Origin of the sequence: Agromyces sp. Root1464 (genome assembly GCF_001427265.1) — a bacterium.
Taxonomy (GTDB): domain Bacteria; phylum Actinomycetota; class Actinomycetes; order Actinomycetales; family Microbacteriaceae; genus Agromyces; species Agromyces fucosus.
The window spans coordinates 395,128-623,935 of sequence record NZ_LMFU01000001.1; the positions used below are offsets into that span (position 1 = coordinate 395,128).

205 protein-coding genes and 1 tRNA gene (2 of these 206 running past the window's edge) are annotated in these 228,808 nt (G+C 70.4%); 82 read left to right on the forward strand and 124 right to left on the reverse strand.

The genetic code is table 11. The features are described from left to right. Positions 1-1,121 carry the end of a glycosyl hydrolase family 95 catalytic domain-containing protein gene (locus ASD23_RS01830; protein WP_162248717.1) on the forward strand. The gene continues 2,278 nt to the left of window position 1, outside the view, so 1,121 of the gene's 3,399 nt are visible here — the last part of the coding sequence; the start codon falls outside the window, past its left edge; its stop codon occupies positions 1,119-1,121. A gap of 133 nt (positions 1,122-1,254) precedes the next feature. On the opposite strand, the gene ASD23_RS01835 is transcribed toward ASD23_RS01830, so the two are convergent. Next, on the reverse strand, positions 1,255-1,830 hold the full coding sequence (locus tag ASD23_RS01835) for an HhH-GPD-type base excision DNA repair protein (protein ID WP_056005491.1): 576 nt from the start codon (positions 1,828-1,830) through the stop codon (positions 1,255-1,257). A 135-nt stretch (positions 1,831-1,965) separates the two neighbouring features. On the opposite strand from ASD23_RS01835, the gene ASD23_RS01840 reads away from it, so the two are divergent. After that, positions 1,966-2,349, forward strand: coding sequence for a glyoxalase superfamily protein (locus ASD23_RS01840; protein ID WP_056005494.1), 384 nt, complete (start codon positions 1,966-1,968; stop codon positions 2,347-2,349). 218 nt (positions 2,350-2,567) lie between these two features. On the opposite strand, the gene ASD23_RS01845 is transcribed toward ASD23_RS01840, so the two are convergent. The 13 genes from ASD23_RS01845 to ASD23_RS01905 form a co-directional block, all read right to left on the reverse strand. Further along, the gene (locus ASD23_RS01845) at positions 2,568-3,584 is read right to left on the reverse strand and encodes a LacI family DNA-binding transcriptional regulator (protein ID WP_056005497.1); all 1,017 of its coding nucleotides are present in this window, start codon (positions 3,582-3,584) and stop codon (positions 2,568-2,570) included. Positions 3,585-3,658: 74 nt separating this feature from the next. Beyond that, complete coding sequence (gene yjfF / locus ASD23_RS01850) at positions 3,659-4,708, reverse strand: galactofuranose ABC transporter, permease protein YjfF (protein ID WP_082571099.1); 1,050 nt, start codon at positions 4,706-4,708, stop codon at positions 3,659-3,661. Next, positions 4,705-5,751, reverse strand: a complete 1,047-nt coding sequence (locus ASD23_RS01855; RefSeq protein WP_056005501.1) for an ABC transporter permease — start codon at positions 5,749-5,751, stop codon at positions 4,705-4,707. Before ASD23_RS01855 ends, yjfF begins: the two co-directional genes overlap by 4 nt. Further along, positions 5,748-7,421, reverse strand: a complete 1,674-nt coding sequence (locus tag ASD23_RS01860; protein WP_082571100.1) for a sugar ABC transporter ATP-binding protein — start codon at positions 7,419-7,421, stop codon at positions 5,748-5,750. The genes ASD23_RS01855 and ASD23_RS01860 overlap by 4 nt, the downstream gene beginning before the upstream one ends. A gap of 97 nt (positions 7,422-7,518) precedes the next feature. Then, on the reverse strand, positions 7,519-8,505 hold the full coding sequence (locus ASD23_RS01865; protein WP_056005504.1) for an ABC transporter substrate-binding protein: 987 nt from the start codon (positions 8,503-8,505) through the stop codon (positions 7,519-7,521). Between the two features lie 708 nt (positions 8,506-9,213). After that, complete coding sequence (locus ASD23_RS01870) at positions 9,214-10,155, reverse strand: type IV toxin-antitoxin system AbiEi family antitoxin domain-containing protein (protein WP_162248718.1); 942 nt, start codon at positions 10,153-10,155, stop codon at positions 9,214-9,216. 171 nt (positions 10,156-10,326) lie between these two features. Further along, a complete protein-coding gene (gene araA, locus ASD23_RS01875; protein ID WP_056005510.1) occupies positions 10,327-11,850 on the reverse strand; it encodes an L-arabinose isomerase in 1,524 nt (507 codons plus the stop codon). A gap of 59 nt (positions 11,851-11,909) precedes the next feature. Beyond that, entirely contained in the window at positions 11,910-13,520 is a 1,611-nt protein-coding gene (locus tag ASD23_RS01880) for a xylulokinase (protein WP_235507602.1), read from the reverse strand. Between the two features lie 78 nt (positions 13,521-13,598). Continuing rightward, positions 13,599-14,858, reverse strand: a complete 1,260-nt coding sequence (mmsB, locus tag ASD23_RS01885) for a multiple monosaccharide ABC transporter permease (protein WP_056005516.1) — start codon at positions 14,856-14,858, stop codon at positions 13,599-13,601. Positions 14,859-14,884: 26 nt separating this feature from the next. Continuing rightward, complete coding sequence (gene mmsA / locus ASD23_RS01890) at positions 14,885-16,414, reverse strand: multiple monosaccharide ABC transporter ATP-binding protein (protein ID WP_056005519.1); 1,530 nt, start codon at positions 16,412-16,414, stop codon at positions 14,885-14,887. 144 nt (positions 16,415-16,558) lie between these two features. Then, positions 16,559-17,644 (reverse strand): multiple monosaccharide ABC transporter substrate-binding protein, encoded by a 1,086-nt coding sequence (gene chvE / locus ASD23_RS01895; protein WP_235507645.1) that lies wholly within the window; start codon positions 17,642-17,644, stop codon positions 16,559-16,561. Positions 17,645-17,810: 166 nt separating this feature from the next. Then, positions 17,811-18,536 carry an L-ribulose-5-phosphate 4-epimerase gene (locus ASD23_RS01900; protein WP_056007599.1) on the reverse strand — a complete coding sequence of 242 codons (726 nt, stop codon included), beginning with the start codon at positions 18,534-18,536 and terminating at the stop codon, positions 17,811-17,813. Between the two features lie 299 nt (positions 18,537-18,835). Next, complete coding sequence (locus tag ASD23_RS01905; protein ID WP_056005525.1) at positions 18,836-19,858, reverse strand: LacI family DNA-binding transcriptional regulator; 1,023 nt, start codon at positions 19,856-19,858, stop codon at positions 18,836-18,838. Positions 19,859-20,083: 225 nt separating this feature from the next. On the opposite strand from ASD23_RS01905, the gene ASD23_RS01910 reads away from it, so the two are divergent. Further along, positions 20,084-20,695: a hypothetical protein gene (locus tag ASD23_RS01910; protein WP_056005528.1), complete on the forward strand. Its 612-nt coding sequence runs from the start codon at positions 20,084-20,086 to the stop codon at positions 20,693-20,695. Between the two features lie 95 nt (positions 20,696-20,790). Here the strand turns inward: ASD23_RS01910 and ASD23_RS01915 are convergent, their stop codons facing one another. The 8 genes from ASD23_RS01915 to ASD23_RS01950 form a co-directional block, all read right to left on the reverse strand. Continuing rightward, positions 20,791-22,248: an MFS transporter gene (locus ASD23_RS01915; RefSeq protein ID WP_235507603.1), complete on the reverse strand. Its 1,458-nt coding sequence runs from the start codon at positions 22,246-22,248 to the stop codon at positions 20,791-20,793. Positions 22,249-22,336: 88 nt separating this feature from the next. Next, positions 22,337-23,686: a phytase gene (locus tag ASD23_RS01920; RefSeq protein WP_082571102.1), complete on the reverse strand. Its 1,350-nt coding sequence runs from the start codon at positions 23,684-23,686 to the stop codon at positions 22,337-22,339. Positions 23,687-23,763: 77 nt separating this feature from the next. Beyond that, on the reverse strand, positions 23,764-24,594 hold the full coding sequence (locus ASD23_RS01925) for an aldo/keto reductase (protein WP_056005534.1): 831 nt from the start codon (positions 24,592-24,594) through the stop codon (positions 23,764-23,766). A gap of 122 nt (positions 24,595-24,716) precedes the next feature. After that, positions 24,717-25,691, reverse strand: a complete 975-nt coding sequence (locus ASD23_RS01930; RefSeq protein WP_056005537.1) for a cyclase family protein — start codon at positions 25,689-25,691, stop codon at positions 24,717-24,719. Then, on the reverse strand, positions 25,688-27,079 hold the full coding sequence (locus tag ASD23_RS01935) for an APC family permease (protein WP_082571103.1): 1,392 nt from the start codon (positions 27,077-27,079) through the stop codon (positions 25,688-25,690). The genes ASD23_RS01930 and ASD23_RS01935 overlap by 4 nt, the downstream gene beginning before the upstream one ends. 76 nt (positions 27,080-27,155) lie before the next feature. Next, positions 27,156-27,947, reverse strand: coding sequence for a slipin family protein (locus tag ASD23_RS01940; protein ID WP_056005542.1), 792 nt, complete (start codon positions 27,945-27,947; stop codon positions 27,156-27,158). Between the two features lie 168 nt (positions 27,948-28,115). Further along, entirely contained in the window at positions 28,116-29,312 is a 1,197-nt protein-coding gene (locus ASD23_RS01945; RefSeq protein ID WP_056005545.1) for a cystathionine gamma-synthase, read from the reverse strand. 44 nt (positions 29,313-29,356) lie between these two features. Further along, positions 29,357-30,724: a cystathionine beta-synthase gene (locus ASD23_RS01950; protein WP_056005546.1), complete on the reverse strand. Its 1,368-nt coding sequence runs from the start codon at positions 30,722-30,724 to the stop codon at positions 29,357-29,359. A gap of 256 nt (positions 30,725-30,980) precedes the next feature. Here ASD23_RS01950 and ASD23_RS01955 point away from each other — a divergent pair, with 256 nt between their 5' ends. Together ASD23_RS01955 and ASD23_RS01960 are read left to right on the forward strand one after the other, a co-directional pair. After that, positions 30,981-31,664, forward strand: a complete 684-nt coding sequence (locus ASD23_RS01955) for a DUF3105 domain-containing protein (RefSeq protein WP_056005549.1) — start codon at positions 30,981-30,983, stop codon at positions 31,662-31,664. Then, the gene (locus ASD23_RS01960; protein ID WP_235507604.1) at positions 31,661-32,401 is read left to right on the forward strand and encodes a DUF305 domain-containing protein; all 741 of its coding nucleotides are present in this window, start codon (positions 31,661-31,663) and stop codon (positions 32,399-32,401) included. Before ASD23_RS01955 ends, ASD23_RS01960 begins: the two co-directional genes overlap by 4 nt. 22 nt (positions 32,402-32,423) lie before the next feature. Here the strand turns inward: ASD23_RS01960 and ASD23_RS01965 are convergent, their stop codons facing one another. The 8 genes from ASD23_RS01965 to ASD23_RS02000 all read right to left on the reverse strand — a co-directional run bounded on the left by ASD23_RS01965 (position 32,424) and on the right by ASD23_RS02000 (position 43,839). Then, positions 32,424-33,086, reverse strand: coding sequence for a response regulator transcription factor (locus ASD23_RS01965; protein ID WP_056005552.1), 663 nt, complete (start codon positions 33,084-33,086; stop codon positions 32,424-32,426). Beyond that, positions 33,086-34,381: a sensor histidine kinase gene (locus ASD23_RS01970; protein WP_056005555.1), complete on the reverse strand. Its 1,296-nt coding sequence runs from the start codon at positions 34,379-34,381 to the stop codon at positions 33,086-33,088. Before ASD23_RS01970 ends, ASD23_RS01965 begins: the two co-directional genes overlap by 1 nt. A gap of 179 nt (positions 34,382-34,560) precedes the next feature. Continuing rightward, entirely contained in the window at positions 34,561-35,985 is a 1,425-nt protein-coding gene (locus ASD23_RS01975) for a mechanosensitive ion channel domain-containing protein (protein WP_056005558.1), read from the reverse strand. Between the two features lie 2 nt (positions 35,986-35,987). After that, positions 35,988-38,219 carry an adenylate/guanylate cyclase domain-containing protein gene (locus tag ASD23_RS01980; RefSeq protein ID WP_056005562.1) on the reverse strand — a complete coding sequence of 744 codons (2,232 nt, stop codon included), beginning with the start codon at positions 38,217-38,219 and terminating at the stop codon, positions 35,988-35,990. Between the two features lie 120 nt (positions 38,220-38,339). Beyond that, complete coding sequence (locus tag ASD23_RS01985) at positions 38,340-40,295, reverse strand: ABC transporter ATP-binding protein (protein WP_056007610.1); 1,956 nt, start codon at positions 40,293-40,295, stop codon at positions 38,340-38,342. A gap of 114 nt (positions 40,296-40,409) precedes the next feature. Continuing rightward, positions 40,410-41,399, reverse strand: coding sequence for a carbohydrate ABC transporter permease (locus ASD23_RS01990; RefSeq protein ID WP_056005565.1), 990 nt, complete (start codon positions 41,397-41,399; stop codon positions 40,410-40,412). After that, on the reverse strand, positions 41,396-42,364 hold the full coding sequence (locus ASD23_RS01995) for a carbohydrate ABC transporter permease (RefSeq protein ID WP_056005567.1): 969 nt from the start codon (positions 42,362-42,364) through the stop codon (positions 41,396-41,398). Before ASD23_RS01995 ends, ASD23_RS01990 begins: the two co-directional genes overlap by 4 nt. Before the next feature lie 116 nt (positions 42,365-42,480). Then, a complete protein-coding gene (locus ASD23_RS02000) occupies positions 42,481-43,839 on the reverse strand; it encodes an ABC transporter substrate-binding protein (protein ID WP_056005570.1) in 1,359 nt (452 codons plus the stop codon). A 268-nt stretch (positions 43,840-44,107) separates the two neighbouring features. Here ASD23_RS02000 and ASD23_RS02005 point away from each other — a divergent pair, with 268 nt between their 5' ends. Then, positions 44,108-45,130: a LacI family DNA-binding transcriptional regulator gene (locus tag ASD23_RS02005; protein WP_056005574.1), complete on the forward strand. Its 1,023-nt coding sequence runs from the start codon at positions 44,108-44,110 to the stop codon at positions 45,128-45,130. 52 nt (positions 45,131-45,182) lie between these two features. On the opposite strand, the gene ASD23_RS02010 is transcribed toward ASD23_RS02005, so the two are convergent. The 5 genes from ASD23_RS02010 to ASD23_RS02030 all read right to left on the reverse strand — a co-directional run bounded on the left by ASD23_RS02010 (position 45,183) and on the right by ASD23_RS02030 (position 50,297). After that, positions 45,183-46,460: an MFS transporter gene (locus tag ASD23_RS02010; RefSeq protein ID WP_056005577.1), complete on the reverse strand. Its 1,278-nt coding sequence runs from the start codon at positions 46,458-46,460 to the stop codon at positions 45,183-45,185. Then, complete coding sequence (locus ASD23_RS02015; RefSeq protein ID WP_056005578.1) at positions 46,457-46,930, reverse strand: MarR family winged helix-turn-helix transcriptional regulator; 474 nt, start codon at positions 46,928-46,930, stop codon at positions 46,457-46,459. The genes ASD23_RS02010 and ASD23_RS02015 overlap by 4 nt, the downstream gene beginning before the upstream one ends. A 141-nt stretch (positions 46,931-47,071) precedes the next feature. Next, positions 47,072-47,449, reverse strand: a complete 378-nt coding sequence (gene rplL / locus ASD23_RS02020; RefSeq protein ID WP_056005581.1) for a 50S ribosomal protein L7/L12 — start codon at positions 47,447-47,449, stop codon at positions 47,072-47,074. A gap of 49 nt (positions 47,450-47,498) precedes the next feature. Further along, complete coding sequence (rplJ, locus tag ASD23_RS02025) at positions 47,499-47,984, reverse strand: 50S ribosomal protein L10 (RefSeq protein ID WP_056005584.1); 486 nt, start codon at positions 47,982-47,984, stop codon at positions 47,499-47,501. A 381-nt stretch (positions 47,985-48,365) separates the two neighbouring features. Further along, a complete protein-coding gene (locus tag ASD23_RS02030; protein ID WP_082571104.1) occupies positions 48,366-50,297 on the reverse strand; it encodes a M64 family metallopeptidase in 1,932 nt (643 codons plus the stop codon). 277 nt (positions 50,298-50,574) lie between these two features. Here ASD23_RS02030 and ASD23_RS02035 point away from each other — a divergent pair, with 277 nt between their 5' ends. Both ASD23_RS02035 and ASD23_RS02040 read left to right on the forward strand, forming a co-directional pair. Beyond that, complete coding sequence (locus ASD23_RS02035; RefSeq protein ID WP_235507605.1) at positions 50,575-52,320, forward strand: MDR family MFS transporter; 1,746 nt, start codon at positions 50,575-50,577, stop codon at positions 52,318-52,320. Positions 52,321-52,330: 10 nt separating this feature from the next. Next, positions 52,331-52,774, forward strand: coding sequence for a MarR family winged helix-turn-helix transcriptional regulator (locus tag ASD23_RS02040; RefSeq protein WP_235507606.1), 444 nt, complete (start codon positions 52,331-52,333; stop codon positions 52,772-52,774). A 78-nt stretch (positions 52,775-52,852) separates the two neighbouring features. On the opposite strand, the gene ASD23_RS02045 is transcribed toward ASD23_RS02040, so the two are convergent. Continuing rightward, positions 52,853-53,455, reverse strand: coding sequence for a TetR/AcrR family transcriptional regulator (locus tag ASD23_RS02045; protein WP_162248719.1), 603 nt, complete (start codon positions 53,453-53,455; stop codon positions 52,853-52,855). A gap of 105 nt (positions 53,456-53,560) precedes the next feature. Beyond that, on the reverse strand, positions 53,561-54,472 hold the full coding sequence (locus ASD23_RS02050) for a sugar phosphate isomerase/epimerase family protein (protein ID WP_056005593.1): 912 nt from the start codon (positions 54,470-54,472) through the stop codon (positions 53,561-53,563). 221 nt (positions 54,473-54,693) lie between these two features. On the opposite strand from ASD23_RS02050, the gene ASD23_RS02055 reads away from it, so the two are divergent. From ASD23_RS02055 to ASD23_RS02065, 3 genes are all read left to right on the forward strand, one after another. Continuing rightward, a complete protein-coding gene (locus ASD23_RS02055) occupies positions 54,694-59,130 on the forward strand; it encodes a ThuA domain-containing protein (RefSeq protein ID WP_056005596.1) in 4,437 nt (1,478 codons plus the stop codon). Between the two features lie 182 nt (positions 59,131-59,312). Further along, positions 59,313-60,386, forward strand: coding sequence for a WxL protein peptidoglycan domain-containing protein (locus ASD23_RS02060; RefSeq protein ID WP_056005599.1), 1,074 nt, complete (start codon positions 59,313-59,315; stop codon positions 60,384-60,386). Then, positions 60,383-60,919, forward strand: a complete 537-nt coding sequence (locus tag ASD23_RS02065; protein ID WP_056005602.1) for an OmpL47-type beta-barrel domain-containing protein — start codon at positions 60,383-60,385, stop codon at positions 60,917-60,919. The genes ASD23_RS02060 and ASD23_RS02065 overlap by 4 nt, the downstream gene beginning before the upstream one ends. 114 nt (positions 60,920-61,033) lie before the next feature. Here the strand turns inward: ASD23_RS02065 and ASD23_RS02070 are convergent, their stop codons facing one another. The 4 genes from ASD23_RS02070 to ASD23_RS02085 all read right to left on the reverse strand — a co-directional run bounded on the left by ASD23_RS02070 (position 61,034) and on the right by ASD23_RS02085 (position 66,650). Further along, entirely contained in the window at positions 61,034-62,884 is a 1,851-nt protein-coding gene (locus ASD23_RS02070) for a Xaa-Pro dipeptidyl-peptidase (protein ID WP_082571108.1), read from the reverse strand. Positions 62,885-63,051: 167 nt separating this feature from the next. Then, positions 63,052-64,263, reverse strand: coding sequence for a PucR family transcriptional regulator (locus ASD23_RS02075; protein WP_056005605.1), 1,212 nt, complete (start codon positions 64,261-64,263; stop codon positions 63,052-63,054). Positions 64,264-64,311: 48 nt separating this feature from the next. Beyond that, positions 64,312-65,904: a sensor histidine kinase gene (locus ASD23_RS02080; protein ID WP_082571109.1), complete on the reverse strand. Its 1,593-nt coding sequence runs from the start codon at positions 65,902-65,904 to the stop codon at positions 64,312-64,314. Then, positions 65,901-66,650, reverse strand: a complete 750-nt coding sequence (locus ASD23_RS02085) for a response regulator transcription factor (protein ID WP_056005608.1) — start codon at positions 66,648-66,650, stop codon at positions 65,901-65,903. Before ASD23_RS02085 ends, ASD23_RS02080 begins: the two co-directional genes overlap by 4 nt. Positions 66,651-66,852: 202 nt before the next feature. Between ASD23_RS02085 and ASD23_RS02090 the strand changes: the two genes are divergently transcribed. The 4 genes from ASD23_RS02090 (at position 66,853) to ASD23_RS02105 (ending at position 70,606) form a co-directional block, all read left to right on the forward strand. Beyond that, on the forward strand, positions 66,853-68,355 hold the full coding sequence (locus tag ASD23_RS02090) for an ABC transporter permease (RefSeq protein WP_056005611.1): 1,503 nt from the start codon (positions 66,853-66,855) through the stop codon (positions 68,353-68,355). A 25-nt stretch (positions 68,356-68,380) separates the two neighbouring features. Then, positions 68,381-69,049 (forward strand): ABC transporter ATP-binding protein, encoded by a 669-nt coding sequence (locus ASD23_RS02095; protein ID WP_056005614.1) that lies wholly within the window; start codon positions 68,381-68,383, stop codon positions 69,047-69,049. 93 nt (positions 69,050-69,142) lie between these two features. Then, positions 69,143-69,841, forward strand: a complete 699-nt coding sequence (locus ASD23_RS02100) for an amidase domain-containing protein (protein ID WP_056005617.1) — start codon at positions 69,143-69,145, stop codon at positions 69,839-69,841. Between the two features lie 48 nt (positions 69,842-69,889). Continuing rightward, the gene (locus ASD23_RS02105; RefSeq protein WP_082571111.1) at positions 69,890-70,606 is read left to right on the forward strand and encodes an amidase domain-containing protein; all 717 of its coding nucleotides are present in this window, start codon (positions 69,890-69,892) and stop codon (positions 70,604-70,606) included. On the opposite strand, the gene ASD23_RS02110 is transcribed toward ASD23_RS02105, so the two are convergent. From ASD23_RS02110 to ASD23_RS02145, 8 genes are all read right to left on the reverse strand, one after another. Next, complete coding sequence (locus ASD23_RS02110; protein ID WP_082571112.1) at positions 70,585-71,037, reverse strand: DUF1294 domain-containing protein; 453 nt, start codon at positions 71,035-71,037, stop codon at positions 70,585-70,587. The genes ASD23_RS02105 and ASD23_RS02110 overlap by 22 nt on opposite strands. Before the next feature lie 22 nt (positions 71,038-71,059). Then, a complete protein-coding gene (locus ASD23_RS02115; RefSeq protein ID WP_056005623.1) occupies positions 71,060-72,109 on the reverse strand; it encodes a sugar phosphate isomerase/epimerase family protein in 1,050 nt (349 codons plus the stop codon). Then, positions 72,106-72,975: a sugar phosphate isomerase/epimerase family protein gene (locus tag ASD23_RS02120; protein WP_056005626.1), complete on the reverse strand. Its 870-nt coding sequence runs from the start codon at positions 72,973-72,975 to the stop codon at positions 72,106-72,108. The genes ASD23_RS02115 and ASD23_RS02120 overlap by 4 nt, the downstream gene beginning before the upstream one ends. A 97-nt stretch (positions 72,976-73,072) precedes the next feature. Continuing rightward, a complete protein-coding gene (locus ASD23_RS02125; RefSeq protein WP_442854315.1) occupies positions 73,073-74,248 on the reverse strand; it encodes a substrate-binding domain-containing protein in 1,176 nt (391 codons plus the stop codon). Between the two features lie 29 nt (positions 74,249-74,277). Next, on the reverse strand, positions 74,278-75,450 hold the full coding sequence (locus tag ASD23_RS02130; protein WP_082571113.1) for an ABC transporter permease: 1,173 nt from the start codon (positions 75,448-75,450) through the stop codon (positions 74,278-74,280). Beyond that, the gene (locus ASD23_RS02135) at positions 75,447-76,529 is read right to left on the reverse strand and encodes an ABC transporter permease (RefSeq protein ID WP_056005634.1); all 1,083 of its coding nucleotides are present in this window, start codon (positions 76,527-76,529) and stop codon (positions 75,447-75,449) included. The genes ASD23_RS02130 and ASD23_RS02135 overlap by 4 nt, the downstream gene beginning before the upstream one ends. Beyond that, positions 76,526-78,124 (reverse strand): sugar ABC transporter ATP-binding protein, encoded by a 1,599-nt coding sequence (locus ASD23_RS02140; RefSeq protein WP_056005637.1) that lies wholly within the window; start codon positions 78,122-78,124, stop codon positions 76,526-76,528. The genes ASD23_RS02135 and ASD23_RS02140 overlap by 4 nt, the downstream gene beginning before the upstream one ends. Continuing rightward, complete coding sequence (locus tag ASD23_RS02145) at positions 78,121-79,227, reverse strand: Gfo/Idh/MocA family protein (RefSeq protein ID WP_056007630.1); 1,107 nt, start codon at positions 79,225-79,227, stop codon at positions 78,121-78,123. Before ASD23_RS02145 ends, ASD23_RS02140 begins: the two co-directional genes overlap by 4 nt. Before the next feature lie 116 nt (positions 79,228-79,343). Here ASD23_RS02145 and ASD23_RS02150 point away from each other — a divergent pair, with 116 nt between their 5' ends. From ASD23_RS02150 to ASD23_RS02160, 3 genes are all read left to right on the forward strand, one after another. Continuing rightward, positions 79,344-80,531, forward strand: coding sequence for an ROK family transcriptional regulator (locus tag ASD23_RS02150; RefSeq protein ID WP_199470610.1), 1,188 nt, complete (start codon positions 79,344-79,346; stop codon positions 80,529-80,531). Positions 80,532-80,705: 174 nt separating this feature from the next. Continuing rightward, positions 80,706-81,263, forward strand: coding sequence for a YqaJ viral recombinase family protein (locus tag ASD23_RS02155; protein WP_056007639.1), 558 nt, complete (start codon positions 80,706-80,708; stop codon positions 81,261-81,263). 81 nt (positions 81,264-81,344) lie between these two features. Beyond that, the gene (locus ASD23_RS02160) at positions 81,345-82,145 is read left to right on the forward strand and encodes an alpha/beta fold hydrolase (RefSeq protein WP_056005640.1); all 801 of its coding nucleotides are present in this window, start codon (positions 81,345-81,347) and stop codon (positions 82,143-82,145) included. Positions 82,146-82,193: 48 nt separating this feature from the next. Here ASD23_RS02160 and ASD23_RS02165 read toward each other — a convergent pair whose 3' ends face one another. Further along, a complete protein-coding gene (locus tag ASD23_RS02165; RefSeq protein ID WP_056005643.1) occupies positions 82,194-82,880 on the reverse strand; it encodes a Pr6Pr family membrane protein in 687 nt (228 codons plus the stop codon). Positions 82,881-82,992: 112 nt separating this feature from the next. On the opposite strand from ASD23_RS02165, the gene ASD23_RS02170 reads away from it, so the two are divergent. Continuing rightward, entirely contained in the window at positions 82,993-83,943 is a 951-nt protein-coding gene (locus ASD23_RS02170) for an NADP-dependent oxidoreductase (protein WP_235507607.1), read from the forward strand. A 27-nt stretch (positions 83,944-83,970) separates the two neighbouring features. Here ASD23_RS02170 and ASD23_RS02175 read toward each other — a convergent pair whose 3' ends face one another. Further along, entirely contained in the window at positions 83,971-84,927 is a 957-nt protein-coding gene (locus ASD23_RS02175) for an ArsR/SmtB family transcription factor (protein ID WP_056005649.1), read from the reverse strand. Positions 84,928-84,983: 56 nt separating this feature from the next. Between ASD23_RS02175 and ASD23_RS02180 the strand changes: the two genes are divergently transcribed. After that, on the forward strand, positions 84,984-86,396 hold the full coding sequence (locus ASD23_RS02180; protein ID WP_235507608.1) for an MFS transporter: 1,413 nt from the start codon (positions 84,984-84,986) through the stop codon (positions 86,394-86,396). Between the two features lie 58 nt (positions 86,397-86,454). Next, positions 86,455-87,840, forward strand: a complete 1,386-nt coding sequence (locus tag ASD23_RS02185) for an ATP-binding protein (RefSeq protein WP_082571115.1) — start codon at positions 86,455-86,457, stop codon at positions 87,838-87,840. A 15-nt stretch (positions 87,841-87,855) separates the two neighbouring features. Here the strand turns inward: ASD23_RS02185 and ASD23_RS02190 are convergent, their stop codons facing one another. The 6 genes from ASD23_RS02190 to ASD23_RS02215 form a co-directional block, all read right to left on the reverse strand. Beyond that, entirely contained in the window at positions 87,856-88,464 is a 609-nt protein-coding gene (locus ASD23_RS02190) for a GNAT family N-acetyltransferase (protein WP_056007649.1), read from the reverse strand. Positions 88,465-88,570: 106 nt separating this feature from the next. Then, entirely contained in the window at positions 88,571-90,265 is a 1,695-nt protein-coding gene (gene aceB, locus ASD23_RS02195; protein ID WP_082571116.1) for a malate synthase A, read from the reverse strand. A gap of 36 nt (positions 90,266-90,301) precedes the next feature. Further along, positions 90,302-91,624, reverse strand: a complete 1,323-nt coding sequence (aceA, locus tag ASD23_RS02200; protein ID WP_056005652.1) for an isocitrate lyase — start codon at positions 91,622-91,624, stop codon at positions 90,302-90,304. 367 nt (positions 91,625-91,991) lie between these two features. After that, positions 91,992-92,711 (reverse strand): hypothetical protein, encoded by a 720-nt coding sequence (locus ASD23_RS02205; protein WP_157376981.1) that lies wholly within the window; start codon positions 92,709-92,711, stop codon positions 91,992-91,994. Positions 92,712-93,191: 480 nt separating this feature from the next. Next, positions 93,192-94,439, reverse strand: coding sequence for a sensor histidine kinase (locus ASD23_RS02210; RefSeq protein ID WP_200941663.1), 1,248 nt, complete (start codon positions 94,437-94,439; stop codon positions 93,192-93,194). Continuing rightward, on the reverse strand, positions 94,432-95,100 hold the full coding sequence (locus ASD23_RS02215; protein ID WP_056005658.1) for a response regulator transcription factor: 669 nt from the start codon (positions 95,098-95,100) through the stop codon (positions 94,432-94,434). The genes ASD23_RS02210 and ASD23_RS02215 overlap by 8 nt, the downstream gene beginning before the upstream one ends. 164 nt (positions 95,101-95,264) lie before the next feature. Here ASD23_RS02215 and ASD23_RS18955 point away from each other — a divergent pair, with 164 nt between their 5' ends. From ASD23_RS18955 to ASD23_RS02255, 8 genes are all read left to right on the forward strand, one after another. Beyond that, entirely contained in the window at positions 95,265-95,813 is a 549-nt protein-coding gene (locus tag ASD23_RS18955; protein ID WP_056005664.1) for a hypothetical protein, read from the forward strand. Further along, the gene (locus ASD23_RS02225; protein WP_056005667.1) at positions 95,810-96,937 is read left to right on the forward strand and encodes a peptidoglycan-binding protein; all 1,128 of its coding nucleotides are present in this window, start codon (positions 95,810-95,812) and stop codon (positions 96,935-96,937) included. Before ASD23_RS18955 ends, ASD23_RS02225 begins: the two co-directional genes overlap by 4 nt. After that, positions 96,934-97,632 (forward strand): ABC transporter ATP-binding protein, encoded by a 699-nt coding sequence (locus ASD23_RS02230; RefSeq protein WP_327019770.1) that lies wholly within the window; start codon positions 96,934-96,936, stop codon positions 97,630-97,632. Before ASD23_RS02225 ends, ASD23_RS02230 begins: the two co-directional genes overlap by 4 nt. Next, on the forward strand, positions 97,629-98,816 hold the full coding sequence (locus ASD23_RS02235) for an ABC transporter permease (RefSeq protein ID WP_056005670.1): 1,188 nt from the start codon (positions 97,629-97,631) through the stop codon (positions 98,814-98,816). The genes ASD23_RS02230 and ASD23_RS02235 overlap by 4 nt, the downstream gene beginning before the upstream one ends. Before the next feature lie 167 nt (positions 98,817-98,983). Next, entirely contained in the window at positions 98,984-100,159 is a 1,176-nt protein-coding gene (locus tag ASD23_RS02240) for an ABC transporter ATP-binding protein (RefSeq protein ID WP_056005673.1), read from the forward strand. Between the two features lie 16 nt (positions 100,160-100,175). Then, entirely contained in the window at positions 100,176-101,351 is a 1,176-nt protein-coding gene (locus ASD23_RS02245; protein WP_056005677.1) for a polyamine ABC transporter substrate-binding protein, read from the forward strand. Then, a complete protein-coding gene (locus tag ASD23_RS02250) occupies positions 101,344-102,270 on the forward strand; it encodes an ABC transporter permease (protein ID WP_056005681.1) in 927 nt (308 codons plus the stop codon). Before ASD23_RS02245 ends, ASD23_RS02250 begins: the two co-directional genes overlap by 8 nt. Continuing rightward, positions 102,267-103,142 (forward strand): ABC transporter permease, encoded by an 876-nt coding sequence (locus tag ASD23_RS02255; RefSeq protein ID WP_056005684.1) that lies wholly within the window; start codon positions 102,267-102,269, stop codon positions 103,140-103,142. The genes ASD23_RS02250 and ASD23_RS02255 overlap by 4 nt, the downstream gene beginning before the upstream one ends. Before the next feature lie 111 nt (positions 103,143-103,253). Here the strand turns inward: ASD23_RS02255 and ASD23_RS02260 are convergent, their stop codons facing one another. Both ASD23_RS02260 and ASD23_RS02265 read right to left on the reverse strand, forming a co-directional pair. Further along, positions 103,254-103,736: a hypothetical protein gene (locus tag ASD23_RS02260; protein WP_056005687.1), complete on the reverse strand. Its 483-nt coding sequence runs from the start codon at positions 103,734-103,736 to the stop codon at positions 103,254-103,256. Positions 103,737-103,864: 128 nt separating this feature from the next. Further along, positions 103,865-104,731: an NAD-dependent epimerase/dehydratase family protein gene (locus ASD23_RS02265; protein ID WP_056005691.1), complete on the reverse strand. Its 867-nt coding sequence runs from the start codon at positions 104,729-104,731 to the stop codon at positions 103,865-103,867. Positions 104,732-104,800: 69 nt separating this feature from the next. Here ASD23_RS02265 and ASD23_RS02270 point away from each other — a divergent pair, with 69 nt between their 5' ends. After that, positions 104,801-105,190 (forward strand): winged helix-turn-helix transcriptional regulator, encoded by a 390-nt coding sequence (locus ASD23_RS02270; protein ID WP_056005694.1) that lies wholly within the window; start codon positions 104,801-104,803, stop codon positions 105,188-105,190. A 5-nt stretch (positions 105,191-105,195) separates the two neighbouring features. Further along, positions 105,196-105,744, forward strand: a complete 549-nt coding sequence (locus ASD23_RS02275) for a cysteine hydrolase family protein (RefSeq protein WP_056007662.1) — start codon at positions 105,196-105,198, stop codon at positions 105,742-105,744. 62 nt (positions 105,745-105,806) lie between these two features. Here ASD23_RS02275 and ASD23_RS02280 read toward each other — a convergent pair whose 3' ends face one another. From ASD23_RS02280 to ASD23_RS02290, 3 genes are read right to left on the reverse strand one after another with little or no spacing between them, the layout of a single operon-like run. Next, entirely contained in the window at positions 105,807-106,376 is a 570-nt protein-coding gene (locus tag ASD23_RS02280; protein ID WP_056005697.1) for a DUF3618 domain-containing protein, read from the reverse strand. Beyond that, a complete protein-coding gene (locus tag ASD23_RS02285) occupies positions 106,373-106,879 on the reverse strand; it encodes a phage holin family protein (RefSeq protein WP_082571119.1) in 507 nt (168 codons plus the stop codon). Before ASD23_RS02285 ends, ASD23_RS02280 begins: the two co-directional genes overlap by 4 nt. Continuing rightward, complete coding sequence (locus tag ASD23_RS02290) at positions 106,876-107,691, reverse strand: hypothetical protein (RefSeq protein WP_056005700.1); 816 nt, start codon at positions 107,689-107,691, stop codon at positions 106,876-106,878. Before ASD23_RS02290 ends, ASD23_RS02285 begins: the two co-directional genes overlap by 4 nt. Before the next feature lie 304 nt (positions 107,692-107,995). Between ASD23_RS02290 and ASD23_RS02295 the strand changes: the two genes are divergently transcribed. Together ASD23_RS02295 and ASD23_RS02300 are read left to right on the forward strand one after the other, a co-directional pair. Continuing rightward, positions 107,996-108,958, forward strand: coding sequence for a TIGR03557 family F420-dependent LLM class oxidoreductase (locus ASD23_RS02295; RefSeq protein WP_200941664.1), 963 nt, complete (start codon positions 107,996-107,998; stop codon positions 108,956-108,958). A 141-nt stretch (positions 108,959-109,099) separates the two neighbouring features. Then, positions 109,100-110,587, forward strand: coding sequence for an XRE family transcriptional regulator (locus ASD23_RS02300; RefSeq protein WP_056005703.1), 1,488 nt, complete (start codon positions 109,100-109,102; stop codon positions 110,585-110,587). A gap of 33 nt (positions 110,588-110,620) precedes the next feature. On the opposite strand, the gene ASD23_RS02305 is transcribed toward ASD23_RS02300, so the two are convergent. Genes ASD23_RS02305 through ASD23_RS02315 form a run of 3 tightly spaced genes read right to left on the reverse strand, consistent with a single transcriptional unit; the run spans position 110,621 to position 112,544 of the window. Next, positions 110,621-111,358, reverse strand: a complete 738-nt coding sequence (locus ASD23_RS02305; RefSeq protein ID WP_056005706.1) for an SRPBCC family protein — start codon at positions 111,356-111,358, stop codon at positions 110,621-110,623. Positions 111,359-111,360: 2 nt separating this feature from the next. Continuing rightward, entirely contained in the window at positions 111,361-111,963 is a 603-nt protein-coding gene (locus tag ASD23_RS02310; RefSeq protein ID WP_157376983.1) for a winged helix-turn-helix domain-containing protein, read from the reverse strand. 26 nt (positions 111,964-111,989) lie between these two features. Continuing rightward, a complete protein-coding gene (locus ASD23_RS02315; RefSeq protein ID WP_056005708.1) occupies positions 111,990-112,544 on the reverse strand; it encodes a dihydrofolate reductase family protein in 555 nt (184 codons plus the stop codon). A gap of 233 nt (positions 112,545-112,777) precedes the next feature. Between ASD23_RS02315 and ASD23_RS02320 the strand changes: the two genes are divergently transcribed. From ASD23_RS02320 to ASD23_RS02330, 3 genes are read left to right on the forward strand one after another with little or no spacing between them, the layout of a single operon-like run. After that, positions 112,778-114,226, forward strand: a complete 1,449-nt coding sequence (locus tag ASD23_RS02320) for an NAD(P)/FAD-dependent oxidoreductase (RefSeq protein ID WP_056005710.1) — start codon at positions 112,778-112,780, stop codon at positions 114,224-114,226. Next, positions 114,223-114,597 (forward strand): cupin domain-containing protein, encoded by a 375-nt coding sequence (locus ASD23_RS02325; protein ID WP_056005713.1) that lies wholly within the window; start codon positions 114,223-114,225, stop codon positions 114,595-114,597. Before ASD23_RS02320 ends, ASD23_RS02325 begins: the two co-directional genes overlap by 4 nt. A 24-nt stretch (positions 114,598-114,621) precedes the next feature. Further along, a complete protein-coding gene (locus tag ASD23_RS02330) occupies positions 114,622-115,998 on the forward strand; it encodes an NAD-dependent succinate-semialdehyde dehydrogenase (RefSeq protein ID WP_056005716.1) in 1,377 nt (458 codons plus the stop codon). A 46-nt stretch (positions 115,999-116,044) separates the two neighbouring features. Here the strand turns inward: ASD23_RS02330 and ASD23_RS02335 are convergent, their stop codons facing one another. The 5 genes from ASD23_RS02335 to ASD23_RS02355 form a co-directional block, all read right to left on the reverse strand. Continuing rightward, the gene (locus tag ASD23_RS02335) at positions 116,045-117,073 is read right to left on the reverse strand and encodes a hypothetical protein (protein WP_056005720.1); all 1,029 of its coding nucleotides are present in this window, start codon (positions 117,071-117,073) and stop codon (positions 116,045-116,047) included. After that, positions 117,067-117,576, reverse strand: a complete 510-nt coding sequence (locus ASD23_RS02340) for a hypothetical protein (protein ID WP_056005727.1) — start codon at positions 117,574-117,576, stop codon at positions 117,067-117,069. Before ASD23_RS02340 ends, ASD23_RS02335 begins: the two co-directional genes overlap by 7 nt. Positions 117,577-117,667: 91 nt before the next feature. Then, positions 117,668-118,387 carry a winged helix-turn-helix transcriptional regulator gene (locus tag ASD23_RS02345; RefSeq protein ID WP_056005732.1) on the reverse strand — a complete coding sequence of 240 codons (720 nt, stop codon included), beginning with the start codon at positions 118,385-118,387 and terminating at the stop codon, positions 117,668-117,670. Positions 118,388-118,398: 11 nt separating this feature from the next. Continuing rightward, entirely contained in the window at positions 118,399-118,860 is a 462-nt protein-coding gene (locus ASD23_RS02350; protein WP_056007674.1) for a VOC family protein, read from the reverse strand. Positions 118,861-118,975: 115 nt separating this feature from the next. Further along, positions 118,976-120,646 carry a PucR family transcriptional regulator gene (locus ASD23_RS02355; RefSeq protein ID WP_327019771.1) on the reverse strand — a complete coding sequence of 557 codons (1,671 nt, stop codon included), beginning with the start codon at positions 120,644-120,646 and terminating at the stop codon, positions 118,976-118,978. A gap of 115 nt (positions 120,647-120,761) precedes the next feature. Between ASD23_RS02355 and ASD23_RS02360 the strand changes: the two genes are divergently transcribed. From ASD23_RS02360 to ASD23_RS19380, 3 genes are all read left to right on the forward strand, one after another. After that, on the forward strand, positions 120,762-122,342 hold the full coding sequence (locus tag ASD23_RS02360; protein ID WP_056007680.1) for a CoA-acylating methylmalonate-semialdehyde dehydrogenase: 1,581 nt from the start codon (positions 120,762-120,764) through the stop codon (positions 122,340-122,342). A 13-nt stretch (positions 122,343-122,355) separates the two neighbouring features. After that, a complete protein-coding gene (locus tag ASD23_RS02365; RefSeq protein WP_056005735.1) occupies positions 122,356-123,768 on the forward strand; it encodes an aspartate aminotransferase family protein in 1,413 nt (470 codons plus the stop codon). A 133-nt stretch (positions 123,769-123,901) separates the two neighbouring features. Continuing rightward, positions 123,902-125,395, forward strand: coding sequence for a flavin monoamine oxidase family protein (locus ASD23_RS19380; protein WP_162248720.1), 1,494 nt, complete (start codon positions 123,902-123,904; stop codon positions 125,393-125,395). Here the strand turns inward: ASD23_RS19380 and ASD23_RS18740 are convergent. The 4 genes from ASD23_RS18740 to ASD23_RS02385 all read right to left on the reverse strand — a co-directional run bounded on the left by ASD23_RS18740 (position 125,292) and on the right by ASD23_RS02385 (position 128,516). Further along, the gene (locus ASD23_RS18740) at positions 125,292-126,065 is read right to left on the reverse strand and encodes a Pr6Pr family membrane protein (RefSeq protein WP_129231193.1); all 774 of its coding nucleotides are present in this window, start codon (positions 126,063-126,065) and stop codon (positions 125,292-125,294) included. The genes ASD23_RS19380 and ASD23_RS18740 overlap by 104 nt on opposite strands. A 41-nt stretch (positions 126,066-126,106) precedes the next feature. Next, the gene (locus ASD23_RS02375; RefSeq protein WP_056005740.1) at positions 126,107-126,934 is read right to left on the reverse strand and encodes an amino acid ABC transporter ATP-binding protein; all 828 of its coding nucleotides are present in this window, start codon (positions 126,932-126,934) and stop codon (positions 126,107-126,109) included. After that, a complete protein-coding gene (locus ASD23_RS02380) occupies positions 126,921-127,583 on the reverse strand; it encodes an amino acid ABC transporter permease (RefSeq protein ID WP_056005743.1) in 663 nt (220 codons plus the stop codon). The genes ASD23_RS02375 and ASD23_RS02380 overlap by 14 nt, the downstream gene beginning before the upstream one ends. A 117-nt stretch (positions 127,584-127,700) precedes the next feature. Beyond that, positions 127,701-128,516 carry an amino acid ABC transporter substrate-binding protein gene (locus ASD23_RS02385; protein ID WP_056005745.1) on the reverse strand — a complete coding sequence of 272 codons (816 nt, stop codon included), beginning with the start codon at positions 128,514-128,516 and terminating at the stop codon, positions 127,701-127,703. Between the two features lie 288 nt (positions 128,517-128,804). Between ASD23_RS02385 and ASD23_RS02390 the strand changes: the two genes are divergently transcribed. After that, positions 128,805-129,131: a hypothetical protein gene (locus ASD23_RS02390; protein ID WP_056005748.1), complete on the forward strand. Its 327-nt coding sequence runs from the start codon at positions 128,805-128,807 to the stop codon at positions 129,129-129,131. Positions 129,132-129,183: 52 nt separating this feature from the next. Here ASD23_RS02390 and ASD23_RS02395 read toward each other — a convergent pair whose 3' ends face one another. From ASD23_RS02395 to ASD23_RS02405, 3 genes are read right to left on the reverse strand one after another with little or no spacing between them, the layout of a single operon-like run. After that, positions 129,184-130,713 (reverse strand): aldehyde dehydrogenase family protein, encoded by a 1,530-nt coding sequence (locus ASD23_RS02395; RefSeq protein WP_082571120.1) that lies wholly within the window; start codon positions 130,711-130,713, stop codon positions 129,184-129,186. A gap of 24 nt (positions 130,714-130,737) precedes the next feature. Further along, a complete protein-coding gene (locus ASD23_RS02400; RefSeq protein WP_056005751.1) occupies positions 130,738-131,934 on the reverse strand; it encodes an acyl-CoA dehydrogenase family protein in 1,197 nt (398 codons plus the stop codon). Next, positions 131,931-133,130: a CaiB/BaiF CoA transferase family protein gene (locus ASD23_RS02405; RefSeq protein ID WP_200941665.1), complete on the reverse strand. Its 1,200-nt coding sequence runs from the start codon at positions 133,128-133,130 to the stop codon at positions 131,931-131,933. Before ASD23_RS02405 ends, ASD23_RS02400 begins: the two co-directional genes overlap by 4 nt. Before the next feature lie 187 nt (positions 133,131-133,317). Here ASD23_RS02405 and ASD23_RS02410 point away from each other — a divergent pair, with 187 nt between their 5' ends. From ASD23_RS02410 to ASD23_RS02420, 3 genes are all read left to right on the forward strand, one after another. Continuing rightward, entirely contained in the window at positions 133,318-134,088 is a 771-nt protein-coding gene (locus ASD23_RS02410; protein ID WP_056005754.1) for a FadR/GntR family transcriptional regulator, read from the forward strand. Beyond that, positions 134,069-134,833 carry a hypothetical protein gene (locus ASD23_RS02415; protein WP_056005757.1) on the forward strand — a complete coding sequence of 255 codons (765 nt, stop codon included), beginning with the start codon at positions 134,069-134,071 and terminating at the stop codon, positions 134,831-134,833. The genes ASD23_RS02410 and ASD23_RS02415 overlap by 20 nt, the downstream gene beginning before the upstream one ends. Before the next feature lie 82 nt (positions 134,834-134,915). Continuing rightward, positions 134,916-136,280: an NAD-dependent succinate-semialdehyde dehydrogenase gene (locus ASD23_RS02420; protein ID WP_056005760.1), complete on the forward strand. Its 1,365-nt coding sequence runs from the start codon at positions 134,916-134,918 to the stop codon at positions 136,278-136,280. 85 nt (positions 136,281-136,365) lie between these two features. Here ASD23_RS02420 and ASD23_RS02425 read toward each other — a convergent pair whose 3' ends face one another. Further along, the gene (locus tag ASD23_RS02425; RefSeq protein WP_056007688.1) at positions 136,366-136,722 is read right to left on the reverse strand and encodes an iron chaperone; all 357 of its coding nucleotides are present in this window, start codon (positions 136,720-136,722) and stop codon (positions 136,366-136,368) included. 180 nt (positions 136,723-136,902) lie between these two features. On the opposite strand from ASD23_RS02425, the gene ASD23_RS02430 reads away from it, so the two are divergent. Both ASD23_RS02430 and ASD23_RS02435 read left to right on the forward strand, forming a co-directional pair. Beyond that, positions 136,903-138,429, forward strand: coding sequence for an APC family permease (locus ASD23_RS02430; RefSeq protein ID WP_082571121.1), 1,527 nt, complete (start codon positions 136,903-136,905; stop codon positions 138,427-138,429). A 40-nt stretch (positions 138,430-138,469) separates the two neighbouring features. Next, positions 138,470-138,739 carry an acylphosphatase gene (locus ASD23_RS02435; protein WP_056005763.1) on the forward strand — a complete coding sequence of 90 codons (270 nt, stop codon included), beginning with the start codon at positions 138,470-138,472 and terminating at the stop codon, positions 138,737-138,739. 17 nt (positions 138,740-138,756) lie between these two features. Here ASD23_RS02435 and ASD23_RS02440 read toward each other — a convergent pair whose 3' ends face one another. From ASD23_RS02440 to ASD23_RS02465, 6 genes are all read right to left on the reverse strand, one after another. Beyond that, positions 138,757-138,981 (reverse strand): hypothetical protein, encoded by a 225-nt coding sequence (locus tag ASD23_RS02440; RefSeq protein WP_056005765.1) that lies wholly within the window; start codon positions 138,979-138,981, stop codon positions 138,757-138,759. Between the two features lie 93 nt (positions 138,982-139,074). Beyond that, positions 139,075-139,764, reverse strand: a complete 690-nt coding sequence (gene rplA, locus ASD23_RS02445; RefSeq protein ID WP_056005768.1) for a 50S ribosomal protein L1 — start codon at positions 139,762-139,764, stop codon at positions 139,075-139,077. Positions 139,765-139,911: 147 nt separating this feature from the next. After that, on the reverse strand, positions 139,912-140,340 hold the full coding sequence (rplK, locus tag ASD23_RS02450; RefSeq protein WP_022891467.1) for a 50S ribosomal protein L11: 429 nt from the start codon (positions 140,338-140,340) through the stop codon (positions 139,912-139,914). A 161-nt stretch (positions 140,341-140,501) separates the two neighbouring features. After that, positions 140,502-141,428, reverse strand: coding sequence for a transcription termination/antitermination protein NusG (nusG, locus tag ASD23_RS02455; RefSeq protein ID WP_056005771.1), 927 nt, complete (start codon positions 141,426-141,428; stop codon positions 140,502-140,504). Between the two features lie 64 nt (positions 141,429-141,492). Continuing rightward, entirely contained in the window at positions 141,493-141,768 is a 276-nt protein-coding gene (gene secE / locus ASD23_RS02460) for a preprotein translocase subunit SecE (protein ID WP_056007694.1), read from the reverse strand. A gap of 40 nt (positions 141,769-141,808) precedes the next feature. Then, positions 141,809-141,881 (reverse strand) — tRNA-Trp (locus ASD23_RS02465). A gap of 241 nt (positions 141,882-142,122) precedes the next feature. Between ASD23_RS02465 and dgt the strand changes: the two genes are divergently transcribed. Beyond that, positions 142,123-143,640, forward strand: coding sequence for a dGTP triphosphohydrolase (dgt, locus tag ASD23_RS02470; protein ID WP_056005774.1), 1,518 nt, complete (start codon positions 142,123-142,125; stop codon positions 143,638-143,640). Here the strand turns inward: dgt and ASD23_RS02475 are convergent. Both ASD23_RS02475 and ASD23_RS02480 read right to left on the reverse strand, forming a co-directional pair. Next, entirely contained in the window at positions 143,568-146,651 is a 3,084-nt protein-coding gene (locus ASD23_RS02475; RefSeq protein ID WP_082571122.1) for a hypothetical protein, read from the reverse strand. The genes dgt and ASD23_RS02475 overlap by 73 nt on opposite strands. Before the next feature lie 133 nt (positions 146,652-146,784). Next, positions 146,785-147,930: a hypothetical protein gene (locus ASD23_RS02480; protein ID WP_056005777.1), complete on the reverse strand. Its 1,146-nt coding sequence runs from the start codon at positions 147,928-147,930 to the stop codon at positions 146,785-146,787. Positions 147,931-148,129: 199 nt separating this feature from the next. Here ASD23_RS02480 and ASD23_RS02485 point away from each other — a divergent pair, with 199 nt between their 5' ends. Beyond that, positions 148,130-149,347 (forward strand): pyridoxal phosphate-dependent aminotransferase, encoded by a 1,218-nt coding sequence (locus ASD23_RS02485; protein WP_056005780.1) that lies wholly within the window; start codon positions 148,130-148,132, stop codon positions 149,345-149,347. A gap of 124 nt (positions 149,348-149,471) precedes the next feature. On the opposite strand, the gene ASD23_RS02490 is transcribed toward ASD23_RS02485, so the two are convergent. Further along, positions 149,472-150,419, reverse strand: coding sequence for a LysR family transcriptional regulator ArgP (locus ASD23_RS02490; protein ID WP_056005784.1), 948 nt, complete (start codon positions 150,417-150,419; stop codon positions 149,472-149,474). Between the two features lie 71 nt (positions 150,420-150,490). On the opposite strand from ASD23_RS02490, the gene ASD23_RS02495 reads away from it, so the two are divergent. The 8 genes from ASD23_RS02495 (at position 150,491) to ASD23_RS02535 (ending at position 159,066) form a co-directional block, all read left to right on the forward strand. Beyond that, positions 150,491-151,237 carry a LysE/ArgO family amino acid transporter gene (locus ASD23_RS02495; RefSeq protein ID WP_056005788.1) on the forward strand — a complete coding sequence of 249 codons (747 nt, stop codon included), beginning with the start codon at positions 150,491-150,493 and terminating at the stop codon, positions 151,235-151,237. A gap of 111 nt (positions 151,238-151,348) precedes the next feature. After that, entirely contained in the window at positions 151,349-152,215 is an 867-nt protein-coding gene (locus ASD23_RS19415; RefSeq protein ID WP_327019772.1) for a YciI family protein, read from the forward strand. 53 nt (positions 152,216-152,268) lie between these two features. Beyond that, positions 152,269-153,564 (forward strand): RNA polymerase sigma factor, encoded by a 1,296-nt coding sequence (locus ASD23_RS02510; RefSeq protein ID WP_056007698.1) that lies wholly within the window; start codon positions 152,269-152,271, stop codon positions 153,562-153,564. Between the two features lie 86 nt (positions 153,565-153,650). Continuing rightward, positions 153,651-154,556: an ABC transporter ATP-binding protein gene (locus tag ASD23_RS02515; protein ID WP_056005791.1), complete on the forward strand. Its 906-nt coding sequence runs from the start codon at positions 153,651-153,653 to the stop codon at positions 154,554-154,556. Continuing rightward, positions 154,553-155,362, forward strand: coding sequence for an ABC transporter permease (locus ASD23_RS02520; RefSeq protein WP_157376986.1), 810 nt, complete (start codon positions 154,553-154,555; stop codon positions 155,360-155,362). The genes ASD23_RS02515 and ASD23_RS02520 overlap by 4 nt, the downstream gene beginning before the upstream one ends. A 21-nt stretch (positions 155,363-155,383) precedes the next feature. Beyond that, on the forward strand, positions 155,384-156,622 hold the full coding sequence (locus ASD23_RS02525; protein WP_056005794.1) for a sensor histidine kinase: 1,239 nt from the start codon (positions 155,384-155,386) through the stop codon (positions 156,620-156,622). Next, a complete protein-coding gene (locus ASD23_RS02530; RefSeq protein ID WP_056005797.1) occupies positions 156,619-157,263 on the forward strand; it encodes a response regulator in 645 nt (214 codons plus the stop codon). Before ASD23_RS02525 ends, ASD23_RS02530 begins: the two co-directional genes overlap by 4 nt. Before the next feature lie 108 nt (positions 157,264-157,371). Beyond that, positions 157,372-159,066 carry a long-chain-fatty-acid--CoA ligase gene (locus ASD23_RS02535; RefSeq protein ID WP_056005800.1) on the forward strand — a complete coding sequence of 565 codons (1,695 nt, stop codon included), beginning with the start codon at positions 157,372-157,374 and terminating at the stop codon, positions 159,064-159,066. Between the two features lie 66 nt (positions 159,067-159,132). On the opposite strand, the gene ASD23_RS02540 is transcribed toward ASD23_RS02535, so the two are convergent. From ASD23_RS02540 to ASD23_RS02555, 4 genes are read right to left on the reverse strand one after another with little or no spacing between them, the layout of a single operon-like run. Further along, complete coding sequence (locus tag ASD23_RS02540) at positions 159,133-159,897, reverse strand: ABC transporter permease (RefSeq protein ID WP_056005807.1); 765 nt, start codon at positions 159,895-159,897, stop codon at positions 159,133-159,135. After that, entirely contained in the window at positions 159,894-160,715 is an 822-nt protein-coding gene (locus ASD23_RS02545) for an ABC transporter ATP-binding protein (RefSeq protein ID WP_056005810.1), read from the reverse strand. Before ASD23_RS02545 ends, ASD23_RS02540 begins: the two co-directional genes overlap by 4 nt. Further along, entirely contained in the window at positions 160,712-161,086 is a 375-nt protein-coding gene (locus ASD23_RS02550) for a DUF1048 domain-containing protein (protein ID WP_056005814.1), read from the reverse strand. The genes ASD23_RS02545 and ASD23_RS02550 overlap by 4 nt, the downstream gene beginning before the upstream one ends. 2 nt (positions 161,087-161,088) lie before the next feature. After that, positions 161,089-161,439, reverse strand: a complete 351-nt coding sequence (locus ASD23_RS02555) for a PadR family transcriptional regulator (RefSeq protein ID WP_056005817.1) — start codon at positions 161,437-161,439, stop codon at positions 161,089-161,091. A 157-nt stretch (positions 161,440-161,596) separates the two neighbouring features. On the opposite strand from ASD23_RS02555, the gene ASD23_RS02560 reads away from it, so the two are divergent. Then, positions 161,597-163,261 carry a phosphatase PAP2 family protein gene (locus ASD23_RS02560; RefSeq protein ID WP_235507609.1) on the forward strand — a complete coding sequence of 555 codons (1,665 nt, stop codon included), beginning with the start codon at positions 161,597-161,599 and terminating at the stop codon, positions 163,259-163,261. Here ASD23_RS02560 and ASD23_RS02565 read toward each other — a convergent pair. Together ASD23_RS02565 and ASD23_RS02570 are read right to left on the reverse strand one after the other, a co-directional pair. Then, positions 163,227-163,895, reverse strand: coding sequence for a LuxR C-terminal-related transcriptional regulator (locus ASD23_RS02565; RefSeq protein ID WP_056005821.1), 669 nt, complete (start codon positions 163,893-163,895; stop codon positions 163,227-163,229). The two genes, ASD23_RS02560 and ASD23_RS02565, sit on opposite strands and share 35 nt — an antisense overlap. Next, positions 163,888-165,150, reverse strand: a complete 1,263-nt coding sequence (locus ASD23_RS02570; protein WP_056005824.1) for an ATP-binding protein — start codon at positions 165,148-165,150, stop codon at positions 163,888-163,890. Before ASD23_RS02570 ends, ASD23_RS02565 begins: the two co-directional genes overlap by 8 nt. A gap of 115 nt (positions 165,151-165,265) precedes the next feature. Between ASD23_RS02570 and ASD23_RS02575 the strand changes: the two genes are divergently transcribed. Both ASD23_RS02575 and ASD23_RS02580 read left to right on the forward strand, forming a co-directional pair. Further along, positions 165,266-166,900: a PspC domain-containing protein gene (locus ASD23_RS02575; protein ID WP_056005828.1), complete on the forward strand. Its 1,635-nt coding sequence runs from the start codon at positions 165,266-165,268 to the stop codon at positions 166,898-166,900. 2 nt (positions 166,901-166,902) lie between these two features. Further along, complete coding sequence (locus ASD23_RS02580; protein WP_056005831.1) at positions 166,903-167,271, forward strand: hypothetical protein; 369 nt, start codon at positions 166,903-166,905, stop codon at positions 167,269-167,271. A gap of 183 nt (positions 167,272-167,454) precedes the next feature. Here ASD23_RS02580 and ASD23_RS02585 read toward each other — a convergent pair whose 3' ends face one another. The 5 genes from ASD23_RS02585 to ASD23_RS02605 form a co-directional block, all read right to left on the reverse strand. Continuing rightward, complete coding sequence (locus ASD23_RS02585) at positions 167,455-168,663, reverse strand: UDP-N-acetylmuramate dehydrogenase (RefSeq protein WP_056005834.1); 1,209 nt, start codon at positions 168,661-168,663, stop codon at positions 167,455-167,457. A gap of 1 nt (position 168,664) precedes the next feature. Then, positions 168,665-169,090 (reverse strand): MaoC family dehydratase, encoded by a 426-nt coding sequence (locus ASD23_RS02590; RefSeq protein ID WP_056005836.1) that lies wholly within the window; start codon positions 169,088-169,090, stop codon positions 168,665-168,667. Then, positions 169,090-169,536, reverse strand: a complete 447-nt coding sequence (locus ASD23_RS02595) for an FAS1-like dehydratase domain-containing protein (protein ID WP_082571124.1) — start codon at positions 169,534-169,536, stop codon at positions 169,090-169,092. The genes ASD23_RS02590 and ASD23_RS02595 overlap by 1 nt, the downstream gene beginning before the upstream one ends. Positions 169,537-169,673: 137 nt before the next feature. Continuing rightward, the gene (locus ASD23_RS02600; protein WP_056005841.1) at positions 169,674-170,291 is read right to left on the reverse strand and encodes a DUF937 domain-containing protein; all 618 of its coding nucleotides are present in this window, start codon (positions 170,289-170,291) and stop codon (positions 169,674-169,676) included. 100 nt (positions 170,292-170,391) lie between these two features. After that, the gene (locus ASD23_RS02605) at positions 170,392-171,006 is read right to left on the reverse strand and encodes a TetR/AcrR family transcriptional regulator (protein WP_158556704.1); all 615 of its coding nucleotides are present in this window, start codon (positions 171,004-171,006) and stop codon (positions 170,392-170,394) included. A gap of 174 nt (positions 171,007-171,180) precedes the next feature. Here ASD23_RS02605 and ASD23_RS02610 point away from each other — a divergent pair, with 174 nt between their 5' ends. Next, positions 171,181-172,467 (forward strand): hypothetical protein, encoded by a 1,287-nt coding sequence (locus ASD23_RS02610; protein WP_056005847.1) that lies wholly within the window; start codon positions 171,181-171,183, stop codon positions 172,465-172,467. Continuing rightward, a complete protein-coding gene (locus ASD23_RS02615) occupies positions 172,464-174,083 on the forward strand; it encodes an amidohydrolase (protein ID WP_056005850.1) in 1,620 nt (539 codons plus the stop codon). Before ASD23_RS02610 ends, ASD23_RS02615 begins: the two co-directional genes overlap by 4 nt. 246 nt (positions 174,084-174,329) lie before the next feature. On the opposite strand, the gene ASD23_RS02620 is transcribed toward ASD23_RS02615, so the two are convergent. The 14 genes from ASD23_RS02620 to ASD23_RS02685 all read right to left on the reverse strand — a co-directional run bounded on the left by ASD23_RS02620 (position 174,330) and on the right by ASD23_RS02685 (position 192,649). After that, positions 174,330-174,857: an RNA polymerase sigma factor gene (locus ASD23_RS02620; RefSeq protein WP_056005853.1), complete on the reverse strand. Its 528-nt coding sequence runs from the start codon at positions 174,855-174,857 to the stop codon at positions 174,330-174,332. Beyond that, a complete protein-coding gene (locus ASD23_RS02625) occupies positions 174,857-175,525 on the reverse strand; it encodes a hypothetical protein (RefSeq protein ID WP_056005856.1) in 669 nt (222 codons plus the stop codon). Before ASD23_RS02625 ends, ASD23_RS02620 begins: the two co-directional genes overlap by 1 nt. 173 nt (positions 175,526-175,698) lie before the next feature. Then, positions 175,699-177,270 carry an APC family permease gene (locus ASD23_RS02630; RefSeq protein WP_082571126.1) on the reverse strand — a complete coding sequence of 524 codons (1,572 nt, stop codon included), beginning with the start codon at positions 177,268-177,270 and terminating at the stop codon, positions 175,699-175,701. An 11-nt stretch (positions 177,271-177,281) separates the two neighbouring features. After that, positions 177,282-178,151 carry a universal stress protein gene (locus ASD23_RS02635; RefSeq protein WP_056005859.1) on the reverse strand — a complete coding sequence of 290 codons (870 nt, stop codon included), beginning with the start codon at positions 178,149-178,151 and terminating at the stop codon, positions 177,282-177,284. After that, entirely contained in the window at positions 178,151-179,563 is a 1,413-nt protein-coding gene (locus ASD23_RS02640) for a flavin monoamine oxidase family protein (protein ID WP_327019779.1), read from the reverse strand. Before ASD23_RS02640 ends, ASD23_RS02635 begins: the two co-directional genes overlap by 1 nt. 63 nt (positions 179,564-179,626) lie before the next feature. Further along, the gene (locus tag ASD23_RS02645; RefSeq protein ID WP_056005865.1) at positions 179,627-181,096 is read right to left on the reverse strand and encodes an NAD-dependent succinate-semialdehyde dehydrogenase; all 1,470 of its coding nucleotides are present in this window, start codon (positions 181,094-181,096) and stop codon (positions 179,627-179,629) included. A 61-nt stretch (positions 181,097-181,157) separates the two neighbouring features. Continuing rightward, positions 181,158-182,504: a Glu/Leu/Phe/Val family dehydrogenase gene (locus ASD23_RS02650; protein WP_082571127.1), complete on the reverse strand. Its 1,347-nt coding sequence runs from the start codon at positions 182,502-182,504 to the stop codon at positions 181,158-181,160. Then, on the reverse strand, positions 182,501-183,859 hold the full coding sequence (gene gabT, locus ASD23_RS02655) for a 4-aminobutyrate--2-oxoglutarate transaminase (protein WP_056005868.1): 1,359 nt from the start codon (positions 183,857-183,859) through the stop codon (positions 182,501-182,503). The genes ASD23_RS02650 and gabT overlap by 4 nt, the downstream gene beginning before the upstream one ends. Before the next feature lie 203 nt (positions 183,860-184,062). Next, positions 184,063-185,952 carry an ABC transporter permease gene (locus tag ASD23_RS02660; protein WP_157376987.1) on the reverse strand — a complete coding sequence of 630 codons (1,890 nt, stop codon included), beginning with the start codon at positions 185,950-185,952 and terminating at the stop codon, positions 184,063-184,065. Between the two features lie 3 nt (positions 185,953-185,955). Continuing rightward, positions 185,956-187,119: a hypothetical protein gene (locus ASD23_RS02665; protein WP_056005874.1), complete on the reverse strand. Its 1,164-nt coding sequence runs from the start codon at positions 187,117-187,119 to the stop codon at positions 185,956-185,958. Positions 187,120-187,165: 46 nt separating this feature from the next. After that, on the reverse strand, positions 187,166-188,290 hold the full coding sequence (locus ASD23_RS02670; RefSeq protein ID WP_056005877.1) for an ABC transporter ATP-binding protein: 1,125 nt from the start codon (positions 188,288-188,290) through the stop codon (positions 187,166-187,168). Between the two features lie 85 nt (positions 188,291-188,375). Beyond that, positions 188,376-189,890 (reverse strand): DHA2 family efflux MFS transporter permease subunit, encoded by a 1,515-nt coding sequence (locus ASD23_RS02675; RefSeq protein ID WP_056005880.1) that lies wholly within the window; start codon positions 189,888-189,890, stop codon positions 188,376-188,378. 35 nt (positions 189,891-189,925) lie between these two features. Continuing rightward, on the reverse strand, positions 189,926-191,548 hold the full coding sequence (locus tag ASD23_RS02680; protein WP_056005883.1) for an LVIVD repeat-containing protein: 1,623 nt from the start codon (positions 191,546-191,548) through the stop codon (positions 189,926-189,928). A 135-nt stretch (positions 191,549-191,683) separates the two neighbouring features. After that, positions 191,684-192,649, reverse strand: coding sequence for a LysR substrate-binding domain-containing protein (locus ASD23_RS02685; protein WP_056005886.1), 966 nt, complete (start codon positions 192,647-192,649; stop codon positions 191,684-191,686). 82 nt (positions 192,650-192,731) lie between these two features. On the opposite strand from ASD23_RS02685, the gene ASD23_RS02690 reads away from it, so the two are divergent. The 10 genes from ASD23_RS02690 to ASD23_RS02735 all read left to right on the forward strand — a co-directional run bounded on the left by ASD23_RS02690 (position 192,732) and on the right by ASD23_RS02735 (position 202,957). Continuing rightward, complete coding sequence (locus ASD23_RS02690; RefSeq protein ID WP_056005888.1) at positions 192,732-194,237, forward strand: 2-hydroxymuconic semialdehyde dehydrogenase; 1,506 nt, start codon at positions 192,732-192,734, stop codon at positions 194,235-194,237. Beyond that, the gene (locus tag ASD23_RS02695) at positions 194,234-195,073 is read left to right on the forward strand and encodes a 2-keto-4-pentenoate hydratase (RefSeq protein ID WP_327019773.1); all 840 of its coding nucleotides are present in this window, start codon (positions 194,234-194,236) and stop codon (positions 195,071-195,073) included. Before ASD23_RS02690 ends, ASD23_RS02695 begins: the two co-directional genes overlap by 4 nt. Then, entirely contained in the window at positions 195,070-196,026 is a 957-nt protein-coding gene (locus ASD23_RS02700) for an acetaldehyde dehydrogenase (acetylating) (protein ID WP_056005891.1), read from the forward strand. The genes ASD23_RS02695 and ASD23_RS02700 overlap by 4 nt, the downstream gene beginning before the upstream one ends. Continuing rightward, positions 196,023-197,093, forward strand: a complete 1,071-nt coding sequence (dmpG, locus tag ASD23_RS02705; RefSeq protein WP_056005894.1) for a 4-hydroxy-2-oxovalerate aldolase — start codon at positions 196,023-196,025, stop codon at positions 197,091-197,093. The genes ASD23_RS02700 and dmpG overlap by 4 nt, the downstream gene beginning before the upstream one ends. After that, a complete protein-coding gene (locus ASD23_RS02710; protein ID WP_056005897.1) occupies positions 197,090-197,890 on the forward strand; it encodes a 2-keto-4-pentenoate hydratase in 801 nt (266 codons plus the stop codon). Before dmpG ends, ASD23_RS02710 begins: the two co-directional genes overlap by 4 nt. Beyond that, complete coding sequence (locus ASD23_RS02715; RefSeq protein ID WP_056005900.1) at positions 197,883-198,404, forward strand: RidA family protein; 522 nt, start codon at positions 197,883-197,885, stop codon at positions 198,402-198,404. The genes ASD23_RS02710 and ASD23_RS02715 overlap by 8 nt, the downstream gene beginning before the upstream one ends. Beyond that, on the forward strand, positions 198,401-198,925 hold the full coding sequence (locus ASD23_RS02720; protein WP_056005903.1) for a 3-hydroxyanthranilate 3,4-dioxygenase: 525 nt from the start codon (positions 198,401-198,403) through the stop codon (positions 198,923-198,925). Before ASD23_RS02715 ends, ASD23_RS02720 begins: the two co-directional genes overlap by 4 nt. A 5-nt stretch (positions 198,926-198,930) precedes the next feature. Continuing rightward, positions 198,931-199,923, forward strand: coding sequence for an amidohydrolase family protein (locus tag ASD23_RS02725; protein WP_056005906.1), 993 nt, complete (start codon positions 198,931-198,933; stop codon positions 199,921-199,923). 92 nt (positions 199,924-200,015) lie between these two features. Further along, a complete protein-coding gene (gene kynU / locus ASD23_RS02730) occupies positions 200,016-201,290 on the forward strand; it encodes a kynureninase (RefSeq protein ID WP_056005909.1) in 1,275 nt (424 codons plus the stop codon). A gap of 122 nt (positions 201,291-201,412) precedes the next feature. Then, positions 201,413-202,957 (forward strand): PucR family transcriptional regulator, encoded by a 1,545-nt coding sequence (locus tag ASD23_RS02735; protein ID WP_235507610.1) that lies wholly within the window; start codon positions 201,413-201,415, stop codon positions 202,955-202,957. Positions 202,958-203,127: 170 nt separating this feature from the next. Here the strand turns inward: ASD23_RS02735 and ASD23_RS02740 are convergent, their stop codons facing one another. Further along, complete coding sequence (locus tag ASD23_RS02740; RefSeq protein WP_056005916.1) at positions 203,128-204,531, reverse strand: GH1 family beta-glucosidase; 1,404 nt, start codon at positions 204,529-204,531, stop codon at positions 203,128-203,130. Between the two features lie 196 nt (positions 204,532-204,727). Between ASD23_RS02740 and ASD23_RS02745 the strand changes: the two genes are divergently transcribed. Both ASD23_RS02745 and ASD23_RS02750 read left to right on the forward strand, forming a co-directional pair. Next, a complete protein-coding gene (locus ASD23_RS02745) occupies positions 204,728-204,922 on the forward strand; it encodes a DUF1918 domain-containing protein (RefSeq protein ID WP_056005918.1) in 195 nt (64 codons plus the stop codon). Positions 204,923-205,011: 89 nt separating this feature from the next. Beyond that, on the forward strand, positions 205,012-205,779 hold the full coding sequence (locus ASD23_RS02750; protein ID WP_056005921.1) for an SGNH/GDSL hydrolase family protein: 768 nt from the start codon (positions 205,012-205,014) through the stop codon (positions 205,777-205,779). An 11-nt stretch (positions 205,780-205,790) separates the two neighbouring features. Here the strand turns inward: ASD23_RS02750 and ASD23_RS02755 are convergent, their stop codons facing one another. The 4 genes from ASD23_RS02755 to ASD23_RS02770 form a co-directional block, all read right to left on the reverse strand. Beyond that, entirely contained in the window at positions 205,791-206,288 is a 498-nt protein-coding gene (locus ASD23_RS02755) for an FBP domain-containing protein (RefSeq protein ID WP_056005924.1), read from the reverse strand. A gap of 80 nt (positions 206,289-206,368) precedes the next feature. Continuing rightward, positions 206,369-207,295, reverse strand: coding sequence for a bile acid:sodium symporter family protein (locus ASD23_RS02760; RefSeq protein ID WP_056005927.1), 927 nt, complete (start codon positions 207,293-207,295; stop codon positions 206,369-206,371). A 123-nt stretch (positions 207,296-207,418) separates the two neighbouring features. After that, a complete protein-coding gene (locus ASD23_RS02765) occupies positions 207,419-208,807 on the reverse strand; it encodes an aminotransferase class V-fold PLP-dependent enzyme (protein ID WP_200941666.1) in 1,389 nt (462 codons plus the stop codon). Positions 208,808-208,928: 121 nt separating this feature from the next. Beyond that, positions 208,929-210,383 (reverse strand): NtaA/DmoA family FMN-dependent monooxygenase, encoded by a 1,455-nt coding sequence (locus ASD23_RS02770; protein WP_082571128.1) that lies wholly within the window; start codon positions 210,381-210,383, stop codon positions 208,929-208,931. Positions 210,384-210,764: 381 nt separating this feature from the next. Here ASD23_RS02770 and ASD23_RS02775 point away from each other — a divergent pair, with 381 nt between their 5' ends. The 3 genes from ASD23_RS02775 to ASD23_RS02785 all read left to right on the forward strand — a co-directional run bounded on the left by ASD23_RS02775 (position 210,765) and on the right by ASD23_RS02785 (position 213,977). Further along, entirely contained in the window at positions 210,765-211,802 is a 1,038-nt protein-coding gene (locus tag ASD23_RS02775) for a hypothetical protein (protein ID WP_056005930.1), read from the forward strand. Between the two features lie 44 nt (positions 211,803-211,846). Next, positions 211,847-212,161 (forward strand): GntR family transcriptional regulator, encoded by a 315-nt coding sequence (locus tag ASD23_RS02780; RefSeq protein ID WP_056005933.1) that lies wholly within the window; start codon positions 211,847-211,849, stop codon positions 212,159-212,161. A 193-nt stretch (positions 212,162-212,354) separates the two neighbouring features. Beyond that, positions 212,355-213,977 carry a stealth family protein gene (locus ASD23_RS02785; RefSeq protein ID WP_082571130.1) on the forward strand — a complete coding sequence of 541 codons (1,623 nt, stop codon included), beginning with the start codon at positions 212,355-212,357 and terminating at the stop codon, positions 213,975-213,977. A 15-nt stretch (positions 213,978-213,992) separates the two neighbouring features. Here the strand turns inward: ASD23_RS02785 and cls are convergent, their stop codons facing one another. Together cls and ASD23_RS02795 are read right to left on the reverse strand one after the other, a co-directional pair. Continuing rightward, a complete protein-coding gene (gene cls / locus ASD23_RS02790) occupies positions 213,993-215,465 on the reverse strand; it encodes a cardiolipin synthase (protein ID WP_056005935.1) in 1,473 nt (490 codons plus the stop codon). A gap of 160 nt (positions 215,466-215,625) precedes the next feature. Next, complete coding sequence (locus ASD23_RS02795) at positions 215,626-216,582, reverse strand: phosphodiesterase (protein WP_235507611.1); 957 nt, start codon at positions 216,580-216,582, stop codon at positions 215,626-215,628. A 207-nt stretch (positions 216,583-216,789) separates the two neighbouring features. Here ASD23_RS02795 and ASD23_RS02800 point away from each other — a divergent pair, with 207 nt between their 5' ends. The 3 genes from ASD23_RS02800 to ASD23_RS02810 all read left to right on the forward strand — a co-directional run bounded on the left by ASD23_RS02800 (position 216,790) and on the right by ASD23_RS02810 (position 220,773). Further along, positions 216,790-217,866 (forward strand): alpha/beta hydrolase, encoded by a 1,077-nt coding sequence (locus tag ASD23_RS02800; protein ID WP_235507612.1) that lies wholly within the window; start codon positions 216,790-216,792, stop codon positions 217,864-217,866. A 75-nt stretch (positions 217,867-217,941) separates the two neighbouring features. Next, positions 217,942-219,534, forward strand: a complete 1,593-nt coding sequence (locus ASD23_RS02805) for a glycosyltransferase (RefSeq protein WP_056005939.1) — start codon at positions 217,942-217,944, stop codon at positions 219,532-219,534. Positions 219,535-219,768: 234 nt separating this feature from the next. Continuing rightward, positions 219,769-220,773 carry a magnesium and cobalt transport protein CorA gene (locus ASD23_RS02810; RefSeq protein ID WP_056005942.1) on the forward strand — a complete coding sequence of 335 codons (1,005 nt, stop codon included), beginning with the start codon at positions 219,769-219,771 and terminating at the stop codon, positions 220,771-220,773. 21 nt (positions 220,774-220,794) lie between these two features. Here the strand turns inward: ASD23_RS02810 and ASD23_RS02815 are convergent, their stop codons facing one another. The 3 genes from ASD23_RS02815 to ASD23_RS02825 form a co-directional block, all read right to left on the reverse strand. Then, entirely contained in the window at positions 220,795-221,277 is a 483-nt protein-coding gene (locus tag ASD23_RS02815) for a hypothetical protein (RefSeq protein ID WP_147305640.1), read from the reverse strand. Positions 221,278-221,355: 78 nt separating this feature from the next. Continuing rightward, positions 221,356-221,781 (reverse strand): ribosomal maturation YjgA family protein, encoded by a 426-nt coding sequence (locus tag ASD23_RS02820; RefSeq protein WP_056005949.1) that lies wholly within the window; start codon positions 221,779-221,781, stop codon positions 221,356-221,358. Between the two features lie 6 nt (positions 221,782-221,787). Then, positions 221,788-223,626: a DEAD/DEAH box helicase gene (locus ASD23_RS02825; protein ID WP_056005952.1), complete on the reverse strand. Its 1,839-nt coding sequence runs from the start codon at positions 223,624-223,626 to the stop codon at positions 221,788-221,790. 135 nt (positions 223,627-223,761) lie between these two features. Between ASD23_RS02825 and ASD23_RS02830 the strand changes: the two genes are divergently transcribed. The 3 genes from ASD23_RS02830 to ASD23_RS02840 all read left to right on the forward strand — a co-directional run bounded on the left by ASD23_RS02830 (position 223,762) and on the right by ASD23_RS02840 (position 226,430). After that, entirely contained in the window at positions 223,762-225,441 is a 1,680-nt protein-coding gene (locus tag ASD23_RS02830; protein WP_056005955.1) for a DHA2 family efflux MFS transporter permease subunit, read from the forward strand. 40 nt (positions 225,442-225,481) lie between these two features. Beyond that, positions 225,482-225,661: a hypothetical protein gene (locus ASD23_RS18750; RefSeq protein WP_056005958.1), complete on the forward strand. Its 180-nt coding sequence runs from the start codon at positions 225,482-225,484 to the stop codon at positions 225,659-225,661. A 103-nt stretch (positions 225,662-225,764) separates the two neighbouring features. Continuing rightward, positions 225,765-226,430, forward strand: a complete 666-nt coding sequence (locus ASD23_RS02840; RefSeq protein WP_056005961.1) for a GAP family protein — start codon at positions 225,765-225,767, stop codon at positions 226,428-226,430. A 22-nt stretch (positions 226,431-226,452) separates the two neighbouring features. On the opposite strand, the gene ASD23_RS02845 is transcribed toward ASD23_RS02840, so the two are convergent. Then, positions 226,453-227,292, reverse strand: coding sequence for a helix-turn-helix domain-containing protein (locus ASD23_RS02845; protein WP_056005964.1), 840 nt, complete (start codon positions 227,290-227,292; stop codon positions 226,453-226,455). A 74-nt stretch (positions 227,293-227,366) separates the two neighbouring features. Here ASD23_RS02845 and ASD23_RS02850 point away from each other — a divergent pair, with 74 nt between their 5' ends. After that, positions 227,367-228,218, forward strand: a complete 852-nt coding sequence (locus tag ASD23_RS02850; protein WP_056007721.1) for a phytanoyl-CoA dioxygenase family protein — start codon at positions 227,367-227,369, stop codon at positions 228,216-228,218. A 15-nt stretch (positions 228,219-228,233) separates the two neighbouring features. On the opposite strand, the gene ASD23_RS02855 is transcribed toward ASD23_RS02850, so the two are convergent. Beyond that, on the reverse strand, positions 228,234-228,808 hold the 3' portion of the coding sequence (locus tag ASD23_RS02855) for a hypothetical protein (RefSeq protein ID WP_157376988.1). The gene runs 397 nt beyond the window's last position; only the last 575 of its 972 coding nucleotides appear in the window; its start codon lies off the right edge, out of view — the gene reads right to left on this strand; the stop codon is at positions 228,234-228,236.

Here is a 228,808-nt window from a genome sequence, read left to right on the forward strand (position 1 = left end):
TCCAGATCGACGGCAACTTCGGGCTCACCGCGGGCATGACCGAGATGCTCGTGCAGAGCCAGGCCGGGTACACGCAGTTCCTCCCGGCGCTGCCTCGCGCATGGAGCAGCGGGCAGGTCGAGGGGCTCGTCGCCCGCGGCAACTTCGTGATCGACCTGGCCTGGCGCGACGGCAACGCCACCGAGTTCGAGGTCACCGCGCGAGGCGGCGGCGAGTTCATCGGGAGCTATCCCGGCATCGCCGGCGCCACGGTGACGGACGGCGACGGCAACCCCGTCGCCGTGACCGCCGACGGGCCCGACAAGGTCTCATTCCCGACGGCCGAAGGGCAGAGTTACACGTTCACCTTCCCCGAGCAACCGACGAACGTCGCCCTCGACAAGCCCGCCACCCAGTCGTCGACCTGGCCGCTCGACGGCGGCTACACCTACGGGGCGGAGAAGGCGGTCGACGGCGACACCGTCGGCAACGGCTCAAACCTCTCGAACACCGCCGGCAACGAGGCCAGCCCGTGGTGGCAGGTCGACCTCGGCGCGCAGTTCGACCTCACCGAGACCGCGGTCTGGAACCGCGTCGACTGCTGCACCGCGCGGCTCAAGGACTACACGATCGCCGTGTCGTCCGAGCCGTTCCCGAACCGCCCGCTCACCGCCGACGACCTCGCCGCCGAGGGCGTCTGGTCGACGGTGGTGACCTCGCAGGCGGGCCGCCCGACGACCACGCCAACGCAAGCCACGGGCCGCTACGTGCGGATCCAGCTCGACGACGTCGCCTACGCGCTGAATCTCTCCGAGGTGGAGGTCTTCGGCGTGCCGGCGTCGGCGCCGCCCTCGCTCGAACTGGCGGTCACGGCCGAGCCGCGGTGCATCGGATCGAAGGCCTACGTCTCGGTGCGGGTCACCAACGACGACGACGTGCCGGTCGACCTGCGCGTGCAGACGGCGTACGGCGAGAAGGCGTTCACGGCAGTTGCGCCGGGCAGGAATGCCGTCCACACGTTCAGCACCAGGCTCGCCGAGGTGCCGGCCGGCGAGGTGACGATCGATGCCTCGGCAGTGATCGACGGAGTGGCGGTGACGTCCACCGTCGTCGCCGAGTACGCCGCGAAGGCGTGCGGCTGAGCCGGCTGGGTCGGCTGGGGCGGATGGCCCGGTCTCGAGCGGCCGGGCCGGGCTCGTGCGGCTGAGCCGGCTCGTGCGGCCGAGCCGGCCTGCCGCCGAGCCCGTCCGACGCGGCTGACGGGCCCCGCCGGGCTCAGCCCTTCGCGGCCTTCGCCGCGGCCTTGGCGGCCTGCTTCGTCGCGCGCACCTTGGCGAGCGACTCGGGATCGGTGATGTCGGCGACCGAGCGGAAGGCGCCCTCGTCACCGTACGAACCCGCGGCTTCGCGCCAGCCCGGCGCCGTCAGCCCGCACTGCTTGCCGAGCAGCGCGAGGAAGATCTTCGCCTTCTGCTCGCCGAAGCCCGGCAGCGCCTTCAGCCGGGCGAGCACCTCGGCACCGCTCGGTTCGCCCCGGGTCCAGAGAGCGGATGCCTCGCCGCCCCACTGCTCTACGATCGCCGCGGCGAGCGCCTGCACGCGACCGGCCATCGATCCCGGGAAGCGGTGCACCGCCGGCGTCTGCTTGAACACCTCGACGAAGGCCTCGGGGTCGTAGCTCGCGACGGTCTCGGGGTCGATCGAGCCGATGCGCGAGCGGATCTTCTCGGGCCCGGCGAACGCCGACTCCATGGTCACCTGCTGGTCGAGGAGCATTCCCGTGAGCAGCGCGAACGCGTCGACGCTGAGCAGCTCGTCGGCGGCCTGCTCCCCCGTGATGTGCAATGCCATGCATCCATCCTTCCACTCGAGGGCCGCGGCATCCGCTCGCTCGTCATTGCGGACGGAAACTGACCGCTTCGTTGCCTACGCTCGAAGCAGGCGATTCGATGGACGGATCGCACCCTACTCACCGAGGAGTTCACCATGACCTGGAAGATCGAGCTCATCTTCGTGCCCGTCACGGATGTCGATCGCGCGAAGGAGTTCTACGTCGAGAAGCTCGGCTTCAACGCCGACCACGACCAGCGGGTCAACGAGGGCCTGCGCTTCGTGCAGCTGACGCCGCCCGGATCGGCATGCTCGATCGCGATCGGCGAGGGCCTCGGCAGCACCATCGAGCCGGGGTCGCTCGACGTCATCCAGGTCGTCATCCCCGATGCCGACGCCGCACTCGCCGAGCTGCGCGCCAAGGGCGTCGAGGCCGAGGGCGTCGACGAGCAGGCCTGGGGCCGCTTCATCACGCTGAAGGACCCCGACGGCAACCGCTGGACCCTGCAGGAGCTGCCCGACTACAGCCAGCAGGCGTAGGGCGGCAGGGGTAGGCGCCGCGGCACGCGCGCCCGGCCGCGCCCGCGTTCGGGACCACTCGTTTCCCTCGGGACGCACGATATCCCGTGTCCCGTGCGACACGAGTGGTCCCGAGCGCAGCCGGGCGGCGCGTCCGGTGCGACACGAGTGGTCCCAGGGGTCCGGGCGGGCGTGTCCGGTGCGACGCGAGTGGTCCCGAGCGCAGCCCGGCGGCGCGGCTACGCCACGGCGCGCGTCGACGCACGCACCACGAGCGTCGGCGCCCGCACGGGCAGGTCCTCCGCCTGCTCGTCGCCGAGCACCGTGAGCACCGCGGCGACCGCATCCCGGCCGAGCAGCGCGAAGTCCTGCCGCACGGTCGTCAGCGGCGGAGCGATGTGCTCGGCCTCGGGGATGTCGTCGAAGCCGACGATGCTCACGTCGCCCGGCACCGACCGCCCCTCAGCGGTGAGCGCATGGATCAGGCCGAGCGCCATCTGGTCGTTGCCGACGAACACCGCGGTGAAGTCGGGGTCGGATGCCGCGAGCTCGCGCCCGAGCCGGTACCCGCTCGCCGGCGACCAGTCGCCCACGAGCGGCTCGCGAGCGACGAGCGAATGGGCGGCGAGCACGTCGCGCCAGCCGCGCAGGCGCTCCGCGGCATCCATCGAGTCCTCGGGCCCGGCAAGGTGACGGATGTCGCGGTGCCCGAGCTCCACGAGGTGCGAGACGGCCCGCCGGGCACCCTCGAACTGGTCGAGCGACACCCGGTGCGCGAGCCCCGAACCCTGCGACGCCACGGCGACGAGCGGCACGCCGAGTTCGATGCCCTGCACCGCGTCGACGGCCGTTCGGTGCGCCGCGATCAGCACGATGGCCTCGACGTTCTGGCGCACGAGCATCTCGGCGGCAGAACGCATCGACGCGGCATCCGTCTCGAGCAGGCTCGCCATGATGACCGCGTACCGGGCATCGCGCGCCGCCTGGTTGAAGTGCAGCGCCGTCGCCGACGGACCGAAGTCGGGCGCACCGGTCGTGATCAGGCCGAGGGTGCGCGACCGTCGCGTGACCAGGGCGCGCGCCGCCTGCGACGGCACGTACCTCAGCTGCTTGATCGCCCGCTCGACGCGGTCGCGCGTGGCTGGCCGCACGTTCGGCAGGTCGTTGAGCACCCGTGACACCGTCTGGTGCGATACGCCGGCGAGCCGGGCCACATCGAAGATGGTGGCCGCGCGCGCCTTGTCGTCTTCACTCACCGGTTCCGTCGGCTCCTGCCCGGCGCTTCCGCGCGCTCTCTGTGCTGCACATCATTATCCGAGACGGCAGCCCGCTATCGCCGCCGCGACGTGAGCACCTTCTGCAGGATGATGAAGACGAGCAGCAGCGCGCCGATGAAGATCTTCGTCCACCACGACGAGAGGGTGCCCTCGAACGTGATGATCGTCTGGATGATGCCGAGCACCAGCACGCCGAGCACGGACCCGAGCACGAATCCGTAGCCGCCCGTGAGCAGGGTACCGCCGATCACGACGGCGGCGATCGCGTCGAGCTCGGTGCCGATCGCCGTGAGCGGGTACCCCGACAGTGTGTAGAAGGTGAAGAGCACGCCGGCGAGGCCCGAGCAGAACCCGCTGATCACGTAGACGAGCACCTTGGTGCGGGCCACGGGCAGGCCCATGAGCAGGCCGCTCTGCTCGCCGCCGCCGATCGCGTAGACGGTGCGACCGAACCGCGTGGCGTGCAGCACCCAGACCGCGATGGCCACGACGACGACCGCGATGATGACGCTCGGGGTGATCGAGAGGTTGCCGCCGAGCGGGATGCGCGCGACGGCGAGCTGCACGAACGTCGGGTCGGTGATCGAGATGGAGCTCTGGCTGATCACGTAGCAGAGCCCGCGGGCCAGGAACATGGCCGCGAGGGTCGCGATGAACGGCTGCACCTTGAAGACGTGGATCATGAGACCGACGAGCAGGCCCAGGATGCTCGTGAGCACGAGGATCAACGGGATCACCGCCGCCGGCGACCACCCAGTCTGCAGGAGGCTCGCGGCGATCATGCCGCTGAGCGCCACGACGGCGCCCACCGACAGGTCGATGCCGCCCGTGAGGATCACGAACGTCATGCCCACTGCGAGCACGATCAGGTAGGAGTTGTCGACGAGCAGGTTGAGCAGCACCTGCCCCGAGAAGAAGCCGCGGTAGCGCACGCCGCCCGCGATGAAGATGACGACGAAGAGCACGGCGGTGACCGTGACGGGCCCGTATTTCGGGCTGGTCAGCAGGTTCCGGATGCGTCGCGCCAGGCTTGCCCGCGGCGCCGGGCCGCTCGGGCCGCCGCTGCGGAGAGGACGCTCGGGGGCGTCGAGGAGCTTCGTCATGATGCCGCCACCCCCTTGCCGGCGCGCAAGGCCAGTCTTCGCCGGAAGCCGCTCAGCGCCTCGGTCGTGGTCGGCGACTGCAGCAGGCACACGATCGTCACGACCGCCGCCTTGAACACCATCGTCGCGATCGGCGGGATGCCGACCGTGTACACCGTCGTCACGAGCGTCTGGATCACGAGGGCTCCCACGAGGGTGCCGACGAGCGAGTACCGGCCGCCGGCGAGGGAGGTGCCGCCGATGACGACCGCGAGGATCGCGTCGAGCTCGATGAACAGTCCCGTGTTGTTGGCGTCGGCCGCAGCCGTGTTCGCCGTGAGGATGAGGCCCGCGATCGCTGCGCAGAGCGCGCTGAACGTGTAGACGACGAAGAGGAGCCCCCGTGCCCGCACGCCCGCCTGGCGGCTCGCCTCGGGGTTGATGCCGACCGACTCGATGAACATGCCGAGCGCGGTGCGCCGGGTGACGAGCGCGGCGATGCCGAACACGACGGCCGCGATGATCACCGCGATGGGGATGCCGAACCAGAAGCCGGATCCCAGCGCCTTGAACGGCGGGCTGTTCACCGTGATGATCTGGCCCTCGGTGATGAGCATGGCCACGCCCCGACCGGCGGTCATGAGGATGAGTGTCGCGATGATCGGCTGGATGCCGAGCACCGCGACGAGGAACCCGTTCCACATGCCGAGCACGAGCGAGATGATCAGGGCGACCGTCACGGCGACGGCGACGGTCGCGGGGTTCGCCGGCTCGGGCGATCCGAGGATGATCGAGCAGGCGACCGCGCCCGAGATCGCCGCGACGGCGCCGACCGAGAGGTCGATGCCCCGGGTCGCGATCACGAGCGTCATTCCGACGGCGATGATCAAGGTCGGTGCGCCGTTGCGCAGGATGTCGATCAGGCTGCCGAAGAGGTGGCCTTCGCGCAGCGTCACCGCGAAGAAGCCGGGGAAGGCGATCAGGTTGATCGTGAACAGCACGAGCAGCATCACGATCGGCCAGAACAGCCGGCTCGCGACGAGCCTGGCGAGCAGGGCGCTCATCGGGGGTCTCCTGTGGGGTCGGTGGGGTTCGGGTCGGCATCGGATGCCGCAGGGTCATGGGGTCGGTCGGCGCCGGGCACGGCGAGCACGGCGAGCGGCACGCCGCCCGCGGCATCCGGAACCTCGTCGTCGCTCGAGCCCTCGGCGATGAGCGCGAGGAGCGAGTCGACGGTGAGCCCGTCGTTCTCGAGGTCGGCGACGACGTGGCGGTCGCGCAGCACGACGATGCGGTGGCTGAGGCGCAGCACCTCCTCGAGCTCGGCCGAGATGAACAGCACGCTCATGCCGTTCTCGGCGAGGTTGAAGACGAGCTTCTGGATCTCGGCCTTCGCCCCGATGTCGATGCCGCGCGTGGGCTCGTCGAGGATGAGGAGACGCGGCGCGATGGCGAGCCAGCGCGCGAGGAGCACCTTCTGCTGGTTGCCGCCCGAGAGGTTGCGCACGAGCGCGTCGGGGTTGCCTGGGCGGATGTTGAGCGCCTGGATGTAGCTCTGCGTGAGCTCGTCGCGCCGCTTCGCGGGGATCGGCCGGAACCACCCGCGGTCGGCCTGCAGCGCGAGCACGATGTTGTCGCGCACCGTGAGGTCGCCGACGACGCCTTCGTCGCGGCGGTTCTCGGACGAGTAGGCGATGCGATGCGAGATCGCCTGCCTCGGCGTGCGGAGCTTCGTGACCTTGCCGCGGATCTCGAGCTCGCCCTGGTCGGCGCGGTCGATGCCGCCGAGCAGTCGCGCGAGCTCGGTTCTGCCGGAACCGAGGAGGCCCGCGAGGCCCACGACCTCGCCGGCCGCGATGGGGAGATCGGCCGGGTTGATCGCGCCGCGCCGCCCGAGGCCCTCGGCATTCACGAAGAGCGCGGCATCCGATTCGTCGACGACCACCGAGCGCGCACGCTGCTCGAGGTCGTCGAGGGTCGTCAGCTCCTTCCCGATCATCTTCTGCACGAGGTCGATGCGGAGCAGCTCCTCGACGAGGTACTCCCCCACGAGGCTGCCGTTGCGGAGCACCGTGAGACGGTCGCAGATCTCGTAGACCTGGTCGAGGAAGTGCGAGACGAAGAGGATCGCGACGCCCTGCTCCTTGAGCGAGCGGATGACCCGGAAGAGCTCGGCGACCTCGTCGGCATCGAGGCTCGACGTGGGCTCATCGAGGATGAGCACCTTCGCCTGCACGTCGATGGCGCGGGCGATCGCGACGAGCTGCTGCACCGCGAGCGAGTGGTCGCCGAGGAGCGACCCGGGGTCGAGGTCGAGGTTCAGGCCCTCGAGCAGCGCAGCGGCACGGCGGCGCATCGCGCGCCAGTCGATCGAGCCGAAGCGGCGGGGCTCCCGCCCGAGCATGATGTTCTCGGCGACGGAGAGGTTCGGCAGGAGGTTGACCTCCTGGTACACCGTCGAGATGCCCGCCGCCTGCGCTTGGGCGGGGCCGCTGAACGACACCTGGTCGCCCCCGAGGGTGATGGTGCCGGCGTCGATGCCGTAGACGCCGGTGAGCGCCTTGATCAGCGTCGACTTGCCCGCCCCGTTCTCGCCCATCAGCGAGTGCACCTCGCCGGGGAACATGCGGAAGTCGACGCCGTCGAGTGCCTTCACACCGGGGAAGGCGATCGAGATGCCCTGCATCTCGATGACCGGCGCGGCGACGGATGTCTGGGTCACGAGTCTCTCCATCGAGGTTGTGACGGCATCCGCTCGCTGCGGCGCCGTGGGTCGAGAGTAGGGCACGGCGGGTGTGCGACGTGGACGTCCGCACACCCGCCGGGCCGCGTCAGTACTGGCGGTCGGGCAGTGCCTCGATGGCCTGCTCCTGGGTGAAGGTGGTCTCCTCCGTGATGATGCGAGGCTCCACCGTGCCGCCGTCGTTCAGGGTCGTGATGATGTCGACGAGCTGCGCGCCGAGCAGGGGCGAGCACTCCACGATGAAGTTGATCTTGCCGTCGGCGAGGGCCTGCATGCCGTCCTTGACGGCGTCGACCGTGACGATCTTGATGTCTTCACCGGGGACGAGGCCGGCCGCCTCGATCGCCTCGATCGCGCCGAGGCCCATGTCGTCGTTGTGCGCGTACACGAGATCGATGTCGGGGTTCGACTTCAGCATCGCCTCCATGACCTGCTTGCCGCCCGCACGGGTGAAGTCGCCGGTCTGGCTCTCGATGACCTCGAGGTTCGGGTTCTGGCGGATCGTGTCGGCGAAGCCCTCGGCCCGGTCGATCGCCGGAGCGGCGCCCGTCGTGCCCTCGAGCTGGACGATGTTGACCTTCTCGGTGGCGTCCTTGTACTCGTCGAGCACCCAGAGGCCGGCCTTCTTGCCCTCCTCGATGAAGTCGGAGCCGAGGAACGAGACGTAGAGCGACGTGTCTTCACTGTCGACGGCGCGGTCGGTCAGCACCACAGGGATGCCGGCGGCCTTGGCCTCGTTGAGCACCGCGTCCCAGCCGGTCTCGACGACGGGCGAGAAGGCGATGTAGTCGACGTCCTGCTGGATGTACGACCGGATCGCCTTGATCTGGTTCTCCTGCTTCTGCTGCGCGTCGGAGAACTTGAGCTCGATGCCCGCCTCCTCGAACGACGCCTGGATGTCCTTGGTGTTCGCGGTACGCCAGCCCGACTCGGCGCCGACCTGCGCGAAGCCTACGACGAGCTCGTCGAGCGCTTTGGGGCCCTCGGCCGCTCCGGTTCCGCCGTCGCCGCCCGCGCAACCGGCGAGTACGAGAGCGAGGGATGCCGCTGCGGCGATGCCGATCAGCTTCTTCATCGTGAACCTCCTTGTTCAGTGATCCGGCCGGATGCGCTGCGAGCCCCTGGTGCCGGTCGGCCAGATCATTCTGGCCGTGATCGGATGTTAGCGTTCACTTGTGAGCGCTCACAAGTGGCAGATTCATAACGTCTTGATCACGGCGGGGCACGAGTGCCGGGCGAGTCATGGGCGCTCGTCGAGGCATCCGCCGCTCGGACAATGTGAGCGCTCATAACGCGCGCCCGCGACCGGGCCGTACTTGCGTCGCCCGCGCCCGCCCGCCCGCTCGGACCACTCGTGTCGGCCCTCCCGCTCGGGCCACTCGCGTCGCGCCCTCCCGCTCGGACCACTCGCGTCGGCCCTCCCGCTCGGACACTCGCGTCGCGCCCTGCCGCCCGGACCACCGTGTCGCACCCTCCCGCTCGGACCACTCGTCTCGCACCGGACACATGACATCCGTGGTCCCGTGCGACACGAGGGGTCCCTCGCGAAATGAGTGGTCCCATCCGGCATGGGTCGGTGCGAAACGAGCGGTCCCGCGCGAGACGAAAGGTCCCGTGCGACACGAGTAGTCCCCCACGGCATCGCGTCGGTGCGAAACGAGCGGTCCCGCGCGAGACGAAAGGCCCCGTGCGACACGATTGGTCCCCCACGGCAGCGCGTCGGCGCGAATCGAGGGGTCCAGCGCGAGAGGAAGCGTGCCGCGCGAGACGAGGGGTCCCGACCTCATCGCCGCGGCACGCCGAACTCCGTGAGCAGCCCGTGCAGGTCCCGCGGCGACCACACCGTCGACCAGCCCCACCGCGCCATCCGTTCGCCGCGGCGACGCAGCTCGTCTTCACGGAGCTTCTCCTCGTAGACCACCTGCGCGGGGTCGAGGCCGCTGACCGATCGACTGCGCGAGTACTTCAGGCGACCGTCGAACTCGCCGATCAGTCGGATGCCCCGCCAGTAGAAGTCGACGAGCGCGAACGATCCACGGATGCCGTCGAATCGCACCTGCAGCTCAGGCGCGACGAAGCCGAGCTCGTGGATCCGCACCCGGCTGACGGACTCGCCGGGGCTTCCCGAATGCTCATCGGCGAAGCCGATCGCCTGCGCCGCCTTGGCCCGGCCACGCACCGGGGCGACGTGCTCGAGCTCGAGCTGCAGCGCGCTCCGCGTGACCCCGGGCCTCGTCAGCCCGGCATCGAGCATCGGCACCGACCGCACGAGCGGCTCGCTGACCGCGACGTCGACGAGCGTGCGCAGCAGCGAGGTGCAGGCCACGCCGTCGATCGTCTCGACGGTCGGCACGGGCCCGGCGCGACGGGCGGCGACGTGCGCGGTCCGGCGGCCCCCGCCTCGATGCTGGGCGGCCGTTTCGACGAGCGCCGGTGTGCGGCCGACCATCGGGAGGCGGTGCATGGCGGCCGCCGCGCGATGCGAGACGACGAGCGGATGCCGCGCGGCGCCGGCCGTCGCCACGATGAGCCGGCGATATCGGTCGTCGGGCGTGAGTGCCTGCCATTCATCGTGCTTCGCGTAGACGCCGGAGCGCACGCGCACGAGCAGTCCCCGCTGTTCGAGCCGCTGCACCGCCGACGGGTGGACCCCGAGCTCTCGCAGGTCATGAGCTCGGATGAGGCCTCCACCGACCGCAGCGGCGAGTTCGATTCGTTCGTCCATGGCGCGATGATCGCGGACCGCGACCGGCTGCCGGCGGGCGGAGACGACCCCCGTGGCCGGGAGGCGCATCCGCTCCATGGGGAGGAGGAGTCGGGACCACTCGTGTCGCACCGGACCCATGACATCCATGGTCCCGTGCGACACGAGTGGTCCCGAGCGAACGCGTGCGGGTCAGAGCCCCTGCGCGAGTCGGTAGTACGCCTGGTTCCACCGCACCTCGCGCTGGAATCCGGGCAGCGTCGTCTCCTCGTCGATGACAAGCAGCTCGGCCTTGGCCATCTCGGCGAAGTCGCGGAACACCTCGACGCCCACCGCGGTCGACATGACCGTGTGGTGAGCGGCACCCGCCGTGAGCCACGCGGCGGCGCTCGTGTGGAAGTCGGGGGCGGGCTTCCAGACGGCGCGCCCGACGGGCAGCTTCGGCAGCGGATGCCGCAGCTCGACGTTCTCGACGACGTTCGCCGTGAGGCGGAAGCGGTCGCGCATGTCGCTCAGCGCGACGACGACCGCAGGGCCCGGGTCGGCCGTGAAGACGAGACGCACGGGGTCGTCTTTTCCGCCGATGCCGAGCGGGTGGATCTCGAGCGTCGGCTTGGACGTCGTGAGCGACGGCGACACCTCGAGCATGTGGGCGCCGAGGATCAGCTCGTCGCCGGGCGTCATGTCATACGTGTAGTCCTCCATGAGGCTCGCGCCGCCGGGCAGGCCCGCGCCCATGACGTTCGCGACGCGCACGAGGATCGCCGTCTTCCAGTCGCCCTCGGCGCCGAAGCCGTAGCCCTCGGCCATGAGGCGCTGCACCGCGAGCCCGGGCAGTTGCTTCAGCTCGCCGAGGTCCTCGAAGCTCGTGGTGAAGGCGCCGAAGCCCCCCTCCTCGAGGAAGGAGCGGAGCCCCAGCTCGATCGCCGCGCCGTCGCGCAGCGACTGGTGCCGCTCGCCGCCCGCGCGAAGCTCGGGAACGACCTCGTACAGCTCCTCGTACTCGGCGACGAGCGCGTCGACGTCGGCATCGGATGCCGCGGCGACCGCCGCCGCGAGCTCGTTGACGCCCCACGTGTTGACCTGCACGCCGAAGCGCAGCTCGGCCTCGGTCTTGTCGCCCTCGGTCACGGCGACGTAGCGCATGTTGTCGCCGAAGCGGGCGAGCTTCAGGCTGCGGGATGCCGCGAGGCCGGCCGCCGCCCGCTGCCACGTGCCGAGCTCGGCCTGCACGCGCGGGTCGCTCGCGTGGCCGACGATCGTCTTCCGCGGCACGCCGAGGCGGGTCTGGATGTACCCGAACTCGCGGTCGCCGTGCGCGGCCTGGTTGAGGTTCATGAAATCGAAGTCGATCTCGCCCCACGGCAGCTCGACGTTGGCCTGCGTGTGCAGGTGCGCGAGCGGCTTCTGCAGCGCGTCGAGGCCCGCGATCCACATCTTCGCGGGGCTGAAGGTGTGCATCCATGCGACGAGGCCGATGACGTGGTCGGCGGCGTTCGCCTCGAGCGCCGTGCGGCGGATCGCGTCGGCGTCGGTGAGCACGGGCTTCCAGACGATCTTCACGGGCACAGCGGATGCCGCGGCCAACGTCTCGGCGACCTGGCGCGACTGCTCGGCGACCTGCGCGAGGGTCTCGGGCCCGTACAGGTGCTGGCTGCCGGTGAGGAACCAGACCTCGTAGCCGTCGAGCGAGGTGGTGAGCGGAGTGCGAGCCATGGTGGATCCTTCTGGTTCAGTGGAGGTGCTGTGCGCTGAGCTTGTCGAAGCGGAGGCGATCAGAGCGAGCTGACGGCGGCGGCCTCGATGGCGAGGCCCGAGCGGTAGCGGTCGAGGTAGGCGGCGAAGCCGGCGACATCCGCTGGGTCGGGGTCGATCGTGGAGAAGCCGGCATCGGCGAAGACCTCGTCGCGCAGGTAGTCGACGAGCCCGGTGCCGGCCGGTGCGGTGAGGTACGACGCGAGCACGGCGATGCCCCAGGCACCGCCCTCCGACGCCGTCTCGCCGACGGCGACGGGTGCATCGAGCGCTCCGGCGAGCAGTCGCTGGGCGACCCCGGCCGTGCGGAAGATGCCGCCGTGCGCATACATGCGGTCGAGCTCGACGCCTTCGCCGGCGAGCACGCGCATGCCGAGCGCGAGGGTGCCGTACACGCCGTAGAGCTGCGCACGCATGAGGTTCGCGAGGGTGAGCCGGCTGTCGGGGCTGCGCACGATGAGCGGCCGCCCTTCGTCGAGGCCCGCGATGGGTTCGCCCGCGAGGTGGTTGTAGGCGATCACGCCGCCGGCATCCGCCTCGCCCTCGAGCGCTTCGCGGAAGAGCGCCTCGAACACCGCGTCGCCGTCGGAGCGACCGCCGGTCAGCTCGGCGAACCGCGAGAACACGCCCGCCCACGCGGCGAGTTCGCTCGCACCGTTGTTGCAGTGCACCATCGCGACGGGGTCGCCGGCCGGCGTCGTCACGAGGTCGAGTTCGTGGTGCACGTGCTCGAGCGGGCGCTCGAGCACGACCATCGCGAAGATGCTCGTGCCCGCGCTGACGTTGCCGGTGCGCGGGGCGACGGCGTTCGTCGCCACCATGCCGGTGCCGGCGTCGCCTTCGGGCGGGCAGAGCGGAGCGCCGGCCCGCAGGGCACCGGAGGGATCGAGCAGCGCGGCCCCGGCATCGGTGAGCCGGCCGGCCTCCTGGCCGGCGACGAGCACCTCGGGCAGCAGCTCGGCAACGCGGAGCCCGGGCGCGCGCTCGGCGACGAGGTCGTCGTACACCGCGAGCAGCCGACCGTCGTAGTCGTTCGTCGCCGGATCGATCGGGAACATGCCCGAGGCATCCCCGACGCCGATCGCCTTGCGACCGGTGAGGCGCCAGTGCACGTACCCGGCGAGCGTCGTGACGAAATCGAGCTCGGGCACGTGCGACTCGGCGTCGAGCACGGCCTGGTGCAGGTGCGCGATCGACCAGCGCAGCGGGATGTTGAGGCCGAACCGCTCGGTGAGCTCCGCCGATGCCCGGCCCGTCGAGGTGTTCCGCCAGGTGCGGAAGGGCACGAGCAGCTCGCCCGCGTCGTCGAACGCGAGGTAGCCGTGCATCATGGCCGAGACGCCGATCGCGCCGAAGGCCTGCGGCTCGACGTCGTGACGGCGACGGGTGTCAGCGACGAGGTCGGCGTAGGCCGCCTGCAGACCCGACCAGACGTCGTCGAGCGAGTACGTCCACGTGCGGTCCTCGAAGCGGTTCTCCCACTCGTGGCTGCCGACCGCGAGCACGTCGCCCGGGTGCTCGCCGACGAGGCACAGCTTGATGCGGGTCGAGCCGAGCTCGATGCCGAGGCTCGTGCGCCCATCGCCGATCGCTCTGGCGGCCGGGCTCATGGGGGTGTCCGATGTGGGCATCGTGGTGCGTCTCCTGCCTGCCCGGTTCGTGCCGGTGAGGGGCGGATGCGGGCAGCATCCGCCCCTCACCGCGAGGTGTTACTGGCCGCCTGCGCGACGCTTGTTGTAGACGTCGAACGCGACGGCGAGCAGCAGCACGAGGCCCTTCACGGCCTGCTGCCACTCGATGCCGATGCCCATGATCGACATGCCGTTGTTGAGCACGCCGATGATCAGACCACCGATGATCGCGCCGCCGATCGTGCCGACGCCGCCCTGCACCGCGGCTCCACCGATGAAGGCCGCCGAGATCGCCTCGAGCTCGAAGCCGTCACCGGCCTTCGGGCCGGCGAGGTTCAGTCGCGCGGTGAAGATGAGGCCGGCGAGCGCCGCGAGGGTGCCCATGTTGACGAACAGCCAGAAGTCGACCCGACGGGTCTTGATGCCCGAGAGCTCCGCCGCGTGGCGGTTGCCGCCGATCGCGTAGATGTGACGGCCGAACACCGTGCGGTTCATCACGATGCCGTACACGAGGATGAGCACGGCGAGGATGATGAGCGTGACGGGGATGCCCTTGTACGAGGCGAGCGAGTAGGCGAAGAAGCCGATCGCGGCCGAGACGAGCACGAGCTTCGTGATGAACCACGCCATGGGCTCGACCTCTTGGCCGTACTTCTGGCGGCCGCGACGGGTGCGCACCTGCTGCACGATGAGGGCGATGATCGCGATCGCACCGACGCCGAGCGTGAGCGGATCGATCTCGAACTCTCCGAAGAGGTCGGTGAGGAACCCGTTGCCGAGTGCGCGGTACTCGGCGGGGAACGAACCGATGTTCGCGTTGCCGAGCACGACGAGGGCGAGCCCTCGGAAGATGAGCATGCCGGCCAGTGTCACGATGAACGCCGGGATGCCCACGTAGGCGATCCAGAAGCCCTGCCAGACGCCGACGAGCGCGCCGATCGCGAGCGACAGGATGACCGAGAGCCACCACGGCAGGCCCCATTGCACGGCGAACACGCCCGAGCAGGCTCCGACGAACGCCGCGACCGAACCGACCGAGAGGTCGATGTGGCCCGCGATGATCACCATCACCATGCCGATCGCGAGCACGAGGATGTACCCGTTCTGCACGATCAGGTTCGAGATGTTCTGCGGCCGCAGCAGGATGCCGTCGGTCAGGATCGCGAACAGCACGACCACCGCGATGAGCGCGATGAAGATGCCGTTCTTGCCGAGGTCGGCGAGGATGTGGCTGAGCCACTGCGTGAACCGGTTGTCGCTCGGGTTGATGTTGCCGCCGACGGCGTTCGATTCGCCGGTCGGCCCGGTCGGGGTTTGGGTCGGGGTGGGATTCGACATGGGATTCTCCTGGTGGTCCGCCGGCGTCAGCGGGGCTTTTCCATGGTCATGAGCTTGAGCATCGCTTCGGGCGTGGCGTCGGCGATCGGGAGTTCACCCGTGATGCGGCCCTCGGAGAGCGCGTACACGCGATCGGAGATGCCGAGCAGTTCGGGCAGCTCGGACGAGATCACGATGATGCCCTTGCCCGCTGCTGCGAGGCGATTGATGATCGAGTAGATCTCGTACTTGGCGCCCACGTCGATGCCGCGGGTGGGTTCGTCGAGGATGAGCACGTCGGGGTCGGCGTAGATCCACTTCGACAGCACGACCTTCTGCTGGTTGCCACCCGAGAGCTTGCCCGTCTTCACGAGCACGTTCGGCGCCTTGATGTTCATCGAGGTGCGGTACTCGTTGGCGACCCGGTACTCCTCGTTGTCGTGCACGAGGCCGAACTTCTCGAGCTTCTTCAGCGACGCCATCGAGATGTTGCGCTTGATGTCCTCGATGAGGTTGAGGCCGTAGGTCTTGCGGTCCTCCGTCGCGTAGGCGATGCCGTGCTCGATCGCCTCGGCGACCGTGCGGGTCTTGATCTCCTTGCCGCGGAGGAAGACGCGTCCGGAGATCTTCGAGCCGTACGACTGCCCGAACAGGCTCATCGCGAACTCGGTGCGCCCGGCGCCCATGAGTCCGGCGATGCCGACGATCTCACCGGCGCGCACGTTGAGGTTGACCTTGTCGACCATCACTCGCGACGTGTCCTGCGGGTGGTGCGCGGTCCAGTCCTCGACCCGCAGCAGCTCCTCGCCGATATGGGGCGTGTGGTCGGGGTAGCGGTGCTCGAGGTCCCGGCCGACCATGTCCTTGATGATGCGGTCTTCGGTGACGTCGTTCTTCGCGATCGTCTCGATGGTCTTGCCGTCGCGGATGACGGTGACCGAGTCGGCGACCTTCTTGATCTCGTTGAGCTTGTGGCTGATGATGATCGACGTGATGCCCTGGCCCTTGAGGTGCAGGATCAGGTCGAGCAGGTGATCGGAGTCCTCGTCGTTGAGCGCGGCCGTCGGCTCGTCGAGGATCAGCAGCTTCACTTCCTTCGAGAGCGCCTTCGCGATCTCGACGAGCTGCTGCTTGCCGACGCCGATGTCCATGATCTTCGTCGTGGGGTTCTCGCGGAGTCCGACGCGGGCGAGGAGCTTCGATGCCTCGAAGTTCGTCTTGTTCCAGTCGATCAGGCCGCCGCGGCCCTTCTGCTCGTTGTTGAGGAAGATGTTCTCGGCGATCGAGAGGTAGGGGCTCAGGGCGAGCTCCTGGTGGATGATGACGATGCCCTTGGCCTCACTGTCCGTGAGGTCGCGGAACTCGACCGTCTCGTTCTCGAAGACGATGTCGCCGTCGTAGGTGCCGTGCGGGTAGACACCCGAGAGCACCTTCATGAGGGTCGACTTGCCGGCGCCGTTCTCGCCGCAGATCGCGTGCACTTCACCGCGTGCGACGGAGAGGTTGACGTTGGCGAGGGCTTTCACGCCCGGGAACGTCTTCGTGATGCCGCGCATCTCGAGAATGTCTGTGGTCATCTCTGCTCCTGCTGCTCCTGCTCCATTGCCGGGACCGCCGGTCGAGTAGCGAGCGAAGCCCGCGTATCGAGACCTGGTCGAGAGCGTAGTCCCGTTGGTCCCGATACGCGGCTCCGCCGCTACTCGACCGGCGAAGTCACCTGACTAGCCGTTGATTTCCTCTTCGGTCCAGTAGCCGCTGTCGACGAGGACCTCGGTGATGTTGTCCTTGACGACGATCTGCGACTCGAGGAGGTACGACGGGACGACCTTCTTGCCGTTGTCGTAGTCGGTCGTGTTGTTGACCTCGACCTCTTCACCGTTCAGGATCGAGGAGGCCATGTCGACGGCGACCTCGGCGAGCTTGCGGGTGTCCTTGAAGATGGTCGCGAACTGCTCACCCGAGTTGATCGCCTTGACCGAGTCGATCTCGGCGTCCTGGCCCGAGATGATCGGCCACTCGGCGCCGACGCTGTAGCCGGCGTCGGTGAGGGCCGAGATGATGCCGCGCGAGAGGCCGTCGTAGGGCGACAGCACCGCGTTGACCTTCGAGCCGTCGGAGTAGGTCGACGTGAGGATGTTCTCCATGCGCTCCTGGGCGACTTCGCCGTCCCAGCGGAGGATGGCTGCCTGCTCGAAGTCGGTCTGGCCCGACTTCACGACGAGCGTGCCGTCATCGATCAGCGGCTGGAGCACGTCCATCGCACCGTTCCAGAAGAACGTGGCGTTGTTGTCATCGGGCGAACCGGCGAACAGCTCGATGTTGAACGGGCCGGCGGGGGCGTCCGCGGCGGGCGCGCCCTCGAGGTCCGTGAGGCCGAGGCCGTTCAGGAGCGAGGTCGCCTGCTGCTGGCCGACGACGAAGTTGTCGAACGACGCGTAGTAGTCGACGTTCTCCGAGTCGCGGATGAGGCGGTCGTAGGCGATGACGGGGATGTCGGCGTCGGCCGCGTCCTGCAGCACCTGCGAGAGCGTGGTGCCGTCGATCGAGGCGATGATCAGGGCTTCGGCACCCTTGGTGATCATGTTCTCGATCTGCGAGACCTGCGTGGGGATGTCGTCCTCTGCGTACTGGAGGTCGACCTTGAAGCCCTGCTCCTCGAGCTGCTCCTTGACGGCGTTGCCGTCCTGGATCCAGCGCTCGGAGCTCTTCGTGGGCATCGCGACGCCGATGAGGCCGCCGTCGCCGCCGCCGTCGCCGCCGTCGCTGCCGGAGCCGGAGCCGCCCGAGCACGCGGCGAGCGCGAGCATCGAGCCGACCGCGATCGTTGCGAGAAGCACCTTCTTCGTGTTCTTCACGGTGTTTCCTTTCACTGTGTCATTCATTGGGACGTCATTGTCTTGGTGACAGTCGGAGTCGACCGCGTCCACGTCGGTCGTCTCCCCTCGCGCCGGCCGCTGAAGGCGGTCGCAAGTCTCAGGTGGGGTGTTTCATCTCACGACGGGCGTCGGTCGTCTGCCCGTAGACGTTCTGGTAGCGGTCGAAGAGCCGATCGATCGACTCCTGCGGAATCGGGATCAGCGGGCCGGCCTCCCGTGCGAGGTGCACGGTGCGCGCGACATCCTCGACCATGACCGCGGCCTTCACCGCGTCCTTCGCCGAGGTCCCGATCGTGAACGGGCCGTGGTTCTGCATCAGCACGGCGCGGCTGCGGTGGCCCGAGAGGGTCTCGACGATGCCGCGGCCGATCGAGTCGTCGCCGATGATCGCGAACGGGCCGACCGGGATCGGCCCACCGAACTCGTCGGCCATCGCGGTGATGACGCACGGGATCTCTTCACCCCGTGCCGCCCAGGCGGTGGCGTAGGTCGAGTGCGTGTGCACGACGCCGCCCACCTCGGGCATGTTGCGGTACACGTAGGCGTGTGCGGCGGTGTCGGACGAAGGGCTGCGCTCGGCACCGGGAGTGCCCTCGACGACGTTGCCGTCGAGGTCGCAGAGGATCATGTTCTCGGGTGCGAGGTCGTCGTAGGCGACGCCCGAGGGCTTGATGACGAAGAGTTCGGCGCCGGGCACACGGCCCGACACGTTGCCTCCGGTCCACACGACGAGGTCGTAGCGGGAGAGCTCGGCGTGCAGGCGTGCGACCTCGGCGCGAACCCTCGCGATGGCGACCTCGATCTGCGGTCCGAAGGTGCTCATGCGCACCGCCCCGATGCCGGCGTGCATGCGCCCGTCGAGCCTGCGAGCGTGTCGCATCGCATCGTCGGAACGGCGCTGGTCTGCACGTGGGACTCCTTCGTCAGGGTGATCGCTGGCCATGTTCCGGATCGATGTGACCGTTCACATGGCGTTGCTCATGTTAGCCCGATGGCGGATCATCCTGTCAACTCCGATTGGTCACGGAATCGTAACGACGCCGAAACCTGCGGAACTCCGCGGGCGACGGTCACGACCGCAGCGGCGGCTGCGAGCGAAACGGCGACCCGAAGCGCCTCGGCTCAGAACGACGGGGCTCCCGTCGAGCCCCGGATGATCAGCTCGGGCGCGATCGTGGCGACGTATTCCGGCGCTGATGGATCGCGATCGCCGAGCAGGAGCGCGACGCACCGGCGCCCGAGCTCGGCGAAGTCCTGCCGCACGGTGGTCAGGGGCGGCCAGAAGTGCGCCGCCTCTGGCACGTCGTCGAACCCGATGATCGAGACGTCGCCGGGGATGTCGAGGCCGGCGTCGCGCACGGCGTGCATGAGGCCGAGCGCCATCTGGTCGTTCGAGGCGAAGATCGCCGTGAAGTCGCGCACGGTGAGCAGTTCTCGGCCGGCGTGGTAACCGAAGTTGGCGGTCCAGTCGCCGAGGATCGGCGCCGTGGTCGGCACGTCCTGGGCGCTCATCTCCTCGAGGAACCCGCGCATGCGCGCCTCCGCCTCGATCCAGTCCTGCGGGCCGGCGAGGTGGTAGATGTTGCGGTGGCCGAGCTCGATGAGATGTCGGGTCGCCATGCGCGCGCCCGCGATCTGGTCGACCGACAGGGTGCGCCCGACTTCTTGGCCGGTCGACTGCATGGTCACGTACGGCACGTCGATCGAGAGCTGGGCGATGGTCTCGAAGACGCGCACCTGCGGCGCGATCACGACGAGCCCCTCGATGCCCTGCGCCGCGAGGTGCGCGAGCCCGTCGGCGATCGACCCGGCATCCGACGAGTCGATGTTCGCGGTGGAGACCCAGTAGCCCGCGACGCGGGCCGCCGCCTCGATCGCGGCGATGCTCGAGGCCGGACCGTACTGCGTGCTCGACGCGGAGAGCACCCCGATCGTCCTCGATCGGCTCGTGACGAGGGCCCGGGCGGCACGGTTCGGCTTGTACTGCAGCTCGGCCATGACGTCGAGCACGCGCTGCTTCGTCTCGGGGCGGATGCTCGGGTGGTGGTTGAGCACGCGTGAGACCGTCTGGTGCGACACTCCCGCGAGGCGCGCGACATCGCGAATGCTCGGTGCGCGCCCACGCGGCGCCTGCTGCTCGGACACGCTCACCCTCGATCATGTTCTCGGCATGTGCACGGTCACACCCGACCGCGAGTCCATTATGCACATGCCGCTGCGGGATGTGACGGTCACACGTGTGACGGTCACATCGTGTTCCGGCGCCGGAAGGCCGTCCGATCGACCACCGGCGAGGGCCGTACGCGCTCGCTCGCGGTAACGTGCTGCCAGCACCGGATCGGTGCGGACCCCGACCGTTGAGGACCCGACGTGGCCGACTTCATGCGCTATCTCCCGCTCAGCCAGGGCGACCGCGCTCGGGAGTCCGATGTGTCGTCCGACTGGCGCGATGCCACTGCCGACGTGATCGACCGCGCAGCGGTCCTGCTCGAGGCCGCGGAACTCGACGACGACGCCGGGACTCGTCTCGCCGAGGGATTCCTCGAGAGCGTGAGCACGCGCCGTCATCCGGCACCGGGGCCGACCACCGCCAGCGACACTGCGACACCCGACTCCTCGCACCCTGCCGCAGCGGTCCCCGCCGACCGGCTCCGCGCGTTCGCCGTCGCGATCCGCCTCGGTCGGCCTGCGCGCATCAGCTTCCTCTCCCGTGCGGTGGCCGCGCATCTCATGCTCGCCCACGAGGTCGGAACCGCTCCCGCGTTGCCCGAGCGCACGAGCGGAGCCGTGGCGCTCTACCTCGCCGCGAAGGCGCCCACTCCCATCCGCGCGGTCATCAACGGGCACACTCTGCGGGCCTCCGACGCCGATTGGGAGTTCGGACACGGCCCGGTGCTCGAACAGGCGGCGATCCCGATGCTCGAGTTCCTGCTCGGGCGCAGCCTCGAAGCGCCGCGTCCGGCCGCCGGCGACCGGGGCTGAGCGCACCTCGACGAGCACAGCAGCGCACCGAGACATCCGTCAGCCGTATCCGGCCGCCGGCCTTCCGTCAGCCGCATCCAGCCGCCGGCCTTCCGTCAGCTGACGGATGCCTCACCGCGAGGCCGCACGCGCGACGCGAGCAGCACCGCGGCGATCGCGATCGCCGCGGTCACGGCGAAGTCGGCCGCGAACATGCCGGATCCGAGTGCACTCGAGATGAGCGCCGTGATCGCGAGCGCGATGGCCGCACCGAGCGACTCCGAGATCGTCAGCGCCGCGCTGTTGAAGCCCTGCGCCGAGACCGGCGAGAGGGCGAGCACCGCGACCGAGAACCTCGGATACATGAAGCCCATGGCCCCGCCCGCGAGAGTCCATGCGACGAAGGCGATCGCCGGCGCGAGCGTGAACAGCGCGACGACGAGCACGATCACGAGGGAGATCGCGAGCAGGATCGTGCCGATCACGACGGCCTGCGTGTTCGACACGCGATCGAGCCGGCCCTGCAGCCACGACGCCGCGGCCCACGAGACGCCGGCACCGGTCAGCACCGCGCCCGCGAGGCTCGGCGAGAAGTCGTAGTTCTCGATGAACAGGTACGGCAGGTAGATCTCGCTGCCGAAGAATGCGCCGGCCACGATGAGCTTCAGCAAAACGGTCGCCGGCATGCCACGTGCGGCGCTCAGGGTTCCCTTCGGCAGCAGCGGCCGAGCGGCGTACGCGGCGAGGGCGATCGCCGCGATCGCGACGACCCAGCGCCACGGGTCGCCGAGCTCCTTCGAGAGCGACACCCCGAGCGCAGCGGCCGCGGTGAGCACCGCCCAGCCCACGCGGCTGATGCTCCACTCCACCGACGGGTCGCCCTGCACCTGCGAGCGCACGCGCAGCACGGGCGGCAGCATCATGGCGGCGGCGGGCACGACGAGCGCGATGACGCCGAGGAACACCCAGTGCCAGCTGAATGCCTCGGCGACGACGCCGGCGAGCGCCGGGCCGACGATCGAGGGGATCACCCACGCGGCGGCGAAGCCCGCGAAGACTCGGGCGCGCAGTGCCTCGGGGTAGACCCGACCGACGATCACGTAGAGCGGCACGATGACGGCGGCGCCCGACAGGCCGTGCACGAAGCGGCCGACGATGAACACCTCCATGTTCACGGCGGTGCCGGCGATCACGAGGCCGACGACGAACAGCGCCGCTGAGACCAGCAGCGACGGGATCGGCCCGGAACGGTCGGTCCAGTTGCCCGCGATGACCATTCCGATGATGCCCGCGGCGAGCGGCACCGCGAACGCGAGGGCGAAGAGCGACTCGCCGTCGAGCTGCTCGGCCACGAGCGGCATGATCGTCGTGACGGCCATCGCCTCGAATGCGGCGAGGAAGATCAGCGAGAACATGCCGATCGACAGCCAGCGGTACGGCTTCGACAGCGGCCCCGAGGCGGCGACCGGCCCTGCCGGCGCAGCGGATGCCGCGGCACCCGCCACGGTCGAGGCATCCGTCGACTCGTCGACGGTCGAGGGCGGCGCAGGCGTCGGAGCAGTGGGTTCGGTCACCCTGTCGAGCCTACGACTTCAAGGGGACTTGAACTCAAGCGGATGCCCCGGGCGCCGAAGCATCCGCCCGGGGCATCCGTGCGCTCGACTACCGGAACCGCGGGTCGTTGCCCGCCGTGGTGCTGACCTTCAGGTGCAGTGCCTCCGCGACGTCGGCCCAGTCGACGTACGAGAAGTTCGTCGCATCCCGGTCGCCATCGACGCCTTCGCCGGTCTCGGGCTCGTCGTGGGTGACGAGGAGGCCCTCTCGGTAGTCGCCGACGACGCGGTTGGTGACGGCGAGCCCATCGGAGCCGTTGATCTCATCGGCACCGTCGACGCCGTCGATGCCGAACGTGCCGACAAGGCGATTGCGTCCCTGACGCTCGTACACGGCGAAGGTGTCGTCGCCCTGGCTCGAGACGATGAGGTACCCGGTCGCGCCGGGGCCGTAGTAGAGGTCGACGCCCTCGGCGTCGGCTTCGAGCACCGAGCCGCCGAAGCCCTCGTCGTCAGCGTCGACGGGTGCGCACTCCTCGGTCTCGGGGTCGTACGCGTCGTGGACGCCGTAGTCCTTCACCCGGTCGATGAGCCGCGGCTCGGCCGCGCCGAAGGGAAGCTGGATGCGCCAGAGGCCGACATCCTCCTGCGCCGCGTACAGCACGCCGGTGCGCTGGTCGATCGTGAGGCCCTCGAGGTGCGGTTCGATGCCCGGCTCGTCGCAGGGCGTCCAGGTCGTGCCATCGGGCAGCAGGAACGAGGCCGGCATGTCGGTCGTCGCGACGTCGTCGTAGCCGAGCGCGCCGTCGACCTCGACGATGCGAGCGGTCGCGAGGGTCGTGGCGCCCTCCTGCGTGACGACGGCGTACGCGTCATCACCGGCGGCAGGCTGCCACACGGCGAGGCCGTAGGCGGTGTGCCCTTCGTCGACGGTCGCACGGTCGGCGCTGAAGAGGAACGGCTGATCGGCCGCGGTGACCTCGACGAGCGGGGTCTGCGCCTCCGCGCCCCCGGGGTCGATGGTGAAGAAGCGCAGCTGGTCGTTGTACCGGTCGGAGACGACGGCGACGTCGACGAGCTCGCCGTCGAGTTCGACGCCGTAGGCGATGTCGACGTTGTTGTACCGGCCCTCGGTGCCGTCGGCGCGCGGCGCGACCGTGGCCGGCAGCGACTGCAGCTCGTCGGACTCGAGGTCGTAGACGCGGAGGCCGCCCTCCTTCGCCGTGACGATGACGATCGACTCGTCGGCGTCGCCCGGGTGCACCCAGATCGCCGGGTCGTCGCCGACCGCGTTGCCGCCGGCCTCGTCGTCGTAGAGCACCGGCGTCTCGTTGTCGGTCGTTATGACGGCCGGGTCCCCACCGACGGAGCCGGGCGCGGCGGCCCATGCTGCGGGGGCGGCGACGAGGAGCAGGGCGGCGACGGATGCCGTCGCGGCACCCTTCAACAGTGGAGTCATGCGATGAGACTCGCGGATGCCGCGAAACAGCGGCTGGACGCGGGGTGAATTCGGCTCGACGGGACCCGGGCCGCCGCTCAGAACTCCTCGTGCGTGTCGGGGTCCCCGCCCCAGATGCGCCCGCGCGACAACGCGGAGATGGCGTCGACCTCTTCGGTCGTGAGCGCGAAGCCGAAGATGTCGAGGTTCTCGCGCCGGCGCGCGGCATCCGACGACTTGGGGATCGGCACCGCCTCGAGTTCGACGTGCCAGCGCAGCACCGCCTGCGCGGGGGTGACGCCGTGGGCGGCGGCGATCTCGACGATGACCGGCTCCTGCAGCAACTCGGTTCGCTTGGCGAGCGGACTCCAGCTCACGGTGCGGATGTCGTGCTCGTCGTGGAAGGCGCGCAGCTCCTCCTGCGGGAAGTACGGGTGCAGCTCGACCTGGTTCACGACCGGGACGATGCCCGTGCTGTCGATGAGCCGGGTCAGCATCTCGGGCGTGAAGTTCGAGACGCCGATCGCCCGCACGAGCCCCTTCTCTCGAAGGGAGATCATCGCCCGCCAGCTCTCGAGGTACTTGCCGAGGCGCGGCAGCGGCCAGTGGATGAGGTACAGGTCGACCCAGTCGAGATCGAGTCGCATGCGCGACTGCTCGAAGCTCGCGATCGTCTCGTCGAAGCCGTGGTGCTTGCCGGGCAGCTTCGTCGTGATCACGAGATCGCTGCGATCGACGTCGGTGCGGCGGATCGCCTCGCCCACGGCCTCTTCGTTGCCGTAGTTGAAGGCCGTGTCGATGAGGCGGTAGCCGTCGGCGATGCCCGCGGTGATCGCCTCGATGCCCGCCTGGTCGTCGAGCCCGTATGTGCCGAGTCCGATCGCCGGAATCGTGTTGCCGTCGCGGAGTGCGTACGCGGGTGCGATCATCTGTCCATCCTCACGCACGAGAGCACCGGATGCCAGACACGACGCCCCGGAGTCGCCGGTCGAGTAGCGACGAAGGAGCGTATCGAGACCCGCCTCGTGGTCTCGATACGGCGCTGACGCGTCTACTCGACCGATGCCGGTGGCACCTCGGCGAACGCGCGCACCGGGAAGGTGCCGAAGCCCGCGACGCGCGGCGGCACCGCGGTGAAGCGTGCGCCGCGCACCGGCACCTCGTCGAGCGCGGTGAGGTGCTCGATCACGTGGATGCCCGCCGCGAGCAGAATCGAGTGCGCCGGTCGCGTGCCGCCCGACTCGGTGTCGTCGATGTTGAGCGAGTCGATGCCGACGATCGCGACACCGGCGTCGGCGAGATGCCGAGCACCCGCCTCGGTGAGAAACGGCGAGCCGTGCGCGTACTCGGGCAGCCCGAAGTGCCGGCTCCAGCCCGTGTGCAGCAGCACCGCCGTGCCTTCGAGCTCGCGATCGAAGAAGACCTCTGCGGGAATGCCGCGCTCCGCGGCATCCGTCAACCTGAAGACCTCGACCGGGATGCCGACGAGCGTCTCGAGCGGCAGGCTCGCGAGGTCGCCGCCGTCGGCGTAGCGGTGGAACGGGCTGTCGAGGTAGGTGCCGGTGTTGCCGGCCATCGCGATGACGTCGATCTCGAACTCGGTGCCCGGCGCGTAGTGCTCGCGGGACGCCTCGCGCGTGAGGTGCGGAGTGATCACCGGAGCCGGGATGCCCGGATACGTCACGAGCCCCTCGCTGATCACGTGGCTGAGATCGACGAGGCGCCCGCGCTGCGTGCGCTGTGGGTCGCCCTGCGCAGCGGATGCCTCGGCGCCGCGCTCGTTCGCATCGCCGACGACACCGCCGCCGACGCCCCGCGAGCCCTTGTGCGCCTCTTCGACGATCTCGAGGTTCGAGAGCTCGACGCTGCCGACGAGCGCGAGCCCGAGGTGGCGCACGAGCAGCTCGCCGATTTCGGCCTCGCTGAGCTGCGGCGACGGCAGGTCGAGCCGGAACGCCTCGGCGCGCAGCCCTCCCCCGTTGACGAAGGCGATGTCGGCGTCGAAGTGGGCGCGGTACTCGGTCATGCGTGCTCCTCGGAAGCGGGCTGGGCGATCGGTGCTGCGACGGGTTCGCCCCGGCGACGGGCGCGCACGCGGCGCACGACCGTCACGAGCACCGCGGCAGCGGCGAGCACGAGCGGCACCACGAGGTTCGCCCATGCGAGCACGAGGAGCCCCGCGGTCATGATGGTCGCGACGACCGCGAGCCACCAGCCGAACGACCAGCGCTTCAGCAGCAGGGTCGCGGCGAGCATGCCCGCGGCGTAGATCGCCACCATGTTGCTCGTGTGAATGAGGATGAACCCGGTGAGGTCGAGGTCGTTCAGCAGCATGAGCCCGAAGTAGACGACGATCAGCACGCCGGTGAGCGCGAGCGCCCGGCGCGGCACCTCGCCGTCGGCCGCCCCCTTCGCGAAGAACCTCGGCAGGTCGCCGTCGCGCCCGAGCGCGGCGCCGAGCTTGCCGAACGCCGGCAGGTAGGCGTTCATGACGCCGACGGTGACGATGGCTGCGATGATCGCCACGAGCACCGGACCGATGCCGGGCGCGGTCGTCTCGACGAGATCGAGCAAGGGCACCTGGCTGTCGCCCGCCCGATCGCCGAGCACCGCGACGGTGACGAACTGCAGCGCGAGGTAGGCGACACCCACGACGGCCACAGCGATCGCCGTGGCGAGCGGGATGGTGCGCCGAGGGTTCCTGAACTCCCCCGCGATGTGGGTGCCGACCTCCCAGCCGGCGAACGCCCAGACGAAGAGGCTGATCGCGACGCCCACCCCGCTCCAGCCGTTGGGCAGGAACGGTTCGAAGTTCGAGACCTCGACCGCGGGGAACGTGGCCGCCACGACCCCCACCACGACGGCGATCAGCAGGCCGGTCAGCACGAACTGCACCCACCCGGCGACGCGAACGCCGAACCAGTTGATGACGAACGGGGGCACGAAGACGGCGAAGCCGATGATCGGCACGGCCGACCGGTCGATGCCGAGCACCGCGACGACGTACTCGCCGCCGAGCACGGCGAGCACGGGCGCACCCACGCAGACGCCGAAGTAGAACCAGTACCCGGTCATCCGGGCGGCGGTGCCGCCGAGCGCACGGCGAACGAAGCTCGCCACGCCGCCGGCGTCGGGGTAGCGCGCCGAGAGCGCAGCGAATGTGCCGGCGAGCGGAATCGACAGTACGAGCACGGCGGCGACGGCCACGATCGAGGCGGGTCCGGCGGCGGAGGCGGCGAGGCCGGGCAGCACCAGGATGCCGGTGCCGAGCACGCTCGCGATGTAGAGGGCCGTGCCCTGCACGAGGCCGAGGCTGCCGCGGTGCGGGACGGATTCAGGAGTCGCCGAGGCGCCGGATGCCTCGGGGCCGGCTGGAGCCGCGCCGGCGGCGACGGCGGTCTGGTTCGAAGTCACTCGCTCATTCTGGGGTATCCCACCGACACTCACCGCTGGCAGGAATGACACACTTCATCGAAATACTGCCAGCACCTCAGGCGCGCCGCACCTGCGCGACCGCCGCCTCCCGATCGATGAAGTTCGTGAGCTCGCCGATCGAGGCCATGAGCGGCGCCGGGAAGAGGACGAGCGTGTTCTTGTCGACCCCCACCTCGACGAGCGTCTGCAGGGTGCGCAGCTGCAGGGCGAGCGGATGCGACATCATCGTGTCGCTCGCGACGCCGAGCTGCTCGGCAGCGAGCGACTCCCCCTCGGCGGCGATGATCTTCGCCCGCTTCTCGCGCTCGGCCTCGGCCTGCTTCGCCATCGCGCGCTTCATCGAGTCGGGCAGCAGGATGTCCTTCAGCTCGACGAGCGTGACCTCGACGCCCCAGTCGAGCGTCGTGACATCCAGGATCTCGCGGATGTTGGCGTTCAGCGCAGCCGTGTCGGCGAGCGTCTCGTCGAGGTGGTGCTGACCGACGACACGGCGCAGCGTGGTCTGGGCGATCTGCTCGATCGCGGCCTTCACGTTCTCGATCGCGATGACCGACTTCACCGCGTCGGCGACGCGGTAGTAGGCGACGGCCGAGACCCCGACGGTGACGTTGTCCTTCGTGATGATGCCCTGCGACTGGATCGGCAGCGTGACGATCCGCAGCGACACCCTGGTCATCACGTCGACGATCGGGATGATGAACCGGATGCCGGGCTCGCGCACACTGTGCAATCGGCCGAAGCGCAGCACCACGCCGCGCTCGTACTGCTTGACGATCTTCACCGACATGAAGAACAGGATGATCGCGAGGATGCCGACGATGACGAGGGTGATCCAGAACCAGACCATGAGAGCTCATCTCCTGCGGCGCCGGTTCGTACCGTGCGCCTGCTCCCATTCTCCCACCGCGAATGCCTGCCGAGTAGTGGCTGCGGATGCCGGTCGAGGAGCGACGAAGGAGCGTATCGAGACCGCGCGCGGGGTCTCGATACGGCGCTGGCGCGCCTCCTCGACCGGCTACAGGCGGGCGAGCGCCCCGTCGATGTCGGCGAGCAGGTCGGCGACGTCCTCGATGCCGACCGACAGGCGCACGACCGACTCGGGCACCTCGGCCTCGGTGCCCTTCACCGAGGCGTGCGTCATCTCGGACGGGTAGTTGACGAGCGACTCGACCCCGCCGAGCGACTCGGCCAGCTGGAACAGCTCGGTCGACTCGGCGAACCGGCGCGCGGCCTCGCCGCCGCCCGCGAGCGAGATCGAGAGCATGCCGCCGAAGCCCGACATCTGCCGGGCGGCGAGCTCGTGGCCGGGGTGCGACTCGAGGCCGGGGTAGAAGACGCGCTCGATGCCGTCGTGCTCCTCGAGGCGTCGCGCGATCGCGAGGGCGTTCGAGCTGTGCCGCTCCATACGGACCCCGAGGGTCTTGATGCCCCGCGAGGTGAGGAATGCGTCGAACGGGCCCGAGACCGCACCAGCGGCGAACTGCGTGAACGTCACGCGCTCGGCGAGGTCGGCGAGCTCCGTGCGACCGGAGCCGGCACCTGTCACGTCGCCGAGACCCGCACCGAACACGAGCGCGCCGCCGAGGACGTCGGAGTGGCCACCGAGGTACTTCGTCGTCGAGTGCACGACGACGTCGGCGCCGAGCGCGAGCGGTTGCTGCAGCGCGGGCGAGGCGAACGTGTTGTCGACGACCACGAGCACGCCGGCGGTGCGGCCGAGCTCGGCGAGCGCCGCGACATCCGAGATCTTCATGAGGGGGTTCGACGGCGTCTCGATCCAGAGCACCTTCGTCGACGGCTCGATCGCCGCGCGCACCGCGTCGAGGTCGCTCGTGTCGACGGTCGTGTGGCGCACGCCCCAGGCGCCGTGCACGCGGCGGATCAGCCGGTGCGTGCCGCCGTAGACGTCGTTGCCGACGACGACGTGGTCGCCGGGCGCGAGCACGGTGCGCAGCAGCGCGTCTTCGGCGGCGAGGCCCGACGCGAACGACAGCCCCAGCTCGCCGCCCTCGAGGGCCGCGAGCTGGGTCTCGAGTGCGGTGCGCGTGGGGTTGCCGCCGCGCGAGTACTCGTAGCCGCCGCGGAGGCCGCCGATTCCGTCTTGCACGTAGGTCGAGGTCTGGTAGATCGGCGGGATGACGGCGCCGGTGGTGGGGTCGAACTCCTGCCCGGCGTGGATCGCGCGGGTGTCGAAGCGTGCGTGGTCGTGCATGTGTCTCTCCTGAGAAGCGTCTGGTGCAGATGTACGGCGGCCGGTCAGGCCGAGAGGTAGGCCAGCAGGTCGGTGCGCGTGATCACGCCGAGCGCCTTGCCGCCGTCGGTCACGAGCATCGCGGGCGTCGTGCCGAACGACGAGCGAGCGGATGCCACGGGCTCATTGACCCCGATCAGCGGCAGCGACTCCCCTACGACCCCCGAGACCTTGTCGGTGAGCTTGACCTTCCCCGAGAAGACGAGGTCGAGCAGCGCCTCTTCGTGCAGTGCGCCGAGCACCTCGCCGAGCACGACGGGCGGCTCGGCGGTCAGCACGAGCAGTTGCGAGACGCCCGTCTCGGTCATGCGGTCGATCGCCTCGCGCACCGTGTCATTCGGGTGCACGTAGACGAGGGGCGCCGTGCGGTCGGCCTTCGCGGCGAGCAGCTCGGCGATCGTGTGGCCGGCCGGAGCGTTCGAGAAGCCGTAGGCGCGCATCCACTTGTCGTTGAAGATCTTGCCGAGGTAGCCGCGACCGCCGTCGGGCAGGAGCACCACGAACACGTCGTCGGGGCCGGCGGATGCCGCTGCCTTCAGCGCCGCGACGACGGCCATGCCGCTCGAGCCGCCGACCAGGATGCCCTCCTCGCGTGCGAGGCGTCGGGTCATGTCGAAGGACTCGGCGTCGGAGACGGCGATGATCTCGTGCGGCACCGCGGGGTCGTACGCCGTCGGCCAGAAGTCCTCGCCCACGCCCTCGACGAGGTACGGCCGGCCGGTGCCGCCGGAGTACACCGAGCCCTCGGGGTCGGCGCCGATGATGCGCACGCGATCTTCGGACACCTCACGGAGATAGCGTCCGGTGCCGGTGATCGTGCCACCGGTGCCCACGCCGGCGACGAAGTGCGTAATCTCGCCCTCGGTGTCGCGCCAGATCTCGGGGCCGGTGGTCTCGTAGTGCGATCGCGGCCCATTGGGGTTGGAGTACTGGTCGGGCTTGAACGCGCCGGGGATCTCACGGGCGAGCCGGTCGGAGACCCCGTAGTACGACTCGGGGCTGTCGGGCGCGACGGCGGTCGGCGTCACGACGACCTCGGCGCCGTAGGCCGTGAGCACGTTGCGCTTGTCTTCGCCGACCTTGTCGGGGCAGACGAAGATGCACTTGTAGCCGCGCTGCTGCGCGATGAGGGCGAGGCCGACGCCCGTGTTGCCGCTCGTCGGTTCCACGATCGTGCCGCCCGGCTTCAGTTTGCCCTCGCGCTCGGCGGCGTCGATGATGCGGCCCGCGATGCGGTCCTTCGACGAGCCGCCGGGGTTCAGGTACTCGAGCTTCACGAGCACCGTCGCCGAGGTGACGCCTTCGGTGACGTGGTGCAGCTTCACGAGCGGGGTGTCGCCGACGAGATCGACGATGGTGTCTGCGTACTTCATGGTGAGGTCCTTGCTGTCGGCTCGTTCAGCCCGGTCGGCGAACGGGGGCGGCGAACGATCGATCGTGCGCGCGTGCGTGCGGCGTCGGTTTTGTCGGCGTCAGCGACAACACAGCGAGAGGATCACGAGGCCACTCTATCCGGTCGGGCGATCGTGGCGAAGGACCGATCGGATGCCTCGACCCGGCGTTCTCCCAGCCTGAACGCTCGCGCCGTTCATATGATTGAAGCGACAACCATGCGAGAGAGGCCTACGTGTGAGCGCGACCCCGCCCGTTCCCCCCAAGGTGAAGCAGCAGAACACCGTCAAGCAGCAGCGCGCGGCTGAGCGCGAGCGCAAGCTGGCCGAGTTCAAGAAGCGCGAGGCCAAGGCCAAGCGCAACCGGCGCATCGGGATCTGGTCGGCGGTCGTGGGAGGTCTCGCCGTGGTCGGCATCGTCATCACGTCGATCGTGCTGACCCCGCAGCCCGTCTCGTACGGCGCCGGTGGCGACGGATCGAAGATCGAGGGCGTCGAGACCTTCGACAACGGCGCCGGCCACGTCGAGGGCGTCGTCGACTACGCGCAGACCCCGCCCGCCGGCGGCGAGCACAACCAGGCGTGGCTGAACTGCGGCGTCTACGAGCAGCCGGTGCCGAACGAGAACGCCGTGCACTCGCTCGAGCACGGGGCGATCTGGGTCACCTACGACCCCGAGCTGCCCGCTGCCGAGCTCGAGGCGCTGAAGTCGCACCTGCCCTCGACCTACGTCGTGCTCTCGCCCTTCGAGGGCCTCGACTCGCCCATCGTCCTGAGCGGCTGGAACACGCAGCTCGCCCTCGACAGCGCCGACGACGAGCGCATCCCCGCGTTCTTCGAGGAGTACTGGCAGAGCCAGAACGTGCCCGAGCCCGGGGCCCTCTGCACGGGCGCCTACGACGCGCCCGGCAAGGTGTCGTGACGGAGCTCGCCGATCCGGTGAGCCCAGTCGGCGCCGACCACGAGGCTGCCGGCGAACTCGCCGCCGCCCCTGTGCCCGCGCGGCGCCGTGGCGGCCGGGCGGCGGTCATCGCCGTGGCATCCGTCGCCCTCATCGTCGTGGCCGTCGTGGCCTTCTCGATCGGGCGCCTCTCGACCCTCGCCGAGCCCACGCCGTCGAGCACGAGCGCCGAGGCCGGCTTCGCCCGCGACATGCAGGTGCACCATCTGCAGGGCGTCGAGCTCGCCATGATCGTGCGCGACGCGACCGACGACCCCGAGGTGCGACTGCTCGGCTACGACATCGCGACGACGCAGGCGCAGCAGGCCGGCCAGATGTACGGATGGCTCGCCGAATGGGGACTCTCGCAGGCGGGTTCCGAGCCGTCGATGACGTGGATGACGCGCCCCGCGATCGACGGCGCCGCCGGTCACGACGACCACGCGACGGCAGACCCCGGCGCCCACGTGCCCGGCGCGCCCATGCCCGGGCTCGCGACACCGGCTCAGGTGGAAGAGCTGCGCGGCCTCACCGGCGTGGAGGCGGAACGCCGCTTCCTCGAGCTCATGATCGCCCACCACCAGGGCGCGGTCGAGATGGCCGACGCGGTGCTCGCACGCTCGTCGAACGACGTGGTCGTCGCGCTCGCGCAGTCGATCGTCGACAGCCAGACGTCGGAGATCGACCTCATGACCGACATGCTCGCCGAGCGCAGCTAGCCCACCGCTGGAGCTCTCGGCCTCACTCGGCCGAGGCGTTGCCCGCGGCGAGGAAGCGCAGCACCGCGAGCACCCGGCGGTGGTCGTCCGACGAGGCCGGCAGTGCGAGCTTGCCGAAGATCGAGGTGATGTGCTTCTCGACGGTGCCCGGCGAGAGGAACAGCGCGACGGCGATCGCCGAATTGGATCGCCCCTCGGCCATCAGCCGCAGGATCTCGAGTTCGCGGTCGGTGAGCATGGCGAGGGGCCCGTTGGCGCGCCGCCGGCCGAGCAGCGAGGTCACGACCTCGGGATCGAGCACGACGTGGCCGGCCGCGACCTGGCGCACCGACTCGATGAAGGTCGAGACATCCGCCACCCGATCCTTCAGCAGGTACCCGACCCCCTCGGAACTCGCGTCGAGCAGGGTGCGTGCGTACCGCGTCTCGGCGTACTGCGAGAAGAGCAGCACGCCGGTGGCCGGGTGCTCGCGCTTGATGCGGAGCGCCGCGCGCAGTCCCTCGTCGCTGTGACCGGGCGGCATCCGGATGTCGGAGATGACGACGTCCGGAGGATCCTGGGCGACCAGGGCGACGAGACTGTCGCCGTCGCCGACGGCACCGGTCACCTCGACCCCGCGCCCCGCGAGGAGGGCCACGAGTCCGTCGCGGATGATCGCGGAGTCCTCGGCGACGGCGACGCGCATCAGGCGACGACCATGGGCAACTCGATCGTCACGCGCGTCGGTCCGCCCGCGGGACTCTCGACCGTGAGCGTCCCGTCGACCGACCGGGCCCGTCCCGTGAGACCCGCGAGCCCCGTACCCGAACCCGACTCGTCGCGGAAGGCGACGTGGGCGCCCCCGCGACCATCGTCGGCGACCGCGACGACGAGACGGTCCCCACGCTGCACGACCGAGACATCCGCTCGGCCCGCACCCGAGTGCTTCACGACGTTGCCGAGCAGCTCGAGCACGCTGAAGTAGGCGATCGTCTCGATGACCGCGGATGGCCGGCCCGCGATGCGGCAGTCGAGCTCGACCGGCACCGGCGAACCCGCGGCCACTGAGGCGAGCGCAGCCTCGAGCCCCGCGTCGAGCACCGGCGGATGGATGCCCTTCGCGAGGTCGCGCAGCTCGGCGAGCGTCGACGTGGCAGCGGTGCGCGCCGATTCGACGAGTGCCACGACCGTTTCGGGGTCGTCGCCACGAGCGAGCCGTTCATGGGCGTCGCCGAGCGACATGGCGAGCCCGACGAGGCGCGCCTGCGCCCCGTCATGCAGGTCGCGCTCGATGCGGCGCAGGGTGGCATCGGCATCGGTCACCGCGACGCGGCGCGAGTTCGTGAGCTCGATGATGCGCTCTTCGGCGGGCGTGCGTCCGAGCATGCGCGCGATCACGTTTCCGTGGAATTCTGCGAGGCCCCGGTTCACGGCGGGCCAGACGAAGAGGAGGATCAGCACGCCCGCGACGGTGAACACGACATGCATGAGGGGCGTGTCGGCCACGTAGCCGAAGATCTGCACGCGGCCCGGCCCGAGCAGCTGCACGAGCCACTCCGTCGAGAGTCCGGCCCCGAGCGCCAGCACGATCGTGGAACCGGCCCAGCTGAGCACGGCGAGCGGCAGGTGCAGCAGCGGGAAGCCGATGGTTCGCGAGGTGGCGAGACCGCGCATCCGGGTCGCCCAGTCCGCATCGGTCGTACCCGCCGACGGCGAAGGCGGATCGGCGATCTCGAGGCCCAGCTGGTGCCTCGCGAGCCGGATCGAGAGCGTTCCGAGCTTGCGCGAACCGGCCGCGAACGCCTCGGCGATCGAGATGCCGACGTAGCTGAGCGAGGCGATCAGGCCGAGCAGGAAGGCGAACGACAGGTAGCAGAGCTCGAGCATCGCCACGGGCAGCGCCGTCCAGATGAAGGCGAACTCCTTCCAGGTGCGGCGGGCGAAGAGCGCCGTCGCCAGGAGCGGGCGAAGCCCGGCGGGCGCGGTCGAAGTGCGTGACATCTCAGTGATTCCAATCGAGCGGAGGTCGCGACGGGCGGCGGCTCGTCTTCAACCATATTTGCGATCGACTGGCCGCCCGCCCACGGGGCTGTCCCGACACCGGGGAGGGTTCTCCCCCTGATCGCGGTACGATCGCCGCGCCCCTTCGCGGCCCTGCCTCCGCCGGCGTGCCCCGCCCGTCACCGCCCGCCGAGGGCGCCGCGCACGATGCCGGCGGCCGCGAGGGCGTCGGATGCCGCGCGCCGGCGATTCTCGATCGCCTGGCCGATGTCGCGCGCCACCGCCGGGTTCGAGCGCACGATCTCGTCGATCACGGAGAGGGGCATCACGAGGATCGTGCTCACCTCGGCGGCGACCGCGCGCACGAACGACGGCTCGCGGGTGAGCACCGTCTGCCCGACCGACTCGCCGACGTCTGCGGTCCCCGAGTCGATCGCACCGCGATCGGTCACGATCGACAGGGCCAGGCGCCCATCGACGACGACCCTGAGCACGTCGGGCACCTGGTCGGGCTGCTGCACGACCTCCCCGGTGCCGTACCGCTCGAGATGGCACGAGGGCGCCAGTCGCTCGCGGTCGTCGGCGCTGAGCCGGAACGCCGGAGCGATGAGCTCGAGCGCAGCGCTGAGCGCCGAAGGCTCGGCGACGGGGTCCGTCGAGTCGCCGTCCAGTGAGAGGCCGCGACGGCGCGCCGCGTACCAGAGCCAGGCGAGCAGGAGCGACACCGCGTCATCCGCTGCCGCCGGACCGGAGACGGGCACCTCGACCAGGTACTTCGCGGCGCCGAGGTACCTGGCTGCGGGCTGCTCGCCCGACGCCGCCATCGGCAGCCCGCGCGCCACGTCGACGACGAGGTCGATGACCTCGTGCGGCGGGTCGTCGGTCGAGAAGGTCACGGTGGCGATCGCGCGGTGCAGTTCGGTCGGCAGGCTCAGGTTCGTGAACGAGGCGTTCGCGAGCGAGGCGTTCGGCACGATCTGCACGCCGGCGCCCGTGTCGATGTGCACGGCCCGCCAGTTCACCTCGATGACCCGTCCGCGCACGCTGCCGGTGTCGAGCCAGTCGCCGAGCTTGAACGGCTGCTCGAAGAGCAGCAGCAGGCCCGAGATGATGCCGCCGACCGCGTTCTGCAGGGCGAGGCCGATGACGATCGACGTGACGCCGAGCGCGGCGATGAGCCCGCCGACATCCGCGTCCCACACCCAGGAGAAGAGGATCGCGAGGCCGACGACGATGAGCACGAGCCGGCCGAGGTCGACGAAGATCGACGGGATGCGCTCGCGCCAGCTGCCGGGCTTCGCGTTGGCGAAGAGGGCGACGTTGAGGGCGCTGAGCACCAGGAGGATCACGAGGAAGCCGAGCACCGTGGCGACGACCCTCGCCCACACCTGCTCGGCTGGCGACTGGATCGCGAAGATCAGCAGGCCGAAGAGCGCGCCGACCGGCACGACCCAGTTGCGCAGCAGCCGCACCGGACCTGCGGCGGCACTGCCTCGACGCGTCAGCCAGCCGAGCACCTCGGTGAGCACGACGAGCAGCACCGGCACGCCGAGCGCGAGCACGATGCCCCAGAAGAGCCATCCCTCGCCGAAGAGCTCATCCATGGCTACTCCACCCGCCACACGGTCTCGGAGCCGTCGGCCGTCTCGATCGTGCCGGCCGAGACGATGCGCACTCCGTCCTGCAGGCGGTCCTTCACCGCCTGGCTCACGTAGATGCCGGGCCGGCCGTCGACACTGCGCACCCGGTAGGCGAGGTTCACGGCGTCGCCCCAGAGGTCGTAGGCGAGGCTCGTGCGACCGACGAGCCCGCTCGTCACGGTGCCGGTCGCGATACCGGCGCGCAGTTCGACGGATGCGTCGTTGCCCGCGTTGAACCGCTCGATGACCGCGCGCAGCTCGGTCGCGAACTCGACCGCTCGCCTGACGTTGTCGACTCTGGGCACGATGAGGCCCGAGCTCGCGAGGTATCCCCCGCGGAGCGTGCGCACCTTCTCGACGCCCGTGCGCTCGGCCGCCTCGTCGAAGCCGCGCATGAGCGAGTTGAGTTGCGCGAGCTCGTCCTCACTCGACAGCGAAGCCGTGAAGTCGTCGAAGCCGATGAGCTCGGCGAAGATGACCGAGACGTCCTGGTGCACCTCGGAGATCGTCTCCTCGCCGTCCTGGTAGCGCTTCGCGACGGTCTCGGGCATGAGCGTGTGCAGCAGGCGCTCGTTCTCCATGCGCTGCTCGTCGATGAGCTCCTGCTTGATGCGCAGGCTCGAGCTCATGTCGTTGAACGCGTTGCCGAGGTCGCCGAACTCGTCGCGCGAGCCGGCCGGCACCTGCACGGTGAGATCGCCGCCGGCGACCCGGCGCACCGCCTCGGAGAGATGGCGCACCGGCCGGGTGAAGACCTGGGCGAGCAGCATCGAGAGCACGCTCACCGCGAGCAGGATCGCGAGTGTCGAGATCACGAGGTTGCGCGTGAAGTCGGTGACCGGCGCGAACGCCTCCTCGGTGTCGATGCGTGCGACGGCCACCCAGTTGAGCCCGTCGATGTCGACCGGGGTGTACGCGGTGATGTTCTCGCGCCCGAGATAGCCTCTCGAGATCGTCGTACCCGACTTGCCCTGCTGGGCGAGCCTGACCGACTCCGTGGTGACCGGCTGCAGCAGCACGGTGCCGCCGACCTCGACTTCGCGTTCGGCGAGCTCCGAGGGTGTGCCGTTCGCGACCGCGAGCTTCTCGAACGCCTGCGGATCCTCGATGAGCAGCCGCGAGTTGCTCCGCATCAGGTCGTCGCTGCCGGCGACGTAGACCTCGCCGGTGTCGCCGAGCCCCTGTTCCTTCCAGCGCTCATCGCCGGTGAGCACGTCGTTGATGATGTCGATGGGAATCTGCACCGCCAGGGCGCCGGTCACCCGCTCGGTGTTGCCGACGGGCGAGACCACCCAGATCGCGGGCACGTTCAGCGACGGGATGTACCGCTCGTAGTCGGTGGTGGCGAGCGCGTTGACCGAATTGGTGGCCATCACGTCGCGGTAGGCATCCGCGAGCTGCGAGTCCTTGAACGGCCCCGTCATGATGTTCATGCCGAGATCGGGCCCGGAGTAGGCGGTGTAGACGACATTGCCCTCGGTGTCGAGCAGGAGCACGTCGTCGTAGCCCGAGGCGGCGATGATCCGCTGGAAGTAGTCGTGGTACCGCTCGCGTGCGGCCGACCACGGGCTGCCGTCCCCGGCGTCGCCCGCGTCGATCGCGGCCTCGAAGTCGAGTTCGCCGCCCGGGAACCGGTAGGACTTCGAGGTGTACTGGTATTGCAGATACTGGCCGGCGACGGATTCCGGGATGAATGCGCCGGCCGCATAGGTGCCGCCGGCGCGAGCCGACAGTGCGGCGTTGAATTCGTCGTCGTAGTACGCCTCGAGCTCCGCCCGTTGCGCCTCGTCGAGCGGGCGCGACTGCGCCTCGGCGAACGCCGCGTTCAGGGCGACCGACGCGTTCTGGGCGCTGAGGTTGCGCGAGTCGAGCGTGACCCCCGTCTGCACCCCGCCGAAGACCCGTTCGAGCTCACCCGTGCGCAGTTCGCGGATCGTGGTGAGCTGGTCGACCGCGGCGGCCCGCAGCGACTCGCGGCCGCTGACGAAGCCGATGACGCCGACGATGATCGAGGAGATCAGGCTCACCCCGAGCAGCATGATGAGCAGCTTCGACTGGATGCTGAGGCCGACCCTGCGAGGCTTCGAAGTGCGCGGCTTCCGCTCGCGCGGCGCGCGGCTCGGCACGGTCGGTGCGGTCGGCGGCGGTGCTGCGTCGCCGTCGTCAGCGGATGCCTCGGACGGCGCCCCACGTTCCATCGTCGACACGTCGCCCCTCTCGGCCCCCCGGCAAGATGCTCCACACTCTAGCGGCGCAGGGTGCCCCGATCGCAAGAGGCGCCGTCGAAGTCGTGTCCCCCGAATCGCCGCTGCACGTGCTCAGGACTCGAGCACCGACCGTTCCTCCTGCTGGCGGTACAGCGAGGCGTAGACGCCCTCGGCGACGACGAGTTCGGCGTGCGTCCCCCGTTCGACGATGCGCCCGGCGACGACGACGAAGATGACGTCGGCCGAGACCACGGTCGAGAGCCGGTGCGCGATCGCGATCGTCGTGCGACCCCGTGCGGCGTCGTCGAGCGCCTGCTGCACGACGCGCTCGGAGATCGTGTCGAGCGCACTCGTCGCCTCGTCGAGCACGAGCACCGCCGGGTCCTTCAGCAGCACCCGCGCGATCGCGATGCGCTGCTTCTCACCGCCCGAGAGCCGATAGCCGCGTTCGCCGACGACCGTGTCGTAGCCGTCGGGGAACGAGGCGATCGTCTCGTGGATGTTCGCCGCCCGCGCCGCGGCCTCGAGCTCGGCGTCGCTCGCATCGGGCCGCGCGTACCGCAGGTTCTCGCCGATCGTCGCGTGGAAGAGATATGTCTCCTGGCTCACGATGCCGATGTGGGAGATGAGCGACTCCTGGTCGAGATCGCGCACGTCGACGCCCGCGAACCGCACGACGCCGCCGGATGCCTCGTACAGCCGCGGCACGAGGTACGAGACCGTGGTCTTGCCGGCTCCGGACGGGCCCACGAACGCCGCGAACTGACCGGGCTCGATCGTGAAGCTCACGGCGTCGAGCGTCGGCCGCGAGTCGTCGTCGGCATCGGGGTAGCGGAACGACACCTCGTCGAACTCGACGCGCCCGAGGGGCCCCTCGCTCCCCGAGCCCGTCGAAGGGACCTGCCTCGCGTCGGGCCGGTCGACGATCGCCGGCTTCAGGTCGAGGTACTCGAAGATGCGCGCGAAGAGGGCGCTCGACGTCTGCAGGTCGAGCGCGACGCGCATGAGCCCCATGAGCGGGAACAGGAGGCGCGCCTGCACGGTCGTGAAGGCGACGATCGTGCCCGCCGTGACATCCGCTGCGCCGCCGGCGATGAGCCAGCCCGCGACCAGGTAGACGATCGCGGGAATGGACGACATGAAGATGTTGACCATCGCGAAGAACCACTGGCCCGTCATCTGCTGCTTGACCTGCAGGTGGATCTGGTTCTGGTTCTCGTCGGAGTACCGCTCGATCTCGCTCTTCTGCCGGGTGAAGCTCTTCGACAGCAGGATGCCCGAGACGCTCAGCGTCTCCTGCGTGATCGCGGTCATCTCCGACAGCGACTCCTGGGTCTTCCCCGCGATACGCGCACGCACCTGTCCGACCCTGCGCTGGGCGATGACCATGAACGGCATGAGCACGAGGGCGATGATCGTGAGCTGCCAATTGAGGATGAGCATGGCGATGAACGCCGAGATCACGGTGACGGTGTTGCCGAGCACGCTCGACACGGTGTTCGTCAGCACGCCGGCGACGCCGCCGACGTCGTTCTGCAGCCGCGACTGGATGACGCCCGTCTTCGTGCGCGTGAAGAAGCTCAGCTCCATGGCCTGCAGGTGCGTGAAGAGCCGCACCCGGAGGGCTCCCATGACGTTGTTGCCGATCGTCGCCGTCAGCCACGTCTGCCAGACGCCGAGCAGTGCCGAGACGATGAAGACGGCGATCATCGCGATGACGAGCCACATGAGTACCGGCAGGTTCGGGCCGGAGACCTCGCCGCTCGCGTCGACCGGGAAGAGACCGTCGTCGAACGCCCGCTGGGTCAGCAGCGGCGGAATGATGGCGAGCCCGGCGCCGATCAGCACGAGCACGACCGTCGTGCCGAGCGCGACCTTGTGCGGGGCGAAGAGCTCGGCGATGCGACCGAGCAGGTTCGGCACCTGCGGCGCCTCGGCGTTCGCCGCGCGCTGCGCCTCCTCGTCGACGGCGAACCCCCGGCGAGGCCCGCCACCGCCGCCGGCTCCACCGCCGCCGGCTCCGCGTCCGCCGCCGGCTCCGCCGCCGCGCGGCGCTCCCCCGTGCATGCTCATGGCACGAGCCTATGCCGCGCCCCGCTGGCCGCCGCCATCGTTCGCCCGGAGCAGAGCGAGCGGATGCCGCGGGCCTCAGCCCGCGGCATCCGCTCGCGCTCGGCTCGCCTACCCCTTGGTGGAGCCCGCGAGCAGGCCGCGCACGAAGTAGCGCTGCAGCCCGAAGAAGACGCCGAGCGGGATCACGATCGAGATGAACGCGGCCGCGGTGAGTCGCTGCCAGTCCTGCCCGCGCGTGCCGACCATCTCGGCCAATCGCTGCGTCAGTGGAGCGACGTCCTGCGTGCCGCCCGAGAAGATGAGGGCGACGAGCAGGTCGTTCCACACCCAGATGAACTGGAAGATCGCGAACGACGCGAGCGCCGGTGTCGCCAGCGGCAGCACGATGCGGAAGAAGATCTGCCCGTGCGTGGCGCCGTCGACCCGCGCCGCCTCGATGACGTCGGACGGGATCTCGGAGATGAAGTTGTGCAGCAGGAAGATCGCGAGCGGGAGCGCGAACATCGAGTGCGCGAGCCACAGCGGCAGGTAGTTCTGCTCGGGGATGATCGGCACCAGGTCGTGCAACCAGGCCTGCATGGGCCGCAGCCACGTGGAGAAGATCTGCAGTAGCGGCACGAGGGCCATCTGCAGCGGGATGATCTGGAGCGCGAACACGAAGATGAAGAGCCAGTTGACCCACTTGAAGCGGATCCACGCGAACGCGTACGCGGCCATCGACGCGAAGACGAGCGGGATCAGCGTGGCGATCAGCGCGATGGCGATCGAGTTCACGATGTACGAACCGAGCTGCGGCGATGCCGACGACGTCGAGAACAGCACGTCGCGGTAGTTGTCGAGCGTGAAGCCCGGATTCTGGAAGATCGTCCACCAGCCCGTGGTGCGGATCAGCTCGGCGGGCCGGAACGACGAGACCAGGAGCCCGAAGGTCGGGATGGTCCAGAGCACCGCGATGATCAGCGAGATGATCGTCGCGGTGCGCGAGGTCAGCCGCTTCTTCACGCGTGCGGTCTTGGAGCCGTACTCACTGCGCTCGGCGGCCTCGATCGAGCCGAGGTTCTCACCGACCGGGAGGTCGGCGGGGGCGACGCTGCTCATCGGATCTCCCTCTGCTTGCGGAGCACGTTGACGTTGTAGACGACGATCGGCAGCACGAGCACGAAGAGGATCAGTGCGAGGGCCGAACCGCGCCCCACCTCGCTCGCCCGGAAGGCCTGGGTGTACATCTCGTTGGCGATGACGCTCGTGTTGAAGTTTCCGGCGGTCATCGTTCGCACGATGTCGAAGACCTTCAGCGTCGCGATGGAGATCGTCGTGAGCACCACGACGAGCGCGCCGCGGATGCCGGGCACCGTGACGTTGAGGAAGCGCTGCCAGCCGTTCGTGCCGTCGAGCTGCGCCGCCTCGATCTGCTCGGTCGGCACGCCCTTGATCGCCGCGCTCAGGAGCACCATGGCGAAGCCGGTCTGGATCCAGATCATCACGACGATCAGCAGGAAGGTGTTGATCGGGTCGGTCTGCAACCACTGCACCGGTTCGCCGCCCGCCGCGACGACGAGGGCGTTCAACAGGCCGATCTGCTCGCGGTCGCCCCCGCGGTACTCGTAGACGAACCGCCAGATCACGCCGGCGCCGACGAAGGAGATCGCGATCGGCATGAACAGGATGACCTTGTAGTAGCGCTCGCCACGTGACTTGTCGATGAACACGGCGTAGGCGAGGCCGACCGCCGTCGAGATCGTCGGCACTAGGAGCACCCAGATGATCGTGTTGATCAGCGTGCGGATGGCTGCCGGCTGCGTGAACGTCCAGACGAAGTTGTCGAGGGTCCAGTCACCGCTCGAGTCCTGGAACGCCAGGAGGCTCGTGCGGATCGCCGGGTACACGAGGCCGATGGCGATGAAGAGCATCGCCGGCAGCAGGAAGAGGCCCAGCTGCCAGTAGTCTCGGCCCTTCTTCGGAGCCTTGTCGATGAAGAAGATGAGGAGGCCGACGACCGCGGCGAACACCGCGAGCCCCATCACCACCTGGAGCAGCTTGCCGAGCAGATCGGCGGTGGTCATCGTGCCTCCCAATGTTCGTCATTGAAATCGGAGTCGTCGTCGAAGGCGGGTGACGGAGGGCGGGGACTTCGCATCCCCGCCCTCCGATCATGCCCCTCGGGCGTGAGTCGCGCCAGTCAGCCCTGCGGCCAGCTCGACTCGATCGTGTCGAGCACCTGCGCGGTGTCTTCACCCGTGACCCAGGCGACCATGCCCTTCCAGAAGGAATCGGCGCCGACGGCACCCGGCATCAGGTCGGAACCGTCGAACCGGAACGTGGTCTCGGGGTCCTGCAGAATCTCGATCGACTGCGTCAGCAGCTCGCTCGAGGCGACCTGCGGGTCGAGGCCCTTGTTGGCGCTGATGACGCCGCCGAGGCTCACGCGGTTGTTGGCCCAGGTGTCGCTCGAGAGGTAGGCGCGGAACGCCTCGACCTCTTCGGCGTCGCGGAACGCGACCGGGAACTCGCCGCCGCCGGTGACGGACAGCGGGTCGTCGGCGTTGACCGGCGGGAGCAGGAACGCGAACACGCTGCCGTCGGACGCGACGGTGTTCTCGTCGCCGCCCTCGGGGTTCCAGAAGGTCTCGTAGAACGAGGCCTGGTGGTGCAGCGAGCACGCACCGTCGAGGATCGGCAGACCGGCCGTCTGGAACGCCTCGGTGACCTGCGTCGACACGTCTCCGATGCCGCCGTTGACCATGTCGTCGTTCTTCAGGTACGCCCCGACCGCGTCGAAGGCCTCGGCCACCTGCGGGTCGTTGAACGGGATGCCGTGGGTGACCCACTGGTCGTAGACCTCGGCGCCGTGGAGACGCAGCATGTAGTCCTCGACCCAGTCGGTGCCCGGCCAGCCCGTGGCGTCGCCCGACTCGAGGCCGACGCACCAGGGCTTGTGGTCGCCCTCGGCCGCGATCTCCTCGGAGAGCGCTGTCAGCTCGTCGAGGGTCTTGGGGATCTCGTACCCCTTCTCCTCGAACTCGGCCGGCGAGTACCAGACGTAGCCCTTGATGCTCGCCATGAGCGGAGCGGCGTAGAACGTGTCTTCGTAGGTGCCGTACTGCTTCCAGTCCTCGGACCACCACTCGTCGACATTGGCCTCGACCTCGGAGGATGCCGGGATCAGCCAACCGCCGGCGGCGAGTCGACCGAGGAGGCCGGGCTGCGGCACGATGCCGACGTCGGGGGCGTTGCCGCCCTCGGCGAGCACGGCGATCTGCGCCTCGAACTCGCTCGAGCCCTGGTAGTCGACCGCGATGCCGGTGCAGGCCTCGAAGTCCGACCACGATTCGATGAGGCGGTCGGCCTCGAGGTCGAGGATAGTGCCGGCCACCGTGACCTCGGCGTCCTCGAAGGTGCCGTACTCCTCGTAGTCGGTGCAATCGACGTCGGCAGCGTCCTCCTCCGCGACGTCTCCGGTGCAGCCCGTGAGGGCGAGTCCAACCGCCGCGGCCGCCACCACGGGGGCCATCCAACGGCGATGCCGTCTGATTCTCATGTCATCTCCTCGTCGAGTGAATGTGGTGCAGGCGAAGCCGGGAACCGGTTCCAGCCTCCACGCTAGAACACCCGCCGCCCTCCTCACAAGGGATGGGAGGTCACGGTTCGGCCACTGCCCCGTGCTGCGGCAGGAACTGGCGGAGAGCGCTCCCATCGATGACGCGCGGACAGGACCGCGACGCGAATGCCCGACGGGAAACGGTTCCATATTTCACGACGAGCGCAGTACACTCTCGCTCGAAGCAGCCCGACGGAGGGAGGCGCGCATGGCCGCGATCGGCGACGTCGCACGCCTCGCCGGGGTGTCGAAGGCCACGGCCTCCCGGGCGCTCACCGGCAACGGCTACGTCGCCGAGGAGACCCGGCGCCGCGTCGAGACGGCTGCCGCGGAGATCGGCTACATCGCCTCCCCCGACGCCGCGAGCCTCGTCACGGGGCGCACCAAGAACGTCGGCGTGGTCATCCCGTTCGTCAACCGCTGGTTCTTCGGCGAGGTGCTCGAGGGCATCGAGCGCGCTCTCCTCACCGCCGGCTACGACCTGACGCTCTACAACCTCTCCGACAGCGGCCCCGACCGGGCGCGCGTCTTCGAGTTCTTCCTCGCGCGGAAGCGCGTCGACGCCGTCATCGCGGTCGGCGTCGACCTCGCCGAGCACGAGGTCGCGGCGCTCGACCGCCGCGAGAAGCCGCTCGTGTGCCTCGGCGGAACGGGCGGCACCGCGGCGCGGCTCTCGGTCGACGACCGGGCCGTCGGCCAGCTCGCGACCGAGCACCTGCTGCACCTCGGGCACACTCGGATCGCGCACCTCGCCGGCGCGGGGGCGAGCGAACGGCCCGACACGGTGCAGGGCCTGCGTCGGCACGGATTCCTCGACGCGATGGGCGCGGCCGGGCACGATCCCTCCCCGGCCGACGTCGTCGAGACCGAGATGACCATGCCGGGCGGCTACCGCGCCGCCCTGCAGCTGCTCGGACACCCGGGCCCTCGGCCGACCGCGGTGTTCGCGGCATCCGACGAACTGGCCTTCGGTGCTCTCCGAGCCGCCGAGCGTCTCGGCATCGCGATGCCCGCCGAACTCTCGGTCGTCGGGGTCGACGGACACGAGTACGCCGAGATGTTCGACCTCACGACCGTCGAGCAGTACCCGGGCGAGCAGGGCCGCTCAGCCGTCGGCGTCGTGCTCCGCCTCCTCCGCGAAGGGGCCGTCGCCGACCCGCTCCCCGATTCCGGCGCCCCCTTGCCGGCGCGTCTCGTCGTGCGCGCGAGCACGACGGCCGCTCCGCGCTGAGCGCGGCGCGGGCACGACGGTCGCGCCGCGCCGGAGCGCGGGGACTGGTGTCTCAGGCGGCGTCGCCGATGCCGATCGCCTCCGCCTCGCCCGCCGCGCTCTCAGCGACGCCGTCGGCGGCCGCGAGCCTCGAACGACCCAGCACGATGACGGCCGCGGCGATGAGCACGGCGACCGCACCGGCGATGAACGGGCTCGACGGCGACACCGTGGCCGCGAGCAGCGTCGCTGCGGGCGGTGCGATCGCCCCACCGAGGAATCGCACGCCGGAGTAGGCGCTCGAGGCGACGGAGCGGGGCAGGTCGGTCGCGTCCATCACGCACTCGGTGAGCACGGTGTTCAGGATGCCGAGCAGGAGTCCGCCGACCACGACGCCGACGATGACCGCGACGGCCGAGTCGATGAGGGCGGCGAGCACGAGCAGGTCGAGGGCGAGCAGCGGCAGCACGAGCTGGAGCACCCGGGTGCGGCGCATGCGCGCGGTCAGCAGCGGCGCGACCCACACCGAGGTGACGGCGACCGCCACGCCCCATCCGAAGAAGACGAGCCCGAGTGCGATGGCGCTGTGGATGCCGAGGGGCACGAGCGCGAACGGCGTGTAGGCGAGCAGCACGAAGAAGCCCATGTTGTAGAACAGCGCCGCCGCCGCGAGGATGCCGAGCGCCGGGCGGGCGAGCGCCCGGAACGGAGCGGACAGCTTCGTCGGCACCGGCTTCTCGCCGACCTCCGTTCGCAGCAGGGTGACGATCGCGATGAACCCGACGGCCATGAGCACCGCGGTGCCGAAGAACGGGCCCCGCCAGCTCCACGAGCCGAGGAGGCCGCCCACGAGCGGCCCGATGGCGAGGCCGAGGCCGAGCGCCGCCTCGTAGAGGATGATCGCCGAACTGCTGCCGCCTGCCGCCGCACCGACGATCGTCGCGAGGGCGGTCGAGATGAAGAGCGCGTTGCCGAGCCCCCACCCGGCCCGGAAGCCGATGATCGATCCGACATCGCCCGACAGGCCGGCGAGCGTGGCGAACACGACGATCACGCCGAGCCCGATGAGGAGGGTGCGCTTGGCGCCGATGCGGCTCGAGATCCAGCTCGTGAAGAACATCGCGATGCCCGTGATCACGAGGTAGCTCGTGAAGAGCAGCTCGGTCTCGGTGGGCGTCGCCTGCAGGTCGGCGGCGATCGCGGGAAGGATCGGATCGACGAGGCCGATGCCCATGAACGCGACGACGCACGAGAACGCGACCGCCCAGACGGCCTTCGGCTGCGTGAGGATCGAGGCGCCGGATGCCGCGTGGCCGGCCTGCACCGGAATCGCCCTGGTGTCCACGCTCATGCGACCGGCCCCGTGCTCGCGGCGGACTCGACGAGCGCCGCGCGCGACCGCTCGAGGCGCGTGCGCACGATCTCGACCGCCGCCGCGAGCGTCTCGAGTTCGCCGTCGTCGAGGTCGGCGAAGGTCGGCGCGAGGGACTGCGCCAGCTCGCTCCGCCAGCCGTCGAGTGCGGCGAGCCCGTGCGGATCGGCCGAGATGAGCATGGCCCTGGCGTCGCCGCTGTCGACGATGCGGCGGATCCACCCTCGCTCGTCGAGTGCGTGGACGAGCTTGGTCATGGTCGGCTGGGTGACGCGGCTGACCCTCGCCAGTTCGCCGAGTCGCATCGGCCCCAGGTCGCGCAGCACGCTGAGCGTGCGCCAGACCGCGGGCGATTCGGTACTGCCCGTGACCGTCGCGGCGAGCCGGGTGAGTCGGTGGTTGACGGAGATGAGGTCTCCGATCACCGTGGGGAGGTCGAGCTGCGTCATGCCTCAAGTATACATAGCTTGGCTATGGGATATCTGACCGGGAACGACGGATGCCCCGTGGCTCATGCGAGCCACGGGGCATCCGTGTATTTCAAGTGACGCAGGTCACCTCAAGCCGCAACCCTCTGGCGAGGGCGTGGATTACTTGAGGGTGACGGTTGCGCCGGCTTCCTCGAGGGCAGCCTTCGCCTTCTCGGCGGTCTCCTTGTTCGCGCCCTCGAGCACGGCCTTGGGAGCACCGTCGACGACGGCCTTGGCCTCGCCGAGACCGAGCGAGGTGAGCTCGCGGACGGTCTTGATGACCTGGATCTTCTTGTCGCCGGCAGCCTCGAGGATGACGTCGAAGGAGTCCTTCTCCTCAACCTCTTCAGCAGCAGCGCCAGCGCCACCGGCAGCGGCGACGGGAGCGGCAGCGGTGACCTCGAACTTCTCCTCGAACGCCTTCACGAACTCGCTGAGCTCGACAAGCGTCAGACCGGCAAACTGCTCGAGCAGCTCTTCAGTGGTGAGCTTCGCCATGATGTATCTCCTAGATTTCTTGGTGTTGTAGAACGAGAACGTCGGACGCTTACGCGGCCGCGGTCTCCAGCTTTTCGCGAAGCGCGTCGATGGTGGCGGCAGCCTTGCCCATCGTCGCCTTCATCATTCCCGCTGCCTTCGCAAGCAGAGCCTCGCGGCTCTCGAGCGAGGCGTACTTGTTGACCTCGTCGGCGTTGAGGGCCTTGCCCTCGAAGACGCCGCCCTTGATCACAAGATTCGGGTTTGCCTTGGCGAAGTCACGAACGGCCTTGGCGGTGGCGACGAAGTCGCCGTGCACGAAGGCGACGGCGGACGGACCGACGAGGTCGGCGTCCAGCGTCGAGATACCCGCGTTGTTCGCGGCGATCTTGGTCAGCGTGTTCTTCACCACGGCGTAGGACGCGTCCTGACGGATGTTGTTGCGCAGCTGCTTGAGCTGGGCAACCGTCAGGCCGCGGTATTCGGTCAGCAGAACGGCGGTCGAGCTCTCGAACAGGTTCGTGAGTTCGGCAACCGAGGCTTCCTTGTTCGCCATGGCCACTCCTTGTGTACTCAACATGCATCGCGATGGCGGTGCACGGCTTCGGAACGCGGCTCAGGTGGCGAGGTGCTGCGGGCAACAAAAAAGCTCCGGCGCAGTTGCGCGGAGCTCGGCCGGTCACCCGGAAGTCTTCGTCACACCTGCGCGGGCCCTTGCTTTCGCAAGACTTCGGTCGCGTTCCCTCTCGGGCGCACGACAACCAGCGGTCTTCGGCTCCGTACAGGCTAACGGATGTCGCGGCCTCCGCCAAATCGCCGGCTCGACCCGCCCCATTGAGGACACGTTCGACCTGAAGCGACGGGAACGGCGCAACGGCGCAACGGCGCACCCGCGGCACGGGGCACCCGGGCCGTCGGGCCCGGGTGCCCCGTGCGATCAGGGTCGCACCTCGACGGTGAACGCCTCGACCGGACCGATGTTGCCGGCGGCATCCGTCGAGCGGTACTCGACACGATGCTGACCGTAGCCCGGTTCGCGCTCCTGGAAGGGCGAGAGGGACATGCCACCCGTGCCGAGGTTGCCGTAGATGAGATCGTCGACGTTCGTGCCGGTCGGCGTGAACAGGAACGGGGCATCCGCGTTGGTCGGCCAGCCGTAGTAGTTGTGCCAGCCGTCGCCGTCGAGGCGGAACTCGGTCACGAGGGCGCCCGCCTGGTCATCGCTCGCAGTCAGCTTCATCGTGAACGACTCGTCGACGACGTAGTGCGGCTCACCGTTCGCGCCGACAGACGTCGCCACCGGGGCGGAGACGACGGACTCGACGGTCGGCGCCTCGGCGTCGACGGCCCACGTCCGGGTCTCGGCGGCGGCGGCGGCGCGCTTCGAGTCGCCGACCGATGCGGTGACCGTGTGCGTGCCGGCCGAGAGCCCGAGGTCTGCGAGCTCGAGGGTGCGCGCGTTGTGCGGGTTCGACTGGCGAACCCCGTCGACCGTCCAGATGACGTCGAAGACACGGTCGGGCCGGTGGGTGGTCTCGACGTAGAGCACGTCGAGCGAGCCCACCGGGCGCTCGGTCTGAGTCGACTCGGTGAACGCCGGCTCGACGTCGGTGGCCGCCACCCGATCCGCACCGACGGTCCACGAACGCGACTGAGTCATCGACGCCGAGTCGCGGAGCGCGGGGTCGCGCACGAAGGGCGTGTTGTCGACCACCGTGACCGTCACCACGTCACCGGCCTTCGCCCGCGTCTTGGCGAGTTCGAGGTGCGTCGTGTTGTGGGGGTTGGGCACCGGCTTGCCGTTGATCGCCCAGTCGACGTCGAGCTCGTGGTAGACGGGATGGGCGACGTCGATCGAGATCACCTCGTCGGCCGCGACCGGGGTCGCCTCGTCGGGCGCCTCGGCGATGAGCGGAATCTTCGACGAGATGCGCTCGGTCATGATCTCCCGGGAGACCTGGTCCATCTGGTACCCGAGGGTCTTCATCATCGAGTGACGGCTGGGGCGGAAGATGCCGGTCGAGTAGTACTGGCCGCCCTCGTACGCGCCGATGACGCCGCCGGCTTCGCTCTCTTCACCCAGCCAACGCCACCACTTGACCTGCTGCGCGGCCATCTCGTCGACGGTGAGGAGGGTGTGGTGCGCCGATCGCGGCTCGGGACCCGTGTAGTCCCCCGTGGTGATGCCGCGCGTGTAGTAGTCGTACTCGTCGGCGAGCCCGCCGAGCGAGTGGCCGATCTCATGCGGCGAGATGAGCGCGGACAGCGAGTTGCCGCCGCTCGCCGTCGCGTAGCTGCCGCCCGCGCCGCCGTAGGTGTCGCTGTTGGCGAGGGCGAGCACCTGATCGACCTCGGGGGCCGCCTTCGCGTATTCGCGAGCCTTCGCGCCGTCCATCGTGATCAGCCGCTGCACGCTCTTGGGGTTGCAACCGCCCCAGAACGACATCTTGAGCGGGGTGTCACGTCGGGGCGAGTCGAGCGACGAATCGCAGCTGATGCCGGACTCCCCCGAGATGATCTCCACCGCGTAGACATTGAAGTAGTTGCGGTAGCTCTTGTAGGGCTCGATGCTCCACATCGTCTCGAGGTGCTTCTCGACCTGCTCTCGGAAGAGCGGCTGCTCGTCGGCGGTGTACCCGTCACCGAGGATCACGAGCGAGAAGCGCTCGGAGGGGTCGCCGGTCACCTGGATCGGGACGAGCGTCGAGCTGCCGACCGGGAGTTCGTCGGCGTTCGCGGCCTGGGCGGCGGTGACGGTCATGCCGGTGGTCAGCACTGCGGAGAGCGCGAGGGCGGCGGCGCGACGGCGGCGCGGGTGCGGCGCGGCCTTGCGCGGGGTGAGCGGCGGAGCGGGCGATTGGGCGTTCATACGATGGTTCCCTTCGTTCGGGTGTCGCCGCGACGCGACGTCGAGTCGCGGACCACGCCCGTTCTTGCCTGTGTCAGGTGCCAGACAGCCTAGGAACCACCCCGGTGCCGGTCATCGACCAACTGTCGAGCAACTGCGCACGCTCCTTCGACAGCTGTCGAGGGCCGCCTCGGCGAAGGATGGCCCGTGGGAATAGTTGACCAACGTCCAAGGTTGACTCAATGCAACCAATTATATATAGTTGTCGAATATCAACTTGTACGACGTAAGGAAACACGTGACTTCAGTGGCAGAACAGCCCGCGACCGGCTCGGTGCCGGCCGCGCCGGCACAACGCACCCCGCGCGAGGTGATCATCGCCATCTCCGGCCTCGTCGTGGCGATGTTCGTCGCCGTCATCTCCGGCACGGTCGTCTCGACCTCGATGCCGCTCATCATCGCCGACCTCGGCGGCGACCAGACCGCCTACACGTGGGTCATCACCGCGAGCCTGCTCGCGATGGCCGTCTCGACCCCGATCTGGGGCAAGCTCGCCGACCTGGTGAACCGCAAGGCACTGCTCATGGCGGCGATCGGCCTCTTCGTCGTCGGCACGGCGATCGCCGGCTTCGCCCAGGACACCACGACCCTCATCGCCGTGCGCGTGATCCAGGGCCTCGGCGCGGGCGGCCTCATGTCGCTCGTCATGATCCTGATCGCCGTCATCATCTCGCCGCGCGAGCGCGGCAAGTACATGGGCTTCGTCGGCGGCATCATGGCCGTCGCGACGATCGGCGGACCGCTGCTCGGCGGCGTCATCACCGATGCCTGGGGCTGGCGCGCCAACTTCTTCCTGCCGGTGCCGCTCGCGATCATCGCGCTCATCGTCATCTCGCGCACCCTGCACCTGCCGCCCATGCCCAAGCGCGCCGTCAAGATCGACTACGTCGGCATCGCGCTCCTCACGGTCGGCGTCTCGCTGCTGCTCATCTGGGTGTCGCTCGGCGGCAGCCAGTTCGAGTGGGACTCCATGACGAGCTTCGTCACGATCGGCATCTCGGCCGCGGCGATCATCGGCTTCATCGTCACCGAGTTCTTCGTACCCGAGCCCATCGTGCCGATGACGCTCTTCAAGAACCGCACCTTCACGCTCTCCGTGATCGCCTCGGTCTCGATCGGCGTCGCGATGTTCGCGACGAGCGTCTTCCTCGCCCAGTACTTCCAGCTCGCCCGCGGCGCGACCCCGACCGAGTCGGGGCTCATGACGATCCCGATGATCGTCGGCCAGATGGGCGCCTCGATCCTCATCGGCGCGCTGATCAGCCGGTTCGGCAAGTGGAAGCGCTTCATGCTCCTCGGCTCCCTGCTCGTCGTCGTCGGCAGCTACCTGATGACCACCCTCAGCTACGACACCGACTACCTCTGGGTCAGCGTCTACATGGTCGTGCTCGGTGCCGGCCTCGGCATGGTCATGCAGAACCTCACGCTCGTCGTGCAGAACGACACTCCCGCTTCGCAGCTGGGTGCCGCGAGCTCGAACGTGAACTTCTTCCGCACGATCGCGGGCACGATCGGCGTCACCATCATGGGGTCGCTGCTCGCCACGCAGGTCACGACGCACATCACCTCGGGCCTGAAGAGCTACACGCCCACCTCGCCCGAGGACGTCGAGGCGCTGAAGGGACTCGCCGGCGGCGGCATCCCCCACGTCTCCGAGCTGCCCGACGGCATCCGCGTCATCATCGAGAACGCCTACGGCAGCGGCATCGCCGACGTCTTCTGGATCGCCGTGCCGCTCGCGGTGCTGAGCGTCATCGCCATCGCCTTCCTGCCCAACAAGGCGCTCTCGACGAAGACCTCCGCCGAGCAGCTGAAGGAGGAGCTCGAGCAGGTCGCGATCGACCTGGCCGAGGCCGAGATCGGCGCCCCCGTCACGTCGTCCATCGAGATGATCGAAGCGGATGCCGCAGCCGAGCGCACGACGACGACGACGACGCGTCAAGGCGGCGCCGACGACGCCTCGTCGACGGGCGGCGACCGATAGCATGACCAGCGTGACCGAGGCTCCCACCCCTCTCGACGAGGCCATCGCCGACGTCGAAATCCAGATGAGCGTGCTGTTCAGCAAGGCGCGTCTCGTCTGGAAGGAGGCTGCGCAGCAGGTGCACCCCGATCTGCAGCCCGCGGCCTACAAGCTGCTCTCCACGATCGTTCGACTCGGCTCCGCGAACGCCCACGTGCTCGCCGACATGTTCGAGATGGACAAGTCCGTCGTCAGCCGTCAGGTGCGCATGCTCGAGGAGCTCGGTCTCGTCGAGACCCGTGCCGACGAGCGCGACGGGCGCGTGCGCGTGCTCGTCGCGACCCCCGTCGCCGAGGAGCGGATCCGCGAGGTGCGCGAGCGCAACCAGCAGCGCCTGCATGCCGTGCTGCTCGACCACCCCGAAGCGGAACTGCGCGGCTTCGCCCAGTTGCTCCGGCGCATCGCCGAGGCCTGAGCCCGGTCACCCGTCACGACGCGCGAAGGCCCGTGCCCCTCGGGGCACGGGCCTTCGCGCATTCGGCCGCAGCGCGGATCAGACCGGGGCGGGAACGCGCTCGCCCATCAGCGACATGAGTCGCCGGCACGTGCGCTGCTCGTTCTCGGGAAGGCAGGACTGCGGGCGGAAGAGGGCGATCTGCTTGATCCCCTCCATCGAGGCCATCAGGAGATCCACCGCGCGATCGACGTCGTCGCACCGGAATTCGCCGGCGCCGACCGCCCGGTGCGTGAGGCCGAGGAAGAACCGCTCGGTCTCGTCGAGGAAGCCCGTCCAGCTCGCGCGCACGTCGGCGTCGTACAGCGACATCGCCACGATCTCGGTCGTGAACACGCGATTCGCGTCGTCGAGCAGGCAACTGCGCACCGAGAAGGCGACCGCGGCCTCGAGCTGGTCGGCGAGGCGCTCGTGCACCTCGGTCGCGCCCGCGATCTGGATGCGCCAGGCGTTGTAGTACAGGTTGCACGCCGCGAGGATGACCTCTTTCTTCGAGGCGTAGTGCCAGTACAGGCTGCCCTTGGTGACGCCCGCGCCGGCCGCGATCTCGTCCATGTTGACGCCGGCGATGCCGCGCGTCGAGAACAATGCGAACGCCGCAGCAGCGAGTTCGTCGGGTTTCGCCGAGGAGATGGTGGCCACGCGATTACCGTAGCACTTCGCCATACCGGCGGGTATTGACGCGGTGCCGGCCATTCAGGGAAGTGACCGGCCCCGACCGGGGAACCACCGGTCGGAGCCGATCGGTCATACGCCGGCGGGAACGCGGGCGAAACTCGGGACGCGCTCGGTGAACCCCGCTGCCGCGATCTCCGTGCGCAACCACCGCACCGAGTCGGCGAGCATCGGGCCGCCCTGACCCTCGCACTCGATGTTCAGCACGCCGTCGAAACCGTGTGCGCTGAGGCGCTGCAGGATCGCGCGGATGTTGTCGGCGTTGACGCCGTCGCCGGCCGCGACATGGCTGATCGCGATGCCGGTCGCGCCGCCGCGGGCGGCCTCGGCGAGCGACGCCGAGACATCCTTGATGTGCACGTGGGCGATGCGATCGATGAACTGATCGGCGAAGGCGACCGGGTCGTTGCCCGCGATGAAGGTGTTGCCCGTGTCGAGGTTCAGCCGCAGCCACGGCGTCTGGCCGCAGAAGTCGAGCATCTCGGCGAGGTACTCGGGGCGGGTCGTGAAGTAGCCGTGCGTCTCGATCGTGACGACGACCTCGTGCGCCTCAGCGACGCGGATGATCTCCGCGTAGCTGCGCTTCATCTGGTCGAGGGCCTCGCGATCGCTCAGGCCCTCGGGCTTGTAGAGGCCGTCAGTGGTGGCGACCCGCGGGGACCCTGCGAGCGAGGCCCAGGCGATCGCCTTCTGCACGTACGGAACGCCGACCGACATGCCGTCACGACCCGACAACGGGTAGGCGGCGTCGATCTGCGAGAACTCGACCCCGTACCCCTCCATCTTCCGGCGCAGCAGCACCGGATCCTCGATGAGGGAGATGTGCGGGAAGTAGCCGAGCCCGTGGATCCAGCAGGCGCCCTCGATGACGCCGGGCTCGATGTAGTGCACGTCGTGCTCCTGCGCCCAGGCCAGCGCCTGCTCGAACGACTTGTGGCTGGAGTTGAACGCATCGGTGTGGAAGCCGATTCCGATCTCCGGCATGGGGAACCTCTTTCTCGATCGATTCGGCCGCCGATCGGGTGAGCAGACGGCCGGTATGGAACTTTGCACCGCATGGCCGCCATCATTGCGCGGGATGCTGTCGATCGCCATACTTGCCAGTATTGACGTTTCGTGGTGCTGACCATAGCATGCTGAGCGTCGGCTTATGCCAACTCAGTGACGGAAGTTGCCAATTCAATGTTGAAAGGCTCGGTAGCACGATGAAGCCCAACCGAAAGACTCCGGTCCTCGCGACCGGACTCGCGATGGCGGCGGCGCTGACCGTCGGCCTCGTGAGCCCAGCCTCAGCCCATCCGGGTCACGAGGCCGAACCCGAGTTCCGCGCGCTCGTCTTCTCCGAGACGGCCGGATTCGTCCACGACTCCGTCGCCGAGGCGAAGGCCATGTGGGACGAGCTGGCCGCGGCGAACCACTTCGAGGTCGTCCAGGCCACGGACTCCTCCCTCTTCACCGACGCCGGACTCGCCGACTTCGACGTGATCGTGCTCGCGCAGGCCTCGGGCGACTTCTGGAACGCGTCAGAGGAAGCGGCATTCGAGAAGTACGTGCGCGCCGGCGGCGGCGTCGTCGCGATGCACAACCCGATCGACAGCGAGCAGGGCAACGCCTTCTACCGCTCGCTCATCGGCACCGAGTTCACGGCGCACTCGGCGGCGAACACGCCCGGAGTGCTCGACGTCGTCGATGACGAGCACCCGTCGACCGCCGAACTGCCCGACAGCATCACTCGCAACGAGGAGTGGTACGGGTTCACGAAGTCGGTGCGCGGTGACAAGCACGTGCTCACGGAAATGGACCCGACGAGCGTGCCGGCGAACACCCCCGGCCGAATGCTCGACCACCCCGTGACGTGGTGCGCGCCCTATGAGGGCGGTCGCACCTGGATCACCTCGATCGGCCACTCCAAGGCGTCCTACAGCGAGCCCCTCGTGCGCCAGCACGCGCTCGGCGGCATCCGCTACGCCGCGGGCGTCGTCGACGGCGACTGCACGGCGACCGACTGGGACAACTTCGACAAGGTGCCGCTCGACACCGAGACCTCGGCGCCGTGGGGCATCGCGATCGCCCCCGACGAGCGTGTGTTCTTCACCGAGCTCGTGCGCGGCCAGGTCCGCATCTACGACCCCGCCCTGCAGTCGACCGTGACGGCGGCGACGATCCCCGTCTACGGCGACGGTGAGAACGGCATGACCGGTCTCGCGCTCGACCCCGACTTCGAGACCAACGGCTGGGTGTACCTCTACTACTCCCCGGTCGGAACGCCGGTGAACCGCCTGTCGCGGTTCACGATGTCGGGCAACACCATGCAGCTCGACACCGAGAAGGTGATGCTCGAGGTGCCGGCGACCCGCGTCGCGGGTGAGATCGGACACACCGGCGGCACCCTGCGCGTCGACGGCAACGGCGACCTGTGGCTCTCGGTCGGCGACGACGTCGTGCCCTTCGAGTCCTCTGGTTACACCCCGATCGACGAACGAGCCGGGCGCGGCCACTTCGACGCCCAGCGCACCTCGTCGAACACGAACGACCTCCGCGGAAAGCTCCTGCGCATCCACCCCGAGGACGACGGCACCTACTCGATCCCCGCGGGCAACATGTTCGCCCCCGGCACCGAGAAGACGCGGCCCGAGATCTTCGCGATGGGCTTCCGCAACCCGTTCCGCTTCAGCGTCGACCTCGACGGCACGGTCTTCCTCGCCGACTACGGCCCCGACGCCGGCAGCGCCAACGCCAACCGGGGCCCCGCCGGCTACGTCGAGTGGCAGGTCATCCGCGAGCCCGGCAACTACGGCTGGCCGTACTGCCACGCGAACAACATCGCCTACAACGACTTCAACTTCGCGACGAACACGTCGGGAGCGAAGTTCGACTGCGCGAACCCGGTGAACGACTCGCCGAACAACACGGGCCTCACGCAGCTGCCCGCGTCGATCCCCGCCGAGGTCTACTACTCCTACGGCGCATCTGCGGAATTCCCGCAGCTCGGCAGCGGCTCCGGCTCGCCCATGGCGGGGCCGGTGTACCACTTCGACGAGACGCTCGAGTCCGACCGCAAGTGGCCCCAGTACTTCGACGGCACGCCGCTCTTCTACGAGTGGGGACGCAACTACATCAAGGAGTTCCAGCTCGGCGGCGACGGCAAGCTCAAGGCCATCAACCCCGTGCTGAACAACCTGCAGTTCCTCTCCCCGCTCGACCTGCAGTTCGGCCCCGACGGCGCGCTGTACCTGCTCGAATGGGGTGGCGGCTACGGTCGCGACAACCCGAACTCGGGCCTCTACCGCATCGACTACTCGTCCACCGGCCGAGCACCGACGGCCGCGGCATCCGCTGACGTGACCTCCGGCGGCGCCCCGCTCACCGTCGCGTTCTCGAGCGAGGGCACCGTCGACCACGACGGCGACGAGTTCGAGTTCCTCTGGGAGTTCGGCGACGGCGCCACCTCGACCGAGGCGAACCCGAGCCACACCTACGCGGCGAACGGCAACTACGAGGCCCGCCTCACGGTGACGGAGACCACCGAGTACGCGAAGACCGGCACCGCGACGGTCGCGATCGTCGTCGGCAACACCGCGCCGACGGTCGAGATCACCGCACCCGAGAACGGCGGCTTCTTCGGCTGGGGCGACACCCTGCCGTGGAAGGTCGAGGTCACCGACCCCGAAGACGGCGAGATCGACTGCGCCGACCTCTCCGTGCAACCGGCGCTCGGGCACGACGACCACGCCCACCCGGTCGACGCGGTGCACGCCTGCGAGGGCGACGCATTGACGATCCTCGACGAGGGCCACGCCGCAGCCGACGCCTTCTGGGTGATCGACGCGCGCTACACCGACAAGGGCGGCGACGGCGGCATCTCGCCGCTGACGTCGAGCGACACCAACGTCTACCGTGCGAAGCGGTTCCAGGCGCACTACTGGGACGAGGTCAACGACGTCGCCGTGGAGAACAACGCGGCGGCCGAGTACGGGCAGTACGTCGGAGACATCCAGGACGGCGACTGGCTGCGCTACGGCGACGTGAACTTCGCGGGAATCGATGCCGTGCGCTACCGCGTCTCGGCCGGCCCCGAGGGCGGCGGCACCATCGAGCTGCGCCTCGACTCGCCCACCGGCGAGCTCGTGGCGAGCACTCCCGTCGCGAGCACGGGCGGCTGGTTCACCTTCAAGGAGACCGACCCCACCCCGATCGAGGCGCCCGCCGGCACGCACGACGTCTACCTCGTCTTCGAGTCGAACCCCGGCGTCAACTGGTCGATGACCCTCGACGTGTTCGAGGCGATCGGCGCCGGCGTCGGTGAGCCGCCCGCCGGCACCCCGGTGATCGACAACGCGACCCAGGGAGACTGGATCGGCACGTACGGCGAACTCGGCCACGCGATTCCGAACGTCGGAACCGAGCTGCCGGCCGGCGTCACCGTGGCCCCCGTAGCAGGAACCTCGGCCTACACCTGGGAGCAGACCGCGACCAACGCCGCTGCCCTGCAGCTGCCGCCCGCCGGCACGTCGCGGCGAGCCTCGACGTGGTTCAGTCCCACCACCGCGGCAGTCGATGTCGGCATTCCGGCAGGTGAGGCGTACGAGCTGTCGGTGTACTACAACAGCTACGATGCCAGCCGACAGGCGACGATCACGCTGGCGCGACCCGATGGATCCCTCATCGGCCCCGCCCAGTCGGTCACCGACAACAAGCACGGCGTCTGGCTCACGTACCAGGTCGTCGGCCCGGTACAGGTTCGCGCGGCGAAGGGCACCGGACCGAACGCGGTCATCGGCGGCATCTTCCTCGACGAGGCGAACGCCTCGTCGGACCAGGATGCTCCGACCGTGACCGCCGACGCCGGCGACCCCGGCGCGTCGGGCTGGTTCACCTCCGACGTCAGCGTCGAACTGGCCGCTGACGACGGTGCCGGCTCGGGCGTGGAGTCGATCGAGTACTCGATCGGCGACGGCGAATGGGTCGCCTACGACGAGCCCGTCGCGGTCACGGAGGACGGCGAGACGCTCGTGCGCTACCGTGCCACCGACCAGGCCGGCAACGTCAGCTCGATCGGCGAGCTCACCGTCAAGCTCGACGCCACCGTGCCGACGGTCATCGCGACGAGCGTGGAGGCGCCGGCCGACAGCCAGTGGGCCACCCGTGGCATCACGCTCACGCTGACGGCCGACGACGGTGCCGGTTCGGGCATCGGCGCCGTGCAGTACGCAGTCGGAGAGGGCGAATGGGTCGCCTACACGGCGCCCGTCCGCATCTCGGCCGAGGGTCCGAGCACCATCCACTACCGCGCCCTCGACGTCGCCGGCAACGAGAGCGCCCCCGCGGAGTTCGAGATGCCCGACGCCCCGGCGCTCGACGTCGTCGCGACGGCGAGCACGCGGTGCGTGGCCGGCAAGGTGCTCGTGTCGGTGAAGGCGACGAACAACGAGTCGGTGCCGGTCGCGTTGACCTTCGAGTCGGCGTACGGCACCAAGTCGTTCGCCGCGATCGCTCCGGGCAAGAACGCGACGCACGTGTTCACGACCCGTCAGGCGAACGTGCCTGCGGACGCCGTCACCATCACCGCGACCGCGGTGACCAACGGCGCACCGGTGACGGTGACGCTCGAGACGGCGTACGCAGCGGCATCCTGCAACTGACCGGAACCCATCCGACCGGGGCGGTGGCCCGTCGTTCTCGACGGGCCACCGCCCCCTTGCCGGCACCGACCAGGCGACTCCGCCTGCAACCTGACCATCTCGGTCTTCGAATGAACTAGGGTCGGGATCGAGGCGTCGACCAGTACCGACGCCCCGATCCCGCTCGGAGAACACGTCGCGCCATGAAGCACTTCCGTCTCGTCCTCACCAGCCTCGCCCTGCTCGGGATCACCGCGCTCGCGCTGCCCACGGCTGCGGCCGCCGAAGAGGGCGAGACCGAGTCGCCGGTGACCTGGGCGATGAGCCCGGCCGACGCGGCCGGCCCCGACGGCAGGTCGTGGGTCGAGCTCGAGCTCGACCCCGGCGCCACCGCCACCGAGCACCTCGCGGTGCGCAACTTCGGCGATCGGGAGATCACCTTCGCGATCACCGCCGCCGACGGGTACTTCACCCCCACCGGACGGTTCAACATGCTCCCGTCCGACGCCACGTCGGTCGACGCCGGCACCTGGATCAGCGTGGAGGACCAGGTCACCGTGGCACCGGGAGGCACCGCCGTGCTCCCGTTCACGGTCGAGGTGCCCGATGACGCGACCCCCGGCGATCACGCCGCCGGCATCGCCGCCTCGATCTACACCGAGAGCGCCGGCGAAGGCGCCGGTCTCGGGGTCGAGAGCCGGGTCGGATTCCGGGTGATGACGCGAGTGACCGGTGCCGTCGAGCCCGGGCTCGCGGTGACCACCTCCCTCGACTACGTCACCTCCTGGAATCCGTTCGAGCCCGGGCGGGTCGAGTTCGCGTACGTGCTCGAGAACACCGGCAACGTGCGGCTCTCGGTGAGCGGATCGGTGGAGCACGGCGGAGCGACGTTCCCCGCGCCCGACAGCGAGCAGGCCCAGCCGATCGAACTGCTCCCGGGTGATCGGCGCACGCTGACCATCCAGGTGCCCGACGTCTGGCCGACGGGCGTCGTCACGCTGCCGCTCACGATCACCCAGGCCGTCATCACGCCCGATGGCGAGGCGACGCAGCTCGACCCCGTCGAGCAGGACGTCACCGTCTGGGCGATGCCATGGCCGCAGATCGTCATCGTCCTCGCATTGGCGCTCATGATCACCGGCCTCTTCTGGGGCCGTCGGCGCCGCACGAAGCAGATCGAGCAGCTCGTCGACCAGGCCCGTGAGGCCGGCCGACGTGAGGCGGAGCAGACCGTGGGCACGGAAGCCGATGGCCCCGTCCCGGAGTCGCAGCGATGACGCCCCGCGAGCGCACCACACGACGCCGGTCGGCCACCGCACCGGCGATCGCCTCCGCCGCGGCGCTCGGCCTCATGCTCGCCCTCTCGCCCACGCCCGCACTCGCGTCGGAGTCCGACGACGGTACCGACGTCACGGTCGACGTTCGCATCGCACCGGTCGACGTGACGGCGCCGACGGTCGAGATCGTCTTCGACTCCAGCGCCGGGAACGGGAACGGCAACGGCAACGGCAACGGCAAGCCGAAGGACGACGACCGACCCGGCAAGGCCAACGGCAAGCACGACGAGTACACCGCAAAAGGCGAGGTGCGCGTCACGGTGAACTCGAACGACCCCGGGCCTGCACCGGTCTCGGGTGTCGCCCTCGTCGAGTACTCGATCGACGGCGGGCCGTGGCTGCCCTACACCGCGCCCGTCGCCGTCAGGTCGCACGGCAAGCACAAGATCTCGGCTCGCGCCGTCGACGGCGCCGGCAACGTCAGCGACATCGAGCTCCGTTCGTTCAAGATCACGGGCAAGCCGCTGGACTGAGCCGGGCGGCTCGCGGCACTGCGTCCGACGCGACGCGACGGCCCGCACCCGGGCTCTCCCGGGTGCGGGCCGTCGTTCGTGCGGGGTGCGCGGTGCGCGGGCGGGGTGCGCGGGCTATGGAGCGGTGCGGAGCGACGCCTGCAACGCCCCCATCCCGCCGACGAGCGGCAGGTGCACCGTCGATGCCGACGGCTTGAGCGTGAGCTCGGTTCCGGGCGCCGGGCGCACGGTGTACTCGAAGTCGGACGACATGATGACGACGCCGATCCTCGAACCGGCCGAGAACACGTAGTCCTTCGGCTCGAAGTCGAAGTCGAAGCCGTACGAGGTGCCCGCCGCGATCGGCTCGGTCACGGCCGACGAGCTGCGGTTCTCGACGTCGGCCCAGCCGCGCGTGATGATCTTCGGCGCTCCGGTCGCGGGGTACTCCACGAGCAGTGCCGTGAGGTTGGCCTTGCTGCGATCCACCGACAGCTCGAGCGACACCGACGGCGTGCCCGAGAGGCGCAGCGGTGTACCGAGCACTCCCGTGCGGTACGCGAGGCGGTTCGGCGACGTCTCCGCTGCGGCGAGGGTGGTCGCGCGGATGCTCGCGTCGTCGACCAGGTTCTCGGTCGCACGGGAGCCGTCGCGTGAGACCGAGAGTCCGCCGACCCCGTCGGCCGTGGCTGCAGGGCTGAACTTCAGCTTGACCTGCTCCATGGCCGGGTCGGGCCACTCCGGGTACTCGGTGAGGGTGCGGTCCTCACGGACGATGTAGGCCTTCGGCAGCTGCTCGACGCCGTTCTCGACGTCGTAGAGGTACCGCGTGAACCAGCGGTTCAGGAGGGTGTCGTTCGGGTTGCCGCCGTGGCCGCCCTGGTGGAGGTAGATCTGGTGGGGCACGCCGTTGGCCTTCAGCGCCTCGTACAGGTCGGAGGCGTTCTTCGTCATCACGTTCCAGTCGTTCAGCCCGTGCGCGACGAGCGTGGCTGCCGTGATGTTCTCCGCGTCGGCGAGGTAGTCGCGCTCGTCCCAGAACGGGCTCGAGTCGCCGGTCGCCCGGTCCTCGTTCGCCCGGAGCTCGTCGATCACCGGCTGGCAGATCTCCTGGTCGAACCGCGTGTACACGTAGTCGGCCAGCACGTCGAGGTCTTCGCCCTGGTAGCCGCCGGGCGCTCGCACCGCCCCGTTCGAGCGGTAGTAGTTGTACCAGCTCGAGATGGCGGAGACCGGCACGATCGCCTCGAGGCCCTCGACGCCGGTGCTCGCGACGCCGATCGGCAACGTGCCGTTGTACGAGGTGCCGATCATGCCGACCCGACCCGTCGTCCAGTCGGCGGTGACCTCGGTCGCGCGGTCGATGCCCGTGTACGCGGTGGCTCGCCCGTTCAGCCAGTCGACCACGGCCTTGCCGGCCAGCGACTCGTTCAGGCCGCCCGACGTGGGGCAGCCCTCCGACCAGCCGCTGCCGAGGCCCTCCGCGTGCACGACGGCGTAGCCGCGCGGCACCCACGTGTTCTCGAGCGACCCCGAGATCCGGGGGCTCGTGCGATTCGTCGGCGTGTAGGCGGGCCACGCGTCCTTCTCGGCCGGCGGCGCGCCGATCTCGTGGTCGACCCCCCAGTTCGTGACCTCGGTGCCACCCGCGTAGTACGGGCTCATCTCCATGAGCACGGGGACCTTCAGCCCGTCGGCGGTCTGGGGCACGCGACTCACGTCGATGTGCACGAGGTCGGGCCGTCCGTCGCGGTCGGAGTCGACCTCGCTCTCGACCCACGCCTCCTCGTTGATCCACTCGGACGCCACCTTCGTGAAGACCGCCTGCGACAGGCCGTCCTGGAAGGTCGGTTCGATCTCCGGCGTCGACGCCGCGTAGGCGGGCGTCGCCGCGACGACGAGGCCACCGGCGAGCACCGACGTCAGTGCCACGGCGACGGCACGACTGCGCCGTCGTCGGTCTGGGTGGAGGGCGGCTGCGGTCATGTGGAGCTCCTTCGATCGTGATCGGGGACCCATCGGCTCGCCGCTCCATGCGGACGGAGCGAGCCCCCACTGGCTCACAGGCTAGGCAGAGCGGGGGCTCCGGTCACGCGTCAGATGATGCGACGGAGTCGTGAGGCGATCGACAGATGTCGATGCCGTCCGCGTGCTCAGCCGGCGCGTCGGGTGCCGTCGCCCGCCGTCGCCTCTGCGGCACGCATCAGGAGCGCGATGTGCACCCCCAGTCGATCGAGGCCGTCGTCGAGGTCGATGCCGAGGATGCGCTGCGCCCGATTCAGCCGGTTGTAGAGGGACGTCCGGTGCACGCTCAGCCTCGTCGCGGCCGACTGCACATGGCCGGCGGCCGCGAGATACGACTCGAGCGTCTCGATGAGCACCTCGCCGTCGCGTTCCGCCGCGAGTCGCTCGAGTCCGGGCTCGAAGTCGCTGGAGCGCAGCCCGGCGGCGGATGCCGAGTCCAATCCCCGGTAGACCCCGAGACGGTCCCAGTGCAGCACGCGCTCGCCGAGCCGGAACGAGTCCGCGATGCCGAGTGCCCGGCGCGCCTGCCGGTAGCCGTCCCTGGCGGCGACGACGGATGCCTCTCCGCCGACGCCGACCCGGAGAGCGCCCGCGATCGCTTCGCCGGCCGACTCTGCGACCACCCGGGCGATGCGGTCGGTGTCGCCGAAACGACCGGTCGACGACGGAACGAGGACGGCCGCGTGGTCGCTCTTGGCGAACGCCAGTACGCCGCGGCCGCCGAGCGCACGACGCGCCTTGCGCGCCCCGCGCTCGAGCTCCTCGTCGGCCGGGCCGTCTCGGGGCCTCGGCGGTGCGTCGGCCATGAGCACGTAGACGCGGAGCAGCCCGCTCTCGAACCGTCCGGACTCGACGAGCTCCTCTGCCGCACGGCGCCGCACGTCGGCGCGACCCAGCACGAGCTCCCGGGCGAGCTCGTCCTCACGGGCCGACTCCCCTTCCTCCGACATCCTGACGCGCGCCCATTCCTCGGCGACCAGTTCAGCCGAGGCACCCGCTCGCACGAGGTCGAGCGGTCTCGCTCGCTCGGCGGGCTCGATGAACCACAGGTGCCCGAACACGATGCCCGCCCGACCGATCGGCACGCAGACGCGCGGCAGCATGCCGAACTCGGGGTTGCCCGGGACCCGCACCGGAGAGGTCGCGGCGTAGACGCCGAGCCGACTGAGCCAGGTGTGGACCGCCGGATCGGCGCGATGCTCGAGGATCGAGCGGCGACGGACCTCGTCGATCTCGTCGGGGTGCGGACTGTAGGCGACGACGGAGCGCCGATGGTCCTCGACGAGGGCCGGGCGCCCGAGCTCGGCGGCGATGCGGGTGATCGTCTGCTGCAGGCTCATGGGCGTCTCGGGGTCACGGCTCGTGCGGGTGCTGGGTCGCCTCCCAGCCTATGCCGACGGGGCGAGCGGCAGCGCGACGACGAAGGCGGTACGGCCCGGCTCGCTCGACACCGACACGTCACCGTGGTGCGCCTCGACCACGGCTTTCACGATCGCGAGTCCGAGGCCGGTGCTGCCGGCGATGCGCGATCGCGACGAGTCACCCCTGGCGAAGCGCTCGAAGAGCGAGTCGGCGAGCGCGGGCGCGATGCCGGGGCCGTCGTCCTCGACCGTCAGCACCACGTCGTCGCCGCGGTGTTCGAGCGAGGCCACGACCGAGGTGCCGTCGGGCGTGTGCACGCGCGCGTTCGCGAGCAGGTTCGTCACGACCTGCCGCAGGCGCGGCTCGTCGCCGACGACGACGGCCGCGGCATCCGGAAGCCGCACCTCCCAGTCGTGACCGGGGCCGGCGGCCTGCGCGTCGCCGACGGCTTCGACGACGACCCGGCTGAGGTCGACCGGCAGGGCCGCCAGCTCGCGCCCCTCGTCGAGCCGTGCAAGGAGCAGCAGGTCCTCGACGAGTTCGGTCATGCGCACCGACTCGGATTCGATGCGGCCGATCGCGTGCACGACGTCGGGCGGCAGTTCGCCGCCGTGCAGCCTGGTCAGCTCGGCGTAGCCTCGGATCGACGCGAGCGGGGTGCGCAGTTCGTGGCTCGCGTCGGCGACGAACCGGCGCACCTTCTGCTCGCTCTCCTCGCGAGCGGACAGGGCGGATGCCACGTGCCCGAGCATGCGGTTGAAGGCGCCGCCGAGGCGCCCGACCTCGGTGCGCTCGTCGTCGACGGGAACGCGTTCGGCGAGCGCGACGTCGCCGCGGTCGAGGGGAAGCTCGGAGACGCGCTGGGCGGTCGCCGTGACCTCCGCGAGCGGACTGAGCGCCCGCCGCACGACGACGGAGCCGAGCGCCAGGGCCAGTACGAGCCCCGATGCTGCGACGATCGCGACCGTGAGGGCGAGTTGGGCCGTCTGCGAGTTGACGTCGGCGAGCGGCAGCGCGAGCACTGATCGCACCTGCGGTTGCGTCTGCACGGCGAGCGCGCGGTACTCCCCCATGCCGCCCGCCGTGATGCTGTGCGGCCGTCCGTCGGGCGGCACGGCCGCGAAGGCCTGCGTCGCCGCAGCGCTCGGTTCGAGCAGTTCCCCGGTCTCCGAGATGTGGACGCCGACGACGGTGTCGCCGGCGACGAGCACGCCGACCGTGCCGACCGGCTGACCCGGCACCTGGAGGAACTCGAGCACGGTCGCCCTCGGGTCCGAGGGGAATCCCGGCGGAGCCACCTCCGTCGCCCGTGATGCCGTCGCGCGAAGGCTCGCGTCGAGGCGGTCGACCGAGGTCGAGTGGAAGACGAGCACCGTCACGACGCCGATCGCGGCGCTCACGGCGACGAGCAGGGCGGCGACGATGACGAGGAGTCGGCGGCGGAGCGTCCAGGGCCGCCGCGGACGCCGCGCGACCGTCGACGGCTCGCCGGCGACGTCCCCGAGATCGTCCCATTGGAACTCATCGGCCGCCGGTTCGACCGGATCGACCGCCGACGTCGCGCCGGTCGCGCTCGCCCGGGCGGACGCTGCGTAGCCGGGATCGCCGGGCCGTGTCATCCGGCGGCCTTCAGCATGTAGCCGGCACCGCGCACGGTGTGGATCATCGGCTCACGGCCCGCGTCGATCTTCTTGCGCAGGTACGAGATGTAGAGCTCGACGACCGACTCCTTGCCGCCGAAGTCGTAGCTCCAGACGCGATCGAGGATCTGCGCCTTCGAGAGCACGCGGCGGGGGTTGCGCATGAGGAAGCGCAGCAGCTCGAACTCGGTCGCGGTCAGCTCGATCGGCGTGCCGCCGCGGCTGACCTCGTAGGAGTCCTCGTCGAGGGTCAGGTCGCCGACGACGAGCACCGGGTCCTTCGCCTGTGCGAGCGTGAGCGTCGAGCGGCGGATGAGTCCGCGCAGGCGCGCCACGACCTCCTCGAGGCTGAAGGGCTTCGTGACGTAATCATCGCCGCCCGCGGTGAGCCCGGCGATGCGGTCGTCGAGCGAGTCCTTCGCGGTGAGGAAGAGCACGGGGGTCTCGGTGCCCTCCGCCCGCACGCGCGAGAGCACCTCGAGGCCGTCGATGTCGGGCAGCATGATGTCGAGCACGATGGCGTCGGGCCGGAACTCGCGGGCGATCCGCACCGCCGACTGGCCGTCGCTCGCGGTGCGCACGTCCCATCCCTCGTACTTGAGGGCCATCTTGAGCAGTTCGGTGAGCGAGTGCTCGTCGTCGACCACGAGCACGCGCACCATCGAGCCGTCGCCCTTCGCGATGGCGGGGGCGCGGTGCGGGTTGGCCGGGGCGTTCGTGCTCATACCTCCAGTATCCGCGTCGAACTATGCGTTCCCTATGACTTCGTCGAGTGGATGCTGCGTGGCGCCGTCGAGCGAGCGGGGATGGTCGGGCCGGGGTCGCATTGGCGGCGCACAGGCTCGCCATCGCGCTTCCACAGCCCCCGCTCCTACCGTCTCGATCGACGCTCGCTCCGAACGTCTCCCCCGACCCCGAGGACCACCAATGTTCTTCACCTATCTCCGGCGCGAACTCGCCGGGCGCCGCAGGCAGACCGCGATCATCGCGATCGGCATGGCGCTCGCGATCGCGCTCGTCATGATCGTGAATTCGGTCTCCACCGGTGTGCGCGACGCCCAGGCCTCCGTACTCGAATCCGTCTACGGCGTCGCCACCGACCTCACGGTGTCGCAGAGTCCGACACCGCCCGCGGAGGGCGAGGCCGGCGGCCCACGATTCGAATTCGGCGCCGAAGCGGGCACCACGACCGACGGCTCGACCGAGATCAGCCAGTCGCGACTCTCCGCCGGGTTCGGCTCGAGCACCTTCGACGACGATGCGCTGGCGTCGGTCGAGGGACTCGACGGCGTCGCCGCGGCATCCGCCACCCTCTCGCTCATGAACACGACGTTCAACGGCGAGCTGCCGGACTTCCAGCAGTCGACGCAGGGAACCGACCAGCCGCCCGCCGACGGCGAGCAACCCGCAGCACCGCCGCAGGGCGGCTTCGACGGAGCGGGCGGCAGCGCCTTCGACGTCGACAGCTTCACCGTGCTCGGCCTCGACCCGGCGTCGGCAGCGGTCGGCCCCCTCTCGGCGGTCGAGCTGGCCGACGGTCGAGGGCTCGAGGCATCCGACAACGGTGAGACCATCGCCGTGCTCGACGCGGGCTATGCCACGAGCGCCGAGCTCGCCGTGGGCGACACGATCGACGTCGGAGGTACGGAGTTCGAGATCGTCGGCACCGTCTCGTCGACCTCGGCCGATGCCGCGACCGCCGCGAACGTCTACATCCCGCTCAACCTCGCCCAGTCGATCTCGGGCGAGGAGGGTATGGTCTCCAGCATCTCGGTGCAGGCCGAGTCCGCCGACGGCATCGAGGCCCTGCAGGCCGAGATCGAGGAGGCGCTGCCGGATGCCACGGTGTCGACGCAGTCCGACCTCGCCGCCTCCGTCTCGGGCTCGCTCGCGAGCGCGTCGAGCCTCATCTCGAACCTCGGGCTCTGGGTCTCGCTCGCGGTGCTCGTCGCCGCGTTCCTCATCGCGATCCTCTTCACGATCCAGGGCGTGACCCGCCGCACCCGCGAGTTCGGAACGCTGAAGGCCATCGGCTGGTCGAACGGCCGCATCGTCGGCCAGGTCACCGGTGAGTCGCTCGTGCAGGGCCTCATCGGCGGAGCCGGAGGCCTCGTGCTCGGCCTCGCCGGGATCTGGGCCGTGAACCTGATCGCCCCGACGATCGGCGGCAGCGCCGGCTCCGAGGTGGTCGCCGGCGGCGCCGGTGGCCGCGAGATGGTCATGCAGGCCGGCGGTCCCGGCGGCGGCTTCGGCGACGCCGTGCAATCGGCCGCGTCATCCGCCGAGGTCGTGCTGCAGGCGCCCGTGACCGTCGGCGTCATCGTGATCGCCATCGGCCTCGCGATCGCCGGCGGTCTCGTCGCCGGGGCGTTCGGCGGATGGCGTGCCGCGAGACTCCGCCCGGCCGAAGCGCTCCGCAGCGTCGCCTGACACCCACCCCACGAAAGGAACCAGCATGTACACGCTCGAACACGTGTCGAAGACCTACTCGCAGTCCAAGCGCCGCGTCACCGCCCTGCAGGACGTCTCCCTGACGATCCCCAAGGGGCAGCTCGTCGCGATCCAGGGGCCGACCGGCGGGGGCAAGTCGACGCTCCTGCAGATGCTCGGAGCCCTCGACCGGCCGAGCAGCGGCCGCGTCTCGCTCGGCGAGGCGGAGCTCTCGCACATTCCGGATCGCAGGCTCACCGGCATCCGGGCGAAGGAGATCGGGTTCGTCTTCCAGGGCTTCAACCTGATCCCCACGCTCACCGCGCTCGAGAACGTCGAGACGGCCCTCGAACCGCTCGGCGTGCCCGCCGAGGAGCGGCGACGCCGGGCGGCCGGTGCGCTCGAATCGGTGGGACTCGGCGACCGCGGCGCCCACGTGCCGAGCGAGCTGTCGGGCGGTCAGCAGCAGCGCGTGGCGATCGCCCGCGCCCTCGTGAAGGAACCCGAGGTGCTGCTCGCCGACGAACCGACCGGCAACCTCGACGAGCAGACGCGCGACGACATCATGGACCTGCTCGAGGGGCTCTGGCGCGACCGCGGGCTCACGCTCATCGTCGTGACGCACGATTCCGCGGTCGCCAAGCGCGCCGAGCGCCGTCTCCTCATCAGGAACGGCGCCGTCACCGAGCGCTGACCGCGCGGCACGACAGAACAGCGGATGCCGCCGTGCCGCTGTGCGACGCCCGTGGGTGCGCGGGGCAGCGGCACAGCGCTTACGGTGGAGGAGATGAGCACGACGCCCCAACGCCCCGCCCCCGCGACCTACCTGCGGCGGCGTCTCGTCGTGGGCGGTGCGGCAATCGTCGTCGTCGCGCTCGTCGTCTGGCTGATCGTCTGGCTCGTCGCGGCCGCCATCGCCGCGGCAGCACCCAAGGGCCCGGGATCGCAGGGCGGCGACGGCAGCCACCCGAATGCGGCGGCCCTCGAACTCGATCCCGAACTGCCGGCGCCGGTGCTGCGCCAGCTCGAGTACGTGCGCGACCGATGGGATGCCGACTCGAGCGAGCGCTACGGGGTCCTCGGCGTCGACGACTGCGTGAACTTCACCTCCCAGTCCCTCATCGAGCGCGGCTGGGAGGTCGACGAGGAGTGGTGGTATTCCGAGGACGGCGACGCCTACGCGCACTCCGCGGCCTGGCGTTCGTCGACGATCTTCAGTGACTACCTCGCTGCCCACCCCGAGCGGGCCACGGCGCTCTCGGACGCGCAGCGCGCGGAGGTGAAGCCCGGGGACATCGTGCAGTTCGACTGGGACGACTCCGGCGATCGCGACCACACCGCCGTCGTCACCGCGGTCCGCGAAGGCGACGACGGGGAGATCGACGTGTACTACGGCGGCCACACGGATGCCACGTGGGACCGCTCGGTCGACGACCATCCGAAGCATCCCGAGACGAAGGTGTACTACTGGAGCGTCGCCGGCTGACCCTCCGCTGTGCGGGTTCGCTCAGGTGGGCTTCATACGCTGGAATCGATGTCCCCCTCTGAACAGTCCCCCGTCTCCCGCCGCCGCGGCGTGCTCGCCCTCGCCGCCGTCGCCGGCGTCGTCCTCGTCGCCGGCGGTGCCGCCGTCGCGTGGTCGGCCGTCCAGCAGGGCGACGGCACCGCGTCGAACGGGGTCTCCGATACCGTCTCCGGTGCGAGCGGCGCGGGGCGCGAGGCATCCGATGTCGAAAGCGGGGTCGCCGACTTCTCGGCCTACTCCGACGGCGTCGCCGCCCAGCTCGCCTACGCGTTCGAGCACTGGGACGACACCGAGAGCGACACCTTCGGCTACCTCGACGACAACGACTGCGTGAACTTCACGAGCCAGTCCCTGCTCGCCAGGGGCTGGGCCGAAGACGACGAGTGGTGGTACGACGAGTCGGGCGACGCCTACGGCCACGCCGACGCGTGGATCAGCTCGACGGCCATGCGCGACTACCTCGAGGAGCACCCCGAGCGGGCGACCGCCCTCACCGACGACGAACGCGCATCGGTGAAGGTCGGCGACGTCGTGCAGTTCGACTGGGACGACTCGGGCGACCGCGACCACACCGGCATCGTGACCTCGGTCGAGACGGAACCCGACGGGTCGATCACGATCCTCTACGCGGGCCACACCGACCCGACGTGGGACCGCTCGGTCGACTGGGCGATCACCGAGCTGCACCCCGGCGGCGTCGCGTACTACTGGAGCATCCCCGAGTAGTCGAGGTCGGGCAGGCGCAGGCCCGCCTGCAGCAGGCCGATGAACGCGGCGAGCACGAGCACGTTGACCACGACGGTGAGCCAGAACGCACGGCGGAAGCTGCGCTTGCGCGTCTTGTGCCGGAAGAGCTGCTGGGCGACGAGAGCGCCCGGCCAGCCGCCGACGAACCCCGTCATGAGCAGCGCCGACTCCGAGGTGCGCGGCGCACCGCGCCTCGCCGCTCGCTTGTCGAGGCCGTACGCCACGAAGGCGACGAGGCTCACCGCGCCGTACCACGCCGGGATCCACCAGGGCAGGCCGGCGGCCACGACGGCGACGGCGAGCGCAGCGGCGAAGACCACCAGCACCGTCCAGCTCAGCGCCGACGGCAGCGGCCGCGAGAGGTCGCGGTCGGGGCGCGGGGCACGGGTCGGGTTCGGAGCGGTTCGCACAGGGCCGATCGTACGGGTTCGGCTACTGATTGGAGAACGCCGCGTCGAACGAGGCGGTCGGCTTCGGCCAGAGCAGCGAACGGATGAATCCGACGGCCTCGGCCGCGCCGTGCAGGCGATCCATGCCCGCGTCCTCCCACTCGACCGAGATCGGTCCGGCGTAGCCGATCGCGTCGAGCGCGCGGAACGAGTCCTCCCACGGCACGTCGCCGTGCCCCGTCGAGACGAAGTCCCAGCCGCGCCGCGGGTCGCCCCACGGCAGGTGCGAGCCGAGCACGCCCGCGCGACCGTTCTGGGGGCGCATCCGCGTGTCCTTGCAGTCGACGTGGTAGATGCGGTCCTTGAAGTCCCAGATGAAGCCGACGGGGTCGATGTTCTGCCACATCATGTGCGACGGGTCCCAGTTGAACCCGAACGCCTCGCGGTGCCCGATCGCCTCGAGCGTGCGCACCGAGCTCCAGTAGTCGTACGCGATCTCCGACGGGTGCACCTCGTGCGCGAACCGCACGCCCTCGGCGTCGAAGACGTCGAGGATCGGGTTCCATCGGGCCGCGAAGTCCTCGAAGCCGGCGTCGATCACCGACGCGGGCACGGGCGGGAACATCGCGACGTAGGGCCAGATCGACGAGCCGGTGAACCCCACGACGGTGTCGACGCCGAGCGCCCTGGCGACCCGCGCCGAGCGCTTCATGTCGTCGGCGGCACGCCGCCGCACCCCTTCGGCGTCGCCGTCGCCCCAGGTGTACGGCCGCAGGATCGCCTCGTGGCGGAAGTCGATGGGGGCGTCACACACGGCCTGCCCGGTGAGGTGGTTCGAGATCGCGAAGACCTGCAGGCCGTGGCGGTCGAGGATCTCGCGGCGCTCGTCGAGGTAGCCGGGCTCCTCTTCGGCGCGCTTCAGGTCGAGGTGATCGCCCGAGCAGGCGATCTCGAGCCCGTCGTACCCCCACTCGGCGGCGAGGCGTGCGACCTCCGCGAACGGCAGGTCGGCCCACTGGCCCGTGAAGAGGGTGACGGGGCGGGTGGCGGATGCCGCGGCATCCGTCTCGTTCGAGTGCCGGCCGTCGGTCATGCTCGCTCCCGTTCGTCTTGGAGGGCGGTCAGGTAGCGGATGCTCCGTGCCGCGAGTTCGTCCTGCGAGGCCGCGAGCGGTCGCCAGACCGAGGCGGCGACCGCGATCGTGTCGTTGTCGCCTGTGAAGGACTCTAGGCCGAGCGGGCCCGAGTAGCCGACATCGTCGAGGGCGTCGAGGAAGGCCGGCCAGTCGATGTGGTCGTCGCCTACCGCGCCGCGGTCGTTGCCGCAGACCTGCACGTAGGCGAGGTGCTCCCCGGCGAGGCGGATGGCGTCGCCGACGCGCTTCTCCTCGATGTTCAGGTGATAGCTGTCGAGCGCGAGCCCGAGGCCGGGGCCGAGCAGCGGACCGAGCGCCTCGAGGGCCTGCTCGACGGTGTTGACGAGGCTCGTCTCGTAGCGGTTGAGCGGCTCGATCGCGAGGCGGATGCCGCTGCGCTCCGCTGCCCGAACGACCGGGCCGAGGCTGTCCTGCAGCTCGCGGTACCGGGCCGCGCGTTCCTCGGCGTCCATGCGCCAGGTGCGCCCTGTCTCAGACGTGAACGGGCCGGCGACCACGCGGGAGCCGAGTCGTTCGGCGACGCCGAGGCAGTGCACGAGGTAGTTCTGGGTGGCGACGATCTCGGAGCCGGGTGCCGCGATGAGGTTGCGCCCCGGTCCCATCGCGCCGACCACCACGGGGGCGAGTCGGTGTTCGCGGAGCACGTCGGCCGCGGCATCCGGCGACCAGTCGCCCGGTGTCTCGACCGGCAGTTCGATCGATCCGAAGCCCATGCCCGCTGCCTTCGCGGCGATCTCGGCGAGCGAGTCGTCGTCGAGCGGCGAGGTCCAGACCCACGTGTTGACGCCGATGATGCGGCGCATGCTGCCTCCTTGCGAGCGGGGGATGGAAAGACTGCGGTCGGGCGGCGCCGGTCTCCCGCCACCGCCCGACCAGGTTAGGCCGTCACACGATCACCCCTTACGGGATGATGCGGTCCTGCCAGACCTGCGGGTAGCCCGGCAGGTCTTCGCCGCCGAACTTCGCGTAGTGGCCGTCGGGCATGCCCTCGTTCGCCTCGAGGTACTGGTCGACCTCTTCAGCGGTGATCGGGGACTGCGGGAGCACCCACTCCTTGGGGATCTCCTCGCCGGCGAAGATCTTCTGCGCGGCGAGCAGCGGGGTACGCCACTGGAAGTTCGAGTACACCGGTGCAAGACCCGTGAGACCCGTCTCCTTCCACTTGCGCAGGAAGCTCATCTCGTCCTCACCCGTCATGACGGGGTAGTCGACACCGGCGTCCTCGAACGCCTCGATGGCGGCGACGGCGCCGTCACCGGCGTCCATCCAGATGCCGTCGACATCGCCCTTGGCGAGCTCGTCGGAGATGATCTTCTTGATCTCGGCGGGGTCGGCTCCAGTGAAGTAGTCGACGGCCTCGATGTCGTTCTCGCCGAAGAGCTTCTCGGCCGCGGCCCAGCGCTGTTCGAGCACGTCCACGCCGGGGAGCACCCGGAGCGCGACGACCTTCGAACCCGGCTCGAGCTCCTCGATGAGGAATTCAGCCGTGTCGATGCCCCACGCGAATCCACCGATGGGGTGGACGAACGTGACCGGGCAGTCGGTCTGCACGCCGCGGTCGAAGACCACGACGGGCTTGCCGGTGTCGCACGCACGCTCGACGGCCGGAGTCATGGCCGCCGTGGAGTTCGGCGAGATGAGGAAGATGTCGCAGCCGCCCTCCTCGATGAAGTAGTCGATGTCGGCGATCTGCGTGTCATCGGAGTCCTGCGCGTCGCGGGTCTCCATCTCGGAGATGACGCCGGCGTCCTGCAGCACCTTCAGCTGCTGGTTCATCGTGATCCAGCCGGTCGTGCGCCACGGGTTGGAGATCGAGGCGTTCGCGAAGCACGCCTTCTTCGCTCCCGTGGACGCGTAGGCCGACGTGTCGGTCATCTCCGCGTTGATGTACTGCAGCCACGGCTGCCCCTCGGGCCCTTCGGGCACGACGGACCGTTCTGCGTACTGCTTGTCGTAGAGCTCCTGGTCGAACCACTCGACCGCTTCCTCCGTGGCTCCGGCGTCTTCCGACGGCGCGGCCACGTTGGGGTCGGTGGTACAGCCTGCCAGTGCGATCAGCGCGAGAGCGCCGACCATGGCGGATGCCACTGTATACCTGCGTCGCATCACGAACCTCCCTTGGTTTCGTTGTCAGCCCTCTGCGTCGAGGGAATGGGTGCAGGGCGAGCGGATGCCGCGGCATCCTGCTCCTCCGCCGGTGCCGGCGAAGTCTGGGTCGCAGGATCCGATGACGGATCCGGCGAAATCTGGGGGGTCGGCGCCTCGAGGGCGCGGCCCTTGCGGCGGGCGCGGAGCGTGGTGGCCGAGTACGCGACGGCGAGGATGATGATGGCGCCCTGCACCGCGTCGCGATAGGTCGACGGCACCCCGGCGAAGTTCAACAGCGTGAAGAGCGCCTCGAGGGCGAACGCACCGGCCGCCGCCGCGACGACCCAGCCGCGGCCGCCGCCGAGCACGACGCCGCCGAGCACGACCGCGGTGATCGCGGTGAACTCGTAGCCGCGGCCGACGCTCGGGTGCACGCCGGCGTAGCCGACGAGCAGCACGCCCGCCACGGTCGCCGAGAGCGAGGAGATGATGAACGTCGAGGTCTTCACCCACCAGTTGCGAGTGCCCGAGTAGCGGGCCGTCGTCGGGTTGTCGCCGAGGGCGATGATCGTGCGCCCGAACGGGCGGCGCCCGAACCAGATCGCGAGGGCGAGGACGACCACGAGCACGACGACCGACCAGGGCAGGATGTCGATGACGGGCAGGTCCCGGATGCCGCCGCGCCCGATCTCGCGGAAGCCGTCGGCGGGGTTGCCCGTCGCCGCACCGCCGGTCCAGTAGAGGATGGCTCCGAGCAGTGCGAGCATCATGCCGAGAGTGACGATGAAGCTCGGCACCTTGAGCATGGTGACGATGAGGCCGTTGATGAGGCCGATGATCGCGCCGAACACGAGCATCAGCAGCAGCACGGGCAGGGACTTCGACTCGTCCTGGCCGATGAGGTTGCCGGCGATCACGACCTGCGCCGTGACGACGGAGCCCATGGAGAGGTCGAACTCGCCGCCGACGATGACGAAGTACTGGCCGATCGCGACGATCGCGACGGGAGCGACGCGCTGCACGAACCGGATGAACTGCGACGGCTCGGCGAACGACGGGTTCAGCAACGTGATCGCGATGAGCAGCACGATGAGCAGCAGGAAGACGGCGCCGCGGGGGCTGATGAGCGTGCGTCCGAAACCGGCGAGACGCTGGCCGACGGTGGGCTGCGGGGTGGTCACGGCGCTCATGCCGATGCCTCCTTCTCGTGAGCGACGGCGGGCGGCGGGGCGCTCCGGTCCGCGGGTCTGTCGGGCGCGGCGGCACCGCTGCCGAAGCGCGGGCGCCTGCGGTCGAGCGAGCGGCTCGTGTAGACGGCGACGGCGGCGACGATGACGACACCGCGCACGACGTCCTTCAGGAAGGGGTTCACCTGCATGACGCTCATCACGTTGTCGACCACCGCGAAGATCGCGACGCCGCCGATGGTGCCCCAGATGGATCCGCGGCCGCCCATGAGCAGGGTGCCGCCGAGCACGACCGCGGCGATCGAGAGCAGGTCGTAGCCGCCCTGGATTCCCACGGTGGGGCTTCCGACGCCGAGCCGGCTCGCGAGCAGGAGGCCGGCGAACGCGGCGGTGATCGAGCACAGCATGTGGGCGACGATGACGGGGCGAGCGGTGCGGATGCCCGAGAGGCGGGCGACCTGCTCGTTGCCGCCGACGGCGAACATGTGGTTGCCGACCCGGGTGCGGGCGAGGAAGAAGGCGCCGATCACGGCCACCGCGAGCATCAGGAGGGTCGACACCGGCACGGGCCCGACGCCGGTAGCGCCGATGAGCTGGAACTCCCACGGCACCTCGCCGCTCGTGCCCTTGTAGTTGGAGTCGAGATAGCCCTTGATGATGAGCCCGGTGCCGAGCGTCGCGATGAAACCGTTGACCTTGAGCTTGGTGACGATGAGGCCGTTCGCGAGGCCGATCAGGCCAGCGACGACGACCACGGTCACCACGGCGAGCGGGATGTTCGCCGGGTTCCCGGCCATCAGGTCGGCGGCGATCAGGCTCGAGAGGCTGATCACGTACGGCACCGACAGGTCGAGCGAGGCGCAGAGGATCACGAGTGTCTGGCCGATCGCGACGAAGCCGAGCACGCTCATGCCGGTGAGGATGTCGCGGATGTTGCCGGCACTGAAGAAGTTGCGCCCGACGCTCGCGACGAGGATGGCGCCGATGATGATCACGCCGACGAGGGCGATGCCGACGATGAGGCTCGCGTCGAGACGGCGACGGCGGCCTCGGCGAACGGATGGCGCGGTTGCGGTGCTCATCGTCCTGCCTCCTCTTCCGAATTGTTCGCTGAGCCTGTCGAAGCGTCGCCGATGCCCGCGCCGCCGACCTTGAGCGTTCCGGTCGCGGCCGAGAGGATCGTCGCCTCGTCGCTGCGAGCGGGCAGTTCGGCCGAGGCCCGGCCGTCGTGCATGACGATGATGCGGTCGGACATGCCGATCACCTCCGGCAGTTCCGAGGAGATCATGAGGATGGCGACCCCTTCCTTCGCGAGCCGGCGCATGAGGGTGTAGACGGCGACCTTCGCGCCGACGTCGATGCCTCGGGTCGGCTCGTCGAGCAGCACGACGCGGGGCTTGGTGGCGAGCCACTTCGCGAGCACGACCTTCTGCTGGTTGCCGCCGGAGAGGTACTGCACCTCTTGGTCGACGCCCTGCGAGGCCACCTCGAGCGAGGAGAGCACCCCGGGCAGTTCGCGTCGCGACTCGCTCGTGCGCCGCGCGAAGACGGAGCGGATGACGAGGAGGGCGTTGTCGGCGATCGACTGGTTGAGCGCGAGCCCCTGGGCCTTGCGGTCCTCGGTGATGAGCGCGACACCGGCCTTCACGGCCTGTCGCGCCGAGGTCATGTGCACCGGCCGGCCGTCGAGCCGGAGCTCGCCTCGCGTGAACGGGTCGATGCCGAAGAGCGCCTCGACGAGCTCGGTGCGCCCGGAGCCCTGGAGGCCCGCGATGCCGACGATCTCACCGGCGCGCAGCTCGAGGTCGATGTCGTCGACGTAGGCGTTGCCCGCGCCGCGCAGCTCGAGCCGCGGCTCCCCCACGACCGTGCCCTCCTCCGCCGCCGGGAAGTAGGCGGAGATCGGTCGGCCGACCATGCGGCGCACGAGCTCGTCGGTGTCGAGCTCGTCGGCCGGCCCGCTCGAGACGAGCGCGCCGTCCTTCAGCACGCTGATCGTGTCGCAGAGGTCGAAGATCTCCTTCAGCCGGTGCGAGACGTAGACGATCGCGACACCGCGCTCCGAGAGCCGGCGGACGATCGTGTAGAGCAGTTCGACCTCGTGGTCGGCGAGGGCGGCCGTCGGCTCGTCCATCTGGATCACCCGGGCGTCGACCGAGAGGGCCTTCACGATCTCGACGATCTGCTGCTCGGCGACGGTGAGCGTGCGCACCGGGGCATCCGCGTCGATGGAGTCGATGCCGAGGTCGGCGAGCAGCGTGCGCGTCTCGGCGAGCATGGCCTTCTTGTCGACGAACCCCGCGCGGCGCGGCTCGCGGCCGAGGAAGACGTTCTGGGCGACGGTGCGCTCGGGGAGGAGGTTGAACTCCTGGAAGACGGTCGCGAGCCCGGCGTGCGCGGCCTGGACGGGGTGGCTGAACGCCACCTCGGTGCCGCCGAGCGTGATGGTGCCGCCGTCGCGCTCGTAGACGCCGGCGAGGATCTTCATGAAGGTCGACTTGCCCGCGCCGTTCTCGCCGACGAGCCCGTGCACCTCGCCCGGGTGGAGCGTGAGCCCGACCCCGCGCAGGACGGTCACGCCGAAAAACGACTTCTCGAGGCCGGTGGCGACGAGCACCGGCTCGCCGTCGAGCACGGCACCGCGGCCGGCGACGGCCTGCGATTGTTGCGCGTTCATGCGGGCACCTCCACCCAGTTGCCGCTCGCCGCTGAGGCGAGCACTGCCTCGGTCACGCGCACCGCGCGCAACCCGTCTTCGAATCGGGGTAGCCCCTCGGGCGACTGCCCCTCGATCGCGGCATACGCGTCGGCCACGAAGGCGTTGAACGCGTCCTGATAGCCCATCGGGTGCCCGGCGGGCACGATCGAGAGTCGGGCGGCGTCGTGGGCGAGCCGCGCGGGGTCGCGTTCGATGATGCTCGAGGCGTCGGTGCGCCCGAGCCAGAGGGTGTCGGGCCGCTCCTGCTCGAAGCGCACGCTCGCGTCGGTGCCGGCGAGCTCGATCGAGAGCGCGTTCTTGCGCCCCGGGGCGACCTGCGACACGAGGAGCGTGCCGACGGCGCCCGACGCGAGCTCGACGACGACGGCGACGAGGTCTTCGGTCGCGATGTCGTCGTGCATGGCCCGCGCCTCGTACACCGTGCGCGTCGAGGCGTTCAGTCGGGTGATGCGCTCGCCCGAGACGAACTCGAGCAGGTCGACGAGGTGCGATCCGATGTCGGCGAACGCCCGCGACGGGCCGCCGAGCGCGGCGTCGACGCGCCAGTCGTCGTCGCGGGGAGCCGCGAGCCAGTCCTGCAGGTAGGCGCCCTGCACGCTGAGGAGGCGCCCGGTCTCGCCGCGGGCGACTCGGGCCCGCGCCTCGCGCGCCATGGGGTGGAACCGGTAGACGAAGGGCACGGCCGCCACGAGACCGAGTTCCGCGGCGAGCGCGGCGAGGTCTGCAGCATCCGTCGCCGAGGTCGCGAGCGGCTTCTCGCAGATCACGTGCTTGCCCGCCTCGAGGGCGGCGCGGGCGATCTCCGCGTGCGTGGTGTTGGGCGTGCAGACATGCACGACGTCGATGTCAGGGGCTGCGAGGAGATCGCCGAGGGAGTCGAAGGCGGTGGCGAATCCGAGGCGTTGCGCTGCGTCGCGAGCACGGTTCGCCGAGGAGGACGCACCGCCCGTGAGCTCGGCCCTGGCGGCGCGAGCTGCCCGAGAATGAACTGTGGCCATGAATCCGCCGCCGACGAAGCCGGCACGTATCGTGCGGGCTGGGGCGATGACGTCCGTTGTCATGGTCGACATGCTGACACACTTCCTGCACCTTTTGCTAGTCCCTCGGCAAAAGTTGCCGGAGTCGTTACACCTTCGAGATACAGCGACAAGACAAGGTGGTGTGCTTTACTCAGTGCATGGTCGACATCAGCCGCGGCTCGGCACTCGGCGCCTCGGGCGCGAGCGAGCTCTTCCAGTTGCTCCGTGACGGGGCGCCCCGCACGCGCGCGTCGCTCGCCGCGAGCACGGGCCTCGCCCGCTCCACCATCGCCGCGCGGGTCGACGAGCTCATGGAACTCGGCCTCGTCTCCCCCGTCGCCGACGCCGCCTCGACCGGTGGACGCCCGCCGTCGCAGTTCGCCCTGAACCCCGGAGCGCGCATCGTGCTCGCCGCCGACCTCGGCGCCTCGCACGCGACGATCGCCATCACCGACCTCGCCGGCACCGTGCTCGCCGAGCACAGCGAGCCCCTCGACATCGCAGAGGGCCCCGAGGCCGTGCTCGGCTGGTTCATCGAGTCGGGCATCTCGCTCATCGAGGGGCTCGGTCGCGATCGGCAGGAGCTCGTCGCCATCGGCATCGGCGTGCCCGGCCCCGTCGAGCACTCCACCGGTCGCCCCGTCAACCCGCCCATCATGCCCGGCTGGGATCGCTTCGACGTGCCCGGCTGGGTGCAGCAGCACCTCCAGGTGCCCGTGCTCGTCGACAACGACGTGAACATCATGGCGCTCGGCGAGCGCGCGCTCGCCTGGCCGCAGGTCGAGCACCTCATGTTCGTGAAGGTCGCGACCGGCATCGGCTCGGGCATCATCTCGGGCGGCCTGCTACAGCGCGGGGCGCAGGGCATCGCCGGCGACATCGGCCACGTCAGGGTCGCTCGCGGCAGCGACGTGCCCTGCCACTGCGGCAACCGCGGATGCCTCGAGGCCCTCGCCTCGGGCCCCGCCATCGCCCGCGCGCTCCGCGAGCAGGGCATCGAGGCCAACTCCAACGACGACGTCATCGAACTCGTCAAGCGCGGCGACATCGACACGATCCAGGCCGTTCGACAGGCCGGTCGCGACATCGGCGAGGTGCTGACGGCCTGCGTCAGCCTCGTGAACCCCTCGGTCGTCGCCATCGGCGGGTCGATGGCGAGGGCCGGCGAACACCTCATCGCCGGTGTGCGCGAGGTCGTCTACACGCGCTCCATGCCGCTCGCGACCGAGCACCTCACGATCGTGCAGTCGGCGGCCGCGGCGAACGCCGGCGTGCTCGGGGCGAGCATGCTCGCGATCCACCACGTGCTCTCCCCCGAGGGCATCGACGCGCTCGCGGCGCGCTGATCGACGGAGCGCGCACACGCGCGCTCGCCTCGGCCCGCTGACAGGGCGGAGCGGTACGCTCGAGAGGTGTCCGACACCCCCTTCGCCCTCTTCGACCTCGAGGGTGCGGCGACGGCGGTCGCGGTCGACGAGCGCCCGCGGCATCCGACCTCGGGGCACCCCTGCCATTCCCGCATCGTCGCCGACTCGAGCGACCGGGTCGCGTGGCTGCGGGCCCGCTCGCGGGGCATCACCGCGACGGATGCCGCGAAGCTCGCGTCCTTCGCCTCGGTGCGCTCCGCGGCCTGGGAGAAGCGCAACGGCAGCTCCTTCGGCGGCAGCCGGTACACCGACCACGGCAAGGAGCGCGAGCCCGTCATCGCCGAGTGGGCGAGGCGCACGCACGGCATCGAGCCGTCGAGCCTGCTCTTCCACGCCGAGTTCGAGCGGCGCCATCTCGCGACGCCCGACGGGCTGAGGGTCGCGCCCGGCGGCGTGCTCGAGCTGTGCGAGATCAAGACCACCTCGCGCGCCTGGCGGGGCATCCCCCGCGGCTACCTCCGGCAGGTCTGGTGGCAGCAGTACGTGCTCGGCGCCGAGCGAACGCTCGTGGTGTGGGAGCAGCACGACGATTTCATTCCCATTCGCGACGAGCCCGAGTACCGTTGGGTCGATCGCGACGACGACCAGATCGCGATCCTCGTGAGGCTGGCCGACGAGCTCATCGCCGAGCTCGGCGGTCGCCGCACCTGATGCCGGAACCCATCGCATGACGCACCACCAGCACCGCCGAGCACTGCCCCAGCAATTCCCCCTGCCGGGAGGTCCCCCCAGATGACGACCGTTCTCCTGCACGGCCTCGGCGCCGACCGGCGCCAGCCGCTCGACCTGCTCACGCCCGCGGTGCACGCCGCGGTCGGCACCGACGAGCTCATCGTCGCGCCCGACATCCGCGCCCACGGCGGGTTCCTCACCGTCGGCGAACCCGCCGACTTCCACATCGACCGGCTCGCCGCCGAGGTGGCCGCGACGGTGCGGGAGGCGATCGACGAGGCGGGCGCGCCGTCGCCCGAGGCATCCGCCCCCCTGACGATCATCGGCATCTCGCTCGGCGCGGCGCTCGCCCTCCGCATCGCGCTCGACGGCATCCTGCCGATCGAACGCGCGGTGTTCGTGCGGCCGTCGTTCAGCGATCGCTCGCTGCCCGACAACCTGCGCGTCTTCCCCGTCATCGGCCAGATCCTCGCCGACGCGGGCCCGGCCGGCGCCGACGAGTTCCGTGAACGGGCGATCTTCCAGCACGTCGTCTCGGCGTCGCCCTCGGGCGGGCGGGGCCTCCTGACGCAGTTCACGGCTCCCGATGCCGCTCGACGGGCGATGCGGCTCGTCGAGATCCCGCGCAACCGCGCATTCCGCGACGACGCCGAGCTCGGGGAGCTCGAGCCGCGCGGCATCCGCTCGCTCGTCATCGGGGCGCCGCGCGACCCCGTGCATCCCTACGCGCTCGCCGAACGCTGGGCCGCCGGTCTCGGGGCGCCGCTCGTCGAGCTGCCCGCACGCGACGACGGGCTGCCCGTGCAGACCGCGCTGCTGCGCGAGGGCATCGCGCGCTGGCTGCAGCACACCCGCGCCTGACGCGGCGGCGCTGCGACCCGGCCGGACGGCGGCCCGGCGAACCGCGGGTCAGCGAGCGGCCGGCGCCTCCGCCAGCTCGGCAGTCGACTCCTCGGCCGCAGCACGGTAGGGCCACGCGGTCCGGCTGATGCCGATGATGCCCGCGCCGACGAGCAGGATGAAGGCCGCGATGGCGATGACGTAGACGGTGACCCCGTCGTAGCCCACGCCCGGCGAGACGTCGGGGTTGAGGAAGGGGTACGGGTACCAGCCGGTGACGGCGCCGCGGATCATCGTGTAGACCACCCACGCGATCGGGAAGATCGCGATCGTCCAGATGCGCTTCCACGCGATCGTGCGGCGGCCGGGCGCGAGCACCCAGTCGAGCACCACGTAGAGCGGCGCCCAGACGTGCAGGATCTCGTTCGACCACGGCAGCGTCGTCGCCTGGTCGAGCGAGATGTCGCGCAGGAGCAGGTTGTAGACGACGAAGGTCGTCGCCATGTACGTGACGACCGAGGCGCGCACGATGTTGTACCCGGCGGGATCGACCGGCGCGCGGAAGGCGAACCAGGCTCCGACGAGCAGCACGATCGCCGAAAGCGCGTTCGAGAGGATCGTGAAGAAACTCAGGAAGTTGACGACGAAGAACACCGGGTCGGGCACCATCGACAGGCTCTTCGCGAACTGGCCGACGATCGCGGTGATGATGCCGGCGGCCGCCGCGACCCTGATGATGGCCCAGACCGTTCGCATTCGTGCTCCCTGCTCGCTGCGCCACCGGCGACCCGGCAGTCGGTGCGATCATAGCGAGGACGGGTACGGTGCGAAGTGCAATCACGGGAGGGTGTTGTCGATGCGGGCATTGGTGATCGATCGGACGGGCGAGGCCGACGAGCTGCACATCGCGGAGGTTCCCGATCCGATCCGTATCAGCGACGAGGTCGTCGTACGGGTCGTCGCAGCGGGTGTGAACCCGATCGACGCGAAGACCAGGTCGGGCCGTGGCGTCGCGAAGGCCATCCCGTCGTACCCCGCCGTGCTCGGCGGCGACTTCGCCGGCGTCGTCGAGTCGGTGCCCTACTCGGCGCACCCGCTCCAGCCCGGCGACCGCGTCTACGGCATGGGCCGGGTGCCGAGGCTCGGGGGCAGCTACGCCGAGCTCATCTCGGTGAGCTCGATGAGCCTGACCCGCATGCCCTCCACGCTCTCGTTCGCCGAGGCGGCGGCCGTGCCGCTCGCCGCGCTCACCGCATGGGGCGCCGTCGTCGACACGGCACGCGTGCACGACGGCCAGCGCGTGCTCATCCACGCCGGGGCCGGCGGCGTCGGCCATTTCGCGGTGCAGTTCGCCGCCTACTTCGGCGCGGTGGTCACGGCCACGGGCTCCGCACGCAACGCCGACTTCCTGCGCGAACTCGGCGCGAGGCGCGTCATCGACTACACCGCCGAACGGTTCGAGGAGGTCGCGACCGATCAGGACGTGGTCATCGACCTCATCGGCAACGTCGCGGATGACACGGGCACCCGGTCGCTCGACGCGCTACGCGAGGGCGGGCTGATCGTGACGGTGCCCACCGGATCCTGGCCGACCATGGCCGAGGAGGCGGCGGCACGCGGCATCCGCTCGACCGGCTACACCGTGGCACCCGACGCCCGCACGCTCTCGGTGATCACGCGACTGATCGACGACGGCGCCGTGCGCGTGCACGTCGACCGCGAGTTCCCGCTCGAGGAGGGCGCAGAGGCGCACCGGCTGCTCGAGGCCGGACACGTGCGGGGCAAGGTCGTGCTTCGGGTCATCCCCGACCCCGCCTGAGGCCGCTCCCCTCGCTCCGCGGTGCGCTCACCGCCCTGCGGCGAGCAGCGAGCTCCCGAGTTCGCTCCTGAGGTAGAGCACGCTGTGGCCGTACCGCGTCGAGACGAGCAGCCCGGCGTCGCGGAGCGCGCGCAGGTGCTGGTTGACGGCCGACGGCGTGACGCCGAAGCGCACGCCGAGCTCCGTCGACGAGGCGGGATCGCCGAGCGCGGAGAGGAGGCTCGCCCTGGTCTCGCCGAGGATCGCGGCGACCGCGGCAGGGTTTGCCACCGGCTCGTTCTCCCAGAGCGCCCCCTGGCCGCGCGCCGGGTACATGATCATCGGCGGCCCGTCGCCGACCGGTGCCGAGCCGCGTCGCGTGAACATCGTCGGCACGAGCGTGAGTCCGAGCCCGTCGATCGCCTGCACCCGGTCGGCCGGGTCCCGCAGCCGCACCGAGACGATGCCGCCCTCGTAGTCGACCGTGGACGAGATGCCGTTCAGCATCGTCGACAGTCCGTTCTGGGCGATCTGGCGTCCGCGATGCACGACGTCGGCCTCGAGGACCGCCCGCATGCGCGGCCAGTACGGGACGAACGAGGCCTCCCAGAGCTCCTGGAGCGCTCGCACGACGCGGCGGACGGCGACCTTCGGCGACCCCTCGAACACGGCCGGCACGTGCCCGTGCACGGCGACGAGGTCGCCGATGAACGTGTCGGGCGGGGTCGCGAGCAACTGCTCGAACTCGTCGTCGAGCTTCGTGAGCGGCGACTCGGGACGAGGGTTCAGGAAGTCGGGGGTCCACAGGCGATCGTCGATGAGGCCGGCGAGCGCCTCGGTGTCGAGGTCGGCTCGAGCCGCCTCGGTGCGACGCAGCCACGGCAACTGCAACGGGAATCGCGACGGGTCGTCGATCGCGCGCAGGGAGAGGCCGAGTTCGCAGAGGGGCGAGATGCCGAAGCGCACGGCCGCGACGTCCCCCTCGTTGAGCACGTATCGCAACATGTAGCGCAACGCTACATCAATTTCACCCCTCCGACGCATCTGCGAGAACTGTACGAGTGAGCCCTACCTCTCCCCCGACACCTGACACCGGAACCGTTCCGACGATCGACCCCGCCGGCCCCGAGAACCCCGGCAAGCCGTCGTTCGTCGCTCGCCTCGCGGCATCCGTCTCGGACCCGGTGCTGCGCATCCTCGTCGGGGCGACCCTGATCTCGCGCGTGGGCCGCGGCATCTTCCTCACGGTGACCGTGCTCTACTTCACCTTCATCGTGGGCCTCGCGCCGCACGAGGTCGCCATCGTCCTGTCGGCCGCGAGCGCGGCCGGCGTGATCGCGGCCTTCGGCGGCGGATGGCTCGCCGACCGGGCCAGTTCCAAGCGCCTGCTCATCGCCTTCACCGCGATCGAGGGCATCGCGCTCATCACCTACGTCTTCGCGGGCGACTTCGTCACGGCGCTCGTGATCGCCGTGGTCTGCGGGCTCTTCGAGCAGGGCGCGAACTCGACCCGCTCTGCGATCATCGCGCGAGCCTTCGTCGGCGAGAGCCGGGTTCAGGCACGGGCGGTGCTCCGTACCGTCACGAACGTCGCCATCGCCGCCGGCTCGGGGCTCGGCGCACTCGCCCTCGCGATCGGCACCGCCGAGGCCTACCGCGCGCTCATCGTCGGCGCCGGCGTGCTGTACCTGCTCGGACTCATCCAGCTCGTGCGGCTGCCGTCGCGGGTCGACGCGCCCGCCCGAAAGCCGGTCACCCCCGTGACGACCGCGACCGGCTCATTCGACGCCGGCGCAAGCGCCGAGGCGGCCGCCGCCGAGCGGCGTGCATGGCGACGGCACTCGCCCTGGCGCGACCCCCGCTACCTCCTGCTCACCGCGCTCAGCGCGATCTTCGGCATGCAGTTCGGCGTCGCCGAGCTCGGCGTACCGCTCTGGATCGCGCGCGAGACCACGGCGCCCGAGGCGGTCGTCGCGGCACTCCTCATCCTGAACACGGTGATCGTCGTGATCTTCCAGGTGCCGCTCTCGCGGGGCACGCACGACCTGCGCGTCGCCGCACGGGTGTCGGGCATCGCTGCATGGCTCATGGCGGCCGCGTGCCTCGTGTACGCCTCGGCGGCCGGGCTGCCGATCGGCTTCGCGATCACCGTGCTCGTCATCGCCGCGACGGTGCACGCCTTCGCCGAGGTGCTCTCGCAGGCCGGCGGCTGGGGCCTCAGCTTCGAGCTCGCCGACCCCGTGCAGGCCGGGAGCTACCAGGGCGTGTTCGGCATGGGCTACACGGTCGGCGCGCTCGCGGCACCGCTCGTCGTCAACGCGACGGCGATCTCGCACGGGTTCTCGGGCTGGGTCGCGCTCGCCGCGATCTTCCTCGCCTCCGGCCTCGGCACGTGGTGGCTCGCCCGGCGGGCGGCCCGCACCGCGGACGCGGCGGCGACGGCATCCGGCGACGCGGCGGCATCCGCCTCGTAGTCGACACACCGGCGGGCCGGGACCGTCATCGCCACGGCGCGCGTGGCATGATCGGCGGATGACCGACACCCCGATGCGTCCGGCGCACTCCGAAGACGGCCGATCGTTCACGGTTCCGGATGCCTCGGGCACGCCGTTCATCGCCGGCACGCTGCTGATCGTGACCACGACGACCACGCGCCTGCTCGCCCTCGTCGAGGAGCGGACGTCGACGGCCGACGGCGAGCCCGAAGCGCTGCACGGGCGTCTGCTCGGCGCGATCGACGGCACCCGGTTCGATCCCCGAGGCGGTCTGCCGTTCGCGGGAGCCGATGTCGAGGTGGCCGACGGCGCCACGATCGACCTCGTGCACGCGGACATGGGGGCGACCCTCGAGATCGGCGTCAACCTCAGCCCGCCGCTGCGGGCGGCCCGGCTCCTCGCCCACCGCTTCAACCGCCACACCTTCTGGTGCGGGCAGAGCGGTTCGGGCAAGACGTACGCGCTCGGGGTCGTGCTCGAACAGCTGATCGCGCACACGGCGCTGCCCGTCGTGGTCTTCGACCCCAATTCGGACTTCGTGCGGCTCGGCGAGCTGAACCCCGACGCGAGCGGGCCGACGGCCGAGCTGCTGCGGCACCGAGACATCCGCGTGCTGCGCCCGAACGTCGAAGGCGCCATCCCGCTCCGCGCCAGGTTCCCGGCGCTCACCCTCGAGGCGAAGGCCGCAGTGCTCCGCCTCGACCCCGTCGTCGATCGCGAGGAGTTCAATGCGGTCGTGCACCTGAGCGAGACCTTCAGCGCGATCGAGCCGAACGAACTGCTGCCCGAACTGCTCGGCTCGTCCGCGCCCGCCAAGCGGGCGCTCGGCCTCCGCATCGAGAACATGGGACTGCTGAACTGGGAGGTCTGGGCGGGCCACGACCGCGAGGCGACGCTCGTGATCGACGAGCGAGCGGATGCCACCGTGCTCGACCTCGGCGGATTCTCGACGCCCGATCAGCAGCTCGTCGTGGCGCTCTCCGTGCTCGACGAGCTCTGGGCCCGTCGGGAGGAGCGGCGACCGGTGCTCCTGGTCATCGACGAGGCGCACAACCTCTGCTCCCCCGCGCTGACCTCGCCGCTCGCGGTCGCGGTGCGCGAACGGCTCGTGCAGATCGCAGCCGAGGGGCGCAAGTTCGGACTGTGGCTGCTGCTCTCGACGCAACGACCGTCGAAGGTCGCCCCCGGCATCATCTCCCAGTGCGACAACCTCGCCCTCATGAAGATGAGCTCGCCCGTCGACCTCGAGGGGCTCGCGACGTACTTCGGCTACGCGCCGACCGCCCTGATCGCCCGGTCGCCGTGGTTCCGGCAGGGCGAAGCGCTCTTCGCGGGCGGCTTCGTGCCGGCGCCGACGCTGCTGTCGATGAACTCGAGGCTCACGCCCGAGGGCGGCAGCGACGTGGGAGTTCCGCTGCGCTGACGCGGCCGAGGACAGCTAGCCGACCGGCGAGGGCACCGCCGCGAGCGAGTGCTCCATCACCCAGTCGTCCTCGACGCGGCCACCCACCACGAAGTGCTTGTCGCCGACCTTCACGAAGCCGTGGCGCTCGTAGAACGCGATCGCTCGCGCGTTCTCCTCGTTGACGCCGAGCCACGCCGTCGCGGCTCCGGCCGCGCGGGCGGCGTCGAGCGACGCCCGCATGAGCGCGGCGCCGGTGCCGGTGCCGTGCGACTCCGCGAGGGCGTAGACCTTGCTGACCTCGATCGCGGGCCGGGCGGTCACCGCTCGAGCGGCGTCGGGGTCGCCGGGTTCGCCCCCGACGAGCATGGTGTAGCCGAGCAGGCGCGGGGCGCCCCCGTCGTCGTCGGCATCGGCCGCCGGTGCCGGCGCCTCCGCCACGAGCAGGATGCGATCGGGATCGGCGAGGTACGCCTCGAAGTGATCCACGCCGAAGTTCTTCGCGATGAAGTCGGCGATCGCCTCGGGCGTCGTGTGCGGCGGGCAGGCGAGCGGGAACGTCGCGGCGGCGAGCGAGGAGAGCGCGGCGGCATCCGTGCTCGTGGCGGGGCGGATGCGAACGGCGGAGGCGGTCGACTGGGTCACGAGCACCGATTCTTGCAGACGAGGTGCGCGCGGCGAAGGGGCCGCCCCGACCGTGGCACCTCCGGGATCACCGGATGCGGTCGGGACGGCCCCCTCGGGCACTGTCTCAGAGGAAGCGCGCGTACGCGCCGACGGTGAGGAAGGTCGGGAACTCGGGCTCGAGCGCGACACTCCGGAACACCGAGATGGCGTCGTCGAAACGGTCGCCCTCGAAGCGCGGCAGCGCGGCCACGGCCTCCGCCATGAGCCGCACGATCGAGGTCTGGTCGATGCGCGTGCCCTCGGCGGTCACCGTGTTCTCGTTCAGCCACTGCCAGATCTGCGAGCGCGAGATCTCGGCCGTCGCGGCATCCTCCATGAGGTTGTCGATCGCCGCTGCACCCGTGCCGCGCAGCCACGACTCGATGTAGCGGATCGCGATCGACACGTTGTCGCGCACGCCGCCCTCGGTGACCGCTCCGCCGATCGACGGGATGTCGAGCAGCTCGGCCGCCGTCACGTGCACGTCGTCGCGGAGGCGGTCGACCTGGTTCGACCGGTCGCCGAGCACGGCGTCGAACTCGGCACGGGCGGTCGGGATCAGGTCGGGGTGCGCCACCCAGGTGCCGTCGAAGCCGTCGCCGGCCTCACGGCGCTTGTCGGCCGTCACCGCGGCGAGCGCGCGCTCGGTCACCTCGGGGTCGCGGCGGTTCGGGATGAACGCGCTCATGCCGCCGATGGCGTGCGCCCCGCGCTTGTGGCACGTGGCGACGAGCAGCTCGGTGTACGCCCGCATGAACGGCACCGTCATCGTGATCGCCTTGCGGTCGGGCATGACCCAGCGGCGACCGCGCGAGCGGAAGGTCTTCACGATCGAGAAGATGTAGTCCCAGCGCCCGGCGTTCAGCCCGGCACAGTGGTCGCGCAGCTCGTAGAGGATCTCGTCCATCTGGAACGCGGCCTGGATCGTCTCGATGAGCACCGTCGCGCGCACCGTGCCCTGCGGGATGCCGAGCCGGTTCTGCGCGTAGACGAAGATGTCGTTCCAGAGCTTCGCCTCGCGGTGCGACTCGAGCTTCGGCAGGTAGAAGTACGGCCCGCGGCCGGCGGCGATGAGCGCCTGCGCGTTGTGGAAGAAGTACAGGCCGAAGTCGACGAGCGAACCCGAGGCGTGCATCGCCCGCCCCGCCCGGTCGTGGAACTTCAGGTGCTTCTCGACGAGGTGCCAGCCGCGCGGGCGCATCACGATCGTCGGCGTCTGCTCAGCCGTGACGCGGTACTGCTTTCCCTCGGGGCTCGTGTACTCGAGACGGTCGCGCAGCGCGTCGAAGAGGCTCAGCTGACCCTCGATGACGTTCGCCCAAGTGGGGCTCGTGGCGTCCTCCTGGTCGGCGAGCCACACCTTCGCACCGGAGTTCAGCGCGTTGATGGCCATCTTGCGGTCGGTCGGGCCGGTGATCTCGACCCGGCGGTCCTCGAGGCCCGGGCCCGCGCCGGCGACGCGCCAGTCGGCGTTGTTCCGGATCGACTCGGTCTCGGGCAGGAACTTCGGGTCGCGGCCGTTCGCCGCGTCGACGCGGGTCTGCAGGCGCACGGCGAGCAGCTCGTGCCGGGTGCCGGCGAAGCGGTCGTGCAGCTCCGCGAGGAACTGCAGCGCCTCGGGCGTCAGGATCTGGTCGTACCGCTCGCCGAGCGGTGCCGTGATCTCGATGCGCGGTTCGACGGTCTGGAAGCTGCCGGTGGCGCGCTTCGGTTCGGGCCGGCGAGCGGATGCAGCATCCGTTCGCTCTCGTTCGAGCGTCATGCTTGGTGTGGTGTTCATGGTCGTTGCTCCTCTGAGTTCTTGCCCGTGAGCGGGTCAGTGGTTGAACTGTTCTTCCTCGGTCGATCCGACGAGGGCGAGGGTTGCGCTGTTGGGGTTCAGCGCGGTGGCGATCTGGTCGAAGTAGCCGGTGCCCACCTCGCGCTGGTGGCGCGTGGCGGTGTATCCGGATGCCTCCGAGGCGAATTCCGCCTCCTGGAGCTCGACGTAGGCCGACATGTGGCGCTCGCTGTAGTCCTTCGCGAGCGTGAACATGCCGTGGTTCAGGGAGTGGAAGCCCGCGAGGGTGATGAACTGGAACGCGTAGCCCATCGACGCGAGCTCGCGCTGGAACTTCGCGATCTGGTCGTCGTCGAGGTGGCGCTTCCAGTTGAACGAGGGCGAGCAGTTGTAGCTCAGGCGCTTGCCCGGGAACTTCGCGTGCACGGCCTCGGCGAAGCGGCGCGCAAGGTCGAGGTCGGGTTCGGCCGACTCGACCCAGAGCAGGTCGGCGTACTCGGCGTACGCGAGGCCGCGGGCGATGACCGGCTCGATGCCGTTCTGCACCTCGTAGAAGCCCTCGGCCGTGCGCTCGCCCGTGACGAACTGGCGGTCGCGCTCGTCGTGGTCGCTCGTGAGGAGGGTCGCCGCGAGGGCGTCGGTGCGGGCGATGATGATCGACGGCACGCCGGCGACATCCGATGCGAGGCGTGCCGCGTTGATCGTGCGGATGTGCTGGCTCGTGGGAACCAGCACCTTGCCACCCATGTGGCCGCACTTCTTCTCGCTCGCGAGCTGGTCCTCCCAGTGCACGCCCGCCGCGCCGGCCTCGATCATCTGGTGCATGAGCTCGTACGCGTTCAGCGGGCCGCCGAAGCCGGCCTCGGCGTCGGCGACGATGGGGGCCATCCAGTCGCGGTCGTCGGTGCCCTGCTCGATCTGGCCGGCGCGGAGCAGCGCGTTGTTGATGCGGCGCACGACCGCCGGCACCGAGTTGGCGGGGTAGAGCGACTGGTCGGGGTAGGTCTGGCCGCTGAGGTTCGCGTCGGCCGCGACCTGCCAGCCGCTCAGGTAGATCGCCTTCAGGCCTGCGCGGACCTGCTGCACGGCCTGGTTGCCGGTGAGGGCGCCGAGCGCGGCCGACCACTGCGGGTCCTCCTGCGGGGCGAAGGCCGTGCCGGTGTTGCGCTGGATGTCCTGCCAGAGCTTCTCGGCGCCGCGCTTGGCGAGCGTGCGCTCCTCGCGAACCGGGCCGCGGAGGGCGATGACGTCTTCCGCGCTGTAGTCGCGGCTGATGTCGTCCCACCGCGGGTTCGCGTCCCACTCGAGCTGCAGCTCGGCTGCGGTCTGGGTCTGGTCGCCGGGGCGGTTCGTGCTCATGGTGTTGCTCCTTCGGTGCAGCGGGCGGATGCTTCGTGGTGCTCCGTTCGGCGTCTGCTTCGGCGCCGTCGGGGTGGCTGTGCATCCACTCTGCGCTCGCTCGAAGAGGTCGACCCTGCGATTCGGGGGGTGAACTTTCGACGTTCTTCTGCGCCTCGGAAGTTCCGCGCTCTCGCGCCGTGTCGGCTGCTCCTTGCGACACCCCTCCCCTCCCAGCACCCCTCCCGCCCAGCACCCCTCCCGCCCAGCACCCCTCACGCCCAGCGCCCCTCCCGCCCAGCGCCGAGAGGACGCGTCTTGTCGGAACGACCGTGTCGTTCCGACAAGACGCGTCTTCCCACAGTCGGCGCAGGCGCCCAGCGTTCGGTCAACCTCGCCAGCCCCGGTCACGTAGCGCGCGCCCGGTTCGGGCGACGATCTCGGCACGCGGCATCCGCTTCGTGATGCGGATGACCCGCCAGTCGTCTTCGGCGAGGTCATTCAGCCTCGAGACATCCGTCGCCCATTGCTCGGTGTCGAGGAGGTGCTGCTCTCCGTCGTATTCGACGAGCACCCGGTACGCACGGAAGACGAGGTCGCCGCGAGTACGTCGACCCGAACGGAGCACGATGACGCCGTTCGGCTCAGGCTCGGGCAGCCCGGCGCGCATGAGCAGCAGCCGCACGAAGGTCTCGCGGCGAGAGCAGACGTTCGGGCGCATCTCCGCCCGCGCCAGACGAAGGCGGGTCGCCCCGCGCCGCCGCCCGTGGCGCGCGATGGCGGCGTCGACCTCGTCGGCTGTGGCGAGTGGTCGCGGCAGACCCAGTAGACGATCGCCCGCTGCGATGAGGTCGTCGAGGGAGAGCTCGCCGGCCAGCTCGCACCACGCATCGGCCGGAGCCGTCATCCACGCGCCCCGCACACCGGGGACGCGTACGAGGTTCGGGATCAGCTGCGTGCTCCGGCCGAGCACGCCTCTGCCACGTGGCGCTCGCCCACCGTCGAGCGCGGTCACCTCCACCCTGGCATCTCGCTCGATGACGGCGGGGAGCGGAATGCCGCACAGCACCGCGGCGGTGCGCCCCGAGAAGACGTGCCGCGGCGGCATGATCGTCACGTACGCGCGGCACCGCCCGAGCAGCGAATCGGCATCCCGCGGGAGACTGCGAACTCCGCGGAACGGTGCGACGAGCTCGATCGATCGCACGCGGCGTGCCGTCGCGCCGGCCTCGAGCGCGGCTCGAACGGTGAACGGAGTATTCGTCAGGGAACGAGGAAGCGGGGCCGGCCGACGCATACGCACATCGTGCGGGAGGGCGTTGCGCCCAGATGCTGCAGGGCACGGATCTGTGGGCTATTCGCCGTGCCGCCGCGCTGGGGAGGCAGCATCGCCGCGCTCGCGTCTCGCGAGAGGACGCTTGTTGCCGGTAACCGCGGGCAGTTGCGACAACATGCGTCGTCTCGACGTGTTGCGGCGAGGTGGAGGGGGTGAGGGGTGAGGGGTGAGGGGTGAGGGGTGAGGGGTGAGGGGTGAGAGGCGAGAGGGGTGAGGGGTGAGAGGCTCGCGAGGCGAGGCGGCGCGAGTGCCTCAGCGCGGGAAGCGCACCGTGGCGCGCAGGCCCCCGCCGCCCCGTGGCGAGAGCTCGAGTTCGGCGTCGTGGCGGGCGACGATCGCGGCCACGATCGAGAGGCCGAGTCCGCGGCCGCGGTCGGCGGCGTCGCGCGTGCGTCCGCCTCCCCGCGTGAAGGGTGCGGTCAGGGTCGCGACGGTCGCGTCGTCGAGTTCCGCCCCGCTGTTCTCGACGACGAGGGTCGGCGCGGAGCCCGAGGCATCCGTCGTCACCGTCACGAACCCACCGCGCTCGTTGTGGCGGATCGCGTTCTGCACGAGGTTCGCGACGAGCTGCCGCAGCAGCACCTCGTCGCCCTCGACGACCGCGGGCGCGAGCGTCGAGGTCAGGCGCACCCCTGCAGCGTCGCCTTCCGCCTTCCCTTCGTCGACGACGGATGTCGCGACGGCCGCGAGATCGACCGACCCGGCGTCGCCGGACTCCGTCGACTCCAGTTCGGAGAGGTCGAGCAGGGCCTCGACGGTCGCGATGCTGCGCTCGTTCATCTCGCGCAGGCGTTCGAGCAGCTCCGCGTCGCCGCCCCGCGTGCTCAGCGCCACGTCGAGCATCGTGCGGGTGGTCGCGAGCGGCGTGCGCAGTTCGTGCGAGGCGTTCGCCGCGAATCGACGATCGGCATCGGCCGAACGCTCGAGCGAGTCGAGCATGCCGTCGAAGGTGTCGGCGAGGTCGGTGATCTCGTCGCGAGGGCCGGTGAGCCCGATGCGGTGGTCGAGGTGACCGCGAGTGGCGCGGTGCGCGGCGATGTTCACCTCTTGCAGGGGCTTGAGCATGCGGCCGGCGACGAACCAGCCGGCCCAGGCGCCGCCCGCGGCGAGGAGTGCGAGTGCCCCGACCGAGACCCAGAGCAGCAGCTGCAGGATGTCTGATCGCGAGCTCACGACGACGGTCGCCGCGGTCGTCGTCAGGGAGAGGATGCCTGGGTCGTAGATCGGGACCGCCGGCACGGCCTCCCCAGTCGCCGCGTCGAGCGGGGTCGACTCGAGCGGGGTCGACTCGAGCGGGATCGTTTCGTGCGGCTCCATGAGCGTGGCGGCCGGCTCGGCCGTCGCCGCGAATTCGTAGCTCGGCACGAGGCCGACGACGAAGGCGACGATGACGAGCAGCACGGCGCCCGCGGTGGTCAACAGCAGGGCATACGTGAGCGCGAGCCGCGCACGCACGGTCAGGCGATAGCTGCGGGGCGCGGATGCCGCGGGCTCAGCCATGCGCCGCATCGATCGCGTAGCCCGCACCGGGGTCGGTGCGGATCATCCACGGCTCGCCGAGCTTGCGGCGGAGGGTCGAGATCGTGACCTTCACCGAGTTCGTGAACGGATTCGCGTTCTCGTCCCAGGCCTTCTCGAGCAGCGTCTCGGCACTCACGACTCCCCCGCCGGCGCGCATGAGCACCTCGAGCACCGAGAACTCCTTGCGGCTGAGGCGAATGAACCGTCCCTCGCGGTACACCTCCCGCCGGAACGGGTCGAGGGTCACGCCCGCCGCCTCGAGCCGCGGCGGCAGTGCGGTGAACCGGCGGCGCCCGAGCGCCCGCACGCGGGCGACGAGTTCGGGGAACTCGAACGGTTTCGCGAGGTAGTCGTCGGCGCCGAGCTCGAAGCCGCCGACCTTGTCGCCGAGTCGGCGCGCCGCGGTCAGCATGAGGATCGCGGGGCGCTCCTCGCGGGCGACGAGCGTGCGGCAGACCTCGTCGCCGTGCACACCCGGAAGGTCGCGGTCGAGCAGCACGACGTCGTAGTCGTTGACGTCGATGTTGAAGAGGGCGGCCTCGCCGTCGGCGGCGACATCCGCTGCGATCGCCTCGAGAGCGAGCCCGGCGCGCACGGCCTCGGCGAGGTACGGCTCATCCTCCACGATCAACACGCGCACGTCCCACTCCTCTCGATCACGGCATCCGGATGTTCCGACCAACTCGTCCAGTGAATCCCGTCGGGCGTAAGGAAAACGTCAATGCCGACCTTTACTCCACTACAACCGCCCTATGTGTGAGCTGAGTTCTGCGCCAGTCCGTGGCGCGATCGAAAGGACACCTCATGACCACACGTTCCACTCGCGGAGCCCGTGCAGGGCTCGCGTTCACCGGTATCGCCCTGCTCCTCGCGCTCAGCGCCTGCGCACCGAACGGAGCGGATTCGGCTGATCTGAAGTCCGGCGACTCGGATGCCGCCTACGAGGAATGGTCCGCCGAGTTCACCTCCTGCATGAAGGGGGAGGGCATCGACATGCAGATGGCGACGACCGCCGACGGCACGGCGAGCGACAGCACCACGATGGATTCGGGCGAGGCCGTCGACCCCGACGAGATCGACGTCGAGGCGATGGATGCCGCGAACAGGAAGTGCATCGACAAGGTCGGCGAACCGCCGGTGATTCCGGGCATGCCCGACGCCGAGGAGATGAACGAGGCCTCCCTGCGCTTCGCCGCGTGCATGCGCGAACGCGGCTACGACTACCCCGACCCCGAGATCTCGGCCGACGGCTCGGTCGGCATGAGCGAGGCGATGTCGATCGACGAGTTCGACCCGGCCGACATCGATGCGTGCAGCGAAGCTGCCGACTACCCGACGATGGACGAAGAGTGAGCGCCGAACCGCAGACCGCCGATGACGCGATGACGGATGACGCGGCGACCCCGCCCGCCCGACGGCGTCGCCGCGCCCCCTGGCTCATCGCCGGGGCCTGCGTCGCCGTGCTCGGCATCGCCGGCACGGTGCTCGCGGTGACCTGGCCGGCGTCGTCGACGGAGGGCGGAGACGCGGCGAACGAGGCTGCGGACGTCGCGACCACGGCCGTGACCCGCGGCGACCTGACCGAGCGCGTCCGCTTCAACGGCCGCCTCGGCTACGGCACGACGCAGGAGCTCGGCACGACCCTCGGCGGCACGATCACCTGGCTGCCCGACGCCGGCGCCGTGCTCGACCGCGGCGCGACGATGTTCCGCGTCGACGACGACCCGGTCGTGCTCCTGCTCGGTGCACTGCCGATGTGGCGGCCGTTCGCCGAAGGCATGGACGACGGCCCCGACGTGCTGCAGCTCGAGCAGAACCTCGCCGCGCTCGGCTTCTTCGAGCGCGAACCCGACTCGGAGTTCGCCGGCTCGACCGCTGCGGCGATCGAGCGCTGGCAGAAGTCCCTCGGCCTCGAGCAGACCGGCTCGATCGAACCGGGCCGCATCGTGTTCGCCCCTGCTCCCGTGCGCGTGGCGGAGCGCAAGCTGCAGATCGGCGCGGGCGCCGGCCCATCGGTCATCGCGGTGTCGGACACCGTGAAGCGCGTGAACGCCTTCCTCGCGCCGAACCTCGAACCGATCGCACCGGTCGGCACCCAGGTGCAGCTCACCCTTCCCGGCGGCGGCACCGTGCAGGGCACGGTGAGCGCGGTCGGCGCCCCCGTCGAGCAGGACGACGACCAGGGCGGGAAGAAGCTCAAGCTGCCCATCACGATCACGCTCGACGACCCGGCGGCCGCCGACGGGCTCGACGACGTCGGCGTCAGCGGCGAGCTCGCGGCGGTGCGGCGGGAGGATGCCCTGCTCGTGCCGGTCACGTCGTTGCTCGCACGCACCGGCGGCGGCTTCGCCGTCGAGATCGTGGAGAAGGGCGCCGTGAAGACGGTGACGGTCGAGCTCGGCCTGTTCGCCGACGGACTCGTCGAGGTCACGGGCGGCGAGCTCGAAGCCGGCGACGAGGTCGTGGTGCCCGAGTGAGCGCGCCGCTCATCCGCATGCGCTCGGTCACGCGCACCTACGGCTCACCGCCCACCGTCGCGCTCAGGCATGCCGACCTCGACGTCGAGCGCGGTGAGATGCTCGCGATCGTCGGTCCGAGCGGCTCGGGCAAGTCGACGCTGCTGAACCTCATGGGCACCCTCGACCGGCCGAGCTCGGGTGACATCGAGATCGACGGGTACGACACCGGCGAGATGAGCGACGCGGAGCTCTCGGGCCTGCGTGCGCACACCATCGGCTTCGTGTTCCAGCAGTACCACCTCGCCGAGGGCGTCACCGCGCTCGACAACGTCGCCACCGGCCTGCTCTACGCCGGGGTGCCGAAGGCCGAGCGACGTGCACGCGCCGCCATCGCACTCGAGCGCGTTGGACTCGCCGCTCGCACCCGCCACCGCCCGAACGAGTTGTCGGGCGGCGAACGTCAGCGCGTCGCGATCGCTCGCGCCGTCGTCGGCGAACCGGCCCTGCTCCTCGCCGACGAGCCCACGGGGGCGCTCGACACCCGCTCGGGCGAGGCCATCGTCTCGATCCTCGCCGAGCTCAACGCAGGGGGCACGACGGTCGTCGTGATCACCCACGACCCGCAGGTCGCCGAGCGGATGCCCCGTCGGGTCGGCATCCGCGACGGCGTGCTGTCGACCGGGGCGGGCGTCATGGCCGGGTCTCGCTCGTGAACGGCCTGCGCTCCCGTCTCCGCACGGCGGACCTGCTCGGGCTCGGGCTGCACGGCCTCCGATCGAGGCCGATGCGCGCGGTGCTCTCCGCCCTCGGCATCGCGATCGGCATCGCCGCGATGATCGCCGTGGTCGGCATCTCGACGTCGAGCGAGGCGCTCGTCAAGCAGAAGCTCGCCGCGCTGGGCACGAACCTCCTCACCGCCACGGCCGGATCCGACTTCTTCGGGAAGGACTCCGAACTGCCCGCCGACGCGATCGATCGCGTGCGGCGCATGGACGGCGTCGAACAGGCGAGCTGGAGCGCCACGCTCGCCGACGTCCACATCTACCGCAACGCGCTCATCGATCCGGGCGCCACCGGCGGACTCACGGTGGTCGCCGCCGACCTCGACCTGCTGCCGGCGACGGGCACCGGGCTCGCCTCGGGCGCGTGGCTCAACGGCGCCACCGAGCAGTTCCCGGTCGTCGTGCTCGGAGCGAAGGCCGCGGAGCGCCTCGGCATCGTCACGATCGGCAGCGCCGTCGAGATCGGCGGGCGGCAGTTCACGGTCGCCGGCATCCTCGACCCGTCGCCGCTCGCCCCCGAACTCGACTCCGTCGCGGTGGTGGGCGGGCCGATCGCCGCCGAGCTCTTCGAATTCAACGGGTCGCCGACGGTGATCTACGAACGCTCGGCCGATGACCTCGTCGAGCAGGTTCGCGAGATCCTGCCCGCCACGATCAATCCCGAGTCGCCGACCGAGGTGAAGGTCAGCCGTCCCTCCGATGCGCTCGCTGCGAAGAACACGATCGACCAGGCCTTCACGGGTCTGCTCGTGGGCGTGGGTTCCATCGCCCTGCTGGTCGGCGGCATCGGCGTCGCGAACACGATGGTGATCTCGGTGCTCGAGCGGCGCCAGGAGATCGGCCTGCGGCGTTCGCTCGGCGCGACCCGCGGACACATCCGCTCGCAGTTCCTCGTCGAGGCCATCCTGCTGGCGCTGTGCGGCGGCATCGCCGGCACGGCGATCGGCTGGGTGATCACGGCGGTCGTCGCCGGAGCGAACGGATGGCTCGTGGCGGTGCCCCCCGCCGTGCTCGCCGCCGGCGTGGTCGCGACCGTCGTCGTCGGGGCCGTGGCCGGCGCGCTGCCCGCGGCGCGAGCCGCACGTACGTCGCCGACGGCGGCGCTGAACGCCTGACGCGGACGTCACTCCGCGTGGGAGAAATTTCAGACGGACTGTCGGGCGGGCGCCGCCCGCCCGATGGTTTGTCGCGTTCACGGTCGCGCGCATTGCACACGAGGGGCCTCACGGATTGAATGGCAAGCCTGCGCGACGGTGTGCGGGTGAACTGGAGGTGCTGGCACGTGACCACGGCAACGACCACCGAGGCGGAGGCGGCGACCACCTCGTCGCCCGGCGCGGAGGCACCCGGAACGGTCGTCATCGACGCCGTCACCAAGCACTACGGCGATTCGACCGCGGTCGACCGCCTCTCGCTCACGATCGAGGCCGGCGAGTTCATCTCGCTCCTCGGCCCCTCGGGGTGCGGCAAGACCACGACGCTGCGCATGATCGCCGGCTTCGAGGAACCAGATGACGGCGACATCCGCGTCTCGGGCCGTTCAGTGCTCGGCGTGCCGCCCTACCGACGCGACGTCAACACCGTGTTCCAGGCGTACGCCCTCTTCCCGCACATGTCGGTCGCCGAGAACGTCGCGTACGGTCTCCAGCAGAAGCGCACCCCGAAGGCCGAGATCCGCGACCGGGTCGTCGACGCGCTCGACCTCGCCCAGATGCGCCGTTTCGCCGACCGCAAGCCCACCCAGCTCTCGGGCGGCCAGCAGCAGCGCGTCGCGCTCGCCCGCGCCCTCGTCAACCGGCCCTCGGTGCTGCTGCTCGACGAGCCGCTCGGCGCCCTCGACCGGCAGCTGCGCGAAGAGATGCAGCTCGAGCTGAAGCTGCTGCAGTCGCGCCTCGGCATCACCTTCGTCTTCGTGACCCACGACCAGGGCGAGGCGCTCTCGATGAGCGACCGCATCGCGATCATGCGCAGCGGTCGCATCGAGCAGCTCGCCGACGCCGACACGGTCTACGCCCGACCTGCCTCGGCCTACGTCGCCGCATTCGTCGGACAGCAGAACTTCTTCGGCGGCACGGTCGTCGAGGGCGGCACGGCCGTCGACTCGACGCACGCGCTCGTGCGCGGCACCTCCGCCGGACTCCCAGCGGGCGGCACCGGCCTCGCGGCCGTGCGCCCCGAGTTCGTGAGCATCGAAGCGGATGTCGCAGCCGACGCATCCGGTGCGGCGAACACCGCCCGCGGCAGCCTGATCGGCGTCTCGCACCTCGGCGAGACCATGCAGTACCTCGTGCGCCTCGGCGACGACCAGAGCCTCATCGCACGTCGCCCCTCGCCCGAGGCGCCGCAGCTGTCGGTCGGCGACGCGGTCGTGTGCTCGTGGCGCGCCGAGAGCGTGCTCCTCTTCCCGGCCGACGATGCGGCGAGCGCGAGCGGCTACGTCGCGCCGCCGACCGTCTGAGCCCCGAGGAGTCACGATGTCATCCGAAGAGATCCGCATCCTCGCGCCCGCGGGCGCGGCCAAGACCATCCGCCGCGAGCTCTCGCGTCGCCGCTTCCTGAGCTTCGCCGCCGCGGCGAGCTCGGCCGGGCTGCTCGCCGCGTGCGCGCCGACCGGGTCGCCCACCACCGCGCGGGCCTCTGGCGGCCCGCTCGAGTCGAAGCTCTCGATCTACACCTGGGGCGACTACGACGCCCCCGACGTGCTCGACGCCTTCACCGCCGACCTCGGCCCGAAGATCTCGCTCAGCGCCTTCAACTCGAACGAGGAGATGGTTGCGAAGCTCGTCGGCGCGCGCGGCACGAGCGGCTACGACATCGTCGTGCCGACCGGCACCTTCGTCGCGCAGATGGCCGAGCACGGGTTGTTGGCCAAGCTCAACCACGACCTCATCCCGAACCTGAAGCACGTCGACCCGACGTTCCTCGGCCGGGCCTGGGATCCCGACAACGAGTACTCGATCTGCAAGGCGTGGGGCACGACCGGGTTCGTGTACGACGTCACCGCGATCGACCGCGAGCTGAAGGACTGGAACGACTTCATCGACGCGGCGCAGAACGAGGCGAGCGGCAGGACGTCGCTGCTCGACGACCCCTCGGAGATCACGGGCATCTACTTCTGGGCCAACGGCATCCCGTGGACCACGACCGACCCCGACGACCTCGACGCGGCCGAGGCGTTCCTCGTGAACGAGCTCGCGCCGCACATCTCGGCGTTCGACTCCTACCCGGGCGGCAGCGCGATCCCGCAGGCGACGCAGATGCTCATGCAGTCGTACAACGGCGATGCCCGCCTCGGCATCCTCGAGAGCCCCGAGCCGGAACGCTGGAAGTACGTGCTCGGCTCGCCGGCGACGGAGATCTGGATGGACAACTGGGCGATCGCCGCGGGGGCGCCGAACCCCGAGGCGGCGCACGCGTTCATCGACTACGTGCTCTCCCCCGAGAACGCGCTCGCCGAACTCGACTACATCGGGTACGACACCGGCGCGAAGGGCATCGAGCAGGTGGCGTCGGACGCCGGCCTGCCGATGCTCGACCTCGTGTTCTTCACGCCCGAGCAGGTCGCGACCATGCACGAGGGCGAGCTGACCGAGGCGCAGGAGCGGGTCGTCCAGATCTGGAACGCGACGAAGGCGGCGGCTGGTGCGTAAACGACTCCCCGGATTCCTGCTCGCGGCGCCCGCCTGGGCGTGGCTCGCCGTCTTCTTCGTCGCCCCGGTCGGGATGGTCGTGTGGTTCAGCTTCGGCTACAAGCCGAGCATCTTCGCCACCCAGGCCACCGACAAGCTCTCATTCGACCGATACGCCGAGGTCTTCAGCCCGACCTTCTTCGCGACGTTCCAGAACACGCTCTGGGTCGGGGTCGTCGGCACCGTGCTGTGCTTCCTGATCGGACTGCCCGTCGCGTACTGGATGGCGGTGAAGGCTCCGCCGTCGCGGCGCGGCCTCCTCGTCGCGCTCGTGATGGTGCCGTTCTGGACGAATTTCCTGGTGCGCACGATCGGCTGGCAGGTCATCCTCTCGCCCGACGGCTGGCTCTCGACGGCGCTGCAGAGCGTCGGCCTCGAGCCGCTCGCGATCCTGAACACCCGCGGCGCGGTGCTCCTCGGCGTCGTCTACAACTACCTGCCGCTCATGATCCTGCCGCTGTTCGTCGCGTTCGACCGGGTGAACGGGCCGCTCCGGGAGGCGTCGAAGGACCTCGGCGCCGGCAAGTGGACGACCTTCTTCCGCATCACCCTGCCCCTCGCGCAGCCCGGCATCATCGCGGGCGTGCTGCTCGTGTTCATCCCGCTCATGGGCGACTACATCACGGCGACCGTGCTCGGCGGGGCGAAGGGCAACATGGTCGGCCAGCTCGTGGCGAGCCAGTTCCAGACCGCGCAGAACTGGGCGCTCGGCTCGGCGATGGCGGTCGTGCTGATCATCGTGATCCTCGCCACCGTCGCCGTCGGCGCCGCGATCGTGTGGCTCGTGACCCTGCCGATCCGGGCGAGCCACCGGCTCGTGATCGGGGCGCCGGCATCGGCGCCGGCATCCGCTTCGATTCATGAGGAGGTCGCGGCATGAGTGCTCCAGCAGCGCAGCGACAGGTGCGACGGTCGCGCAAGGCGTGGTCGGATGTCGCGTTCGACGTGTGGGGCGTCCTGGTGCTCGTCTTCCTGTTCGCCCCCATCGCGGTCATCATCGTCTCCTCGTTCAACGTGGGACGGCTGCTCGTCTCGTGGGACGGCTTCGGGTTCGACTCGTTCCTCGCGCTCCTCGCGAAGCCCGCCATCCGCGACGCCGTGTGGATCTCGGTCGAGACGGGCTTCGTCGCCGCGTTCGCCGCCACGGTGCTCGGCACCCTCGCGGGCATCGCGATGGCGCGGCATCCGGGCAAGTGGGTGTGGTGGTTCATGGGACTGCTGCTGCTCGTCTCGGTCACGCCCGAGATCGTCGACGCGGTGGCATTGCTGCCGTGGATGGTCTTCCTCGGCCAGGACCTCGGCATGTCGCTCTTCAACGACGGCATCGTGCGCCTCGTGATCGGCCACTCGCTGTTCTCGATCACGGTCGTCTCGTACCTCGTGCGAGCGAGGCTCGTCGGCCAGGAGGCGCAGCTCGAGGAGGCCTCGGCCGACCTCTACGCGACGCCGACCCGTACCTTCCGCAAGGTCACCCTGCCCCTCGCGATGCCCGCCGTGCTCGCCGGGTTCCTGCTCTCGTTCACGCTCAGCCTCGACAACACGGTCATCGCCGCGTTCGTCTCGGTCTCGGGCTCGACCCCGTGGCCCGTCTACGTGCTGAGCGCCCTGCGAAGCGGACTGCGGCCCGAGATCGCGGCGGTCTCGACGATCATGCTCGTGCTGACGCTCATCGCGCTCGGCCTCGTCGCGCTCGTGCTGCGTCGGGCGGGAGACTCGGCGGCCGACATCGCCCGAACCATGGGCGGCGGCTGAGACGTCCGCGTCGTCGCGCACGCGCGACCGCGCTCGTATACACGCAGCGCACACGACAGGGGCGGGAGCAACAGCTCCCGCCCCTGTCGTGTCAGTGGTGCTCGCGCGCGACTAGCCGATCGACGAGCAGACGCCGACCAGATCCGTCATGGACTTCTGCAGCGTCGCGGCCTGCTCGCTGATCTTCGTCATGTCGACGCTGGCCGGGTCGGTGGTGATGGCCGTGATCAGGTCGGAGTACGCGGTCACGGCGTCAGCGGCGCCCGTCGCGACGACGGAGACCTCCTCGTTCGAGATCTTGCCCGAGGCTTCCGTGAGCGAGACCTTGACGGTCTCGAACGCGGCGAGTGCAGCGGCGGCGTCGGTCATGTCCACCGTCGTCAGCCCGGTGAGCTCCTCCATGCTGGTCTTGACGATCCCGCACGCCTCGTCTTTGGTCTGCCCGGCGTCGGCCTTGGGCTCGGATTCCACGGACTCGGACGACGCCTCGCCCTTCGTGTCCTCGCCGGCAGCGGTGCCGGTGGCGGCGCAACCGGTGAAGAGCAGGGCGAGTGCGGCGAGCGAGCCGGCGGCGATCAGGCGTGTAGACGTCATGTGCGTGTTGTTCCCCTTCGGATACGGGTCGATCCGACCCCCCGGCCATCCAACCAGTCGCCGCAATCCCCCGACATGGGGAGCACTCCCCATTGACGCGGTGAAGAACGACACCGGTGCGGCCTCGCTCAGGCGGCGGATGCCTCGTTCGTCACGACGTCGACCACGCTCGAGTGCTCCGGGACCCAGCCGAGCTCGCGGGCCTTGCTGCCGGAGGCGCGCTGATCGAGCAGGAGCGCATCGGCGAACGCGGCGCCGAGTCGTGCGCGGGTGATCTCGACGGGTTCGGGGGCGACGCCGGCTCCGCCCGCCACCGCGCGGGCGAGCGCCCGCACCGTCGTCGGGTTGCCGTCGCTGCCGACGATGCGGCCGAGCGGTCCGTCGTGGGTGAGTGCGAGTTCGTAGAGCCGGGCCAGGTCATCGACGTGCACCCACGTCCAGTGCTGGGTGCCGTCGCCGATGAGCCGGAGCTCGCCTCCCTCGCCGCGGGGCGCGTCGGTGATGAGTCCGGCGAGTCCGCGGCCGCGGCCGCGGCCGTAGACGACCCCGGGCACGACGATCGCGGCATCGACGGATGACGCGAGCAGTCGCTCCTCGAGCGGCACCCGCCAGGCGACGAGCTCAGGTGCGTCGAGCGGGCCCTCCTCGTGGATCGCATCGCCCGAGCCGTATGCCCAGATGCCGCTCGTCAGCACGAACCGCTTCGCGGTGCCTCCGAAGCGATCGATGACGGTGTCGATGACCGCCGTGTTGAACGCCTCGGCTCCCGCCTCGGGGGCGGCCGTGTGCACCGCACCGTCGACGCCGTCGAGCATGGCGCCGAACCACGCGGCATCCGTCACCTCGCCCTCGACGGCCGCCGCACCTCGCGCGGCGACGCGCGCGGCGGCCTCGGGAGTGCGGACGACGGCGACGACCTCGTGCCCGGAGGCGATGAGCGTATCGAGCACGGAGGATCCGATGTAGCCGGTGGCACCGGTCAGGAGAATTCGCATGGGGACCACGGTATGCATCGGATACTGGTTACTTCAACGGAACCGATCCCGAGGGAGACGAGGTAGCCCATGTCGACGTCGCTGCTGGACGAGGACGGGGCCGACGCATCCGCGATGGACGTGCTGAGCCCCGACTGCCCGAGCCGGGTCGTGTTCGGCCGCATCGGCGAGCGGTGGACGATGTTCGTCATCCTCGCGCTCGAGCCCGGGCCGATGCGGTTCACCGCGCTGAAGGCCCGAGTCGGAGTGGTCACGCCGAAGGTGCTCACCGAGACGCTCCGTGCACTCGAGGGCGACGGCCTCGTGTCGAGGCGGGCCTTCGACGAATCGCCGCCCCGGGTCGAGTACGCGCTCACCCCGCTCGGCAGGTCGCTGCTGGAGCCGATCGCCGCGATGCGGGCGTGGGCCGAGGCGCATGTGCCCGAAGTGCTCGCGTCGCGCGATCGGGCGCTATCGTGACTCTCGTGACCCGCACCCTCGTGATCATCGATATCCAGAACGACTACTTCGAGGGCGGCGCGCACCCGCTGGTCGGCCCGGATGCCGCCGCGGCCAACGCCGCGCGCCTGCTCGCCTCGCATCGCGAGGCCGCCCAGCCCGTCGTGCACGTGCAGCACGTGTGGGATGCCCCCGACGCAGCGTTCTTCGCGCCCGGCACCCACGGCGTCGAGATCCACCCGCTCGTCGCCCCCGCCGAGGGCGAGCCCGTCGTCGTCAAGGCGCACCCGAACTCGTTCCTCGGCACCGATCTCGACGCACGACTCCGCGCGGCCGGGGCGGACGTCGACGGCGTCGTGATCGTCGGGATGATGTCGAGCATGTGCGTCGACGCGACGGTGCGCGCCGCCGCCGACGCCGGCTACTCGGTGACCGTCGCCCACGACGCGTGCGCAGCTCCAGACCTCACCTTCGGCGACACCTCGGTGCCCGCCGCGCAGGTGCACGCCGCGTTCATGGCGGCGCTCGGCGACAGCTACGCCGAGGTCGTCTCGACCGACGAGCTGCTCGGCTGACCCCGACGGGCGCGATGCCGCTCCGAGAGTGGAGCGGCATCGCGTCATCCGTTCGTCGGCGGTCAGCCCATCCGGCGCTCCGCCGCATGCTTGGCCTCGGCCTGCACCTCTAATGCCGCCGACGCCCCCTCGTCGCGCACGACTTCGACGGCCTCGGTCGCGCGTTCCTTGACGGCCTCCGCCCCCTGCATGGCCGGCTCGCGCAAGTGCTCGACCGACTCCTGCGCCACATCCCGCGCTTCCTCGATGAGGGGGGCTGCCGCCTCCTTCGCCTTCTCGGCCAGGTCTCGTTCCGGCTTCGACGCCGGGATGAGGGATGAGGCGAGCCATCCGACGCCGAAGGCGATGAGGCCGACGGCGATCGGGTTGCCCTGCGTCGCCGATGCGACCTTGCGCGGCGCTCCGGCAACGGCCTCTCCGGCGGAGTCGACAGCGGACTCGGCCGAGTCGATCACGTCGGAGGCCGTGCCCATGACCCGGTCGGTCAGTCGGCCGACCGCGTCTTTCATCCTGTGGCCTTGGCGTTGCGCCATCTTGGCGGGGTTGACCTTGTCGGCGAGCGCGTCGACGTCGCTGCCGAGTTCTCGTCGGGTCCGCTCGATGTCCGAACGGATCAGTTCCGGGTCACTCATCGGTTCTCCTCATTTCTCTTCAGCGTCTCGGGAATCTTCTTGACGCTCTCGACGGTCTCCGGGATGCCCTCGACGCTGTCGAACTCCTTCTTGCCGACGACCGCGAGCACGACCGCGACGACGGCCCAGATGGCGGCGACGACGATGGCCGACCAGGCGTTCCCGATCAGGTAGCCGAGTCCCCACCAGAGCGCGATCGAGAGGAAGAGCGCCGCGAACAGTCCCGCGACGCCGGCACCGCCGTACATGCCGGCGCCCTTTCCGGCCCGCTTCGCCGAACGTGAGATCTCGGCCTTGGCCAGCTCGACCTCCTGCCGCATGAGCAGGGAGACGTCACGGCTCACCTCCGCGAACAGGTCGCCGAGCGAGGTCGTCTCGGCGTGCACCTCGGAGGGCGTGGGCGATGACGAGGGCGGGTCGACGGATGTCGCGGGCGCGCCCACGCCCTGAGCGGCCGAGCCCAGTCGTGCATCGTGCGCGCCGATGCGGGGTTCATCGGTCATCGTGCTCCGCCTCCCCCGGGTGCACCGACCGACGGTGCGCCGATCGATCCGGACCGGTCGGCGCCGGGCATGCCGGCGGCGGTGGCAGGCGCCGTTGCCATCCCGGTCACCGGCGCGCTGGTTGAGGACGCCCGCGGCTCAGTGGCCGCGGAACCGCGGTCGGGCGGCGTTGCGAGGGCGCGCGTCAACCGCCCCACGACGACGCCGGCTCCGACGGCGATCGCGAGGAAGGCTCCCGGTCGCCGGCGGGCGAAGGTCTTCACCTCCTGCACGAGGGAGCCGGGGTCGCGGGCATCGAGCCACCGGGCGACGTCGTCGGCGCGTCGGCCGGCTTCGCGCACGAGGTCGGTGGCATACCCCGACTCGCTGGACTGGTCGGCCATCTGCGTGAACTGCGCTCCCGCTGAGCGGAGTCCGCCGGCCACTCGCTTCTGCTGCACTGCGGCTTGCTCCCGCAGCTCGACGGTGACATCGTCGGCGAGCCGGCGCGCTTGCTCCGCGGTCTCCTCGACGACGGCCTTGCCTTCCTCCTTGGCGACGTCGACCACTCGGTGGCCGGCGTCGCCGGCATCGGAGGCGACCGAGGCGGCGTCGTCCGCGAGCGAAGATGACCGGCCCGCGCCGGCCGGGCCGGCGGAGCCGGTCGTGGCATCGCCGACGGGACCGCCGGTCACGGCGGACCCGCGGGTCGCGTCGGCCTCGGTCACCTCGGAACCGCCTCCGGGGACCGCCCCGAAGCCGGCGTCGACATCGCTCGTGGAGCCCGCGGCCGGTGAACCGTACGAAGGCTGCGATGGGGTGTTCTCGGTCATCTTGCTCTCGCTTCCGTGATGTCGGTCCAGCGCGGACCGATGCCGGTTCGGCGTCGGTCCGCGCCGTCGGGTCGACCGGGGTCGGACGGGTCATGAGGTCGACACCGGCTGATGCGCGCAACGTTAGATCGGCGGCGCTTGCACGAGAAGGGACTTGCGCGTCCGACGACTGCGGCGTATAACGCGGGTGATCCGTCGGCGCGCAGCCACGCATTGTCGTCGGTGAGGGTTCCGGGCGCAAGCGCCTTCCGGGCCGGACTGCGCGCGCGTAGCGTCGCCTGCGCACGTCCGGTGAGGGGGACCGATGATCCGATACGGATACAAGCTGGCCGCAGAGGGCTTCGCCCCGGGAGAGCTCGTTCGCCAGGCCGAGCTCGCCGAGCAGAGCGGCTTCGACTTCGTCGAGATCAGCGACCACTTCCATCCCTGGCTCGACTCGCAGGGCCACTCGCCGTTCGCGTGGAGCGTGCTCGGCTCGATCGCGGCGAAGACCACCCGGCTCGGGCTCGCGACCGGGGTCACGTGCCCGACCGTGCGGTACCACCCCGCCGTCATCGCCCAGGCGGCTGCGACACTCGCCCTCCTCTCCGACGGTCGGTTCACGCTCGGCGTCGGCTCCGGCGAGCGCCTGAACGAGCACGTCGTGGGGCGCGGCTTTCCGGCCGTCGCAGAGCGGCAGGACCTGCTGCGCGAAGCGATCGAGATCATCCGGCTGCTGTGGTCGGGCGGGTACCACTCGTACCGAGGCGAGTACCTTGCCCTCGAGGACGCCCGCGTGTTCGACCTTCCCGACGAGTTGCCCGTCATCGCGGTCGCGGCGGGCGGTCCGGATGCCGCGGAGCTCGCCGCCGAACTCGGTGACGGCATGTTCGGCACCGAACCGAAGCCCGAGTTGCTCGAGACGTACCGCGCCGCGGGCGGCGTTGGTCCGAGGTACGGCGAGGTGGGTCTCGCATGGGCGGAGACCGAGGAGGCGGCGGTCCGGTCGGCATTCGAGACGAGTCGCTGGTCGCTCACCGGGTGGAAGGTCATGAGCGAGCTCCCCAACCCGGCGAATTTCGAGGCGGCGGCCGAGGTCGTCAGGCCGGAGGACGTGGCGAACGCCATGCCCTGCGGGCCCGATGTCGCGAAGCACCTCGACGCGATCCGCAGGTACGAGGAGGTCGGCTACGACCACGTCGTGCTGATGAACAACGGGCCCGACCCCGACGGGTTCATGGACTTCTTCGCGAACGAGCTGAAACCGCGGCTGAGCCCGTCGGCCTGACGGGGTCGGCCGCAGAACCACGATCTTTCACTGCGAGGTGCAGCACGATCGCGGCAGATTTCCGGAAGTTGCTGGTTCAACTCGGAAATTCCGGGATTCTTCCGTTTGCGGCATCCGATCACCCATGTCACCATCGAAGGCATGATCACCGCGGATCGCAGCGCGACCCCCTCCCCCGACCTCGCCGAGTCGAGTGCCGACGAGGTCGACGCGCTCACGCTCGGCCGTCGCATCCGCGACCGTCGCGCGGCGCGCGGCATGACCCTCGGCGAGCTCGCCGCCGCGATCGATCGCGCACCTTCGCAGGTCTCCGCGATCGAGAACGGCAAGCGGGAGCCCCGCCTCTCGATGCTGCGCACGATCGCGCTCGCCCTCGGGACGAGCGTCGATGAACTGCTCCGAGCAGATGCCCCTTCGGAACGCGCCGCGCTCGAGATCGCCGTCGAGCGCGCCCAGCGCGGGCCGGTGTTCGCGGCGCTCGGCCTGCCCTCGTTCCGCGTGGCGAAGGGCATGAACGACCAGACGCTGCAGACGATCCTGAGCCTCCACAACGAGATCGACCGCCTGCACCGCGAACGCGCGGCGACGCCCGAGGAGGCGCGACGGGCCAACGCCCAGTTGCGCGCCGAGATGCGCGCCCGCGACAACTTCTACCCCGAGCTCGAGGCGAAGGCGGCCGAGCTGCTCGAGGCGGTCGGCCACACGGGCGGGCCGGTCTCGCACCAGCTCGTCGCCGACATGGCGAGCCACCTCGGCTACTCCCTGCACTACGTGGGCGACCTGCCCCACTCGACCCGATCGGTGACCGACAAGCGCAACGGCCGCATCTACCTGCCGACCCAGCAGTCGCCGTCGCGCGACTCCCGTTCGCCGATCCTGCAGGCGCTCGCGAGCCACCTGCTCGGCCACGAGGAGCCCGCCGGCTACGCCGACTTCCTGCGCCAGCGCATCGAGACGAACTACCTGACCGCCGCCATCCTGCTGCCAGAGCAGGCCGCCGTGCGCTTCCTCACCGAGGCGAAGAACCTGCGCCGCATCTCGATGGAGGAGCTGCGCGACGCGTTCGCCGTCTCGTACGAGACGGCCGCGCACCGGTTCACGAACCTCGCCACCGCGCGGCTCGGCATCCCCGTGCACTTCACGAAGGTGCACGAGTCGGGCACGATCATCAAGGCGTACGAGAACGACCGCGTGCGCTTCCCGAGCGACGCGCTCGGGGCGATCGAGGGCACGACGATGTGCCGCAATTGGACGGCGCGCACCGTCTTCGACGTCGAGGACCGCTTCAGCCCCTGGTACCAGTACACCGACACCCCGTCGGGCACGTTCTGGTGCACCTCGCGCATCGAGAAGGCCAAGGAGGGCGAGTACTCGGTCTCGGTCGGCGTGCCGTTCGAGCACGTGAAGTGGTTCCGCGGGCGCGAGACACCGCATCGTGCGGTTTCACGATGCCCCGACCCCGCCTGCTGCCAGGCGCCGACCGGGCTCGCCGATCGGTGGGCGGATGCCTCGTGGCCCGCTGCGCGCACCCCGACGTCGTTGCTCGCGGCCCTGCCCACCGGCACGTTCCCGGGCGTCGACCAGACCGAGGTGTACCAGTTCCTCGAGGCGCACGCGCCGCGCGACTGACGCCAGGCGATTGACGCCACGCGACCGAAGCGGTCAGGGAGCGACCGCGTCGAGCCAGCCCTGCCATGCACGCGTGCGGTCGGGCGCATCGACCTCGCTCGCGAAGACGTGGTGGCCGACCCCGGCGGCGTAGTGACCGCGGTAGAAGCGATAGAGCGCGTCGGCGCTGCGGACGCCCAAGGTCTCCCACGTCGCCGAATCGACGGTTCCGGGAATCGGCGCGAGCCCCGACGGAGTCAGCGTGACCGCCTGACCGGTGGACTCCGTGCCGATCACGCCGAGATCGGCCTTCATGGCACTCCACCGCCGGTCGAGATCGCCGAACGGAGCGGACGCGGTGATCGCGATCCCCGGTCGCCCGGCGAAGTGCGTGAGGTACTCGACGAGCGTGTGCCGGTACATCCGGCCGCCCGAGAGCATCGCCTCGAATTCGTCCTCCCAGTCGTCGCCGGGGAGGAACCCGCTGGAGACGATCCTGAGCACGGTGCTGCCTGCGGCACGCGCCTCGATGAGGAACTCCATGGCGAAGAACCGCCCGTCGGGACTCTCGGCACCCGTGAATGAGAAGTGACGCGCCGGCTCGTACGCGCCGATCGTCGACTCCTGGGCGTAATTGCCCATCGTCGTGCGCACGACTCCCTCTCGTGGGTCCACCTCGGTGGCCCCCATGAACCAGGAGCTCAGGCCGGGGCCGGTCGCGATCGCCTGCCATACCGTCTCGGCGGAGAGGTCGAAGTGCAGTTCGGCGGGCTCTTCGAAGCGATGCGACATGGTCAGTCCTCCTGGGTGGTCGACGGCGGCTTCGTGCTCGGATGGATGGCGAGGACGAGCCGGTAGTCGCGACCCCGCACCGCGGACTCGTCGTGGTACCGGCTCACGAGCTCGAGGGCGGCGTTGCTGAGCTCCTCGGCGAAGGCTGCACGGTCGGCGGCGGACGCGAATCGGATCTCGCCGTCGAGGGCGAAGGTGGCGAGCGGCTTCGATTGGCGTGCCGCCGCGGTGATGAGTGCCCCGACATCTCGCACGAGCCGGGCGGCGAGCGCCAGCATCCAGCCTGCCGAGAGCCGATCGGGCGACCGGGAGGGGTCGGGCTGCACGGAGGAGAGCGCCGCCGGCGTGATCACATAGGACGACGCCGTGGCCCGCATGACCCGTTCGATGACGTTGCCCTTCTTGCGCTCCTCGGCGAGCTCGATCAGGCCGTGCTCCTCGAGGGTCCTGAGGTGGTAATTCACCTTCTGCCGAGGGAGCCCGAGGCGATGGCCCAGCGCGGTGGCCGAGTTCGGCACGGCGAGCTCGGCGAGAAGCCGGGATCGGATCGGATCGAGGGATGCGACCGCGGCATCCGCGTTCTCGATCGGGCTCACATCGAGCATGAGGACTCCTGGGTTCGAGTGGGAGATCAGGATACGGCGGCTGCATGCGTCGGACGGAGCCTCCGCACCGTCACCCCGTTGGGGTAGTCGGTGGAATCCACGATGTCGAAGCCGATGTTCGTGGTGAAGACCGGAAGCCCGCTGCCGAGCACGACGGGGTGGATCGTGAGGCGGTACTCGTCCACCAGGCCGTGCGACGAGAGGTACTGGGCGAACGCGGCGCCGCCCGAGACCCCGATCGGGCCACCGGGAAGCGACTTGAGACGAGCGATCTCCTCTTCGGGACTGCCTGTCGCGAGCCGTGCATTGTTCCATTCGACGTCCGTCAGCGTCGTCGAGAAGACGACCTTCTCGACGTTGTTCATGACGTCGGCGAGCGGGCCCTCGGCCGCCGGCCAGGTCGCGGCCTGGCCCTCGTAGTTCTTGCGACCCATGAGGATCGTGTCGAGCCCCCCGAGCAACTGCTGGGTGTCGGCCATCAGCTCGGGGCTGAAGTTCGGAAACACCCAATCGAGCCCTCCGTCATCGGTGGCCACGAAGCCATCGAGGGATACGTTCATGCCGAGTGTGACTGTTCTCATCGTTCCATCTCCTGATTCGGTGCTGCGGACGGACCGGGAATTCCCAGTTCCGTGTCGATATGACCAGCGTCGCACCGACAAGAAGACTTGTCAAGACAATTTCATTGATCGGTTTGCTGCGGTACTCCGGCCACCGTGTCCGGCCGCGAGCTGATGTCGAGACACGACGAACTGGCGCGCGTGCACGCCCCGCGAAAGGATGGATGCACCACAACCGCATCGGAGTGATACCTGTGGGCACCACCGTCTTCGAACGACAGAAGCCGCCGGCATCCGTCATCGCCCATTCGCTCGAGCACACCGCCCGTTCGGTGTTCTGGCTCGACGACCTGCCCGAGGGAGCGGTGGGCGGTCGCCCGAAGCTCACCGGCGACCACGTCGCCGACCTCGTCATCGTCGGCGGCGGCTACACGGGCCTCTGGTCGGCGGTGCTCGCCAAGCGCCGCAACCCCGGGGCGCGCATCGTGCTCGTCGAGGCGAAGAGCATCGGCTGGGCGGCATCCGGTCGAAACGGCGGGTTCTGCGAGGCGAGCCTCACGCACGGCGATGAGAACGGCACGGCGCGCTGGCCGAAGGAGATGCCGACCCTCCACCGCCTCGGCATGCAGAACCTCGACGCGATCGAGGCGGCAGAGGCCGAGTACGGCATGGACTTCCACTTCGAGCGAACCGGCATGCTCGCGCCCGCGATCGAGGAGCACCAGGTCGAGTGGCTGCGCGACTGGCATGCCGAGGCCGTGAAGCAGGGCGAAGAGGGCGTCGTCTTCCTCGACGAGGCGGCCGTGCAGGCCTCCGTGGCCTCGCCGACCTACCTCGCCGGTATCTGGGAGCAGCGCACGAACGCGATGGTGCATCCCGCGCGCCTCGCATCCGAGCTCGCCCGCGTCGCTGAAGACCTCGGCGTCGAGATCTTCGAGCACTCGCCCGTCAAGCGCATCGACACCCCCGGCTCGACCGGCGCCGTCTCGGTGATCACCGAGAGCGGTCGCGTCGACGCCGCACACGCCGTGCTCGCGACGAACGTGTTCCCGTCGCTCCTGAAGCGCAACCGGCTCATGACGGTGCCCGTCTACGACTACGTGCTCATGACCGAGCCCCTGTCGGAGCAGCAGCTCGCCGACATCGGCTGGAAGGATCGCCAGGGCATCGGCGACATGGCGAACCAGTTCCACTACTACCGCCTCTCGAAGGACAACCGCATCCTCTTCGGCGGGTACGACGCGATCTACAACTACGGTCGCAAGGTGCGTACGGAGTACGAGAACCGCCCCGAGAGCTGGCAGAAGCTCGCGAGCCACTTCTTCACGACCTTCCCCCAGCTCGAGGGCCTGCAGTTCAGCCACCAGTGGGCCGGCGCGATCGACACGAGCACCCAGTTCACGGCGTTCTTCGGCACGGCACGCGACAACCGCGTCGCGTACGCCGCCGGCTTCACGGGCCTCGGCGTCGGCTCGACGCGCTTCGCGGCCGAGGTCATGCTCGACCTGCTCGAGGGTCGCGACAACGAGCGCACGCAGCTCGAGATGGTGCGCAAGCGCCCCCTGCCCTTCCCGCCCGAGCCCGCGGCATCGATGGGCATCAACGCGACCCGCTGGTCGCTCGATCGTGCCGACCACAACCGCGGCAAGCGCAACATCCTGCTGAAGACGCTCGACGCACTCGGACTGGGGTTCGACTCATGAGCGACGATCTCCGCCTCCTCGCGGGCGCACTGACGGATGCCCCGGGGCTCGTGCTCGAGCACGAACCCGTGCCTGCCGACCAGGTCGTCGCCGGCGCGCCCGCCACCGGCTACGCGGCGCTCGACTCGTCGGACGCCGGCGAGATCGGCGTCTGGGAGATGACGCCCGGCGCGATGCGCGACGTCGAGGTCGACGAGGTCTTCGTCGTGCTCTCGGGCGCCGCGACCGTCGAGTTCGAGACGGCGCCGACCGGGCGCGGTCATCTCGACCCGATCATCCTCGCCCCCGGCGCCGTCGTGCGCCTCGAGGCGGGCATGAAGACGATCTGGACCGTGCGCGAGACGCTGCGCAAGGTGTTCATCTCGCGCTGAGGCGCACTCCAGGAGGATCAGAGAATGGCGAAGTACCGAGTTCAGAACCCTGCGACCGGCGAGATCGTCGAGTCGTTCGATGCAGCGACCGACGCGGAGATCGAGCAGACCCTCGCGACGGCCGACACCGCCTACCGCGAATGGTGCGACCGCAGCGTGCAGGAGCGCGCAGCGGCGGTCAAGCGAGTCGCGGAGCTCTTCGTCGAGCGGAAGGACGAGCTCGCGCGACTCATCGCCGTCGAGATGGGCAAGTCGCTCGCCGAGTCGGCCGACGAGGTCGAGTTCGCCGCTTCGATCATCGACTACTACGCCGTCTACGGCCCGGGCCTGATCACCGACCAGGAGATCCCGAGCACGATCCCGGGCAAGGCGACCATCGAGCACCTGCCCGTCGGCGCGCTGCTCGGCGTCATGCCGTGGAACTTCCCGTACTACCAGGTGGCCCGCTTCGCGGCGCCGAACCTCGTGCTCGGCAACACGATCATCCTGAAGCACGCCGACATCTGCGCGCGCTCGGCGCTCGCGGTGCAGGCGATCATGGAGGAGGCCGGCATCCCCGTCGGCGGCTACCAGAACGTGTTCGCCTCGCACGACCAGATCGCGACGATGATCGCCGACCCTCGTGTGCAGGGCGTCTCGCTGACGGGCTCCGAGCGGGCCGGCGCCATCATCGGCGCACAGGCCGGACAGCACCTCAAGAAGTGCGTGCTCGAGCTCGGCGGCATCGACCCCATGGTCGTGCTCGACGCCGACGACGTCGCGAGCGTCGCGAAGGCGGCCTGGGACTTCCGCGTCTACAACGCCGGCCAGGTGTGCAACTCGAACAAGCGCCTGATCGTGATGGACGACATCTACGACGAGTTCGTGGCCGAACTGCGCCGTCTCGCGGAGGGGCTCGAGCCGGGCGACCAACTCGACCTCGGCGAGGGGCAGTTCGTGCCGATGTCCTCGCGCGCCGCCGCCGAGACCGTGAACGCCCAGGTGCAGAAGGCCGTGGCCGCCGGCGCGACGCTCGAGGCCGGCGGCGTACTGTCCGACGGGCCCGGTGCCTACTTCTCCCCCGCCGTGCTGACGGGCGTGCCCCGTGACTCGGAGTCGTACCGCGAGGAGATCTTCGGCCCCGTGGCGACGGTCTACCGCGTGCACAGCGACGAGGAGGCGCTCGAGCTCGCCAACGACTGCGACCTGGGCCTCGGCGGCTCCGTGTTCTCGACCGACGAGGCACGTGCAGCTCGTGTCGCCTCACGGCTCGAGGTCGGCATGACCCACGTGAACGTCATCGCAGCCGAGGCGGCCGAGCTGCCCTTTGGCGGCGTGAAGCGCTCGGGGTTCGGGCGCGAGATGGGCCCCGTCGGCATCGGCGAGTTCGCGAACCGCCGGCTCTCCTTCGTCGCGCGGTAGTCGCGGCGCGAGACGACGGGCGCCGCCGTTCCCGGAGTCCGAGACGTCAGGAACGGGCGAGCAGCGCGGGCCCGATGAGGATCAGTCCCGTCGACACCACGATCGTGAGGAGCCAGATCACGGTGAGGCCGGTGAAGCGGCCGGCCGTGCGGATTCTGGACCCGGCCTGGGCGACCGTGCCGGATTCCTCCGCGCGATCGTCGGCGTATCGCACCGCATTGCGGTGCACGCGCCTGCCGAGCAACTCCACGAGGTCGAAGACCGAACGCATCCCGTCCGGCGTCCACACCGGCGTTCGCGCGGGGAGGTAGACGTACATGCGCCGGTCGACCAGCTCGACCTCGGCCGTTCGGGCGACGTCCAGCAGCGCCGCCATGACGTTCGGCGTGAAGAGGTACAGCGCGTCGCGCTCGTAGCCCTTCGGGCAGTACAGCGTGAACGACCGGTCGAAGTCGCCCTCGAGCCCGAGCCGCACCGAATTCGGTGCTGCGCCGTCGATCATCGGCAGGATGCGCGAGCGTCGATTCTTGAGAAGGACGTGCGGCACCGCGGCCGGCAGCGCCAGCTCGACGAAGCGGAACGGCCTGCGGAAGTCGACGGCCGACTCGCCCCGCGGAGTGACCATGGTGTTCTGACCGATCAGGAACGTGCCGTGCGCGCCGTCGACGAAGATCGAGGCGCGGCCGACGTTCTGCTTCCCCGGAGGGAAGCCGACTCCCGCGCGCGAGTCGTTCCTGAGCTCGTCCGCATAGGCGAAGCCGTTCGCATTCGCGAATCGCGCGAGACGCGCCGAACGGGAGAATCCGACGAGCCACCAGCGCCAGCCCGAGACGACGAGCGCGAGTGCCAGGCCACCCACGAGGACCACGAGCCACCCGAATCGCGGGAACAGCCAGACGGTGGCGATGCCGAGACCGATCGAGGCAGCCGACCCGAGTAGGGAGACCCGCCACGGGCCCCATGCGCCATCCCGATGGGCCGCGTACGCGGCGAGGTCCTGCCGCCCCAACGGCGCATCGAGAACGTGGAAGTCGACGGGGCGCCGGTCGGCGAGCCGACCGTCTCCGGTCAGCATGCCACGAGCCACACCCTGTCGGTGCCGTCGTGCTGTGCGATGACCGCGACGTTGTCGTCGAAGTCGGACGCGTCGAAGACCTGGGCGGCGAACGCGTCCACACCGAAGCGGGTGCGGAACCACTGCGAGAGTTCGGTGCCCTGGACGCCCCGCCAGCCGAAGAAGATGTTCTGCTTTCCGTCGCGCGCCTTCCACACCTCCTTCTCGTTCTTCCGAACCAGTTCCACGGGCAGCTCGCCGGCGATGGCGGCCTCGATCGCGGCGAAGTCGGGCGTCACGACCGTCGGATCCCAGAGCAGGCCGACGCGGAACCCGGTTCCCTGTCCTCCCGGCGCCCGCAGCGCCCGGTACGCCCAGACCTTGCGGTCGGCGGCGGTCGTCCAGATCTCGTAGGCGGCCTTCGCCTTCTTCTTCGCCCCGAACACCTTGCTCTCGGTGCACACGGCGAGGAACGCCTCGGGGGACGTCAGCGACGTCTCGATCGAGCGGAGGTCGGTGGTCATGAATGCTCCTCGGAGTCTCGCAGCGCGCAGGGTCGACGCGCTCCGCATCACGTTACCGGGCAGGTTCTGCTCGAGACAGTGGCCCGAGATCTCAAGCCGCCACCGCGGAGGACGCGTCGTTCGACGGCCCCGCCGGTTCGATGCGGAAGGTGAGTCCGAATCGCGCGAGCAGCTCGGCGTCGCCCGCGAGCACGACAGCACCCGTGCCCGCGGCGTCGCCGGCCAGCACCCCGCGGAGCGCGACCGGCTCGAGCTGCAGTTCGAGCACGGCCGACGGCACGGGTTCGAACGCCGAGCGGCGACGCGGCTGCTGGAGCGCTCCGGGGCCCACCGGCACGACGTCGAGCGTGCCGCCGACGACGATCGCCGACACCGAGACGTCGCCGACGTGCAGCACGTATTCGGTGGGGGGCAGCGAGGCCGCGGCATCCGCTCGGAATGCGGCGCGCAAGCCGACCGCGAGCGCGTCGTGCGTGACCGTCTCGCCCTCTGCGGGCTCGCCGAGCACCGACCAGCCCCAGCGTGCGAGCGCGATGACGACCGGTTCGAGCCCGCGCCCGAGCGCGGTCAGCTCGTACCCGCCGCGCACGCTCGGCACGCGCCGCACCACGCCCGACTCCTGCAGTTCTTTGAGCCGGTCGCTCAGGATGTTGGTCGGGATGCGCGGCAGACCAGCCTTCAGGTCGCCGTAGCGTCGCGGCCCGACGAGCAGGTCGCGGACGATGAGCAGCGCCCATCGATCCCCGACCCGCTCGAGAGCGCGAGCGACTCCGTCGTACTGGCCGAAGCCGCGCGCCCCGCGTGTCGCCATGCGGTCGCGGGTCAGGCCGAGGCCGACGCCGCGGCCGAGCCCTGCTCGGCCAGGTAGGCATCGGGCCCCTGCTCGGCGGCAGACGGGTCCATGTAGAGGAAGCCGAGGATGTTGCCGTCGGGGTCTTCGAGGTCGCGCGAGTACATGAAGCCGTAGTCCTGCGCCTCGCGCGGCTCGGTGCCGCCCGCAGCGAGTCCCGTTGCGAGCACCGCGTCGACCTCGTCGCGCGAGTCGCGGGTGAACGCGATGCTGGTCTGCGCGTGCGTCTTGGGGTCGATGATCTGCTTGTCGGTGAAGGTGGCGAGGTAGTCGCGCGTCAGCACCATGAAGTAGATGTTCTCGTCGAGCACGACGCACGCGGCGTTGTCGTCGGTGAAGTTCGGGTTGATGCTGAACCCGAGCGCCTCGTAGAAGCTCTTGGAGCGCTCGAGGTCGGTCGTGGGCAGGTTCACGAAAATGCTGGTCGCGGTCATGATCTCCTCCATGGGATCGTCAGTGGTCACCGGATGATTCGCCTCTAGCTTGCTCTTTGCAAGTGCACTTGTCAATAGCAAGTAGAGCAGAGATCCGATCCCGTCCGACACCCGCTCAGCGCACGACGCTCCGCCGCACGAGCAGGGCCAGGTGCAGCGCCGTCAGGGTCTCGCCGTCATCGAGGTCGACCCCCAGCAGATCGCCGATGAGCGCGAGCCGCTGGTAGAACACCGAACGCGAGAGATGCGAAGCGGATGCCGCGGCGGTGCGGTTGCCCGGGTGCGCGAGCACCGCGCCCAGCACGTCGAGCAGGTCGCCCTTGCGTGCGAGGTCGTAGTCGATGAGGGGCTCGAGCATGCGCTCCCCGTGCTCGAGGAGCCGATGGTCGTCGCGGAGCGCGGTCACGAGCCGCATGAGCGGACGGTCGTCGGAACGCCGCACGACCGGTCCACGTGCCGAGCGCGAAGACGGACCGCGAGCCAGGTCGACCGCCTCCTGCACGGAGCCCAGCAGCGCGTCGAGGCCGCTCGCCTCGGAGCCGACCGCGAGCACGAGCCGGTCGAGCAGCACCGCGTCACCCGAGGCCAGTGCGCTCGCGAACGCTCGCACCGCTGCGTCGTCGAAGACGCGCGAGGACGGCAGCGAGAGCAGCACGATCGTCGCCGTCGGGGCGGCACCGCTCTCGGGCGCCGCCCCGGCGAGCGCCCGCCCGCCGAGTTCGCGAGCCGCGGCATCCGCTGCCGACGCCGTCACCGCGCCACCCGTCGCCACGACCCCGAAGAGTCGGGCGCCCTCGAGTGGCAGGCCGGCGGCCTCGATGCGCGCCGACGCCGCGGGCAGGCCGGCGAATCGCCCGTCGAGCAGGCCGTCGACGAGTCGCTGGCGGCCGATGCGCACCCACTCGTCGCTGGCGCCATCGGCGAGTCGGCCGAGTGCGAGCGCGATCGCACCCTGTTCGAGCACGCTCGTGCTGCCGGCTGGGTGCGCCGGCCCCGGCAGGGCGATGAGATGACCCCAGCGGATGCCCCGCGCCTCGACCGGCACGATCAGCCACTCGTCGGCAGAGGCCCCGCCGCCGAGGCGCCGCTGCTCGTCGTGTCGACGATGCGCGGCCCGCGACCGGGACTCCCAGCGGGTGAAGAGCTCGACCTCGGCGGCGAGCGGCACCTCGGCGGCGACGACCTCGTGGGCGAGGTTCTCGAGCACGACCGCGGCGCCGAGCGTCTGGGCGAGCTGCTGCACGATGAAGTCGGGAGGTGAGCCGCGCAGGGCGAGTGCCGTGAAGCGCTCGCGCACCTCGTCGCGGGCCCGCAGCGCCGCCGTCTGCACCGAGATGATCCGGCTGTGCACCGCCTCGGTCAGGGTGACGAACTTCACCTCGCGGTGGAGCGCGACGAGGGCGAGCCCGTGCTCGCGCGCCGCCGTCTCGACGACCGCGGGCACGTAGCGGTAGTGCACGCCGAGCTCGAGCACGAGGCCCGCCACGCCGACGTCGACGAGCCCGCCGATGAACGCCGTGAGCTCGCCGGGATCGGTCGGCCAGCCCGATCCGGTCGACAGCAGCAGCTCGCCGCCGTTCAGGAGCCGGGCCACGCCCGCACTGTCGGAGACGTGCGCCCAGCGCACGTGGGCGTCGAGCGCGTCACCGCCCGAGAGCACCTCGGGGATGCCCTGCGCGACCGCGGGGATCGTGAGGATCTCGCGCACGGTCGGGAGTCCGTCATCGGCGGGCTCGAGCACCGGACGGTTCGTCTGAATCGCCTCATCTTCGCGACGATCTGCCACCGGAGTCGCCTTTCTTCCTCTGTCACACTGGGAATACGAAGCATACTCAATGTCGGCCATTCTGTCCGGCGTCGGTACCGAAACGCCCGCGGGCATATCAGTGAAGGACCTGCACATGAGCATCACCGAGACCGCTTCCTCGCCTGCATCAGCCCCCGACGTGCGGCTCATCGGGCACTGGATCGACGGCGCGCTGCGCGCGTCGACCTCCGGCCGCACCGCCCCCGTGTATAATCCCGCGACGGGCGCCGTGCAGGCCGAGGTCGCGCTGGCCGACCAGGCCGAGATCGACGCGGCGATCGCGTCCGCGCAGGCCGGCTACGAGCTGTGGAGCGGCTACTCGATCGCGAAGCGGCAGGGCGTCATGTTCGCGTTCCGCGAGCTGCTGAACTCGCGCAAGGGCGAACTCGCGGCCCTCATCACCACCGAGCACGGCAAGGTCGTCTCCGACGCGATGGGCGAGATCATGCGCGGCCAGGAGGTCGTCGAGCTCGCCACCGGGTTCCCCAACCTGATCAAGGGCGCCTACTCCGAGAACGTCTCGACCGGCATCGACGTGTACTCGCTGAAGCAGCCGCTCGGCGTGGTCGGCATCATCAGCCCGTTCAACTTCCCGGCCATGGTTCCGATGTGGTTCTTCCCCATCGCGATCGCCGCCGGCAACGCCGTGGTGCTGAAGCCGAGCGAGAAGGACCCGTCGGCGGCGCTCTGGCTCGCCGAGCTCTGGAAGGAGGCCGGCCTCCCCGACGGCGTGTTCACCGTGCTGCAGGGTGACAAGCTCGCCGTCGACGGCCTCCTCACCTCGCCGATCGTGCAGTCGATCTCGTTCGTCGGCTCGACCCCGATCGCCCAGTACATCTACGAGACCGCGTCGAAGCACGGCAAGCGCGTCCAGGCCCTTGGCGGCGCCAAGAACCACATGCTCGTGCTGCCCGACGCCGACCTCGATCTCGTCGCCGACCAGGCCGTGAACGCCGGGTACGGCGCCGCCGGCGAGCGCTGCATGGCGATCTCGGTCGTGCTGGCCGTCGAGCCGGTCGCCGACGAGCTGATCGGCAAGATCAGCGAGCGCATCGCGAAGCTGAAGATCGGCAACGGCGCCGGCGTCGACGCCGGTGACGGAACCCTCAGTGAACCCGACATGGGCCCGCTCATCACCGAGGTGCACCGCGACAAGGTCGCCTCCTACGTCGACATCGCCGAGACCGACGGGGCGACGATCGTCGTCGACGGCCGCGGGTTCACCGTCGACGGCCACGAAGACGGCTTCTTCTTCGGTCCGACCCTGATCGACAACGTGCCCACCACCTCGCGTGCGTACACCGAGGAGATCTTCGGCCCGGTGCTCTCGGTCGTTCGCGTGAGCACCTACGACGAAGGCCTCGACCTGATCAACTCGGGCCAGTTCGGCAACGGCACCGCGATCTTCACGAACGACGGCGGCGCAGCACGCCGCTTCCAGAACGAGGTGCAGGTCGGCATGATCGGCATCAACGTGCCGATCCCGGTGCCCGTCGCCTACCACTCCTTCGGCGGGTGGAAGCAGTCGCTCTTCGGCGACGCGAAGGCCTACGGCGCTCACGGCTTCGACTTCTTCACCCGTGAGAAGGCGGTGACCGCCCGCTGGATCGACCCGGCCACCCGCAATGACTCCGCACACGGCGGCATCAACCTCGGCTTCCCCCAGAACCACTGATCGGAGCAGCGCCATGACCGACACCATCACCGCCGAGACCGAGGCCGTCCACACCGACCGGTTCGGCACCGTGCATCCGCTGCCCGACGCCGCCGCCGAGGCCCAGGTCCGCGCTGAAGACCGAGCGCACGTCTTCCACTCGTGGAGCGCGCAGGCCCTCATCGACCCGCTGCCGATCGCCGCTGGCGAGGGCTCGACGTTCTGGGACTACCAGGGCAACGCGTACCTCGACTTCTCGTCGCAGCTCGTGAACCTGAACCTCGGGCACCAGCACCCCGACCTCGTCGCCGCGATCCAGCAGCAGGCCGGTCGCCTCGCGACCATCCAGCCGTCGATGGCGTCGGATGTCCGCAGCGAACTCGCCCGTCGCATCGCCGAGGTCGCCCCCGGCGACCTCGACAAGGTGTTCTTCACCAACGGCGGCGCCGACGCCAACGAGTACGCCGTGCGCATGGCGCGCGCCGTCACCGGTCGCCGCAAGGTGCTCTCGATGTACCGCAGCTACCACGGCGGCACCGCGACCGCGATCTCACTGACGGGCGACCCGCGCCGCTGGGCGAACGAGCCCTCCGACGGGTCCGTCGCCCACTTCATGGGCCCGTACGCGTACCGTTCGTCGTTCCACTCGGAGGCCCCCGAGCAGGAGGCCGAGCGCGCGCTCGCGCACCTCGAGCAGCTCATCGTGCTCGAGGGCGCGAACACCATCGCGGCGATCATCATCGAGACGATCGTGGGCACCAACGGCGTGCTCGTGCCCCCGCCCGGCTACCTGCAGGGCGTTCGCGCGCTGTGCGACAAGTACGGCATCGTCTACATCGCCGACGAGGTCATGGTCGGCTTCGGCCGCATCGGCGAGTGGTTCGCGGTCAACGCGTTCGACGTCGTGCCCGACCTCATCACCTTCGCGAAGGGCGTGAACTCGGGCTACGTGCCGCTCGGCGGCGTGGTCATCTCGCAGAGGATCGCCGGGCACTTCGACACGGTCGCCTTCGCGGGCGGGCTCACGTACTCGGGTCACCCGCTCGCGTGCGCCGCCGGTGTCGCGACGTTCGAGGTGTTCGAGCGCGACGGCATCCTCGAGCGCGTGCGCGACCTCGGCTCGCGCGTCGTCGAGCCGCGCCTCCGCGAGATCGCGGCGAAGCACCCGTCGGTCGGCGAGATCCGCGGTGCCGGACTGTTCTGGGCGATCGAACTCGTGCGCGACCCTGCCTCGCGCGAGCCGCTCGTGCCCTTCAACGCGAGCGGGGCGGATGCCGCGCCGATGGCGGCCGTCGCCGCCGCCTGCAAGCAGGCGGGACTCTGGCCGTTCATCCACTTCAACCGGATGCACGTGGCACCGCCGCTCGTCATCACCGAGGAGGAGCTCGTGCGCGGGCTCGACATCATCGACGAGGCGCTGACGATCGCCGACGGCTACGTCGTCTGACGCGTTCCCCGCTGACGCGCCCTGCCGGATGCAGGGGATCCGGCGGCACACGGCTCTCGAGCCCGGTGCCACGGGGTCCCCTGCATCTCGTCGTTCCGGGGTTGGTGCCGGGCCGTCGGCTAGCCTGAATCCCATGGATTCACGGGGGGCGCCCGGCGGCATGGGCCGGCGAACCTTCATCGCCGCCTCGCTCTCGAGCGTCGCGGCACTCGCGCTCGCGAGTTGCACCTGGCCCGAACCGAGCCCGACCCCGCCGCCCACGACGGCGCCCCCGACCACGGCACCGCCCGCGCCGACGAACGGCGTGCCCCTGCCGACGGCGATGCGCCGCTCGCGCTGGGGTGCCGATCCCTTCTCGCGCGGCGCGTTCAGCTTCGACTCCGTCGGGAGCACGCCCGAGCTTCGGCAGGCGCTCGCCGAGCCGGTCGAGAGCCGGCTCGTCATCGCCGGCGAGGCGACCGACCCCGACCACCCCGGCACGCTCGAGGGTGCGCGCGCCTCGGGCATCCGCGCCGCCGCCGACATCGCCCGACTCGGCACGGCCGGCGAACGCGTGGCGGTGGTCGGGGCCGGACTCGCGGGGCTGACGGCCGCACGAGCCCTCGTCGATGCGGGCTTCGAGGTCGTCGTGCTCGAGGCTCGCGACCGGCTCGGCGGACGCATCCACAGCACCGATGCCACCGGCTTCGAAACCCCTGTCGAACTCGGCGGCGTGTTCACGGGCGACGACGAGGATCTCATCGACGCGCTGCACGAGGCATCCGTCGACACTGTGCCGTTCGCGCCCGACGTCTCGGCGACGACCACGACGGGTCTCCGACTGCCGATCCCGCCCACGGGCCCCGACGCCATCGCGACCGCGCAGGAGTGGGCCGCGGTGCAGCCGAACGACGTGTCGCTCGCGACGGCGCTGACGGGCTCGGGCGCGACGCCGCTCTCGGCCGTGCCCGACGACGCGGGCGTGAGCCCCGCCGACTGGCTCGCGCACTCGATCAATAGCGGGGTGGCGCCGACGACCGGTGCGATCACCTCGGTGATCTCGGCGGGGCAGTACGACGCGGACCGCGTCGGTCAGCTCGGCGAACTCGTGACAGGCCGGTTCTCCGACCTCGTCGACGCACTCGCCGAGCCGCTCGAGATCGCCGTATCGAGCGTCGTCACGAAGATCTCGTACACCGACCGCCGGGTCAGCCTGCGTCTCGACTCCGGCGAGTCCCTCACCGCCGATCGCGCCGTCGTCACCATTCCGATCGGGGTGCTGAAGACCGACACCGTGCGCTTCAGCCCGGCGCTGCCGCTCATGCACCAGCGGGCGATCGCGGTACTCGGCATGGGACTCCTCGACACCGTGTGGCTGCGATTCGACGAGGCCTTCTGGCGAACGGATGTCGCGGGAGCGCCGGATGCCCCTGGCTCCCCCGACCTCGCCACCCCGAACGTGCTCACCGTCGTCGGCGAGACCTCCCCGGTCGCGACCTGGATCGACGTCGGCCTCGCGACCGGCGAACCGGTCCTCATGGGTCTCATCGCTGCAGTGCAGGCGACTCGACTCGAGGAGCTCGACGATCCGGCGTTCCAGGCCGAGGTGCTGGGCGCGCTCGCGCCCTTCGCCACAGCATCCGGTTGATCGCGACGAGCCCGGCCGTCAGCGAGACGAAGATCGCGAGCACGAGCAGGCAGTAGACGGCGACGCCCATCGGCCCGCCGACCTGCGCCTCGTCGAGGAAGAAGTACGGATACCAGCCGACGTCCGCCCCGCGGAACAGCGTGTAGACGAGCCAGATCGACGGGAAGACCAGCACCCAGCCGACGGTCGACCAGGGCACGCGCGGGTTCACGGCCATGATCGCGTCCGTCGTCCACGCGATGAGGGCGAGCGCCGGCACGATGAAGTGCAGCACCGTGTCGGACCACGGCACCTCCATGCGGTAGTCGCGCGTCGAAGCCTGGGCGACGATGACGGCGAACACGATGCCCGAGATGAGCACATACACGGTGACCATGGTGCGGAGGATCCCGAGCCAGGCGGGGTCGCGCGGCGTGAAGAGGGCGAAGGCGGCTGCGATGCCGAGCGTCACGACCGCGGCGAACGCCGACTGCACGGTGAAGTAGCTGAAGAAGTTCGCCGTCGCGAAGAGCCGGAAGCCGAGCACGTACTGGAAGTTGCCGATGAGCGCGACGATCTCGAGGGCCGCGATCAGCAGGCGGAAGACCCCGAGCCATCGCCTGGCCCGCTGCATCCGCTTCGCCTCGTCAGCGCTGGTCTCCTCAGCGCTGGTGCGTCGCGAGCGGGCCATGCTCCAACGCTAGCCGTCCCGCCGCGGCGTGCCCCGCTCCGCTACTCGAGCGGCGGAGCCTCGCCGTCGTCCTCGAGCGGGCGAAGGATGCGGTCGAGGAAGCGCCGGGTGCGCTCGTGCGTCGGGTTCGTGAAGATCGCGCCGGGCGCGCCGCGCTCGACGACGACGCCGCCGTCCATGAACAGCACCTCGTCGGCCGCCTGCCGTGCGAAGCTCAGCTCGTGGGTGACGACGACCATGGTCCAGCCCTCGTCGGCGAGCTCCTTGATGACCTGCAGCACCTCGCCCACGAGTTCGGGGTCGAGCGCGCTCGTGGGCTCGTCGAAGAGCAGCAGCTGCGGCTTCAGGGCCAGCGCCCGCACGATGCCGACGCGCTGTTGCTGCCCGCCCGAGAGCTCGAAGGGGTAGGCGTCGCGCTTCTCGGCGAGGCCTACGCGGTCGAGCAGGGCGGATGCCTCGGCGATCGCCTGCTTCTTCGGCACCTTCTGCACGCGCACCGGGCCCTCGATGACGTTCTCGATGACCGTCATGTGCGGGAAGAGGTTGTGCTGCTGGAACACCATCGCCGAGCGGTCGCGCAGCGCGTAGCGCTGGGCCTTCGGCACCGGTGCCGCGAAGTCGATGACCGGGCCGCCGGCGAAGTCGATCGTGCCGGCGCTCGGCGTCTCGAGGCCGTTCAGCGAGCGCAGCACGGTGGTCTTGCCCGAACCGCTCGGGCCGATGAGCACGACGACCTCGCCGCGCCGCACCTCCAGGTCGATGGAGCGCAGCACCTCGTTGTCGCCGAACGACTTGCGGATGCCCCGTGCCGAGAGCAGCACCGAGTCATCCGGCGTCGCTGCAGGGGCGAGCGGATCAGTGGGCGACATAGCGGTCCAATCGCTTCTCGAGCAGGTTCTGCCCGCTCGAGAGCACGAGGCAGAACAGCCAGTAGATGAGCGCCGCCTCGATGTAGATGAGCAGGAACTCGCGGCTGAACGCCGCGATCTCCTGCGCCACCCGGAACATCTCGGTCACGAGGATGAGCGAGGCGAGCGAGGTGTCCTTCACGAGCGAGATGAAGGTGTTCGACAGCGGCGGCACCGAGACGCGTGCCGCCTGCGGCAGGATCAGCCGGGTGAGCGTCGTGCCGGGCGACATGCCGATCGTGTACCCGGCCTCCCACTGCCCCTTCGGCACCGAGAGGATCGCCGCCCTGATCACCTCGGCCGCGTAGCCGCCGACGTTGAGCGAGAACGCGATGATCGCGCTCGGCCACGGGTCGATCGTGATGCCGATCGACGGCATGCCGTAGAAGATCACGAACAGCTGCACGAGCAGCGGCGTGCCGCGGATCACCGAAATGTAGAACCTCGCGATGCCGCTCAGCACCCGGTTGCGGCTGAGGCGCATGAGCGCGACGCCGAGCGCCAGCACGAGGCCGAGCGCGAAGGAGGCCACCGCGAGCGGGATGGTGCCGCTGATGCCGCCCCAGAACAATGGCCAGAACGAGTCGAGCGCGAGCTGCCAGTCGGTCATCGCCTCACCGCCTTCCGGAATGCGGCGGATGCCGCGAACCCATGATTCCACCCGGGCGTGGTCGCCCGCGCGAATCAGGGGCGGATCGCGACATCCGCCGGTGTGTGCGGTCGAGCGCTACTGCGAGACGTCCTCGCCGAAGTACTTCTCGCCGAGCTCGGCGAGTACGCCCTCCTCGCGGAGTTCGGCGAGCGCCGCGTCGACGGCCTTCACGAGCGCGGTCTTGTCCTTCGCGAAGGTGAGGGCGCTCTCGCTCGGGTCGGTCTCGGCGGCGACGGCGAGCTTCGCATCGGGCGTCTGCTTGAGGTAGTCGAGGTAGGTGAGCTTGTCGTTGACGGTCGCGTCGACGCGGCCCTGCTCGAGGAGGGCGACGGCCTGCGCCCAGCCCTCGACGGCCTCGACGTTCGCGCCGGCGTCGACTGCGAGCTGGTAGAAGTTGCTCGTCAGCGACTGCGCCGTGGTCTTGCCCGCGAGGTCTTCGAAGCTCGAGATCGAGTCGTCGCCCTCGTTCACCACGACGACGCTCGGCGACACCGTGTACGGCGTCGAGAAGAGGTAGCTCTCTTCACGCTCGGGGTTGATCGACACCTGGTTCGCGATGACGTCGAAACGGCCCGCGTCGAGGCCCGCGAAGATCGCGTCCCACTGGGTCTCCTCGAACTGGATCTCGAGGCCGAGCTTCTCGGCGACGGCCTCCGCGACCTCGACGTCGTAGCCGACGAGCTCGCCCGCGCCGCCCTCGTGGAACGTGAAGGGCGGGTAGGTGCCCTCGGTCGCGACCGTCAGCGTCCCGGCCTTCACGAGTCCGTACTCGTCGCCACCGGCTGCTTCGCTCGCCGCGGGCGCTCCGCTCGAGCAGGCGGCGAGGGACACGAGGGCGGCGGATGCTGCGGCGAGGCCGAGCAGGGTGCGGACGCGGGGTGCGCGAGACATGTGGAGCTCCGTTCGTGGGGAGTGCTGAGCGGCGACGTGGTGCCGTGCCGCGGGGTCGAGTCCATCACGGCCTCGCCCGTCAGGGAAACGGCGTTACCTCTCGTTTCATTTCCGAATCCGCTGGATTCGCAGCTTCCGATCACATTCCGCGCGCGGCATATCGTGTCGGCGTCCGCTTGTGCAAGCCCTTCCGCCGCATGATCACCGGTCGATACGCTGGCCGCGGCGACGGAGTTCCCTCCGTCGTCGTGGTGCCCCCCACACCGATCGGAAGGAAACCTTCACCCCGTGATCACCCTGTCATGGCTCCTCATCATCGCGCTCGTCGGCGGCGCACTCGCGCTCGTCGACGGCATCCGACGCCTCAGAGGGCGAGGCAGCTCCGTCGTCGGCATCATCGAGGTCGTGGTCGCTGCACTGTTCGTGCTGTCGCTCTTCCTGCCCGGGATCCCGTTCGGATCGCTCGTGCTCGGCATCGCCACGCTCGTCGTGCTCGTCGTCGCGCTCATCGTCCGCGGTCGCACCAGCCTCGCGGTCACGATCGCCGCGATCGTGCTCGTCGCGCTCTGGCTCGTGCTCGTGAACCGCTGGCTCGTCATCCCCGGCATCAACTGAGGGCTGACCAAGGGGGCGGCCATGCGGCCGCCCCCCTTCGTCGACTCGAGCGCTACTCCGCCGGCGCCGCGGCGAGCACGCCGTCTTCGCGGCGCGGGATGCCGAGCGGGTTGCCGTCGGTGAGCTCGGGCGGCAACACAGCGGCAGGGGCGTCCTGATAGGCGATGGGCGTGAGCCAGCGGCGGATCGCCGTCGCCCCGACCGAGGTGTGCACCGACGCGGTCGTCGCGGGCCATCCGCCGCCGTGGTGCTGCGCCCAGGCGATCGCGACGCCCGTCGGCCAGCCGTTGTAGACGATGCGGCCGGCGACTCGAGCGAGCGCGCTCGTGAGTTCGACGACGTCCTCGCCCGGAGCGTGGTGGATCGTGCCGGTCAGGGAGCCCTCGAGCACGGCGAGCGCCGCATCGAGCGCGGCGTCGTCGGCGTAGCGCACGAGCACGGTGAGGGGTCCGAAGCACTCCTCGAGGAACGCCTCGCGAGCGGCGCGGAAGTCAGCGACCGTGGTCGCGACGACGACCGGGGCCGAGGCATCCGCGGCACGGCCGCCGGCGAAGACGACCTCGATGTCGTCGCGCCCGGCGAGGGCCGCCGAGCCCGCGTCGAAGGCGCTCGCGATGCCCTCGGTGAGGAGTGCCTGCGAGGGCGCTTCGACGAGCGCGGCGACGAGTTCAGCCTCGAACCCCGAGCCCTCGGGCACGAAGACGAGCCCGGGCTTCGTGCAGTACTGGCCGCCGTCGCGGGTGAACGAGCCCGCGAGGCCGGCGGCGATGCCCGCGACATCCGCGACGGCTGCGGCCGCCGTGACGACGACCGGGTTGATCGAGCCGAGCTCGCCGTAGAACGGGATCGGCGCTGGCCGTGCCGAGGCGAGGTCGAAGAGCGCGCGCCCGCCGCGGGTCGAGCCGGTGAATCCGACGGCGGAGACGAGCGGATGCCGCACGAGCGCGACGCCCGCGTCGAAGCCGTCGACGAGGGCGAGCGCCGCCGCGGGCGCACCTGCCCCGGCGAGGGCGTCTCGCCCGATCTCGACGACCCGCCGCGACAGTCGCGGGTGACCCGGGTGCGCCTTCACCACGACCGGGCAGCCTGCGGCGAGCGCCGACGCGGTGTCGTTGCCGAGCACCGAGAACGCGAACGGGAAGTTCGAGGCGGCGAAGACGGCGACGACCCCGAGGGGGCGCAGCATGCGTCGCAGGTCGGGGCGCGGCGGCGTGAGGGAGGCGTCGGGCGAGTCGAGCGTCGCTTCGAGGTACGAGCCCTCGAGGGCGACGCCGGCGAAGAAGCGCAGCTGGGTCGCCGTTCGGGTGACTTCGCCCGTGAGCCGCGCCGGGCTCAGGTGCGTCTCTTCCGCGGCCAACTCGACCAGTTCATCGCGGTGCGCTTCGAGCGCCTCGGCGAGCGCGGTGAGCCACCGGGCCCGGTCGGCGCGCGATGAGCGATCGAAGCCGGATGCCGCGGCGAGGCGCACCGCGATCTCGACGGCCGCCCCGGGATCCGTCACGATCGCATCGTCGCCGTCGTCGCGTCGCTCGTCGCGCGGCGCGATGCCTGCGGCATCCGTTGCCCTGCTCGTCTCACCCATGTCGTCCTCCTGCAGGTCTCGAGGTCAGAACGCGTTCAGCCCGGTGAGCTCGCGCCCCAGGATCAGCTGGTGGATCTCGTCGGTGCCCTCGTACGTGCGCACTGACTCGAGGTTCGCCGCGTGCCGCATGACCGGCCACGCGTTCGTGATGCCGTCGCCGGCGAGGATCGCCCGCGCCTCGTGTGCGATCGCGAGCGCCTCGCGCACGCTGTTGAGCTTGCCGACCGAGATCTGCGCGGGCGTGAGCGCGCCGCGTTCCTTCAGGCGCCCGAGGTGCAGTGCCAGGAGGATGCCCTTCTCGACCTCGAGGAACATGTCGGCGAGCTTCGCCTGGATGAGCTGGTTCGCACCGATCGGCTTGCCGAAGACCTCGCGCGACGTGGAGCGCTCGATCGCGGCCTCGAGGCAGGAGCGGGCCGCACCCATCGCGCCCCAGACGATGCCGTAGCGAGCCTCGTTGAGGCAGCCGAACGGGCCGCTCAGTCCGCGAGCGCCCGGCAGGATCGCGTCGTCGCCGACCCGCACGCCGTCGAGCGCGATGTCGCACTGCACCGAGGCACGCATCGAGAGCTTGCCGTCGATCGGCGTCGCCGTGAAGCCGGGCGTCGAGGTCGGCACGAGGAACCCGCGCACCGCGCTGCCGCCGTCGCCGAACGCGCCCGACGGGTCGTCGACCTTGGCCCAGACGACGGCGACGTCGGCGAGCGAGGCGAGGCCGATCCAGCGCTTCGCGCCGTCGATCACCCAGCCGTCGCCGTCGCGGCGCGCGGTCGTGGTCATGCCGGCGGGGTCGGAGCCGCCCTGCGGCTCGGTGAGGGCGAAGCATCCGACGAGGTCGCCGGCGGCCATGCCCGGCAGCCACTGCTGCTTCTGCTCCTCGGAGCCGTACTTGTGGATCGCGCTCATCGCGAGCGAGCCCTGCACCGAGACGAAGGTGCGCCAGCCGCTGTCGGCGGCCTCGAGTTCGAGGCACACGAGGCCGTACGAGACGGCACCCGCGCCGGCGCATCCGTAGCCCTGCAGGTGCATGCCGAGGAAGCCCAGGTCGCCGAGCTCCTTCACGAACTCGCGGCGGAAGTGCTTGGCCTCGAAGTCGTCTTCGATGACGGGCAGCAGTCGCTCCTGTGCGAAGACCCGCGCCTTCTGCTGCCATTCGCGCTCCTCGGCGCTGAGCAGGGCGTCGAGGTCGAACACGGCGTCGATCGTGGGGGCGGTGGTCATCGGTGCGGTCCTTTCGAAGGGGTCTGGTGCCAGTCGGCGCCGGCGTGCTCGTCGAGCGCGGGCGGCGTGCTGCGGTACACGGCGGGGCTCGCCGAGAGGCCGATCGGGTTCGCGATCGTGCGACTCGCGGCACCGCCGTCCGGGGAGACCGGAGCGCCGATCTCCGCGACCGGTTCGAGGCCCAGGGCCGCTCCGAACGCGATCGCCTCGGCGACGTCGTTCACGAGACCGGCGGGAACGCCCGCGGCGCTGAGCACGTCGACCCAGTGCGCAGCGGATGCCGCGGCCAGCCGCTCCTCGATCGCCGCAGTGAGCTCGACCCGGTGCGCGACCCGGTCGACGTTGCCCGCGAACCGCGCGTCGCCACTCAACTCCGGAACGCCGAGCACCTCGGTGAGCGCCCGGAACTGCTTGTCGTTGCCCACGGCGATCACGAGCTCGCGGTCGGCAGCGTGGAAGACGGCGTACGGCGCGATGCTCGGGTGCGCGTTGCCGAGGCGCTGCGGCGGCGTGCCCGTCGCGAGTGTCGATGCGGCCTGGTTCGTGAGTGCGGAGAGCAGACCCTGCAGGAGGTTGACCTCGACGCGCTGGCCGAGCCCGGTGCGGTCGCGCTCGCGGAGGGCGAGCAGGATGCCGGCGACGGCGTTCTGCCCGGTGAGCACGTCGACGAGCGCGACGCCGGCCTTCGCGGGCTCGCCGTCTGCGGGGCCCGTGATCGACATGAGCCCTCCGACGGCCTGCACGAGCAGGTCGTAGCCGGCGAGGGCGGCGCCCTCCCCCGTGCCGAAACCCGTGATCGAGCAGTAGACGATGCCGGGGTTCAACGCGCGCACCTCGTCGTACGAGAGCCCGAAGCGATCCATCACGCCGGGGCGGAAGTTCTCGACGACGACGTCGGCGGAGGCCGCGAGCCGCCGTGCTTCGGCGAGCCCTTCTGCGTCGGTCAGGTCGAGGGCGACCGAGCGTTTGTTGCGGTTGACGCTGCCGAAGTAGGTGGCCTGCCCGCGGGCGTCGACGGGTGGGCGCCAATGCCGGGTGTCGTCACCGGCGAGCGATTCGATCTTCACGACGTCGGCGCCGAAGTCGGCGAGCATCATGGTGGCGTAGGGGCCGGCGAGCACCCGCGAGAAGTCGGCGACGCGCACGCCGGCGAGCACTCCGTCGTTCGGCCCGTCGTCGGCCCGTCGCTCGTGCATCCCATCCGCCTTCGCATGTCGGCGGCAGGTCACGCCGCCCAATCATCCTATATCGATTCTTTTGTCACCGCTCGATCGGTCGGTACGCCTGCGACACCGCCTGCCTCACCGCTCCGAGCGATCGTCGCAGGATCGCCTGACAAGCCGTGGTGAGATTCCGGGCGAGTCGCTCGACTAGCCTGAACGCATGGAGTCGAGGGTGGGGCCTGGTGCGCGCGAAGCCGTCTTCGCCCAGCTCGCCGATGCCGGCCGCGCCGAGCAGGTCGCGCAGCGCCTCACCGACGGCATCGTGCTCGGCGTGCTCGGCGCGGGCGAACGCCTGCCGAGCGAACCCGAGCTCGCCCGCCGATTCGGCGTCGCGCTCATCACGGTGCGCGAGGGTCTCGGCATCCTCCGGGAAGCCGGCCTCGTCGAGACGCGCCGCGGTCGCGAGGGCGGCAGCTTCGTCGTCGCCGACGACGCCGACCACCGCTCCCTCATCAGCGCCCGGCTGCGCGGGCTCGCACAAGTGGAACTCAGCGACATGGCCGTCTACTTCGGCGCCATCCTCGCCGGCATCGCCGAACGCGCCGCCGAACGCGCGTCCGCCGCCGACGCCGAGCGCCTCGCGGCGTGGCTCGCCGCGGCCGACTTCGGCACCGCGGCATCCGCTCGCACGAACCAGGGCGGCTTCTTCCTCGAGGTCGCCGTGCTCAGCCAGTCGGCCCGGCTCGTGCGCGAGCAGATCCGGCTGCAGGCGGAGTTCGGCCCGCTCCTCCTCCTCGGCCTCGACGACGACGAACAGCGAGCGGATGCCGCGGCGCACGACCGCCGCATCGTCCGCGCCGTCGCGGCGCACCGCCCGGCCGAGGCCCGCGAGGCCGCCGGGGATCTCGTGCGCGGCCTCTCGGTCCCCCTCCTCGCGGCGAAGGCCAGGGTCGAACGGGGAGGTGCGCTCGATGAGCCGGTCAGCGCGTGACGTCGCCGCCTCGGTCGGCGCGGTCTTCACGGGCGTCTTCGATCAGCTCGCCGCCTGGCGCGCCCCGGTCGAGCACCTCATCGACGGCGCTCCCGAGGTGCGCCCGGCAGCGCTCGACACCCTCGTCGCCGAACTCGTGCTCCCCCGCCTCACCGAGCCGCATCCGCTCCTGGTCGGCGCCGGGTTCATCGCCGACGGCGAGATCGTGCGCGGGCGCGACGTGCACTTCGCTTGGTGGCTCGGCCCGCTCGACGCGAATCCCGTGCTCGGCTCGACGACCGAGCCGACGCGGCTCGACCTCACCACGCGCGGCTACACCGAGTACCTCCGCGACTTCCGCGCTCTCGAGTGGTACCGCATCCCCGCGACGACGAGCCACGCGCACGTGACCGGCCCGTACGTCGACCACCTCTGCACGTGCGACTACATCCTCACGATGACGATGCCGGTGCACGCGGTCCATCCCGCCGATGGCGGCGCACCCGGCGGCACCCGCATGGTCGGCGTCATCGGCGCCGACGTGTCGGTGCGCCGGCTCGAGAGCGAACTGCTCGCCGGGTTCCTCGACGTGCCGGCACCGGTCGCGCTCGTGAACGAGGAGGGTCGTGTCGTGCTCTCGACCGAACCGGCACTGCAGGTCGGGCAACTGGCCGACCTCGACGGCGCCGGCGAGCCGTGCCCGGGCACTCCGCTCCGAGTGCTCGTCGACCCTGCGTCATCCGGGTCGATTCGAATCATCCGCTGATATATCTTTAAGTCGAGCGTATGCACGGCGGCAGACGAGCTCTGGCGTGAGTGCAGTGTCTGCACCCGAGAAGGAGAACCCCATGAGCTATGCCGTGATCAATCCCGCCACCGGCGAGACGGTCAAGTCCTACGAGACGATCACCGACGAGGCGCTGCAGGCGGCCATCGCCAAGGCGAGCGAGACGCACCGCACCTGGTCGAAGAACACCACGGTCGCCGAACGCGCCGCCCTCGTGCGCCGCGTCGCCGAACTGCACAACGAGCGAGCGCAGGAACTCGGCGAGATCATCGTGCGCGAGATGGGCAAGCCCATCGAGCAGGCCGTCGGCGAGGTCGAGTTCTCGGCCGCGATCTACGAGTACTACGCCGACAACGCCGAGTCGCTGCTCGCCGACGAGAAGATCGACCTGCTGGCAGGTGAAGGCTCGGCCCTCATCCGTCGCTCGTCGCTCGGCCCGCTGCTCGGCATCATGCCGTGGAACTTCCCGTACTACCAGGTCGCCCGCTTCGCCGGCCCGAACCTCATCATCGGCAACACGATCCTGCTCAAGCACGCCGAGCAGTGCCCCGAGTCGGCCGCCGCCATCGAGCAGATCTTCCTCGACGCCGGGTTCCCCGAGGGCGCCTACGTCAACATCTACGCCTCGCACGACCAGATCGAGCAGGTCATCGCCGACCCGCGCGTGCAGGGCATCTCGCTCACGGGCTCCGAGCGCGCCGGTGCCGCGGTCGCCGAGATCGCCGGTCGTCACCTGAAGAAGGTCGTGCTCGAACTCGGCGGTTCCGACCCGTTCATCCTGCTCTCGACCGACGACCTCGACGCCACGGTGGGCGCCGCCGTCTTCGCCCGCGTCGACAACAACGGCCAGGCCTGCAACGCGGCCAAGCGCTTCATCGTCGTCGAAGACCTCTACGAGCCCTTCCTCGAGAAGTTCACCGCCGCGATGAGCGAGGTCGAGAAGGGCGACCCCGCCCAGGCCGGCACGGCACTCGGCCCGCTCTCGTCGGCCAAGGCCGCCGAGGGCCTCGCCGAGCAGGTCGAGCGCGCCGTCGCACAGGGCGCCACGCTCCACCACGGCGGAGAGCGCGAGGGCAACTACTACTCGGCCACGATCCTCACGGACGTACAGCCCGACTCCGACGCCTTCCACGAGGAGTTCTTCGGCCCGGTCGCGCAGGTCTTCAAGGTCGCCGACGAGGACGCGGCGGTCGAGCTCGCGAACAACACCCCGTTCGGCCTCGGCTCCTACGTCTTCACGACCGACTCCGACCAGGCGCTCCGCGTCGCCGACAAGATCGAGGCCGGCATGGTCTTCGTGAACCTGGTCGGCGCCGACGGCGCCGAGCTGCCCTTCGGCGGCGTCAAGCGCTCCGGTTCGGGCCGCGAGCTCGGCCGCTTCGGCGCCGACGAGTTCGTCAACAAGAAGATGATCCGCATCGGCTGATCACCGCGAACGCGCACTGAACGGATGCCCCGGGGCGCGCGCCCCGGGGCATCCGTGCGCGCCGCCGTGAGCCTGTCGAAGGGTCTCAGCGCTTCTTCTTCTCGTCGATCTCGTCGCGGCGCAGCAGGATGATGCGGTCGACGAGCGAGTCGGGCAGCGGATGCTCGGGCGTGAACCGGATCGTGCCCTTCGCCCATGAATACCCCTCGAGCTCCGAGGAGACGGCCTCGATCACGGGCGGACTGTACGGGTAGAGCCCGATGTGCGCCTTCGCCTTCATGATGCTGAGCAGCGGAGAGTCCCGGTAGCGCAGCGCCGGCATGCCGTAGCTGACACCCTCGATCGCGTCGGGCACGAGCGACACCGCCCTCGCCCTGATGCGTTCCATGACGTCGCGTTCCGGCGCGTCGAGACCGGCGATGTAGTCGCTCACTTCCCCCATGCCCGCCATGGTACGCCGAGCGGATGCCGCGGCATCCGCTCGCTCGCGAACCTGCGCCGAACTAAATCATCCGGAACTATAGCTTTACGACCGGATGTCTGGTTATGCTGGCGCGACACCACGACGACGTGGTGTCGCCGGTTGGGGGCGACCGGCGCAGCGAAGACATGGAAGGCAGTGATGTCTGCAGATCGCGGGCCCGCAGCGGGCCTCTCCGACGGCGAACACCTCAGCGTGCTCGGCTACGAGGACACGTTCAACCGATCGATGAGCCTCTGGGCGAACTTCGCCCTCGGCTTCACCTACCTCTCGCCCCTCGTCGGCGTCTACTCGCTCTTCGCGGTGGCCCTGTCGATCGGCGGACCACCCTCGATCTGGTGGATCGTGATCGTCGGCGCCGGGCAGCTGCTCGTCTCGCTCGTGTTCGGCGAGGTCGTCTCGCAGTACCCGATCCACGGTGGCATCTACCCCTGGGCCCGTCGCCTGTGGGGACGGCGCTACGCCTGGATGGCGGCCTGGGTCTACATCTGGGCGATGATCGTGACCATCACCGCGGTCGCCGAGTTCGGATCCGGATTCGCGGCGAGCCTGTTCGGCATCGAGGTCACGAACGCGTCGACACTCTGGATCACGCTGGCGTTCCTCCTGATCGCCCTCGCCATCAACTTCACGGGCACGAAGTGGCTCGCCCGCGTGGCCCGCATCGGCCTCGCCGCCGAGCTCATCGGCGTCATCGGCCTCGGCCTCTACCTGCTGATCTTCCAGCGCAAGCAGGAGTTCAGCGTCTTCTTCGACACCATGGGCGTCGAGGGCGACGGCAGCTACACGGCCGCCTTCATGGGGGCCGCGCTCGCAGGCCTCTTCCTGTTCTACGGCTTCGAGGCCTGCGGCGACGTCGCCGAAGAAGTCGCGAACCCCGCCCGGCGCATTCCGAAGGCGATGATGATGACGATCCTCGTCGGCGGCGTCTCGGCGCTCTTCTCCTTCGGCGGGTACGTGCTCGCGGCGCCCGACCTCGCGTCGATCGTCAACGGCGAGGACGCAGATCCCATCCCCGGCATCCTCGAGGCGACCCTCGGGCCGGTGGGCGCCAAGCTGTTCCTCGTGATCGCGATCACGGCGTTCCTCTCGTGCGTGCTGAGCCTGCAGGCCGCTGCGAGCCGCCTGCTGTTCTCCTTCGCCCGCGACGGGATGATCCCGGGGCACCGCTGGCTGTCGAAGGTCTCGCCGACCACGAAGGTGCCGACGAACGCCCTCATCGTCGCGTGCACCGTGCCCGCGCTCATCGCCGTGCTCATCTGGGCGAACAACGACCTGCTGGTGCCGGTGACCTCGTTCGCGGTGCTCGGCATCTACCTCGCCTTCCAGATGGTCGTACTGGCCTCCCTCCGCCAGCGCATGAAGGGCTGGCGGCCCGCGGGCCCCTTCTCGCTCGGCTCCTGGGGCTTCATCGTGAACGCGTTGGCGCTCGCCTACGGCGTCTTCGCCATGGTCCTGCTCTCGCTGCCGGGTTCGACGGGCGACTTCTTCACCGACTACGTCGTGCTCATCGGCCTCGGCATCGTCGTGGTGACGGGGCTCGTCTACCTCTTCGCCGCGCGCCCCGATCGCAAGTCGGACGCCCCGTCGGGCGACGCGATGGCCGTGGCCGACGAGATCCGGCTGCGCACCGGTGCGACCCGCGTCGTCGAGGAGGCCGCGAAGTAGCCCGAGCGGGCTGACGACGGCGGAGGCCTACGCTGGACGCATGATCCGAAGACACGTGCTCGTGCACGGGATCGTGCAAGGCGTGGGCTTCCGCTTCTCCGCGCGACGCGAGGCCGAGCGACTCGGGGTCGCGGGGTGGGCACGCAATCGACCCGACGGCACGGTCGAGGCCGAGGTGGAGGGCGACGAGGCATCCGTCGCAGCGATGCTCGACTGGCTCGCGACCGGCCCGCGCGGCGCCGTCGTCGAGCGCACGGATGTCGCGGTGCGCGAGCCGACCGGTCAGCCCGGGTTCCGCATCACCGGCTGAGCCGCAAGACCGGCCCGTCAGAGCCAGTACACCGAGCCGCGGCGGCGCAAGGACTCTTCGTCGACCTGGTCGAGCCCGCGATGCCGTTCGGCCGAGATGAGCAGCCAGACGACGACGAGTGCGAGCACGACGGTGTAGACCGCCGGACCGAAGGCTCCGATGAGGGTCATCCAATACGCGGCGGCTGCGGCGACGACGATCGTTGCGACCGAGGCGAGGACCGTGGTGGTTCGTTCGCTCATACCGCCACGGTACGCCCCGCGGCCGACATCGCAAGCGAACGACGAAGGGCCCGCCGGTAGACCGGCGAGCCCTTCGTGCAGTCTGCGGTGAGACTAGATGGCGTTGACGTCCAGGGGGATGCCGGGGCCGAACGTGGTCGACACGGCGCCCTTCTGGATGTAGCGGCCCTTGGAGCTCGACGGCTTCAGGCGGAGGACCTCTTCGAGCGCCGCGTTGGCGTTCTCTTCGAGCTGCTCCTGCGTGAACGAGGCCTTGCCGACGACGAAGTGCACGTTGGCGTGCTTGTCGACGCGGAACTCGATCTTGCCGCCCTTGATGTCGGAGACGGCCTGGCCGACGTTCGGGGTCACGGTGCCGGTCTTCGGGTTCGGCATGAGGCCACGCGGGCCGAGCACCTTGCCGAGACGGCCGACCTGGCCCATGAGCTCGGGGGTCGAGACCGCCGAGTCGAACGCGGTGTAGCCGCCGGCGACCTTCTCGATGAGCTCGGCGCCGCCGACCTCGTCAGCGCCGGCTGCGATCGCAGCCTCGGCAGCGGGGCCGGTCGCGAACACGATGACGCGGGCGGTCTTGCCGGTGCCGTGCGGGAGGATGACGGTGCCGCGCACCATCTGGTCGGCCTTGCGGGGGTCGACGCCGAGCTTCAGCGCGACCTCGACGGTCGAGTCGAACTTCGCGGAGCCGGTCTCCTTCGCGAGGGCCACTGCCTCGTTCGGGGTGTAGAACTTGCCGTCTTCGATCTTGTCGGCCGCGGCGCGGTAGGCCTTGGACTTCTTTGCCATGTTGCTTCTCCTTGAGAGAGTGTGGTCATCTGCGCCTGGCGGGCGCTGCCACTGAATGCTGAGTTCTGGTGAACGGATGCCGCGTGGCATCCGTCGGTCTCGAGGTCTCGATGCGCGCTTCGCGCTCCTCGACCGGCGAGACGGGGCCTATTCGACCGTGATGCCCATCGAGCGAGCGGTGCCCGCGATGATCTTCGACGCTGCGTCGAGGTCGTTGGCGTTGAGGTCGACCATCTTCGACTCGGCGATCTCGCGCACCTGTGCCTGGGTCAGCTTGCCGACCTTGGTGGTGTGGGGAACGCCGGAGCCCTTTGCGACGCCGGCAGCCTTCTTGATGAGCTCGGCGGCGGGCGGGGTCTTCAGGATGAAGGTGAACGAGCGGTCTTCGTAGACCGTGATCTCGACGGGGATGACGTTGCCGCGCTGGGCTTCGGTCGCCGCGTTGTACGCCTTGCAGAACTCCATGATGTTCACGCCGTGCTGACCCAGGGCCGGGCCGATGGGCGGGGCCGGGTTCGCGGCGCCGGCCTTGATCTGAAGCTTGATCAGACCGGTGACCTTCTTCTTCGGTGCCATGATTTCTCTCTTTCTGTTCGAACGCCCCGGTTGCCGGGGCACTCTCCCGCAACCCGGCCGTTCCGGGATGCGGTGATCTGTGTGCTTGAAACAAGCGCGTGCCTGACGCAGCACAACCCTCCGAGTGTACCGGAGGGCCGCTGCGTACTGTCTGGGAGGTGTTAGAGCTTCGTGACCTGGTCGAAGCTGAGCTCGACCGGGGTCTCGCGCTCGAAGAGCGAGACGAGCACGATGAGCTTGCCGCTCTCGGGCTTGATCTCGCTGATCGTGCCGGGCAGACCCGCGAACGAGCCGTCCTTGATCGTGATGGTCTCGCCGACCTCGAAGTCGACCTCGGCGGGGATCGCACGAGCTGCGCCGGTGGCGGCGCCGCCCTTCGCGCCCTTGACCGGAGCGACGTCCTTGATCTCGACGAGGCTCTTCAGCATGCCGAAGGCCTCTTCGAAGCGGAGGGGGGTCGGGTTGTGCGCGTTGCCGACGAAGCCGGTGACGCCGGGCGTGTGGCGGATGACCGACCACGAGTCCTCGTTGAGGTCCATGCGCACGAGCACGTAGCCGGGGATGCGGACGCGCGTGACCATCTTGCGCTGGCCGTTCTTGATCTCGACGACGTCTTCCATCGGCACTTCGACCTGGTAGATGTAGTCGGCCATGGCCATCGACTCGCGTCGCTGCTCGATGTTCGCCTTCACGCGGCGCTCGAAGCCCGCGTAGGAGTGGATGACGTACCACTTGCCGGGGAGGAAGCGCAGTTCGGCGCGGAACTCCGCGTACGGGTCGGCCTGCTCCTCGTCTTCCTCGATGACGGCCTCGACGGCGGCTTCGGCCTCTTCGACCGAGTCGATGTCGAGTGCGTCGTCGACCACGGCGTCTGCCTCGGGGTCGGTCGACTCGGCGATCGCGTCGAGCACGGCGTCGAGATCGACGTCGTTGCCCTCGTCGTCGACGACGTGCACGGCACGGTGCTCGGCCGGCTCGACCGAGTCCTCTTCGCGCTCGAGGGTGTTGCCCGTCTGGGCCTCGTCGTCTTCGGCCGACTGCTCGGCAGCCGTGGCCCAGTCGACGTCGTCGCGCTCAGTCCTTGACACTTCTCTCAATCCTTTTCTCCGGTGCGCCAGCGGCGAACCGGATCCGTCGAACCCGAAGGCCCGATCAGACCCCCGGTGTTCCGAAGACGTACAGCACCAGCCAGCCGAACACCTGATCGAACGCCCACACGATCGCCATCATGATGATGACGAACACGAGCACCACAGTCGTGAAACTGAGGAGCTCCTTGCGGGTCGGCGTGACGACCTTCTTCAGCTCGGCGATGACCTGCCGGATGAACAGGGCGACGCGCGAAAAGGGGTTCCGACGCGCGGCGCGATCGCGCTTCGCATTGGCGACGACGTCTTCACTCGGTTCGTCGATTACTTTTCGTGCCACCTCGTACACCTTTCGTGGGCCGGCAATCACTGCCGGCTCGCAGGGCGGACAGGACTCGAACCTGCAACCTGCGGTTTTGGAGACCGCTGCTCTACCAATTGAGCCACCGCCCTATGGAACGACCGGGTGACCGGGGCTGTTCCACCGATTGCCGAGCGCCATGATTCACTGCGTTTCTCACCAGGTGAAGGCCCGAAAATAGGCGCAGAGAATCTTGGCTGACTTCAACAACCTCACCAAGTGTATGCGACGCCGCAGGCAGAGTAAAGCCGAGCGGATGCCCCGCCCCCGACGCCTGCTCCGAAGCATCCGAGTCGCCCGTATCGACGGGCCGGGCGGGCATAGATTGGGCGCATGACGATCGACCGCGCATCGCGCCTCGTACCGGAGCCGCGCAGCAGCGCCGAGGTCACGGGCGAGCACTCGCAGTTCCGGCTGGACCTCGAGCGCATCCGGTTCTCGCCGTACTTCTCGCGACTCTCCGCCGTCACGCAGGTGATCGCGCAGCCGGGCGCCGGCCCGCTCATCCACAACCGGCTCACCCACTCGATCAAGGTCACCGCGGTCGCGCGCGCGATCGCGGTCAAGCTCACGGATCCCGCCTCCCCAGCGCGCGAACTCGCGCTCGCGCACGGCTGCGACGCCGTCGTGGTGCAGGCCGCCGCGAGCGCGCACGATCTCGGCCACCCGCCCTTCGGCCACCTCGGCGAACGCGTGCTCGACCGGCTCGCCCGCGAGACGCTCGGTCTCGTCGACGGCTTCGAGGGCAACGCCCAGAGCTATCGCATCCTGACGGCGCTCGACGTGAGCGAGGCCGCCCCGCGCGGCCTGAACCTCACGGCGGCGGTGCGCACGGCTGTCGCGAAGTACCCGTGGACCAGGTACATCGACGCGTCCGGGTTCGGCGACGGGCCGCTGCCACGTGGTCTCCGCCGCACGGGGCAGGGCATCGACGTGCCGAAGTACTCGGCGTACGGCATCGACGCCCTCGACCTCGAGCAGGCCCGTGCCGGGCTGCCGCCGATGCAGCAGTCGCTCGAGTGCTCGGTCATGGACATCGGCGACGACGTCGCCTATTCGATCCACGATGTCGACGACTTCTACCGTGCCGGCGTGCTCAGCCAGGGTGCCGTGGCACGGGAGTTCCGCGGCTGGGTCGAGGGCTGGAGTCAGCTCCGGGAGCTCGACGAGGAGGCGCTCAGGGCCCGCACCGCCCCCGCCGGCAGCGCGCTCGAGGCCCTTCGCCGCAAGTTCGCACGCGACGACCCCTGGGTCGCCGACGACGACGCGTTCTCCGACGCGGTCGACGTCGTCGCCGAGGATCTCGTCGACGGCCTGCTGGCGACCCCCTTCGACGGATCGATCGCCTCGGAGCGCGGACTCTCGTCGTTCACGAACCGGTGGATCACCCACCTGCAGTCATCCGTCGTGCCTGCGCCGCGCGACGTCGTGCGCTCGGGCCTCGTGACCCTCGATCGACGTGCGTGGCACGAGGTCGAGATCCTGAAGTTCGTGCACCGGCACTTCATCCTCGACCGCGCCGACATCGTCATGTACCAGCGCGGACTCAGCCGGGTGCTGGCCCGAGCCGTCAAGGGCCTCACCGCGTGGGCGACCGACGAGCACGACCGCGACCGCGTGCCGCAGCGGCTCAAGGAGCTCGTCGAGATCGCGACCGACGGGTACGCGGCCCTGCGGCACGAGCGACCCGAGGGCGTCCCCATCCCCGCGGCGGGCGACGTGCGCCGGCTCGGGGTCGGTCGAGGCGTGGTCGACTACGTCGCCTCGCTCTCCGACGATCAGGCGCTCGCGGTCTCCGAGGCCCTCGACGGCCGCCCCGACAAGCTGTGGGACATCGGCCAGAACCTCTGAGCCAGCGCGACGCAGATCGCACCCGCCACGACGAGCACGCCTCCCGCGATCGCGACCCACCACGCCGTGTCGGCGGGGATGTCGAGGTAGACGCTGATGCCGAGGATTCGCGAGAGCCCCCAGGGCAACAGCGCCATCTCGTCGTTCCACGTGGTGAGTGCCGCCTCGAGGCCGATCAGGCCGATGAGCGAGCCGAACACCGCGAGCACGACGCCGACGCCGGCGACGACCGCGCCGGTCGCCCAGAGCGCACCGCGCTCGACGGCGATGGCCCAGGCTGCGGCGACCACGACCCATCCGAATGCCGCGAACGCGAGGGCGATGTACACCGAGCGACCGAGCGGATTCGTCCAGAACTCGAACCAGTATCCGCCCGGGCCGGTCGGCGCGAGCACGACGAGGAGGAGCGCCACACGGAGCACCGCCGCTCCCCCGATCGCGGCGATCACGGGCCACGTCGATCGACGTCCGAGGGCGAGCCAGAGCACGCCGACGAACAGGGCCCAGCCGCCGAGGGTCACGAGCAGGTGCGACGGCGCCAGGAACCAGGTCTGGATGCCGCGGCTCACCACGAGGAATGCGGCGGGCACGACGGCGAGCAGCACGCGGTCGAGCCGGCCCAGCCCCTCGACGAGCGCGCGAGCGCGCCACGGCCTCGTGCCGGCCACCCAGAGGGCACGCGCGGCACGCGCGCCCGGCCATCCGGCACGGGAGTAGCCCGCGGCGATGCCGTAGCCGAGCCACGCGGCGAGCAGCACGAGCGCGATCCTCGCCGCCCACGCCATGGGCCGGTCGCGCACGGCTCGCTCGACGCCGAGCTCCGCCGCCGTGAGGTTGTACGCGGGCAGATACGGGTCGCCCGCGTAGGCGGCCTCATGAGCGGCAGCGGATGCCTCGAACGCCCGCCGCGCGGCATCCCACTGCTCGTAGGCGGCGTGGTCGCCGGTGTCGTGCCACTCGGCCTGCCGGAGGAACATCTCGCGGTAGTCGCCGAGCATCGCGTAGGTGTTGGCCTGGTAGGCCAGGGTGTCGAGGAACGCCGTACGCAGTGCGGGGTCGCGCCAGCTCGCGGCATCCGTCGCCTCGATCGCCGACTGCATGCGCTCGACCGCGGCGATCGCCCGGTCGCCGCCCGCGATCGCCTCGTCGAGGTCGCCCCGGCTGATCTCGTAGATCACGTTCAGCACGGCGCTGTCGCCGGTGAGGATGTCCCACTCGAAGATCCACATCATGGGCGGCGGCTCGAGGCCGATCGCGAAGACCCGGCGGTCGGCGAACGGGCCGATGTAGAGTCCGTCGGTGATGGCCGCACGCGACTGGGCCATCGCCTCGCCGATCGCCTGCACGGTGGCCGGGTCGCCTGAGAACCAGCGCCGCGCCCAGTCGGCGGTGATCGCGGCCGGGTCCGCCTCGGGGTCGCGCGCGAGCCGCACGGCGAGTTCGGTGTTGAGCTCGTAGAGCTGCCAGAACCCGGCCTTCAGCTCGAGCGAGAGCGGACCGGCACGCCAGGGGCCGCCGTCCTGCGTCCAGGTCCAGATGCCCTCGACGTGCGGATTCGCCTCGATGAAGCGCTGCAGCGCCTCCCGATAGAGCACGCCGAGGTCGTTCGGGAACGCCCCGAAGTTCTCGAACTCGCGCCGGCTCTGGAACTCGACGATGCGGCGTTGCTCGCCGATCTCGAGGGTGTGGTTCAGCGGCAGGTGGCTGTAGAAGTCGCCGAGCGTGTACTTCGTCGAGACGATGAGCGCGTCGGAGTCGATGCCGCCGAGCACCGCCTCGTACGAGGCGTCGTTCGTGTGCATGTCTCCGACGGCGCCGACGCCGACGCTCCACGAGCGGAAGATCACCTCGCGGTCCACGCGCTCGGCCTGCTCGGTGAACGTCGTGAGCATGGCGCGCACGGAGTCGACCGTCGTGACGGCGAGCTTCGAGTAGTAGTCCCAGCCCGGCAGGTCGTAGACGCGGCCGGCCTCGCCGATGCGGATGAGCACGCCGTCGAGGTAGGGCATCTCGGCGTAGAGCTCGTCGAGGCCGGCCGAGTAGACGTCCCAGAACGCCGGATCCTCGGTGGCGAGGCCGCCGAAGCGGTCGACGAGATACGCCTCGAGCGGCGTCGTGAGCGTGAGCATGTCGGTGCGGAAGTACACGTCGAGGCCCGCGTCGTGCGCGTACTCCCAGATCGGTCCGAAGGCCTCGCGCATCGCGATGGCGCGAGCGACGTGCGTGTCATCGGCGCCGTAGACCTCGGTGCCGTCGCCGACACCCGAGAACGTGAGGTACTCGACGAACCCGGGGATCGCGATCGCGTTGTACCCCTCGGCGAGCGCGTGGCGCACGTACGCCTCGAAGTCCGTGCGGGCGACCGCAAGCGCGGTCTCGTCGATGTACGGCGCCTCGGCGAGGATGACGTCGGCGAATGCCTTGGAGTTGTGCGAGTAGTCGTCGCCGGCGATCCATTCCGACTCGTGCACCGTCACGCCGACCGCGCCGAGGTCGACCATGCGGAACCCGAGGCGCGAGTCGACGGTGTCGCCGAGGTGCTCGGTCACGGCCCGGCGGTCGCGCACTGTGGCGGCCAGGTCGTAGACGCCGAGCACGGCACCGGCCTCGGATGCCGCGACCACGCGCAGCGCGTCGGGCGTTCCCTCGAGCCGGTAGGACTCGTCGACGTCGCCCTCGCGGTCGGCCGGTTCCTCGGTTGCCACAGCACCCTCGGCGATGACGACCTCGAGGGTCGCCGACCCGTCGGTCGCCTCGGCATCGGCGACCGCGTCGCGCAGTTCGTCGACCGCGAGTCCCATGCGGAACGAGGGCGGTGCGGTGATCGACGTGAAGTCGGGAGGAAGGATCGACGCGGTCTCAGGTGCCGCCTCGAGCACCTCGGCCGGGATGTCGGACGGCTCGCTCCGGATGCCGAGCTCGTCGGCGAGCACGACGGCGACGCCGGCGCCCAGCGCCACGAGCACCGTGAGCGCGACACCGGCGAGGATCCCCCGTCGGGTTCGCGCCATCACGTGGGCAGCGTAGCAAGAGTGGGACGGATGTCCCAGAGAAATCTCGCACCCCGGGGCATGCGCTCGAAATGGAACGGGGCCGTGCGGATGCCGCATGGCATCCGCACGACCCCGAGGCCGTTGCTCAGCGTCAGGCCGAAGCGCCGGCCCGACGACGCAGCACGAGCACCGCGCCGGCTGCGAGCAGCAGCGCGCCGCCGAAGAGCGGCAGCGCGGCGTCGAAGCCGGTCTCGGCGAGCGCGGCACCGGTGACGGTGGAGCTGCCGCCCGGCGTCGCGGCGGCGACGACGGTGAAGGTCACGAAGTACAGGCCGCCCTCGTTCTGTCCCTGCGATGCGAGCACGAGCGTGTGCTGCCCCGGCGCGAGAGCCGCGAGGGTCTCGGGCGAGAGCGTCACGGTGATCAGGCCGGTGGAATCGGCCTGGAACACGCCGACCGCCACGGGAGCCGAGTAGGCGTAGGCGTCGAAGTAGGTCAGCCCGTCCCAGTACCAGTCGCCCTGCACCTGAAGCTGACCGGCAGCGCCCTGCGTGAGGGTGCCGCCGTCGACGGGCGTGATCTCCCGCTCGGCGAGGAATGCCGCGAGCTGCTCCGAGTCCTCGAAGACGGGTTCGCCGATGGGCTCCTCGACGGGCGCCGGCACGAACTCCGTGTCGAGTGTGCCCCACTTGACCCACGAGACGGATCCGGTCTGACCCTCGTCGACGAAGAACCCGTAGCCGAGAAGGTCGACGTCGGCGGCGGCGGGCGACGCACCCTCGATGGCGGCCAGGAGCTCCTCGAGCGTGGCGGTGGTGTTCGCCGGGGCGGCATCGGACACGGCGCGGCTCGTCGTCCACTGCGCGTCGAGCGCGACCACATTGGCGGTGGTGTCGGCCGGGCGAAGCGTCGTGAACTGCTGGTCGCCGGCGGCGTCGTCGAAGAACAGGGGGATCTGGAAGTAGGCGTTCGTGCTGCCCCACGAGATTCCGGCATCGATCAGCTCGCGGAGGTCGCCGTTGTCGGCGGCCGCGTCGAATCCGTTGAGGATCTGCACCTTGCCGGTGAGGTCGAGCTGTCCGTTGCCGTCGACGAACGAACCGGTGGCGGCACCGTTGTGCCAGCCGACGTACGTCGACTCGTCGGGGCGGATGTCGTCGGCGCCGACGTACGCGATCTCGGTCGGATCGATCTCCTCGGCCTGTGCCGGCGCGGCGCCGGCGAGGGCCAGCCCACCGCCGACGGCGATGGCCGTGGTGAGGGCGGCGAGTCGAGTCGTGCGTCGTTGAAGGGCCATCGAGGGTTCCTGTCTGTGGGGGTGGTGGTGACTGCAGCGCATCGCGCACACGACGAGGCGCGCCCTCGGGCGCGCCTCGATTCGAATGCATGCGTTCGGGTGAGCCTATCCGGAGGATAGTGTCCGGATAACCCCCTGTTCGAGGGGTGCGCGCTTCGCCCCCTGTCACACGGCATACCCCACGCCGTAGGCTGGTCGCGTGACCGAACACCCGCGCCTCTCCGCCCGTATCGCCGCCATCGCCGAGTCCGCGACCCTGAAGGTCGATGCCAAGGCGAAGGCCCTCCAGGCCGAGGGGCGCCCGGTCATCTCCTACGCGGCGGGCGAGCCCGACTTCTCGACGCCCGAGTACATCGTCGAGGCCGCCCTCGCCGCCACGCACGACCCGAAGAACTACCGGTACACGCCTGCGGCCGGCCTGCCCGAGCTGCGCGAGGCGATCGCCGCGAAGACGCTGCGCGACTCTGGGCTCGAGGTCTCCCCCGGCCAGGTCGTCGTCACGAACGGCGGCAAGCAGGCCGTCTACCAGGCGTTCCAGACGCTGCTCGACCCGGGCGACGAGGTGCTCGTGCCGACGCCGTACTGGACCACGTACCCCGAGGCGATCAAGCTCGCCGGCGGCCGCCAGGTCGACGTCTTCGCCGGCTCCGACCAGGGCTACCTCGTCACCGTCGAACAGCTCGAGGCCGCCCGCACCGACCGCACGAAGGTGCTGCTCTTCGTCTCGCCGTCGAACCCGACCGGCGCCGTGTACTCCGCCGAGCAGACGCGCGAGATCGGCGAATGGGCGCTCGAGCACGGCATCTGGGTCGTCGCCGACGAGATCTACCAGAACCTCACCTACGCCGAGGAGCCCGACGGCGTGCCGCCGCGCGCGGTCTCGATCGTCGAGGCCGTGCCCGGGCTGGCGAACCAGGCGATCCTCGTCAACGGCGTCGCCAAGACCTACGCGATGACGGGCTGGCGACTCGGCTGGATGGTCGGCCCCTCCGACGTCATCAAGGGTGCCGCGAACCTGCAGTCGCACCTCTCGTCGAACGTGTCGAACATCTCGCAGCGTGCGGCGATCGCCGCCCTCAACGGTCCGCAGGACGCGGTTGAAGAGATGCGCCGCGCCTTCGACCGCCGTCGCCGCACGATCGTCGCCGAGCTCTCGAAGATCGACGGCATGACCGTGCCGGTGCCGCAGGGCGCCTTCTACGTCTACCCCGACGTCACCGGCCTGCTCGGCCGCGAGTGGGGCGGCGTCACGCCGACCACCTCGCTCGAGCTCGCCGACCTGATCCTCGACCAGGCCGAGGTCGCCGCGGTGCCCGGCGAGGCGTTCGGCCCGTCGGGCTTCCTGCGCCTCAGCTACGCACTGGGCGACGCCCCGCTGCTCGAGGGCGTGCAGCGCCTGCAGCGCCTCTTCTCCTGACCTGACCTGACGTCGCATGTCGAGTCGGCGAGTCGGCGGATGATTCGCGCGACGCGCCGACAAGCTGCGGCGCGCCGTCGCAGACATCCGCCGACTCGCATCGCGCCTGCGCCAGGGCGTCCCCTCAGGGCCGCGCGAGCGCGGTGCGCGCTTCGGCCGCGAGCTCGTCGGCGACCGCGGTGAGCAGGGTCGAGCGCAGGTTCCACTGCTGCCAGAAGAGCGGCACGTCGATCGGCGCCCCGTCGAGTCGTACGAGCGCGCCGCGCTCGAGTTCTGCCGCCGACTGGAACGCGGGCAGCATGCCCCAGCCGAGCCCGAGCTTGACCGCCGTCGCGAAGTCGCTCGAGGCCGGCACGAAGTGGCGGGGTGGCCCGTCGGGGTCGATCCCCTGTGCCGTCAGGTGCTCGCGCTGCAAGTCGTCGCGCCGGTCGAAGTCGACGAGCGGGGCCGTCGCGAGCGCGGCGGCCGGCTCCGGGCCGCGTCGCCGCTGCTCACCGCGCCCGCGCGAGCCGCGCATGCCGGAGCCGAGCGCGAGCCCCCAGCGCTCGGCGAAGGCCGGTGTCGCAACGGGCTCGTAGCGCATGACCCCGAGCGGGCGCACGAGGCATCCGGCCACGGGCGCGGACTGCGACGTGACGGCCCCCAGCACGGTGCCCGACTCGAGCAGGCCGGCCGTGAAGTCCTGGTCGTCGCGGTGCAGGTCGAACACGACCGGGTGCCGCTCCCCGACACGGGCGAGGGCGGGCAGGAACCACGTCGCGAGGGAGTCGGCATTGACCGCGAGGGCGAGCGAGAGCGGCCGAGCGGATGCCTCGTCGAGCCCGAACTCCGCGATGGCGTCGTGTTCGAGCAGCGCGACCTGGCGCGCGAGCCGCACGATCGGCGCACCCGCCTCGGTCGCCCTGGCCGGCTTCGATCGCACGACGAGCACGCGCCCGAGCTGCTGCTCGAGCGCCTTGACGCGCTGGGAGACCGCCGACGGGGTGATGCGCAAGCGCCGAGCCGCCGCGTCGAACGTGCCCTCGTCGATGACGACGGCGAGCGTACGGGCGAGGTCGAGCGGGATCTCCATCTGAAGCAATGCTAATGCCGATGAAGAATCTTGAGCTGGAGTAAAGCGTCCGGCCCACCTACATTCGTCTCGTGCCCCTCTCCTCCATCCTCGCCGGCTTCGGCCTCGGCCTCTCGCTCATCGTCGCGATCGGCGCGCAGAACGTGTTCGTGCTGCGGCAGGGCATCCGGCGCGAGCACGTCTTCGCGGTGGCGGCGATCTGCGCGCTGAGCGACCTCGCGCTGATCATGGTCGGCGTCTCCGGCATCGGCGCGGTGCTGACGGCGGTGCCCTGGCTCGTCGACGTCATCCGCTGGGCGGGCGCTGCGTTCCTCGTCGCCTACGGGCTGCTCGCGGCGCGTCGCGCGATCCGGCCGAGCGGCGAGACGCTCGAGGCCGAGGCCGCCGAACACGAGGTCGAAGAGGCCGAGGCGGATGCCGCGGGGCTCGTGGGGGCCAGGGCCGGGACACCCTCGGCACTCGCGAACCCCGCGGCATCCGCCTCGACGTCGACTCCCACCTCGACATCGACGCTCACCCGGCGGAGCACCGGCCTCGCCGCCGCCGTGCTGACCTGCCTCGCCCTCACCTGGCTGAACCCGCACGTCTACCTCGACACGGTCTTCCTGCTCGGCTCGGTCGCGAACACGCACGGCGAGGCCCGCTGGGCCTTCGCCGCCGGAGCAGGTGCCGCGAGCATCGTCTGGTTCTTCGGGCTCGCCTACGGCGCGAGGCTCCTCGGCGGCGTGCTCTCGAGCCCGCGTGCGTGGCGCGTGCTCGACGCGATCATCGCCGTCGTCATGGTCGGCCTCGGCATCATGCTCGTGCTCCCGCACTGAGCGGGCACCGGGCCGGCACGGAACCCGATCCCGCCGATCACCACCCGGGTGTCGAGAACGGCTGTCGCCGTTCGTCGTACTTGCGTAGCGTGACCGAGAGAGGATTCCACCATGGAATACGCACTGTTCTACGCCGAGGGCGACGAGCCCCTCGCCTACGTGCCGGCCGCCGACGACATCGGCGACTGGGTCGACGACCTCGAGAGCCGGGGTGCGTCCGAGTACGGCGAGCGGTTGCGGCCCGACCAGGACGCCACGACCGTGCGGGTCCGCGACGGGCAACTGCTCGTCACCGACGGGCCGTTCACCGAGTCGAAGGAATCGATCGGCGGCTTCGACATCATCGACGTCGCCGACCTCGACGAGGCGATCGAGATCGCGTCGAGACATCCGGTTGCCGCCTTCGGGCGGGTGGAGGTGCGCCCGTTCATGCAGTGGCCGGGGGTCGATCCCGCAGCGCAGGTCGTCCCGGCGGGATTCCGCGAACGGGTCGCGAGCGGCCGACGGTACCTCATGTTCGTAGTCGCCGAGCGGCAGGGGCGGCGAGCCGTCATCGGCGACGACGGCGGCGAGCCGACGCCCACCGAGGACCCGATGGACGACGACCCGCAGGCCTGGGTCGACGAGATGGACGGGCGCGGGACCCGGCTCTTCGGCGACGTGCTGCGCGGCCCCGAGGACGCGACCTTCGTGAGCAGACGCGCGGGCGAGGTGCTCGTCAGCGACGGCCCCTTCGCCGAGGCGAAGGAGTGGATCGCAGGCTTCGACGTGCTCGAAGTGCAGGGCCTCGCCGAGGCGATCGAGGTGGCGTCGAAGCATCCGATGGCCAGGGGCGGCACGCTCGAGCTGCGCCCGCTCTGGCCGTTCGACGTGCACGACGACCACGTCGCCCGCCACGAACGGGAAGCCGCCGAGCGCGGCATCAGGGTCGAGCCGGCCGCCGCAGAAGTGCTCGACGAGGTGGGGGCGGGCCGCTGAGTCGCGAACGCACGGCGGCCGGAGCGCCGACGCCCGAGGGGCGAGCCGACGGGATCGCGCCCACGGTCGCGGCGGCGCTCCAAGCCGCGTTCGAGACGGAGTGGTCGCGGGTCGTCGCCACGCTCATCCGCACTACTGGCGATTGGGATGTCGCGGAGGAGGCGACCTCGGGAGCCTTCGAGCGCGCCGCGACCACGTGGCCGCGCGACGGCGTGCCGGCCAATCCGGGCGCGTGGCTCACCACCGCCGCCCGCAACCTCGCACTCGACCGGCTCCGGCGTCGCGGCGTCGAGACGGACAAGGTCAAGGAGTGGATCGCGATGGAAGCACTCGAGGGACGAACCGGCGGACCGCCGGACCCGGCCGACGTCGCGATCGCTCGCGACGAGCCGGCGTGGGACGACCGACTTCGCCTCGTCTTCACCTGCACGCATCCGGCGCTGCCGATGGAATCACGAGTCGCGCTCACCCTGCGCACGGTGGGCGGCCTCGAGACGAGCGAGATCGCGCGCGCCTTCTTCGTGCCGGAGTCGACCATGGCACAGCGCCTGGTGCGTGCGAAGCGGAAGATCCGGAACGCGGGCATCCCGTATCGTGTGCCGCCGCCAGAGGCGCTTGCCGACCGGCTCGACGGGGTGCTCGCCGTGCTGTACCTCGTCTCCAACGAGGGCTACGTCGCCTCATCGGGCGACCGTCTGCAACGCGTCGACCTGGCCGTCGAGGCGATCCGGCTCACGCGACTGGTCGTCGACCTGCTGCCCGACGCCCACGAGCCCCACGCCCTGCTCGCGCTCATGCTGCTCCAGCACGCACGCGCGGCGGCGCGCGTCGATGCCGGCGGCGAGCTCGTACCGCTCGAGGAGCAGCGCCGCGAGCAGTGGGACCGCGCGCTCATCGCCGAGGGACTCGCCCTGCTCGGCCCGATCCCGACGAGCGAACGAGGTCCCTACCGGGTGCAGGCCGAGATACAGGCCGTGCACGTCAGCGCGCGCACGCCTGACGAGACGGACTGGGCGGCGATCGTGCGTCGATACGACGAGCTCGCGGGGCTCATGAGGGGCGCGTCGCCGTTCGTCGAGCTCGCTCGCGCGATCGCGATCGGGATGGCCGACGGCGCTGACCACGGGCTCGCGGCCCTCGCCGCCCTCGATTCCTCCGGTCGTCTCGCCGGATACCACCTGCTGCCGGCGGCGCAGGCCGACTTCCTGCGCCGCTCCGGCCGGCGGGACGCCGCAGCCGCTCGCTATCGCGAAGCGATCGCCCTCGCACCGACGGCGCCCGAGCGCCGATTCCTCGAACGTCGCCTGGCAGAGGTCGAGGCGTCGGCTGCGCCCGGGCCCGACCGCTGACCGAGCACCCATCCACCGATCGGTGGACGCGGGAATCGACCCGTCGGGGGCTGCCGATCGCGGCGCAACCGCGAGAGGCTTCCGGTATGAACACGACACGCACGGATGCCGCGGTGCAGATCCGCGGGCTCCGCAAGGCCTATGGCGGGGTGATCGCCGTCGACGACCTCGATCTCGACATCGCCCACGGCGAGACGTTCGCCCTGCTCGGACCGAACGGGGCCGGCAAGTCCACCACGGTCGAGATCCTCGAGGGCTACCGGCTCCGCACCTCGGGCGAGGTGAGCGTGCTCGGCGTCGACCCTGCTCGCGGCGGCCTCGACTGGAAGTCGCGCATCGGCATCGTGCTGCAATCGAGCGGGGAGACCGGGCTCCTGACCGTCACCGAGTTGCTGCGGCACTTCGCCTCGCTCTACCCCCACCCGCGCGACGTCGACGAGGTCATCGCCGCCGTCGGCCTCGAGTCGAAGGCGAAGACCCGCATCGCGAAGCTCTCGGGCGGCCAGCAGCGTCGCGTCGACGTCGCCCTCGGCATCGTGGGCCGGCCCGAGCTGCTCTTCCTCGACGAGCCGACCACGGGCTTCGACCCCGAGGCGCGCCGGCAGTTCTGGGGTCTCATCCGGTCGCTCAAGGCCGAGGGCACGACGATCCTGCTCACGACCCACTACCTCGACGAGGCGGCGCAGCTGGCCGATCGCGCCGGCGTGATCGCCGGCGGACGGCTCATCGACGTCGGCGCCATCGATGAGATCGGCGGGGCCGACGCACGCCGTCCGATCGTGCGCTGGCGAGACGCGGCCGGCACCACGCGTGAGGTGCGCACCGACGAGCCGGGGCTGCACGTGGCATCCGTCGTCGCCGCACTCGGCCGCGAACCCGACGGCCTCGAAGTGATCCGGCCGACCCTCGAGGACATCTACCTGGGGCTCGTGCACGTCGCTTCGGCGGGCTCAGCACGCGAATTCGACGACACCGAGGAGGCCCTCGCATGAGCACCAGCCTGATGACCCAGGGCGCGTCACGCGTCGGCGTCGAGACGAAGACGTACTTCCGAGCCGCCGACACCCTGTTCTTCACCTTCCTCTTCCCGTTCGTGATGCTCGCGATCTTCTCGGCCGCGTTCAGCGCTTCGGGCGAGGTCGGTCCTCCCGGAGCCGAGATCTCGATCGCGGCCCTCTACCTGCCGGCGATGCTCGCCGCCGGCATCTTCCTGTCGGGCGTGCAGAACCTCGCCATCGACATCGCCCTCGAGAAGTCGAACGGCACGCTGAAGCGGCTGGGCGGCACTCCCCTCTCACCCGTCGGGTACTTCGCCGGCAAGATCGGCCAGGTCTTCGTCACCGGCACGCTGCAGGCGGGCCTGCTGATCCTCGCCGGCTGGCTCGTGCTCGGCATCGACCTGCCGACCGATCCGGCGAAGTGGGTCACGTTCGCCTGGGTGTTCGTGCTCGGCCTCACGACGTGTGCGCTGCTCGGCATCGCCCTCTCGGCGCTGCCGCGCTCGGGCAAGAGCGCCGCCGCGGTCGTGATCCCGATCGGGCTGATCCTCCAGTTCATCTCTGGCGTCTACCTGCAGTGGAACATGCTCCCCGACTGGCTCCAGAACTTCGCCAGCCTGTTCCCGCTCAAATGGATCGCCCAGGGCATGCGCTCGGTGTTCCTGCCCGAGGGATGGGAGTCGCTCGAGCAGAACGGCTCGTGGAACCTCCCGGGCGTCGCGATCGCCCTCGGCATCTGGCTCATCGTGGGCTTCGTGCTGTCGCGCATCACCTTCCGGTGGATCCGGCGCGATGCATAGCCCCCGTGGCACACTCGCAACATGCTGAACAGACGATGGTGGGATGTCGCGGCGATCGCCGTGGCATCCATCCTCGTGCTCTTCACCCTGTTCGACCCGCCGCCGTACGGACCGGACGACTGGGGTGTCTGGGCCACGACGGGTGCGTTCCTCGTCTTCTACTTCGCCTACGCCAGGGCTCGTCTCGGCGCCGACCGGCTCGCCCCGCACCTCGTGATCTCGATCGCGTTCGCGGTGCTCGTCGGCGTCGGCGCCTCGTTCGAGCCCTCGTTCGCGATCATCCAGGTGTTCGTCTACCCGTTCATCTGGACGACGGCGCCGTCGATCCGCAGCGCGCTCGTGTCGAACGCGCTCATCGGCAGCGCGCTGGCAGTGGGCTACATCGTGCACTTCGGCCCGAGCGGCATCGTCGCGGGGGTCGCCAGCGCGGCTCTCTCGGTCGGCTTCAGCATCGCGCTCGGGCTCTGGATCACGAACATCGCCGTCTACGGCCAGGAGCGCGGCCGCCTGCTCGAGGAGCTGCAGGCGACTCAGGGCCAGCTCGCCGCGATGCACCGTGATGCCGGCGTCGTCGAGGAGCGCGCGCGGCTCGCCCGCGAGATCCACGACACGATCGCGCAGAGCCTGACCGGCCTCGTGATGGTCGCACAGCGCACGGGCACGCGGCTCGGCGGGGTCGACGGCGAGGCTGCGGCATCCGCTCGCGCCGACGTCGAGCTCATGGAGCAGATGGCGCGCGAGGCGCTCACCGAGGCGCGCGGACTCGTCGCCTCGCTCGCACCGGTCGAGTCGGGCGCGGGGCTCGGCGACGCCCTCGCGCGGCTCGCGGCGAACTTCGAACGCGAGACCGACGTCGTCGTGACCGTCTCGACGAGCGCGACGGGACTCAGCCGCGAGCACGAGGTCGTCCTGCTGCGCTCGGCGCAGGAGGGGCTCGCGAACGTCCGCAAGCACGCCGACGCCCGGCACGCTGCGGTGACCGTGGAGTCCGTCGGCGGCGAGGTCGTGCTGACCGTCTCCGATGACGGCGTCGGACCCGGAGCGGCGATGCCGGGCGCCTCGGGCTTCGGGCTCGCCGGCATCCGCGATCGCACCGCGCTCGTCGGCGGGTCGTTCGCGATCGAACCGGGCGCGGGCGGCGGCACGGTCCTCCGCGTCGGCATCCCCCGAGCGGATGCCGCACTCCCGCCCACTGCCGGTCGAGTAGCGCCCGACGCGGGAGGACGCGTATCGAGACCCACCTCCGAGGAGACACCATGACCACCGCGATCCGCATCGTCGTGGCCGACGACCATCCCATCGTGCGGGCCGGCATCATCGGCCTGCTCGAGGCCGAGGCCGGTCTCGAGGTCGTCGGCGAGGCTGCCGACGGCGCCGAGGCGGTGGCCGTCGCGGCATCCGAGCGCCCCGATCTCGTGCTGATGGACCTGCGGATGCCGCAGCTCGACGGCGCCGCGGCGACCGCGCGCATCCTCGCCGAGGTGCCGGGCACCCGTGTGCTCGTGCTCACGACGTACGAGACCGACGATCACATCCTCGCGGCCATCGAGGCCGGGGCGAGCGGCTACCTGCTGAAGGCGGCGCCGCAGGCCGAGATCCTCGCGGGCATCCGCGCCGTCGCCGCCGGCGAGACCGTGCTCGCCCCGTCGATCGCGGCGAAGCTCGTCTCGAGGGTGCGCGCCGACGCGGCATCCGTCGCTGCACCCGCTCCCGCTCTCTCGCGGCGCGAGCTCGAGGTGCTGCGCCTCGTGGCGGAGGGACGCTCGAACCCCGAGATCGCGCGGGCGCTCTTCATCGGCGAGGCGACCGTGAAGACGCACCTGCTGCACGTCTTCGAGAAGCTCGAGGTGAACGATCGCACGCGCGCCGTGACGCGGGCGATGGAGCTCGGCATCATCTAGGTCAGGCCGGGCGCAGCGCGGCACCGTACGCTGGAGACGGCATCCGCGCGCCACGGCGACGATGGGCGTGACCGTGTTCTCGCGTGCAGATGGCCGTGAGAGGCACGAATGAACCCGTACGAACACCGGCCCTGGCTGGACCACTACGCAGACGGCGTGCCCGCGGAGATCGAGGAGCCGAGCCAGACGCTCGTCGACATGATCGACGACGCGGTGCACCGGTTCCGGCGGCGCCCGGCGCTCGAGTTCTTCGGCGCCGAGACGAGCTACCGCGAGCTCGGCGAGCAGATCGCCTCCGCCGCCGAGGGGCTGCGCCGGCTCGGGGTCGTCGCGGGCGACCGGGTCGCGCTCGTGCTGCCGAACTGCCCGCAGCACGTGGCCGCGTTCTACGCGGTGCTCCGCCTCGGCGCGATCGTCGTCGAGCACAATCCGCTCTACACGCCGCCCGAGCTGCGGCACCAGTTCGAGGATCACGGCGCCCGCGTCGCGATCGTCTGGGACAGCGTGGCCGACACGGTCGCCGAGTTCCCCAGCGACATCCGCCCAGCCCACATCGTCTCGGTCGACCTGACCCGCGCACTCCCCTTCGGCAAGCGGATGGCGCTGCGCCTGCCGATCCCGAAGGCCCGGCGCTCCCGCGCCGCGCTCACGACGAAGCCGCGTGCGCGCGGGCTCGTCGAGTGGGAGCGGCTCACCTCGCGGCGGGCGCTCGCCCAGCGGCATCCGCGCCCCTCGCTCGACGACACCGCCGTGCTGCAGTACACGAGCGGCACGACCGGCACGCCGAAGGGCGCCGTGCTCAGCCACCGGAACCTGCGCGCGAATGCGATGCAGGGCCGCGCCTGGGTGCCCGGCCTCGCCGAGGGCGAGGAGGTCTTCTACGGGGTGCTGCCCCTCTTCCACGCCTACGGCATGACGCTCTGCCTGACCTTCGCGATGTCGATCGGTGCGCGTCTCGTGTTGTTCCCGAAGTTCGACTCGGGCCTCGTGCTCGACGCCGCACGCCACTCGCCGCCGACGTTCCTGCCCGCGGTGCCGCCGATCTACGACCAGCTCGTGCACGCTGCGGCACGCCACCCGCGGGCCCTCGAACGCATCCGCTTCGCGATCTCGGGCGCGATGAGCCTGCCCATCGCGACGGTCGACCGCTGGGAGAGCGCCACGGGCGGGCTCCTCGTCGAGGGCTACGGCATGACCGAGTCCTCGCCGATCTCGGTCGGCAACCCGATGGGTCCGACCAGGCGGCCCGGCACGGTCGGCGTGCCGTTCCCGAGCACCGAGATCAGGGTCGTCGACCCGTCCGATCCGGCCGAGGACCGGCCGGCGGGCGAGCCCGGTGAACTGCTCGTGCGCGGACCGCAGGTCTTCCAGGGCTACTGGCGGCGCCCGGCCGAGACCGCCGAGACGCTGCTGCCGGGCGGATGGCTCCGCACGGGCGACATCGTGCGCGTCTCCGACGACGGGTTCGTCACGATCGTCGACCGCGTCAAGGAGCTCATCATCACGGGCGGGTTCAACGTCTCGCCGTCGGAGGTCGAGGCGGCCCTGCTGGCGCACCCCGACGTGCGGGGCGCGGCGGTCGTCGGCCTCCCGCGGGGCGACGGCGGCGAGGCCGTGGCCGCCGGCGTCGAGCTCCGGGAAGGCGCCGTCTTCGACGAGACGGCCCTGCGCGACTTCTGCCGCACGAGCCTCACGCCCTACAAGGTGCCGCGTCGCATCGAGCTCTTCGACGAGCTGCCGCGCTCGCTCATCGGCAAGGTCCTGCGGCGCACCGTGCGCGACGAGCTGCTCGAGCGGGGCTGACACGACGAAGCTCCCCTCCGCCTCGTCTGTGACGGGCGGAGGGGAGCTTCGTTCGAGCTGCCGGGCTCAGGAGATCTTGCGGCGGTAGATCGACATCGCCCACACGTAGGCGACGACGAGGATGCCCACGAGCCAGGCGAGTGCCACCCAGATCTCGCTGCCGACCGGCTCACCGGCGAAGAGGGCACGCGTGGAGTTCACGATCGAGGTCACCGGCTGGTTCTCGGCGAACCAGGCGACCGGGGCGGGCATCGTGTCGGTGGGCACGAAGGCCGAGCTGATGAACGGCAGGAAGATCAGCGGGTAGCTGAACGCGCTCGCCCCGTCGACGGTCTTGGCCGAGAGGCCGGCGACGACGGCGAGCCAGGTCAGCGCGAGGGTGAACAGCGCCAGGATGCCGGCGACCGCGAGCCACGCACCGACGGATGCCCCGGTGCGGAAGCCCATGATGAGCGCGACGCCGATGACGATCGCGACCGACACGAGGTTCGACACCACTGACGTGAGCACGTGGGCCCAGAGCACGCTCGACCTCGCGATCGGCATCGACTGGAAGCGCTCGAAGATGCCGCCCTGCAGGTCGAGGAACAGCCGGTACGCGGTGTACGCGATGCCCGACGCGATCGTGATGAGCAGGATGCCGGGGAGCATGTAGTTGATGTACGACTCGTCGGATCCGGTGTTGATCGCACCGCCGAGCACGTAGACGAAGAGCAGCATCAGCGCGATCGGGGTGACCGCGGTGGTGATGATCGTGTCGGGGCTGCGGAGGATGTGGGTCAGCGATCGGCCGGTGAGGATGCGGGTGTCGCTGAGGACGTGGGTGGTCATCGTGATTCCTTTCCAGCCGTCGCCGCGCTGTCGGTGCGGCCGGCTTCGTCGGTTTCGGTCTCGCCGGTGTCGCCGACGAGGGTGAGGAAGACCTCTTCGAGCGTCGGCTGCTTCTCGACGTACTCGACCGTGGCGGCCGGGAGGAGCCGCTTGAGTTCTGAGAGGGTGCCGTTCTGGATGATGGTGCCCTTGTGCAGGATCGCGATGCGGTCGGCGAGCTGCTCGGCCTCGTCGAGGTACTGCGTCGTGAGCAGCACGGTCGTGCCGGCCTCGGCGAGCTTCTTGACGGTCTGCCACACCTCGATGCGCGCCTGCGGGTCGAGGCCCGTCGTCGGCTCGTCGAGGAAGATGATCGGCGGGTTGCCGATCAGGCTCATCGCGATGTCGAGCCGGCGGCGCATGCCGCCCGAGTACGTGCCGGCCTTGCGGCCACCAGCCTCGGTGAGCGAGAAGCGCGCGAGCAGGTCGTCGGCGATCGCGCCGGGGTTCTTCAGGTGACGGAGCCTCGCGATGAGCACGAGGTTCTCGCGGCCCGTCAGCACCTCGTCGACGGCGGCGAACTGGCCCGTGAGGCTGATCGCCTCGCGCACCTCGCCGGGGTTGGCGGCGACGTCGAGTCCGTTGACGATCGCGGTGCCGGCATCGGCCTTCGCGAGCGTCGAGAGGATGCGGACGAGGGTGGTCTTGCCCGCGCCGTTCGAGCCGAGGAGGGCGAAGATGCTACCCGCCTTCACCTCGAAGTCGACGCCCCGCAGCACGTGCAGGTCCTTGAACGACTTCTCGATGCCCTGTACTCGGATCGCTGCTTCGGTGGTCATCGCTCTTCCTTTCCTTCGAGGTTCTTGATGGTCTCGGTGAGGCGGTTGCGCTCCTTGTCGATCCAGCGCTTGCCCGCGTATGCCGCGGCGAAGGCCTCGGCGAACTCGACCGGGTCGTCGCCGACGATGTCCTCGACCGGCGTCTGGTCGACGGCGGCCCGCTCCCACAGGTCGGCGAAGTCGTTCAGCATCGTGATCATCACCGCGGAGTCGCCGTCGGTGATGCCGCCGTTGTACATGAAGTAGCGCTCGAAGGCCTTGGCGGCGGTGCCGTAGGGCTCGGGCAGGGCCGCGATGCGGGCCTTGTACTTGCGGTACTCCTTCTTGTCGTCGAGCGATCCGGTGATCAGCTCGTACCACTTCGCAGCCATGGCTACTCTCCTTCTTCGTTCGTGCGTTCGATTCGTTCGTGAAGCTGTTCGATCCGTTCTGCGAGGAAGCTCCAGGTCCTCCAGAACTCCTCGAGGTATGCGCCGCCCGCTGCGTTGATCGTGTAGACCTTGCGCGGCGGGCCCTTCTCCGACGGAACCTTCTCGACGTCGACGAGGCCGCGCTGCTCGATCCTGACCAGCAGGGCGTAGACGGTGCCCTCGGCGATGTCGGAGAAGCCCTCGTCGCGAAGTCGGGCCGTGATCTCGTAGCCGTACGCCGGACTCACGGCCAGGATCGCGAGGACGATGCCTTCGAGCGTGCCCTTCAGCATCTCGGTGGTCTGCTTGCCCATGGAACCCCTCCTTTCACTACTCGGTGTAACTGATTACCGGTACATAGTAAGCACAAGTACCGGTAGTTAGCAACACTGAATAGCAAGAAAGTTCCGACGATCCGTTCGCAGCGCAACCCGTCGACGCTTCGAAGCGGCCGCGCCTACGATTGGCGGCGTGAAGTTCCGCAGCGTTCGGGTCGCCGTGCAACGGACGAGGATCCTGCCCGCCTGGGTTCGGCGAGCGGATGCCGCGGCCGCGCGCGCCGTCAATGCCCGCCGAACCCATCCCCTGGCCGACCGGTTCTGGTCGCGCTTGTCGGGATTCGCCGACCGCGGGGTGCTCTGGTGGACCATCGCGGGCGCGCTCGCCGTCATCGGACGCCGACGCACGGCCGCGCGCGGACTCGGCTCCCTCCTCGTCGCGAGCGCCCTCACCAACGTGATCGCCAAGCAGGTGTTCGGCGGTGACCGGCCGTTGCTCGCCGACGTGCCGATCGGCCGCCACCTGCCGAAGCCGCCCATCACCCCGTCGTTCCCGTCGGGGCACTCCGCGAGCGCCGCGGCATTCGTCACCGGCATTGCGATCGAGCAGCCGCGCCTCGGCGCTGCGCTGGCGCCGGCCGCGCTCGGTGTCGCGTACTCCCGGCTGCACACCGGCGCGCACTGGCTGTCCGACGTCGTCGGCGGGCTCGCGCTCGGCGCCGGAGTCGCGGGCCTGAGCATCCTCGTCGCGCGACCGGGCCCCCGTGACGACGCTCCGCGGCCGAGCGGCGCCGATCGCCGCCTGCCTGCATCACCCGACGGCAGCGGCGTCTTCATCGTCGTCAACCGGGCTTCGGGCACGAGCGTGATGCGCACGGATCCGGTGCAGGTGCTCGAGCGGCGGCTGCCCCAGGCCGAGCTGCACGTGCTCGACGACGAGGACCCCGGTGCAGTGGTGCGCGAGGCACTCGCCCGCGACGTGCCGCCCCGCATCGTCGGCGTGTGCGGCGGGGACGGGTCCGTCTCCGCCGTGGCCCACGAGGCGCGAGCCGCGGGCGTGCCGCTCCTGGTCGTGCCGGGCGGCACGTTCAACCACTTCGCGCGAACGGCGGGCGCGACATCCGTCGACCTCTCGGTCGATGCCCTGCAGCGCGGCGAGGGCGTGCGAGCGGATGTCGCCGAGCTGCGCTTCGCCGACGCGCCGCCGATCACCGTGTTGAACACGGCGTCGGTCGGCCTCTACCCCGACTTCGTCACCGAGCGGGAGCGACGCGAGGAGCGCTGGGGCAAGTGGCTCGCCGCCGTCATCGCCGCGGCGCGGGTGCTGCGCCGTTCGACACCCGTGACCGTGGTGATCGGCGGGCGTCGCGCCCGGGTCTGGACGCTCTACGTCGGCGTCGGGCCGAACGACCCGGGCATCGCCGCCCCGATGCAGCGGCGCCGACTCGACGGCGGCCTGCTCGATGTGCGCCTGCTGCACGCCGGCTCGCGGGTGCGCGCGGCGGGCGCGCTCGCCTTCGGTCGCCGCACGAGCGCGGTGCTCCGACGCATCCGTCTCCTGCCGGAACGCCTGGAGTCGTTCACGAGCGAGTCGATCGAGGTGCTCGTGCGACCCAGACACGGGCAGCCGCCGGGGTTCGCCCACGACGGCGAGGTGTCGCTCGAGGCGCCCTCCGAGGCATCCGCACGCACGGCATCGCCCGGTTACCGCACGACCCTGCGGATCGTGCCGGCAGCGCTCGACGTGTACCGGCCCGCGAGCACGGGCAGGGCGAGCACTGCCGCTGGCACTGGCGCGGGCACGGCCGCAGGCACCGGCGCGGCTAGAGCAGGCGCCGCGCGTTCGCCCAGGCCGTGAGCTCGTGCCGGCTCGAGAGCTGGAGCTTGCGCAGCACCGCCGAGACGTGCGTCTCGACCGTCTTCGTCGAGATGAACAGCTCGGCCGCGACCTCCTTGTAGGCGTAGCCGCGCGCGATCAGCCGCATGACCTCCTGCTCACGGGCCGAGAGCCGGTCGAGTTCGTCGCTCGCCGACGCCGTCTCCCCGACCGGGGCGCCGAACGCATCGAGCACGAAGCCCGCGAGCTTCGGCGAGAACACGGCGTCGCCGTCCGCGACGGCGTGCACGGCGCGGGTGACGTCGGCGCCCGAGGAGCCCTTCGTGATGTAGCCGCGGGCACCCGCGCGGATGACGCCGACGACGTCCTCGGCCTTGTCCGAGACCGAGAGCGCGAGGAAGCGAGTCGAGGGCACGGATGCCGCGGCGCGCCGGATCACCTCGGCGCCGCCGCTCGTGGCCGCCGGCACCGCGACCCCGGGCAGGTGCACGTCGAGGAGCACCACGTCGGGCGCGGCATCCGTCACCACCGCGACCGCGGACTCGACGTCGTGAGCCGCGCCGACGACCTCGATCGTGTCGTCGAGGTCGGCCTTCAGTCCGGACCGGAAGATGGAGTGGTCGTCGACGATCACGACCCGCACGCGATCAGCCACGGTTGCCCTCCAGGCGTTCGGCGGCCGGGAAGCGCAGCCGCACCTCGGTGCCCACGCCGCCGACGCCCGGGCGAACCTCGCCCGAGCCGCCGGCGCGCCGCATGCGGCCGATGATCGACTCGCGCACCCCGAGCCGGTCGCGGGGCACGTCGGCGAGCGCGAAGCCAGTGCCGCGATCGCGCACGAACACCTCGACGGCCTCGGGCGTCGACTCGACGTAGACGGAGACCTCGCCGCCGGCATGCCGCGCGGCGTTCAGCATCGCCTCGCGGGCCGCGGCCGCCATCTCACCGCTCGCCCGTTCGCGCGACTCCCCCACGACCACCACGTCGACCGTCACCGCGTAGTCGATCTCGAGCGTCGCCCCGAAGTCGCGGAGGTCGGTGCCGAGGTCGCTGTCGGCGGGGGTGTCGCCCGCGAAGAGCCAGTCGCGCAGCTCACGCTCCTGCGCTCGCGCGATGCGGGCGACCTCGCTCGTGGCGCCCGCCCGGTTCTGGATGAGCGCGAGCGTCTGCAGCACCGAGTCGTGCAGGTGCGCGGCGATCTCGCTGCGCTGCTCCTCGCGGATGCGCTTCGTGCGCTCGGCGGCGAGGTCGCGCCACGAGGCGATGAGCGTGGGCACGTAGACGAGCGCGATGCCGAGGACCGCGGCGAGCGCGGCGACGAACGTGGGCACCGGATACCAGTACGCGTTCGGGCCGAAGACGAGTGCGAGCGCGGTGATCGCGAGCAGGGCCGTCGCGACGATGCGGATCGCGAGTTCCTGCCGCGGCCCCCGGTCGGGATCGGGTCGGTCGATGAAGGTCGCCCACGCCCCCGCCGACACGGCGAGGCCGACCCCCGCGAAGACGGCGAGGAGCCACCACTCGAGTCCGTCGCGGCCCTCGACGACGCGTCCGCTCGTGGCCCAGGCGACGACCAGGGAGACGCCGGACGCGACGACGAGCAGCCAGGCGACGGGCGCGCGCCGGGTCGGGCGCTCCTCGCCCGGGGCCCACGGCGTGAACACCCACAGCCAGAGATAGAGCAGGAGCCCTGCGCCGCTCGCGAGGCTCGTGACGACGAACGCGCTGCGCACGATCCAGACGGGCCAGCCGAGATGGGCTGCGAGACCGGCCGCGACGCCCGTGGCCACGCAGGCGCGAGGCCGCGTCAGGCGAGGGGCGGATGCCGCGCTGCCGGCGGGCGCGGATGCCGCGGAATCGACAGGTTCGGATGCCGCGGCATCCGTCACCTGTTCCGCGCGCGACTCCATGCCTGCAATCCAAGCAGACGTGGCGCCGATCCCCCCGGCCCGTGGCCCCGGCTCAGGGTCGAATCAGGGATTCACCCCATGGCGAGGCATCCGTCGCCCCTGCCAGCATCGAAGCATGGAGACGAACCCGACCGCCCCCGAGGCGGACCCAGTGCAGGACGACGTGAAGGGGGACTCCGCGGCGACACCCGCGCAGGGCACCGGTACCGGCCTCTACGAATGGCTCCGCCGACTCGGCGTGCCGCGACGCGCCGGCTGGCTCGGCGGCGTCTGCGCCGGCGTCGCCGCCCGGCTCGGCATCGACCCGATCATCGTGCGCGGCATCGTCGTCGTCGTCGCGGTGCTCGGCGCGCCGTTCGTGCTGCTCTACGCGATCGCGTGGGTGCTGCTGCCCGACACCGACGGAGAGATCCACTTCGAGCGGCTGACTCGTGGCATCGTCGACCCGGCGATCGTCGGCATCGCGGTCATGGGCGTCATCGGGTTCGTCCCGCTCGTGCAGGGCGGCTGGCTCGGCTGGCGCTGGTGGCCCGAGTGGCCGGCGCTCCACGACCCCATCTTCGGGTTCGACCTCGGCTGGCCCCTGCGCGTGCTGTGGGTGCTGATCCTCATCGGCGGCGTCATCGCGCTCGTCGTCTGGCTCGCGCAGCGGGCCTCCCAGAACTCCCCGGGCGGTGGCGGGCCGCGAATGGCTTCCACGACGACCGTCGCCGCTCCGGGGCATCCGTCGACCGTCGCCTTCGCAGCGGGCGCCACGGCCACCGGCGCTGCGCCCGCCGGCTCCGCAACCGACGCTGCTGCATCGGCGACCGACTCGGCCGTATCGGCCGATGACGGCGCTGCGAGCGCGGCATCCGTGCCGACCGCCGAGCCGCCGGTGCCCCCCGAAGGCGCCGACGCCGCCGCGATCGCCGAGTGGCGCGCCCAGCACGAGGCCTGGCGCGTCTCGCGCTCCGAGTGGAAGTCGAATCATCACAACGCCGAACGCGCCGCCCGGGCCCAGGCTGCAGCGGAGAACCGGGCGAAGGCGCGCGCACTCACGGCCCAAGCCGACGCCGCCCGGGCAGCACGCCGCGCCAGCCGCCCCAGGGCGAGCGCCGCGTTCGTGTTCACCGTGCTCGGCCTGGCGCTCGTGGTCGGTTCCATCGCCGCGATCTGGGCGCTCGCGACGCCCGACATCGCCGCCTTCGCCATCCCGATCGCCCTCGCCGCGGCGACGCTCCTGCTGTCGCTCGGCATGATCGTCGCGGCGCTCCGGCGCCGGCGCAGCGGCGCCCTCGCCTTCCTGACGGCGCTCTCGACGACCGCGATGACGGTGGCCGTGATCGCGGCGTCGATCATGCCGCAGGGCATGCTGGTGCCGCCGGGTCACAGCGTCGCGCTCGATCGCTCGCAACGCCTCGTGCAGCCGTTCGGCGATGCGTACGTCTACGCGACCCCGTGGTTCCGCGACGAAGCGCCGGTCGTCGAACTCCGTCAGGGCGATGGAGACACCTGGATCACGATCGAACCCGACACCGAGATCCTCCTCGATGCCAGCGATGCCGGCCCGCTTGAGGTCACCGTGACCTCCGACGACGGTTCGTCGCGATCGACGCCGCAGCTCGGCGGGCTCGACCGAGGCGAGCTGCTGCTCGGCGGCGAGCAAGGAGTGCGCGAACGAAGCGCCGACGACGTGCTCGTCGACGCGAAGATCGTGCTCGAGCAGGGCTCCGGCATGGTGCACATCGAGATCCGCGAAGGGGAATGACCATGACCACGAACGCACCGGACTCCAGCGGGCCGTCCAACGCAGCGGATGCCGCGGTCACGGCGATCCTCGCCGACTGGGGCACGCCACCGAGCGACGAGGCGACGGCGACGGCGCCGATCGGTCCCGCACCGGCACCACGCCCGACCGTGCGGTGGGGCGCCCTCGTCTGGGCGCTGCTCTTCGGGGCGATGGCCGCGACGACGCTCTGGGTCGTCGTCGATCCGGCCCGTCGCGATGCCGTCGGCGACTGGCTCATCACGCTGAACCCGCTCACCGGGACCCTCATCGGGGTCATCGTCGTGGGCGTCGTGGTGGCGCTCTTCGGCATCGTCGGACTCATCCGTCGCGGCGAGCGCGCCGGGCGCTGACCGCGCCACGCTCCCCGCTGCGGGTCTGGCGCCGCCACCACCCCACCCCCGACATCCCCTCGACGAGGTGACGCGAATCGACCTTCTCCGACATGGGAAGGTCGATTCGCGTCACCTCGCATGAGCTGCGCGCGGCAGGGCGCGGGGCGCCGAGAAGCGGAGCGGCGAGTAGCGGGGCGCCGGCTAGAGCTCGACGCCGACGAGCACGGGCTCGGGCCGCAGCACGATGCCGAACTCGGCCTGCACGCGCCCCTGCACGAAGCGCGCGAGCGTCGCGATCTCTTCAGCCGTCGCCCCGCCCCGGTTCGTCAGGGCCAGCGTGTGCTTCGACGAGATCGCCGCGCGCGAGCCCGGCAGCGCGAAGCCGCGGCGGATGCCCGAGTGCTCGATGAGCCACGCGGCCGAGAGCTTCACGAGCGACTCGGCGTCGACGGTTGCCGCCACGGCGACCTCGTCGCCGAACTCCTCGATCTCAGCCTGGTGCGCGAGGAACGCGTCGAGCGGTGTCGCCGACATCGACGCGAGCGATCCGAGCGGTGTGACCTCGTCGGGCACCTCGGGCTCGACGTACCAGCGGGGCGCCGTCGGCGGGAGGGTTCTGGCCACGTGCTCCCCCACGATCGGGTTCGTGAAGAACGAGCCCGCGCTCACCGAGTCGGCATCGGCCGGATCGAGCACCATGCCCTTCGAGGCGCGGAGCGCGAGCACGCTCTCGCGTACCGCGGCGATCGCGACGCGGTCGCCCTGCTGCACGTGCAGTGCGTCGGCGAGCTGCCCGTAGGCGATCGGCTGCCCGAGCGCCTCGCCCAGCACCGCGCGTTCGGCGGCGGTGTCGTGCAGTTCGAGTTCGACCGTCACGACGATGCCGGCGAGCCCCTGCTTCAGCACCGAGGTGCGGTAGCCGAGCTCGAGCTCGGCGGCCGTCATTCGTCGTGGCGTCTGCGCACCCTCGTCGAGGAACTCGATCGCGACGAGCGTCGCCGCGAGCTCCTGTCCGTACGCGCCGATGTTCTGCACGGGGGCGGCCCCGACCGAACCCGGGATGCCCGAGAGCGCCTCGAGCCCGGCGTACCCGTGCTCGACGGTCCATGCGACGAGGTCGTCCCACGACTCGCCGGCCTGCACGCGCAGGCGAACGGATGCCTCGGCGCCCGGCGCCGCGGGGAGCACCTCGATGCCGCGCGTGGCGACCCTGATGACCGTTCCGGCGAAGCCCTCGTCGCCCACGAGGAGGTTCGAGCCTCCGCCGAGCGCGAGCCACGCGTCATCCGTCGCCCAGGTCTCGACGGCGAGGTCGACGAGGTCGCGCTGCGTCGTCGCAGTGACGAGTCGGCCGATCGGTCCGCCGACCTGCAGCGTCGTGAGATCCGAGAAACGGATGTCGCCGCTCATGTCAGCCGAGGTGGACGCGCACTTGCGCCTTGCCGAGCACCGTGTCGTCGCCGAGCTTCACGGTCAGGTCGATGCGGGCGACGGTCGCGGCCTCATCGAGCTGGCCGACCTTCGCCGCGACGGTGACGGTCGCGCCGCTCTGCGGGTCGACGACCACGGGGCGGGTGAAGCGCACCTGGTAGTCGGCGATGCGGCCGGGGTCGCCGGCCCAGTCGACGACGGGCTGCACGGCGAGGCCCATGGTCAGCATGCCGTGGGCGAGCACGCCCGGCAGGCCGACCTCGGCGGCGACGTCGTCGCGGTAGTGGATCGGGTTGAAGTCGCCCGAGGCACCGGCGTACCGCACGAGCGAGTCGCGGGTCAGGGGGAACGACCGCTCGGCGACGACGTCGCCGACGGTGAGGGATGCGAAGTCGGGAGCGGGCATCATTCGTCTCCTCGCACGACGAGGGTGGACACGGCGGTGACGACGTGCGCGCCCTCGGCATCGGTGATGGCCGACTCGGCCGTGACCATGGAGTGGCCGCCCAGGCTCTTCACGCTCGCGACGGTGAGCGTCGCGGTGAGCAGGTCGCCGGCGACGATCGGCCGGGTCGAGGTGAAGCGCTGGTCGCCGTGCACGACCCGCGAGAAGTCGATGCCCGACTCGGGATCGGCCAGCAGTTGAGCGAGGGTCTGCTCCTGCACGACGACCGCGAACGTCGGCGGAGCGACGACATCGGCGTACCCGGCCGCACGAGCGGCCTCGGGGTCGAGGTTGATCGGGTTCGTCGCGAACACGGCGCGGGCGAACTCGCGCACCTTCTCACGACCGACGAGGTAGGGCTCGGTGGGCGGGAAGGTCCGCCCCTGGAGCTCGGGGTTCACTGGCACCCCGCCAGTCTATGCGGGGGTGCATTCCCGACCATGGCCGGTCGAGGAGCGCCCGACGAAGGAGGACGCGTTCGAGACCCGTGAGAGGTCTCGATACGCTCGCTTCGCTCGCTACTCGACCGGCGGACGCGGATGGATCAGCGCTTGCCGCCGCCGAGGAGGCCGCCGAGCAGGTCACCGAGGCCGCCGCCCGAGCTCGAGCCGCCCGAGCCGCCGCCGAGGAGGCCGCCCACGAGGCCGCCCAGGTCGATTCCGCCGCCGCCCGACGAGCCCGAGCCGCCGCCGAGGAGGCCGCCGAGTAGATCGCCGATGCCACCGCCACTCGACTCGTTCGATGCCGCAGCCGGCTCGGCCTGCTTCTTCGTGAACTGGGCCGCGAGGAAGCTGAGCACGATCGGCGCGAGGATCGGCAGGAGCTTGCCGATGAGGTCGCCCGCGCCGCCCTCCTTCTTGTCGAGCGCGGTGACGACCTTGTCGGTGTTGTCGCCGAAGACGTTCTTCACGATCTTCTTGCCGTCTTCCTCATCGACGTCGGCGAGGTTCACGCCGCCCTCGATGAGCTTCGGGTCGTGCTTCGCGACGGCCTTCTCGAGCGATGCGGCACCGGCGGGGTCGGAGGCGTTCGCGCCGAGCCCTGCGAGGAGCGCGGGCAACGCGTCGTCGATCGCCTGCTTCGCGGTCGCCTCGTCGACGCCGAGCTTCGCGGCGATGTCGCCGATCGGGAGGTTGGCGACGATGTCGTCGAGAGCAGCCATTCGGGTTCCCCATTCCGGCGCCCGCGGTCGGGGCGTCCACGGTTCACCGTATCGATACGGATGCCCCGGTGGAAAGTGCCATCCGAACCGCGTCAGCGGCTCAGTCGAGGTCGAGCCGGCCGAGGCGCAGCCGTAGGGCGTCGAGCAGGAACTCGAGTCCGATCTCGAAGACCCGGTCGGAGCGCTCCGGCCCCTTCGCCGCCTGCTCGAGCAGGCGGGCGAGCGAGGTCGTGGGGGTCTCGGGCTTCCAGATGTCGTCGGGCGACGCCAGGTCGAGACCGAATCCGAGTGCGAAGGAGTCGAGGATCGCGATGACGGTGATGACCTCGTCGTCGGGGAACCCGGCGCCGAGGAGCGCGGTCGCGAGGCGGTCGTAGCTCGCGATCACCACGGGATGGGTGATCGTCTTGCCGACCAGGAGCGGCACGATCGCCGGATGCTCCGCGTACATGCGGCGGGAGGCGCGCATCGTCTGCGTGACGACCTCGACCCAGTCGCCGCCTGGCGACTCCGACAGGTAGGTCTCCCCGAGCCGGCCGCGCATGAGCTCGATGATGCCGTCGCGTCCGTCGACGTGGTTGTAGAGCGACGAGGGCGTGACGCCGAGCCGGCGGGCGAGCGCGTTGACGCCGAACGCCTGCCCCGAGTCGACGAGCTCGATGGCCGCATCGGCGATGCGCTCGGTCGACAGCAGGGGCACTCTGGGCCTGGCCATGGCACCTCCTCGTTCGATCGCCTGGTTCAGCCTAGGGGCGGTCGTTCGAAATCCGCTCTTCCCATCGCGGGCACTCATATGCATAATAAACGAACACCATTCACTTATCGCGACGACACCCCTGCCGCGTCCGACCCCGGCACATCGACGTGCCCCAGCAACCCGGAGACCTCTGTGTCCAACGACCTCACCGTTCGCGTGCCGCTCCGCCTGCCGAGCGCCACCGCGACCTTCACGATCGGCATCGCCGGCTACCTCGGCGTGAATCTCTCGCCCTACATGATCAGCGCGCTGCAACAGGCGATCGGCGCCGACGTGCTCACCGCGAGCTGGATCATCACCGCCACGCTGCTCGCCACCGCCGTCACGGGCCTCGCCATCGCGCCGCTCTGCGCCGGCCCGCGTCGCCTCCTCGTCGCCCGCGTCGGGCTCGGCCTGTCGGTGCTCGGCTTCGCCACCGCAGCGCTCGTGCCGATGCCCGCGGCCGTCATCACCGGCCTCATCGTCGGCGGCATCGGCGCCGGCGGCGCGGTCGCCTCTGGCGGTGCCGCGATCGCCGCGTTCACGAACCCCGACCGCGTCGCGGGCTTCAACGGCCTCGCGAACCGCGCCGTCGTCACGGTGATCCTCGCGATCATCCCGCTCATCGGTCTCGCGCCGATCGACGTGTTCGGCGCGCTCGCGATCTTCTCGGTCGTCGCACTCGCCGTGAGCGGCTGGCTCCCCGCCGCACCGGTCATCTCACCGAAGGCGGCGGTCGCCGTCGCCGAGGCCGTGCCCGTCGAGGTGCCGACGACGGCCGCTGTGCCGGCGCTCGAAGCCGCCGCCGCGACGTCGCGCGCACTCCCCTCCCCGCGCGCCGTGCGCATCGCAGGCTTCACGCTGCTCGTCTCGTTCGCCCTGTGGGCCGTGAGCGAGGACTCGCTCTGGGCCATGGCCGGGGTCATGGGCGGCGCACAGGCATCGCTCACGCCCGAGGGTCTCGGCCTCGCGCTCAGCGGCGCGACCGCCGGCGGACTCATCGGCTCGGTGCTGCTCATGATCGTCGGCAACCGCCTCGGCCGGGCGGTGCCCCTCGCCGTGCTGCTCGTCGGCGGCGGCATCCTCAAGATCGTGGAGGGCTTCGTCACCGACCAGACCACCTTCATCGTGGTCTTCATCGCATGGAACACGCTCTACGCGCTCGCGTTCATGTACTTCGTGTCGACGTCGTCGGCCCTCGACGCCGACGGCCGCTGGTCGGCGCCGTTGCTCGCCGTGTACCTCGTCGGCTCGAGCCTCACCCCCGTCATCGGCGCCGCCCTCGTCGAGGTCTTCGGCTTCCAGGGCTTCGCCGTGGTGCTCGGCATCGCGAGCTTCGTGCTCGCCGTGCCGGTGGCCGCCGTCGCCGCGTTCTCGACCCGGCGCGAGCGCGCCGAGGCATCCGCTGCCGCCGCCGAACTCCAGGAGATCTCCGCATGACCCGCACGCTCGTCACCAATGCCCGTGTCTTCACGGCCGACCCGGCGAACGAGTGGGCCGAAGCCCTCGTCGTCGATGACTCGACGCTCGCCTACGTCGGCGACGCGCAGGGCGCGCAGGCAGCTGCGGGCGTGGATGCCACGACGCTCGACCTCGACGGCCGACTCGTGCTGCCCGGCTTCACCGACGCGCACACGCACCTCGTCATGATGGGCGAGGCGCTCGGTCGCGTCGGGCTCACGGACGCCCGCTCGCTCGACGAGATCCAGGCACGACTCCGCGCCGCCCGCGAGGCCGCCCCCGATGCGCCGCGGCTGCTCGGTCGCGGCTGGCTGTTCGACTCCGTGCCGGTCGGGGCCCCCGTCGCGGCGATGATCGACGCCGTCGTCGCCGACGTGCCGGTCTACCTCGACGCGAACGACTACCACTCCGTCTGGGTGAACTCGGCGGCGCTCGCCGAGCTCGGCATCACGCGCGACACCCCCGACCCGATCGGCGGCTCGATCGGGCGCGACGCCGACGGCGAGCCGAACGGCATGCTCTTCGAGACGGCCGCGCAGCAGTTCGTGTGGAGCCACCTCGCCTCCATCACGAGCGACGCCGACCGCGACGCCGCCGTCGAGCGCACGATCGCCGCCTACCTCGCGACGGGCGTCACGGGCGTGGTCGACATGGCGTTCGACGAGCTCGGCCTCGCGGCCTTCCAGCGTGCAGCCGAGCGCCGGGGCGGCAGCCTCCCCATCCGCGTGGTCGGGCACTGGTTCGTCGCGAACACGGGCGATGACGCGGCGAACCTCAAGCAGGTGCGGCGTGCCTCCGAGCTTGCCACGGAGGTCGACTCGCCCTGGCTCCGTGTCGCGGGCATCAAGCTCGTGCTCGACGGCGTCATCGATGCGTGCACGGCGGCCATGCGGCATCCGTACGCCGATGGCTCGAACGCCGACCCGATCTGGCCGCTCGACCGGCTGAAGCCCGTCGTCGCCGCGGCCGACGCGGCCGGCCTGCAGGTCGCGATGCACGCGATCGGCGACCTCGCGAGTGATCACGCACTCGACGCCCTCGAGCACGCGCACGAGGTCAACGGCGAGCGCGCCCGACGCCACCGCATCGAGCACCTCGAGTACGCGGCACCGGGCACGGCCGAGCGGATGGCGCGGCTCGGCGTCACCGCGTCGATGCAGCCCGTGCACGCCGACCCTGCGGTCTGGGCGAACTGGGCCGCGATGCTCGGCGACGAGCGCGCCGACCGCGGCTTCGCGTGGCCCGAGTACGTCGATGCGGGCGCGCTGCTCGCGTTCTCGACCGACGCGCCGACGGCACCCCACGAGGCGCTCCCGAACATGTACGTCGCCGCGACCCGGCGCTCGGCGCTCGACCCGTCGTACGGAACGAACCAGCCCGAGTTCGCGCTGCCGCTCGCCGAGTCGATCATCCATGCGACGCGGGATGCCGCGGCGTCCTGCGGTGAGGAGCACCTGCGCGGGAGCCTCGCCGCAGGGCTCGCCGCCGACTTCGTCGTGCTCGACACCGACGTGTTCACGGCGGGCGAGGAGTCACTGCTCAGCGCGAAGGTCGTGCGCACCGTGGTGGCGGGGGCCTCCGTCTACGGGTTGTGACGCCTGCACCGCGTGCGATCTATCGCACCCCCGATCCATCTGGAAAGCCGGGCCGAGCAGGCTTCCACGGGGCGCCTGTGAGTTCCGCCTCATGTGAGGCGGAACTCACATGAGGAATCCGGACGAAGGCGGGAGCGGCTCTTCGCTATGCAGTTGCCTCATCTCGCGGGTCCGGCAGGTACGCCGTGATGTCGAGCGGCTGCGTGGGCGGCAGCTCGAGGTCGGCGGGGTCGATGAGATGGTCGTTCATGTGTTCGTCCCTTCGTATTGGTGTTCGCGGAGCAGTTCGCGGAGTCGGGCCCTCGCCCGCTGGTACCGCCCGCGCGCGGTGGTCTCTCGGATGCCGAGGATGGTGGCGGCCTCCGGCATCGTGAAGCCGTCCCACAGCACGAGCCGCACGAGCTCCGACTGGTCGTCGGGAAGCGCGTCGAGTGCTGCACGGATGTCGAGCGCGTCGGCGTCGACGTGCTCGGAGGGGCGGGTCTCGAGGTGCGCCCGCAGGCGATCGGCGAGACCCGCCCGACGGATGTCGCCGCGTGCCGCGTTGGCGAGCACACGACGGGCGACACCGAAGAGCCACATGCGGGTCTGTTCGGGATCGACCGGGAGACGGTCGGCGCGGCGCCACGCGACCACGAAGGTCTCGCTCAGGAGGTCAGCCGTGTCAGCTGAGTTGTGCACCCGGCGACCGAAGTAGCTGAGCAGGTCGGGTGCGTTGGCGACGTAGGCCTGCTCGAGCCGGGTCTCCCGATCCGACCGGACACGTCTCCGCATCACCTCGGGTCCTCGGTCTCTCCGTCGCACGGTCCCGCCCCCTGCGAGAAGGCGACACCGTCGCGGAGGTGGCCCGCCTCCTCGAATTCGGCGAACACGCGGTCGGCCATGAGCTGCGTCGCGGCGAACGACAACGTCGCAGGTGGCGGCGTCGCGCCGGAGGCGATGCTGTCGGGGTCGGTGAATGCGACCCGCCGTGAGACCTCGAGTTCGTACTCGGCCCGAATCTCCTGTTCCGTGATCGACGCGATGAGTGGTTCCCAGTCGTGCTCGACGAGGAACGTCCGAGCCTCCTCGGTTCGCCGGTCGACCTCGTCCGTGGCCACATCTCGCGAGTAGTCCGGCTCGACACCGATGAAGACCTCGCAGAGCCCGAGATCGACGCCGGCGCCGAAGTCGAAGGACCGCTGCGCGACGACGTCGGGAGTCCAACCGAACCACTCGATGACCGTCGGCGCAGCGGCTGCCGCGGTCACGCCGAGTCCCAGGATGCCCAGGCTGAGCGCGGCACCCCCGAGGAACGCGGCCCGGCGTGGCATCCGCCGTCCGTTGCGTTCGGCCGCGGCCACCGCGTGGGCGACCGCCACGGCCTCGGCAGCGGCGACGGGCTCCGCCCCGAGCGGCTGCGGCGCTCCCCGCCGTACCGCTTCGTCCAGCCAGTCGTCCATCGCGCGCCCTTCCGTCAGATGCCCTCACAGTAGGTATGTCCGGCACCGCGCGATTCGACACGGTTTTCGTTCACAGACTCAGGAATCCGCCCCCGATGGCCGTCGGCGCACGACGGAACGAGGCCGCCCCCTGGTGTCGCAGGGGGCGGCCTCGGCTGTACTGAACCTCGGGCTCAGTCCTCTGCGACCGCGCGCGAGAGCGTCTCGCCGCGGAAGAAGGCCGGGCGCTTGCGCCACTGCCACAGCATGATGACGACGCCCGAGAGCAGCACCACCATGCCGAGCACGAAGACGAGGCCGAGTCCGAAGACGTTCGAGCCGCTGCCGTAGGCCGGGTCCATGCTGTCGATCAGCGTCGTGAAGAACAGCACCGCGAGGATCACCCCGCCGATGAGCGGGAACAGCAGCGTGAAGAAGACGTTCCGCACCGACCGGAACCACACCGAACGGAAGAACCACACGCACGCGAACGCCGTGATGCCGTAGTAGAAGCAGATCATCATGCCGAGGGCCGTGATCGTGTCCCACAGCACGTTCTCGCTCACGAAGCGCATGACCGCGTAGAAGACCGAGGCCACGATCGCCGACACGATCGTCGCGTACCCGGGCGTGAAGAAGCGGGGGCTGACCTTCGCGAACTTCTCGGGCAGCGCGCCGTAGTGACCCATCGCGAGCAGCGTGCGCGCGGGCGAGACGAACGTCGACTGCAGGCTCGACGCCGAGCTCGTGAGCACGGCGAGCGAGACGAGCACCGCGAGCGGTCCGAGGATCGGGCCGGCGAGGTGGAAGAAGACGTTGTCCTGGATGTCGGGGTTGCCGAGGCCGTACTCCCCCGTGCCCACGCCCGCGAACGAGATGAGCGAGACCGCGATGAGCAGGTAGAGGATCACGATCGTGACGACCGTGATGGTGGCCGCGCGGCCCGGCGTCTTCTCGGAACCGCGGGTCTCCTCGTTCATCGTGAGCGTGACGTCCCAGCCCCAGAAGATGAAGATCGAGAGCGACAGGCCCGCCGCGAACGCCGAGAACGACTCGACGGCGAACGGGTTGAACCACGACAGCTCGATCGGCGTCGCGTCGAAGGCGTTGCCGTTCGCGACCTCGATGAGCGCTGCGACCGAGAAGACCACGAGCACGAGCACCTGGAAGCCCACGAGCCAGTACTGCAGCTTCTGCGTCGTCTGCATGTCGCGGTACGAGATCCAGGTCGCCCCGAGCATGAACAGCAGGCACGTCACGACGTTCACGAACGGGTTCGCGGCGATGTCGGCGATCTCGGGATTGCCCGCGATCTGCGAGATCAGGAGGAACAGGAAGTCGACCGCGATGCCCGCGAGGTTCGACAGCACGAGGATCGTCGCGGCGACGAGCCCCCAGCCCGCGAGCCAGCCGACCCACGGCCCGAACGCGCGGGTCGCCCACGTGAACGAGGTGCCCGAGTCGGGCATGCGGCGGTTGAGCTCGCGGTAGCCGAAGGCGACGAGCAGCATCGGGATGAAGCCGACGAGGATGATCGCGGGCACCTGCACGCCGACCTCCGACACCGTCGGGCCGAGCGCAGCCGTCAGGGTGTACGCGGGGGCGATGCACGAGATGCCGATGACGATCGCGCCGATGAGGCCGACCGAGCCGGCCGAGAGGCCCTTCTTCGAGATGCCCCCCTCCTTGCCGTCGATCGCGGCGCTCGCCGTGGTCAGCGGCGCATGCGGCTCGGTGTGGTGCTGGACGGGTTCTTGCTGCGTCATTGCATGGTCCTTCAGGAGGTGGAGCGCGGCACGACGATCATCGGCACCGGCAGCTCGCGCAGCATCTTCGATGCCGTCGAGCCCAGGAAGAGGCGGCTGGAGGCCGCGAGGCGACTGGAACCGACGAGCACGACCTCGCCGGCGTGCCACTCGAGCGCCTTGACCGCCTGCTCGATCGTGTCGCCGGTCGCGACGACCGCGGTGGCCGTCGTCCCGGCGGGCAGCGCACGTCGCGCCGCCTCGAGCACGTCGTCGGCGTGAGCGGTGCTCGCGAGGGACGCGAGCTCCTCGTCCATGCCGGCCGGGAGGTCGATCGAGACGAGCGACACGAGCCGCAGCGGCGCGTGCGTCAGGCGGGCGAGGCGCACCGAGATGTCGAGCACCGACCCCGCTCCGGAGCGCGTGCCGACGGCACCGGTGATGCGGGTGACCCCGAGCGAGACGGGCACCTCGCGGGAACCCGCGGGAGCGAGCGCCACTGGCACATCGGACGCGTGGAGCAGGTCGTTGGCCACCGAGCCGATGCGCGACCGGCCGAGCAGGCCGCCGCGCGCGGCGCCGACGACGATGAGCGACGCGTCGAACTCGTGCGCCGCCGCCACGAGGCCTTCGGCGAACGACTCGGCGTAGCGGATGTGCAGCGCCTGCTCGACACCGTCGCCCAGTCGAGCGGATGCCTCGGCCAGCCAACCCCGCGAGCGCTCCTTCAGGTGACGCTCGTATCCGGTGTCGGGCGGCACGACGGCGCCGCGCGCCTCGATGGGAAGCACCATCACGACTTCGAGGAGCGCCTCACTGGCCGCCGCGAGCCGCCCGCCGAGGGCGAGCGCGTCGGCGCCGGATTCGTTCGCCGTGTAGCCGACGACGATGCGGGTGACCATCAGCTCGTGCCGAGGATCTCGTCGGCGACCTCGCGGCCGACGCGGATCGCGCCGTCGACGTGCTGGTAGCCCTTGCCCGCCATGTCGGAGCACGAGAAGTGGATCGGTCCGACGGGGGTGCGGAGGTCCGCGCCGTACCGGGCGAGCCCGCCCATATCGAAGCTCGCCGCGTACGCGCCGCGGGTCCACTCCTCGGAGCCCCAGTCGCTCTCGTAGTAGACGACGGGGTTCAGGGCCTCGGGGCCGTAGTAGTGCGAGATCGACTCGAGGATCCGGGCCTTCCGCTCCTCGGCGGAGAGGCTGAAGACGCCGTCGGCCTCCTCGTCGGAGACGAAGCCGACGAGCGTGCCGCGCGGGTCGTCGTGGTTGGTGTTGTCGTAGGCCTCGTGCACGAGCTCGTACGGGCTGAACGCGGTGCCCGAGAGGCCCTGCTCGCGCCAGAACGGCGTCTCGTAGACCGCGTGCACCTTGATGACGAAGCCCATCGAGAGGTGCTGGTGCATCTGGTGCTGGCGGCGGGGCAGCGGCGGCTCGTACGAGATGCGGCTGATCAGGATCGGCGGCAGCGCGAGCACGACGTGCTTCGCGTGCACCTCGACGGAGTCGGTCACGACGACGACACCGGCGTCGGGGGCATCCGGCGTCCAGCGGATGGTGCGCACGGCCTGACCGGTGCGCACGGCGTCGCCGAGGCGCTCCGCGAGGAGCAGCGGTACCTGCTGGAGGCCGCCCACGACGCGCTTGTCGAGGATGAAGTCGGCGTCGACGAGGTTCGAGAACGAGCCGGCGGATGCCGCCATGAGCAGCGCCTGCAGCGCCGAGAACGCGTGGGCGGGCTTGGTGAGCATGGCACCGGCGATGAACATGCCGATGTTGAGCTTGGCCTCTTCGTCGTCGGTCTGGGTGCCGAGCCACTCGGCGAACGAGACCTCGTCGAGCTCCTTCGCGCGCGGGTGCGCCCACGGCGCGTCGGGGTCGATCTCGGCGACGAGCGCGTCGAGCTTCTCGATGAGGCCGACGATTTCGCCCTCGGTCTTGGCCGGCACCGGGAAGATGTCGCCCTCGAAGAGACGACGCTCGCCGTTCTCGGCGATGTAGACGTTCTCGCCCTCGCGGTAGCGCTCGTACGTTGCGAGGCCGAGCTCTTCGAGGGTCTCGATGAGGGCGTCCTGATCGGGCGAGACCCACTGGCCGCCGATCTCGAGCATGGCCCCGTCGATGTCGTCGGTCCAGAGGCGTCCGCCGATGCGGTCGCGCGCCTCGAGCACGACGACGGACTTGCCGGCGGCCCTCAGTTTGGTGGCGGCGGTGAGGCCCGAGGCCCCGGCGCCGACGATGACGACGTCGCAGTCGATGCGTTCCATGGTGTTCGTACTTCCTTCGGTTGTCCTGCTGGTCGAGTAGGCCTCCAGGGCCGTATCGAGACCTGGGCGAGCGGATGCCGCAGCGCGAGCTGCGGCATCCGCTCGGGTGGTTCAGCTCACGGGGATGAGCGTGTACTTCGTGTCGAGGTACTCGTGGATGCCTTCGAGCCCGCCCTCACGGCCGATGCCCGACTGCTTGATGCCACCGAACGGCGCGGCGGCGTTCGAGACGAGGCCGGTGTTCAGGCCCATCATTCCCGTGGCGAGGCGGTTGATCATGCGGTGGCCGCGCGCGAGGTCCTGCGTGAAGACGTAGGAGACGAGGCCGTACTCGGTGTCGTTGGCGAGGCGAACGGCCTCGTCCTCCGTCGAGAACGTCGTGATGCCGAGCACCGGGCCGAAGATCTCCTCGCGGAGGAGGCGGGCGTCGGCCGGCACGGAGCCGAGCACGGTCGGGGCGTAGAACGTGCCCTCGCCCTCGATCGCGGCGCCGCCGGTGAGCACCGTTGCGCCCTTGGAGACGGCGTCGCTGACGAGCTCGTCGGTCGAGGCGACCGCCTTCGCGTCGATCAGCGGGCCGATCGCGATTCCGTCTTCGGTGCCGCGTCCGACGCGCATCGCCTGCACGCGCTCGGCGACGCGCTTGCCGAACTCGTGGGCGACCGACTCGTGCACGATGAAACGGTTCGCGGCGGTGCAGGCCTGCCCGATGTTGCGGAACTTGGCGAGCATCGCGCCGTCGACGGCCTTGTCGAGGTCGGCATCCTCGAAGATGACGAACGGCGCGTTGCCGCCGAGCTCCATCGACGTGCGGAGGATGCCCTGCGCGGCCTCCTTCATGAGGCTGCGGCCGACCTCGGTCGAACCGGTGAAGCTGAGCTTGCGCAGGCGCGGGTCGGCGATGATCGGGCCCGAGACCTTCGACGAGGTCGACGTCGCGATGACGTTGACGACGCCGGCCGGCAGGCCCACCTCTTCGAGCAGCTGCACGAACGCGAGGGTCGTGAGCGGCGTGAGTGCCGGGGGCTTGATGACGACGGTGCAGCCTGCGGCGAGCGCGGGCGCGATCTTGCGGGTCGCCATCGCGAGCGGGAAGTTCCACGGCGTGATGAAGAACGACGGGCCGACGGGGCGCTGCGAGACGATCATGTTGCCGGTGCCCTCGGGGTTCAGCCCGTAGCGGCCCGAGATGCGGACGGCTTCCTCGCTGAACCAGCGCAGGAACTCGCCGCCGTAGGCGACCTCTCCGCGTGCCTCGGCGAGGGGCTTGCCCATCTCCATCGTCATGAGGAGGGCGAAGTCCTCCTTGCGCTCCTGCAGCAGGTCGAACGCCCGGCGCAGCAGTTCGCCGCGCTCACGCGGAGCCGTCGCGGCCCATGCGTCCTGCGCGGCGACCGCGGCGTCGAGCGCCTTGGTGCCGTCGGCGACGGATGCATCGGCGATCTCCTTGATCGTCGCCCCGGTCGCGGGGTCGATGACGGCGAGCGTCTTGCCGCCCTCCGCGTCGACCCATTCGCCGCCGATGAAGAGCCCGCCGTTGATGCGGTCGAGCACGGTCGCTTCCTGTGTTGCGGTCGTCATGCGTGTGGTTTCCGTTCGATGATTCGGGGTGACGGGGTCGAGAGCGGTGCGGATGCTGCGATCAGGGGTAGAGCCCGCGCAGCTTGTGCGCTTCGGCGACGCGTTCGACGGCGAGCGCCGTCGCGGCGGTGCGAAGCGAGAGCCCCCGTGTCTCGGCGTATCCCAGCACGTGCTGCCACGCGCTGAGCATCCGCTCCTCCAGTCTGGACTCCACTTCGTCGGCGCGCCACCAGTAGGCCTGGTTCGCCTGCACCCATTCGAAGTACGAGACGATGACGCCGCCCGCGTTCGCAAGGATGTCAGGCACGACGAGCACGCCGTTCTCGCGGAGGATGCGGTCGGCACCGGGCGTCGTCGGACCGTTCGCGCCCTCGACGATGACCGTGGCCTGCACCGAGGCCGCGTTGCCCTCGTGCAGCACGCCCTCGACGGCGGCCGGCACGAGCAGGTCGACGTCGAGCGTGATGAGCTGCGCGCCGTCGATCGCCTCGGCGCCGGCGAAGCCGACGACCGAACCCGTGGCGCGCACGTGGCCCCCGAGCGCCTCGATGTCGAGGCCCGTCGCGTTGAACACGGCGCCGTACTGGTCGCTGACCCCGGCGACGGTGACGCCGGCCTCGGAGAGGAACCGTGCGGCATCCGCACCGACCTTGCCGAAGCCCTGCACCGCTGCGGTCGCGCGCGACGGCTCGATGCCGCGGTGCCGGAGCGCGGCGAGCGCGATGTGGGTCACCCCACGCGAGGTCGCGCTCGCCCGCCCCTGCGAACCGCCGAGCGCGATGGGCTTGCCGGTCACGATGCCGGGCACCGTGTAGCCGCTGGTCACGGAGTAGGTGTCCATGATCCAGGCCATCGTCTGCTCGTCGGTGCCGATGTCGGGCGCGGGGATGTCGCGCTCCGGGCCGATGATCGGCAGGATCTCGCTCGTGTAGCGGCGGGTCACGCGCTCGAGCTCGGCCTTGGAGTGCTCGCGGGGGTCGATCGCGATGCCGCCCTTCGCGCCGCCGTACGGCACGTCGAGCAGGGCGCACTTCCAGGTCATCCACATCGCGAGCGCCCGCACCTCGTCGATGTTGACGTTCGGTGCGTAGCGCAGGCCGCCCTTGGCCGGGCCGCGCGAGAAGTTGTGCTGCACGCGGTGGCCGATGTAGAGCCGGCTCTCACCCGAGTCCATGCGCAGCGGCACGGCGACGGTGAGCTCGCGGCGCGGGGTCGCGAGCATCTGGTGCAGTCCGTCGGTGTAGCCGAGCAGGCCCACCGCCTCGGCGAGCTGGGAGCGTGCGTCGGTGAGGGGCGTCGCGATGTGGGCATCGGCCGCGCCGGCTCCCTGAGCCTGTCGAAGGGCAGCGGATGCCGCGGCATCCGTCGTTGCGGTCGACGTCGTCGTCGCCGCCAGGAGGTCGGTCATGCGTTCTTCAGTCCTTCCGCGACGACCGAGAGGCCGTCGATGAGCAGTTCGTCGGAGATGGCGAGCGGGGGCAGGAAGCGGATGACGTTGCCGTAGGTGCCGCAGGTCAGCAGCACGACGCCGTTGGCGTGCGCGTACTTCGCGACCGCGTTCGTGAGCGCGGCGTCGGGAGCCCCGGTGGCGGGGTCGACGAGCTCGATCGCGACCATGGCGCCGCGTCCGCGGACGTCGCCGATGCGGGGGTCGGCGGTGCGCAGCGCGTTCAGGCGGCCGATGAGCACGGAGCCGATCTCGCGGGCGCGCTCGATGAGGCCGTCCTGCTCGTACGTCTCGATCGTCGCGAGTGCGGCGGCGCAGGCGATGGGCGAACCCGCGTAGGTGCCGCCGAGGCCGCCGGCCATCGCGGAGTCCATGATCTCGGCACGGCCGGTGACCGCGGAGAGCGGCAGGCCGCCGGCGATGCCCTTGGCGGTGACGATGACGTCGGGAACGATGCCCTCGTGCTCGCTCGCGAACCAGGCACCGGTACGGGCGAAGCCGGTCTGCACCTCGTCGGCGATGAAGACGACGTCGTTCTCGCGCGCCCACTCGACGAGCGCGGAGAGGAAGCCCTGAGCCGGGACGATGAAGCCGCCCTCGCCCTGGATGGGCTCGATGATGATCGCGGCGAGGTTCTCGGCGCCGACCTGCTTCTCGATGACGGAGATGGCCTTGGCCGCCGCTTCGGCGCCCGAGAGGCCGCCGTCGCGGAAGGGGTAGCTGAGCGGTGCGCGGTACACCTCGGACGCGAACGGGCCGAAGCCGCTCTTGTACGGGATGTTCTTCGCCGTGAGGCCCATGGTGAGGTTCGTGCGGCCGTGGTACGCGTGGTCGAACGCGACGACGGCCTGCTTCTTCGTGAAGTGGCGGGCGATCTTGACGGCGTTCTCGACGGCCTCGGCGCCCGAGTTGAAGAGGGCGGTGCGCTTGACGTGGTCGCCGGGGGTGAGCTCGTTGAGCTTCTCGGCGACGGCGACGTAGCCCTCGTACGGCGAGACGGTGAAGCACGTGTGCGTGAACGAGTTCAGCTGCGCGGTGACGGCCTCGACGACGCGGGGCGCCGAGTTGCCGACGCCGGTGACGGCGATGCCCGAGCCGAGGTCGATGAGCGAGTTGCCGTCGGCGTCGACGATGACGCCTCCGCCCGCTGCGACGACCGAGATCGGCAGGGTGTGGCCGACGCCCGCGGCGACGGCGGCCGCCTTGCGGGCCATGAGCTCCTGCGAGCGGGGGCCGGGGATGGCGGTGACGAGACGGCGCTCCTGGGCGAGCGAGGGTCCTCCGGTCAGGGTGGCCGGGGTGTCGACGAGAGTCATGAGTGCTCCGATGCGGGGTGACGACGGTGGCTGATGCCGCCAATGCTAGGTCGGCCCGAGCGGATGCCTCAGCGCCCGCGTGTATACGAGATACCTGCTTCTTCGACGCCATGTACAAACGAAGCCGCCCACCCGACCGGTGCGGTCGGATGGGCGCCTGGCTCGGCTCGTGCGCGTTCGGTCGTGCGCCGATCAGCTCCTGTTCAGCTCCTCGTCAGCTCCCGCTCGTCGCGAAGGTCCTGTGCGGCCACCGCCCGGGTGTCGGGCGCATCCGGCAGTGCCGGCGGCAGCACCGACGCCGTCCCGACGCCGGGAATCGGATTGCGACGCTTCGCCCGGCCGATCGCGCGGAGCGACACCGCCCACTGCAGGCCGTAGCCGATCGCGAAGACGAGCAGCGTGAAGATCAGCGCCATCGCCGCGCCCTGGTCGGGGGCGTAGAGCTGGGCCGACCGGGGGCTGATCATCGCGTACATGTAGACCGACAACGGGCGGGACTCGGGCGTCGCCAGGAACGCCGGCAGGGTGAACTCGTTGGTGCCGAGCACGAACATCTGGATCCACACGGCGAAGACCGTCGGCATGAGCAGCGGAGCGACGATACGGCGGAACCCCTCGAGCGGGCTGGCGCCGCTGACGAGCGCGGCCTCCTCCAGCTCCATGCGGATCTGCAGCGTCGCGCTGTACCCCGCCCGGTATGCGATCGACACGCGATACGAATAGGCGATGACGAGCGCGGCGATCGTGCCGGCCAGCGGGATCACCGGATTGATGACCATGAACGTGAGGAACATCGCGAAGCCGGCGATGACGGCGGGGATCGCGACCGACGAGGACGCGAAGAGGTCCATCGCCTTCGTCCAGCCCGTGCGCCGGGCTCTCGCGATGCCGTAGGCGAGCACCGTCGCCGCGACGCACGCGATCGTGGCGCTGGCGCCCGCGATGATCAGGGTGCGGCCGAGCGAGGCCCAGAACTCCGGATCGCCGAGCACGGCGCCGAACGAGCCGAACTGGGTCTGCTCGACGAGGGCGGTGAACGAGAAGGCGATCGGGTACGGGGTGATCGCCGACCAGAACAGGGCGAACAGCGGCAGGATCGCCGTGAGCAGCACGAAGACGGAGATCAGGATCATCACCGGGATGCGCCAGCCGCCCAGCTTCATGACGGTGGGCCGGAACCCCTTGCCCGAGATCGAGGCCCGCCGCTCGGCGTTCCTCGTCGCGCGGAGGTAGATCACGAATGCGATCGTCGTGATGACGAGGAACACGCATCCCCAGGCTGCTGCCAGTCCGTACTGCGGCAGCTCACCGGCCCCCGCGCTGATGAGGTTCCAGAGCTTCAGGGCGAAGATCGACTGGCCGCTCTCCTGGCCGAACAGGAGGGGGACCTCGAGGCTGCCGAGGCCGAGGATGAAGGTCAGCACGGCGACGCCGAGCAGGCCCGGCCACAGCATCGGCAGGGTCACGCGCCGAAGGGTCTGCGGCCAGGACGCCCCCGAGACGCGTGCGGACTCCTCGAGCGAACCGTCCATGCTCGTCAGGATCGGGACGATCATGAGGAAGGGGAAGGTCACGTTCGTGAGCGCCTGGATGACGGTCATCGTGACGAACGAGTACGGGTCGATCACGAGGTCGCCCGGCAGCAGGCGCAGGAGCTGGTTCAGCACGCCGGACTCCGGCGAGAGCATCAGCAGGTAGGCCTGCGCCTTCACGATCGGCGGGATGATGAAGGGCACGACGACGAGCACGGAGATCACCCGCCGGAGCGGCGCGTCGGTGCGCACCGTCACCCACGCGAGCCCGAACGCCATCGCGAGCGAGAGCACGGTCGACCCGCCGACGAAGGCCGCGGTCGAGCCGATCACGGCCCAGAAGTCCTCGCGGAGCTCCCAGAGGGTCGTGAAGTTCTCGATCGACCACTTCGCGGACGAGACGCCGAACGGCAGGAACGGACCACGGAACGCCGTGATGACCTGGACCGCCAGCGGGATCGCGAGGAGGAGGAAGATCACCGCTCCGGCGATGACCGTCGCGATCTTCATCGAGGTCGGCCGAGTGCGCTCGGCGTTCGTGGTCCGTCCTGCCTGAGACACGTGCTATCCGTTCAGTGCCGCGTCGGCGGCGTTGATCATCGCGATCCACTCGTCGCGGGTGTCGACGGTCTCCGTGACCGCCCCGCCCTGCAGGCCCGCGAGGAGTGCGTCGGCATTGGTCTTCATGAGTCCCGTCGCCGAGTCGAACAGCGCGGTCGGCAGACCCGGGTAGGGCACCTGGGTGGTGGAGAAGCGCTCGTCGGTCATGCGCAGCTCGAGCCAGTCGGGGTCGTACGCGTTCCAGAGCGACCACAGCATGGCGCCGGCCTGGTTCTTCGCATCGACGTTCACGCCGGAGAACTGGGCGAACACCCCGGAGTTCTCGTACGGCGAGACCGTGAGGCTCGGGTTCGGGTTGAAGAGGGTCTGGCCGAGCGCGATCGGCACGTCACCGCTCGACAGCTGCGAGTCCTGGTCCTCGAGCACTTGCAGCGTGCCCGACGACTTCAGCTCGTCGATCAGCTCGACCATCGCATCCTCGCCCTCCACCATGCCGTAGCCGGCGAAGACGTTCGCGTTGTAGCTCGCGACCGACACCTTGCCCTGGTACTGCGGGTCGAGAAGTCCCGGGAGCGTCGAGGGTGCCTCGATCTTGTCGGTGTTGACCTGCATGAGCGAGCCGTTGACGCTGTCCGGCAGCATCGCGGGATCCCCGATGGTGAAGAACTCGGCGGGGACGCCGAACGCCGTCCAGTCGATGTCGGCCCAGTACCCCTCGTCGGTCATCGTGGCCGCCGACACGAGCGAGCCCGAGATGATGTCGGTGTTGCGCGAGCCCGTGGCCTTGGCCGAGATGATCGCCGACGACAGGTTGTAGGTGAGGCCGCGCGTCTCGATCTTCAGGTCGGGGTAGCGGGAGTTGAACTCGGCGATCACGTCGGGCGAGAGCTCGTACCAGTCCCAGATCACGAGCTTGCCGCCGTCGGTCTGCTTGGCGGTCTCGTAGAGGGCGTCCATCTGCTCGTCGATCTGTGGCCAGAAGTCGTCGTAGAAGTTCTCGCACCGCGTGATCGCACCGATCTCGACGACCTCGCAATCGGCCAGTTCGACCTCGCCGGTCGGCTCGATCGCGCCGGATGCCTCGGTGGGGGTGCTGCAAGAGCTGAGGAGCAGCAACCCTGCCGCCCCGAGGGCGATCAGCCCGCTTCGTGCTGTGAGTGTGTTCATGATCCGGATGTCCTCTCTGACGTGGATCTCGTGGTTGGGGGTGGACCTATGCCGCGAGGACGCGGCACGCCTGCGGGGTCAGCTCGATGAAGACGGAGTCGCCGGTCGCGGGCGAGTTCAGCGGGGCGCCGCGTCCGACGATGCTGCCGACGACGGTCTGCCCCGAGAGGACCTCCGCCTCGTACTCGACGATCTCGCCGAGGAATTCGACCCGTACGACCCTCGCGGGCAGCAGGTTCGGGCGGTCAGGAGCCGTTTCGTGCCAGCGCACGCTCTCGGGCCGGAAGGTGACGGTGACATCGGCGCCCTTCGCGACCCCGCTCGGGCAGGGCGTGACGAGCCGGGTGCCGAACGCCTCGACGAGCGCGTCGCCGGCGCCGTCGCGGTCGCGCACGACGGCGGGGATCATGTTGACCCGGCCCACGAAGTCGGCGACGAATCGATCGGCCGGCTGGTAGTAGAGGTCGCGCGGGGCCGCCTCCTGCACGATGCGCCCCTGGTTCATGACCGCCACCCGGTCGGACATCGACAGCGCCTCGGACTGGTCGTGCGTGACGTAGAGCGCGGTGATGCCGAGCCGCTGCTGGAGGCTCCGGAGCTCGTTGCGCATCGTGTCGCGAAGCTTCGCGTCGAGATTGCTGAGCGGCTCGTCGAGCAGCAGCAGTCGCGGACGGTGGGCGAGGGCGCGGGCGAGGGCGAGTCGCTGCTGCTGGCCGCCCGAGAGCGCCGTGGCCGGTCGGTGGGCGAAGCCGTCGAGCTGCACGAGCTCGAGCGCCTCCATCGCGCGCTTCTTCGCCTCCTTCTTCGGCAGCTTGCCCGCCGAGACCTGGAGCGGGAACACCGCGTTGGCGAAGACGGTCATGTGGGGCCAGATCGCGTAGTTCTGGAACACCATGCCGACGTCGCGCTTGTCGGGCGGCACATGCTGCGACCCGGTGGAGAGCACCCGGTCGTCGAGCGAGATCACGCCGCCGTTGCTGTTCTCGAGGCCGGCGACGCAGCGGAGGGTGGTCGTCTTGCCGCAGCCCGAAGGGCCGAGGAGCGAGGTGAAGGTGCCGGGCTCGATCGTGAAGGTGACGCCTTTCACCACCGGGACCTCGGCGCCGTCGAGCAGGTACTGCTTCTCGAGGCCGTCGACGACGAGTCGACCGCCGCCGCTTGCGTGAGTCATGTCGCTGCTCAACTTTCCGTGACGATTTTTGTATTCTGGATCCCGCTGGTCGAGGTGGGTGCCCCGGCGGATGCTTCGGCGGCCATCAGCGTGCGCCGGCCGAATCGGACAACGAACCGGCGACGGACGCCCCGGCGCCTCGCGCCTCGCCCCATCCGACGGTGACCTTCGGCTTGGCGAAGAACGCCACCACCACGGCGCAGGCCGCGAATCCCGCGACGGCGAGCCAGAGCGATTGCGCCATCGCCGCGGAGAACCCCTCGGCGACCTCGGCGGTCGGCGCACCGCCGCCCGGCCTGGCGTGCTCGGCGTCGAGGCCCGGCAACTGGGCGGCGAGGGTGTAGCTCATCAGCGCCGCGATCGCCGCGGAACCGAGCACCGACCCCACCTGCCGGGTCATCGTGTAGACGCCGGAACCGGCCCCCGCGAGCGCCGACGGGAGGTTCCGGGTCGCGGTCGACGCGAGCGGGGCGAAGATCCCCGAGACGCCGAGCCCGAGCAGCGCGGAGGGCAGGAGCAGCAGCCAGTACGGGACATCCGGGCCGAGGAGTACGGCGTAGCCGCCGAGCGCGAGCGCCGACGTCGACAACCCCGTGAGCGCGACCCACTTCGGATCGACGCGGTCGCTGAAGCGCCCGACGAGCGGGGAGAGCACGCCGGAGACGACGGCCATCGGCACGAGCATGAGCGCGGCCTGGGTCGGGCTCAGTCCGCGCGCCACCTGGAAGTAGTACGCGAGCGGGAGCGGCATGGCCGTCATCGCGAGGCCGACGAGCGAGATCGCGACGTTCGAGAGTGCGAAGTTGCGGTCGCGGAAGAGCCCGAGCGGCAGCAAGGGCTCGGCGCGGTTGAACGCCTGCCAGACCACGAATGCGGCGAGCACGACGATGCCGGAGACGATGACGCCCCAGACGGTGATCGGACCGGTGATCGTGCCCCAGTCGTAGGCCTGCCCCTCCTGGATGCCGAAGACGACGAGGAACATGCCGACCGCGCTCAGCACGACGCCGAGCCAGTCGAAGCGGTGCCCGTGCGTCTCGAGGTCGGGCACGAACCGCCAGGCCGCCGCGAACGCGACGACGCCGACCGGGACGTTCACGAAGAACACCCACTCCCAGCCGAGCGAGTCGACGAGCACGCCGCCGAGGATCGGGCCGACGAGGGTCGCGACGCCGGCCACGGATCCCCACAGGCCCATGGCGGCGCCGCGCTGGTTCGGGGGGAAGACCCGGGCGATGACGGCCATCGTCTGCGGGGTCATGAGCGCCGCCCCGAGGCCCTGCACCGCGCGGGCGGCGATGAGCGTCGTGATGTCGCCCGACAGCCCGCACCAGAGCGACGAGAGCGTGAACACAACGAGCCCCACGAGGTAGACCCGCTTCGGCCCGAAGCGGTCGCCGAGCCGTCCCGTGATGAGCAGCGGCACGGCATAGGCGAGCAGGTAGGCGCTCGTCACCCAGAGCACCGCCGTGAGGTCGGTGTCGAGGTCGGCGAGGATCGCCGGGTTCGCGATCGAGACGATCGTCGTGTCGACGAGGATCATGAAGAACCCGATGACGAGTGCCCAGAGGGCTGGCCACGGCCTGGATGTCTGGTTCATGGTCGACTTTCGCGGGGGGACGATTCGGCGCCGGTTCAGTTCGCGACGGATGGCGGGGTCGGCAGCCCGACGACCGGCTCGCCCAGCAGGGGCGTGGAGACCGCGTAGATGCCGTGGTTGGCGAACAGCCAGATGAGGTTGCGGTCCCACTCGACGAAGATGCCGTGCACCGGTGCCGCGAGGTCGTCGTCGTCCTTGAGTCCCATCGGGGGCACGAAGTACGCGCCCACCTTCGGGTTCTCGGGGTCGCGCACGTCGAAGATCTGGAGCCCCGCCGCGTAGAACGCGTACGGGATGACCCCGCCGTGCGGCGTGCCGGTGTTGGTGAAGTAGCCCGAGCGCTTCGGCCCGAACGATCCTCGTCGCTGCGCCCAGTCGGTGAACGCGGCCTCGGCCGGCGGCATCGGGCGCGGCATCGTGCGGACGAGCCGCGGCTGCGCCGGGTCGCTCACGTCGATCTGGTAGATCTCCTTGGCGGGCTCGTAGCAGTCGGTGTTCATCGGGTAGCCCGAGACGTAGACGTAGCCGGTCTCCTCGACCTGGGTGGTGTCGACGTTGTCGCCCTCGGTGCCGGCGACGCTCACCGGGAGGTCGCACCAGCCGACGTGGTGGATGTTCGACGGGTCCGAGACATCCAGCACGAAGAAGCCCTGGCCGCCCTGCGCCGCGTAGCCGTACTTCCAGCCCGACTCGACCGATCGCGGCATGAAGATGCCCATGCGAGAGCCGAACCACGAGGTCTTGTTGTTCCAGCGCTCGTTGCCCGCGAGGTACTCGGAGTCGGCCTCTTCGCCGGCGCGAGTGCCCGGCACCCACCAGGTCGAGAGGTGCACGGGGTTCGCCGGGTCGGAGACGTCGTAGGCGGCATGGCCGGCCGCCCAGAGCGTGGTCTTGTACGGCTGGTTCGTGAAGGTGTTGTCGGGCGCGGTCGCCACGAACAGGTACTTGTCGCCGTAGTAGACCGGGAGGTCCAGCACGCCGTTGCCCTCCTGCACCTCGTCGGGCCCGTGGTTCGGGTCGGTCGAGACCTCGGTGAGCAGGGTCCAGTCGCGGGGGCTCGGGCCGTTCACCTCGAAGACGCGGAAGCCGCGCAGGCCCTCCCACTCGAGGAGCTGGCCCTCGACGGTGTCGTCGGTCCACTTGTTCGCGACGCGGCCGTTGAGGAAGTACCGCGGCGTCTCGTTCGCCTGGATCGCGATGTGCTTGCCGAGCTGCTCGTTCCACTGCACCGTCACGGCGCCGAAGCTCGGGCGAGAGTCTCCCCAGCCCCACTGCTCCTCGTCGACGATCTTCAGATCGCGCGGATCGGTGATGTCGTAGAGCTTCCAGTGGTTGCCGCCGCCGTAGTGCAGCATGTAGCGGGTGCCGTCGAGGTCGTAGATGCACTGCCACGAGTGGCTCGTGTTCACGACGATGGGATAGAACGCTTCGGATGTCGCGTTCAGGCTGTAGGTCTCGGCGTCGCGGTACGGGAGTTGCCCTGGCCAGTCGACGAAGACGTCGCGCGGCACCGAGGGGGTGGAGGCCGGCGGCAGGAACGAGCCGTCGGGCTGCATGCCCCAGCTCGCCGGGTCGGGATCGGTCGGCTCGCCATCGACGCGCTCGAAGTCGTCGGGGTGGTACTTCTTCGCATCGGGCACGTACGGAGAGCCGGCCATGTCGCCTCCAGGGGTTGGCAGAAGATCGGGAACTGTCGGTCACGACACCGCGAAGCGCCGTGAATCCCAGCGTCGCGAGATGGACCGATGCTGTCCAATATCTATCCGGCTCCCAGCTATGACCGTTCAGACATATCAGCCGAACCGTCGCGGCTCCGACGTCGCGTACTCGCGTGCGAGCTCGGCGAGTCGTTCGCCCTCCTCGCGGAGGTGGCCGAGGAGGGCGGCCGCAGCCGCGGACGGCGCCCGGTCCTTCGGCAGGGTGACGCCGACCGAGCGGCGGATCGAGCTCAGCGGGGTCGGGAGGATGCGCAGCTCGCGATCGTCGACCGCGATGAACATCGGCAGCGCGGCGATGACGTCGGTCGACACCAGCAGGTTCCGCAGCGTCAGCATCGACGTGCACTCGACGCGGTCGGCGGGCAGCGGAAGCCCCTCGTGGAAGAACACGGCCTCGAGCTCGGCGCGGAGGGCGGTCTGGGCGACCGGGAAGATCCACGGATAGGCGATGAGGTCGGCGAGCGCGGTGCGCGATCCCCCGTGCACGGGATGCCCGGCCCGTGCCACGAGTCGGATCGGCTCCTGGTGGAGGCGCTCCTGTTCGAGCCGCACCGGCACCGTCGGCGAGAGCCGGCCGACCGTGAGGTCGAGGTCCCCCGCGAGCAGCAGTTGCTGGAGCATGTCGGGCGTGCCCTCGCGCACGACCACGGTCAGTCGCGGATGCTCCGCCTTGAGCGTGGCGATCGCCCGCGGCAGGAGCAGGTTCGAGCCCGCGAGGTGCGTGCCGACCGTGACGGTGCCGAGCTGCCCCGACTGCAGGAGCCGCACCTCCTCGCCCGCGATGCGCAGCTCCGCGAGCACCGAACGCGCGCGTTCGATGAACGCATGGCCGTACTGGGTCGGCCTGACGCCTCGCGGCAGACGCTCGAAGAGCGCGACGCCGAGTAGGTCCTCGACCTCGCGGAGGCCCCGCGTGACCACGGGCTGGGTGATGTGCAGCGACTCGGCGGCGCGCACGAGCGTGCCCTCGTCGGCGATGGCGGTGACGAGGACGAGGTGCCGGATCTTGAGCCGGCCGTCGAGGAGGCGATCGGTGACCATGCCGGGACTATAGCCGTATGGGCATGGCAGCGCTACAAGAGAGTATTTGTCGGCATCCCCCCGAGTTCCTAGCCTGAACCACATGACCCCCCAGACGACGTCGCTACCGGCAACGGCACCGGCACCGCGCACCGCACGAGCGATCCGCAACTTCATCGACGGCGAGTTCGTCGACGGCGTGCGCGGCTTCGACAAGATCGACCCCGTCGACGGCTCGCTCATCGGCCAGGTGCACGAGGCCGGCGCCGCCGAGGTCGATCGAGCCGTCGCCGCAGCGCGCGCCGCGCTCGACGGCCCCTGGGGACGCATGTCCGTCGGCGAGCGCGCCAGGCTCCTCCGGGGCGTGGCCGACGCGATCGAGCGCCGCTTCGACGACCTCGTCGCCGCCGAGGTCGGCGACACCGGCAAGCCCGAGACGCTCGCCCGCGACCTCGACGTCGCCCGTGCGGCCGCGAACTTCCGGTCCTTCGCCGACACGGTCTCCTCCGCCGGCCTCGACTCCTTCCTGACCGAGCTCCCCGGGGGCCGGACGGCGCTGAACTACGCGCTGCGCAAGCCGCTCGGCGTCGTCGCGATCATCGTCCCGTGGAACCTCCCGCTCCTGCTGCTCACCTGGAAGCTCGCGCCGGCCCTCGCCTCGGGCAACACCGTGGTCGTCAAGCCGTCCGAGGAGACGCCGTCGTCGGCGACGCTCCTCGCCGAGATCCTTGCCGAAGCCGGGGTCCCCGACGGCGTGGTGAACGTCGTGCACGGCTTCGGCGCCGGCTCCGCGGGCGAGCTCCTCACGACGCATCCGGGCATCGACGGCGTGACCTTCACCGGGGAGTCCTCGACCGGGTCGGCCATCATGCGCGCGGTGGCCCCGCGCGTACGACCCGTCTCGTTCGAGCTCGGCGGCAAGAACGCCGCCGTCGTCTTCGCCGACGCCGATCTCGACACGGCCATCGCCGGACTCGCCCGTTCGACCTACCTGAACACCGGGCAGGTGTGCCTCTGCACCGAACGCATCTACGTCGAGCGCGCGGTCTTCGACGACGTGGCCGCGGGCCTCGCCGAGCAGGCCGCGCGGCTCCGGCTCGGGCGGCCCGAAGACCCCGCGACGACCACGGGCCCCCTGATCTCGCAGGCGCACCGCGACAAGGTGCGCTCCTACTTCGAGCTCGCCCAGCAGGAGGGCGCGACGCTGCTCGCCGGCGGCGGCATCCCCTCGTTCGGCGACGCGCTCGACGGCGGTTCCTGGATCGAACCCACCCTCTGGACCGGACTCGACAACTCGCACCGCACCGTGCGGGAGGAGGTCTTCGGGCCCGTCGCGGCGCTCATCCCGTTCGACACCGAGGAGGAGGCCGTCGCACTCGCGAACGACACCGACTACGGACTCGCCGCCGTCACCTGGACGAGCGACCTCAGCCGCGGGCACCGCGTGGCACAGCGGATGCGCGTCGGCATGTCGTGGGTCAACACCTGGTACCTGCGCGACCTCCGCAGCCCCTTCGGCGGCGTCGGCCTCTCGGGCATCGGCCGTGAGGGCGGCCACCACTCGCTCGAGTTCTACACCGAGCCGACGAACGTCTGCGTGCAGCTGTGAGCGCCGCGATCGGCGGAGAACCCGTGTCCGTGCCGGCGACGGCCGTGCGCGACGCCGACGAGCGGCTCCGCACCGCAGCGGCGACCGGTGCGCCATGCGCTCCCGTCCGCGATCTCCTCGGCGACGACCAGGATGCCGCGTACGCCGTGCAATCGCTCGGCGTGGCACGCCGCCTCGCCGCGGGTCGCCGCCTGATCGGGCGCAAGATCGGCCTCACGGCTCCGGCGGTCCAGGCGCAGTTCGGCGTGTTCTCCCCCGACTACGGCGCGCTCTTCGACGACATGGTCGCCGCCGACCGCGAGCCGCTCGACCTCGCCCGCTTCCTCCAGCCCCGCGTCGAGGCCGAGGTCGCCTTCGTGCTCGGCGGCGACCTCGCCTGCCCCACGGCGAATGTCGCCGACGTGCTACGGGCCACCGAGTTCGTGCTCCCCGCGATCGAGGTCGTCGACTCGAGGATCGCCGGCTGGGACATCCGCATCGCCGACACGATCGCCGACAACGCCTCGAGCGGGGCCATCGTGCTCGGCACCACCCCCCGATCGCTCGACGGATTCGACCTCGCGGCCGCGGGCATGAGCCTCGACCTCGCGGGCGAGGTCGTCTCGACCGGATCGGGCGCCGCCTGCCTCGGCAGCCCCGTGACCGCCGTGGCGTGGCTCGCACGCGCCGTCGCCCGCCATGGCAGCCCGCTGCGAGCCGGCGACATCATCCTCTCGGGCGCCCTCGGCCCGATGGTCGCCGTGACCGGGCCGGGAGTCTTCCGCGCCCGCATCGACGGCCTCGGCGAAGTACGCGCCGCATTCACCGACTCACGTGCAGAAGGAGCAGCCGCATGACCACGGGCGTCGCCATCATCGGTTCCGGCAACATCGGCACCGACCTCATGATCAAGGTCATCCGCCTCTCCGAGTCGCTGCACGTCGCTGCGATGGTCGGCATCGACCCCGACTCCGACGGGCTCGCACGCGCCCGACGACTCGGGATCGCGACGACCCACGAGGGGGTCGACGGCCTCGTCGGCATGCCCGAGTTCGGCGACGTGGCACTCGTCTTCGACGCCACATCCGCCGGCGCCCACGCCCGCAACGACGCGATCGTGCGCAACCACGGCCGGGTCATGGTCGACCTCACTCCGGCGGCCATCGGCCCGTACGTCGTCCCGCCCGTCAACCTCGAAGCGCACCTCGATGCGGGCAACGTCAACATGGTGACGTGCGGCGGCCAGGCGACGGTGCCGATGGTCGCGGCGATCTCGCGGGTCGCACCGGTCGCCTACGGCGAGATCGTGGCCTCCATCGCTTCCCGATCGGCCGGACCGGGCACCCGCGCGAACATCGACGAGTTCACCGAGACCACCGCGCGGGCGATCGAGGCCGTCGGCGGCGCCGAGCGCGGCAAGGCCATCATCGTGCTGAACCCCGCTGAGCCCCCGCTCGTGATGCGCGACACGGTCGTGTGCCTCGTCGAGGGCCGTGCCGCCGACGGCACGCTCGACGAGGCCGCCGTGCACGAGTCGGTCGCGGCGATGCTCGCCGAGGTGCAGACCTACGTCGGCGGCTACGTGCTCAAGCAGCCCGTGCAGTTCGACGAGGTCGACGAGGCGTACGTGCCCGCGCTCGACCGGCCCTTCCGCGGCACGAAGATCTCGATCTTCCTCGAGGTGACCGGGTCGGGCCATTACCTCCCCGAATACGCGGGCAACCTCGACATCATGACCTCAGCCGCCCTGCGCACCGCCGAGCGGCTCATCGCCCGGCGCGCCGCCGAACGAACGGAGGTCCCGGCATGACCGCGAGCACCGAGGCATCCGCCGCCGCCGCTTTCGCGCCACGCGTCTACGTACAGGACGTGACGCTCCGCGACGGCATGCACGCGGTCGGCCACCAGTACTCGGTCGAACAGGTCCGCGAGATCGCCGCGGCGCTCGACGCGGCCGGCGTCGACGCCGTCGAGGTCGCCCACGGCGACGGACTCGGCGGCTCGAGCGTGACCTACGGCCACGGCGCGAGCACCGACGAGCGCTGGATCGAAGCGGCCGCCGAGGTGCTGCAGCACGCGAAGCTCACGACGCTCATCCTGCCCGGCATCGGCACCATCGACGACCTGCACCGCGCCCGCGACCTCGGCGTGCAGAGCGTGCGCGTCGCCACGCACTGCACCGAGGCCGACGTCGCCGCCCAGCACATCGGCTGGGCCCGCGACCACGGCATGGATGTCTCGGGGTTCCTCATGATGAGCCACATGAACGACCCCCGCGGCCTCGCATCGCAGGCGAAGCTCATGGAGTCGTACGGCGCCCACTGCGTCTACGTCACCGACTCGGGCGGCCGGCTCACGATGCGCGGCGTCGCCGACCGCATCGACGCCTACCGCGAGGTGCTCGACCCCGGCACCCAGATCGGCATCCATGCGCACGAGAACCTCTCGCTCTCGAACGCCAACAGCATCACGGCGGTCGAGCACGGCGCGTACCGGGTCGACGCTTCCCTCGCCGGTCAGGGCGCCGGTGCGGGCAACTGTCCGATCGAGGCGTTCGTCGCGACCGCGAACCTCATGGGCTGGCAGCACGGCTGCGACCTGTTCGCGCTGCAGGATGCCGCGGAGGAGCTCATCCGGCCGCTGCAACGCCGCCCGGTGCGCGTCGACCGCGAGACCCTCACGCTCGGCTACGCGGGCGTCTACTCGAGCTTCCTGCTGCACGCCGAGCGCGCTGCCGCCCGCTACGGGCTCGACGCCCGGGACATCCTGATCGAACTCGGCGACCGCAGGATGGTCGGCGGCCAGGAGGACATGATCGTCGACGTCGCGCTCGACCTCGTCGCCGCGAGAGCAGACTCGAACGGGAGCGCGGCATGACCGCGGCGGCCGCCTTCGCGGCGGCGCTCGACAAGGCGCAGCGCACGGCATCGCCGATCCGGCAGCTCTCTCCCGACGCCGCGATCGGCCTCGGCACGGCCTACGCGGCCCAGCATGCGCTCGTCGCGCGCCGGCTCGCTCGTGGCGAGCGCGTCGTCGGCGTGAAGCTGGGGTTCACGAGCCGCGCGAAGGCGCAGCAGATGGGCGTCTCCGACGTCATCATGGGCACCCTCACCGACGCGATGCGCATCGACGACGGCGGGGTCTTCGACCCCCGTGCCGCGATCCATCCGCGCATCGAACCCGAGGTGGCCTACCTGCTGGGGGCCGACCTCGACGAGATCGCCCCCGACGACGAACGCGCTTCCGCCGACGCGATCGCCGCCGTGGCTCCGGCGCTCGAGATCATCGACTCCCGGTACCGGGACTTCCGCTTCTCGCTCGACGACGTCGTGGCCGACAACACCTCCGCGGCGGCGTTCGTCGTCGGGCCGTGGGTCGGCGCAGCGCAGGCGGGCGATCTCGGCAATCGCGGAGTGCGGCTCGAGATCGACGGCCGGCTCGTCGACACGGGTTCGACCGCAGCGGTGCTCGGTCATCCGCACCGTGCCGTCGCCGCCGCCCGCCGCCTCGCGGCCGCGCACGGCTTCGCGCTCCGCGCCGGAATGGTGCTGCTCGCCGGTGCCGCGACGGCAGCGGCTCCCGTGCCCCGGCATGGACAGGTCGAGGCGACCGTGGCCGGCCTCGGTCGCGTGTCGATCCGCATCGACGGCAGCGAAGGAGGCCGTGATGCCTGACCACGACCGCAGGGTCGCCGGCACCGCGGGCACCGCAGACCCGTCCGGCGCGGCAGACCCATCCGGCGCCGTCACTCTCGCCGGCAAGGCCACTCCGCGCGGCCGATTCCCGCACGCGAAGGTCTCGGGCGACCTCGTCCTCGTCTCCGGCACGTCGAGCCGCCGGCCCGACAACACGATCGAGGGAGCCGAGGTCGACGGGTTCGGCACCACGACACTCGACATCGCCGTGCAGACCCGCGCCGTCATCGAGAACATCCGCGAGGTGCTCGAGTCATGCGGCTGCACGCTCGACGACGTCGTGCAGGCGACGACGTACCTCGTCGACATGAACGACTTCGGCCGGTACAACGCCGTCTGGGCGGAGACCTTCGACGAGACCGGCCCGGCCCGCACCACGGTGGCCGTGCACGCCCTGCCCCACCCGCACCTGCGCATCGAGATCCAGGTGATCGCGAGGCGCCGCGAACCGAACAGCACGACCGGCACGACCGCACTCAAGGAGGAATCATGACCACCATCCCACCCGTGATCGACTTCCCGGCCTGGATCCGCGAGCATGAGCATCTGCTGCAGCCGCCGGTGAACAACAAGGCGGCCTGGGCGCCGATGGGCGACTTCATCGTGCAGGTCGTCGGCGGCCCGAACCAGCGCACGGACTTCCACTTCGACCCCTACGAGGAGTGGTTCTACCAGTACCGCGGCAACATGCACGTGAACATCCAGACCGAGGACGGGCTCCAGCGCATCGACATCCGCGAGGGCGAGATGTGGTTGCTCCCCGGCAACGTGTACCACTCCCCGCAGCGCCCAGAGGCCGGTTCGATCGGCATCGTCATCGAGCGCATCCGCGAGGAGGGCACGCTCGAGAAGTTCGCGTGGTTCTGCCCGAACTGCAACGAGAAGGTGCACGAGGTCGAGCTGCAGGTCCGCGACATCGTCGAAGACCTGCCCCCCGTGTTCCGGGAGTTCTACGAGAGCGAAGAGGGTCGCACCTGCCCGAACTGCGGCGCAGTCCACCCCGGCAAGGGCTGAACCAGGTGGGCTCGATCGACGTCCACACGCACTACGTGCCGCGTGCCTGGCCCGACCTGTCCGCACAGGTCGGGCCGGGCACCTGGCCGTCGCTGCGGGTCGACTCGGAGCACGACGCGATGATCATGCTCGGCGACGCCGAGTTCCGTCGGGTGGGTGCCGACTGCTGGGACGCCGACGTGCGGCTCGCCGACATGGAGGCCGACGGCGTCGAACTCCAGGTCGTCTCGCCGACCCCCGTCTTCTTCTCGTACGACAAGAGCGGTGACGAAGCCGTCAAGGTCGCCAGGATCTTCAACGACCTCGCACTGGACATCTGCGAGCCGGGCGCCGGCAGGCTCCTGCCGTTCGCGCAGGTGCCCCTCCAGAATCCGGATGCCGCGTGCGCCGAGGTCGATCGCTGCATGGGCAACGGCCACTTCGGCGTCGAGATCGGCAATCACGTCGGCGACCGCGACCTCGATCACGAGGGCATGATCACGTTCCTGCAGCACTGCGCCGATCGCGGCGTTCCCGTGCTCGTGCACCCGTGGGACATGCCGAGCTCGCCGCGACTGGAGCGGTGGATGGCACGCTGGCTCACCGGCATGCCCGCCGAGACGCATCTCTCGATCATCGCGATGATCCTCGGGGGCGTCTTCGACCGGGTCCCGCCGACGCTCCGCATCGGCTTCGCCCACGGCGGCGGCTCGTTCGCGTTCTGGCTCGGGCGGTTCGAGAACGCGTGGCATCGGCGCCCCGACCTCGTCGGCGTCAGCGAGCTGGCGCCGTCGGGATACCTCGACCGCTTCAGCGTGGACTCCGTCGTGTTCGACCCGGCGGCGCTGCGCCTCCTCGTCGACACCCTCGGCGCCGAGCAGGTGATGCTCGGCAGCGACTACCCGTACCCCCTGGGCGAGCGCCCGGTGGGCGCGGTCGTCGACCGGGCTCACTTCCTGACCGACGCGCAGAAGGCAGCGATCCGGCACGGCAACGCCCGTCGTTTCCTCGGCCTCTGATCCGAGCTCACCAGCTCGAGCCCTCGCTCCGCCGCCCCTGCCCGCCTCGCCCCGCCCGCCCCGCCCCCGAAACCGTGAAGGGATGCCCGCACATGAGCATCGCGACATCCGCCCCCATCTCCATCGACCGCGCGACGTGCGCCGACCTCGACGCCGCCGACCCGCTCGCCTCGTTCCGCGAGCGCTTCGCACTGCCCGACGGCGTCGTCTACCTCGACGGCAACTCGCTCGGGGCACTGCCTCGAGCGACGTCGGCGCACGTCGAGCGCGTCATCGCCGAGGAGTGGGGCACCGGCCTCATCCGGAGCTGGAACGCTGCCGGCTGGTTCGAGAAGCCCCTCGTGCTCGGCGATCGCATCGCGCCGCTCATCGGCGCGGGCCCTGGCGAGGTCGTGCTCGGCGACTCGACGTCGGCGAGCCTGTTCCAGGTCGCGATGGCTGCCGCGCGCCTGCGGCCCGATCGCCGGGTCATCGTCTCCGAGCGCGGCAACTTCCCGACGGACCTCTACATCCTCGAGAGCGTGCAGGCGCTCGCCGGGGCTGCGGAGCCGCTCGAGCGGCGGCTGGTCGACGACGACGGTCCCGGCCTCGACGAGGTGCTCGGGGACGACGTCGCGGTCGTCGTGCTCACGCACGTGAACTACCGCACCGGGCGCATGTACGACATGGCCGAGGTGACCCGCCGCGTGCACGAGGCCGGCGCGATCATGGTGTGGGACCTCTGCCACAGCGTCGGGGCGGTGCCGGTCGACCTGCGGGCGGCGGATGCGGACTTCGCGGTCGGCTGCACGTACAAGTACCTCAACGGCGGCCCCGGCTCGCCGTCGTTCATGTGGGTCGCCGAGCGCCATCACGCCGAAGCGAGACCCGCGATCACCGGATGGCACGGGCACGCGACCCCCTTCGACTTCGAGGTGGCGTACACGCCGGCCGCGGGGGTCACCCGCTTCCGCGTCGGAACGCCGCAGCTCCTCTCGGTCGCCGCGCTCGAGGCGAGCCTCGACCTGTGGGCGGAGGTCGACCTGGACCTCGTGCGCGAGAAGAGCCTCCGGCTCACCGAGCTGTTCATCTCCCTCGTCGACACGCGTCTCGCCGAGTGGGGGGTCGAGGTGGTCACGCCCCGCCAGTCGTCGCAGCGCGGCAGCCAGGTGGCGCTCCGCGTCGGCGACGGATACGCCGTCATGCAGGCGCTCATCGAACGCGGCGTCATCGGCGACTTCCGGGCACCCGACCTCATGCGGTTCGGCTTCGCTCCGCTGTACGTGTCGCACACCGATGTGTGGGACGCGGTCGATGCCCTCGCCGACATCCTGGCGACGGAGGCGTGGCGCGAACCCCGGTTCGCCCGGCAGGGCACCGTCACCTGAGACGCAGCTGCGGCACCCGGCGGGCCGCTGTCACAAAGGGCGCCATGCCTGGCGCCCGGTTGTACACTCAGGGCTGGATGTTCGACGCGGCGTACACCGCGCGCCACTTGCCGAGGAGCCCAGTGCAGCCGACCGTGCAGACCCTGCTCGACCGCCCCGAGCTCGCGCTCGGCCTGCTCACCCCCGCAGCCGAACTGCCCGAGGGGGCGCTCTCGGCGCGCGTGGTCTGGGCGCACAGCTCCGACCTCGCCGACCCCACGCCCTTCCTCGATGCCGGCCACGTGCTCCTGACGACCGGCACCCAGTTCGGCGACGACGCCGAGGCCGGCTTCGCCGCCGGCTACGTCGCGCGGCTCCGCGCGACGGGTGTCGCCGCGCTCGGCTTCGGCACCGAGGTGATCCGCGAGGGCACGCCCGAGTCGCTCGTCGAGGCGTGCATCGCCCAGGGCCTGCCGCTCTTCGAGGTGCCCTACCGAGTTCCGTTCATCGCGATCGCCCGCACGGTCGCCGACCTCATCGCCGAAGACGCCTACGCACGGCAGGCATGGGCGCTGAACGCGCAGCGGGCGATCTCGCTCGCCGCCCTCCGCCCCGACGGCTTGTCCGCGACGCTCGCCGAGCTCTCCCACCGCCTCGGGGCATGGGTCGGGCTGATCGACGCCACGGGGTCGCTCGACCGCGAAGCGCCCGACGACGGACTCGGCCAGCCGCTCCTCGGCGAGGTCGTGGGCGAGGCGCGTTCGATGCTGCGCCGAGGCCAGCGGGCCAGCCGCACGCTCGTCGCCGGCGAGTCGGCCGGGTCGCCGCAGCGGATGACGCTGCAGACGCTGGGCGGCGGCGGTGCGCTCCGCGGCGTGCTCGCGATCGGCGACTCCCCCGAACTCGACCAGGCCGGTCGCGAGGTCGTCACCTCGGTGATCGCCCTCGCCGGCCTCGCGCTCGAGCAGAACCGCGACCTCGACCGGGCACGCGGTCACCTGCGGTCGGGGCTGCTCCGCGGCATCCTCGCGGGTGATCTGACGCTCGCCGAGCGGGTCGCGACCGAGATGTGGGGGCCGCTCCCGTCGGCGCCGATGCGCATCGCCGTGATGGATGCCCCGCTCACCGCCGTCGACCGCCTGACCGAGCTGCTCGAGCTGCGTGTCGAGGAGCGCGGCGGACGCCTCTTCTTCGGCCGCGACGACGAGCAGTTCGTGCTGCTGCTCGAGGAGGTCGACACCGCGCTCGCCGATGAGCTCGCGACCGAGTTCGAGCTACCCGTCGGCCTCTCCGACCCGGTCGGCACGGGCGGCATCGCGCTCGCCCACGAGCAGGCGCTGCGAGCGGTCGAACGCGCCCGCGAATCCGGTTCGGGCGTCGTGCTGTTCGACGAGATCAGCCGGCAGGGCGTGCTCGCGTTCCTCGCCCGCACCGATGCCCGCGCCGTCGCGCTGGCGACGCTCGCCCCGCTCACCGAGCACGACGCCGAGAACGGCACGACGCTGCTCACGACGACCCGCACGTGGCTCCAACACGGCGGCCAGTTCGACGCCACGGCGCAGGCGCTCGGGGTGCACCGTCACACCGTGCGGAGCCGCATCGCGCTCGCCGAGCGCCTGCTCGGCCGCGACCTCTCGGGCTTCCACGCCCGGGCCGACCTGTGGGCCGCGCTCCTCGCGGTCGACTGACGCCCCGCCGCTCCTCTTCATCCGCCATCTGCCGCTCTTCCGCCCACCTTTGCTTCCCGAGCACCACGACTTCGGCGATCGCCACAGCCTCGGAGCCTGCCGGGCGATCGGGCCCGAATCCGTGCAGTTCTCCGAACCTGCGGTGCGCGCCGCCGCCACGAGGCGCGGGCTCAGCCGCGCGAGCTCCCGATGCGGTCGCGATACCAGGCGTACGAGTCCTTGGGCGTGCGCTCGCCGGTCTCGAAGTCGACGTGCACGAGCCCGAAGCGCTGCGTGTACCCCTCGGCCCACTCGAAGTTGTCGGTGAGCGACCACAGGTAGTAGCCCTGCACGTCGACGCCCTCGTCGATCGCCCGCCGCACCGCCGCGATGTGCTCGTCGAGGTAGCCGATGCGCCGTTCGTCGTGCACGGTGCGCTGCACCCCGCCGTCGACGGCCTCCTCCACGACCTCGTCGGGGAACGACGCGCCGTTCTCGGTGATGACGACGGGCGGCAGCCGCTCGCCGTAGTCGCGCGCGAACGAGACGAGCAGCTCGGTGAACGTCTCGGGCATGATCGGCCAGTCGAATCCCGTGGTCGCCACATCCTCGAACTCCACTGGCTCGAACGGCAGGCCGGCCGCGGCGAACTCGGAGCCCTCGGCCGGCGCCGCAACGCGCGTGGGGTTGTAGAAGTTGATGCCGTAGAAGTCGAGGGGCGCGCCGATCAGCTCGAGGTCGCCGTCTTCGAGCCCCGGCATCGCCTCGAGGCCGAAGCCCGAGAGGTCGGGGTAGGCGCCCGTGAGCACGGGGTCGGCGAAGATGCGGTTGTAGATGAGGTCGAAGGCTCCCGCGGCGAACAGGTCGGCCGGGGCATCCGTCGCGGGAACCATCAGGGTGTGGTTGTTCGTGATGCCGACCTCGGCGTCGCCCCGCTCGCGGATCGCGGCGACGGCGAGTCCGTGCGCGAGCAGCTGGTGGTGGGCTGTCGGCAAAGACCCCATCATGAGCGCGTGCCCCGGCGCCTGGCTGCCGAGCGCGTAGCCCTGCAGGGTCGTCATCGCGGGCTCGTTGAGGGTGATCCAGCGCTGCACGCGATCGCCGAGTCGGTCGACCACCAGGCCGGCGTACTCGGCGAGTCGGTAGGCGGTGTCGCGGTTCAGCCAGCCGCCGGCGGCTTCGAGCTCCTGCGGGAGGTCCCAGTGGTAGAGCGTCGGCACGGGCGCGATGCCGGCGGCGAGCAGCTCGTCGACGAGGCGGTCGTAGTACGCGAGCCCAGCCTCGTTCGCGGGGCCGGTGCCGCCGGGTTGCACCCGGGGCCACGAGATCGAGAACCGGTAGTCGTCGGCGTCGAGCCCGGCGAGCAGTGCGACGTCGTCGCGATACCGACGGTAGCTGTCGGCTGCGAGCTCGGCGTTCGAGCCGTCGATCACGAGACCGGGCGTGCGCGTGAAGACGTCCCAGATCGACTCGCCGCGGCCGCCCTCGCGCGTCGAACCCTCGATCTGGAAGGCCGCGGTGGCGGCGCCCCAGCGGAATCCCTGGGGGAACGTCAGCGCCTCGGCCGGGCGGTCGGGGGTGGCGGCATCGGCCATGGGGAACCTCGCTGTTCGTCGACTGGCGGCGGTGAGCGGATGCCGCGGCATCCGCTCGGCTCGAAGTGGGACATCTGACCCACTCCGGCCACCCTATCCGCCGAACGTGCTCGAGGGAAGGGTTCGCACCCCCGCCAGCCGCCCTTCCGCGCTCCCGTCCACCGGCGTACGCTGGAAGGACTCGGAGGAGGACGCGATGCACGCAACCGTCGGAGAACGCCTCATCATCCACGGCAAGCAGGTCGGCCAAGCCACCCGCCGCGGCGAGATCCTCGAGATCCGCGGCGAAGACGGCGGCCCGCCCTACCTCGTGCGGTTCGACGACGGCCACGAGACCCTGCTCTACCCCGGCGCCGACTGCGAGATCGAGCCCAAGCAGACCGCGGGCTGAGCACCCGGCGATGCGGCGCTGCCGGCGCGGCGCCCCCGAAGCGGAGGCCGCGCGGCGACGCCGCCGGTGGCCCGCGATAGCGTGGAGGCATGTTCCACTCCTACGCGGCGATCGGCGACAGCTTCACCGAGGGCGTCGGCGACGAGCTCCCCGACGGCTCCGTGCGCGGCTGGGCCGACTTCGTGGCGATCGGCCTCGCCGCCGCCGCGCGCGAGCCCATCGGATACGCGAACCTGGCGATCCGCGGCCGCAAGCTCGGCCCCATCATCGACGAGCAGCTCGACCCCGCGATCGCGCTGCGGCCCGAGCTCCTGAGCTTCAACGGCGGCGGCAACGACATGCTGCGCCCCCGCATGGACGAGCAGGTCACGGCCGCCCGCTTCCGCGACGCGATCGAGCGCATCCGCGCCGAGGGCATCCACGTGCTCATGCTGAGCGGCGCGAACCCGACCGACCACATCCCCATGGGCAAGGTGTTCGACGCACGCGGCGCGCGCCTCACCGCGGCACTCGTCGACCTCGCCGACCGCCCCGGCGTCACCTTCGTCGACAACTTCAACGACGTGGGCCTCCGCGACATCCGCTACTGGTCGCCCGACAAGCTGCACCTGAACGCGCTCGGCCACGCGCGCGTCGCGAGCAACGTGCTGACCGGGCTGGGCGTCGCCGTCCCCGTCGAGTGGGGCGTCGAAGAGGTCGCCGCTGCGCCGGCGGGCCCCAAGAGCCGCAATACCGCCGCGTACTACCGCGAGTTCGTGCTGCCGTGGATCGGGCGGCGCCTCACGGGCCGCTCATCCGGCGACGGGCGCATGGCGAAGCGGCCGACGCTCGAGCCGGTTCCGGATGCCGCGGCCTGACGCCTGACCGTTCAGGCGATGCCGAGCACGTCGGCGACGAACGCCCGTGTGCGGCGCGCGAGCCCCTCGATGCGCTCGAGCTCGTGCACGCTCGGCAGCACCTCCGACGGCGCAGGCGGGCGGCCGAGCCGTACGGTCTCCTGGCAGGCGAGGTCGGCGCAGATGTAGGTCCCGATGCTGTCGCCGCGTTCGCCCGCAGCGCCCGCGCGTCGAGCCGAGAACAGCTCCACCTGGTCGCCGGGCTGATGCGTGTGGCAGAGATTGCAGATCGCCGCGCGGTGGTGCGAGCCGGTGCGATCGGCGGCCCGGAGCACGATGCCGACCGGCATCCCCTCGATCTCGGTGACGAGGTAGCCGCGCGACGGGATGCGGGGGTCGCGCCAGCCGAAGGCGTCGAGCGGCGCCCACTCGGTCACGAAGAAGCGCACGGGCAGCGCGAGCTGGTCGAGCTCGGCCTCGTTCGCATTGCCGAAGAGCGAGCGAACGGCCTTCTCGTCGAGCGGCTGCATGCCTCCCCTTCCATGCCTGACCCGCCCAGTCTACGAATCCGCGCGGGTCGCCGGCACCTCCGCACCGGCCGCCGGGGAGCTCAGCTCGCGGGCTCCCCGGCACTCCTGCTCTCGGCGGGCACGCCGCCGGCCGCGACATCCGCTCGCCCGGGAGCCGGGCCCCGCCGGCGGATCAGGAAGCCGAAGGCGAGCGCCACGAAGAACATCAGCACGCCGTAGACCGCGGCGGGCAGGCTCATCTCGACGCTGCCGATGACGGTCTGCGCGATGACGATCGCGAGCGTCGCATTGTGGATGCCGATCTCGAACGAGCTCGCGATCGACTGGGCCGGCCCGACGCGCAGCAGCCGCGGCACGAGGTAGCCGATCGTGAGGCTCAGCACGCAGAAGAGCACCGTGATGGCGGCGAGACTGCCGAAGTTCTCGAGCAGCAGCTCGAGGTTCGAGGCGATCGCCCCGGCGATGACGACCACGAGGATGACGACGGACGCGATGCGCACGGGCTTGTCCATGCGGTCGGCGAAGCCCGGGCGCCACCAGCGCACGAGCATGCCGATCGCGACCGGCAGCAATACGATCGCGAACACCTCGACGACCTTCGCGAGTTGCAGTCCGAGCCCGTCGTCACCCGGCAGGAAGTACGTGATCGCGAGGTTCGTGATGAGGGGCAGCGTGAAGACCGCGAGCACCGAGTTGATCGCCGTGAGCGAGATGTTCAGGGCGACGTCGCCGCGGAACAGGTGGCTGTACAGGTTCGCCGTCGTGCCGCCGGGCGAGGCGGCGAGCAGCATCATGCCGACCGCGAGCACCGGCGGCAGCTGGAAGACGAGCACGAGGCCGAGGCAGAGCGCCGGCAGCACGAGCAGCTGGCAGACGAGGGCGATGATCACCGCCTTCGGATGCTTCGCCACGCGCGCGAAGTCGCCCGGGGTGAGTGAGAGTCCGAGCCCGAACATGATGATGCCGAGGGCGACGGGGAGTCCGATGGTGGTCAACGCTGATCCCATGCGCCAAGTGTGGACCACGAGGAGCAGGCGTTGCGTATCGATTCGATGACGGATGGCCGCGCGATGCCGCCATCACACGGAAGCCCCCGCAGGCGTGGTCTCCGGCGAGGGCGGAGACCCGTCTCAGGCGAGGGCGAAGTCGGGGCGAGGGCGGTCGTCGACGCGCGGACACCAGCCCTCAGGCGAGTGGTCGTAGGCGTGGGCCGGGCCATCGGCGACGAGGCGGGCGAGGGCGTCGAGGAACCGGTCGACGTCGTCGGCAGAGCTGCCCGCGCCGAGGCTCGCCCGGAGGCCGTTCGACCGGGTGGCCGTGCGCTCGAAGAAGGGGTGGGCGCAGAATCGGCCGGCGCGCACCGAGATGCCGTGCTCCGCGCCGAGCGCCGCGGCGAGGAGGCCGACGGAGCCGCGCTCCAGTTCGATCGTCGCGATGCCGAGCCGGTCGCTCGGCCCGCCGCCGTCCGAATCGCGCGGCTCGCTGAATCCACTGAGCACGCGCACGCCCTGCTGGCGGGCGAGGCCCGCGTGAAGTCGCTGCGTGAGCGCGTGCTCGTGGTCGCGTCGCGCGTCGTCGCCGAGCCGCTCGAGTTCGGCGAGCGCGCGGGCGATCGCGACCGCGCCGATGACGTTGGGGGTGCCGGCCTCGTGTCGTTCGACCCCGTGCTTCCAGTCGACCCCGTCGGCCCGCACCGCGGCGACGGCGCCGCCGCCCGCGAGGTAGGCGGGTGCCGCGTCGAGCCAGTCGGCCCGGCCCACGAGGGCGCCGGCGCCGAATGGCGCATACGCCTTGTGGCCCGAGAAGGCGAGGTAGTCGATGCCCGACGCCGTGACGTCGACCCGGCGGTGCGGCAGCAGCTGCGCCGCGTCGACGGCGATGCGGGCGCCGCGTGCGTGGGCGATCTCGGCGAGCCGGTCGATCGGCAGCACCTCGCCGGTGACGTTCGATGCGCCGGTCACCGACAGCAGCGCGGCCGGCGTGCGGGCGAGCTCGGCGTCGAGGGCCTCGAGGGTCGCGGCGATGGTCGCCCGCCCCTCGACGAGCCGGCGCGAACGCCAGGGCAGCAGGTTGGCGTGGTGCTCGAGGTCGAGCACCACCGTGTCGCCGGGCACGGCACCGGCGAGCAGGTTCAGTGCGTCGGTCGTGTTGCGGGTGAAGACGACGAGGTCGTCGTCTCGGGCGCCGACATGCCGGGCCACCGCGAGTCGGGCGTCTTCGACGAGCGAGGTCGACAGCTGCGACGGGTACCCCGACCCGCGGTGCACGCTCGCGTAGTACGGCAGCACGCGCGTCACCTGCTGCGCCACGACGTCGAACGCGGGCGCCGAGGCCGCGACATCGAGGTTCACGTGCCGCACGAACCCGCCGCCGAGCACTGGCACCTCGAGGCCGGCGTCGGCGAGCACCGCGAGCGGGCCGGGGCCGGCGGATCGGGGCGGAGCCGAGGGATCCGTCGCCTGAGCGGCCGGCGCACGGCGCACGGCGCTGCGCGTCGCGAACTGCTCGGTGACCGTCACGGATGCTCCTCGATTGCGGGTGTCCGCGACAGGTTACGGATCGCCGGAATCGCCCTCAACCACGCTCGCCGCGAAGGGTCACACCGCGACACATTGCGACACACTGTTGCCCGCCCTTGCGCTACGGATGCCGCCGCGTCGACGCGAGTCGTCCGCGCGACCCCTGCCCGTGGCCGTGCTGGACGACGCCTCCCGGGTCGCCGATCGTCGCGTGCACGCTCTCGGGGCGCGCGAGCCCGAGGTGGTCGCGCAGCGTCTCGCCCTCGTACTCGGTCGGCAGGATTCCCCGCCGCTGCAGTTCGGGCACGACCTGGAACGCGAACGCCTCGAACTGCTGCGGCTGCACCGCCGAGAGCACGTTGAACCCGTCGACCCCGCCGGCGGCGCCCCACGCCTCGAACTCGGCGGCGATGTCGTCGGCGGTGCCGACGATCATCGACGCGTTGACGGATGCCGCGACGACGAGGTGACGCAGGGTCGGCGGCCGATCGCCCGACGGGCTGCGTCCCGTGCGCTCGGCGACGATCTCGACGAGCTCCTGTCCGGCGGCGCTGAACTCGGCCACGAGCGCGGGCGTGACCGCGCGGTCGGGCGAGAGCCCGCCGAGGTCGACCCCCACGAGGAGCGAGAGCTGCGCAAGCGAGCGGTTCGACGGGAACGCCGCGGGCGGGCCGCTGGGCCAGTCCTCGGCGATCTGCACGAGCTCGCTGAGCTCGTCGGCGATCGACTGGGCGTGCTCGCGCGTCTCCCCCACGATCGGCAGCACGGGCGCGATGACCTTCAGCGTGCGGTCGTCGCGACCCGACTCGAAGGCCAGCGAGCGCAGCTCCTCGCGGATCGCGATCGCCTGCTCGCGGTCGCCGACGGCGACGAGCGCGAGGTCGGCGCTCTGCGCGGCGAAGAGTCGCGACCGCGGCGAGATGCCGGCGTGCACGATCGGCAGGTGGCCCTGCACCGGCCGTGGCACGTTGAGCGGACCCGTCACGCTGAGATGCTCGCCGTGGAAGTCGGTGGCGTGCAGCTTCTGCGGGTCGAGGTACACGCCGCTCGCGGCATCCGCGACGATCGCGTCGTCGTCGAAGGAGTCCCAGAGCCGCCGCAGCACGATCTCGAACTCGACCGCGCGATCGAACCGCGACTCGTTCGCGGTGTGGAAGTCGACGCCGTGATTGGCTGCTGCGCGCGGCTCGGCGCCCGTCACGAGGTTGAGGCCGGCACGGCCGCCAGAGAGCAGGTCGGCCGACGCCGTCGCACGGGCCAGGGTGTACGGATCGGAGTAGCTCGTGTTCGCGGTCGCGATCAGCCCGATGCGGCTCGTGACCCCCGCGAGGTAGGTGATCGCCGCGATCGGGTCGACGCGGGCGACGAGGTACGGATCCTGGAACTCGAGGTCGTGCCCCGTGGCGAGCCAGTCGCCGAAGAAGAGGTAGTCGAGTCGCGCGGCCTCCGCCACCTCGGCGGCTCGCCGCAGCACGGCCGCGTCGCCGCGCGGGTCGCGATGGGCGCCCGGGTACCGCCACCCCGAGGGGTAGGCGCCGATCGCTCTGACCATCGCGCCGATGATGAGTCGTGTCATGTCGACCTCCTGAACACGACGGTAGAGAGCACGAGCGGATGCCGCGAGGCACCCTGTCACACGTGTCAACGCGAGGTCACGCGGCGTCACCCAGCGGGTGCCGGGGCGGCCCGCGGCGACTCGCGGGGACACACGATGCGCTTCCCGCGCATGAGGTCGGAGCGCCTGCGATTCCGAGGAGATCCGCGATTCCGAGGATCATCGGTCTCTCACCCACCCTCGAAATCGTCGATCCCCTCGAAATCGCGGATGATCGCCGCCGACATCAGCGCCGCCGCACCCTGCGGCATCCATCAGCCCCGGCATCTCCGGAAACTTGCACCACGGTGATGACACAACTTGTGCTAACTTGGCGACACAATCCGATGGGAGAGCACCGACATGCCGCAGATCACGATCCCACCGATCCCCGCTGGCGAACTCTTCGGGCTGCTCCTGCACATTCCGCTCTTCTCCCTCGTCGTCGCGGCCGTCATCGCCGCCGCCGTGCTCGTGATCCGTCGCAGTCGCGCGTCGGGTGTCGATCGGCGTCGTGAGCGCTCGGCCGATCCCGCCACGGCGCTGCGGTACCGACCCGAGCATCTTGCTCTGGCCGTTGGCGCAATCCTCGTCATCGCGGCGTTCGCCACCGAGAACATCGTGCGCGGCTACTTGCTCCGCCTCGCAAACGTCGTCGAGTGGTGGCAGTACGCGACGCCGGTCTTCGCGGCTCTGGTCGTCGTCGCCGCGGCGTTCGTGCTCATCGTCGCGAGGAAGCGGACGCCGGAACAACCGGCGCCGTCGAACGTGCGACGTACGTGGGCGACGTTCGGCCCCCGTGCCGGCATCGCCGGCGCCCTCCTCGCGCTCCTGGCCCTCGTCACCACGACAATCGCCGCGGGGCTCGCGTCGTCGCCCGACGCCGACGGCCGGTGGATCCTCCTCGTGCTCACCGCGCCGAACGCGACGATCGACGATGTGCGCCCGTGGTTCTACGGCTGGGCGTTCGGCGTGCCCGTGCTCGTCTGCACGGCAGCCCTCGTGCTCGCGACCTGGCTGACACTCCGGAGCAATGCGGCGCGACCGTTCCTCCGGCCCGACACGATCGCCGCCGAGACGATCGCCCGCGCAGAGGTGGCGAACGGCACGGTCTCCGTCGCGGCAGCGGGCATGCTGCTCGCACTCGGCGGAGCGTGGCGCTTCATCGCGCGGTCAGGGTCGATCGGGAGCCTCGAGATCGAGGGGGTCTCCGGCTCCTTCGACATCACTTGGAGATACGCCGAGTTCGCGGTCGTCGGAGGCTGGCTCGCTCCCGCCGTCGAGGTCGTCGCCTTCGTGCTGCTCCTGCTCGTGGCGAGCAGATTGCGGCGGCGCCCCGCTGGACCCGCCGCGATCAGCCGCCCCTCCTCGCCTACTCACGAGACCGCGAGCGCCCGATGAATGCCCCGAGTACCCCTGGTCTCGCAGCAGACGGCGGCCCGGCGATGGACATCTATCACCAGTTCCGGGGGCTGATCGTCTCCGGCCAGCTCGGCGCGGGCGAACGGCTGCCGACCGTACGACAGACGGCTGCCGACCTCGGCGTCGCCGCCGGCACCGCGGCGAAGGCCTACAAGCTGCTCGAGCACGACGGATTCGTGGTGACCCGCACCGCCGCCGGCACGCGAGTGGCGGAGTCGGCGGCCGTGCTCCCGGGAACCATCGTGCGGCGCATCCGCGACCTCGCTGCCGAAGCCGAGGCCTCTGGGAGCGGACTCGACGACGTGGTGAACGCGCTGCGCGCCGTCTGGCGCTCCTGACGCACGATCCTGCATGCGCGCGGGCGAACGCCCACCGGGCGCTGCGTACAATCGGAACACCGCGCAACTCGCGCCCCGCCCACCCCCTGGAGGCCACTGCTTCGTGACGAGACCCGACCGCGATCGAACCCCTGACCGGCAGCAGCACGACGGACACGCGTTCGCGAGGAGGGAAGCGCCGCCCGCCCCGCCGATGCGGCTCTCCGATGCGTCCGAACTCGTGCTCGTGGCATCCGCCGGTCGTGCCCTCCGCTTCGATCGCGACGATCTCGTGTTGCGCAAGGGCCAGTACGCCCTGCGGAACGGGCACATGACGCCGCAGGAGTCGATGGTGGAGGACCTGCTCGCGCTCGGCACGGCGCTCGACGAGGCCGACATCCCGTTCCTCCTGGTGCGCGGCAACGACGACCGCCCGATCATCGCGATCGACCGCGCCATGCGCAAGGCCGTCGCGAGCGCCTTCGCCGAGGCATTCGCCGATGAGCCGTTCTACGCCGCCACGCTCGCGCCGAAGCGCGCCGCCGAGACGCACCCCGTGCTGCTCGCCGACGGCCGGCTCTCCGCCGGGCGCAAGCCCACGCTGCTTCGCGTCTACCGTCCGCGCGTCGAGCCCATCGGGCGCCTGCGCTACGGCAGCGAGACCGGCGTGCAGCTCGAGTTCTGGCGCTTCGGCGACGAGACGATCGAGGCTCCGGCCGAGAACGTGCTGATGCGCCGCACGCTGCAGCGCTCCGAGACGACCGACGACGTGGTGCACCTGCACGGCCGCGACTGGCCGACCCTCGAGCACATGTGGGAACCGCTCGCGAGCGACGTCGACTTCGAGATCGACATGGTCTTCTCCTGGGTCGACGGTTCGAGCGACGACTTCATCCGCGAGCGGGCGAAGCGCATGCAGAGCTACGTCGTCGGCGAGGGCGACGACTCCGAGGCCCGTTACCGGCAGATCGACGAGCTGAAGTACGCCCTGCGCTCGGTGCACCTCTTCGCACCGTGGGTGCGCCGCATCTTCATCGCGACCGACTCGGGTGCGCCGGCCTGGCTCGCGAAGCACCCGAAGGTCACGATCGTGCCGAGCGAGGCCATGTTCGCCGACACCTCGGTGCTCCCGACGCACAACTCGCACGCCGTCGAGAGCCAGCTGCACCGCATCGAGGGGCTCGCCGAGCACTTCCTCTACTCGAACGACGACATGTTCTTCGGTCGCCCGCTGAGCCCGTCGCTGTTCTTCTCCCCCGGCGGCATCACGAAGTTCGTCGAAGCGGCGACCCGCATCGGGCTCGGTTCGACGCACCCGGGCCGCAGCGGGTTCGAGAACGCCGCCCGGGTCAACCGGGCCCTCCTCCGCGAACGGTTCGGCAAGGTCACGACCCGCCACCTCGAGCACTGCGCCGCGCCGCTGCGCAAGAGCGTCATGGCCGAGCTCGAGGCCGCCTTCCCCGAGGAGTTCCGCCGCACCGCGGCGAGCCGCTTCCGCTCGGCGACCGACATCTCGGTGACGAACTCGCTCTACCACTACTACTCGCTGCTCGCCGGGCACGCCGTCGTGCAGACCGATGCCCGCGTCAAGTACGTCGAGACGACGCTGCGCCAGGCGCTGCCCGCGATGAAGGAGCTCCTGAAGCATCGCGACCACGACATGTTCTGCCTGAACGACGGGAGCTTCCCCGAGATCTCGGTCGAGGAGCGCACGGCGGCCGTGATCGACTTCCTCGAGCGCTACTTCCCGTTCCCGGCTCCGTGGGAGAAGGAAGCGACGGATGCCTCGGCGCAGGCGGGCGCCGCGACATCCGCTGCCCCCGGCCGCTCCGCCTGACGCGGGTCGCTGCGCCTACTGCAGCGCGGAGGTGAGTCGCGCCACGCCGTCGAGGAACGTCGCCGACGTGGGCTCGCGGTTCCACTCCTCGAGCGTGAGCTGGCGGCCGGCGTCGCGATAGCCCTGCTCGACGGCGCGCATCTGCTCGACGAACGAGGCGCCGCGCACGAGCAGCATCATCTCGGAGTTGAGGCTGAACGAGCGGATGTCCATGTTGCTCGAGCCGATGACGGCGACGTCGTCGTCGATGGACAGGTGCTTCGCGTGCAGGATGTACGGGGCGGGGTAGAGCCAGATCTTCACGCCGGCCTCGAGCAGGTCGCGGTAGTACGACCGCTGCGCGTGCCAGACCGAACCCTGGTCGCCGATCTCCGAGACGAAGAGCTGCACGTCGAGTCCGCGGTAGCACGCCGAGGTGATCGCGTAGAGCATCGCCTCGTCGGGCACGAAGTACGGACTCGTGATGATCGCCCGCTTCTGCGCCGAGTTGATGAGCGCGAGGAAGAGTCGCAGGTTGTTCTCCGCGTCGTAGCCGGGACCGCTCGGCACGACCTGGCAGACGAGCGCGTCTGCCGAGTGGTCGGCGGGCACCGCGACGGCGGGCACGTTCTCCTCCTCGGTGAGCAGCTCGTCGGTCTCGAGGTACCAGTCGGAGAGGAACACGGTGTTGACGCCCGTGACGATCGGGCCGGTGACCCGCGTGACGAGCTCCTGCCACTGCAGGCCGCGCTTGATGTTCTTCTTCGAGTTGTAGCTGCGGTCGATGAGGTTCTGCGAGCCCATGAATCCGACCAGCCCGTCGACCACGACGAGCTTTCGGTGGTTGCGCAGGTCGGGACGCTGGTACTGGCCCTTCAGCGGGCGCACCGGCAGCATGAAGCTCCACTTCGCGCCGATCCGGTCGAGCTCCGCGTAGGTCTCCTTGGCCCCGGCCGCCTTGCCCGAGGCGATGTGGTCGAGGAGCACGCGAACGGTCACGCCCCGCTGGACGGCGCGCTCCATCGCGGCGAAGAACCCCTTCGTGGTCTCGTCGAACGAGACGATGAAGAATTCGACGTGCACGAATCGCGCGGCTTTGTCGATCTCGGCGGCCATGGCGTCGATCGACCCGTTGTAGTCGCCGATGAGGGTCGCCGTGTTGCCTCCCATCGCGGGCAGTGCACCGAGCAGCCGATTCTGCCGGGCGATCGCCGTGAACCAATCGGGCCACGTGTCCCGATCGGGCGCGAGTTCGACGTGCTCGGCCCGGTCGGCGATCATCCGGTTGATCTCGAGCTGCTTCGCTCGCCGCTTCTTCGGCAGCTTCACGCTGCCGATCAGCAGGAAGAAGAGGATGCCGACGAAGGGGATGAGGAAGATCGCGAGCAACCACGCCATGGCCGCGGTGGGCTTGCGATCGCGCGGCACGATGATCAGCGCCGCGATGCGGATCGTCCAATCCGCGAGAACCAGCACCACTCCGATGATCGCGGCGAGCTCCGTGCTCATACGCCACCTCCCCAGGTCGTCTGCTCGCCTCGCGCGCGTGGAAGGCCGCTGCGGTCGGGAGAAGTGGTCTGAGTATGGCAGTTCGCTCGAACCGCGAGGAAGGGCGCGCGGGCGAACCGCCGAGGCTGATCAGGTGACGGCCTCGGCGAGCGCAGCGGCGTCAGCCCGCGAGCACCGGGATCGGCATGGTGAAGGGCGGATCCTTCGGCACCGGCGGGGTCGCGGCATCCGCGAAGCCGATGCCCGATGCCGCGAGCCGCCGCGAGCTCTCCTCCGCGTCGATCCAGTCGAGCGCGGCGTAGGACCCGAGCGGCACGACGGAGTGCAGCACCGTGTTCGGGTAGACGTGCACGAGGTTGAAGGCGCGCGCGCCGTCGCGGCCTCGGGTGCCGCCCACGGGCACGTTCAGGTCCTGCGTGTAGCAACTTGCCGAGGCCACCGAGACCGGCACGCCCGCGAACGTCGCGGTCGATGAGTAGTGCAGGTGTCCGGCGATGATCGAGCGGATGTCGCTGCCCTCGACCACCTCGGCGAGGCCGCCCTGATCGCGCAGTTCGACGGCGGCCGCGAGGTCGAGCACGCTCGGCACCGGCGGGTGGTGCATGGCGAGGATCGTGCCGTGCGGCGCCGGCATCGAGAGCTCCTCCGCGAGCCAGTCGAGCTGTTCGGGCGCGATCTCGCCGTGATGGTGGCCGGGCACGGTGGAGTCGAGCGTGATGACGCGGAGCCCGCCGACGTCGTCGACCCGGTCGACCGGGCGCCCCCCGCGCTCGGCGCTCACGCCGCGCTCGCCGAGCAGCCCGCGCCGGAACGCGGCCCGCTCGTCGTGGTTGCCCATGACCCAGATCACCTGGGCGCCGAGTCGTTCGGCGACGGGGTCGACGATGCCGCGGATGCGGTCGTACGCGTCGGGCTCGCCCTTGTCGGCCAGGTCACCCGTGAAGACGATCGCCTCGGGCCTGCCGCCGGATGCCTCGAACTCCTCGAAGAGGGTCTGCAGGTGCCGCTCGCTCTCGACCCGGTCGTAGAGCTTGCCGCCGCCGGCGAGCACGTGCGTGTCGCTGATGTGGAGGAGGAAGTGGTCCGGCCGGGGGTACTCGGCCGTACGGCTCGTCACGATTGGTCCCATCGATCGGTGGAGACGCGCAACCTCGGGCGTCTGGCATGGACACTAGCCGACCATGCCCGTCTGAACGGCGCATGAACGCGGCCTGTGTCGAAGCCGGGTCGGAGCGGTACCGGAGCCCGGGGCCCGCGGTGCGTCAAGCCGTCTCACGACGCGAACTCCGACAGGATGACCGGGAACGAGGTCGAGGGGGAACGAGTGTCGTCGAAGAACACGCGTGATGATGCGCTGCCGTCGTGGGGCAACGAGCTGTGGCTGAGCCGGCGCCAGCGCCGCTTCATCGGAACGGTGGCGGTGATCGCCATCGCCGGATTCCTGGTCACGTGGGTGGTGACGCTCACGCCGTGGCCCTCGGCGATGGCGATCCGCGCCGTCTTCGAGAAGGGCGGCGACGACACCGCCGCCGAGATGGACCGGTACGTGACCGATGCACCGCTCACCGAGCACCTCGCGGTGCCGGTCGGCGGCGACGCCGATGACGACGCCGCCATGACCTTCGACGTGTTCTCGCCCGACGACGGCGGCGACGACCCGCTGCCCACGATCGTGTGGGTGCACGGCGGCGCGTGGATCTCGGGCGACTCGGCGAACGTCGACCCCTACCTGCGCATCCTCGCCGCCGAGGGCTACACGACGGTGGGGCTGAACTACACGCTCGGTCCCGAGGGCACCTATCCGACGGCCGTGCACGAGCTGAACGACGCGCTGACGACGCTCGAGGCGGACGCCGAGGACTACCGCATCGATCCCGACCGCATCGTGATCGCAGGCGATTCCGCCGGCGCCCAGCTCGCGAGCCAGATGGCGACGCTGTCGACCAACCCCGACTACGCCCGGCTCATGGGCATCGATCCGGCACTCGACGCCGACCAGGTCGTTGGGGTCGTGCTGAACTGCGGCGTCTACGACCTCGCGGCGATGTCGGAGCTGACCGGCATCGGCGCGTGGGGGTTCAAGATCGCACTGTGGGGCTACACGGGCAGTCAGGACTGGTCGCAGCAGTCGTCGGGCGCGACCATGTCGACGATCGACTTCGTGACGTCCGATTTCCCGGCCACCTACATCTCGGGCGGCAACGGCGACGCGCTCACCTGGATCCAGTCGCTGCCGATGGAGGCGCGGCTCGATGACCTCGGCGTCGACGTCACCTCGCTGTTCTGGCCCGCCGACCACGAGCCCGCCCTGCCGCACGAATACCAGTTCCACCTCGACTTCGACGAGGCGCAGGCGGCACTCGTCGAGACCCTCGACTTCCTCGAGGGAGTCACCGGCTGAGGTGCTGCGGCCTCCGAGACGCCCCGGCTAGGCTTGACGGATGTCTGTTCGGCTCGCACGGCTCGAGGGTGCGCGGTGACCGGCGTGCGGATGCCCGAGGGGCGCCACTTCGCGCTCACCTGGTCGATTCCCGACACCTTCGGGGGCATGACGGATGCGCTGCTGCGACGCTCAGCGGCGTTCCACCGGATCGGGGGCGCGACGGTCGACGTGCTGACGTTCGACGCGCGCCCCGACACCCCTGAGATCGAGCTCGAGCTGCGACGGCGCGGGGTGCTCGTCGACGGGGTGCGCATCACGAACCTCTACGACTGGCTCCGGACGCATCCGCTGCCCGGGGGCACGCTGCGGCTCGAGCGCGACGTGTTGACTCCGCTCCGCGCGAGCGACGATGCCGGCGACGGCACCGGCGCGCTCGAGACCCGGCTGCGCGGTGACGTGGTCATGAGTCGCAGCCGAGTCGACGCCGACGGCCGTACGCTCCAGGTCGACCACTACCGTGCCGACGGCACGCTGCTCCTCAGCGATCGGCGCGACACCCGGGTGCCCGGTGCGATCGGCGGCCGCTCGGTCGTGCTGTGCGATGCCGACGGCCGCCCGGTGCGATCGTGGCGAGGCATCCGCCCGCTGTACCGGGCCTGGCTCGACGCGCTGACCGAGGGCCGCCCGAGCCACCTGATCATCGACAGCAAGACCGTGGCGCCGTTGCTGATCGGCTACCGTCGACCGCATGTCGTGACCGCGCACGTCGTGCACGCCTCGCATCGCTCCGCGGACTCCGAGCCGCACCCGATCCGCCGGTCGCGGCGCGAGGTGTTCGAGCAGCTCGACGGCTTCGACCTCGTGGTGCTGCTCTCACGGCGGCAGCGCGATGACGTCGAGCGCATCGTGGGCCACCACGACCACCTCACGGTGATTCCGAACTCCCGGCCGCTGCCGTCTCGGGCGACGTCGATGGACGAGCCGCGCGAGCCAGGGCGAGGCGTCGTGCTCGCCGCACTGACCCGCCGGAAGCGGGTTTCGCATGCCATCGAGGCCGTGCAGCGTGCGAACGCCGCCCTCGGCGCGGGCGGTCGCGCCGATCCGCCCGTGCACCTCGACGTCTACGGCGACGGCGAGAGTCGCACCGCGCTCGAACGACGCATCACCGATCGGGCCGCGGTACGACTGCACGGGTTCCAGCCCGACGCGCGAAGCCGGCTTCCCGGCGCCTCGTTCCTGCTGCTGACCTCGCACTCGGAGGGCTTCCCGCTCGTGCTCGTCGAGGCGATGGCCGCCGGTTGCCTGCCGATCGCCTACGACATCCCCTACGGCCCCGCCGACCTCATCCGAGACGGCCGCAACGGCTTCCTCGTGCCGGCCGGCGACGTCGAAGCGCTCGCCGGCGCGATCGTCAGACTGCAGCGGATGTCTCCGCGCCGCGTCGCCCGCATGCGGGCCCACGCCGTGCGCACCGCCACGCGGTTCGACGAGGGACGGGTCACGCAACTCTGGGCACAGGCGTTCAGCCAGGCGGCCCTGCGTCGTGCCGCGCACGGCTCCGGGCGGTTCCGCGCGATCCGCTCGATCGCCGCGAAACTCCCCCTGCCGCGGCCCGTGCGCGCGTTCGGCGCTCGCCTCGTCGTGGGCGCCGACCGGGTGTTCCGGGCTCCCGGGCGCGTCGGCTAGACTCTGCCGTCGGGCCGCCATCGAGCGGTCCCCGAATGCGAAGGGCGGTGAGGGCGATGGCCGATCATAGTACCGACGCCGCCGGCCCCGCTGCGTCGCATTCCCGTTCCCGCCTTCGCTGAGCTTCGCTCCGCCGGCGCGAACGCGTTCCGATCCGCGCGCGGTCTGCGGCGACATCCGCTCACCTGCCGAAGACCGGCGCGCTGCCGCGCGCCCTGCGAGAACGGATCGCTCATGTCACCTCTGGTCGACAACGGCGTCTACGTCGACGGACGTCGCGTCGAGACGCCCACGAACCTCGACGACACCTACCGCCTCATGGACGACCATGACGGCCTCGCCTGGATCGGCCTGTACCGGCCGAGTCCCCGCGAGGTCGCCTCGGTCGCGCGCGAGTTCGACCTGCACCCGCTCGCGGTCGAAGATGCATTGACCGGCCACCAGCGATCGAAGCTCGAGCGCTACGGCGAGACGCTCTTCGCCGTGCTGCGGCCGGCCCGCTACCGCGACGAGCTCGAGACGGTCGAGTTCGGCGAGCTCCACCTCTTCGTCGGCCCCGACTTCGTCGTCACCATCCGCCACGCGGAGTCGCCCGACCTCGCGGCCGTGCGGAGGCGCATGGAGTCGAGCCCCGCGCTGCTCGCCATGGGCCCCGAAGCGGTGCTCTACGCGATCCTCGACGAGGTCGTCGACGAGTACGAGCCGGTCGTCGCCGGCCTGGAGAACGACATCGACGAGATCGAGGACCAGCTCTTCGGCGACAGCGACGACGACGCCCTCTCCCGGCGCATCTACGAGCTCTCGCGCGAGGTGATCAACTTCCAGCGCGCGGTGCAGCCGCTCGCACCGATGCTCGAGTGGTTGCGCCGGGGCTCGGAGAAGTACCGCGTCGACGTCGAGCTGCAGCGGTCGCTGCGCGACGTGCTCGACCACGCCATCCGCATCAACGAGCGCGTCGCGTCGTTCCGCGCCATCCTCGACAACGCCCTCACCGTGCACTCGGCGCTCGTGGCACGCCGGCAGACCGACACGAGCCTGCAGCAGAACGAGGAGATCAAGAAGATCTCGTCGTGGGCCGCGATCATCTTCGCGCCGACCCTCATCGGCACCGTCTACGGCATGAACTTCGACGACATGCCCGAGACCCACTGGGACTTCGGCTACCCGACGGCGCTCGCCGCCATGGTGCTGTTCGGCGTCGGCCTCTACGCCGTGTTCAAGTTCAAGAAGTGGCTCTGACGCGGATCGCGGACCACGACGTCACCTGGGCTTCTTCGGCCCTCTGCCCTGGCCCGGGTGGTCGTCGGGCGCCTCGGGTGCCACCGTCGGCTCCACCGGCTCGTCGCCGTCGAGCGGCGGCTCGACGACCTCGTCGGGAACCGGCGTGGGCGTGGGCGTCGAGATCGGTCGCGGAGGTGCAGGGGTCGGCAGCACCGGGCCGTAGTGGCTGGGCGCCGCGGGGGTCGTCGACGTCGGTCGCGGCTCTTCGAGCGACGTCGACGCCTCGTTGCCCGGCCCGCCGACGGGTGCCTGCATGAGTGCGATGCCCGACGCGACCATGCCGACGACGGCGAGGACCGTGACGGCGATCACCGCGCCGAGGCGATGGCGAGCGAGCCACGCGACTGAGGCCGCCGCGAACGGCAACGCCGGTTCGAGCATCGCGCCGAGGCGCGACGGGGGCGCGGCACGGCGACCGCGAGGTCGACGCGAGGGGTCGTCGGGCTCATCATGTTCGGACATGGTCACCCGCCTCTCGGTCTCGTTCGAGGACATCGTCCGTCATCGAGGGTACCCAACCGGCGCACGTCGCGGGATGCGTCAGTCTCCGGCCACGGCCGACGGCGCGGCCACGCGGGCCCTGCCGACCATCGCGACGTGCACGAGGAATGCGAGCACGGCACCGCCGGCGTAGGCGAACACGTCGATCGGGTCGAACGCGCTGCCGAGCAGCAGTCGTGACGGGGGGAAGGCCTCGACCACGCGCTGCGGCCACTCGGTCAGCTGCGACAGCTCGACGAGCGTCGCGAACCCGAACGCCGCCGCCGAGCAGGCCACGGCACCGAGCGCCGGCCAGATCGCGCGCAGCGCGGACGCGATGAACACGATGTAGACGACGCTGCCGAGCACGTCGACGATGGGCGTGCGCTCGAGGAGCTGCAGCCCGAGGCCGAGCGCGAGGCTGACGGCCGCGACCAGCCCGCTTCGCACCCGGATGCCTCGCGAGACGCCCGCCGGCAGCGCCATCCGCCGCTAGCCCTTGTGGCGCGGCTTCCGGAACGACTTGTCGCCGTCGCCGCCACCGTCGCGGTCGCGGTCGTTCGACCGACGCGTGGGCCCGCCGCGATCGGGCCGCAGCTCGATGAGCCGGCCCGAGATGCGGGTGCCGTCGAGCCGCTCGAGGGTCTCGCGGGGCAGGTTCGCCGGCAGTTCGACGAGCGAGAACTCCGGACGGATCTGGATCGAGCCGAAGTCCTCCCGGCTGAGCCCGCCCTCGTTCGCGAGCGCGCCGACGATCTGGCGCGGCTCGACCTTGTGACGCTTGCCGACCGCGATGCGGTAGGTCGCCATGGGGCCGCTGCTCGGGCGCTGGCGCCGCTCGGGGCGGTCACCCCGGTCGCCGCCGCGGTCGAAGCGGTCGCCGCGGTCGCGGCTGCCCCGGTCGCCGCGCTCGGGCTTGTCGCCGCGCGGCGGACGATCGCTCCACTCGCGCTCGGCTCGGCGGGCGGCCTCGGGCTCGAGGAGCAGCGGCGACTCGCCCTGCGCCACGACGGCGAGGGCGGCCGCGACATCCGCTTCGGGCACGTCGTGGTTGCGCACGTAGTGGGCGATGATGTCGCGGAAGCCGTCGATGCGCTCGTTCTGGCCGAGTGCCGCGGTGATGCGGTCGTCGAAGCGCGCGAGACGCGTGACGTTGACGTCGTCGACGCTCGGCAGCTGCATCTGCACGATCGGCTGGCGCGTCGCCTTCTCGATGCGGGCGAGCAGGCTGCGCTCACGCGGCGTGACGAAGCTGATGGCGTCGCCCGTGCGACCGGCGCGGCCCGTGCGCCCGATGCGGTGCACGTAGGGCTCGCTGTCGGTGGGGATGTCGAAGTTCACCACGTGGCTGATGCGTTCGACGTCGAGGCCGCGGGCCGCGACATCCGTGGCCACCAGGATGTCGAGCTTGCCCGACTTCAACTGGTTGACCGTGCGCTCGCGCTGCACCTGGGCGATGTCGCCGTTGATCGCGGCGGCGGAGTATCCGCGTGCGCGCAGCTTCTCGGCGAGTTCTTCGGTGACGCTCTTCGTGCGCACGAAGACGATCATGCCCTCGAAGTTCTCGACCTCGAGGATGCGGGTGAGGGCGTCGACCTTCTGCTGGTACGAGACGATGAGGTAGCGCTGGCTGATGTTCGCCGACGTCTGCGTCTTCGTCTTGACGGTGATCTCTTCGGGGTCGTGCAGGTACTGCTTCGACATGCGGCGGATCGCCGCGGGCATGGTCGCCGAGAACAGGGCGACCTGCTTGGTGTCGGGAGTGTCGGCGAGGATCGTCTCGACGTCCTCGGCGAAGCCCATCTTGAGCATCTCGTCGGCCTCGTCGAGCACGAGGTACTTGAGCTCCGAGAGGTCGAGGGTGCGCTTCTCGAGGTGGTCCATGATGCGGCCCGGGGTGCCCACCACGATGTGCACGCCGCGGCGGAGCGCCGAGAGCTGCACGCCATAGCCCTGACCGCCGTACACGGGGAGGATGTGCACGCCCTTGAGGTGCGAGGCGTACTTCTCGAACGCCTCGCAGACCTGCAGCGCGAGCTCACGGGTCGGAGCGAGCACGAGGGCTTGCGGGGTCTTCTGGGAGAGGTCGAGGCGCGCGAGGATCGGCAGCGCGAAGGCGGCCGTCTTGCCGGTGCCGGTCTGGGCCAGGCCCACCACGTCGCGTCCGGCGAGGAGTGATGGGATCGTCGCGGCCTGGATCGCGGAAGGGGTCTCGTAGCCGACGTCGGAGAGGGCTTTCAGGACGGCGCCATCGAGTCCGAGGTCGGAGAATGTCGTCGCGGCGGGCTCTTCTGGAGCCTCCACCTCGACCGGAGCTTCGTCAGCAGTCACGCTTCAGGGTAGTCCGTCCAGCTGGGAGAACGCAGTTCCGCCGTCGCGGCGGATCAATCGAACGTCGGATTGGCAACCGGTTCCGGCGAGCATACGGTGGGAACCGACGGGGCGACCCGACCGGGGGGATGGACGATGGACGGCACTGCCACGGCGCCCGAGAGCACCGGCGCACGGCGATGGGTGGGCCTCGGCGTGCTCGCCGCGGCACTCTCGATGATCGTGCTCGACGGCACGATCGTGGGCATCGCGCTGCCGACGATCATCACCGACCTGCAGCTCGACTTCAGCGAGGCCCAGTGGGTCAACGGCATCTACTCGGTGGTCTTCGCCGCGCTGCTGCTCACCGCCGGGCGCCTCGGCGATCGACTCGGCCGGCGCCGCGCGATGGTGGCGGGCATCCTCGTCTTCCTGGCCGGCAGCGTCCTCGCGGCGCTCGCCACCGGCGGCACCTCGCTCATCCTCGCGAGGCTCGTGCAGGGCATCGGCGGCGCATTCATCCTCCCGACGACGTTGTCGACGGTCAACGCCACGTTCCGCGGCCGCGACCGAGCAGTGGCATTCGGCGTCTGGGGTGCCGCGATCTCGGGCGTCGCCGCGCTCGGGCCCCTGCTCGGCGGCTGGCTGACCCAGTCGTTCGGGTGGGAGTGGATCTTCCTCGTCAACGTGCCGTTCGGCGCGATCATCCTCGTCGCCGCGTTCCTCACCGTGCCCGAGACTCGGGCGGTCATCACGGCGAAGGGGCTCGACGTCGACGGCCTGCTCCTGTCGGCGATCGGCTTCGGCGCGCTCGTGTTCGGCCTCATCGAGGGCGGCTCCCTCGGCTGGTGGGCTCCGAAGCAGCCGTTCGAGCTGTTCGGCTGGACCTGGCCGACGTCGTGGCCGATCTCCCCCGTGCCGGTGGCGATCGCGATCGGCATCGTCGCCCTCGTGCTCTTCTTCTTCTGGGAGCGGCATCGCGCACGGAACGGCCGCTCCGCGATCCTCGACGTGCACCTCTTCTCCGTGCCCACCTTCACGTGGGGCAACCTCGTCGCGATGTGCGTCGCGATCGGCGAGTTCGGCATCCTGTTCGTCCTCCCCCTCTTCATCGTGAACGCGCTCGGCCTCTCGACGCTCGCGGCCGGGTTCGTGCTCGCGGCCATGGGTCTCGGCGCGTTCGTCTCGGGAGCCATGGCCCGCCACGTCGCCGAGCGGTTCGGCGCCCCCACGGTCGTCGTGATCGGCCTCGCGCTCGAGGTCGTCGGCGCCGTGCTCGCCGCGGTGCTGCTCTCGTCGGAGATCAACGCGTGGCTCCTGGCCGGCGTGTTGGCCCTCTACGGACTCGGACTCGGCCTCGCCTCGGCGCAGCTCACGGGCACCGTGCTCGCCGACATCCCGCCCGAGGAGTCGGGCCAGGGCTCCGCGACCCAGAGCACCGGGCGTCAGGTCGGCTCCGCGCTCGGCACCGCCATCATCGGCGCCGTGCTCGCCGCTGGACTCGCCGTCGCGCTGCCGGCGCAGGTCGATACCGTCGAGGGCGTGCCCGCCGCGGCATCCGAGCAGATCGTCTCCGCCACCGAGCAGTCGGCCGGCGGAACCATCCCGCAGGTGCGGGCCGAGGGCGAGGACGGCGAGTTCGGTTCGGCCGGGCCGGCGGTCGCCGACGCGCTCGCCGAGGGCATGGCGGATGCCTCGCGCTGGGCACTCCTCGCGGCCGCCGGGTTCCTCGTGCTCGGCGGAGCGTTCGCGCTGCGGCTCCGTGCCGTTGCACGGCGTTCGAGCGCGGCATCCGGAAGCACTGCCGAACCGATTCAGGTCGATCCCGCGTCATGAATCGGCGCCCCCTGCATCTCTCAGGTGAAGGGGGTTGGACATGTGGGGCAGGCGCAAGCAGCAGGGTCACGTCGAGCACGTCGAGTTCGTGACCTCGGTCGACGGCGGCCGGATGCCGGTGCGATGCGCGTGCCATCGCGATGCCGACCACGATCGGCCGACGTCCGACGTGCTGGCTGCAGCGGGATCCGCCGTCGACGCCTACGCGTTCGCCGCCTGACGGCGCGCGCCGATCTCCGGGCGCCGGCCGCCCGGCTCCGATATCGTGTGCTCAGCGACGCTGCGAGCGCCGCGGGTTGCCACCAGGCAGGGGGTGCAGCGGAATGCTGCAGGCGATAGGGCACATCCTTCCGATCGCGCTCGCGGTCGCGATCAGTTCGGTGCCGATCATGGCGACGATCGTGATCCTGCTCTCGCCGAAGCGCGAGTCGGCCGCCCCGTTCCTCGTCGGCTGGGTGCTCGGCATGGTGCTGCTGGTCGTCATCTGCACCCTCTCGACGCAAGCCGTCCCGACGCCCCGGTCGGCGCGACAGCCCGACGTGGCGGTCGGCGTGGGCGAGATGATCGTCGGCGCAGGACTCATCGTCATCGCGATCGTCTCCTGGCGTCGTGCCCGCTGGAATCCCGTCGAGGGCATGCCGGCCTGGCTCGGCAAGATGGAGTCGATCGGCCCGTGGAGCGCCTTCGGGCTCGGGGTGGCCCTGAACATCCGCCCCAAGGAGATCCTGCTGGCCATCGCAGCCGGCCTGGCCGTGCGCGGCGCGGGGCTCTCGGGATCCGACGCGGCGATCGTGATCGCCGTCTACACGATCATCGGCGCGTCGACCGTGGCGGTGCCCGTCGTCGCGACGCTCATCGATGCGAAGGGCATGCAGCCGAAGCTGCTGCGGATGAAGGAATGGCTGACCCGCAACAGCCGCGTGGTGACGTCGCTCATCCTGCTGATGGTCGGCGTGTTCATCATCGGAACCGGCATCGGGCGGTTGTGACGCGCCCGGCCGCTCATCGGCATCAGCGGCCGGAGGGGCGCCTCGCGTGCTGGGCGCGGAACTCCGTGGGCGGAGCCCCCGCCTTGCGCGCGAACAGCCGCGAGAAGAACGCCGGGTCGTCGTACCCGACGGCGGCACCGATGGCGTTCACCGGCAGCTCGGTGCTCGCGAGCAGGAACTGGGCGCGCTCGATGCGCGTCGTGACGATGAACTCGTGCGGCGAGCGTCCGGTGGCCTCCTGCACGAGGGCGCGGAGCCTGCCCGGCGAGAGGCCGAGGCGCCGGGCGCGCTCGGCGACGTCGAGGTGATCGGCGGCGGTCTCGCGCAGGGCGGCGACCACGCGGTCGGCCGCGCGATCCGCTCCCTCCTCCTGGATCTCGGCGTCGGCGGCCAGCCCGATGAGCTGCAGGCACAGCGCCGACGCGGTGGCGCGCGCCGAGCCGCGAGGCGACTCGAGCACGGCGTTCAGCTCGGCGAAGAGCTCGGGTACGCGTTCGGGCATGCGTCGCAGCGGCGCCACGGGGCGCCGGGCGTCGAACGCCCCGAGCTCCACGAGCGCGCGCACCGTGACCCCGTCGAACAGCAGCCAGTGCTCGGTCCAGCCGTCGCGGGCGGGGCCGTAGCCGTGCATCCGACCGGGCGGCACGCGGATGACGGCGGGTCCGCGCACCGCGACGCGGCCGACCCGGTGATCGTGGTACTCGCCGTCACCGCTGCTGACGAACACGAGGGCGTGGCTGTCGAGGCGCCGGCCCGAGAATCCCGTTCGCGCGTCGGACTGCTCGCCGGCGCCGAGGCAGTCGAGGCCGTGGTCTCGCAGCAGCGGCGTCGGGGCGGCGTATCGCGCCCAGCTCGTCACCATGTCGCCACGATAGTCCAAGGGCTCTTTCCACCGGATCCATGGAGGTCCGGAATCGACTCGCCGAGGATGAATCCATGCTCACCTCGAACGGCTACGTGCTCGACGACTCCCCCTCCCGCCTGGCACGACTCGAGCCGACGCCCATGGAGGAACGGGACGACCGCGCCGCGCTCTGGGCTCGACTGCGTCGCGACGGTTACCTGTACCTGACCGGCCATCTCGACCCGGCAGAGGTGCTCGACTTCCGTCGCTACTACTTCCAGTCGCTCACCCCGACCGGACTCGTCGCCGAGGGCAGCGACCCGGTCGACGGCATCGCGGCCGACGGCGACCTCGACCGCGGCTCCTACCGCCGCATCCTCTTCGACGACGTGGTGCCGGGCGCCGAGTACCAGGCGCTCTGCGCCGCGCCGCGCGTCGCCGACTGGTTCGCCTGGCTCCTCGAAGACGAGGTTCACCTGCACAAGCGCAAGATCATCAGGCACACGAAGCCCGGCGAGCGAGGCATCGGGACCGCGACGCAGGCGCACTACGACCTCGTCTACCTGCGGGAGGGCAGCGACCGGGTGCTGTCGATGTGGATCCCGCTCGGCGACATCCCCCTCGAGCGCGGCGGCCTCGCCTACCTCGAAGGCAGCCACCACCGGGTGATGGCGCAGGAGGCCGCCGGCACGCTGCGCCGCCCGGCCGCGTCGATGACGGCCGACCTGCCCGGCCTCGCCGACGAGTACGACTCGCGATGGCTCGTCACCGACTACACGGCCGGCGACGTCATGGTGCACTCGGCGCACATCGTGCACGCAGGCCTCGACAACGTGGATGCCGGCGGCCGGATGCGGCTCTCGACCGACATCCGCTACCAGCGGGCCACCGAGCCGATCGACTGGCGCTGGCAGGAGCACTGGCACGACCAGGACGGACTCTGAACGCGTCGCCTGGCGCTAGGCGGGGGGCTGCGGCACGAGGCGGGTGATACGGCCGCCGATGAGCCACTCCGTCACGATGATGTCGCCCTCGCCGGTGACCGCGATGCCGTGGGGCGCGCGGAAGACGCCGACCGAGCGGGGACGCTCGATCGCGCCGTCGCGCAGCACGTTCGGCCAGGCCTCGGGGGTGCGGCGGAGCGGGGTGCCGATGCTGCCGATCGCCTCGTCGTCGGGCCCGAAGGCGACGATCCGTCCGTCGAGCTCGGTGACGAGCAACCGGTCGCCGTCGAGGGCGAATCCCGACGGGCTCGTGAGCGCCGATCGCCCGAACTCGCCGAGGAAATCCCCGTCGAGGGTGAGCCGGACGATGCGCTGGTTCGCGCGGTCGGCGACGAGCAGGGTCGGGGTCGTCGAGCGCGAGTCCACGATGATCGCGTGAGGTTGGCGGAACCGCTTTCCGGTCTGCTCGCCATCGGTCTTCCAGAGCAGCGTGCCGTCGACGTCGAACGCGTACACGATGCTGTCGCCGTACCCGTCGGCGACCCAGACCCGGTCGTCGCGAGTGCCGAAGTCCGACAGTGCGACGTCGC

Bases quoted from the DNA above. Each gene is read 5' to 3' on its own strand.
- ASD23_RS01835 (WP_056005491.1), bottom strand. From the start codon at position 1,830: ATGGCATTGCACATCACGGGGGAGCAGGCCGCCGACGAGCTGCTCAGC.
- ASD23_RS01840 (WP_056005494.1), top strand. From the start codon at position 1,966: ATGACCTGGAAGATCGAGCTCATCTTCGTGCCCGTCACGGATGTCGAT.
- yjfF (WP_082571099.1), bottom strand. From the start codon at position 4,708: ATGACGAAGCTCCTCGACGCCCCCGAGCGTCCTCTCCGCAGCGGCGGC.
- ASD23_RS01855 (WP_056005501.1), bottom strand. From the start codon at position 5,751: ATGAGCGCCCTGCTCGCCAGGCTCGTCGCGAGCCGGCTGTTCTGGCCG.
- ASD23_RS01860 (WP_082571100.1), bottom strand. From the start codon at position 7,421: ATGGAGAGACTCGTGACCCAGACATCCGTCGCCGCGCCGGTCATCGAG.
- ASD23_RS01865 (WP_056005504.1), bottom strand. From the start codon at position 8,505: ATGAAGAAGCTGATCGGCATCGCCGCAGCGGCATCCCTCGCTCTCGTA.
- ASD23_RS01870 (WP_162248718.1), bottom strand. From the start codon at position 10,155: ATGGACGAACGAATCGAACTCGCCGCTGCGGTCGGTGGAGGCCTCATC.
- araA (WP_056005510.1), bottom strand. From the start codon at position 11,850: ATGGCTCGCACTCCGCTCACCACCTCGCTCGACGGCTACGAGGTCTGG.
- ASD23_RS01880 (WP_235507602.1), bottom strand. From the start codon at position 13,520: ATGCCCACATCGGACACCCCCATGAGCCCGGCCGCCAGAGCGATCGGC.
- mmsB (WP_056005516.1), bottom strand. From the start codon at position 14,858: ATGTCGAATCCCACCCCGACCCAAACCCCGACCGGGCCGACCGGCGAA.
- mmsA (WP_056005519.1), bottom strand. From the start codon at position 16,414: ATGACCACAGACATTCTCGAGATGCGCGGCATCACGAAGACGTTCCCG.
- chvE (WP_235507645.1), bottom strand. From the start codon at position 17,644: ATGCTCGCGCTCGCCGCGTGCTCGGGCGGCTCCGGCTCCGGCAGCGAC.
- ASD23_RS01900 (WP_056007599.1), bottom strand. From the start codon at position 18,536: ATGAGCACCTTCGGACCGCAGATCGAGGTCGCCATCGCGAGGGTTCGC.
- ASD23_RS01920 (WP_082571102.1), bottom strand. From the start codon at position 23,686: ATGACTCCACTGTTGAAGGGTGCCGCGACGGCATCCGTCGCCGCCCTG.
- ASD23_RS01925 (WP_056005534.1), bottom strand. From the start codon at position 24,594: ATGATCGCACCCGCGTACGCACTCCGCGACGGCAACACGATTCCGGCG.
- ASD23_RS01930 (WP_056005537.1), bottom strand. From the start codon at position 25,691: ATGACCGAGTACCGCGCCCACTTCGACGCCGACATCGCCTTCGTCAAC.
- ASD23_RS01940 (WP_056005542.1), bottom strand. From the start codon at position 27,947: ATGGTCTGGTTCTGGATCACCCTCGTCATCGTCGGCATCCTCGCGATC.
- ASD23_RS01945 (WP_056005545.1), bottom strand. From the start codon at position 29,312: ATGCACGACCACGCACGCTTCGACACCCGCGCGATCCACGCCGGGCAG.
- ASD23_RS01950 (WP_056005546.1), bottom strand. From the start codon at position 30,724: ATGAAGTACGCAGACACCATCGTCGATCTCGTCGGCGACACCCCGCTC.
- ASD23_RS01965 (WP_056005552.1), bottom strand. From the start codon at position 33,086: ATGCGCGTCGCCGTCGCCGAGGACTCCGCGATCATCCGCGACGGACTC.
- ASD23_RS01970 (WP_056005555.1), bottom strand. From the start codon at position 34,381: ATGTCACGCACTTCGACCGCGCCCGCCGGGCTTCGCCCGCTCCTGGCG.
- ASD23_RS01975 (WP_056005558.1), bottom strand. From the start codon at position 35,985: ATGGATGAGCTCTTCGGCGAGGGATGGCTCTTCTGGGGCATCGTGCTC.
- ASD23_RS01980 (WP_056005562.1), bottom strand. From the start codon at position 38,219: ATGGAACGTGGGGCGCCGTCCGAGGCATCCGCTGACGACGGCGACGCA.
- ASD23_RS01985 (WP_056007610.1), bottom strand. From the start codon at position 40,295: ATGCACGGGGGAGCGCCGCGCGGCGGCGGAGCCGGCGGCGGACGCGGA.
- ASD23_RS01990 (WP_056005565.1), bottom strand. From the start codon at position 41,399: ATGAGCAGCGTCGCCCCCGCCGACCTCCCGGTCGGTGAGAACCTCGGC.
- ASD23_RS01995 (WP_056005567.1), bottom strand. From the start codon at position 42,364: ATGACCACCGCCGATCTGCTCGGCAAGCTGCTCCAGGTGGTGATGGGG.
- ASD23_RS02000 (WP_056005570.1), bottom strand. From the start codon at position 43,839: ATGAGAATCAGACGGCATCGCCGTTGGATGGCCCCCGTGGTGGCGGCC.
- ASD23_RS02005 (WP_056005574.1), top strand. From the start codon at position 44,108: ATGGCCGCGATCGGCGACGTCGCACGCCTCGCCGGGGTGTCGAAGGCC.
- ASD23_RS02010 (WP_056005577.1), bottom strand. From the start codon at position 46,460: ATGAGCGTGGACACCAGGGCGATTCCGGTGCAGGCCGGCCACGCGGCA.
- ASD23_RS02015 (WP_056005578.1), bottom strand. From the start codon at position 46,930: ATGACGCAGCTCGACCTCCCCACGGTGATCGGAGACCTCATCTCCGTC.
- rplL (WP_056005581.1), bottom strand. From the start codon at position 47,449: ATGGCGAAGCTCACCACTGAAGAGCTGCTCGAGCAGTTTGCCGGTCTG.
- rplJ (WP_056005584.1), bottom strand. From the start codon at position 47,984: ATGGCGAACAAGGAAGCCTCGGTTGCCGAACTCACGAACCTGTTCGAG.
- ASD23_RS02030 (WP_082571104.1), bottom strand. From the start codon at position 50,297: ATGAACGCCCAATCGCCCGCTCCGCCGCTCACCCCGCGCAAGGCCGCG.
- ASD23_RS02050 (WP_056005593.1), bottom strand. From the start codon at position 54,472: ATGCCGGAGATCGGAATCGGCTTCCACACCGATGCGTTCAACTCCAGC.
- ASD23_RS02055 (WP_056005596.1), top strand. From the start codon at position 54,694: ATGAAGCCCAACCGAAAGACTCCGGTCCTCGCGACCGGACTCGCGATG.
- ASD23_RS02060 (WP_056005599.1), top strand. From the start codon at position 59,313: ATGAAGCACTTCCGTCTCGTCCTCACCAGCCTCGCCCTGCTCGGGATC.
- ASD23_RS02065 (WP_056005602.1), top strand. From the start codon at position 60,383: ATGACGCCCCGCGAGCGCACCACACGACGCCGGTCGGCCACCGCACCG.
- ASD23_RS02070 (WP_082571108.1), bottom strand. From the start codon at position 62,884: ATGACCGCAGCCGCCCTCCACCCAGACCGACGACGGCGCAGTCGTGCC.
- ASD23_RS02075 (WP_056005605.1), bottom strand. From the start codon at position 64,263: ATGAGCCTGCAGCAGACGATCACCCGCATCGCCGCCGAGCTCGGGCGC.
- ASD23_RS02080 (WP_082571109.1), bottom strand. From the start codon at position 65,904: ATGACACGGCCCGGCGATCCCGGCTACGCAGCGTCCGCCCGGGCGAGC.
- ASD23_RS02085 (WP_056005608.1), bottom strand. From the start codon at position 66,650: ATGAGCACGAACGCCCCGGCCAACCCGCACCGCGCCCCCGCCATCGCG.
- ASD23_RS02090 (WP_056005611.1), top strand. From the start codon at position 66,853: ATGTTCTTCACCTATCTCCGGCGCGAACTCGCCGGGCGCCGCAGGCAG.
- ASD23_RS02095 (WP_056005614.1), top strand. From the start codon at position 68,381: ATGTACACGCTCGAACACGTGTCGAAGACCTACTCGCAGTCCAAGCGC.
- ASD23_RS02100 (WP_056005617.1), top strand. From the start codon at position 69,143: ATGAGCACGACGCCCCAACGCCCCGCCCCCGCGACCTACCTGCGGCGG.
- ASD23_RS02105 (WP_082571111.1), top strand. From the start codon at position 69,890: ATGTCCCCCTCTGAACAGTCCCCCGTCTCCCGCCGCCGCGGCGTGCTC.
- ASD23_RS02115 (WP_056005623.1), bottom strand. From the start codon at position 72,109: ATGACCGACGGCCGGCACTCGAACGAGACGGATGCCGCGGCATCCGCC.
- ASD23_RS02120 (WP_056005626.1), bottom strand. From the start codon at position 72,975: ATGCGCCGCATCATCGGCGTCAACACGTGGGTCTGGACCTCGCCGCTC.
- ASD23_RS02125 (WP_442854315.1), bottom strand. From the start codon at position 74,248: ATGGTCGGCGCTCTCGCGCTGATCGCACTGGCAGGCTGTACCACCGAC.
- ASD23_RS02130 (WP_082571113.1), bottom strand. From the start codon at position 75,450: ATGAGCGCCGTGACCACCCCGCAGCCCACCGTCGGCCAGCGTCTCGCC.
- ASD23_RS02135 (WP_056005634.1), bottom strand. From the start codon at position 76,529: ATGAGCACCGCAACCGCGCCATCCGTTCGCCGAGGCCGCCGTCGCCGT.
- ASD23_RS02140 (WP_056005637.1), bottom strand. From the start codon at position 78,124: ATGAACGCGCAACAATCGCAGGCCGTCGCCGGCCGCGGTGCCGTGCTC.
- ASD23_RS02145 (WP_056007630.1), bottom strand. From the start codon at position 79,227: ATGACAACGGACGTCATCGCCCCAGCCCGCACGATACGTGCCGGCTTC.
- ASD23_RS02150 (WP_199470610.1), top strand. From the start codon at position 79,344: ATGGTCGACATCAGCCGCGGCTCGGCACTCGGCGCCTCGGGCGCGAGC.
- ASD23_RS02160 (WP_056005640.1), top strand. From the start codon at position 81,345: ATGACGACCGTTCTCCTGCACGGCCTCGGCGCCGACCGGCGCCAGCCG.
- ASD23_RS02165 (WP_056005643.1), bottom strand. From the start codon at position 82,880: ATGCGAACGGTCTGGGCCATCATCAGGGTCGCGGCGGCCGCCGGCATC.
- ASD23_RS02175 (WP_056005649.1), bottom strand. From the start codon at position 84,927: ATGTTGCGATACGTGCTCAACGAGGGGGACGTCGCGGCCGTGCGCTTC.
- ASD23_RS02185 (WP_082571115.1), top strand. From the start codon at position 86,455: ATGACCGACACCCCGATGCGTCCGGCGCACTCCGAAGACGGCCGATCG.
- aceB (WP_082571116.1), bottom strand. From the start codon at position 90,265: ATGAACACCACACCAAGCATGACGCTCGAACGAGAGCGAACGGATGCT.
- aceA (WP_056005652.1), bottom strand. From the start codon at position 91,624: ATGAGCACGAACCGCCCCGGCGACCAGACCCAGACCGCAGCCGAGCTG.
- ASD23_RS02205 (WP_157376981.1), bottom strand. From the start codon at position 92,711: ATGCCGCCGCGGCACGTCTTCTCGGGGCGCACCGCCGCGGTGCTGTGC.
- ASD23_RS02210 (WP_200941663.1), bottom strand. From the start codon at position 94,439: ATGGCTGAGCCCGCGGCATCCGCGCCCCGCAGCTATCGCCTGACCGTG.
- ASD23_RS18955 (WP_056005664.1), top strand. From the start codon at position 95,265: ATGACCACACGTTCCACTCGCGGAGCCCGTGCAGGGCTCGCGTTCACC.
- ASD23_RS02245 (WP_056005677.1), top strand. From the start codon at position 100,176: ATGTCATCCGAAGAGATCCGCATCCTCGCGCCCGCGGGCGCGGCCAAG.
- ASD23_RS02255 (WP_056005684.1), top strand. From the start codon at position 102,267: ATGAGTGCTCCAGCAGCGCAGCGACAGGTGCGACGGTCGCGCAAGGCG.
- ASD23_RS02260 (WP_056005687.1), bottom strand. From the start codon at position 103,736: ATGACGTCTACACGCCTGATCGCCGCCGGCTCGCTCGCCGCACTCGCC.
- ASD23_RS02265 (WP_056005691.1), bottom strand. From the start codon at position 104,731: ATGCGAATTCTCCTGACCGGTGCCACCGGCTACATCGGATCCTCCGTG.
- ASD23_RS02270 (WP_056005694.1), top strand. From the start codon at position 104,801: ATGTCGACGTCGCTGCTGGACGAGGACGGGGCCGACGCATCCGCGATG.
- ASD23_RS02280 (WP_056005697.1), bottom strand. From the start codon at position 106,376: ATGAGTGACCCGGAACTGATCCGTTCGGACATCGAGCGGACCCGACGA.
- ASD23_RS02285 (WP_082571119.1), bottom strand. From the start codon at position 106,879: ATGACCGATGAACCCCGCATCGGCGCGCACGATGCACGACTGGGCTCG.
- ASD23_RS02290 (WP_056005700.1), bottom strand. From the start codon at position 107,691: ATGACCGAGAACACCCCATCGCAGCCTTCGTACGGTTCACCGGCCGCG.
- ASD23_RS02295 (WP_200941664.1), top strand. From the start codon at position 107,996: ATGATCCGATACGGATACAAGCTGGCCGCAGAGGGCTTCGCCCCGGGA.
- ASD23_RS02300 (WP_056005703.1), top strand. From the start codon at position 109,100: ATGATCACCGCGGATCGCAGCGCGACCCCCTCCCCCGACCTCGCCGAG.
- ASD23_RS02305 (WP_056005706.1), bottom strand. From the start codon at position 111,358: ATGTCGCATCGCTTCGAAGAGCCCGCCGAACTGCACTTCGACCTCTCC.
- ASD23_RS02310 (WP_157376983.1), bottom strand. From the start codon at position 111,963: ATGCTCGATGTGAGCCCGATCGAGAACGCGGATGCCGCGGTCGCATCC.
- ASD23_RS02315 (WP_056005708.1), bottom strand. From the start codon at position 112,544: ATGAGAACAGTCACACTCGGCATGAACGTATCCCTCGATGGCTTCGTG.
- ASD23_RS02325 (WP_056005713.1), top strand. From the start codon at position 114,223: ATGAGCGACGATCTCCGCCTCCTCGCGGGCGCACTGACGGATGCCCCG.
- ASD23_RS02330 (WP_056005716.1), top strand. From the start codon at position 114,622: ATGGCGAAGTACCGAGTTCAGAACCCTGCGACCGGCGAGATCGTCGAG.
- ASD23_RS02335 (WP_056005720.1), bottom strand. From the start codon at position 117,073: ATGCTGACCGGAGACGGTCGGCTCGCCGACCGGCGCCCCGTCGACTTC.
- ASD23_RS02340 (WP_056005727.1), bottom strand. From the start codon at position 117,576: ATGACCACCGACCTCCGCTCGATCGAGACGTCGCTGACGTCCCCCGAG.
- ASD23_RS02345 (WP_056005732.1), bottom strand. From the start codon at position 118,387: ATGGCGACACGCGGGGCGCGCGGCTTCGGCCAGTACGACGGAGTCGCT.
- ASD23_RS02350 (WP_056007674.1), bottom strand. From the start codon at position 118,860: ATGACCGCGACCAGCATTTTCGTGAACCTGCCCACGACCGACCTCGAG.
- ASD23_RS02360 (WP_056007680.1), top strand. From the start codon at position 120,762: ATGAGCATCACCGAGACCGCTTCCTCGCCTGCATCAGCCCCCGACGTG.
- ASD23_RS02365 (WP_056005735.1), top strand. From the start codon at position 122,356: ATGACCGACACCATCACCGCCGAGACCGAGGCCGTCCACACCGACCGG.
- ASD23_RS19380 (WP_162248720.1), top strand. From the start codon at position 123,902: ATGGATTCACGGGGGGCGCCCGGCGGCATGGGCCGGCGAACCTTCATC.
- ASD23_RS18740 (WP_129231193.1), bottom strand. From the start codon at position 126,065: ATGGCCCGCTCGCGACGCACCAGCGCTGAGGAGACCAGCGCTGACGAG.
- ASD23_RS02375 (WP_056005740.1), bottom strand. From the start codon at position 126,934: ATGTCGCCCACTGATCCGCTCGCCCCTGCAGCGACGCCGGATGACTCG.
- ASD23_RS02380 (WP_056005743.1), bottom strand. From the start codon at position 127,583: ATGACCGACTGGCAGCTCGCGCTCGACTCGTTCTGGCCATTGTTCTGG.
- ASD23_RS02385 (WP_056005745.1), bottom strand. From the start codon at position 128,516: ATGTCTCGCGCACCCCGCGTCCGCACCCTGCTCGGCCTCGCCGCAGCA.
- ASD23_RS02395 (WP_082571120.1), bottom strand. From the start codon at position 130,713: ATGGGTGAGACGAGCAGGGCAACGGATGCCGCAGGCATCGCGCCGCGC.
- ASD23_RS02400 (WP_056005751.1), bottom strand. From the start codon at position 131,934: ATGACCACCGCCCCCACGATCGACGCCGTGTTCGACCTCGACGCCCTG.
- ASD23_RS02405 (WP_200941665.1), bottom strand. From the start codon at position 133,130: ATGCACGAGCGACGGGCCGACGACGGGCCGAACGACGGAGTGCTCGCC.
- ASD23_RS02410 (WP_056005754.1), top strand. From the start codon at position 133,318: ATGGAGTCGAGGGTGGGGCCTGGTGCGCGCGAAGCCGTCTTCGCCCAG.
- ASD23_RS02415 (WP_056005757.1), top strand. From the start codon at position 134,069: ATGAGCCGGTCAGCGCGTGACGTCGCCGCCTCGGTCGGCGCGGTCTTC.
- ASD23_RS02420 (WP_056005760.1), top strand. From the start codon at position 134,916: ATGAGCTATGCCGTGATCAATCCCGCCACCGGCGAGACGGTCAAGTCC.
- ASD23_RS02425 (WP_056007688.1), bottom strand. From the start codon at position 136,722: ATGGGGGAAGTGAGCGACTACATCGCCGGTCTCGACGCGCCGGAACGC.
- ASD23_RS02430 (WP_082571121.1), top strand. From the start codon at position 136,903: ATGTCTGCAGATCGCGGGCCCGCAGCGGGCCTCTCCGACGGCGAACAC.
- ASD23_RS02435 (WP_056005763.1), top strand. From the start codon at position 138,470: ATGATCCGAAGACACGTGCTCGTGCACGGGATCGTGCAAGGCGTGGGC.
- ASD23_RS02440 (WP_056005765.1), bottom strand. From the start codon at position 138,981: ATGAGCGAACGAACCACCACGGTCCTCGCCTCGGTCGCAACGATCGTC.
- rplA (WP_056005768.1), bottom strand. From the start codon at position 139,764: ATGGCAAAGAAGTCCAAGGCCTACCGCGCCGCGGCCGACAAGATCGAA.
- rplK (WP_022891467.1), bottom strand. From the start codon at position 140,340: ATGGCACCGAAGAAGAAGGTCACCGGTCTGATCAAGCTTCAGATCAAG.
- dgt (WP_056005774.1), top strand. From the start codon at position 142,123: ATGACGATCGACCGCGCATCGCGCCTCGTACCGGAGCCGCGCAGCAGC.
- ASD23_RS02475 (WP_082571122.1), bottom strand. From the start codon at position 146,651: ATGGCGCGAACCCGACGGGGGATCCTCGCCGGTGTCGCGCTCACGGTG.
- ASD23_RS02480 (WP_056005777.1), bottom strand. From the start codon at position 147,930: ATGGCCCTTCAACGACGCACGACTCGACTCGCCGCCCTCACCACGGCC.
- ASD23_RS02490 (WP_056005784.1), bottom strand. From the start codon at position 150,419: ATGGAGATCCCGCTCGACCTCGCCCGTACGCTCGCCGTCGTCATCGAC.
- ASD23_RS19415 (WP_327019772.1), top strand. From the start codon at position 151,349: ATGGAATACGCACTGTTCTACGCCGAGGGCGACGAGCCCCTCGCCTAC.
- ASD23_RS02515 (WP_056005791.1), top strand. From the start codon at position 153,651: ATGAACACGACACGCACGGATGCCGCGGTGCAGATCCGCGGGCTCCGC.
- ASD23_RS02520 (WP_157376986.1), top strand. From the start codon at position 154,553: ATGAGCACCAGCCTGATGACCCAGGGCGCGTCACGCGTCGGCGTCGAG.
- ASD23_RS02525 (WP_056005794.1), top strand. From the start codon at position 155,384: ATGCTGAACAGACGATGGTGGGATGTCGCGGCGATCGCCGTGGCATCC.
- ASD23_RS02530 (WP_056005797.1), top strand. From the start codon at position 156,619: ATGACCACCGCGATCCGCATCGTCGTGGCCGACGACCATCCCATCGTG.
- ASD23_RS02535 (WP_056005800.1), top strand. From the start codon at position 157,372: ATGAACCCGTACGAACACCGGCCCTGGCTGGACCACTACGCAGACGGC.
- ASD23_RS02540 (WP_056005807.1), bottom strand. From the start codon at position 159,897: ATGACCACCCACGTCCTCAGCGACACCCGCATCCTCACCGGCCGATCG.
- ASD23_RS02545 (WP_056005810.1), bottom strand. From the start codon at position 160,715: ATGACCACCGAAGCAGCGATCCGAGTACAGGGCATCGAGAAGTCGTTC.
- ASD23_RS02550 (WP_056005814.1), bottom strand. From the start codon at position 161,086: ATGGCTGCGAAGTGGTACGAGCTGATCACCGGATCGCTCGACGACAAG.
- ASD23_RS02555 (WP_056005817.1), bottom strand. From the start codon at position 161,439: ATGGGCAAGCAGACCACCGAGATGCTGAAGGGCACGCTCGAAGGCATC.
- ASD23_RS02570 (WP_056005824.1), bottom strand. From the start codon at position 165,150: ATGGAGTCGCGCGCGGAACAGGTGACGGATGCCGCGGCATCCGAACCT.
- ASD23_RS02575 (WP_056005828.1), top strand. From the start codon at position 165,266: ATGGAGACGAACCCGACCGCCCCCGAGGCGGACCCAGTGCAGGACGAC.
- ASD23_RS02580 (WP_056005831.1), top strand. From the start codon at position 166,903: ATGACCACGAACGCACCGGACTCCAGCGGGCCGTCCAACGCAGCGGAT.
- ASD23_RS02585 (WP_056005834.1), bottom strand. From the start codon at position 168,663: ATGAGCGGCGACATCCGTTTCTCGGATCTCACGACGCTGCAGGTCGGC.
- ASD23_RS02590 (WP_056005836.1), bottom strand. From the start codon at position 169,090: ATGCCCGCTCCCGACTTCGCATCCCTCACCGTCGGCGACGTCGTCGCC.
- ASD23_RS02600 (WP_056005841.1), bottom strand. From the start codon at position 170,291: ATGGCTGCTCTCGACGACATCGTCGCCAACCTCCCGATCGGCGACATC.
- ASD23_RS02605 (WP_158556704.1), bottom strand. From the start codon at position 171,006: ATGGCCAGGCCCAGAGTGCCCCTGCTGTCGACCGAGCGCATCGCCGAT.
- ASD23_RS02615 (WP_056005850.1), top strand. From the start codon at position 172,464: ATGACCCGCACGCTCGTCACCAATGCCCGTGTCTTCACGGCCGACCCG.
- ASD23_RS02620 (WP_056005853.1), bottom strand. From the start codon at position 174,857: ATGCGGAGACGTGTCCGGTCGGATCGGGAGACCCGGCTCGAGCAGGCC.
- ASD23_RS02625 (WP_056005856.1), bottom strand. From the start codon at position 175,525: ATGGACGACTGGCTGGACGAAGCGGTACGGCGGGGAGCGCCGCAGCCG.
- ASD23_RS02630 (WP_082571126.1), bottom strand. From the start codon at position 177,270: ATGACGCAGCAAGAACCCGTCCAGCACCACACCGAGCCGCATGCGCCG.
- ASD23_RS02635 (WP_056005859.1), bottom strand. From the start codon at position 178,151: ATGGTCACCCGCATCGTCGTCGGCTACACGGCGAACGAATCCGGCGCC.
- ASD23_RS02645 (WP_056005865.1), bottom strand. From the start codon at position 181,096: ATGACGACCGCAACACAGGAAGCGACCGTGCTCGACCGCATCAACGGC.
- ASD23_RS02650 (WP_082571127.1), bottom strand. From the start codon at position 182,504: ATGACCGACCTCCTGGCGGCGACGACGACGTCGACCGCAACGACGGAT.
- gabT (WP_056005868.1), bottom strand. From the start codon at position 183,859: ATGACTCTCGTCGACACCCCGGCCACCCTGACCGGAGGACCCTCGCTC.
- ASD23_RS02665 (WP_056005874.1), bottom strand. From the start codon at position 187,119: ATGAACACACTCACAGCACGAAGCGGGCTGATCGCCCTCGGGGCGGCA.
- ASD23_RS02670 (WP_056005877.1), bottom strand. From the start codon at position 188,290: ATGACTCACGCAAGCGGCGGCGGTCGACTCGTCGTCGACGGCCTCGAG.
- ASD23_RS02675 (WP_056005880.1), bottom strand. From the start codon at position 189,890: ATGAACCAGACATCCAGGCCGTGGCCAGCCCTCTGGGCACTCGTCATC.
- ASD23_RS02680 (WP_056005883.1), bottom strand. From the start codon at position 191,548: ATGGCCGGCTCTCCGTACGTGCCCGATGCGAAGAAGTACCACCCCGAC.
- ASD23_RS02685 (WP_056005886.1), bottom strand. From the start codon at position 192,649: ATGGTCACCGATCGCCTCCTCGACGGCCGGCTCAAGATCCGGCACCTC.
- ASD23_RS02690 (WP_056005888.1), top strand. From the start codon at position 192,732: ATGACCCCCCAGACGACGTCGCTACCGGCAACGGCACCGGCACCGCGC.
- ASD23_RS02700 (WP_056005891.1), top strand. From the start codon at position 195,070: ATGACCACGGGCGTCGCCATCATCGGTTCCGGCAACATCGGCACCGAC.
- dmpG (WP_056005894.1), top strand. From the start codon at position 196,023: ATGACCGCGAGCACCGAGGCATCCGCCGCCGCCGCTTTCGCGCCACGC.
- ASD23_RS02710 (WP_056005897.1), top strand. From the start codon at position 197,090: ATGACCGCGGCGGCCGCCTTCGCGGCGGCGCTCGACAAGGCGCAGCGC.
- ASD23_RS02715 (WP_056005900.1), top strand. From the start codon at position 197,883: ATGCCTGACCACGACCGCAGGGTCGCCGGCACCGCGGGCACCGCAGAC.
- ASD23_RS02720 (WP_056005903.1), top strand. From the start codon at position 198,401: ATGACCACCATCCCACCCGTGATCGACTTCCCGGCCTGGATCCGCGAG.
- kynU (WP_056005909.1), top strand. From the start codon at position 200,016: ATGAGCATCGCGACATCCGCCCCCATCTCCATCGACCGCGCGACGTGC.
- ASD23_RS02740 (WP_056005916.1), bottom strand. From the start codon at position 204,531: ATGGCCGATGCCGCCACCCCCGACCGCCCGGCCGAGGCGCTGACGTTC.
- ASD23_RS02745 (WP_056005918.1), top strand. From the start codon at position 204,728: ATGCACGCAACCGTCGGAGAACGCCTCATCATCCACGGCAAGCAGGTC.
- ASD23_RS02750 (WP_056005921.1), top strand. From the start codon at position 205,012: ATGTTCCACTCCTACGCGGCGATCGGCGACAGCTTCACCGAGGGCGTC.
- ASD23_RS02755 (WP_056005924.1), bottom strand. From the start codon at position 206,288: ATGCAGCCGCTCGACGAGAAGGCCGTTCGCTCGCTCTTCGGCAATGCG.
- ASD23_RS02760 (WP_056005927.1), bottom strand. From the start codon at position 207,295: ATGGGATCAGCGTTGACCACCATCGGACTCCCCGTCGCCCTCGGCATC.
- ASD23_RS02770 (WP_082571128.1), bottom strand. From the start codon at position 210,383: ATGACACGACTCATCATCGGCGCGATGGTCAGAGCGATCGGCGCCTAC.
- ASD23_RS02775 (WP_056005930.1), top strand. From the start codon at position 210,765: ATGCCGCAGATCACGATCCCACCGATCCCCGCTGGCGAACTCTTCGGG.
- ASD23_RS02780 (WP_056005933.1), top strand. From the start codon at position 211,847: ATGGACATCTATCACCAGTTCCGGGGGCTGATCGTCTCCGGCCAGCTC.
- ASD23_RS02785 (WP_082571130.1), top strand. From the start codon at position 212,355: ATGCGGCTCTCCGATGCGTCCGAACTCGTGCTCGTGGCATCCGCCGGT.
- cls (WP_056005935.1), bottom strand. From the start codon at position 215,465: ATGAGCACGGAGCTCGCCGCGATCATCGGAGTGGTGCTGGTTCTCGCG.
- ASD23_RS02810 (WP_056005942.1), top strand. From the start codon at position 219,769: ATGTCACCTCTGGTCGACAACGGCGTCTACGTCGACGGACGTCGCGTC.
- ASD23_RS02815 (WP_147305640.1), bottom strand. From the start codon at position 221,277: ATGTCCGAACATGATGAGCCCGACGACCCCTCGCGTCGACCTCGCGGT.
- ASD23_RS02820 (WP_056005949.1), bottom strand. From the start codon at position 221,781: ATGGCGCTGCCGGCGGGCGTCTCGCGAGGCATCCGGGTGCGAAGCGGG.
- ASD23_RS02830 (WP_056005955.1), top strand. From the start codon at position 223,762: ATGGACGGCACTGCCACGGCGCCCGAGAGCACCGGCGCACGGCGATGG.
- ASD23_RS18750 (WP_056005958.1), top strand. From the start codon at position 225,482: ATGTGGGGCAGGCGCAAGCAGCAGGGTCACGTCGAGCACGTCGAGTTC.
- ASD23_RS02840 (WP_056005961.1), top strand. From the start codon at position 225,765: ATGCTGCAGGCGATAGGGCACATCCTTCCGATCGCGCTCGCGGTCGCG.
- ASD23_RS02845 (WP_056005964.1), bottom strand. From the start codon at position 227,292: ATGGTGACGAGCTGGGCGCGATACGCCGCCCCGACGCCGCTGCTGCGA.
- ASD23_RS02850 (WP_056007721.1), top strand. From the start codon at position 227,367: ATGCTCACCTCGAACGGCTACGTGCTCGACGACTCCCCCTCCCGCCTG.